A 226,850-nucleotide genomic window follows, 5' to 3' on the forward strand; every position below is an offset into this window, starting at 1 on the left:
AAGCGACCTCTTGCGTATCCAGGCCTGCACCTCGCAGGATGCCGGAGCGTGGAGAGAAGTTGAAGAACATCGGCAGCGTCGCGGCGCCGATCGCGCCGGCGTCGGCGCCGAACGAGCCACGCACGAGTTCCGGCGCGCTGCGGGCTTCCGGCGTGATGTCGGCGAGCGCCACGCCCAGACGTTGCATGAGCGTGTCGAGCAGGCCGGCATCAACGTCCGAATCGAGGACGACGACCGGCAAATCGAGTACGGATAGCGCCCCGCGCAGCGCGAACGCGAGCGCATCGACGCAATCGTCGATCCATTCGTCGACGGCCGGCACGTTGCGTGCGATGCAGTCGTTGAGATCCGCGCGGTTCTCGACCTGCTCGCCGCAATGGCGGAGGTGGCGAATCAGCGCGCTCAACGACGCACGCGTCAGGAGGATGTCCCAGGCGCCGTGCGGCGCGGGCGCGGAAGGCAGGCGGCTCGGTTGCACGGGCATGACGGCGAAATCGCCGGCGTTGCCGGTGCGGCCGTGCAGGCAGTCGCCGTCGATCGCGATCCCGCCGCCGATGACCGGTCCGAGGAACAGATAGACGAAATTGTCGCGTTGACGGCCGCAGCCGTAAAAGAGCTCGGCGATGGCGGCCGCATTGCCGTCGTTTTCGCTGAACACCGGCAGCGGAATGACACGGGCGAGTTCCCGGGCCAGGTCGATCTCGGCCCACGCGCGGAAGGCTTCGGCCGGCAGGCCGAGTTCGCGCAGCCAGCTCCCCAGGTTGAACGGATGGGCCACGCCGACGCCCGCCAGCCGATCGCGGTCCTGGGCGGGCAGAAGCCGTTGCATCTCTTCGATGTCGCTGCGAACCAGTTCGAGCACGGTCGCGGGCGGAGGGAGCAGGGTGTCGTGGGAGCGGCAGCCGATGATCTCGCCCGCGAAATTGACCAGCGCCGTTTCGATGCGCATGCGGTCGATGCGGACGCCGATGCCGAATGCCCCATTGGGATCGAGACGAATCAGCGACGCCGGCTGGCCGCGCTGGCCTTCGGTGCGGCCGGCGAATTCGATCAGTTTCGCGTCGGCGAGCGACGCGATGATGCCGCCGACAGCCGCACTCGTCATGTTCGCGTGGCGGGCGAGGTCGGCCTTCGACGCGCTGCCGGTACGGCGCAGCGTCTTCAGCAAAAGGCGCTCGTTGTAACGGCGCACGTTGACCGAGTTGCTGCCCTGGCCGATGTGCGGGCTTCGCATGGCGTCTTCCTCCATGTTGCGCCAGCTTTCGGCGCATTAAGTAAATCAAGTTGATTTATTTAAGCATGCGCTCGGCGTCCAGTCAGTTAGGTAAACCCCGGAAAGGCGTGCTTGCGGACGACGGCGGTTGCCAGTCTCAATCGGTCAGATGTTTGCCGGCGCAAATTCTGCTTTATGGGGCCGGATTGGAGTGCTTTGCGGGTATTGGCTCACGGTGCAGGTGCGATGCAAAGCCCCACGCCGGCCAGTGCGATCTCCGGTCTGTCGGCGTCGACTGATTTCGTCGACGCCGATCGGTTCCGGCGCCCGGGATCGGGCCGGCACCCAGGTGAAGGGTCCGCGCGGTGTGGGCGACAGGCGTGCCGAAGTCGCGATTCATCCCGTGCCCGCAACGATTGCCGACCCACACGCCGTTCCTTACATGGCCGGATCCCACTGCGGTGCGAACGCCGGACTCACGAGCCGCTGATTCTTAGGCAGGCCGGCGATCAGCGCACGGTCCGCGTCGTCCAGGTTCACGTCGAGCGATGCCAGATTGGCGAGCTGATTGCGTTGCCCGGCCGCCTTCGGCACGGCGGCCACGTTCGGCTGGTCGAGCAGCCATTTCAGCGCCACCTGGCTCGGCAGCACGCGATGCTTGTCGGCGATCCGTTGCAGTTCCGGGATCTCCGACACGCGGTTGCGCGCGAGCGGGCTGTACGCGATCAGCGCCATGTCATGTTCGCGCGCGAATTGCAGCAGCCGCGCCTGCCCGAGCAGCACGTGGTACTCGACCTGTATCGCGGCCAGTGGCGCCTGCATCCGTTCGACGACGTCGCGCAACAGCGCAAGCGGAAAGTTCGCGACGCCGATCGCGCGGGCGCGTCCCTGCTCCTTGAACGAAACGAGCGTGTCGATCGTCTCGGCAAGATTCCAGTCGGGCGCCGGCCAGTGGATCAGGAACAGGTCCACGTAGTCGGAGCGCAGCGCGCGCAACGTGTTGTCGAGCGATTGCCGCATGCGTTCGGGGTTCAACTGGTCCCACCATACCTTGCTGGTCACGTGAATCTGCTCGCGCGGGACGTTCGAAGCGGCGATGGCGTTGCCGACCGCCGCTTCGTTCTCGTACGCGGCTGCGGTATCGATATGGCGATAACCCGACTCCAGTGCGAGCGCGACCGCGCGCGTGCATTCGTCGCCGAGCATGGGCCAGGTGCCGAGCCCCAGTGTCGGCATGTTCAATCGATGGCGGTTGACGATGCGTTGCATGAACGACTCCTTCTCGATGGGGTGAGCCGGCGCGGCCTGCGCGTGCCGTGCCGGCGCGTTCGTCAGCGTTGCGCGCTGTCGCAGGTCGGGCGGTGCACCGCGTCCGCGGATGAGGTGCCCGTCGATGCCGCTTCGTGTCGCGCGACGAACTTCGCGATGCGCCAGCCGAATACGATGGCCGGGCCGAGCGTGGTACCTGGGCCGGGGTACGTGCCGCGGAAGATCGACGCGAGATCGTTGCCGCACGCGAACAGGCCGGGGATCACGCGCCCGTCGACATCGATCACCTCGCCGTTCGCCGTGCCGCTCAACCCCGCGCTGCACGCGAGATCGGCCGGCCATACGGTCAGCGCATAGTAGGGGCCGGCGCCGATGGGGCGGATGCACGGATTCGGCTGTTGCGCCGGATCGCCGTTGAAGCGGCTCATCGGGCTGCTGCCGCGCTGGAAGGCCGGATCCCTCCCTTCGGCGGCGTCGCGATTGTAGGCCGCGACGGTGCGCGCCAGACCGTTCGCATCGACCTGCAACTTCGCCGCCAGCTCGGCCAGCGTTGCACCTTTCACCAGATAGCCGGCGCGTTCGAATTCGGCGATGCGGGCCGCGCTGCGCGCCGGCATCAGCAGGCCGAGGCCATAGGTGCGAATGAACGCAGCATCGACGATCAGATGGGCCGGCACGCTCGGCCCGTTGCCGCTGTCGCGCAGCATGCCCATCACGAAGTCGTGGTACGAGTTCGATTCGTTGACGAAGCGCTCGCCGCGGCGGTTGACCGCGATGAGGCCGGGCTTCGCGCGATCGAGAATGATGTGCGGCCAGACGCTGTCGCCGTCGCCGCCCGGGGGGGCGCCCGGTGCGCGGCGGATCGAACACGGCATCCACAGCCCCGGGCTGTCGCCGCCGTTTTCGACCCGCGCATTGACGCGCTGTGCGCGGTCGACGCCGTCGCCGGTATGCGTATTCGGTGACAGCGACAGCGGCTGGGCCGCGGCAGGGAAGAATTGCCGGCGCAGCGACGGATGGCGCGCGATGCCGCCGGTCGCGAGCACCACACCGCGCCGCGCGCCGATTCGCCTGCGACCGCCATCCGGTGTCGTGACGATGGCGCCGGTGACGCGGCCGTTCTCGCGTACCAGTTCGAGCAGCGGCGTGTCGAAGCGAATCTCGACCTGGCGTTTGAGCAGGCTGTAATAAAGCCGGGCGGCGAGCGCGTTGCCCATCACCAGTTGCGTGCCGCGCGGAAAACGCAGGCGATCCATCGCATAGCGCCCGACGACCGCGATCGTGCGCTTGAAGTTCGCGACCGACGCGAACGGCGCGAGCAGCGCATTGAGATCGGCGCGCGCGACCATCATGCCGCCGAGGCCCATGAATTCCTTGCGCGGCGGGCGCACGCGCGCGAACGCGCGGCCGAGCACGCGCGCATCGAACGGCGCGGGCACGAGCGCCCGGCCGCCGTAGGCCGCGCCCGGGCCGTTGACGTAATCGGGATGTGCGGCGGCGGCGACGAACTTCACGTCGCTGATGCGCGCGAGTTCGTCGATCGCGTCGGGGCCGCTTTGCAGAAATGCTTCGCGCGCGTCGTCGCCGCCGCGCGCGCCGACCACCGACTGCAGGAAGCGGCGCGCATCGTCGACGCTGTCGGGCACGCCCGCGGCGACGCTCAAGCGTGTGCCCGGCACCCACGTCGTGCCGCCCGACGTGGACGTGATGCCGCCCACCGCGGCGGTTTTTTCGCATATCAGGACGGCGAGCCCCTCGTGATGCGCGACGAGCGCGGCGGTCATGCCCGCCGCACCCGCGCCGAACACCAGCAGGTCCACTTCTTCGTCCCAACCCTGTTGCACTGCAGCCATGTCCATGTCTCCTTCGTTTCGTTCCGCCGCGGGTCCGGATTCGGCGCGCGGCGGAAGAGGCTTCGATCGTTGTGGAATGTTATTCCAATAAACAATAAAGTGGAATAGCGTTCCGAAAGATGCTCGAGAGAGACGAAGCGCGACTTCGTTCAGAACCCGTGCACGATGCCCATACCGGCTGCGAATTGGCTGCGCGTCGATGCCGGCGCGGCGGCGAGCCAGGCGGCGCTGCGCGCCAGGCGCCTGGGCGAGGTACGACCGGGATGCATGGGTTGTCTCCGGATGGTCGTGATGAGGCAGGCAGGAACGACGGCGCGGCACGCCGCGTCACCGTCGTTCGGCGGAAACGATTCGGCAGGCCGCGCTACGTATGACGATCGCGACCTGCCCACACGCACTCAGGCGGCGGTATCGGTATCGACCAGGAATGCGACCATTCGATCGCAGACCCGCGCGAACATTTGCGTGCCCGTGACGGTTCGGCAACCGCGGGCACGCGCCGCCTCGATGAACGGCGTGAGCGGCGGCTTCGTGACGACGTCGCCGACGAACGCGGTGGCCGGCACGCGCGAGACGTCGACGGGCAGCGGATCGTCCGGCCGCATGCCCATCGGCGACGCATTGACGATCACGTCGAACGACTCGGCTGCGACCTCCGCGGCGGCGACGCGCACCGTGCCGCGTTGCAGCGTGGCCAGCCGCTCGACCAGCGACGCGGTGCGCGCGGCATCGTGGTCGCGCACGTCGAGCGACGCGACACCCGCCATCACCAGCGCATGGCCGATTGCCGAGCCTGCGCCGCCCGCGCCGACCAGCAGCGCGCGCTTGCCGCGCAGGTCGCAGCCTTCGTCGCCGAGCGCGGCGACGAAACCGGTGCCGTCGAACATACCGCCGTGCCAGCCACCTTCGGCGGTGCGTCGCAGCGTATTCGCCGCGCCGAGGAAGGCCGCTTCATCGGACAAGCGCGAGCAGAACCCGGCGGCGCTGAATTTGTGCGGCACGGTGATGATCACACCGTCGACGTTGCGCATCGGTGTGATGCCCGCGAAGAACGCCGCGAGATCGTCCGGTGCGACATGAGCGGGAACGACCAGCGCGTCGAGTCCGGCCTCGCGCAGCGCGGCCGTCACGCCTTTCGGCGAACGGACCTGCGCGATCGGATCGCCGACGATGAAATGGATGCGGGTCGCACCGCTCAGGCCTTCGTCGAGCGAAACCGCGGCAGTCGGGGTCAAGGGGGCTGTCATGCTGTTTTCATCTCCTGGGTGGAACCGGCCTCGTCGTGTACGATGCCGAGCAATTTCGCCTGGGTGGCGGTGTCCTGTTCGAGCGCGACCGCGCTGCTTTCGTGCGCGACGCGACCGTTGACGAGCACGTACGCGCGATCCGCGATCGGCAGCACCATGTCGGCCTGGTGCTCGACGATCACGACGCTCGCGCGCTCGCGCAGCTTGACCACCGCGTCGAGCACTTCCTGTACGACGGCGGGCGCGAGCCCCTCGAACGGTTCGTCGAGCAGGATCGCCTTCGCCGGCGCCATCAGCGCGCGCGCGATCGCCACCATCTGCCGTTCGCCGCCGGACAGATGTTCGGCGCGCGCATCCTTGCGCGTCGCGAGTCGCGGGAACAGCGCGAACATCTCGTCGACGCTCGCGCCGCCCTTGCGTGCGGCGAGCCGCAGGTTCTCGGCGACCGTGAGGTTGGGGAACAGGCGGCGGCCCTCGGGCACCATCGCGAGGCCGAGACGATTGATCTCGTGCGCGGGGCGCCCGGTGATGTCGTGGCCGTCGAACACGATGCGCCCGGCCGTCACGTCGGCGACGCCGGTCGCGGCGCGCAACGTCGTCGTCTTGCCGACGCCGTTGCGTCCGAGGATCGCGATCACTTCGCCTTCGTGGAGCGTGAGGTCGATGCCGTCGAGGATCGTGTTGCCGGCATAACCGGCCTTCACGCCTTCGAGGCGCAGCAGCGGGCGTCGCGCCGGTGCGGCATCTTCGTGCTGTGCGCCGCGTCGTGCGGCCAGCCTCGCATCGACCGGCCGCTCGCCCTTCGCGTGGCCGAGATAGGCTTCGACCACCTCGGGATGGCGCGCGACTTCGGCCGGCGAGCCATCGGCGATCAGCCGGCCGCGATGGAGCACGCTGACGCGATCGGAAATCGTCAGCACGCGATCGATGTCGTGCTCGATCAGCAGCACCGCGTGATGGTTCGCCAGCTCGCGGATGATCGCCGCCACGCGCACGCGATCGGCTTCGGCAAGCCCCGCGAGCGGCTCGTCGAGCAGCAGCAGGCGTGCGCGAGTCGCGAGCGACAGCGCGATTTCGAGCAGGCGCTGCTCGCCGTGCGACAGGCTTTCGCAACCATGCGCCGCGCGCTCGGCCAGCCCGACCGCCGCGAGCAGCGACCAGGTCATCTCATTCTGTTCGCCGAGCGTGTGCGCGTCGCGCCACAGGCCGAGGCGATCGTGCTGCGCGGCCTGCACCGCGACGCGCACGTTCTCGAACACGGTGAGGTTGCGAAATACGCTGAGGATCTGGAACGAGCGGCTCATGCCGAGCCGCACGCGGCGGAACATGGCGAGCTTCGTCACGTCCTTGCCGTCGAACGTGATCGTGCCGGCCGTCGGCGACAGCACGCCCGTCAGCATGTTGAAGAACGTGGTCTTGCCCGCGCCGTTCGGGCCGATGAAGCTGTGCAGCCGGCACGGATGGACGTCGAGGTCGATCCGTTCGGCGGTCACGAGCGAGCCGAAGCGCTTCGTCAATCCGCGCACGCTCAGCACGGGCGTGGCGGGATCGGTCTCGATGCCGCCAGCGCGATACGGCGCGATCGTGGCGGGGCGCGCGGGAATCGTGTCGCGCACGAGGGTCCAGCGCGGACGTCGCAGCAGCCGCTGCGCGATGCCGTGTATGCCCTCGGGCGAGAAGAACGCGAACGCGATGACGATCGGTGCGAAGATCAGCCACCAGTGCTCGGTCAGGCTGCTGAGCTTGTCTTCGAGCAGGATGAACGCGATCGCGCCCCACAGCGGCCCGAGAAACTGGTGGACGCCGCCGAGCACGGTCATCAGCAGGCTGTCGCCCGCGTGCTCCCAGCTCAGGTTGTTCGCGTACGCGCCCTGCAGCATCAGGCACAGCAGGCCGCCCGCGTAGCCGATCACGGCAGCCGAGATCACGAACGCGCGCAGCTTGAGCCGATACGTGTCGTAGCCGAGGCTCGCCGCGCGCTGCTCGTTGTCGCGCAGTGCCTGCAGCGCCCGTCCGAACGGCGCGTGCACGAGGCGCCATAGCAGACAGGCGATCGCGACCACCGTCGCGCATGCGAACACGTGGAAGCAGACGGTCGTCGGGAAGGTCGGGCGCGGCACGTTCTGCAGGCCGTTTTCACCGCCGGTCACATCGGTCCACTTGAACGCGATCTCGAACGCGATCTGCGAACAGGCGAGGGTGAGCAGCGAGAAGTAGAGCCCGCGCCGGCGCAACACGACCGCGCCGATCAGCGCGGCCAGCACGGTCGTCACGATCACGGTGGCCGCCAGCGCGAGCAGCTCGTTGCCCAGCACGCGCAGCAGCGACACGGCGACCAGGTACGTGGCCGTGCCGAAGAACACCGATGCGCCGAACGGGACGAGCCCCGTATACGCGACCAGCAGGTTCACGCCCATCCCGTAGAGCGTGTAGATCGCGATCTGGGTTGCGCGCTCGAGCGGCGTGCCGGTCGCGGTGAGGGCAAGCGACACGAGGACGAGCGCGGTGGTCAGCACTGCAACCGGATGGCGGGTCAGATAGTCGAATTTCATTCGAAGCGCTCCCAGCGTTCACCAAACAGCCCGCGAGGGCGCACGAGAAGGACGAGTGCCATCAGCACGTACATCGCGATCGACGAGCCCGCCGGAAAGAACTGGACGGCCAGCGCGGTTGCGATGCCGACCAGCAGGCCCGCGACCACCGCGCCGGCGAACGAGCCGAGCCCGCCGATCGTGACGATCACGAACGCGGGCATCACGGCGGTCGTCGCCATCCCCGGCGTGACCGTGACGAGCGGCGCCGCGAGCACGCCGGCGGCACCCGCGAGCAGCGCGCCGAGCGCGAACGCGCCGGTCAGCACGCGCGGCAGGTTGATGCCGAGCAGGCCGACCATTTCAGGATCGCGGCTGCCGGCGCGCAGGATCCGCCCGTATGGCGTGTAGTTCATGAACCACCACAGCACGACGAGGATCGCGATCGTCGCGGCGAGCACGAACAGTCGATACTTCGTGATCAGCAGCGGCCCGTATACGAGAAACCCGTTGAGCATCCCGGGCGGACTGAACGGCAGCCCGCCCGCGCCCCACACGAGGCGAACCAGTGCGGTGAGCAGCAGCGACAGCGCGAACGTGACGATCAGGCCGAGGAGCGGCTCCTTGCCGTACAGGCGCCGGATGAACACCACCTCGATCAGCACGCCCACCGCCGCGACGAGCACCGGTGCGAGCACGACGGCGGCCCATCCGAACTGCGTCGACAGTGCGATCGCGAAATACGCGCCGAGCGCGAAGAGCGCACCATGCGCGAAATTCACGATGCCCAGCAGCCCGCAGATGATCGACAGTCCGATCGCGAGCAATACGTAGAGGAATCCCAGCACCAGTCCGTTGGCGACCTGGGACAACAACATTTCAGCCATGCCCTTACTCCAGAGTGCGGCTCGCCGCCGCCGCGCCGCGGCCCGTCGTGATGGGCGAGCGGCGGGCCGCGACGCGCGCGGGATACGCTTGGGGCGGCGTCGGGCCGTGCGCCGCCGCAGCGGCGGCGCGCGGGCTCAGCGCGCGGCCATCTTGCAGCCGATCTCCTCGCGTGTGCCGAAGAGGCGGTCGAGGTCGCCGGGGTTCTGCGGCACGACGGAGATCGGGTCGAGCCAGTCCCATTTGTCGCTGATCCGGTCCTTCACCTTGAACACGCTCCAGCGCCGCAACAGCTGGTGGTCCCACGGGCGGAAGTAGGCGGCGCCGCTGCCGTCGGCGAGCTGAATGGTCTCCAGGCTCTGCACGATGTCCGCGCCCGACGTGCTGTTCGCGTGGTTGATCGCCTGCAGCAGTGCGCGCGCCGTGAACCAGCCGATCCAGGCCTTGTCGGCCGGCGGCTTGCCGTACTTCGCCGTGTACTTCCTGATGAACGCGACTTCTTCCGGCGCATGGCCCGGCGAGCTGAAATGCCACGGCTTGCCGTAGTAGCCGGTGGCGGCGTCGGCGTTGATCGACCAGAGATCCGAGTCGCCGATGATCGGACACGCCACCGGGATGCGGCCTTTCATGCCCATTTCCGCGTATTGCTTCAGGAACGTCGACAGGTCGCCGCCCGGCAGCCCGAGCAGCACGACGTCGGGTTTCGACTGGCGGATCTTCAGGATGAACGAGCTGAAGTCGGTGGTGTTGAGCGGCGTGACGTCGGCGCCGGTGATGACGCCGCCGGCCTGCTTCAGCAAGTCGGACATCGCGCGCTGAATGTCTTGCCCGTACGCATAGTTCGCGACGAGGAAGTGCCATTTCTTGCCGATCGCGAGCATCGACGGCGCGAGTGCGCGGCATGCGACGGGTGTCGGGCTCAGCACGCGGAACGTGTACGGGTTGCAACTGCTGCCGGTCAGCTCGCGCGCCGCGGCGTTCGGCGCGATGTAAGGCGTCTTGGTGCGCCACGCGACCGACGACATCGCGAGCGATGTGCCGCTGTTCGTGCCGCCGATCACCGCGATCGCGTGGTCCTGCTCGACGAGCTTCTGCATGTTCTGCTGCGCCGACTGCGGATTCGGTTCGTCGTACCAGACGAGATCGACGCGCCGGCCGCGCGCCTGGTTTCCCGCCTCGTCGAGCGCGAGCTTGACGCCGTTCGCGATCACTTCGCCCTGTTCGGTCCACACGCCCTGCTTGGCCATCAGCAGGCCCAGCTTCAGCGGTTGCTCGCCCTGCGCGCGCACGATCGCCGGCGCGGCGAGCGCCGCGGCCCCGCCCGCGAGCGCCTTGCCCGCGGTGACGAGCCACGCGCGGCGCGACGCCGCCGGGTTGGCGGTCGCGTCCGCCGCGGGGCTGGAAAGGGTGTCGTTCTGCTCGTGCTGGTCAGTCATGTGTCTGGCCTCCTGTTTCCTGGTCAAGGTTCGATTCCGTGCGGTCCGTGGGTGGGGCCGCGCGACACGTGTCGAAATTTTTCGTGAATTATGGTTTGAAGTGGAATAGCATTCAACAATCAAATATGGTTTCAATAAATCGGGGTATTTACCCGGTCGGTCCGGAAGACGAACGACGCGACTCGACGCGTACGCCCCGCACAACGGAGATGAAGCGATGGCAAGAAGACGGCTGGCAGTGATCGGTGCAGGCGCAATCGGGCGAATGCACGTGGAGCGCGCACGCACGCATGCGCAGGTGGAAGTCGTGGCGATCGCCGATCCGTCGCCGGCGGCCGAGCAGTTCGCGCGCGATGAAGGGCTGCGCTGGTTCGCCGATTACGCGACGATGCTCGACGCGATGCGCCCGGACGGCGCGATCGTCGCGACGCCGAATGCGACGCATGTCGAGGTTGGCCTTGCCTGCATCGCGCGCGGCGTGCCGGCGCTGATCGAGAAGCCGGTGTCGGACAGCGTCGCGGCGGCGGCGGGCCTCGGTCGCGCCGCACGCGAAGCCGGCGTGCCGCTGCTGGTCGGCCATCATCGCCGCCACAATCCGATCTTGCGGCGCGCGCGCGAGATCGTGCGGTCGGGTCGGCTCGGCCAACCCGTCGCGGCCAATGCGCTCGCGACGTTCTACAAGCCCGACGCGTATTTCGACGTCGAATGGCGCCGTCGCGCGGGCGGCGGCCCGGTGTTGATCAACCTGATTCACGACATCGACATCATGCGGTTCCTGCTCGGCGAGATCGTCGAGGTGCAGGCCCAGGCGTCCAATCGCGTGCGCGGCTTCGACGTGGAAGACACGGCCGCCGTGCTGCTGCGCTTCGACAGCGGCGCGCTCGGCACACTGGCCGTATCCGACTGCGCGACCTCGCCGTGGAACTGGGATCTCGCGGCGGGCGAGGCCGCGCACTATCCGCGCCAGCAGGTGAACACGCATTTCCTGATCGGCACCGATGCGTCGCTCACGCTGCCGCAGCTCGATCTGTGGGAATACCGCAGCGGGAAGGGCTGGCACGATCCGTTGACCGTCGAGCGCTGCACGCCGCATGGCACCGATCCGTATCACGAGCAGTTGCGCCACTTCGCGGCGGTGATCGCGGGCGACGAGACGCCGCTGTGTCCGGCCGACGACGCCGCGCGCACGCTCGCGGCGACGCTCGCCGTGCATCGCGCGGCTGCGACGCGCACGGGCGTGGCGCCCGCGGACGTCGTCGCGTAGCCGCGGGGAGCGGGTGCCGGCCTAGCGCTGGCGCCGGTAGAACGCCACCGTCTGCCGCAGGCCGTCGTCGAGCGCGGTCCGCGGCAGGCCGGGCAGCAGGCGGTCGAGCGCGGGGTCGTCGGGGAACGCTGTCGCGATCGGCAGCGGCGGGCCGCCGGCATCGATGTGCGCGCCCGGCGCGAGGGCCGCGATCCGTTCGATCAGCGTGTTCACCGGGGTGATCTCGCCCGCCAGCGTGAAGGCGTGTGCGCCCTCGATGTCGGCCAGCAGCGCGGCCTCGTAAGCGGCGGCGACGTCGTCGGCGAACACGAGGCCCGTCGCGCCGGTAAACGGAATCGTGTAGCGCTCGCCGCTCGCGGCCGCCCGACAGGCCAGGCTCGGCCCCGCGCTCGATCCGGTCTCGCGTCCGGCGCCGTAGACCACGAGCGGACGGAAGCCCACGCTCGCGATCCCGTGGTCGTGCCAGTACGCGCGCGCCGATCCTTCGCACGCCAGCTTGAACGCGCCGTAGTGGGTTTGCGGCAACGGCACGGCGCCGTCGTCGGGGCCGAACACGCCGGCGCTGCTCGCGTAGAGCACGCGTCGCAGCCCGGCCGAGCGGGCGGCCTCGAATACGTTCAGCGTGCCGATCAGGTTGACCTGCGCGCCGCGCACGGGGTCGGCCGCGCAGTCGGGCGTGAGGATGCCCGCGAGATGGATCGCCGCGTCGCAGCCGTCGAAGGCGTGCGCCGTGGCGGCCGCGTCGGCGATGTCGCCGGTGCGCCAGCGCACGGCCGCAGCCCGTTCGGGCGCGAGCGCCTCGACGAGGCGCGGGTTCGTGCGCACGTCGAAGCTCACGCATTCCATGCCGCGCGCCAGCAGCCTCCTGATGATCCACGCGCCGAGAAAACCGCTGCCGCCCGTTACCAGTACTCGCATTGCGTTGCCTCCCTGTCGTCACAAAGTCTTTGCTAAATCGGATTTACTGGAATAGTATTCCACGTCGCAATGATATTCCATAGACGTCGCGATCGTGTCGCATCCGGCGTTGGAGACACTGAACGGGCAGGACTGAACATGAAGCGTGAACCGATACTCGATTGCGACGTGCTGGTACTGGGCTCCGGCGCGGGCGGCCTCGCGGCGGCGGTCACGGCGGCGGCGCAGGGCCTGGGCGTGATCGTCGCCGAGAAGGAGGCCGTGTTTGGCGGCACCACCGCGTGGTCAGGCGGATGGATGTGGATTCCGCGCAATCCGCTCGCGACGCGTGCCGGCATTTGCGAGGACGTCGATGCGCCGCGCACGTACCTGAAGAACGAGCTGGGCGCGCAGTTCGATGCGGCGAAGGCCGATGCGCTGCTCGAACGCGGCCCGGAGATGATCGAATTCTTCGAGCGGAACACGGCGCTGCGCTTCGTCGACGGCAACCGCATTCCCGATTTCCACACCACGCCGGGCGCCGGCACGGGCGGGCGCTCGGTTTGCGCGATGCCGTACGACGGCCGCGAACTGGGCCCGCTGATCGACAAGCTGCGCACACCGCTGTCGGTGACGACGCTCAATGGGATGGCACTCGCGTCCGGTCAGGATCTCGCGCATTTCTATCGCGCCACGCGCTCGCTGAGTTCCGCGCTGCATGTCGGCCGCCGGCTGGCCGCGTTCGCGTGGCACAAGCTGCGTTACGGGCGCTCGATGCATCTCGTCAACGGCAATGCGCTCGTCGCGCGCCTGTTGAAGTCGGCCGCCGATCGCGGCGTCGACCTGCGCACCCATGCGAAGGCGATCGGCCTGCTGCGCGACGACGAGCGCGTGACCGGCGCCCGCGTGGCGATCGACGGCATCGTGCACGAGGTGCGCGCGGCGCGCGGCGTCGTGCTGGCTTGCGGCGGTTTTCCTCACGATCAGGCGCGTCGTGCGCAGACGTTCGCGTATACGCCGTCGGGCCGCGAACACTGGTCGGCGGCGCCGCGCTGCAATACCGGCGACGGGATCCGGCTCGGCGAATCGATCGGCGCGCATTTCGAGCGGTCGCTCGATGCGCCGGCCGCGTGGGCGCCCGTCTCGCTGGTGCCGCGACCGGGCGGCGACGCCGTCGCGTTTCCGCATCTGATCGAACGCGCGAAGCCGGGCTTGATCGCGGTGACACGCGCGGGCAAGCGCTTCGTGAACGAGGCATCGTCGTATCACGACTTCATTGCCGCGCTGCTCGACACGACGCCGGCCGGCGAGGAAGTGTGCGCGTGGCTCGTCTGCGACCATCGCTTTCAGCGGCGCTACGGGCTCGGTTTCTCGAAGCCGTTTCCGTTTCCGACCGGCCCGTACCGGCGCTCGGGCTATCTGAAGCGCGGCGCGACGCTCGACGCGCTTGCGCGCGAATGCGGAATCGACGCCGCCTCGCTGATGGACACGGTATCCGCCTACAACCAGTACGCGAAGCAGGGTTGCGATCCGGCGTTTCACAAGGGCTCGACGCCGTACAACCGCGTGCAGGGCGATGCCGACCGGCAGCCGAACCCGTGTCTCGCGCCGATCGACGCGGGGCCGTTCTATGCGGTGAAGCTGTTGCCGGGCAGCCTCGGCACGTTCGCGGGCCTGGCCACCGACCGCGACGCGCGCGTGCTCGACCACGCCGGCCGCGCGATCGCCGGCCTCTACGCGGTCGGCAACGATTCCGCCAGCATGATGGGCGGCTGCTATCCCAGCGGCGGCATCACACTCGGCCCGGCGATGACGTTCGGTTATCTCGCCGGCCTTTCTCTCGCCGACGCCGCGCCCGAACCCGCGCGTGCCGGCATCGATTCATCCTCGAGGACAACGCAATGAGACTGTATGACGTAGTGACGCTCACGGTGAAGATCGGCGCGAACGCGCAGGTCTTCGAAGGGATTCAGGCCAGCGGCGATCCGCACGGCGGCAAGCTGCTCGGCGCGTGGTACTCGGACATCGGCACGCTCGGTCAGGTGCTGGTGCTGCGCGGTTATGAATCGGAGGCCGCGCTCGTCGCCGAGCGCAAGCGGATGCTGCTCGAAGGCAACCCGTTCGGCTGCGGCGAATCGATCATCGACGTGAAGACGGCCAGCTATGCGCTGTTCCCGTTCCTGCCGCCGATCGAACCGGCCGTGCACGGCGGCATCTACGAGATGCGCGTATACGGCACGAAGCTCGGCAGCCTGCAGCACACGATCGACGTGTGGGAGCAGGCGGTGCCGGAGCGCACCCGCCGCTCGCCGCTGGTCGGCGCGATGTATGCGCTCGACGGCGACACGCCGCGGTTCCTGAACATCTGGCCGTATGCGAGCGTGGACGAGCGTTCGCGCATTCGCGCCGAAGCGGTCAGGGACGGCATCTGGCCGCCGAAGGGCGGCCCGGCCCACCTCACGACCATGGAATCGACGATCTGCGTGCCCGCGCCGTTTTCGCCGTTGCGCTGAACGTGCCGCGTATTGCGCCATGACGCTCAAGGAGACGATATGACCCAGCCTCAATCCCGCGCGCTGTCGCTGTCGGCGCTGACCGTGCTCGAACTGAGCCCGCCGCAGATGGTGCGATGCGCCGTCGACGCCGGCTACGACTACGTTGGCCTGCGACTGCTGCCGGCCACCGACACCGAGGTTCGCCACGAGATCGTCGGCGATACGCCGCTCAAGCGCGAAACGCTGGCGATCCTGCGCGATACGGGCATGCGTGTGCTCGACGTCGAGATCGCGCGCCTGAAGCCCGATACCGACGTGACGCACTACCTGCCGATGCTCGAAACGGCGGCGGAGCTCGGCGCGCGCTACGTCCTCGTGGCCGGCAACGATCCCGACGAGGCGCGCACCGTCGACCGGCTCGGCCGGCTGTGTGACCTGGCCGCGCCGCTCGGCCTGTCGCCGTCGCTGGAACCGATGCCGTGGACCGACGTGAAGGACATCGGCGCCGGCGCGCGCATCGTCGACGCGTGCGGCCGGCGCAACACCGGACTGATCGTCGATCCGATTCATTTCGATCGTGCCGGCTCGTCGCTCGACGCGTTGCGCGCGTTGCCGCACGCGTACTTCGGCTACGTCCAGTTCTGCGATGCGCCGGCCGAACGACCGGCCGACGTCGACACGCTGCTGTTCCAGGCACGCTGCGCGCGGATGGTGCCGGGCGAGGGCGGTCTCGACCTTGCGGGCATCCTGCGCGCGCTGCCCGCTCACCTGCCGGTGAGCGTCGAGGTGCCGAACGAAGCGTGGGCGAAGACGACGCCTGCCGTCGAGCGGGCGCGCCGCCTGCGTGAAGCCACCCTTGTCGTGATCGATGCGGCGGCCGTGCCGGCCTGATCGCGCGGCGGCTGCCTTCTCGACGCAACGGGCCCGATCGGCGCCAGGCATCGCGCCGGCGCGCGGATCGGGCATTCGATACGACAACAAGAACAACTTCCCCGGAGACATCAGCATGACTTCCTCGCAGACGGCCCGACGGCCGAAGCATTTCATTCAGGATGGCGAATCGAACGACGCGCGCTCGCTCGACGTTCAGCAATTTCTCGATACGCGGCCGGTGGGCCGGTTCCAGTGGCTCGTGCTTTTGTTGTGCATGCTGATCGTGATGCTCGACGGGCTCGACACGGTGATGATCGGCTTCATCGCGCCGTCGATTTCCAGCGCGTGGTCGATTCCGCGTGACGCGCTGGGCCCGGTGATGAGCGGCGGCCTGCTCGGTCTCGCGTTCGGCGCGCTCACGGCCGGCCCGATGTCCGACCGCTTCGGCCGCAAGACGGTGATGGTCAGCGCGGTGATGTTCTTCGGCCTGTGGAGCATTGCATCGGCGTTTGCGACCGGCGTGGCGTCGCTGACGGTGTTGCGCTTCCTGACCGGCATCGGCCTGGGCGCGTCGATGCCGAACGCGGCCACGCTGATGGCTGAATATGCGCCGCCGCGGCGGCGCGCGCTGATGGTGACGGCCGTGTTCTGCGGCTTCACCTTCGGCGCGGCGGGCGGCGGCTTCGTGAGCGCGTGGATGATCGAAACGTGGGGCTGGCATTCGGTCCTGCTGCTCGGCGGCGTGCTGCCGATCGCGTACGTGCCCATCCTCGTCAAATGGCTGCCGGAATCGGCACGGTATCTCGCGCTGTCGGAGCGGCGCCGCGCACGGCTCATCGGCGTGCTGAATCGCATACAGCCGGCGGTCGCCGACGCACGGACGCGGTTCGTGTCCGCCGAACCGGCGCGCGACGTGCGCAGTCCCGTTCGCGCGATTCTGTCGCGCGAACATGCGTTCGGCACGGTGATGCTGTGGATCTGCTACTTCGCGGGATTGCTGACCGTCTATCTGCTCGGCAACTGGCTGCCGACGCTGATTCGCGGTCTGGGGTTTTCGCTGGCCGAGGCGGCGATCGTCGGCGCGCTGTTCCAGGCGGGCGGAACGGTCGGCTCGCTGCTGATCGGCTGGCAGATGGACCGGTTCAATCCGCACGCCGCGCTCGGCGCGACCGTGCTCGCCGGCGGCGCGCTGGCCTGGTACATGGGTGTGTCGGCCCATCCGTTCGGCGTGATCTGTGTGCTCGCATTCGGCATCGGGTACTGCATGAACGGTTCGAATACGGGCTTCTGCGCGCTGGCGGCCGGCTCCTATCCGACCGAAATGCGGGCCACCGGGACGAGCTGGATGCTCGGGGTCGGCCGTTTCGGCGGCATCGCGGGCGCGATGCTGGGCGCGGCCATGCTCCATGCGAACTGGAGTTTCGGCCAGGTCTTCGCGGCGCTTGCGGTGCCGGCGGCCGTGGGCGGTGCAGCGGTGCTGCTCAAGGGCGCGCGCCATCGCGGGAGGTTCGTGGCCGTGAGCGGGGCTGCCGGCCACTGACGGCGAGCGCGGCGCCGCGGCGGGGGTGCGGTGTCGCGCAAATTCTCTTGAATTCCAGTATGGAATTGTGTTCTTATTTGACATTCACCATACGGACGAGAAGGCGCCATGGCAGGAAATCTCGAGCGTGCGCTCGCAGTGCTGGAATTGCTGGCAAAGAACGGCGGCCGCATGCCGCTGGCCACCATTGCCGATACGCTGAACATTCCCCGCAGCGGCACGCATCGCCTGCTGTCGATGCTGATCGACGAGGGGTTCGTCCGTCAGGACGAGGAGCACGGCGAATACATGCTGGCGCTGAAGCTGGTGTCGCTCGCGCTGATCTATCTGTCGACGAGCGGGGTGTTCGACATTTCCCAGCCGGTGCTCGATCGCCTGGCCGAGTCGTCGGGCGAACTGGCACGGCTGGGCGTGGTTGAAGGCGATCACATCACGTTCGTCGGCAAGGCGCAGGGTGCGAAGTCCGGGCTGCGTTACGACCCGGACATGGGCAGCCAGCCGCCGCTGCATTGCACCGCGAGCGGCCAGGCGTGGCTCGCGACGCTGCCCGACGAGCGCGCGATCGAACTGGTGTCGAGGCAGGGCGGGCTCAGCGCGAAGGTGCAGAATGTACCGCGCGCACCGAAGACGATCCAGCAGTTCCTGAAGGATCTGAACGGCGCGCGCGCGCGTGGCTACGGGATGGCGATCGAGACGTACGAGGTCGGCATGACGTCGATCGCGGCAGCCGTGCGCAATCCGGTCACGAACGAAGTGGTCGGTATCGTGAGCCTCGCCGGGCCGACGAGCCGTCTGCCGGAATCGCGCCTGAAGGAGCTCGCGCCGCTATTGCTCGCGGCTGCGTCGGACATGAGCGCGGCCACGCTGGGTTCGCCGTGGTTCAAGCTGACGGGCGCGGCGGCTGCCCCGGCGGAAGTGGCGCCGGTTGCGGCAGCAAAGGCGACGACGCGCGGGCGTGCTTCAAAGCGTTAGTGTGCCGCGCCGGGATGTTGGCGCGACGCGTGTCGTTTGGGCGGGAAGGCTTGTGTATTCGACGGGGCGGTATGGGGATTGAATTCGGGGCGGTCGATCTTCACGCCGTTGCCTCGTTCGATGACGTTGTCGTTTTTGTTGGTTCATCGCGGATTTCCATGAATGGCGATTTCCGACCCAGTTCGGCCCCTCAACATTCCGCGAAGCGGTTCCTTCAACGTTGGGCCGATTCGGCCATCTGGTGACTTATGGCTGGCTGGGCCAGGCATCAATTTTTTCTACAGTCAGTGAAACGCGTCGGACGGAACCACGCCGGCGGCGGCCAAAAACATAAGGGCCGGTAATCCAGCCCTTATGGCAGACTCGTATCCTTGCCTTCTACCGGCACCGTTTCTCAACAGTCGAAAATCACAACTTCATCGACACGTGGATCGGCGGGTCAGGTGTATCCACTCCCATCCCCTGGATAACACGGTAGAGTTCAACAAGTGCTTTTTCCTTTTCTACATCGTGTCCACCAACGACACGGGTCATCTGGGAAGGAGAAAGTTCGTCTTCCTGATGAAGGTCGGCAATAGTCAGCGTGTTCATTTTGAATCTCCATTCAAAAGAAGTTTGGCAACGAGGCTTGAGCAGTTGTAATTTACTGCTCGCTTCCTAATGTGCACAATCTGTGCCAACTCGCCTCCGGTACGCACCGCGGCTGTTCAAGATAGAAATTTGAGACCTCCCGCTTCTATGCCGGCGATTCGAGGTATGCGACATGTTGGCTATATTCCGACACGTGACGATCTTCTGTTGGTTGTTCAGGAACACAGAGCCGTCGGCCGAGGGATCAGACCAGTTGCACACGGAGCACTACACGGGGAGGAAGCGGCACAGTCGATGCGAAATCGATGCGTATTGCCTGCGTTAAGACCGTGCCGCGGGTGGTATCGAGCAGTCATGTTGGTCATTGAATCGGGGAGTGCGTGGTATCGGTGCCGACGGATTGTCGACGACCCGCACACGGTCCTCGACCGCTTCTGGCCGATCGCCGACATTTTGCCCCGCGTTCCCCAGGATTCCGCGAAGAACCTTTTTATTTGGGCTCGGGAAATTGACCGCGCCCGTCGTCCGCATTGAACGGTTGCCCGGCCGTTCTCACGAGCAGAAAGTGAAGTAGGTCGTGGAAGTAACGCCACTGACTTCCGACGGCGCGACGACGATGCGCCGATGCGCGGCAGCCTGCCGCCGCGCCCCCGGCGCAGGCGCCGGCCTCACGCCTCCCGGTACGTTCCCTTAGCCTTGGCCGTATGCGTCGCCAGCACGTCCATCAGCGCCGGGCTCAGGCAATCGTAGGGCTCCAGCCCCTTGCTGCGCAGCGTGTCGCGCACGTCCGCCATCAACGACGGCGGCGTGCCGCTTTCGATGATCGACGACACGAACGCGGCGAAACCCGGGCCGTCCCAGCCGGCATCCTGCGACAGTTCGGTGTGGATGAAATCCAGGCCGTAAAACGCATGGTCGCGATTCTCGATGCGCCCGAACAGATGCGTGCCGCACGCGGAGCAGGCATGGCGCTGGATCAGCGCCTTGTCGTCGACGACGCGCAGTTTCTCGCCATGCGCGGTGACGGTGACCTTGTCGCGCGGCACGACGCCCACGACGGCAAACAGCGCCCCGGCCGGCTTCCAGCATTTCGTGCAGCCGCACGCGTGATTGAATGCGACCTGCGTATCGACCCGGACCTCGACCGGGTCCTGCGCGCACAGGCAGCGCAGCGTACCGCCCGCGAACGGATCGGCGCCCTTCTGGATACCGCGATCGACAGTGGGATGAATGGCGACGGACATGGTCATGCTCCTTTTCGGTGCTTCGGTAGTGAACGACGGTTCGGATCGACTTCCCTTCGCGCATCGGCCCGGCGACCAGATGGAACTGGCGTGCCGAGCCCCGATCATGTGGCATTTCATTCGTCGAAGGAAACTGGGGGGGAGTATATGGCGATACTGGTGGGGAGTATACCCGGCGATTTCCCGATGACGGTGTTCATCGGGCCGCGCTACGTCAGATAAATGCCGGCCGGACGCCGCATGCCGGCGTCGAATATTGCCGTGCAAGGCTTCCCGTCCGTCGCGCTCATGTCCATGTGTCGTCCATGTGTCGCCCGTATCGGGCATCCGGCTGCACGCAGCCGGTCCCGGCTTTTCAGCGAAGAGCCCGTCAAAGGCAGGGCACGCGGTTTGCCGGCCCGCTTGCCGGTCGTCCGCAGGCTGAGAAGGCGACGGCCGGCCAGCCCAGGCAAGCCGTCGCGTTGCGGAACGCGTGCGTTCGCGGCACCGAGCTGCTGTTCCCGGCCAACCTGGCGCCGCGACGACGATCCCGCTACTTCACCGGCGTGAGGACCGGCGCGTCCTTGTTCTTGATCAGGAACACGACGAATTTCGCCGGCTTCGTGCTGCTGGCGTTTCGTCCGACCGTGTGCACGTCGTCGGGGCCTTCGTGGAACGTGTCGCCTGCATGGAGCGTGACCGTCTTGCCGCCGTTCAGGCCCATCACGATGCTGCCGTCGAGCACATAGACGAACGCGTGCGCGTCGTGGCGATGAACGGGGTCGACGCTGCCGGGCGGATAATCGACGACGATCATCTCCACTTCCTTGCCCGGATACTCGGGCAGCGGCTCCGTGGTCAGTTGCGTCACCTTGGCTTGCGGTGCGGCGGCAGCCGGCGGAACGGGCATCAGCAGCGACAGCGCAAGCGGTGCAAGCGCGAGCACGATGCGTTTCATGTCGTTACTCCAGGTTGGCCTTGTCGAGACCGAACATCTTGTCGAACGAACCGGGCACCATCCGGAACGCGACGTTCAGCCGGTTCCAGCAGTTGATCGCACCGACGAGGACGGTGAGATCCGACAGCGCCTTCTCGTCATAGTGGGCGCGCACACGTTCGTAGAGATCGTCCGGCACGCCGTGCGGCGAAAGCTGCGTCAGCGCTTCGGTCCATTCGAGCGCGGCGCGTTCGCGCGGCGAGAACAGCGGCGACTCGCGCCAGATCGCGACGTGATGCACGCGCAGTTCGCGCTCGCCGTGGATCCTGGCCATCTTGATGTGCATGTCGACGCAGAACGCGCAGCCGTTGAGCTGCGACGCGCGAATCTCGACGAGCTCGCGAACCGGCACTTCGATCGTCGTCTTCTGAAGCAGCCCGTCGAGTTCGACGAGCTTCTTCGTCAGCTCCGGCGATTGCTGAAAGTAGTTGATACGTTGCGTCATGATACGTTCTCCTGATCGGTGAAGGCTGGGCAATCGGCCCTGCGCATGACCATTCATTGCACGACCGGCCTGGCAACCATCGTAATCGCGGATTTCGCGGGCCAGTAGTGCCGGTAAGGTGCGCACTCTATTGCCGCTTCGGAACCAATCGCGCGCCGGGGTGTGGCGGCGCGCCGCCGACGTTCGTCAATCCGACACCGCGACAACCCCGCAAATGCCCTGCCGTGCCATCTTCGTATAGGGACACAGGCGCTCCGTATCGCGGACCAGACGTTCCGCAACCTGCCGGTCCACACCCGGCATGCGGAGGGTGACGTTGGCGGCGAGCGCATAGCCGCCGTCGACCGGATCGCGGCCGAACGATACTTCGACTGCGACGGTCGCTTCGCGGATATCGATCCGCTCGCGTTGCGCGAGCAGGCTCAGCGCGCCGTGAAAGCACGCGGCGTAGCCAGCTGCGAGCAGTTGCTCGGGATTGGTGCCGCCGCCCGGCCCGCCGAGTTCGCGCGGCAGGCGCAGATCGAGGGCGAGACAGCCGTCGTCGGATCGTGCGACGCCCGATGCGCGGCCGTGTGCCGTCTTGCCGCCGGACACGGTGACCGTGGTCGTGTAGAGCGCGACGAATTCGCGCCCGCGGTATTTGTCGAGCAGTGTCGGTGACGGAGGTTGCAACCTCTCGTTCTCCATATGCCTCCCGGGTGCCTGTATTGACCGACGCGAGCGTTCCGGGCCGTACGGTCCGGAGCGGCGCGTCGTTTCTCTAAGCGAATCGGCGCATGAGTGCAGCGCTTGCCTGCAGGTCGTTCCCCATGACCGCCAGCCGAAGGATGGATGGCCCTTGCGCACTTGCATGCTAGGCAAAGACGCGTCGCCCGGCGAGATCATCCAGGGATGCATGGTGTTGCCCGCTTTGCACCAATGCGGCGGGAACGCCGCGTATCGGTCGCGTCGGCCGTTCCACCGGCTGCGGCGATGCCGCCGATGGGTGCCGACGGGGTGCCGATTGAGTGTCGTGTCGATTGGTGCCGATGAGGAACGGGAAAGTGTCCGGATACGTGTCTACCTGCGCAGGCGTGCGGCTCCTAGTATGACGGCAAGAATGCGGCCGATCTTCGGCTTGAGCATGCAAGCGGCCCATCGGTGACGCGACATGCGGCACACCTACGCAATTGGAGGCTCGCGATGAACACTCTGGAATTCGACGCGTCGACGGTTTCGCACGGGCCGGCTCGTGCGGTTTCCGGCATCGAGGCAGGCGCACATCTCGTCAGCGAGCGCGACGGCTATGCGCATCACGGCATCTACGCAGGAGACGGACTGGTGATTCACTACGCCGGCTTCCATCGTTCCGCGCAACGGTGTCCAGTGGAATGCATCCCGTTGCGTCGCTTCGCGGCGAGCAAGGCCATCCGTATTCAGGCGGAACCGGATGCCGTCTATACGGGGATGGCCGTCGTCGAGCGCGCCAGGTCGCGCGTGGGCGAGGACCGCTACCGGCTGCTGACGAACAACTGCGAGCACTTCTGCAGCTGGTGCGTGCGCGGTGTCGGCCACAGCGAGCAGGTATGTCGCGGCTTGCGGCATCCGTGGCTCGGCATCCGGACGGTGTACGCGCTGATGAAGGGACGAGTAATGGACACTGTTTCGATCGCGGGCCGGCATGCGGCGCGCGCACTCAAGGCCGGCATGCCGGTGATCGTCGCGGGCACGTTGTCGGCATGCGTGAACTACGCGGGTATTCACGGCGATGCGGCGATGACCGATCCGCAGCAGTACGCGACGCAACAGAGCCTGCCGCTCGAGCAAGGACACTGGCCGACCGCGGATTGGGCCGACCAGTTCGGCGACGACCAGCTGAAGTCGTTGATCGACGAGGCACTCAAGACCAGCCCGACACTCGATCAGGCGCGTGCGCGCGTGGCGGCCGCGCAGGCCTACAGCGAATCCGCGCGAGCGGGAACGATGCCGCGCGTCGACGCCAGCTACGCGCTCACGCGTCAGCAGTTTTCCGGAACGGCGCTCGTGCCGCCGCCGTATGGCGGGTCATGGCAGACGGAGAACCGCGGCATCCTCGGCGCATCGTACGAGCTCGACCTGTGGGGCAAGAAGCGCGAGGCGCTGCGTGCGTCGGTGTCCGGCCTGCAGGCGAGCCGTGCCGACGCGGAAGCGGTCAGGCTGACGCTCACGACATCGATTGCGCGCACCTATAACGAGCTTGCCCGACTGTCCGTGCTGCATGACATCGCGCAACGGGAGATCGAGCGGCGCGAGCGGATCGATCGCATCGCCGCGGGCCGAATCGCGACGGGGCTCGACACGCAGGTCGAGCGCGAGACCGCCCGCGCGAATCTCGCGACGAGCCGTGCGTTGCTGACGTCGCTCGACGGGCGGATGCTCACGACGCGCTACCAGATCGCCGCATTGCTCGGCGCCGGCCCCGACCGCGGGCTGCGGATCGCGCGCCCGACGCTCGGCACCGGCAACGAGGTGCGCCTGCCCGACCATCTGCCCGCGGATCTCGTGAGCCGGCGCCCCGACATCGTTGCCGCACGGTGGCATGTCGACGCGCTCGCGCACGGCGTGAAGGAAGCGAAGGCCGAGTTCTATCCCGACATCAACCTGAGCGCCGCGATCGGGCTCGATGCGTTCGGTTTCGGGCGCTTCCTGACGGTGGCGAGCCGCACCGCGTCGGTCGGGCCTGCCATCCACCTGCCGATCTTCGACGCCGGTGCGCTCCGCGCGCAACTGAAGGGGCGCTACGCGGACTTCGATCTCGCCGTCGCGAGCTATAACCAGGCGCTCGTCACCGCGCTGAGCGAAGTCGCGACGCAACTCGCCGGTGTGCGTTCGACGGACGCACAGCTCGTCGATGCGCAGGCCGCGCAGCAGGCCGCGCTGAAGGCCGCCGCACTGGCGCTCGCGCAGTACAAGGCCGGCCTCACGAATCAACTGACGGTGTTGAACGCCGACGTCAACGCGCTTTCCGCCGAGCAGAGCGTCGCGAATCTGCGCATGGACCGCCGCGATCGCCAGATCGCGCTGGCGTCCGCGCTGGGCGGCGGCTTCGTCGACACGTCATTCACAGGCACGGGCGCAGCGGCACGTGCCGATGCGCGCGGATCGGCCGCGCCCGCTGTCGCCGCGCGCTGAGCGGCGATCCATCGAATCTGCCTGGAGAATGGAAATGAGCGAAATCAATCCGCCGGTGAGCAAGCCGGCCGACACCCCACGCATGAATCGTGACGCGTCGCCGTCCGGCGGCGACGATGTCGCAAGCGAAGACACGACGCGCCGCCGCCGGCTGCTGCTGGCGCTGCTCGGCGTGTCGGTCGTCGCGGCATCGGTCGCGTATGGCGCGTACTACCTGACGGTCGCGCGCTATCACGAATCGACCGACGACGCGTACGTCAGCGGCAATCTCGTGCAGCTGACGCCGCAGGTGGCCGGTACCGTCGTCGCTGTAAACGCCGACGATACGCAGATCGTGAAGGCGGGCGATCCCGTCGTCACGCTCGACGCCGCCGATGCGAAAGTCGCGCTCGGCAACGCCGAAGCGGCGCTGGGGCAGACCGTGCGGCAAGTGAGCAGTCTCTACGTGAACGACGAGCTGTATGCCGCGAACGTCGCGCAGAAGCAGTCCGATCTCGTCCGTGCCCAGGACGACCTGCGCCGCCGCGTGGCCGTCGCCGATACGGGCGCCGTGTCGGCCGAAGACATCGCGCACGCGCGCGACACGGTAGCGGCCGCGCGGGCCGCGCTCGACGCCGCCCGTCAGCAGGCGGCCGCCAACCGCGCATTGACCGCCCGCACGACGATCGATCGGCACCCGAACGTCCAGGCGGCCGCGTCGAAGGTGCGTGACGCGTATCTGGCATATGCGCGCAACGTGCTGCCCGCGCCCGTCACCGGCTATGTCGCGAAGCGTTCGGTTCAGGTCGGGCAGCGCGTGTCGCCCGGTACGCCGTTGATGGCGATCGTGCCGCTCGACGGCGTGTGGGTCGACGCGAACTACAAGGAAAGCCAGTTGCGCAACATGCGCATCGGTCAACCGGTCACGCTGACGGCCGACGTGTACGGCGCGAAGGTCAGGTATCACGGCCGCGTCGTCGGCTTCTCGGCGGGCACGGGCAGCGCCTTCGCCAGCCTGCCCGCGCAGAACGCGACGGGCAACTGGATCAAGATCGTTCAGCGCCTGCCCGCGCGCATCCAGCTCGATCCGGCGGAACTCGATGCGCATCCGCTGCGGATCGGACTGTCGATGGATGTCGACGTGGATACGCACGACGACACCGGGCCGCAGCTCGGCGCGGCGATGAACACGTCGTATCGCACCGACGTGTTTGCCGGATACGGCGCGCAGGCGGATGCCGAAATCGAGAAGATCATCGCGCAAAACGTCGTGGGCGAGCGTGCGGGATCGGCGGCGCATGCCGGCTCGCCGACGGCTTCCGCCACGCGCGATGCAAGCGACGCGCGCGACGCACGCGACGCACGCGACACCACGCGGCGCGCAAGCTGAATCGTCGACCCGGTGCGCGCCGTTGTCGCGTCCCGGTCGATTCAATCGTCCGACTGGCCGGATCGACACGCCGGCGCGGTCGCAACTTCAGACTGGAAGCGAGATGAATGCCTCAACGCAATCCGCACCGCCGCCGCTGACGGGCGGCAAGCTCGTCCTTGCGACCCTCGCGGTCGCGCTCGCGACGTTCATGAACGTGCTCGATTCATCGATCGCCAACGTCGCGATTCCGACCATCTCGGGCAACCTCGGCGTATCCGTCGACGAAGGCACGTGGGTGATCACGCTGTTCTCGGCGGCCAATGCCGTCGCGATCCCGCTGACGGGCTGGCTCACGCAGCGCGTCGGGCAGATCAGGCTGTTCGTGGCCGCGATCGTGCTGTTCGTGATCTCGTCGTGGCTGTGCGGCGTCGCGCCGAACCTGCTCGTGCTGCTCGCCGCACGTGTGTTGCAGGGCGCCGTCGCGGGGCCGCTGATTCCGCTGTCGCAAGCGATCCTGCTGGGTTCGTATCCGAAGGAGAAAAGCTCGACCGCGCTCGCGCTCTGGTCGATGACCGCGACGGTCGGCCCGATCGCCGGTCCCGCGCTGGGCGGCTGGATCACCGACAGCTACAGCTGGTCGTGGATCTTCTACATCAACATTCCGGTCGGCCTGTTCGCGGCGGGCGTGACGTGGATGATCTATCGCGACCGCGACACGCAGGCGCGCAAGCTCCCGATCGACAAGGTCGGCTTGCTGTCGCTGATCGTCTGGGTCGCGACGCTGCAGATCATGCTCGACAAGGGCAAGGATCTCGACTGGTTCAGCTCGCCCGTGATCTGTGCGCTTGCCGTGATCGCCGCAGTCAGCTTCGTGTTCTTCCTGATCTGGGAGTTCACGGAGCGCAACCCGATCGTCGACATACGCCTGTTCGCGGTACGCAATTTCCGTGGCGGCACGATCGCGATCTCGGTCGCGTACGCGGTGTTCTTCTCGAACCTCGTGATCCTGCCGCAATGGATCCAGGGCTATCTCGGCTATCGATCGGTGGACGCCGGGCTCGTGACGGCGCCGCTCGGGATCTTCGCCGTGCTGCTGGCGCCGTTGATGGCGAAGATCATGCCGAAGTCCGATGCGCGGGTGCTCGCGACGCTGGCCTTCGTCGGCTTTGCGGGCGTGTTCTTCATGCGCTCGCATTACACGACGGGCGTCGACCCATATACGCTGGTGCTGCCGACCCTGTTGCAGGGCATTCCGATGGCGCTCTTCTTTACGCCGCTGACCGCGATCATTCTGTCGGGCCTCACGCCCGACCGGATTCCGGCGGCCGCCGGACTGTCCAACTTCGTGCGGGTGTTCGCGGGCGGCGTCGGCACGTCGCTGATCGCGACCGGCTGGAACGACCGGACGATCCTGCATCATGCGCGGCTCGCCGAGCAATCGAGCGTGAACAACCCGGTCTACACGAGCGCCGTCGCGCAACTCCAGGCGACGCTCGGCGGCGGCGTGGATCAGGCCACGGCATTCTTCGAACGCACGCTGAACGCGCAGGCCGCGATGCTCGCGCTGAACGATATCTTCTGGGTGTCGTCGATCATCTTCATCGTCATCATTCCGCTGGTCTGGCTCACCAAGCCGGGCAAGGGCGGCGGCAGCGGGATGGCGGCCGGCGGGCACTGAGCGCGGCCGCCGGAATCGCGCGGCGACGGTCGTTCGCATGCCGCCGCGCCGGGATATGCCCGACGCGTGACGATCGATTTCGGCAGGGTGTCCGTCATTCTGTAAATGATGGATACCCTGCCGTCGCCTTTGGCGGGCTGGCGCGACGGCATCGTGGGACGAGCGGTGTTGCCCGCGCCCCGGCGACGGGCAGACGTGAGCCGTTGACGCGCTACAGCGCAATGACCGTGCGGCTCGACGGATCGCTGGCGCGTTCGCCGAGCAACGCTTTCAGGTCGCGCTCGATCGTGCTGCACAGCGTGGAAATGGGTACGTCGTTCGCGCCGCCCTCGAACGGGTTCTCGGTGCTTTCGCCCACCTGCTCGAGCGAGGTGTACATCCACGAAACGGCGACGCTGCACGGCACGACGAGCCAGACCATGTTGCCGTGCATGAAGCCGCTCACGCTGTCGTTCAGCCGGTTGAATTCGTTCAGAAGACCGAACGGAAGCGACAGGCAAAAGAACCGGACGAACAGCGAGCTGACGGTTGCGTACTGGCGCGGATACGGAAAGTTCTTGAACCGTTCCGAGCGGGCCTGGAGATCGATGAAGTCGCTGATCGTCCTTTGAAGCTCCATATAAAAATTCGAATTCAGATGGCCGGCCATGTGAAGCGTCCTGAGCGACGTGCCCTGCAGGCTCAGCACGAACGTGGCGACGGAAGCCGAGGCCAGCGCCTGTTCCGTTTCGGCCGGGGGCAGGTATTCCGGCAGCAATTCCCGAATGTCCTTTTCCCACTCCGGCACACGATAGAACCGGCGGTACTCTGCGTTGTAGCGTTTGCTCGTGCTTTCCCAGATCAGCGGGCGGCGCAGCTCGTATCGCAGCGCGGTCAGCCAGGCAAGGTGCCGATAGACCAGCTTGCGGGCGATCTCGTCGTCGCTGACGAAGTCGCGCGCGAGCTGGCCCCAGCGGCGGCTTTTGCTCAGGATCTCGGTCCAGGTTTCCAGCGCGTCCATGGCACGGTTGTAGGTCTGAACGTTCTTGAAGCCGACGATGAACGACGTCGCGGTGCCGAGCAGCGCCACGATCGTCAGCGGTATCGACAGCCACGTTACGGAGAAGCACTGATACAGAACAACGGGCACGGAACCGAAGATGAGCAGCTCGTAGATTTTCCAGCGTGTCCAGATCAGGAATTCCGAGAGTTTGTACGATTTCCCGAGATGCATGGTTGGCCTCGTCGTCGTATCAGTCGACGACGGTCACAATGTTGACGGTGCCGTGCCGGGCCATCTTTGCATACGGGCACAAGCGTTCCGCGGTACGCACCAGTTCTTCCGCGACGTTTCGATCGACGCCGGGCATCCGTACCCGGACGTCGACGATCAACGCGTAGCCGCCGTCCATCGGATCGCGGCCGAACGCAACCTGCACCTCCACGGCGGTATCGGGCGTCTCCAGTCCGGCGCGCGTCTCGAGCAGGTTGAGCGCGCCGTGGAAGCACGCAGCGAAGCCCGCCGCGAACAGCTGCTCCGGATTGGTCCCGGTGCCGGGCCCGCCGAACTCGGTGGGCAGGCGCAGATCGACGGCGAGATTGCCGTCGTCCGAGCGGGCCACGCCGGAGGCCCGGCCGTGTCCCGTCTCGCCGCCGGACACGGTGACGGTCGTGGTGTAAAGCGGTTGGAAATCCCGGCCGCGATACCGGTCGAGGAGCGAAAGCGGTGGGGCCTGCAGCTTGTTGTCATCCATGATGCGTGCTCGAATTCGGCCACGCGTTCCGAGCGTCGGTCATTCGATCGTCGAAACGTGCCGCGAAGAGGGCAGGACTGCCCGGGCAAATAGCGTCTTCAACGAATGACGGGCCCGGACGATGGCATGAGGAATGCGGTCATCGTCCGGTGCAGCCCGGTTCCGGGCCCGTCTGCGCGAGAAAGACGTTTCCATGCTAGAGGCGCGCACAGTAGGGCGGTATGGCCGTTCCGTGCGATTGTCTGTTTCCCGTTGGGCACCAATCGGACATCGATCGGGCGCCAATCCAGCATCGGCCGCGCATGTCGACGCGGCGCACGCAGTGCGTCAGCCGCCGAGGCACGCAAGGAGCGTCTGTGCGTGACGGTGCGCTTCGTCCGCGTCGGCGACGTTCGCGAACCCGATGATGAGGCCGCGCGGCGTTTGCTGCGTATGGCTGTTCGTGTACCAGATCGACAGCGGCAGGACCGCGAGCCCCGCGTCGCGCGCGCGTGCGGCGACGGCGACGTCGTCGACCGGCCCGTCGGGGCCGTCGGTGAACCGCACCGCGAACTGGATGCCGCCCACCGGCAGTTCGACGATCAGCCGCTTGCCGAACACCTGTCGCAACGCGTGCACGATCAGCATGCGGCGCTCGCCATACAGCGCGCGCATGCGCTTCAGGTGCCGGGCGAAGTGCCCCTGTTCGATGAAATCCGCGAGCGCCGCCTGCAGAAGCGTCGGCGAGCCGGCGTTCATGCTGCATGCGACGCGTTCGACGCGCTCCACAGCGCGTTCCGGCACGACCGCATACGCGAGCCGCAAGCCGGGATACATCGCCTTGCTGAAGGTACTGCAATAAATCACGTGATCGCGCCGGTCGAGACTCTTCAACGCCTGCAGCGGGCGGCCGACATAGCGAAACTCGCTGTCGTAGTCGTCCTCGACGATCCAGCCCGACGTCTTTTCGGCCCAGTCCAGCAGCGCGATGCGCCGCGACAGCGACAGCGTGTGGCCGAGCGGGCTCTGATGCGACGGCGTCACGAGCGCGAAGCGCGCGTGCGCATCGAGCTGCAGGCCGCGCTCGACGTCGATTCCCTGGGCATCGACCGGTACCGGGACGAGCTGCACGCCGGTCTCGGACAGGAAACTGCGCGCGAGGAGATAGCCGGGATCCTCGAACCACACGCGGTCGTTCGGACGCGCGAGACTGCGCAGCACGAGTTCCAGCGTCGCGCGGTAGCCGCTCGTGATGAACACCTGTTCGGGCACGCAGGTGATGCCGCGCGACAGCCCCAGGTAGGTGGCGATGTGCTCGCGCAGCGGCCGGTAGCCGGCCGGATTCGGGTAGCCGAGCAGCGCGCGGTCGGCGCTGCGCGCGCGCAGCGACACGAGCCGGTGCCATACCTTGCGCGGAAACGCGTCGAGTGCAGGCAGCCCCGGTTGCAACGGGTGCGGTTCGCCGCTCATCGCGACGGCGATCGGTTGCGCGCGCGGCGGCGGCGCGCTGTCGCGCGACATGCCCGGCGGCTGAAGCGAACCCGCGTGTTCGGCGCGCCGTGCCGGATCGTCGGCACGCGGCGGCGTCGCGCGCGTCACCGATTTCGGCAGCGACGGCGAGACGAACGTGCCGGCCGCGCCGCGCATCTGCAGATAACCCTCGTCGACGAGAATCGTGTACGCCTGTTCGACGGTGCCGCGCGCGGTGTTCAGCTGCGTCGCGAGGCCGCGCAGCGCGGGCACGCGATCGCCGGGACGCAGGTGGCCCGCGGCGATCGCGGTTCTGAACCGCTCGCAGATCTGCAGATAGATCGGCAACTGATGCTGCCGGTCGATTTCGATGGTCAGGGGGGAGGGTTGCTCAGACATGACGGTCTCGCGGATGACGGGGACAGGCACGGCATGGACCAGTCCGATCGACGATTCTTGGCACTGCTGGATAGGACATGATTCTTCCACAATTGCGCCAAGCGATGGACGGTCATCGCCGCGTTCACCCGATCCGGCAGCCGTCACGTCCCCGTCACATTCCACTGCAGTTCATTCGTCAGGAGATTTTGCGATGAAGATCGTCGTCATCGGCGGTTCGGGCCTGATCGGCTCGCGAGTCGTCACGCTGCTCGAGGAAGCCGGCCATCAGGCGCTCGCCGCATCGCCGCGCACCGGCGTCAATACCATCACGGGCGAAGGCCTGACCGACGCATTGACGGACGCGGACGTCGTCGTGGACGTCGCGAATGCGCCGTCATGGGAGCCGCAGGCGGTGCTCGATTTCTTCCGCACGTCGGCCCGCAATCTCGGCAAGGCCGAAGTGGCCGCGGGCGTGCGCCATCACGTCGCGCTGTCGATCGTCGGCTGCGATCGCATGCCGGAGAACGGCTATTTCCTGGCCAAGGTCGCGCAGGAGCAGGCGATCGAGGCGGCGGGCGTGCCGTACACGATCGTGCGCGCGACGCAGTTCATGGAATTCATCGGCGGCATCGCGGATGCCGGCACGGAAGACGGCACCGTGCGCATCGGCGACGGACTGTTCCAGCCGATCGCCGCGGAGGACGTGTCGGCCCTCGTCGCGCAGGCCGCGCTCGCCGGGCCGCAGAACGGCACGATCGAAATCGCGGGCCCGGATCGCGCGCCGTTCGCGGAGATCGTCGCGCGCTATCTGAAGTCGGTCGGCGATACGCGCGCGGTGGTGACCGATCGCGACGCCCGCTACTACGGCGGCCGCGTCGAGGCAACGTCGCTGGTGCCGCTCGGCGCGGCGCGGCTCGGGCGCATCGGCCTCGACGCGTGGCTGGCGGGACGCTGAATCACGTTCGCACGCAGGCGGTCGGCCGGCGCATGCCGGCGACGCGTCAATCCGTATGAGCAGCATGCTTGGGGGCAGCGGAAATGAATCATTCGGAAACATCGGAGCACGACGTTCGTCGCGACCTGGCCGGTCGGGCCGATGCGCTGTCGGCGAGCTTCGGTGCGAGCTATGCGGGCATCCTCGCGTTCGTTGCGGTGGCGAGCGAGGGGAGCTTCACGAAGGCCGCCGAACTGCTCGGCGTCGGGCGGCCGGCCGTGAGCCGCAACGTGCAGAAGCTGGAGGCGCAACTGAGTACGCGGCTGTTCCAGCGGACCACGCGCACGACCGAGCTGACGTGCGAGGGCCGGCGATTCTTCGAGAACTGCCATCAGGGCGTGGCGCAGATCGTCGAAGCGATGAACGACATGCTGGAGTTGCGGCAGGGGCCGCCGCGCGGCCTCATCCGCATCAGCTCGGCCGTGGAATTCGGCAGGAAGATCGTGGCGCCGCTGCTGGAGAAGTTCGCGGACGCCTATCCGGACATCATCATCGATCTGCTGCTCGACGACCGGCCCGTCGACCTGGTGTCCGAGCGGATCGACGTGTCGTTCCGCAACGGGCGCATCGAGGACTCCAGCATCATCGCCCGGCAACTGATTCCGATGCAGATGGCGCTCTGCGCGGCGCCGTCGTATGTGGCGGCGCACGGGCTCCCGCAACGCATCGAGGATCTCGACCGCCACGCGTGCATCAATTTCCGGTTCGCGAGCGGGCGCCTGTTCGAATGGGAATTCAACGTGGACGGCCGCGTGCAGAAGTACCTGCCGACGGCGCGCCGCACGTTCAACGACGCGGCCTTGGTGCTGCGTGCGGTGCTGAACGGATCGGGCATCGCGCAGATGGCCGGCTACCAGATCCGCGACCATCTCGCGTCGAACGAACTCGTCGTCGCGCTGGCGCAGCATGTGCCGCAGGATCGCGGCCACTACATCTGCTATCTGAGCCGGCAACACCTGCCGACGCGCATCCGGATCTTCGTCGACTTCATGACCGAGCAGATCCGCGCGCTCGACCTGAACTGCATGACGCGGTTCAATCCGGAGATTCCGGTGGATGCGGCGCAGGGGCTGGCTGCCTGACGATTCGAGATGGCTGGATGCGCGCCTCGGCGAGTCGACGCATCGCCGAATCGCGCCTGCCCGTCGATGCGCCGCGCCGGCCTAGAACGAATACGCCAATGACGCGAACAGGCTGCGCGGCGCGCCGGGCGTGACCCACAGGCTGTTGTACGAGCTGACGTAGTACGTGCGGTTGAACAGGTTGTTCAGCACGACCGACGCGCGCAGATGCTTGTTGACCTGCACGTAGCCGTTGAGCTGCACGGTCGCGTAGGCGGGCAGGTCGAAGCCGTCCTGCGTGTTCGCGGTGTTGCCCGCGCGGCGCCCGACGTAGATCACGCCCGCGCCCGCGCCGGCCTTGTCGACGAGCGGCAGCGCGGTTTCGTACATCAGCAGCGCGCTGCCGCTCAGGCGCGGAATGTCGACGAGGCGCGCGCCCGGCGTCAGGACGGTGTCGCGCGTGACCTGCGCGTCGACGTATGCGAGGTTGACGATGCCGCGCAAGCCGCGGCCCAGTTCGCCGTTCCATTCGAATTCGACGCCGCGGCTGCGTACTTCGCCGGCCGCACGCGAGAACCCGGCATTCGCCGGATCGGCGGTCAGCACGTTGCGCTTGTTCACGTAGAACGCGGCGACGGTCGCGAGCCAGCGCGTGCCGGCCCACTTCACGCCGGCTTCATAGCCGTGCCCCTTCTCGGGATCGAACGCGCGGCCGTTCGCGTCGGCGCCGTTGTTCGGCCGGAACGAGTACGCGGTGTTCGCATACAGCGACAGCGCGGGGCTGGCCTCGTACACGATGCCGAGCCGCGGGCTCAGCGCCGTTTGCAGCTGGCTCGTCGTCACGCCCTTCAGGCGATTCTCGACCGACTGGTGAAAGCGGTCCCAGCGCAGCCCGGCGAGCACTTTCCAGTGCGGCCCGAACGCGAGCGTGTCCTGCGCGTACAGGCCCTGGCCGTCGTCGCGCTCGAGCAGGTTCGTCGCGGTGCGCGGCACGGGCGCCGGCTGGCCGTACACCGGATCGAAGATGTCGATCGCATACGGCGCCGCGGCCGTCGGCGTCGAGCGCGCGACGAACTGGTCGTAGTTGAAGCGATACGCATCGACGCCCATCACGAACGCATGGTCGATGGCGCCCGTGCGGGCCTTGCCGGCCACTTCGACGCGCCCCTGCACGTCGTTCGAGTGAAACGCGACCTGCCGGTAGCGGCGCCACAGCGTGCGGCCGTCCGGCTGCAGCGCGAACGCTTCGGACGAGCGGCCGGACAGGTCGGTGTCGCGCTGCGCGAAGCCGGCGTTGACCGACCAGTCGGCATTGAAGCGATGTTCGAGCGTGAACTGGTGCCCCGAGTTGCGCACGTCGTAGTCGCCGTCGCGCGGCTCGCCCATGAACCTCGACGCCGGCACCGCGCCGAGCTGCCCGCCGACCGCGACCACGCCGCGATCGAGCGGCGCGCGCTGGCGCGCGGTCTCGAATTCGTAGTGGAGCGTCGTGTCGGCGCCGATATCCCAGGTGAACGACGGCGCGAACAGGTAGCGCTTGCTCGACACCGTGTCGCGGAAGCTGCCGTTGTCCTCGTTCATCGCGATGAAGCGGTACGCGAGCGACTGCGTGACGGGGCCGGTCGAATCGAGCGTCTCGCGCAGCGCGCCGTAGCTGCCGGCCGACACGCCGATCGTGTTCGAGCGCTTGAACTGCGGCTGCTTCGTCGTGTAGCTGATGAGCCCGCCGGGGTCGCCGCGGCCGTACAGCGCGGACGCGGGGCCCTTGAGGACTTCCATGCGCTCGAGCGTCGCGGTGTCGCGCGGCACGCTGATGCCGCGATTCCACGAGAAGCCGTTGACGAGGTAGTCGGTGCCGGACGTGTTGCCGTCGCCGGCAAAGCCGCGCACCGCATAGTTGTCCCACAGCCCGCCGAAGTTGTTCTGCCGCGCGACGCCGGCGACCCAGTCGTACAGGTCTTCACCGCGGGTGGCGGCCACGGTCTGGATCAGTTTCGTATCGACGCTGCTGACCGCGAACGGAATCTCCATCACGTCCGCCTCGGTGCGCGTCGCGCTCGTCGAGTCGGGTGCGCGAAACGGTGCCTTCGTGCGCTGCGCCGAGATTTCGACGGCCGGAAGCACCAACTCCTGCGCATTGGCGACGTTCAGCCCGACCGTGCCGACGGCGATGGCCATCGGTGCGGCCGCCCAGTTCTTTCTGCTCATACCCGTCCCTGAGAAATTGGTTCGCGTTCGGGCACCACGAGCCGCGTTGCGCCGGCATCCGTGTTCCAAACGGTACATTTGCGCGCCGGAATTTAATGCAAATGAGAGTTATTTTCAATCGTAAGTTTGCGGTTGTTGTGTCCGGGTTGAATCGCGCGGCGACGCCCATCGACATGATTGGCGGATCGGCGCGCGGCGCAGCACCGTGCCGGCCTCGCGGCTGACGGTCGGCCTGCAATGCGGCGGGTCCGACGGTGACTCGGGGATGACCGCGCATCCCGCGCTCGGCGCGGCCGTCGATCTGCTGATTCGCAACGGCGGCACGGCGATCCTGTCCGAGACGCTGGAAATCTACGGCGCGGAGCATCTGCTGGTCGCGCGCGCGGCCTCGCGCGACGTGGCCGGTCGTCTGGTCGACAGGCTGCAGGAGGGGAGCGCTACGTCGCCGACAACGGCGGAGAAATGAACGACAACCCGTCGCCCGGCAATATCGCGGGCGGCATCAGCACGATTCTCGACAAGTCGCTCGGCGCGGCCTGACGTGCCGACCGGCTCGCCGGCGTGCCCGGGAATGGCGTTCGAATATCTGATGCCCCGGCGCCGGCGAGGCCGTATCCGTCACTGCGACGGCCGGCGCGGGGCCGTGCAGCGACCGGCACACCGCACACCGCACACCGCACACCGCACACCGCACACCGCACACCGCACACCGCACACCGCACACCGCACGTGCGGGTCATCGTTCACCGGGGCGGCCGGCGACAGGCGGCGCTGGAACGGCGCATGCCGCCCCGGCGCGGCCATGCGCGGTCGTCATGCACCGAGCAGGCCGCGTGCGGCGAGGTTCGCATACAGGGCGCGCACGCCGAAGGTCCACGGCGCGATCTCCGTGCACAGCCGCACGGTGTTGACGAGTGCGCCGAGGGCCGGCGTGGAGATGGCGACGCGGTCGCCGAGGTGGTGCGTGAATCCGCCGCCGGGCGCGTCGCGATCCTGGATCGGCGAGAACATCGTGCCCAGGAACAGCATGAAGCCGTCGGGGTACTGATGATGCGTGCCGCACGTCTGCGCGACGAGGTCGGCCGGGTCGCGGCTGATCTCGCGCATGTGGCTGACGCCATCGAGGACGAAGCCGTCGTCCGCGCCTTCGACGCGCAGCGACACGCTGGCCTGCCGCACGCTGTCGAGCGTGAAGCCGTCGTCGAACAGCCGCACGAACGGGCCGATCGCGCACGACCCGTTGTTGTCCTTGCATTTGCCGAGGAGCAGCGCCGAGCGGCCTTCGATGTCGCGCAGGTTCACGTCGTTGCCGAGCGTGGCGCCCACCGGCCTGCCGTCGCTGCTGACCGCCAGCACGATTTCCGGTTCCGGGTTGTTCCACACCGACGCCGGCAGCAGGCCGACGTCCGCGCCGAAGCCCACCGCGGACATGGGCTGCGATTTCGAGAACACCTCGGCGTCGGGGCCGATGCCGACTTCCATGTATTGCGACCACGCGCCGCGGCGCTCGAGTTCCGCCTTCAGACGCATGGCGGCCGCCGAACCGGGCACGATCCTCGACAGGTCGGTGCCGATCGTCGCGGCGATGGTTTCGCGCACGTCCTTCGCCCGGGCCGGATCGCCGCCGGCCTGTTCCTCGATCACGCGCTCGATCAGGCTGACCGCAAAGGTGACGCCGCAAGCCTTGATGGCCTGCACGTCGCACGGCGCGAGCAGGCGCATCGCGCCGGACGTGCCGTCGAGTGCCGCCTGCAGCAACGGCTCGACGCGGCCGAGCGATTCGCCGGGGGCGGTGCGCGCGATGTCGATGGCGTCGGGGCGGTCGAACAGGTCCGCGGTGGTCGGCACGGTGCGGGTGAGGTCGAACACCTCGCCGCCGCGCACGGCGACGACGCTCGGGCCCGCGTGGGCACCGTCGTGCCGCCAGACGCGGCCGATCAGCAGGGCCTGGGCAAGGTCGTGCGGCAGGCAGTCGGAAACGGAAGGAGTACGCATGATCAGCTCGGCAAGAGTCGTGGACGGTGGGTTCAGTGCGAATGGCGCGGGTTGCCGCGCTGCTCGATGACTTTCAGGTAGAGCGTGGCCGGTTCGAGGCAGCCGCCGGTGGACAACTGGCCCACGAACCGGCGATAGAGTTCCTGCCACGGCGTCTGCGCCTGCGGCACGGTGAAGCTCGCCGTCTCGCGGCGGCGCGCGAGTTCGTCTTCATCGACGAGCACGTCGACGCTGCGGCGATTCAGGTCCACGCGCACGCGGTCGTTCGTGCGCAGCAGGGCCAGGCCGCCGCCGACCGCCGCCTCCGGCGACATGTTCAGGATCGACGGGCTGGCCGACGTGCCGCTCTGGCGTCCGTCGCCCATGCAGGGCAGCGACGTCACGCCACGCTTTACCAGGTCGGCGGGCGGCGCCATGTTGACGACTTCCGAACTGCCCGGGTAGCCGACCGTGCCGCAGCCGCGAATCACCAGGATGCAGCGTTCGTCGATGGCGAGCGCGGGATCGTTGATGCGGGCGTGGTAGTCCTCGGGGCCGTCGAAGACGATCGCGCGTGCCTCGAAGGTATTCTCCGCGCCCGGCTCGGCAAGGTAGGTCTGGCGGAAGGCGTCGCCCACCACCGACATCTTCATGATCGCGCTGTCGAAGAAGTTGCCCGACAGCACCATGAAGCCGGCGCCATGCTTGAGCGGCGCGTCGGGGGTACGGATCACGTCGCGGTCGGCGTCCTGCGCGGTGTCGGCAATGTCGCCGATCGTGCGGCCGGACACGGTCATGCAGTCCCGCCGCAGCAGGGCGGCCGCATCGAGCTGGCGCAGCACCGCGGGCACGCCGCCGGCGCGATGGAAGCTTTCCCCGAGATATTCGCCGGCCGGCATGCAATTGACGAGCAGCGGCACGGATTCGCCGCAGCGCTGCCAGTCGTCCAGGCTCAGTTCCACGCCCATATGGCGCGCAATGGCGATGAGATGCGGCGGGCAGTTGGTCGATGCACCGAGCGCGGAGGCGACGACGATGGCATTCTCGAACGCCGCGCGCGTCATGATCGACGACGGGCGCAGGTCTTCGCGAACGAGTTCGACCGCGCGCCTGCCCGTGGCGTAAGCCATCTGGCCGCGCTCGCGGTACGCGGCGGGAATGCTCGCGCAGCCCGGCAGCGACATGCCCAGCGCCTCGGCCAGGCTGTTCATCGACAGCGCCGTGCCCATGGTGTTGCAGTGGCCGATCGACGGCGACGATGCCGTCGTCAGCTGCATGAAGCCTTCGTAGTCGATCTCGCCGGCGGCGAGCAGGTTGCGGGCGTGCCAGATGACCGTGCCCGAGCCGACGCGCTTGCCCTCGTGCCAGCCGTCGAGCATCGGTCCGCCGGACAGCACGATGGCGGGCATGTCCACGGTGGCCGCGGCCATCAGGCAGGCGGGCGTGGTCTTGTCGCAGCCGGTCGTCAGGACCACGCCGTCCAGCGGAAAGCCGTGCAGCACTTCCACCAGCCCCAGGTAGGCGAGGTTGCGGTCGAGTGCGGCGGTGGGCCGGCGACTCTGCTCGGCCAGCGGATGCACGGGGAATTCCATCGGAATGCCGCCCGCGTCGCGGATGCCCGCCCGGGTGCGCTCGGCCAGTTCGAGATGGTGGCGGTTGCACGGCGCCAGGTCGCTGCCCGTCTGCGCGATGCCGATGATGGGGCGACCCGACTGCAGCTCCTCGCGCGTCAGTCCGTAGTTCATGAAGCGCTCGACGTAGAGCGCGGTCATGTCTGCATGCGCGGGGTCGTCGAACCATTCCTGGCTGCGCAGACGGCGAGGGGGGTGTGACATGGCGGGGTGTCTCCGAATGGGGCCGCATTGCGTTTTGCGTGCCGGATAGTTACCGGTAACATTGCAGGGGATGTTAGCACGGCGGTTTTGCGTTACGGAAGGGGGATGTGTATCGGAGCAGGCGTGGAACGACACGATGCGCTTCCATGAAGTCGCAACATGCCGCGTCGCGATTCGTCCGGCCTCGCGCGCGCCGGCAGGCCTGGCCGGCGGCGCCGTCAGGCGCTTTCGCGCGCGACGATCGCGTAGTCGATGCGGATGCGCCGCGGTTCGCCCGGTGCGCCGCCATCGCGGGCCCGCAGCGCCGCCAGCAAGGCCTCGCCCGTGTGCAGGCCGATGCCGTACGCATCGACCGATACCGTGGTGATGGTGGGGTGGCAGCAGGTCGCCACCTCGAAGTTTCCGAAGCCGGCGACGGCGATGTCCGCGGGCACCGACAGCCCGCGCCGGTGACATTCCATGATCGCGCCGAACGCCGACATGTCGCTCACGCACAGCACGGCATCGGTGTCCGGCCACTGCTCCAGCAGTGCGGCCATCGCGGGGCCGCCGTGGCTCATGGTGATCGGCGATTCACCGAGCCGCACGACGCGCGGCTCGCCCAGTTTCAGCGCGTTGATCTCCGCCTGATATCCCTTGAGGCGGTCCAGGCCGCGGCGGTCGAGTTCACTCGCGCCGCCGAGAAAGCCGATGCGCCGGTAACCGCGCCCGGCCAGGTGCCGCACCATCGCACGCGCGGCGCGCACGTTCGAGAAACCCACGGCGGTGTCGATCGGACGCGTGGGCAGGTCCCACATCTCGACCACGGGAATGGCGGAGCGTTCGAGCACCTTGCGCGTCGCATCGGTGTGCTGCGCGCCCGTCAGCGCGATGCAGCGCGGCTGGTGACGCAGCATGGAGCGCACCAGCCGTTCTTCACGTTCGAGGTCGTAGTCGGTATCGCCGAGCAGCAGTTGCAGGCCATGCGGTTCGAGCGCATCGGTCAGGCCGCGCACGGTGTCCGAGAAGTTGGAGCTCGACAGCGACGGCACCAGCACCGCGACGAATTCCGAGCGCCCCGACGACAGCGCGCCTGCGGCCGCGTCGGCCACGTAGCCGAGCTGCTCGATGGCCCGGCAGACCCGTTCGCGCGTGTCGGCGGCCACGCTATGGCCGGCGAGTACGCGCGATACGGTCATCTTCGATACGCCGGCCAGGCGTGCGACATCGGACATGCGGGGCGGTCCGGCGGGCCGGACGGCGGTGGGGCTGGGCATCGGAATCGAGATCGGGAGAAGCCTGTGAAGGCTACATCATACCGGTGCCGGATGCCGTGCAGGCCGGCCGCCGCGCGCCCGTCGGCACGACGCCCGTATTAGGGAAAGCACTTGCGGGCCAGGCCTTGAAGCGCCATGTCCCGGCATGCTACGTTCGTGTTTGTTACCGGTATCAGAGCGCCGGTGGCGTCCGTCGTCCCGTCGGCGGATTTTTTTGCCTGAGAATGTTATCGGTAACATAAGCCGTGCCAGCGGACCTGCCGATACGAACAAGACCGACACAATCAGGAGACGAACGGATGCCATCCATCACGCAGACCGCTGCCGCGCCGGCCGCGGCCGACTTGTCCGAAGACGCCGTCTATCGCAGGGTGATGCGGCGCATCCTGCCGTTGCTGCTGCTGTGCTACGTGGTGGCGTACCTGGACCGCGTCAACGTGGGCTTCGCCAAGCTGCAGATGCTCGATGACCTGAGCCTGAGCGACAGCGTCTACGCGCTCGGCGCCAGCGTTTTCTTCTGGGGTTATTTCCTGTTCGAGATGCCCAGCAACCTGCTGCTGCACCGCTACGGCGCGCGCTTCTGGATTGCACGGATCATGATCACGTGGGGCATCGTGTCGTCGTCGATGGCCTTCATCGTGCCCCTCGCGCAGTTCTTCCACGTGCAGACATCCACGATGTTCTACTCGTTGCGCTTTCTGCTCGGCCTGTGTGAAGCCGGCTTCTTCCCCGGCGTCATCCTGTACATGAACTACTGGTTTCCGGCGCGCCGCCAGAGCGTGGCCATGTCGGGCTTCCTGGTGGCGATCCCGCTGAGCCTGACGCTGGGCAGCGTGCTGTCCGGCTGGCTGATGGAGCAGACGCACGGCTTGTCCGGCATGAGCGGCTGGCAATGGATGCTGCTGCTCGAAGGCCTGCCGTCGATCGTGGTGGCGTTCATCGTGCTGGCCTGCCTCGGCGATGGCCCGCAGTCGGCGAACTGGCTGTCCGCCGAGGAAAAGGCGATGCTGTCGCGCAACCTCGAACGCGAGGCCGCGCACAAGTCGCACAGCGTCGGCGCCGCGCTGCGCAGCCCGCGCGTCTGGCTGCTCACCTTCGTCCTGCTGACGTTCAATACCGGCTTCTACGGGCTGGCCTTCTGGCTGCCGTCGATCATCCGGGCCTCGGGCGTGCGGAGCCCGCTGCATATCGGCCTGCTGACGGCGATTCCGTATCTGACGGCCATCTTTGCGATGGTGTGGAATGCATCGCACTCGCGCAAGACCGGCGAACGCCGCCTGCACGCGGCCATTCCCGCGCTGATCGGCGGCGTCGGCCTGATCCTGAGCGCGGCGTGCGCGCACAACGTGGCGCTGTCGATCCTGTTCCTGACCATCGCCACCTGCGGCATCCTGGCGCTGATGCCGATCTACTGGACCTTTCCCGGCCAGATCCTGTCCGGCACCGCGGCCGCCGCCGGGATCGCGCTGATCAATTCGGTGGGCAACCTGTCCGGCTTCACGGGCTCGATGATTACCGGCATCGCGAAGGAAATGACCGGCAACATCAACAACGGTACTTATGCGCTGGGCGCCTGCCTGCTGGTCAGCTGCGTGCTGATCCTGTCGATTCCGCGCAGCATCCTGGTTCCGCCGGCGGAACGTTAGGCATCCTTCGCTTGCCGGCACGCCCGGTCGCGCGCGCCAGCCTGAATCCCGGCAGCGCGTGGCAGCCGGGCCGGCAATCCACACCTGCCGACGCGACGCGCATCCGGATCTTCGTCGACTGCATGACCGGGCAGATCCGCGTACGCGAGCGGCGCTCGCATGACGCGGTTCAGTCTGGAAGTTCCGGCGATGGCGATGGCGATGGCGATGGCGGAGACGGCGGCTCGGCCGTCGTGTTGACGCAGCGGCACGCGCGTTCGTCCGCAATCCAGTCGCCGAACAGCTGGATCTTCTGCTGCTGTTCGGACCCGCCCGGATACGCGAAGTAATAGCCCATCCCCGTCGGCAACGATACGTCGAACGGCATCACGAGCCGGTGCGCGGCCACGCTCTCGTCCACCAGCGTCCGGTCGCCGATCGCGATGCCGTAACCGTCGATCGCCGCGTGTGTGGCGAGATCCAGCGTCTCGAAGCTCAACCCGCGCGTCGAGTCGACGTGCGGCGCGCCCGCATGGTCGAGCCACCGCTTCCAGTCGCGGTGATCGCGCGTCGGATGCAGCAGCGTATGACGGAGCAGGTCGTCGAGACTCGCGAGCGGTTGCCGGTCCAGCAGGCTCGGCGCACAGACGGGCGTAAGCCGTTCTTCGAACAGCGGGATCGCATGCATGTCGGGGCCGGCGCCGGGCGCGTAGATCACCGCGGCATCGAACGGTTCCATCCGGAAATCGACGTGATGCTCCCAGGTGGTCGTGATCTGCACCTGGAGTTCGGGATGCTCGGCCTGGAACCGCATGATGCGCGGCAGCATCCACTGCATCATGCAGGTCGGCACCTTCAGCGCGAGCTCGGTGCGCCTGCGTGACAGGCGCATCGATACCTCCTCGATGCGCGCAAAGCTTTCGCGCACCGTCGGCAACAGGAGCTCGCCCTCGGCCGTCAGCGTCAGCCCTTTGGGCGTGCGCTTGAACAGCGGAAACTGATAGAAGCTTTCGAGCGCGAGGATTTGCCGGCTCACGGCGCCCTGGGTCAGGCACAGGTGCCCGGCGGCGCGCGTGAAGCTGCCGTGACGCGCGACGACGTCGAAGACCTGCAGCGCATTGAGGGAAGGCAGTCGTTTCATCGGGAGCATCGGCGTGGAACGGGCGGCGGCGCGGGATCGCTCAGTGCAGGATTTTCGCGAGGAAGTCCTTCGCGCGATCCGACTTCGGATTCGAGAAGAAATCGTCCTTGCGGTCGTCCTCGACGATCGCGCCCTTGTCCATGAAGATCACGCGATGGGCGACCTTCTTCGCGAAGCCCATCTCGTGCGTGACGACCATCATCGTCATCCCTTCCTGCGCGAGTTCGACCATCACGTCGAGCACTTCGTTGATCATCTCGGGATCGAGCGCGGACGTCGGCTCGTCGAACAGCATCGCGATCGGGTCCATCGACAGTGCGCGCGCGATCGCGACCCGCTGCTGCTGGCCACCCGACAGCTGGCCCGGAAACTTGTGCGCATGCGCCTTCAGGCCGACGCGATCGAGCAGCTTCATGCCCTTCTCGTTCGCCTCGTCCTTGCCGCGGCCGAGCACCTTGACCTGCGCGAGCGTCAGGTTCTCGGTGATCGACAGGTGCGGGAACAGCTCGAAATGCTGGAACACCATCCCGACCTTCGAGCGCAGCGTCGACAGGTTCGTCTTCCTGTCGCCGACCGACTGGCTGTTCACGAGGATCTCGCCCTGCTGGAATGGCTCGAGGCCGTTCACGGTCTTGATCAGCGTCGACTTGCCCGAGCCGGACGGGCCGCAGACGACGACCACCTCGCCTTTCTTGACCTCGGTCGTGCAATCGGCGAGGACCTGAAACTGGCCGTACCACTTGGAAACGTTGCTGATGGAAATCATGAAAGTCCCTGCATCGTAATGAGGCGCGCGCGGCGCCGGTTCAGCGCGCCTTCGCGACGCGATAGCGGCGCTCGAGCGTGCGGGCATACCACGTCAGCGGGAAGCACATCGCGAAGTACAGCAGCGCGACCATCGCATAGATCGGAAACGGCTTGAATACCGCGTTGGTGATGATGTTGCCGGTCTTGGTCAGTTCGGTCAGCCCGATGATCGACGTGAGCGCGGTGCTCTTCACCGCCTGCACGAGGAAACCGACGGTCGGCGCGAGCGCGATCTTCCACGCCTGCGGCCACACCACGTAGCGCAGCCGCTGGGTCCACGTCATGCCGAGGCTGGCCGCCGCGTGCCACTGGCCGTGCGGGACCGCGTCGACGCAGCCGCGCCAGATGTCGGCCAGACAGGCGCTGGCGTTCAGCGTCAGCACGACCGACGCCGCGACCCACGGCGTCACGTCGATGCCGACCAGCGGCAATCCGAAGAAGCCGAGGAACAGTTGCATCAGCAACGGTGTGCCCTGGAACACTTCGATGTACAGGATCACGAAGCGGCGCAGCGCCGGCACGGGCGAGATGCGCATCGCAAGCAGCGCGAACCCGGCGAGGCCGCCGCCGCCGAACGTGATCAGCGACAGCAGCACGGTCCAGCGTGCGGCGAGCAGCAGGTTCCATGCAATATCCTGGAAAGTGAATTCGATCATCGCGCACGTTCCGTCGGCAGGTGGGTTTCAGGGGAGCGGGCGCGCCACGCGAAGCGGGCAATCCGCGTGCGCAGCGGAGCGGCAGCCGCGCCGTGGCGCGTGCGGCCGGCGAACAGACGCCGGCCGACGCGATTGAGCAGCATGCGCAGCGCGATCGACAGCAGCAGGTAGATCGCGGTCACGACGATGTAGATCTCGAACGCGCGGAAATTGCGCGACTGGATGAAGTTGGCCGCGTAGGTCAGGTCGGGCACCGAGATCTGCGACACGACTGCCGAGCCAAGCATCACGATCAGGACCTGCCCGAGCAGCGCGGGGTACACGTTCGCGAGCGCCTGCGGCAGCACGACGTGGCCGAACACCTGCCGGCCGTGCAGCCCGAGCGCCCGCGCGGCCTGCACTTGCCCGTGCGGCACCGATTCGATCCCGGCGCGCAGGATCTCGACCGCATAGGCGCCCAGGTTGACCGTCATCGCGAGCACGGCCGCCTGCGCTTCGTCGAGGTGTACGCCGAGCGCGGGCAGCCCGAAGAAGATGAAGAACAACTGGACCAGGAACGGCGTATTGCGGATCAGCTCGACGTAGGCAACGACGAGCGCGCGCGCCCAGCGCGGGCCGGCGAGCGCGATCCACGCGCCGCCGGTGCCGAGCAGGCCGCCGAGCACGGTCGCGGCCGCGGTCAGGCCGAGCGTCACGCCGACGCCGCGCGCGAGCATGCCGGCGTAGAGACCGAAATCGCTGAAGTCGAACACGTAGGTCATCGCGATGCCTTGGGTCGAGCGTGCGGGGCGAAGGTGCTGCGCATCACAGATCGGCCGGCAGGGCCGCGTGCAGCCACTTCTGCGACAGGGTGTTCAGCGCGCCGTTCTGCTTCGCGCCGGCGATCGCGTCGTTGACCTTCTGCATCAGGCGCGGCTCGTTCTTGTTCAGGCCGACGTGGTCGGGCGAGCTGAACAGCGAGAACTTCTGTTCCGGATCGATCGACGGATGACGCGCGATGATCGTTGCGCCGACGTCGTTGCCGACCACCAGCAGTTGCGCCTGTCCCGACAGGAACGCCGCGATCGCGCCGTTCGGGTCGTCGAAGCGCTTGATCGTCGTGCTCGGCGGCGCGACCTTGCTGACGCTCAGGTCCTCGAGCGTGCCGCGCGCGACCGCGACCGATTTGCCGGCGAGATCGGCGTTGCCCTTCACGGCGAGCGACTTCGGGCCGAACACCGCGAGGTAGTACGGTGCATACGCGTTCGAGAAGTCGATCACCTTCGCGCGCTCCGGCGTCTGTCCGACCGACAGCAGCATGTCGGTCTTGCGGTCGGCGAGATACGCCATCCGGTTGTCGCCGGTGACCTGCACGAGTTCGACCTTCGCGTTGAGCGCCTTGCCGATCAGGTTCGCCATGTCGATGTCGTAGCCCTGCGGCTTCATGTCGGGGCCGATCGAACCGAACGGCGGGTAGTCCTCGAACACGCCGATGCGCACGACGCCCGATTTGGCGATCGTGTCGAGCGCGTCGGCGTGCGCGAGCGGGGTGACGGCGGCCACGCCGGCGGCGCAGGCGCAGAGGAGGGCGGTGCGGGCGAGCAGGCGTCGCACGAGGCGGTTGGCTTGGGTCGATGCGTTCATGGTGAGATCCTTGTTGCTGCGTTGGGGAACGAAAGGAAAGTCAGGCGCCGCGTGCGGCGATCAGCTTGCATGCGTGTGCCGGCAGTTCGGCGGCAACCGGCATGCCGACGTGCAGGTCGGGCGTCTCGCGCGGCGTCGTCGCGGCCGTCAGCGTGAAGCCGCGGCAATCGATGGTTGCCTCGATCGATGCGCCGACGTCGCGCACGAACGTGATCGTGCCGGCGAGCGTGTTTGGCGCGAACGGCGCGGTCGAGCCCGGGCGCACGCATACGTCCTCGGGACGAATCAGCAGGCGCACAGCGTCGGGTGCGCGTGGCGTGTCCGGCACGCGCCCGATCGAGAGGCGCTGTCCGCCCGGCAGGACGATCGCGTCGTCGCCGTCGCGCGCGACCGGCAGGATGTTGCCGAGGCCGATGAAGTCGGCGACGAATTCGTTGACCGGATCGCGATAGATGTCGAGCGGCCGGCCGACCTGCTGGATCCGGCCTTTCTCCATCACGACGATCTCGTCGGCCATCGTCATCGCTTCGCGCTGGTCGTGCGTGACCATGATCGTCGTGATGCCGAGCCGTTGCTGGAGCAGCCGGATCTCGACCTGCATCGCCTCGCGCAGCTTCGCGTCGAGCGCCGACAGCGGCTCGTCGAGCAGCAGCAGGCGCGGCGACGACGCGATCGCGCGCGCGATCGCGACGCGCTGGCGCTGCCCGCCCGACAGCTGCGTGACGAGCCGGTCGGCCATGTGCGGCAGCTGGATCAGCTCCAGCAGCTCGGCGACGCGCTGCGCCTGCGCGGCCCGCGCCGTCTTGCGCAGCCGCAGCGGGTACGCGATGTTCTGCGCGACCGTCATGTGCGGAAACAGCGCGAGCGACTGGAACACCATCCCGAAGTCGCGCCGGTTGGCCGGCACGTGCGTGAGGTCGCGGCCGGCGAACGTCACCGTGCCGGAGGTCGGCGTGTCGAGGCCGGCGATGATCCGCATCAGCGTGGTCTTGCCGCAGCCGGACGGGCCGAGGAAGCAGACGAGCTTGCCGTCCGGCACCGACAGGTCGACGTGATCGACCGCATACGCCTGATTAAAGCGCTTGGTCACGTTCTGGAGGATGAGCTGGGTCATGACGGTTCCTTGCATGGGCGAGGGCGGGGCCGTGCGCGCATCAGAGCGCGACGCCCTTGTCGCCGACGAGTTTTTCGAGCATCCAGATCAGCGCGAAGTCGATCGCGACCGTGAATACCGCGAAGCAGAACACGGTCGGATCGAGCGACGACACGGTGCGGCTGTAGAGCCAGACCGGCAGGGTCATCGTGTCGATGCTGTACAGGAAGAACGTCACCGTGAACTCGTTGAACGACACGATGAACGCGAACAGCATCCCGGCGAGAATCCCGGGCCGCATCAGCGGCAGCACGACGTCGACGAGCGCGCGCCGCGGGCTCGCGCCCATCACGCACGCGGCTTCCTCGAAGTCGGGGCCGATCGACGCAACCGAGGCCGCGCAGTTCTTCACGGTGAACGGCAGCGTCAGGATCACGTGCGCAACCACGAGCCGCACGATGCCGAGCTCGACCGGCAGCGCATTGAACACGATCAGCAGCGCGAGGCCGAGCATCACGAGCGGATAGACGATCGGCAACGCGACGAGCTGCTCGACGAGCGCCTTGCCGCGGAAGCGGCAGCGCGACAGCGCGTAGGCCGCGGGCACCGACACGGCGGTCGCGATCAGCATCGTCGCGACCGCGACGACGAGGCTGGTCGTCAACGCGGCGCCCATCGACTGCGCGCTGCCCGCATCGGACGACACGAAGGTCTGCCAGGCGGCGCGATACCAGTGCAGGCTGAACTCGCGCGGCGGGAATTCGAGCGTTCCCGATGCGCCGAACGACATCGTGATCATCGTCAGGATCGGCAGTGCGGCGAGCAACAGCACGAGCGTCGCGAGCGCACCCGTCGCGCGGCCGAGGCGGCCGGGCAGGGGCGCGCGCAAGAGCAGGGTATTCATCGGTTCACCTCGCCGGCACGTTGCAGGGTGCGCACGAGGCGCTGGGACACCGCCATCACGACGAGCGTCGCGGCCATCAGCACGACGCCCGATGCCGACGCGGCGGGCCAGTTGAGCAGCGGTGCGACCTGGTCGTGCACGAGCACCGCGAGCATCGGCACGCGTCGGCCGCCGAGCAGCAGCGGCACCGCGAATGCGCTGGCGTTGTACGCGAACACGAGCAGCGCGCCGGCGACGAGGCCGGGCATCGCGAGCGGCAGCGTCACGTGCCGCAGCGTCTGCCAGCGGCTCGCGCCGAGCGTCGCGGCGGCTTCGTCGTATGCGCGGGACACCGCGCGCAGCGCGCTCGACAGCGGCAGCACGGCGAGCGGGAACGCGGTCTGGATCAGCCCGAGCAGCACGCCGTGCTCGCGGTACAGCAGTTGCAGCGGCCGATCGACGACGCCCGAGGCCAGCAGCGCGCGATTGAGCAATCCCGCCGGGCCGAGCATCACGAGCCAGCCATAACCTTGCAGCAGCAGGTTCACGAGCAGCGGCAGCAAGACGCCGGCGAGCATCAGCCGGCGCGCGAGCCGCGATTCGGTGCGCGCCATCGCGAGCGCGACCGGGATCGCGAGCAGCACCGCGCACACCATGCTCTGGAATGCGAGGCGCAGCGTGAGCCACAGCGATTTCGTGAAGTACGGGTCCGCGAGATCGACGTAGTTCTGCAGCGTGAAGGTCCGCCATTCGTCGCCGGATACGCCGACGCTCATACGCAACACGGTGAGCGTCGCGGCGACGAGCACCGCGAGGAACGCGAGGATCGGCGCGAGCAGCAGCCAGGGCGGCACGCCGGCCAGCGCGGGCCCGGCGTCCGAGCCGGCGCCGGCCGGTGTGCCGGCGGCCGGCGCCGCGTCGCGGGGGGAGGACAGGGAGGCCATGTCGTTACGCCGCGAAGAGGCCCGTGTAGCGCTTGATCCACGCCGGCTGGACGACGGCGAGCGCCTTGTCGTCGTGCAGCACGGCCTTCTCCGCGATCTGCTGCGGCGACGGCACGAACGCGCGGCTTTCCGCGGGAATCACGGCCTTGCCGTTCACGGGCCCGTTCAGCACGTCGGCCGCCATGCGGCCCTGTACGCCCGCGTCGAGCGAATGGTTGATGAATGCGTGGATCAGGTCGAGGTCGCCCGGATGCGCCTTCGGGATCACCGTGAACATCAGTTGCGTCGCGAAGCCTTCCTTCATTCCGTACGTCACGCCCATCTTGTAGTCGGGCTTGCGGATCTGGTCCGGGAAGAACGCCGGCGAATAGATGCCGCCGATGTCGAGCGAGCCGGTGCGGAACAGGTCGGCGACCTGGTTCGGGTTCTCCCCGAGGGTCATCACGCGATCCTTGAGCTGCGCGAGCTTTCGGAACCCGGGATCGATGTTCTGCTGCGAGCCGCCGGCCAGCTTCGCGGCGATGATCGCGAGGTCGACCGCTTCGGCCCATTCCGGCGGCGGCAGGAACAGCCGCCCCGCATATTTCGGATCCCACAGTGCCTCGTAGCTCGACGGTGCGCTCTTCACGGTCGCCGTGTTGTAGATCAGCCCGTCCGACCACAGCAGGTAGCCGATGCCGAAGCCGTTCGCGCCCGTGCGGTATTGCGGCGCGACGTCCTTCAGGTTCGGCAGCCGGTTCAGGTCGGGCTTCGCGAGCAGGCCGGCGTCGGCGAGGCCGGCCGCGCCGACGCCCGCGAGCGTGATGACGTCGTAGGTCGGCCGCTCGCCCGCGGCTTTGACCTTCGCGACCATCCCCGACGTGCCGTCCGCGCGATCGGCGATCACGCGTGCGCCCGTCTGCTTGCTGAAGGTTTCCGCGATGTTGCGCAGCGCGGCCGCGCCGGTATCGTCAGACCAGGTGAGCAGGCGCAGCGTCTTGCCCGCGAAGCTGCCCGACTGAGCCTTCGCAGTCCTGATGAACGGCATCGGAATGGCGGATGCGGCGAGTGCCGTGCCGAGGGTTTTGATCACCTGCCTTCTGCCCGCCTTGAAGTGTTGCATGGCCGTCTCCTGATGAACGATGCCGTGGGGTTCGATGCCGGTCGCCGAAGGGCGGCGCGGGGTGTGGATGAACTGTAGGGAGGTCAAATTTCCGCAACAAACGAAATATCCGCATGCGCGCCATGACTTAAACGCATGGGCCGCCGGCCTCAGCGGGCCGCCGTCATGACCTGCTTGATCTCCTGGAAGGCGGCCAGCCCGAACGGGCCGAGCTCGCGCCCGACGCTGCTGCGCTTGTAGCCGCCCCATGAGGTTTGCGGATAAATCAGTTGCGGTGTGTTGATCCACACGACGCCCGCCTCGAGCGCATTGGCGACCCGCCTGCCGCGCGCGGCGTCGCGCGTGACGACGGTTGCGACCAGCCCGTATTCGGTATCGTTGGCGGCCGCGATCGCGTCGTCCTCGGCGTCGAACGCGCGCACGCACAGCACCGGCCCGAAAATTTCGTCGCGCCATAGTGCGCAGCCGGCCGGCACGTCGGCGAACAGCGCGGGCCGGATGAAGTAGCCGGGGCCGGCGAGCGCGTCGCCGCCCGTCACGAGGCGCGCGCCGTCGGCGCGGCCCTGCGCGATGTGGTGCTTCACGCGTTCGTATTGCGCGCGGTTCGTCAGCGGGCCCATCTGCACGCCGGGTGCGAACGGCGGGCCGACGACGGTCGTCTCGATCCGTCGCGCGAGGCGCGCGATCAGGTCGTCGGCGAGCGGGGCGGCCACGAGCACGCGCGAGGTCGCCGAACACATCTGCCCGGCGTTGAACAGGCCGCCGCCCGCGATCAGGTCGACCGCGTGATCGAGGTCGGCGTCGTCGAACACGACGATCGACGATTTGCCGCCGAGTTCGAGACCGACGCCCTTGATCGTGTCCGCGGCCGTCTTCATGACCTGCGCGCCGACTGCCGTGCTGCCGGTAAACGACACCTTCGCGACGAGCGGATGCGCGCACAGCCGGGCACCGACCTCGTGGCCGGTGCCCGTCACGACGTTCAGCACGCCGGGCGGCAGGCCCGCTTCGGCGACGATCGCGGCGAGTTCGAGCTCGGGCAGCGGCGTGATCTCGGACGGCTTCAGCACGACGGTGCAGCCGGCGGCGAGCGCGGGCGCGAGCTTCCATGCGGTCGTGACCATCGGGAAATTCCACGGCACGATCAGCGCGGCGACGCCGGCCGGTTCGCGCCGGATCCACGCGCGATGGTCGCCGCCGGGCAGCGCGATCTCGGTTTCGCCGTCGGTGTCGAGGGCATCCGCGAGGCCCGCGTAGTAGTCGAAGGTGGCGATCACGTCGGCGACGTCGATCTCGGCTTCGGCGAACGGCTTGCCGTTGTTGAGCGACTGCAGTGTCGCGAGCCGCGTGCGCCGTGCGTCGACGCCGCGCGCGATGGCACGCAGCAGCGCCGCGCGCGTGGCGCCCGTCGTGCGTTTCCAGTCGCGAAACGCGCGCGAGGCGGCTTGCACGGCATGCTCGACGTCGGCGTCGCCGCCTGCGCTGACGTCGGCGATGACCATTTCCGTCGACGGGTCGACGACGGCCAGCGTCGCGCCGCTGACGCTCGTGCGCCACGTGCCGTCGATGAAGTGGCGCGTATGCAGCGGCGGATCGAACGCGAGATCCGGTGTCGTGCTCATCGCTGCACCTGACCGAACCAGGTTGCCTCGTCGATTTCGATCACGGTCGGCATCGTGCGTGCCGTCGCATCGCGCAGCGCGTCGGCCAGCGCGTCGGGCGTCGCGGCCGCCTGCGCCGCGCAGCCGAAGCCGCGTGCGAGCGCCTGGAAATCGGGCGTATACGGATCGACGCCGACCGGCGTGATGTCGCGCTCGACCATGTATTTGCGGATCTCGCCGTAGCCGCGGTTGTTCCATACGATCACGATCACCGGCACGCGAGCCTCGACCGCGCTCGCGAGCTCCGGCAGCGTGAACTGCAGGCCGCCGTCGCCGATCAGGCACACGACGGGCCGCGCAGGCGCGGCGAGCTTTGCGCCGATCGCGGCGGGCAGCCCGTAGCCGAGCGTGCCGTAGCCGGTCGACGAATTGAACCAGCTGCGCGGTGCCGGCGCATCGTGCGTGAAATTGCCGACATAGACGGGGCTCGTCGAATCGCCGGCGATGATCGCGCCGGGCAGTGCGGTGACGATGGTGTCGATCAGCCGTGCCTGGGCACGCGCGGCGCCGTCGTGGCCGGCCGCGATCGCGGCGCGCACGGCGGCCACCCGCGGCGCACCCCAGCCGGGCTCGGGTGCCGGTGCCGGCCTTTCGTGCAGGTGGGTCGACAGCGCGCCAAGCGCCAGCCGCGCATCGCCGGCGATGGCGATTTCCGCGCGCGCATTGCGCATCAGCTGTTGCGCGTCGATGTCGATGCGGATCAGCCGGCCGTCGATCGCGAAGCCGCCGTCGAACGTGACGTCGTAATCGGTTTCGCCGAGTTCGGTGCCGACCGCGAGCACCACGTCGGCCTCGCGGATCGCCGCGCGCGTGGCCGGCAGCGACTGGGTGGAGCCGATCAGCAACGGGTGGCCGGCCGGCAGCAGGCCCTTCGCGTTGATCGTCAGCGCGACGGGCGCGTGCAGGCGTTCGGCGAGTTCGCGCAGTTCCGTCGCGGCGTGAATCGCGCCGCCGCCGGCCAGGATCAGTGGCCGCCGGGCCTGAGCGAGCAGGTCGGCGGCTGCCGCGAGCGCGTTCGCATCCGGCGCGGGGCGCGCGGGCAGCGCGAGCGGCGCGGCGGGCAGCGCGGGCGCCGGCATCACGATCACGTCGAGCGGGATCTCGATATGCACGGGGCGCGGGCGCGCGCTTTCGAACACCGCGAAGGCGCGCGCGAGGACCTGCGGCAGATCGGCCGCGTCGAGCAGCGTGTGCGAGAACGCGGTGAGCCCCGCGAACACGTCGCGCTGCGACGGCAGCTCGTGCAGGCGGCCGTCGCCGCTGCCGAGCTCGCGCCGCGCGTTGACGCTCGAGATCACCAGCATCGGAATCGAATCCGCGTAGGCCTGTGCCATCGCGGTCGCGATATTGGTCATCCCCGGCCCGGTGATGATGAAGCAGACCCCCGGCCGGCCGGTGACGCGGGCATAGCCGTCGGCCATGAATCCGGCCCCCTGTTCGTGGCGCGGCGTCACGTGACGGATCGACGATGCGGCAAGGCCGCGATAGAGCTCGACGGTATGCACGCCGGGAATGCCGAACACGCATTCGACACCCTGGCGTTCGAGGAGATCGACGAGCGCTTCGCCGCAGGTGCGGGGGCGCGCATGGAACGGGGCGGCCGTGGCCGCGCAGGCCTCGGCAATGCAGGAGACAGGGGCGGGATGGTTCATGGATCGTGACGTGCCGATTGGGAGGGGGAGTGGCCCGTACCGCAAGCAAGGGGCATGAAGCGGATTGTCGGGGTCGATCGGCGGTGCCAACAATCGATAAGTTTTCATGCGGCGCATGAGCGCCGCGCATGGCGGCGTCGATGCTCGCCGACGGCCCGCGGCTTGCCGCGGCGAGCGGTCGTTATGCGCGGGAACCGTTCGGCCCGCGCACGATTCCCCGCGTACTGCTGCTTCGATCTCCATCGGTCATGCGCGTGACCGGATGTCCGTGGTTAGCGGGCCGGACCCGTCACCGGCATGCCCGGCCCGTCCTGCAGGCGAGCCCGCGACGGTCAGTGCGGCTCGGTGAAGCGCGGATCGATATACGCGTCGACGTCCTGCGACTGTTTGTACACGGCGTTACGCACGTTGAACGCATTCGCGTTGCGCGTCGAGCCATAGATCGAGTCGAGCCCGTCGCCCTTGCGGAACGCACGCTTCGCGGCAGCCTCGTCGAGCAGGTGCGTGCCCTTCAGCAGCGGCAGGTATTGTGCCGGCGCGAGCCCGACACGCGCGGACATGATCCTGACCGCGTCGGCCTGCGTCTTCGGGTCGTTGATGTACGCGACGCAGCGGTACCAGACCTTGACCACCTTTGCCCAGTCGGCCCGGCGCGCGGCGAGGCTCGCCGGCGCGACCGTGATCGCATCGTAGATCAGCCCCGGCGCATCCGCCGACGTGAAGATCGCCCGGGCGCCCGGCGCGCGCTTCAGCGCCTCGCCCGCGTTCGGCTGCCAGGCGGCCACCGCGGCGATGTCGGACGACGAACCGAGCACCTGCGGCAGTTCGTTGGTTTTCGCATTCACGAGCGTGACGTCGCCGTCCTTGAGCCCGTGCTTCTGCAGCGCGGTTTCGAGCAGCAGGTGATCGACCAGGCCGAGCTCGACGCCGACCTTCTTGCCCTTCAGGCCTTCGACGGTGCGCAGCGGCGGCTTCGCGACGATCATGTCGTTGCCGGCCGAATAGTCGGTCAGCAGGATCATGACGTTCTTCGCGCCGGCCGCGCCGGTGACGAGCGCATCGCCGTTGGTCGCCGCGACCGCGTCGAGCTTGCCCGCGGAAAACGCGTCGAGCGACGCCGAATAATCGAACCACTCGAAGTCGACGTCGACGCCGGCTTCCTTGAACCAGCCCTTGTCGAGCGCGACCTGGAACGCGACCCAGCCGGGCCAGTCGCTGTAGCCGATCTTCAGCGGCGCTGCCGCGTGCACGGCGGGCGCCGTCAACAGCGCGGCGGCCGTGACGGCGGCCCCCAATGCATGACGGACAAAACGGAGGGACGGCAGGCGGCGGAACGCCGGGGCGGGACGGGTCATCGTTGTTCTCCAGGAGACCGGGATCGGGATCGTCGATTCGGACCGTGCCTGTGCGCGGTCCGGCCGCGTGGCCGGTTCCTGCGGATGCGGAACGAACGAAGCGGCCACGGAGAGGCGCGACGGCCGTTGCCATCGCCAATCTCCCGGGCTTTTGTCCCGCCGTGTAGCGCGGGTGCGTCCGGTCTCGCGATCGGACGCACCCGCGCCGGGCTGCTCTCGGACCAGACGTTCGATGAACCGGAACCCTAGCACCCCTAAGATGCGACGCTGCCGCACCTCTCGGCGTCATGCCGAGCGAGAAGCGTGCCAATGGCACGCGGCCATGCGATTCAACGGCGCCGCGTGGTGCGCTGAAGTTCGATGAAGCGGGCGGAGAACAGCGCGCTCAATGCGCGCCGGAGCAGGTTGAGCTTGTTCATGAAGCGTGAGCTATCGAGTGACGATGCATCCGTTCAGCAATGCCCATGCCATCGTCGAACGCGCGGCGCAGGCGCGCGCGATCCGCACTGCTCCGGTGCGCGATCGCGTGCACATGGTGCGTCGCACGCCCGTTGCGAGGGCAAGCCGCCGCCGCCACCGATTCGTGCATGCCGCGCGTCGTCGCGCCGTCGTGCCGCGTCGTGCGGTCGTTGCGCGGTCGTCCTGTGGTCGTTGCGCGGCGGCTGGCACGCAACTCGCTTGATAGACGCTCGAGAGGTGCGAAGCAATTTGCATCATCTTCAGGATCGCTAGGGTTCCGGTCGTGCGGCGTTCGCGCCGCGCGATGACTGGTCCGAGAGCAATCCGGTCTTGCCTTCGCCTCGATTCGAGGAAACGGCGAGGCTCCACGGAGGGATAAAAGCCCGGGAGGTCGCGATGTCGTTCGGTCGCCCTCTCACGCCTTTTATCCAACCCTCCACGGAGCCGCCATGTCGCCGAGCCCCCAAGCCCTCCTTGCCCCGCCGCCGCACGTCGTGTGGGAAACGCTGATTCCCGCAGGCACCCACTGGTCCGGCATCCTGCGCCGCGGCCTCGCGCTGCGCGTCGTCGATGTCGAAGGCGGCGCGAATCTGTCCGCCGTGTTTCATCGCCAGGAAGACCCGCTCGAACGCTACAACATGGCCGATACGCTGAAGGCGCAGCACACCGCGCATCTCACGCGCGGCCACGCGCTGTACACGGACATGGGGCGCGTGATCGCGTCGATCACGGCCGACACGCTCGGCTGGCACGACCCGCTCGGCGGCGTCGGCGATGCGCGCTTGTTCGCGCACAAGTACGGCGCGACCTCGTACCAGGCCGATCGCAACGCGATGATCCGCAACGGCCGCGACAGCCTCGTGCTCGAGCTCGCGAAATACGGACTGTCGGCGCGCGATCTCGCCGCGAACGTCAACTTCTTCAGCCGGCTCGACACGCGCGACGACGGCACGCTCGATTTCGCCGCCGGACACTCGCCGGCCGGCAGCGCGCTCGACCTGCGCTTCGAGATGAACACGCTCGCGGCGTTCTCGACCGCGCCGCATCCGCTCGATCCGAGTACGGACTATGCGCCGAAGCCCGTGAAGCTGATCGCGTACCGCGCGTATCCGGCGGACGGCGCCGCGCCCGAGGACGACCCGTGCCGGCGCGCGTGCGCCGAGAACATGCGCGGCTTCACCAACACCGACCGCCTGTTCGCGTAAGGAGCCGGACCATGCCGATCATCGAAAGCCGTCTCGACCCGCGCGACGCGATCCACGACACCAAGCTGAACGCGGGCGAACCGTGGCTGCACGACCTGAAACGCGGCCAGATCTTCCGCATCCTCGACCTGGAAGGCAACCAGGCGGTCGACACGTTGTTCTACCGCACCGACGACACCGAGGAGCGCTACAGCGCGCAGGACACGATTCGTGCGCAGCGCAACCTGTACCTGAGCGCGGGCAGCGTGCTGCTGTCCAGCCGGGGCAACCCGATGGTGAAGATCGTCGCCGACACGTGCGGGCGCCACGACACGCTCGGCGGCGCGTGCGCGGCCGAGAGCAACACCGTGCGCTATGCGCTCGACAAGCGCTACATGCACAACTGCCGCGACAGCTTCCTCAACGCGATCGCGCACTGCACGTGCGGCGCGGGTGCGCGGCTCGGCAAGCGCGACCTCGTCGGCAACGTCAACTTCTTCATGAACGTGCCCGTCACGCCGCTCGGCGGGCTCACGTTCGAGGACGGCATTTCCGCGCCCGGCAAGTACGTCGAGATGCGCGCGGAGATGGACGTCACGGTGCTGATCTCGAACTGCCCGCAGCTCAACAACCCGTGCAACGGCTACAACCCGACGCCCGTGCGCCTCACGATCTGGGAGGCTGCATGAACGACGCCCACGCTCGCCATCGTTCGCGGGAGGCCGCATGAGATTCGCCAAAGTCCTCGTCGCGAACCGCGGCGAAATCGCGTGCCGCGTGATCCGCACGCTGAAGCGGCTCGGCATCGCGTCGGTCGCGATCTATTCGGACGCCGATCGCGACGCGCGTCACGTGGCGCTCGCCGACGAAGCCGTGCGGGTCGGACCGGCGCCTGCGGCCGACAGCTACCTGAACGTCGCGGCGATCCTCGCCGCCGCGCGCGAGACCGGCGCGCAGGCCGTACATCCCGGCTACGGCTTCCTGTCCGAGCATGCGGGCTTTGCCGACGCATGTGAAGCAGCGGGCCTGCGCTTCATCGGGCCGCGCGGCGATCACATGCGTGCGTTCGGCCTCAAGCACACCGCGCGCGCGCTCGCCGCCGCTCAGGGCGTCGCGCTGCTGCCGGGCACGGGCCTGCTCGACGACGTGGCGACGGCGCTCGCCGAAGCCGGCGCGATCGGCTATCCGGTGATGCTGAAAAGCACCGCGGGCGGCGGCGGGATCGGCATGTCGCTCTGCCGCGATGCCGCGCAGCTCGAGGCAGCGTTCGATTCCGTCGTGCGGCTCGGCAACGCGAACTTCGCGCATGCGGGCGTCTATCTCGAGAAGTTCGTCGAACACGCGCGGCACATCGAAGTGCAGATCTTCGGCGACGGCCGGGGCGGCGCGATCGCGCTCGGCGAACGCGATTGCTCGGTGCAGCGCCGCAACCAGAAGGTGATCGAGGAAACGCCCGCGCCGGACCTGACCGATGCCGAGCGCGACGCGCTGCACGCGAGCGCGGTGCGGCTCGCCCGCGCGGTCGGCTACGCGTCGGCTGGCACCGTCGAATTCGTGTTCGACGCGAACGCGCGGCAGTGCTATTTCCTCGAGGTGAATACGCGCCTGCAGGTCGAGCATTGCGTGACCGAAGCGGTGACGGGCGTCGATCTCGTGGAATGGATGATCCTGCAGGCCGAAGGCGACCTGCCGCCGCTCGACACGCTCGCCGTTGCGCCGCGCGGCGCGAGCATCCAGGTGCGGCTGTATGCGGAGGATCCGCACAAGCAGTTCCTGCCGAGCGCCGGCCTGCTCACGCACGTCGCGTTTCCGGACGACGTGCGCGTCGACGGCTGGATCGAAGCGGGCACCGAGATCAGCGCGCATTACGATCCGCTGCTGGCGAAGCTGATCGTGCGCGGCGATACGCGGCGCGACGCGCTGGCCGCATTGCAAGCCGCGCTGGCGCGTACCGAACTGTACGGGATCGAGACCAATCTCGACTACCTGCGCGCGATTGCCGGCTCGGACACGTTCGCGCGCGGCGCGCCGACGACGGCATTCCTGTCGCGCTTCGCGTTCGCGCCGCACACGATCGACGTGCTCGACGGCGGCGTGCAGACCACCGTGCAGCAGGCTCCCGGGCGCGTCGGCTACTGGAGCGTCGGCGTGCCGCCGTCCGGGCCGATGGACGATCGCGCGTTCGACCTCGCGAACGCGCTGCTCGGCAACGCGCGCGACGCGGCCGGGCTGGAATTCACGATGGTCGGCGCAACGCTGCGCTTCAACACGGCGACGCTGTTCGTGCTCGGCGGCGCGCCGCTCGCGGCCACGCTCGACGGCGAGCCCGCGCCGTTCTGGCAGGTGCTGCGCGCGCGGCCCGGCGCGGTGCTCAAGCTCGGCGGCGTGACCGGCGCGGGCGTGCGCGCCTGCCTGGCCGTGAAGGGCGGGCTGCAGGTGCCCGACTATCTCGGCAGCAAGGCGACCTTCACGCTCGGCCAGTTCGGCGGCCACGCGGGGCGCGCGCTGCGCAAGGGCGACGTGCTGCATCTGCACGCGGACGCGGGGCGCGGCGACGCGGGCGCGACGCTGGCCGCGGCCGAGGTTCCCGCGCTGACCCACGCATGGACGCTCGGCGTGCTCGACGGTCCGCACGGCGCGCCGGATTTCTTCACGCCCGACGACATCGCGATGCTCTACGGCACGCAGTGGACGGTCCATTACAACTCCAGCCGCACCGGCGTGCGGCTGATCGGCCCGAAGCCGCAATGGGCGCGTGTGGACGGCGGCGAGGCGGGCCTGCATCCGTCGAACATCCACGACAACGCGTATGCGATCGGTGCGGTCGATTTCACCGGCGACATGCCGGTGATCCTCGGCCCCGACGGTCCGAGCCTGGGCGGCTTCGTGTGCCCGGTGACGGTCGTGCGCGACGAGTTGTGGAAGCTCGGGCAGTTGCGCCCGGGCGATACCGTGCAGTTCGTGCGCGCCCGCGTGTCGCCCGCGCCTGCCGCCGCCGCGGTCGTGCCTGCGGCTTGCGCCGGCGCGCCGGACGATTGCGTGCTGCATCGCGATCCGGCGGCCGGCGGCGGCATCGGCGTGGTGTACCGGCGCTCCGGCGATCGCAACGTGCTGGTCGAATACGGGCCGCTCGTGCTCGACCTGAACCTGCGCTTTCGCGTGCATGCGCTGATGTGCTGGCTCGACGCGCACCGGCTGCCCGGCATGCTCGACCTGACGCCGGGGATTCGTTCGCTGCAGGTGCAGTTCGACGCGCGGACGCTGCCGCTTGCCACGCTGCTCGCGCATCTGCAGGCCGCGGAGCGCGAACTGCCCGACGTGGCCGACATGCGCGTGCCGAACCGCATCGTGCATCTGCCGCTGTCGTGGGACGACCCGTCGACGCGCGTCGCGATCGAGCGCTACATGCAGTCGGTGCGGCCCGATGCGCCGTGGTGCCCGAGCAATATCGAGTTCATCCGGCGCATCAACGGGCTGGCGAGCATCGACGACGTCAAGCGCATCGTGTTCGACGCGCGCTATCTGGTGATGGGGCTCGGCGACGTCTATCTCGGTGCGCCGGTCGCGACGCCGATCGATCCGCGGCACCGGCTGGTGACCACGAAGTACAACCCCGCGCGCACCTGGACGCCGGAGAACGCGGTCGGCATCGGCGGCGCGTATCTGTGCGTGTACGGGATGGAAGGGCCCGGCGGCTACCAGTTCGTCGGCCGTACCGTGCAGATGTGGAACCGCCACCGCACCACGCGCGAATTCGAGGCCGGCAAGCCCTGGCTGCTGCGCTTCTTCGACGAGATCCGCTTTTACGAAGTCAGCGAGGCGGAGCTGAGCGCGCTGCGCGCGGATTTCATCGCGGGCCGTGCGGCGCTCGAGATCGAGGAATCCGTGTTCGATCTGGGCGCATACAACCGCTTCCTGCGCGACGAGGCCGATTCGATCGCGACGTTCAAGGCCGCGCAGCAAACCGCGTTCGAAGCCGAGCGCGAGCGATGGCGGGCGGCCGGGCAGGCGGAATACGTCGGCGAAGCGGAGCCGGGCGACGGGCAGGCGGCGCGCGCGGCGGGCGCGCTCGACGACACGCAGCGGGCGATTGCCGCGGACGTGTCGGGCAGCGTGTGGAAGGTGCTGGTCGAAGCCGGCGAGCGCGTGACCGAAGGACAGGTCGTCGCGATCGTCGAGTCGATGAAGATGGAGGTGGCGGTGACGGCAACGGAAGACGGCACGATCGAGACGATCGATTGCGCGCCGGGCGCGGCGGTGGTGGCCGGCCAGCGGTTGATGGTGATGCGCGCGGGTGCTGCCGAGGAGGTCGCATGAACACGACGGAACGCGCCCTCCTGCCCGGGCTGCGCTCGATTGCCGCGCTGCGCGCGCGCTATGAAGCGGGCGACCTGACGCCGCACGCGCTCGTCGACGCGATCGCCGCACATGTCGACGCGGGCGACCCGCATCACGCGTGGATCCGGCCGCTGTCGCGCGCCGAGATGACGCGGTATGCCGACGCGCTCGCCGGGCGCGACATCGCGACGCTGCCGCTGTACGGCGTGCCGTTCGCGATCAAGGACAACATCGACCTCGCTGGGATCCCGACGACGGCGGCCTGTCCGGCTTATGCGTACACGCCCGCGCGCAGCGCGCCCGTCGTCGAGCGGCTGATCGCGGCCGGCGCGATTCCCGTCGGCAAGACCAATCTCGACCAGTTCGCGACCGGGCTCTCGGGGCAGCGCTCGCCTTACGGCGCGTGCCGCAATGCGCTCGATCCGCGCTACGCGTCGGGCGGGTCGAGTTCCGGGTCGGCGGTGGCGGTCGCACTCGGCGTCGCGACCTTCTCGCTCGGCACCGACACGGCCGGCTCCGGGCGCGTGCCGGCCGCGTTCCACGGCCTCGTCGGGCTCAAGCCGACCCGCGGCGTGGTGAGTACGCTCGGTGTCGTGCCGGCCTGCCGCTCGCTCGATTGCGTGTCGGTGTTCGCGCACTCGCCGGCCGATGCGCGGGCCGTGTTCGACGTCGCGCATGGCGTGACCGAAGGCGATCCGTACGGGCGCGCGTGGCAGCCGCTGCCGGGCGCTAGCGGACTGCGCGCGCATCCGGGGCGGCCGCTCGCGCAGCTGCGCTTCGGCGTGCCGCGTGCCGATCAGCTCGAGTTCTTCGGCGACGAATCGTATCGCGCGGCGTGGGGTACTGCGCTCGAACGCCTGCGCGCGACCGGCGCGCGGGTCGTCGAGATCGACTTCGGCCCGTTCCTGGCCGCCGCGCGGCTGCTGTACGAAGGCCCGTGGGTGGCCGAGCGGCTCGCCGCGATCGGCGCATTCGCCGCGCGGCAGCCCGATGCGCTCCATCCGGTGATCCGCGAAATCATCGGCGGTGCGTCGCGCTTCAGCGCGGCCGACGCGTTCGCGGCATTCGACCGGCTCGCGACGCTGCGCGTCGAGGCCGATCGCGCATGGGGCGGGCTCGATGCGATCGTGATGCCGACCTCGGCGACGACCGCGACCGTCGATGCGCTCGAAGCCGACCCGATCGGCGTCAATTCGCGCTTCGGCTACTACACGAATTTCGTCAACCTGCTCGACCTGTCGGCGATCGCGGTGCCGGCCGGCACGTGCGAAAGCGGACGGCATGCGGGCTTGCCGTTCGGGATCACGTTCGTCGGCCGCGCGCACGACGATGCGCGGCTGCTGGATCTCGCGCAGGCGTGGGTCGGCGGCGCCGTCGCGGGCGGCGATGCGGTTGTCGGCTATGCCGGGGCGCCGGTGCCGGTGGCACCGGCGCCCGGTGTGTCGTCCGGTGTGTCGTCCGGTGTGTCGTCCGGTGTGTCGTCCGGTGTGTCGTCCGGTGTGTCGTCCGGTGTGTCGTCCGGCGCGTCGTTCGGCGCGTCGTTCGGCGCGTCGTCCGGTGTGCCGTCAGGTGTGTCGCCCGGTGTGTCGTCCGGCGCGTCGTTCGGCGCGTCGTCAGGTGTGTCGTCCAGCGCGACGTCCAACGCGTCGTCCGATGTCGTGCGCGTGGCCGTCGTCGGCGCGCATCTGCGTGGCGAGCCGCTGAACGGGCAGCTCACGCAGCGGGGCGCGCGTTTCGTCGCCGCGACGACGACGGCCGCCGCCTATCGCCTCTACGCGCTGTCCGCGGCGGCCAGCGGCGGCGTCGCCAAGCCGGGCCTCGTGCACGTGCCGGACGGCGGCGCGCCGATCGCGGTCGAGGTCTGGGAGATGCCGGTCGACGCCTACGGCAGCTTCGTCGCCGGGATTGCGGCGCCGCTCGGCATCGGCACGCTGACGCTCGCGGACGGCTCGCGGGTGCAGGGTTTCCTGTGCGAAAGCGCGGCGCTCGACGATGCGCAGGACATCACGCGCTTCGGCGGCTGGCGGGCCTACCGCGCCCACGCCGCCGGCGGCGCATTGCAATGAACGCCCGGTCGCGCGTGGCCCCCGGGGCGTCGCGCGACCGGCACCCGCAACGATACGGAGATTCCCATGTCAATGACCCGCAACACGATCGGCTGGCTGGCCGTGCGCCGCGAACTGACGACGCGCGGCAAATGGACGCTCGGCCTCGCGTCCTTCCTGCTGCCGTTCGCCGTCTGGTGCCTGATCAGCTATGTGCCGTTCGTCTGGCATCCGCAGATGCGCATCACGAATCCCGGGAGCGTCGACTATTTCCAGGCCGGCATGCAGATCGAGCGCGACGTGTTCGACGACGAGCGCGCGCATGCGCGTGCGACGCACGCGGCCGTGCCCGAAGGCGTGCGCGCGAACCCGGTCTACCTGCCCGCGCCACACCAGGTGCTGCGCGCGTTCTACACGGCGTTCACGACGCCGCCCGCATCGCGCGACGGCGTGTGGCTGCACGAGAGCCTGTGGCACAGCATCCGGATCATCTTCTGGGGCTTCGTGATCTCGTCCGCGATCGGCGTGCCGCTCGGCATCGTCTGCGGCACCTTCAGTGTGCTCGCGCGGCTGCAGGAGCCGTTCCTGGAGTTCTTCCGCTACCTGCCGGCGCCGGCGTTCGGCGCGCTGATGGTCGCGATTCTCGGCATCTACGACGCGCCGAAGATCGCGATCATCGTGATCGGCACGCTGTTCCAGCAGGTGCTGATCATCGCGAACACGACGCGCAAGCTCGAATACGGGTTGTTCGAGGCCGCGATGACGCTCGGCACGAAGAAGCTGAAGCTGCTCACGCACGTCGTGATTCCGGGCGTGCTGCCGGACCTGTATCGCGACCAGCGGATCCTGCTCGGCTGGGCGTGGACCTACCTGATCGTCGCCGAGCTCGTCGGCACGAGTTCGGGCATCACGTGGTACATCAGCCAGCAGGCCCGCTACCAGCATTTCGACAACGTATACGCGGCGATCCTGATGATCGGGATCATCGGCCTCGGCACCGACATCGTGCTCGGGCTGCTCGGCCGCAAGCTGTTTCCGTGGGATCGCACGCTGAAAGCGTGACACCCGTTGACGCGCATCCATCGACCGATTTTCGCAGAGGGCATCATGCAGAATCCGCAAGCCGTTCCCGATTACCTGATTCAATCCGACGCGGTGCGCGAACGCTTCGCGCGGCTGAAAACCCGCGACGTGATTCTCGACGTACGCCATGTCGGCAAGCGTTTCGCGACGCCGCAGGGCGAGTGCGTCGCGCTCGACGACATCAGCTTCCGCACGCACCGGCGCGAGTTCGTGTGCGTGATCGGCCCGTCCGGCTGCGGCAAGTCGACGTTGATCCGCATCCTCGCGGGGCTCGAGGCGCAGACGAGCGGCGAGGTGCTGCTGGACGGCAAGCCCGTGCAGGGGCCGGGCGCCGACCGCGGGATGGTGTTCCAGGGCTATACGCTGTTTCCGTGGCTCACCGTGAAGAAAAACGTGATGTTCGGCCTGCGCATGAACGGCAGCAGCAGCGGCGAGGCCGAGCGCGAGGCGCTGCAGTGGCTCGATCTCGTCGGGCTGACGCGTTTCGCCGACGTGTATCCGCACCAGTTGTCGGGCGGGATGAAGCAGCGCGTGGCGATTGCCCGCGCGCTCGCGAACCGCCCGCGGATCCTGCTGATGGACGAGCCGTTCGGCGCGCTCGACGCGCAGACGCGTGCGCGGATGCAGACCCACCTGCTTGACATCTGGCGCAATATCGACGTGACGATCCTGTTCATCACGCACGACCTCGACGAGGCGATCTTCCTGGCGGACCGGATTCTCGTGCTGAAGGCGAACCCGGGCGGCGTGCAGGAACTGATCGAGGTGCCGGTGCCGCGGCCGCGGGATTATGCGCAGGTCAATACGCCCGAGTTCATTGCAACGAAGGCGCGGCTCGAAGCGCTGATCCATCCGAAGGAAGCGTTGGCCGCGGACGACGAAGGCGTCAAGCCGCACATGATCCGGATGACGGACGTCGCGGACAATGTCGAGTAGCGGGGGGAGCCGGGCGCGCGTATGTGCCCGTGATCTCGTACCGGGCGTGATCAGTACGACTGCATGACGGGTGCCCGGCCACGCTCGAGTGCGAACATTTGTCGTCAGTCGTTTTGCTGCGGATTTTTTCTTAATCTCTCGTGGCGGAATACGAGGTGAAATAATGCCGTTGCACGTTCGGTTCGGTAATGGCGAAGTTGGATGCGATTCGCGCGAGTCTTTTTGTTTCTATTTTGCGTGAAATGCGTGATTTAATTCACACATATGCGCATCAAGGTCGTGGGTTCGCTCGGGAAAATGGTGGCGTTAATTAAAAATATTATTGAAACGCTGAAATACTACTTTTTGGGTCGGCGCCCGCCTGACGCGTGCGTGCAGCATTCGACCCACGTTCCGGCACATCCACCAAAGGCTTCGCCCCGGATGCGCCGATTTTGCTTTATTAAAAATCATGTGAAATATCGGTTCAATCTGGAATATTGTTTTCGCAAATTGAAACCATTATAAAAAATAATCGAGAACTGTCAGCATTTACAGGTTCATTGGATTAACCGCTCGATGTAAATTCGAATCGCGGGACAAATTGATGTTTTCAAGGTTTCGTGCGAATCGATCACCCGATCGGTGATCGAAGGTCGCATGGAACGGTCCGCGCACCGGCAACCCCATTTACCTGAACGGGAGCTTCTATGTCACGCGTTACCGATGTGCTCGTCTCGATCGATACCGAAACCATTCTCCAGAAATATCCGAATCCCAGCCGGGATCCGAAAAACCCGACGCTGATCGACTGGAAGCACGTGTACATGGTCACGAACCAGGACAACGTCGTGTCCGGGCAGGCGGGCGGCGAACTCGACCTGAGAGCCCAGGTGGGCGACCTGATCCGATGGCGTGAAACGAGCCTGTCGCTGGGCTTCGAGAAGCAGGTCGTGTTCTACGGCTTCATCGCCAACCAGGGCCGCGACCTGATTTCGACGCCGACCCCGCGCAAGGCCACCGCATCGATCCCGATTCCGAACCCGAGCTCGCCGTCGACGCCGACCTGCCAGAAGGTGGACAACTACTACTGGTCGTCGGAAACGCTGTCGGAAGGCCGCGTCACCTACCACTTCTACTTCCAGATCATCGACCGCAACTGCCAGTCGCTGGGTTGCTATCAGTGGGACCCGTTCATCTCGATCCACAACTGATCTCGGCAGGCGGGCGGCCGCGCGACGGCTGCCCGCGTCATTGTCCCGTTCCGGAGGAAGTGCCATGCCTGGTCTTCGTTGCGATGTGCTTGCGATCGTCGATGCCGTCACGCTGCTGTCGGCCTATCCCGATGCGAGCCGGAACGCCGATGCGCCGACCGTGATCGACGGCCGGCACATCTACGTGGTGAGTCCCGGCGACACCGCGCCGCTCGGCCGCAACGACAGCCGGCTCTTTGCCGGCCTGTCGCCGGGCGACCAGCTCCGCCTGCGCGAAACGGCGCTGGCGCTGCGTGCCGAAGTGAGCGTCCTGTTCATCCGGTTCGCTTTGCGGGACGCCGGCATCGTCGCGCCGATCGAAGCGCAGGTGCGCGACGCCGCGACGCCGGTGCCGTCCGACGACGACCCGCTCCATCCGCAGTGCCGGCCGATGCCGGACCATTACTGGCGCGGCGACGTGCTGGCCGCGGGCGCCACCACGTGTACGGCCGATTTCGCCGTGCTCGACCGTGGCGGTGCGGTGTCCGGCTACTTCCGCTGGGAGGCGTCGATCGAGATCGCCGGCGGCCGCGCGGATTCGTAGAAGCCCGATTTCAAGCCGTCGCCGGACCGCGACGGCAACGTCAACCTGGCGTCCGATACCGGCTTCGGGCGATCTGTTGCGCGAATGCCGATTTCAGGCAGGATGCCGAACCGTTTGGCTCGCGGGCCGCTCGCGTTTCATGGGCAGCCGGCCTGTCCGGATCAGTTTCGCTCCCGTTCGAGCCAGCGTCGTTGCGATGCGTAAAGATGCGTGCGCATGGCCGCCCGGGCCATCGGCACCTCGCCGTTTTCCAGCGCGTGAAGGATGGACTCGTGTTCGTCGAACGCCCTGGCCAGTGATCGACTGCGGCGGGGTGATCGACGGCACGTCCAGCGTCGATCGGCTTGGCACCGCCTTCTTCCGGCACATGCTCGACCGTGCGTGCGGCAATCGCTCGAACAGCGCGTTGCACGGCTACGGCCAGAACGAATTCGTGCGGTGGCAGGCCGGCGTGATCGCCTGAGCGCGCTGCGCCCGCCGCGGCCGGGTTCCCCGCATTGCTGCCCGCTGATCCAATCCGGAATTTGTCTAGTCATCCTTGCGATTGGATCGTACGAGATGCACCAAACGCGTGCCTGAATTCCCCACGACGAGGCACGCCAGAGCCCTTAAATTAGGGGATTTCCCGCGTTTACCCGGTTTTTTTTGATCGCTGCTTGTCGCGCTGTTTTTCTTCTTGCATGCTTGTATAGACAAATTCCTGAGGCGGCTTGCTGCAGCACCGAAGGGATGACGAACCTCAACGCAAGGAGAAATCTCGTGAACGGCAAGCGGATCAAGTGGGCAATCAGGACGATCGGTGTCATCGCGGCTGCGGCGGCAACGCTCGGCGCACCGGCGCAGGCGAAGGAGTGGAAGACGGTGACGGTCGCGCTCGAAGGCGGCTACGCACCGTGGAACCTCACGCTGCCGGGCGGCAAGCTGGGCGGTTTCGAACCGGAGCTGCTCGCCAATGTGTGCGAGCGGATCAAGGTGCAGTGCAACATGGTCGCGCAGGACTGGGACGGGATGATTCCCGGCCTGCAGGCCGGCAAGTTCGACATCCTGATGGATGCGATTTCCATCACGCCGGAGCGCGAAAAGATCCTGCTGTTCTCGCGTCCGTATGCGGCGACGCCCGCGACGTTCGCCGTCACCGATACCAAGATCCTGCCGAAGGCCGCGCCCGGCGCGCCGATGGTCAAGCTGACGGGTGACGCGAACGCGGACAAGCCCACCGTCGACGCGCTGCGCAAGCAGCTGAAGGGCAAGACGATCGGCATCCAGTCGGGCACCGTCTATACGAAATTCATCAACGACAGCTTCAAGGACATCGCGTCGATTCGCGTGTACAAGACCTCGCCCGAACGCGACCTCGACCTCGTCGCCGGGCGCATCGACGCCTCGTTCGACGACGTCACGTACTACGCGGCGAACAACACGAAGAAGGACACCGCGTCGATCGTGCTCGCGGGGCCGAAGCTCGGCGGGCCGATCTGGGGGCCGGGTGAAGGGCTCGCGTTCCGCAAGCAGGATGCCGACCTGAAGACGAAGTTCGATACGGCGATCGGCGCGGCACTCGCGGACGGCACGGTGAAGAAGCTGGCCGACAAGTGGTTCAAGACCGACGTCACACCGTAAGCGCGCCGCCGCCGCGTGAGCGACTCGAACGACTCGAACGACGCGCGGCGGCAGGCATCCTGCCGATTCACTCAACGCTTGCCGGGAGGCACGCATGGCGATTCTTGAAATGCTCGGCTTCGGAACCGAAGGCTGGGGCGGTGTGCTGCTGCTCGCCGCACTGATGACGGTCGCGCTGACGCTCGCCGCGCTCGCGGTCGGCGCGGTGATCGGCGCGGCGATCGCGGCGGCGAAGCTGTCGCGCTACCGCAGCGCCCGCCTGCTCGGCGACCTGTACACGACGGTCTTTCGCGGCGTGCCCGAACTGCTCGTCATCTATCTGTTCTACTTCGGCGGCTCGACGCTCGTCACGGCCGTCGGCCAGTGGTTCGGCGCGGAAGGCTTCATCGGCGTGCCGCCGTTCGTGATCGGTGCGCTCGCGGTCGGCATGATCTCGGGCGCCTACCAGGCGGAGGTGTATCGCGCGGCGGTGCTCGCGGTGTCGAAGGGCGAGCTCGAAGCGGCGCGCGCGATCGGCATGCCGCGCAGCATGGTGCTGCGGCGCATCCTGGTTCCGCAGGTGCTGCGCTTCGCGCTGCCCGGTATCGGCAACGTGTGGCAGCTGAGCCTCAAGGACTCGGCACTGATCTCGGTCACCGGGCTCGCCGAGCTGTTGCGCACGAGCCAGATCGCCGCCAATTCGACCCACCAGTACTTCGTGTTCTTCGTCGCGGGCGGTGCGTTGTATCTGCTGATGACGGGCGTGTCGAACCGCGTGTTCAACCGGGCGGAAGCGATCGTCGGCCGGTCGTTCCGCCGCAATTTCGCGCGCAACTGACGGAGAACGTGCATGTCCCTCGATTTCGCTTTTTTCTTCGATACGCTGCGCCAGCTGCTCGCGGCCGTACCGACCACGCTCGGCCTGTTCTTCGCATCGCTCGTGCTCGGCGGCTTGCTGTCGCTCGTGATCGTCACGATGCGCGTGTCGCCGCGCTGGCTGCCGAACCGCTTCGCGCGTGCCTACATCCTCGTGTTTCGCGGCTCGCCGCTGCTGATCCAGATGTTCCTCGTGTATTACGGGCTCGGTCAGTTCGGCGTGATCCGCGAAAGCTTCATGTGGCCGCTGCTGCGCGAGCCTTACGTCTGCGCGGTGCTGTCGCTCGCGCTGTGCACGGCGGGCTACACGGCCGAGATCCTGCGCGGCGGGCTGATGGCCGTGCCGGTCGGGCAGATCGAGGCGGGCTATTCGATCGGCCTGTCGGGCTTCGCGCTGCTGCGGCGCGTGATCGGCCCGATCGCGTTGCGCCAGTGCCTGCCCGCGTATTCGACCGAAGCGGTGCTGCTCGTCAAGTCGACCGCGCTGGCCAGCCTCGTCACGGTATGGGAAGTGACGGGCGTCGCGCAGCAGATCATCCAGCAGACCTATCGGACGACCGAGGTGTTCGTCTGCGCTGCCGTGATCTATCTGGGCCTGAACTTCATCGTCGTGCGCCTGCTCGGCGCGCTCGAATGGCGGCTTTCCGGGCACCTGCGTGCGCCGAAGCCCACCGGTGCGCCCGCCGCGGCGACGCGCAATCCTCAACGCGTCGCGCCCTGAGCGTCCCCGTCCTTTCCAGGAGAATCCGATGAACACCGCTGCTCCCGTTGCGCTGTCGGTCAAGAACATCCACAAGTCGTTCGGCGACCATCATGTGCTGAAGGGCATTTCGCTCGACGCGCATGAGGGCGACGTCATCTCGATCCTCGGCGCGAGCGGCTCGGGCAAGAGCACGTTCCTGCGCTGCCTGAACCTGCTCGAGACACCCGACGACGGCTCCGTCGCGCTCGCTGGCGAAACGCTCGCGATGAAGCGTGCACGCGACGGCAAGCTGCATCCGAGCGACCGGCGCCAGGTCGACCGGATCCGCTCCCAGCTCGGCATGGTCTTTCAGAACTTCAACCTGTGGTCCCACATGACGGTGCTCGACAACCTCGTCGAAGGGCCGCTGCGCGTGCAAAAGCGCAGTCGCGCCGAAGCGGTCGAGGAGGCCGAGGCGCTGCTGGCGCGCGTCGGCCTCGCCGACAAGCGCGGCTACTATCCGGCGCACCTGTCGGGCGGCCAGCAGCAGCGCGTCGCGATCGCCCGCGCGCTCGCGATGCATCCGAAAGTGATGCTGTTCGACGAACCGACGTCGGCGCTCGATCCGGAGCTGGTCGGCGAAGTGCTGCGTGTGATGCGCTCGCTGGCGGAAGAGGGGCGCACGATGCTGGTCGTCACGCATGAAATGGGCTTCGCGCGGCACGTGTCGAATCGTGTGCTGTTCCTGCATCAGGGCGAAGTCGACTCGGACGGCACGCCCGACGACCTGTTCGGCGGCCAGTGCTCCGAGCGCTTCCGGCAATTCGTGTCGAGCCACCACGACCGCACCACCAACTGAGGCTGCCATGACCGTATTCCGTGCGGCCCGGCCGCTCGACTGGCGACAGGTTGCGGCGGTGGCGGCCGGCGAGCCGCTGGCGCTGGCCGACGAGGCACGCGCGCGTGTCGTTGCCGCGCGCGAACTCGTCGACGAGATCGTCGCGCGCGGGATTCGCGCTTACGGCGTCAATACCGGCGTGGGCGCGCTGTGCGACGTGATCGTGTCGCCGGCACAGCAGAGCACGCTGTCGCGCAACATCCTGATGAGTCACGCGGTGGGCGTCGGCATGCCGCTCGGCGCAGCCGAAACGCGCGCGATCATCGCGGCCGCGATCAACAATTTCGCGCATGGGCATTCGGGCGTCCATGCCGATGTCGTCGAACAGCTCGTCGCGCTGCTCGAGCACGATTGCCTGCCGGAGGTGCCGGCGCACGGCTCGGTCGGCTATCTGACCCACATGGCGCACGTTGCGCTCGTCTGCATCGGGCACGGCCATGCGCGCCATCGCGGCGAACGCATCGACGGCGCCGACGCGCTGCGCCGCATCGGCCGCGAACCGCTCGTGCTCGGCGCGAAGGAGGGGCTGAGCCTGGTCAACGGCACGCCGTGCGTCACGGGGCTCGCCGCGCTCGCGCTGGCCCGCGCGGAACGGCTGCTCGACTGGGCCGACTGGATCGCGGCGGCGAGCTTCGAGAATCTCGGCGGGCAGCTCGCCGCGTTCGACCCGGCCTCGCTCGCGTTGCGGATCTCGCCCGGCATCGGGCACGTCGGCGCGCGCTTGCGGACGATGCTGGCCGACAGCCCGATGCTCGCCGCGGCGAGCGGGCGGCATACGCAGGATCCGCTGAGCCTGCGCACGATTCCGCACGTGCACGGCGCGGCGCGCGACGTGTTCGCGGTCACGGCGGACGTCGTCGATCGCGAGCTCGCGTCCGTCACCGACAATCCGATCGTCGCCGGTACGCGCGACGCGCCGGCCGTTCATTCGCAGGCGCATGCGGTCGGCGCGGGCATCGCGCTGGCGATGGACAGCCTCGCGGCCGCGATGGCGCAAGTGGCGGCAATCGCCGAGCGGCGGCTGGACCGTCTCGTCAATCCGCTCGTGAGCGGCCTGCCGGCGTTTCTCGCGGCGCCGGGCGGCACGTGTTCGGGCTTCATGATCGCGCAGTACACGGCGGTCGCGCTGGTCGCGCAGAATCAGCGACTCGCGGCGCCGGCGAGCCTCGACGGCGGCATTACGTCGGGGCTGCAGGAAGATCACCTGTGTCATGCGACGCCGGCCGCGCTGAAGGCGCTCGACATCATCGAGAACGCGACGCGCGTGCTCGCGATCGAGCTGCTCGCCGCCGCGCAGGCATACGACTTGCAAGCGAACGAAACCGCGCGGGCCGCGTCAACCGACGCGCTGTGGCGGCACGTGCGCGAACGCGTACCGGCGTATCGCGACGACCGGCCGCTTGCGGACGACATCGCGATCGCGGCCGGCATCGTCGCGGGGGCGCCGCCGCCCTTGCAGTGACGACCGGCCACGACGGGCGGATCATCCATTATTCATACGGTCGAGGGTGCATGAACGAAACGGAGCGACAACTTTCCGCACGGCCGGCGAGGGCATCGGGCGAGGCCGTGCCGGCGCGCGCACTGCCGGCCTATCAACAGATCAAGCGCTACGTCGTCGAGCGGATCGCGAAGGGCGACTGGAAACCCGGTGGCGCGATCCCGACCGAGGCCGAGCTGGTCAAGGAATTCGGCGTGGCCCGGATGACGGTGTCGCGCGCGCTGCGCGAACTGACGACCGAACGCGTGCTGACCCGCATCCAGGGTGCCGGCACGTTCGTCGAGCGCCGGCATTACGAATCGACGGTCCTGGAGATCCGCAACATCGCGGACGAGATTGCGGAACGGGGTCATCGGCACAGCGCGCGCGTCGTGCTGATCGAGCGCAGCGTCGACCCGGATGCGATCGATGCGCTCGGGCTTCGTTCGGGGCCGGTGTTTCATTCGCGCATCGTGCATTTCGAGGAAGACGAACCGATCCAGTTCGAGGATCGCTACGTCAATCCGGCGTTGTTTCCCGATTACCTGGAGCAGGATTTCACGATCGAGACGCCGAACCACTACATGGTGCGGCTCGCGCCGATCCAGCGCGCCGAGTTCCGGATCTATGCGGAGAAACCCAATGCGCAGGTGCGCCGGCATCTCGTGATGGAAATCGGCGAGCCGTGCCTGGTGTTGAGGCGCCGCACCTGGGTCGGCGAGCACGTCGCGACGTCGGTCAGGCTGTGGCATCCGGCGTCGCGGTTTCACCTGGCGGGGAAGATGTAGGGACGCGGCGAGCGGCCCGGCTCGAGCCGAGGCAATCGGCATGAATGTCCTGCGCGTCGGCGAATGATTCGGCCGCTGACTCCGCCCGGCGCGTGACGGTCGCGACGACCGCCCGTCGAACCGTTCGTTCCTTCGCCCGTCGGCATGCGTACGCGCATTCACCGACCTGAATACCGGCAGAGAGTGGCGCATAATGTTTCGAGGTCGACCCTTGGCTGGAAGAGGGTTTTATGCGCTGCACAATTTGCGGATCGGAGAATCCTCCCGGTGCGGGGTTCTGCCAGGAATGTGGGGCCGTGCTGTCCCGCACCTGCCCGCAGTGCGGGCATGACGCAGCGCCGGCAGCCCGCTTCTGCAGCCATTGCGGAGCGCCGCTGGCGACACCTGCCGCCGCGGCGCCATTGTCCCGACCGCAGGCTGACGCGCCGTCGCCCACCCCGATTCATTACACGCCCGATCATCTGGCCGAGCGCATCCGTGCCGAACACGCGGCGATGGAAGCGCGCGGCGAGCCCGCCGGCGAGCGCAAGACCGTTACCGCGCTGTTTGCCGACATGGCCGGGTCGACCGCGCTGATCCACGATCTCGATCCCGAAGTGGCGCATCGCCTGATCGTGCCCGTGGTCGAGCTGATGATGGAAGCGGTCCACTACTACGAAGGGTACGTCGCCAAATCGCTCGGCGACGGCATCCTCGCGCTGTTCGGCGCGCCGATCGCCCACGAAGACCACGCGCAGCGCGCGCTCTTCGCCGCATTGCGCATGCAGCAGGCGATGCGCCAGCATGGCGACCGCATTCGGCTGCAGGAAGGCATTCCTCTGCAGATTCGGGTCGGCGTGCATACCGGCGAGGTCGTCGTCCGTTCGATCCGCACCGACGACTTGCACACCGAATACGACCCGCTCGGGCATACGATCCACATCGCGTCGCGGATCGAGGGCATCGCCGCGCCCACGTCGATTCTCGTCAGCGAATCCACCCACAAGCTGGCCGAAGGCTATTTCGAGTTCAAGGCGCTGGGGGCCACGCAACTCAAGGGCATTCCCGCGCCGCTGCGCGTCTACGAAGTGCTGGGGCTGGGTGCGTTGCGCACGCGCCTGCAGCTGGCGGCGCACCGTGGTCTCGCGCGGTTCGTCGGGCGCGAAACGGAAATGGAACACCTGAACCGGGCCCTGGAGACCATGCGGGCCGGGCACGGGCGCGTGGTCGGCGTGGTGGGCGAGGCCGGCGTCGGCAAGTCTCGTCTGTTCCACGAGTTCAAGGAGCGTTCACGGCGCGGCGCGCTGGTGCTGGAGACGTTCTCGGTATCGCACGGCAAGGCGTTTTCCAATTTGCCGTTGATCGAACTCCTGAAGAACTATTTCCAGATCACGCCGCAGGACGACGAGCGGCGCTGCCGGGAAAAGGTGATCGGCAAGGCGCTCGCGCTGGAGCGCAGTTTCGAGGACCTCGTGCCGTACGTCCTCTATCTGCTCGGCATCGGCGAGGGCGGCTCGGTGCTGGTCGAGATGGATCCGCAGATCCGGCGCGAGCGCACCTTCGACGCGATCAGGCAGCTGCTCGTGCGCGAGAGCCAGAATCAGCCGGTCCATTTGCTGTTCGAGGATCTGCAATGGCTGGACCGTGAAACGGAAGCATTCCTAAGCTACCTGATCGACCACGTGCCGGACGCACGCATCCTGCTGTTGGTGAACTACCGGCCCGAGTATCGGCCGGCGTGGGCCGGCGCGGTTCATTGCAGCAGGATCCGCCTCGAGCCGCTTGGTCCGTCCGATGCGCAGGGGCTGCTCACGGCGCTGCTCGGCGAGGATCGCACGCTCGTGCCGCTGAAGCAGCTCATTCTGGAGAAGACGGAGGGCAACCCGTTCTTCATGGAGGAAGTGGTCCAGACGCTCGTCGAAGAGAAGTCGCTGCTCGGCGAGGCCGGGCGTTATCGCATCGTGGAGACGCCGGCGACGCTGCATATCCCGACCACCGTGCAGGGCGTGCTGGCGGCCCGGATCGATCGGCTTCCCGTCGAGGAAAAGGAACTGCTGCAGGCGCTTGCCGTGATCGGCCACGAGTTTCCGTTCAGCCTGATCCGGCGCATCTGCGGCGAGGTGGCGGCGCGGGACGACGAACTGCGTCGCCTGCTCGCCCATCTGGAAGCCGCGGAGTTCATCTACGAGCGGCCCGCCTTTCCCGAGGTCAATTATTCGTTCAAGCACGCGCTGACCCAGGAAGTGGCCGGGCGCTCGTTGCTCACGGAGCGGCGCACCACGCTGCACGAGCGTACCGCGCAGGCGATCGAGGTGCTGTTCCCGACGCGCATCGCCGATTACTGCAGCGAACTCGCGCATCACTACGGTCAGAGCGGCAACATTCCGAAGGCGGTCGAATACCTGCATCGTGCGGCCCAGCAGGCGCTGCGCCATGCGGCTCATCACGATGCGATGAATCACCTCGGCGCGGCGCTTGCGTTGCTGAAGGGCTTGCCGGACACACCGATGCGCGCGCATTGGGAACTGACGCTGCTGCTGTCCCTCGGGCCGGTCCTGATGGATGTGCGCGGGTATGGCGCGACGGAGGTGGGTGCCACCTATACGCGCGCGCTCGAGTTGTGCGAGCGCACGGGCGAGGTATCGCAACGCTTCGCGACGCAACTGGGATTGCGGATGTACCACGTGGTGCGCGGCGAGTATGCGCTCGCGACCGACCTGGGCCGGCAGATGCTCGGTACGGCCCGCGATGCGAACGACCCCGGCTTTCTCATCGAGGCCCATAGTGCGCTGGGTTCGTGCTTCTTCCTGCAGGGCGATTTCACGGCCGCCCGCACCCACCTGGAACAGGCGATCGCGATCTACGATCCGGAGCAGCATCAGGCCCACGTGTTCGCGCACGGGGTCGATCCGGGCATCCGGGCGCTCAGTTTCCTGGTGTTGACCTTGTGGATCCAGGGGTATCCCGACCAGGCGCTCAGGCGCAGCGTCGAAGCACTGGCGCTCGCACGGCAGCTTTCCTATGGGCCGTCCCTGGCGTTCAGCCTGACCTACACGGCACACCTGCATCAACTGCGGCGGGAGCCGGCGCTTGCCGCCGAGCGCGCGGAAGCGGTCATTGCCGTCTCGACCGAGCACGGCTTGCCGTACTGGCTCGCATGGGGGACGCTCCTGCGGGGCTGGGCGCTGAGCGCGCAAGGCAACATCCGGGACGGCATCGCGCAGATGCGGCTGGGCCTCGACGCGCAGCGGGCCGCCGGCGGTGAAGACCAGCGGCCCTATTCCCTCGCGCTGCTCGCCGACAGTTACTGGCGCGCGGGCGACAAGCGGGCAGCGCTGGACATGCTGGAAGAAGCGACAACGCTCGTCGAGCAAACCCGCGAGCACTGCTACGAGGCCGAGCTGTACCGGCTCAGGGGAATCTATCTGGCCGGCGGGACGAGCGAGGCGGGGGCCGTCGCGGCGTGTGACGAGGGGGCTGTCGCGGTGTGCGAGGAAGGGGCCGTCGCAGCGTGCGACGAAGGGGCCGTCGCGGCGAGCGACGACAAGGCCGCCGCCTGTTTTCACCGGGCCATCGAGCGCGCGCGCCGGCAGGGTGCCCGAGCGCTGGAATTGCGGGCGGCGTCGGACCTTGCGCGGCTGTTGCAGCGGCAGGGGAAAACCGTGGAGGCCAGGCAAGCGCTGTCCGAGGTGGTCGCCTGCTTCACGGAAGGCTTCGATACAAGCGACCTGCGAGAGGCGAAAGCGCTGCTGGATGCATTGGACGCGCGCGCAGGATGAATGGAACAACGGCGCACGGCGACGGATCGCGTGACGACGTGCGCTCGATGACCTGCCGCTGCTCCGCCAGCGCGGAGCGCTGAGGAGACGGGCATGGCAACCACGCACGCAAGACGCGGCACCGATGGCCCGCGCAAACCGATCGCGCTCGCGTTGCAGGGCGGCGGAATGCACGGCGCCTTCACCTGGGGCGTGCTCGACCGCATGCTCGAAGACGGCCGGCTCGACATCGAAGGCGTCAGTGCAACCAGCGCCGGCGCGATGAACGCCGCGGTACTCGCATACGGGCTGCACAAGGGCGGCGAAGACGGCGCGCGTCAGGCACTGCACGACTTCTGGCACGCGGTCGCGCAATCGGCGGAGCGCTACAACCCGCTGCGTTGGATGCCCTGGCTGAAGGGCACGCACAGCTTCGGGCTCGATCATTCGCCGCTGTATGCGTTCGCCGACATGATGCTGCGGGTCTTTTCACCCTATCAGTTCAATCCGAACAACCTGAATCCGCTGCGCGAGGTGCTCGAAAGCCAGGTCGATTTCGACGCGCTGCGCAAGCACTGTCCGATCCGGCTGTACGTATGCGCGACCAACGTCGAGACGGGGAAGATACGCCTGTTCACCGGAGCGGACGTCAGTGCCGACGCGGTGCTGGCATCGGCATGCGTGCCGACCCTGTTCCAGGCGGTCTCGATCGACGGCGAGTACTACTGGGATGGCGGGTACATGGGGAATCCGGCCATCTATCCGCTCATCTACAATTGCGCGACGCGCGATGTCGTGATCGTGCACATCAATCCGCTCGTGCGCCGCGGCGTGCCGATCACGGCCGCGGAAATCCTCAACCGGATCAGCGAGATCAGTTTCAATTCGTCGCTGATGCGCGAGATGCGGGCGATCGCGTTCGTCACCGACCTGATCCAGCAAGGCACGATACAACGCGGCGAGATGAAGGAAATGCTGATTCATTCCATTCGCGCCGACGATGCGCTGTGCGCGCTGAGCGTATCGAGCAAATACAACGCGGATTGGGCATTTCTGAGCGAACTGCATGACCACGGGCGACGCGAAGCGGATGTGTGGCTCGCGCATCACTACGGAAACATCGGGCAGCGGTCGAGCATCGACATCCGCAGGGAATTTCTCTGAGCGCATCGCAGTCATGTCGGCATGGGGCGATCCCGCGCGGACGCCCCGGTCCAAGGAGCGAACGTGAACCGGATGCAGGCGCGGTTCGTCGCGTTGTGGTCGTGCAGCGGCGGGACCCATGCCGAGGAGGTCTATCGCAGGCTGGCGCAATGCTATGCGGAGCCGGTGCGCCATTACCATACGCTCGTGCATGTTCGGCGATGCTTGCGTCATCTCGACCTGGCGCGGGACGCGATTCCCGGGCCGGACGCCGTCGAACTCGCGCTCTGGTTCCATGACGTGATTTTCGTGCCGGGCGCGAAGGACAACGAGCAGCGTAGCGCGGACTGGTTCCGGCACCAGGCGGGGGGGCGAATCCGCGCGTGCGACCCCGTCTGCGCGATGATCCTCGCGACGACCCACTCGGGCATTGCCGCGAAACCGGATACCCGCTTCGCGTGCGACATCGACCTGGCCGCGCTCGGCGCTTCCCGCAGCCGGTTTCGCGAAGACGGCCGGCGTTTGCGGGCGGAGCGTCCCGATCTTGACGACCGGGCCTACGATTTTCATGAGCGGACCATTCTGCGCAGGCTGCTCGTGCGTCCGCGCATCTATCTGACGGAATTCTTCTACGCGCGCTGCGAGAGGCAGGCACGCAGGAACTTGCGCTGGCGGCTGGGGTTGCCGGTTCCTGAACCGGAATGACGCCCCGCCGCGCCGACGCAATGATCGATCGAAGCGGTGCCCGAGCGCCAGGGCAACGTAACCCGACAGACCCGCCACGCGTGCGTCGCGCGCCAAAGGAACGGTGCGCGCCCGCCGGTCGAGACCACGTTGCAGCGAACGGCGGCCCTCGGGCACTCTAGAATTGACACGTAACGTATTGCAATGGCCTGGCCCGGACGACTGTCCAGATGTCGTTTCGATATCGCTTTGCCAGGCGATCTTGCTCATTCCAACGGATACCAACATGCGCATCCCGCCGCTCAAGGCAATCATCGCGTTCGAAAGCGTCGCCCGGACCAAAAGCGTCAATCGTGCCGCGGAAGAACTGGGCCTGACCGCGTCCGCCGTGAGTCACCAGCTCAGCAACCTCGAATCGCAGATCGGCCAGCCGTTGTTCCAGCGATCGGGGCGCGGACTCATCCTCACGCCGACCGGCGAACGCTATCTGGCGGACGTCACCGGCTCGCTGGCCGACCTGAGCCGCGCCACCGAGCGCGCGTCGAGCCGCGCCGAGGTCGATATCCTGCGCGTGCATTCGAGCCCGAGCTTCGGGCTGATGTGGCTGTTGCCGCGGCTGTCGTCGTTTCAGGAAGCGAACGGCGATATCCAGCTGAACCTGGCGTGCTCTTACGAAAACGTGTCGTTCTCGAACGGCTTCTACGATATCGACGTCCGCCACGGCTACGGCAACTGGGACAACCTCGAGGTGAAGACGATGCGCGGCGAGTTCATCGCGCCGCTCGCGTCGCCGCAATACCTCGAACGGCATCCGGTAAACGCGCCGGAAGACCTCCTCGCGCATCGGCTGATCTATTCCGAAACGCCGCTGGTGCAGTGGAAGCAGTGGTTCGGCCGGGCAGGCGTATCGCTCGCGGCCCGCAAGACCTTCGACTTTTCATTCGACCGGTCGTACATGTCGCTCGAAACCGCCGCGCTCGGCCTCGGCATCGCGCTCGAAAGCCTGATGCTCGCGTCGGTGAAGATTCGCGAAGGCGCGCTGGTGCCCGTGTTCGACGAGACGCATGCGGTGGAAGTCGGTGCGCATCATCTCGTTTACCCGCGGCAGAACGCGGAACTGCCTCGCGTGAAACGCTTCCTTGCGTGGATCGAGCGGGAGGTCGCGGCGCAGCGCCGGGCGAACTGAGCGTCGCGCGTCCGGGCCGCGTGCAATATTGCGTTGCAGCAGCACGCCGTGACGGCCCGCGCGCCGTCATCTGAAATTTTCTCAACCATGCCTGAGCGTTTCCGCGTTGATGCGGGTGTCCGGCGAGCCGACACTCTGCCCACACATCAACACAGGAGACGAACGATGTTGCTCGACAACAGGACCATCATCGTGACCGGCGCGGCATCGCCGCGCGGTATCGGCAAGGCCACGGCCCGCACGCTGGCCGCCCAGGGCGCGCGCGTGGCGATTCTCGACCTGCGTCGCGAGGACGCCGAAGCGGCCGCCGCCGAGCTCGGGCCCGACCACCTCGGCCTGGCCTGCGACGTGACCGATCGCGACGCGTGCGTGGCCGCGGCTCGCGCGACGCTGGCGCGTTATGGCCGTATCGACGGCCTCGTGAACAACGCCGGCATCACGCAGCCGGTGCGCACGCTGGACATTTCGGGGCGCGACTTCGATGCGATCGTCGACGTGAACCTGCGCGGCACGCTGTACATGTCGCAGGCAGTGCTGCCCGCGATGAGGGAGCAGCGTGGCGGCAGCATCGTGTGCATGTCGTCGGTGTCCGCGCAACGCGGCGGCGGCATCTTCGGCGGCCCGCACTACAGCGCCGCGAAGGCCGGCGTGCTCGGCCTCGCGAAGGCGATGGCGCGCGAATTCGGGGCCGACCGTATCCGCATCAACTCAATCACGCCGGGCCTGATCCAGACCGACATCACCGGCGACAAGCTGACGCCCGACATGCGCGAGGAGATCGTCAAGGGCATTCCGCTCGGCCGCCTCGGCGAGGCCGCCGATGTCGCCAATGCGTGCCTGTTCCTGCTGAGCGACCTGTCGAGCTACCTGACGGGCATCACGCTCGACGTCAACGGCGGGATGCTGATTCACTGAGAACGGTGCCGCGACACGCGCGGCGCCGACCATCATGCACCCGGGACAACCCGGGGCCATGGCAGGAGACAAAGATGAGAGCAAAGTACCCCGCCTCGCCGGTTCAGGGCGAGATGCTGCAACGGGACGATGCGCAGACGTTCGAAGCGGCGACCTATGCGAAGGTCGCGCGACGGCTGATCCCGTTCCTGATGTTGTGCTATCTCGGTGCGTATCTCGACCGGGTCAACGTCGGCTTCGCGAAACTGCAGATGCTCAACGACCTGCGTTTCAGCGAGACCGTGTACGGGATGGGCGCAGGCATTTTCTTTCTCGGCTACTTTCTGTTCGAAGTACCGAGCAACCTGATCCTGCATCGCGTCGGCGCGCGCCGCTGGCTCGCGCGCATCATGCTGACGTGGGCCGTGATTTCCGCGAGCTTCGTGTTCGTGAAGTCACCCGCCGCGTTCTACGTGCTGCGGTTTCTGCTCGGCGTCGCCGAAGCGGGCTTCGCGCCGGGCGTGATCCTGTACCTCACCTACTGGTTCCCGTCGGCACGTCGTGCCAAGGCACTGTCGCTGTTCTTCATGGCGATTCCGCTCGCGGGGATCATTGGCGGCCCGCTGTCGGGCGCGATCATGCATTCGCTGCACGGCGCGATGTCGATGGCGGGCTGGAAGTGGTTGTTCCTGCTCGAAGCGTTGCCTTCGTTCGTGCTGGGCTTTGCGATCCTGCTGTATCTCGATGACGGCATTGCCGGCGCGAAATGGCTGACCGATGCCGAAAAAGCCTTGCTGGCGCGCAACGTGTCGGCCGACGCCGAGCACACTACCGCCCATCTGTCGATTCGTGCGTTCGTCGCCGACCGCCGCTTATGGCTGATGGCCGCGATCTACTTCTGCGTCGTGCTCGGGCAGTACGGGCTCACGTTCTGGCTGCCCACGATCATTCGCAAGGCCGGCGTCGCCGATCCGCTGTGGGTCGGCCTGTTCACCGCGATTCCGTATGCGTGCGCGATCGTCGCGCTGCCGCTGATCGGCATGAGCGCGGATCGCCGCCGCGAGCGCCGCTTCCATCTCGCGGTGCCGATGCTGATCGCGGCGGCGGGCTTCGCGACGTTGCCGATGCTCGGCAGCGTCGGCGCGTCGATCGTGTGCCTGAGCATTGCGTCCGCCGGCATCCTCGCGTCGTCGTCGCAGTTCTGGTCGCTGCCCACGGCGCTGCTCGGCGGGATGTCGGCGGCGGCGGGCATCGCCGCGGTCAACTGCTTTGCCAATCTCGCGGGCTTCTTCTCGCCGGCGATCGTCGGTTGGCTGAACGACCTGACCGGCAAGTCGACCGCCGGACTCCTCTTCATCTCCGTCGCGATTACGTTCGGCGCGCTGCTGGTGTTCCTCGTGCCGCGCTCCGTCAATCGCTGATCACCGCCGATTCGACCTGCATGCCTTCCGATCCAATACTGGAGCCAACGATGGATACCGAAACCATTCATGAAGCGGTCACGCTCGCCGAGCGCGCGTACCGCATCCGCAGAAACGCCGTGCTGATGGGCGAAGTCCAGGGGCAGGGTTATGTCGGCCAGGCGCTCGACATTGCCGATGTGCTCGCCGTCGCGTATTTCGGCGCGATGCGCTATCGCCCCGACGATCCCGAGTGGGAAGGGCGCGACCGCTTCCTGCTGTCGAACGGCCACTATGCGATCGCGCTGTACGCGGCGCTGTTCGAAGCCGGCATCCTGCCAGCCGACGAGCTCGAAACCTACGGCAGCGACGACAGCCGTTTGCCGATGTCGGGGATGGCGAGCTACACGCCCGGCATGGAGATGTCCGGCGGTTCGCTCGGCCAGGGCCTGACGATCGCGGTCGGCCGTTGTCTCGGGCTCAAGCGCAACGGCTCGGACGCATTCGTCTATACGCTGTTCTCGGACGGCGAGCTCGACGAAGGCGCGATCTGGGAAGGGCTGATGTCGGCCGCGCACTGGAAGCTCGACAACCTGATCGCGATCGTCGACGTGAACAACCAGCAGGCCGATGGCCCGTCGACGCAAGTCATGGCGTTCGAGCCTCTGGTCGACAAGCTCGAAGCATTCGGCTGGTACACGCAGCGAGTCGACGGCAACGATATCGACGCGGTAAAGCGCGCGTTCGACAACGCGCGCCGACATGACAAGCCGCAGCCGCGGATCATCGTCTGCGACACGAAGATGGGGTGCGGCGTGCCGTTCCTCGAAGCACGCGAGAAGAGCCATTTCATTCGCGTCGATGCGCACGAGTGGAAGCTCGCGCTCGACGCACTCGAAGCAGGGAGACACGCATGAGCACCGTCGACAACAAGCCGCGCCTGAAGACTTCCGCGATGATCGCGTCCATCGCGGCCGAGGGGCAGGCGACCCGCGCCGCGCCGTTCGGCCATGCGCTCGCGAAGCTCGCGCGCACGAACGGCAACGTGATCGGCATGACGGCCGATCTCGGCAAGTACACCGACCTGCACATCTTCGCGAAGGAATTTCCCGAGCGTTACTACCAGATGGGCATGGCCGAGCAACTGCTGATGGGCGCGGCCGCCGGCTTCGCGCACGAAGGGGCGCAGCCGTTCGTCACGACCTATGCGGTATTCGCGACGCGGCGCGCGTACGACTTCATCCATCAGGCGATCGCCGAGGACAATCTCGATGTGAAGCTGGTGTGTGCATTGCCGGGCCTCACGACCGGTTACGGGCCGAGCCACCAGGCAGCCGAGGATCTGGCGCTGATGCGCGCGATGCCGAACATGACCGTGATCGATCCGTGCGACGCGCTGGACATCGAGCAGATGGTGCCGGCGATTGCCGCGCACAAGGGGCCGGTGTACGCGCGCCTGCTGCGTGGCAACGTGCCGGCCGTGCTCGACGAATACGATTATCGTTTCGAACTCGGCAAGGCGAAGCTGCTGCGCGACGGCAACGACGTGCTGCTGATCTCGTCCGGGATCATGACGATGCGTTCGCTCGAGGTCGCGAAGGCGCTCGAAGCCGACCGCATCGATGCAGCCGTGCTGCACGTCCCGACGATCAAGCCGCTCGATACGGCGACCATCGTTCGAGAGGCGTCGCGCAAGGGGCGCATGGTGATCGTCGCCGAGAACCATACGGTGATCGGCGGACTCGGCGAAGCGGTGGCGACTGCGTTGCTTGCGGCCGGCGTCGCGGCACCGTTCCGGCAGATCGCGCTGCCCGATGCGTACCTCGCCGCCGGCGCGTTGCCGACGCTGCACGACCGTTACGGGATCTCCGCCGGCGCGATGCGGGCGAATATCAGGTCCTGGGTCGAATGAAGGCTTGAAATATGGATGGGCCGCGAAAGCGGTATGCACGGTGGTGACGTTACTGTGGTCACTTCCAAACTACTGCTCAGCGGCACATTGTCGCGCCAGTTTACGAAGGCGACGACAAGGAACGCTTGGGTCTGCATCTTATCCGCGAAGACCATCTATTGATCGTGATGCCTCTATTCCCCGTGCGGGAGCACGGGAACGGGCGCTCGCAAACTGCGCTAGTTGGGCAAGCTACACGTTCTGGACCCTATCTGGATGTCCCATGCAATTCAATCAAATGCCTTTTCATACGCTAATTTGCCGTATCAGGCAGGTTCGGATAGTGGTCAAACGTTTCCTTGATGATCTGTCGTAACCAGATATTTGCTGCATCGTGGTGGAACCGCGGATGCCAATGCTGTCGCAATGCAAACGGCGGCAAAGGGACTGGGGGCGGAACAATGCGCACCGTGCCGAGTTTGGCGAAAACATTGCCCAACTCCAGCGGGACATTGGCGATTAGCTCGGGATGGGCATCAATGAGGTGAGGCACCGCGAGGAAATGCGGAGTCGTGAGATAGACGTGGCGTTTGATGCCGTAGTCATCGAAGGCGCGATCATAGGCCTCGCTTGCTCGCCCGGTAAGCGAGACGACGATCTGCGGCATGTTTTCGAATTGTGCCTTCGTGATTGCTTTGCCAATGGCCCTGTTGTGGACGCTGACCATGGTGACAAACGTGTGCAGAAACAACTGTTGCTGAAACAGGTTTTCTGGTGCGACGTGGATGGAGCCGAGTGCCAGATCGGCTTCTCCCGATGCCAAAGTCGCTTCGATTTCCTCTAGCGGGATTTGCAATGATCGTATCGAGCAATGAGGCGCAGCTTTGCGCAGACGCCTGATGAGTGGTGGAAGGAAAACCAACTCACCCATATCGGTCATACATAAGACAAAAGCACGCCGGGAAGTCGACGGATCGAACCGTGCCTGCGAGACAACATTTTGGCGCAGGGCAGTCATGATCTCGCCGATCGACGCGCCGATTAATTCCGCTTTTGCGGTGGGGGTCATCCCACCTGAGGTCTTGACGAACAGCGGATCTTCAAAAAACGTCCTCAATCTATTTAGTGCATGGCTCATCGCGCCTTGGGAGAGCCCAACCTCCACGGCCGCGCGCGTAACGCTGCGCTCGCGCTGAAGTGCGTCGAAGACTACGAGGAGATTGAGATCGAGATCGCGAATATGCACCGGATGCATCTCCCGTATGCGTGGCATTGTATTGACGCATGATCGTCGTCAACCTACCTTGTGGTCAAGCGCGAATATCGGTGCAAGGTCAAACATCCCCGTGTCTAGCGGGATCAGAGAAGACCGGCGTCAAGGCTTATTTCTGACCGCCGGCCGATGTGGCGCTTACGCGCCACATCTCACTAATAGGAGACGTCACATGTTTATCAAGAACACTTGGTACGTCGCGGCGTGGTCGCACGAAATCGAGGGATCGGACATTCTCGCGCGAACCATCATTAGTCAGCCGGTCATGCTCTACCGGAAGGAGGATGGTGAGATCGTCGCCCTACAGGATCGGTGTTGTCATCGAGGTGCGCCGCTTTCTTTGGGGCGTAGAGAAGGCGATTGCGTGCGATGCATGTATCACGGGTTGAAGTTTGACAGCCAAGGCGCGTGTATCGAGGCTCCCGCGCAGGAGCGCATTCCACCGCAAGCAAAGGTCAAAAGTTTTCCTGTCGTAGAACGTCATCGCTGGATCTGGATTTGGATGGGCGACCCAGCCCTCGCAGATCCTTCGACAATTCCCGATACTCATTGGTTGGACGATCCCGACTGGCGTGGATTGCCAGGATATATCCACTACCACGTCAACTACCTTCTCATCGCCGACAACCTGCTCGATTTTTCTCACTTACCGTATGTGCATCCGACGACACTTGGCGGCGGGGAAGACTATGCGAAGGTTCAACCGAAAGTGGAGAGAGTCAAGGATGGCGTACTGATTACGCGTTGGACGATCAATACAGAGCCGCCACCGTTCGCGAAGGCAGTGCAGGACTGGTCCGGGAATGTGGATCGGTGGAATATCTATGAATTCACGATACCTGCAATTCTGCGCATGGATTCGGGGATGGCCCCTACTGGTACCGGCGCGCAAGAAGGAGTACGAATTGGCGCCATCGAGTTCAGAGGCTGTCAAGCGTTGACGCCGGAAACGGAAAATTCGACGCACTACTTCTTCTCGCATCCGCACAACTTTGCGCTCGACCAAGCGGAGATCACGCGATCAATCCACCAAGCGGTTGTGGACGCATTCGACGAAGACCGCGACATCATTACTGCGCAGCAACAGAATCTGGTCCTCGACCCGTCCTTCAAAATGATGGCGTTCGGCATCGATGGCGCGCTCTCCCAGTTCCGATGGGCTGTTACGCAGCGTCTCGAACAGGAGCAAAAAGCTGGCGACGTCGCTGGAGTGCAACCATGATCGAGGTGGTCGTTACCCGGGTCACGCGACTCGCCGAGGGAATTGTCGGTGTTGAACTGCGAAAAGGAAATCGAGAGGCGCTGCCCAACTTCGAACCTGGGGCGCATATTGATGTGCATCTTCCGGGGGGGATCGTACGTCAGTACTCCCTCTGCAATACACCAACAGACCTGACGCGATATTGCCTCGGTGTGAGCAGAAGCGCGACGTCTCGGGGGGGCTCTGCGTACATCCACGATTCGCTTCAGGTCGGAGACACACTCGTGATTGGTGAACCTCGTTCACTGTTCGCCATGTCAAGGGATGCGACGCGCCACAATTTTATCGCTGGCGGGATTGGTATAACGCCGATTTTGAGCATGATTCGGGCGTGCATCGAAAACGGCTTCCCGTGGCGGCTCACCTACTGTGTGCGATCTCGGAATCACGCGGCGTATCTTGCGGAGATCCTGTCACTGAACGGCGACGTTCATCTTCATGTCGATGATGAGGTGGCCGAGCATGTAAACGTTGGCGCAGTACTCAGCCGGATCCGACCTGCGGAGCACATCTATTGCTGTGGCCCAGAAGGCCTGATGGCCGCGGTCGAGGCTCAAGGGAAGTCGCTCGAGCTGGAGCCGTCGCGGGTACATTTCGAGCGCTTCGGGGCTGCAATGGGCCCACAGGCTTTGATGGAAGGGAGCGGTTTTACGGTTGTCCTCGCTCGCACAGGCAGGCGATATCTTGTCGAGTCGGGTGAGTCCATTCTTGAATGCCTGGAGCGAAATGGCGTTGCGCCGCCGTTTGCCTGCCGGGAAGGGCTCTGCCGTAGCTGTGAAGTGCCCCTGATATCGGGTGAGGTGGAACATCGAGACTACGTGCTCAGCACGGAGGAGCAGCGCGCGGGCCAGTCGCTGATGATCTGTGTTTCCAGAGCGCGTACACCCGAAATCGCTATCGATCTTTGAAATGCCCGTATGAACTGCGGTGGACTTCTTTGTCTGGCCAGGCAGTAAGCCTCGCGTTGATATTGTCGGAATCCAGCTAGCCTCGACGGGTGCCGGCGGGAAGTTGATAGCGATGCGCGACTCGATGCCGATGTTCGTTGTAAGACTGCCGCCGGCGTTTGATGAGTACCATTGTCTCCACGCGGCCGAAGAACCATTCGCAGTTCAGCAATTCGTCGAGAGCTTGCCGTAGAACCTTCGTCGAACCCGTTTTGCCACGGACCACCCGGCGCGATAAAGGCCGGGCGGATTGTGGCATCTTTCAGGCAGCGCATTGAGTTGGCAGTGGAGTTTTACATTGTTCCGTTGCCCAAGGGCATCGGTCCGATCATCTTCTACTACCGTTTCGCAAGTTGATAGCTATGCTGCTTGAGCAGGGGCAAGCAGATATCATCGACAACGGCCGGCACATCGACGGATTCAGCGCCGCCGAAAAGTACCGCTTGGCGCAGCATCGTGAACGGGAGGATAGCCACATGGCTGGGGATGGGGTGCTCTCCCAATTCGCCACGCTCCTTTGCGCGCTTTATTATGGATCCGCTTATGTTGCTTTCCGCGCCGGCTAGAACTTCGCGGAACTGATTTAGCAAACCATCATCCAGTTCACCGACCAGGGCTCGATAGTTCTGCGTGCCCACTGCGACCGCAGCACTGCGTGCTCCCTCAATCCAGGCGATCAAGTCACCCCTCAGACTTCCTGTGTTGGGAGGTGGTGCGGCTCGCGGCAGTCGGGTCAACGCCGTTAGCACCATGCTTGCGCGTGTTGCGTAGCGGCGGTAGAGCACTGGCTTGCTGGTGCCCGCGCGCCTGGCTACCCCATCATAAGTCACACCGGCATATCCCTTTTCCCGAAGTTCAGCCAAGGTAGCGGCTGCGATGGCCGAGTCCACCTCGATGTTGGTACGTCGTGGGCGCCGAGCGGCGATCGTGCGCATATCAATAAGTACGTTGCGTTTCTAAAAGGGGGATAGTAACATCAACCCCAATAGATCCTAACCGTATCTAAAGGTGCACTCATGGCAGACTCGGGTTTGCGTATCGACGCAGACGCATTCGTTCGTTTGGACTCCTATATCCAGAAGGACATCCAAGACGGGCGCAATTTTGGCGCTTCCCTATTAGTCGCTCGCAGTGGCGAGGTTGTACACCGCCGGACCTTCGGCACCGTCGCACCGGGGCGAGCCGCTGCCGACGACGACCGGTACCTATTGATGTCAATGAGCAAGGCCTTTACGGCGACGATGGTCCTCAAAGCCGTTGACGAAGGACGTTTCCAGCTGGACACTCGCGTTGCAGACTTGGTGCCCGGGTTTGGCGTTGCGGGCAAGCAAAACGCCACCGTCCGTCAACTCCTGATTCATACGTCTGGCTTGCCATTCGGGCTTGTTCCGCCTCCCTTGGGTTTGGAGAAAGCTGGCGACCTTGCGGCGAAATCAACGGCAATTTGTGCCATACCCGCCGCGTACGAACCGGGCACACGTTGCCTATATACTTCCGGGCTCGGGTTTGACCTCTCCGGCCAGATTCTCGTCAATACCGATCCGCACGGGCGGGGATTTCGCCAAATCATGGCTGAGGATCTCTTCGCACCATTGGGCATGTCCGATACCAGCTTTGGGCTACCTGTCAATGACAGTCGTCGTGTGCCGGTCAGCTTCACCGAGAAGAACTTCGGTCCAACATCAGCTGCGCTGGCGCATCTGTTCAACAGCATCATGGGCGAGACTGCTGAGATTCCGTCTGGAAATGCTTACTCGACGATCGACGACTTGCTCAAATTCACTAATGTCATCCGCGGGCGCGGCACTGCGAGGGACCAACGTGTCTTGTCTCCCTCACTGTTCGAATATGCCCGCCGAAACCACACCGGTAAGCTCGTAAACGACGCATTGACGGCTGAGGTGCTCGCCAGGGGCCTTGGTCAATATCCTGCCAACTTCACCATGCTGGGGAGCTATGTTCGTGGCGAGGAACACATGCTTACACCGGTCGGTCAGACCGCCTCGCCGTCGAGCCTGGCCGCAGTAGGAGGGGCGTCCACTGGATTCATGGTCGATTTCGAACGGGACGTCACGGTGATTTTTTTGTCCGCCGGCTTCATCGAAGGGCTTCGCCATTTTGAACGGCTGCAGCATATTAACGACCTCGCGCTAGCAGCCTTCGACTTTCGAGAGAGTTGATGGGGGCAAATCCCGCGAGGATCGTTGTTGTTGATGGTTGGGCTTGTCCGACAGGCCGCTCCTGCCTTGCCATGATGATGTGCTAGCCGGATCGCAGCGATCGGCCGAGTGCGGCTTAATGCATATCGGTCCATCGCCTGCGCTCCGGTGGCACGGCTGCGTGTATGTTGGCTTTCGATGTATGCGCCGGTTAGCGTCGGCCCGCGTTGTGATATCGCCAGGAGCGAGTCAACTATTGAATGTCTGGAGCGGCACCGCATCGCCGCGCCAGGTGCACATCGCGAAGAACGACGCCGCAGCCTAAAACTTGTAGTATGCGTTCAACCAGAGCGCGCTACCGTAGGCCGCATTGCGCGCATAGATATGTTGTTGCCAGTGCAACATCATTCCCCACTTTTGTGTGCCATATCCGACCTGAGGACCTATCGTGATTTCGCGGGTTCGGTGGCCGTCGCCGAATGCTGCGTCACCGTTGATCTTGTCGTCGTTAAGCTGAGTATTCGCATATCCGCCGATGCCGACCAGCCATTGTTGATTGATGTGGTAGTTGACGCCGTAATCGGCGGTCAGCTGGAGGCCGGACTGATAGTGCGTGGCCGAATTGACACTGCTGTATGCCAGATTTATTTTCGAGCTGATCTCGATTGGCTGCACAGGAAACCACGTGAACGAGTAGGCCAGGTAACCACTCGTGACATTGGTGCCAGGGTTGAACAGTCGGTCTGCACGATACGATCCGGTTGGCAGAACGACGTCAAGCTCCAGGGTCTGCAAATAGCTGGGTGATTGCCAGCCCAGCATAACGCCAAAGAGCGGGTCGCCGAACCCGCGGCCACCGCCCGCGATTCCGAACGACGGAAAATGCAGCGTGCCGTCGACGTAGGGAAGCGCTGCCTGTATTGCGAGATTGCCGCCAAAAACCGTTGGTTGCTCGAACACATGAACGACACGAAGGGCATGCGCCTGCAGGCCGCCGTTGGCGCCCGACGGATTCTTGTCACCGTTGCTGTCCCGTAACGACGTAATATTTTGGAACCGGTTGTAGCTGTACAGATATGTCCCAGGTCCGCCGAGCAACCCGCTCATCACGGTCATGATCCCCTCGGGATAGCTGCTGGTACCGTTCTCCAGCGCAAATGCCTGAGTCTGAGGTAGGCACGCGAGGACGAACGTAGCAGCGTAGATGCGTCGCTTGTACATGAGCTTGTCTCCAATCTAGTGGTATTAATATCGTTATGCTAACTAACTTGATTAAGCCGATTTCTCCTCGGTCTGATTATCCGGCCCCGCTTCTACTTTGCTGGCCCGAGAACATGAAAGGATTCGCGATCTCAACCGTTCCCGGCGTGCTCCGGGAGTAATGCCCATACGGAGTCATCGCGCGTGATCTTCACAGGGATGGCCGTCAATTGCCTGCCGATGCATGGCCCGGTGATGCAACGGCCCGTGGCGATGTCGAATCGCGCGCCATGTCCGTGGCAGACGATCGCGCTTCCGGTCGCGTCGAGATACGCGTCCTTGCGCCACGGCAACGTTGCGCCGGGCCAATGAGGGCAGCTGTTGCGATAACCGTGCACAGCGTCGTGCATGTGGACCAAGAACACATCGTCGGCCCCGCTGCCCCGCAGGTCGAAGCCGCGCGCGCCGACGACGGGAATGTCGCCGACCGCGCAGAGCCGTACCCAGCCGCCCGCGTTCATCGTTGCGGGCGCGTCAATGCGGTGCGTCGCCGGCGGCAGGCGGCGGGCCGCCCGGTGCCCACTTCTCGCGCCACTGGAACAGGAACTCCTGTGCGTTGTCGACCATCGCCGGTGCGACGCGCGGCACCCACGTGTCGTCGTGTTGGTCCATGTCTGCGTCGTATTCGACATGGCATCCGAGCGGGCTGTTGAAATACCAGAACCAGTTGGATCCGAACCGGTGGCGGCCCGGGCCCCAGAACGTCTCGTAACCCTTGGACGCGAATGCATAACCGGCGCGCAGCACCTCAGACGGTCCGCCGAGATGGAACGTGAAATGGTCGCATCCTTGCATGGCCGGCGGCGTCTGAATGAGGAACAGCGTATGGTGATCGAGCGTGCCCGCAGGCCGCAGGAACGGACCCATTCCGACGAAGCGATCGCTGACCCGGAAGCCCAGCCGCTCGACGTAGAACGCCTCGGCTTTTTCCGCATCGGGAACGAAGTACACGACATGAGACAACGTTCGCGGCAACGGCAGCTGCTCGTCGTTGCGGGTCGGCGAGCCTGGCACGTTGACCGGGCGGCGCGTGTCGCCTGGCGCATTGACGGTTTCGGCCGGCAATGTCGGTACCGTACGCACCGACACCTGGAAACCGAGCGTGAAGCCGGCATCGTCGACGGCCTCGATCGAGCCGTTCGCAAGGTGCTTCACTTCGCGGTCGGTGGCGAGTTCCCGTGCGATCTCGTCGAGCGCAGCCTGGTCGGCCACGCCGTAGATAGTCTTCCGCAACTGGTTGGCCGTTGCGAATGGCCACGGCGGCAGCAAGGGGTCGTTCTTCGGCCGGACGACTACGCCGGTGCCGTCCAGAGCATCGAATGCCCCGTTGCCCTTCGGGATCAAACCGTAGTCGGTCAGAAACGTCGTACAGCTTTCGACATCGTCGACACCGAAGACGAGGGTGTCGGGTCCGAGGATTCTCATTCCATTGTCCTATTGATAAAGGTCGTTCGCAGAAGGCGATATATACGATACGGTGTGGATCATAATAGTCCCCTTCGTTGCGGGTGATCAAGCGCAAATCAGCGCCAAGATGCCTTTGGTACATGAGGAAAAACCCGCACTAACGAGACGAATCGTATCGTATATATAATCGACCCAACATCAACACGGATGGCGTGCCCGGACCTTTGCTTCCAGGTGGCGCATCCCTACCTGGAGTCGAAGCATGAAATTGGGTCGAATTGCGGTGAATGGACCGGACGGCGACGTTGCACGCCTGGTGCTGGTGGTGCCGGAGGAAGGGCGCGTCATCGATCTGAAACGGGCATCGATCGCTGCGCTGGAAAAGCAGGGTGCCACGCGTGAAGCCGCGCATCGACTGTCCGACGCATTGTTTCCGGGCAGCATGTCGGCGGCGATCGGCCTCGGGCAGCGTTTTCTCGATGCCGCGCAGCGCGCCGATCGCGAACGTCCCGACGCGGCATCATTGTCGATCGACGAAGTGAAGTGGCTGCCAGCCAGCGATCCGTCCGTGGTGCGCGACGGATTGACGTTCGTCGGCCACATCAAGGGATTTCACGAAAAGATCGGTCACGCGCCGCATGAGAGTCTGTTGAAAGTACCCGGCTATTTCAAGGGCACGCCGCACACGGTGATCGGTCACGACGCGGAGGTGCCTTGGCCGGGCTATATCGAGCGGATGGACTATGAACTCGAGCTCGGCTACGTGATCGGCCGGCGTGGCGGCAACCTGCGGCCGGAACACGCACGTCCGTACCTGTTCGGGATCACGGTATTCAACGACTTCAGCGCGCGCGACCGGCAGGCGATCGAAATGCCGATCCAGATGGGTCCGACCAAGTGCAAGGATTTCGCGTACGGTATCGGCCCATGGATCACGACGATCGACGAATTCGCCGATCTCGACGCGATTCCGATGGAAGTGCGCGTGAATGGCGAGACGTGGGGGAAGGGGACGAGCGCGAACAAGCTGTGGAGCGTCGACGAGTTGATCGCGTGGGCGAGCCTCGGCGAGGTGCTGGAGCCGGGCGACGTGATCGGCTCGGGCACGATGGGCGGCGGCTCCGCGCTCGAACTCGACCGCCGGCTCGAGCCGGGCGACGTGGTCGAGCTCGACGTGGGCGGCATCGGCGTGCTGCGTAATCGGATGGGGCAGCCGCAGTCAGGACTGTGGTGGCCGCAGGAGCGCGCGCCTTTCATGTGATCGATACGAAAACAACCATCAATCAGGAGACAAGCCATGGCTTCGCAATACAAGGTGCTCGTTGTCGGGGGCGGAATCGGCGGGATGACGCTCGCGCATGGGCTCGCGCGGGCCGGCATGGACGTGAGGGTCATCGAAAGCAGCCATCGCACGGATCAGCAGGGCACCGGCATTTCTCTGCTCGGCAATGCGTTGCGCGCGCTCGATCGCGTCGGGCTCGCGGATGCCTGCATGGCGGCTGGTTCCGGATGGGACACGGTCAGCGTGCGCGGCGATGCGGGTGATGTGGTGAACGAGCGCCGTCCGCCACGTACGTTCCGGCCGGATGCGCCGGGCGCGATCGGCATCATGCGGCCGAAACTCGCGGAGGTGCTCGAATCGCACGCGCTGGCCGGCGGCGCACGGATCGATTACCGGACGACGGTCGACGATTTCGAGCAGCATGCGGAGGGTGTGTCGTACCGTCTGTCGAATGGCGAGACCGGACATTGCGATCTGCTCGTCGCGGCCGACGGCACGTATTCGAAGACGCGTGCCAAGGCATTCGGCGCACAGCATCAGCCGAGTTATGCGGGGCAGGGCGCGTGGCGGCTGACAGTCGAGCGTCCGGCGGGCTTTGACGGGCTCGTGCTGTACAAGCACCGCGACGGCCGGATGGTGGGCGGCCTGCCGCTGTCGGATACGCTGTGCTACTACTTTTTCCTCGAAAACGCCCGCGAGCGCTCGCACATGCCGGACGAGCGGCTGAGCGAGATGTTCCGCGAGCGGCTTGAAGGCTTTACCGCTCCCGACCTGCTCGCCGCGGCGTCGCGCTGCGACGGCACGCGCTACATCAGCTACCGACCGTTCGATATCCTGATGATGCCGCAGCCGTGGTATCGCGGGCGCGTGGCATTGCTCGGCGATGCCGCACACTCCGTTACCCCGCAGCTCACTTCCGGCGGTGGAATGGCGATCGAGGACGCAGTGGTACTTGCGGAGGAACTGTTGACGAAAGCCGATGTGGACGCCGCGCTGTCCGCGTATTCCGCGCGCCGAGGCGAGCGCGTCAAACGCGTGTTCGACATCTCTCTGGCGATTTGCCAGGCCGAGCAGGATCCGAACGCCGATCCGCGGCGCGCCGTCGAGTTGCTGCTCGAAGGGTACGGCGTGCTGGCCGAGCCGTTCTGAGAAGCGAGCGGTCGGCCGCGGGCGCGCAGGCAAGCGCGACTGACCGTGCGGATCTCGCCGGAGCCGGGCGCACGTTCGCGCTCGTGTTCCGGCTTTTTCGTTTATCGGTTCGTTCGCCAGTCCGTTGATGTATTGCTGATCGCGATGCACTGCGGCGCACGCGACGGTGCGCGCCGGAGGGGGTGCCGGCGCACACCCGATGCACGACTCGATCAGAGGCCGCCGAGCGCGACGTACTTGATCTCGAGATACTCGTCGATCCCGTACTTCGAGCCTTCTCTACCGAGACCGGACAGCTTGACGCCGCCGAACGGCGCGACTTCGGTCGAGATGAGCCCCTCGTTGACGCCGACCATCCCGAAATCGAGGCCCTCCACCACGCGGAAGATCCGTCCGACGTCACGCGTATAGACGTAGGACGCGAGGCCGAACGGCGTATCGTTCGCGAGCGCGATCGCTTCGTCCTCGGTGTCGAACCGGAACAGCGGTGCGACTGGGCCGAACGTTTCCTCGCTGAAGATCAGCGCGTCGCGTGGCACGTCGGTCAACACGGTCGGCTCGAAGAATAAGCCGCCCATCGGATGGCGTCGCCCGCCGGTCGCGACTTGCGCACCCTTGGCCCGTGCGTCCGCAATATGCTGCTCGAGTTTCAGTACGGCCTCCTCGTTGATCAGCGGCCCGAGCGCGACGCCGGCGTCCATCCCGTTGCCCACCTTGAGGCGCGCCGATTCGTCGGCCAGTCGCCGCGCGAACGCATCGTAGATGCCGGACTGCACGAGCAGGCGGTTGGCCGCGACACATGCCTGGCCGGTATTCCGGTATTTCGCGAGGAGCGCGCCTTTGACGGCGGCGTCGATATCGGCGTCGTCGAACACGATGAACGGCGCGTTTCCGCCCAGCTCCATGCTCGTCTTCTTCACCGTCGGTGCGCATTGAGCGAGCAATTGCGAACCGACCTCGGTGGACCCCGTGAACGAGAGCTTGCGCACGGCCGGATGGCGCGTCAGTTCCGCGCCGATCGCGCGCGCGGACCCGGTGACGATGTTGCATACGCCGGCAGGCAACCCGGCGCGTTCGGCCAGCACGCCGAGCGCGAGCGACGACAGCGGCGTCTGGCTAGCGGGCTTGATCACGCCGGTGCAGCCCGCGGCCCACCCGGGCCCCGCCTTGCGCGTGAGCATTGCCGACGGGAAATTCCACGGCGTGATAGCGGCGAACACGCCGATCGGCGCTTTCTGCGCAAGCAGCCGGCGGCCGTCGACGTTGTGCGGAATGATGTCGCCGTAGGTGCGTTTCGCCTCTTCGGCGAACCATTCGATGAAGCCGGCCGCATAGTGGATTTCGCCACGCGCTTCGGCGAGCGGCTTGCCCTGTTCGGCGGTCATGATGACGGCCAGATCGTCGATATGCGCGAGCATCAGGTCGTATAGCGCCCGAAGGATGCGCGAGCGCTCTTTCGGCAGCACGCGGCGCCAGTCGCGCATCGCCCGTTCCGCGGCTTCGATCGCACGCGTCGTTTCCGCCGCGCCGGCCAGCGGCACGCGCCCGACCAGTTCGCCCGTAGCCGGGTTGCGCACGTCGAGCGTGGCAAGACTATCGGCTTGCACCCAGCGGCCGTCGATCAGCATGGCTTGCCGGAGCAGGTCAGGATCCTTGAGAGTGAGTTTGATGGGTTCGGTCATGATCGTTGTCTATTCGGGATGGCGGCCGATGAAGAACGCCTCGTCGGGATCGCGGGTCGGATTGAGGCCGGCGGCTTCGAGCCCCTTGCGAAGGACCACCATGTCGCGCTGGAACACGCGCTGTGTCGGGTGCGGCAGCGGGCCGCCGTTATAGCCCTGGAGCCAGCCCTGATACTTCCACATCATCCGGTTGAGCAGACCGTTGGCGGCCATCGGCAGGCTCGCGAACGCCTTGCGTGCCGGGTCCATCCGGTACCACAGCTGCGTCGCCTCGTCGTATTGACCGGCTCGGATCAGCTTGTGGATGCGCGGCAGCAGCGGCCCGTAGTACGCGGAATAGTTGGTGCCGCAGAACGGGATGTCCATCACCTGCGCGAGCGGCACGTACTCGTATTCGAGCGGTGACGAGATCACGACCTCGCGGTGGAATTCGCGATGCACTTCGATGGCCGACATGATGTACGGCAACCCGCCTTCCGCCTTGATCGCGACGACGTTCGGGATTTCGTCGACCATCCGGCGCAGCACGGGTAGCGGAATGTCGGCGGGGTGAAGGCGGCCGAAGCCCCATGCAGGCAACGGAAACACGATCACGCCGAGATCCGTCGCCGCGCAGATCGCCTGCGTGTAGTCGAACACTTCGTCGTACGACTTCGGATAGAAATACGGCGGATAGCCGAGCAGTACGACGTCCGCGCCTGCGTCTTCGGCGAGCTTCACCGCATCGATGTTGTCTTCCAGCGTGTTGAACACAGCGTGGTGGACGACCAGCAGCCGGCCGGCCGCCTGGTCGGCCATGATCTGGCAGAACTCGCCGTACTGCGCCTGCGTGATCGCGACTTCCGAGCACGACAGCGAACCGACGAAGCCGTGTTCGATCGCGAGCTCGACGTCGTGTCGAACCGCTTTCTCGTTGATGCGCCTGAAGTCCGACGTCATCGTCGGAATCGTCACGTTCGCGACTCCCAGAAGGTGTTCGCGCGCCCAGTCGCGGGCTTCATGCTTGTGGTAGCGGGCCATGTCGTTCTCCGGTTACATGGGTTTGGGTTCGAATGCGATCGGCAGCGGCACGGCCAGGCCGGCCTCACGCGCCAGGTCGAGCACGAGCCCGGCGACCACGATGTCCTGCAGGCCGCTGCCGACCGACTTGAACAACCGGTTTCGGGAGGCCTCGAGCCGCTCGGCGCACGCGCCGCTCATGACGTCGGCCAGGCTCACGGCGACGCGCTCGACGGCGATGCCGGCCGCGCGCGCGGCGATCATGTCGCCGGTGTCGTGCAGCACTTCGTCGGGCACGTCGCACACGATCAGGTCGCTGCGCTGGACGACCGATACGTCGATCTCGCGCTGCTGGGGGATCGTCGAGCCGATCGAGACGACCGTCGCGCCCGGCGTCAGCCAGTCGCCGAACAGGATCGGGCGCTCACCGTGCGAGCGGGCTGCGGCGAGCACGATATCCGCGCCGTCGACGGCGGCTTCCGGCGATGCGGCCGCGCGTGCGGGACTGCCGAGATCGCGGTGCAGATCGGCCGCGAACGCGTCGCGACGTGCATGAGTGGGGCTGAACACCGTGATGTCGGTCAACGGCCGTACGCTCGCGAATGCGCGTGCGTGCATCGATGCCTCGAGCCCGCTGCCCAGCACGGCCAGGCGCGCTGGGCCCGGGCGTGCGAGTCGATCCAGCGCCGCCGCCGAGGTGGCCGCAGTGCGAAACCCAGTCACGAGATTGCCGTCCACGAAGCCGGCGATGCGGCTCGTGTCGTGGTCGAAGAGCACGATCACGTAGTCGATGCCGGGCGCCTGCGCATGCCCGGCCATTCCCATCAGCTTCGCGCCGAAGTATTGGCTGCCGGGCGGCATCGCCGGTAACGCGCGCAGCCACGCGCCGTTGCCGCTGGCAATGGTGCGCGGCGGCACGGCCGACGCGGCGACCGGCTGACCGTATGTCGCTTGTAACGCGGCGACCGCATCTTTCCAGCGAAACACTGCACGTGCGGCATCGCTAGATATGAACACCGGAGGGGAAATCGGAAGTGTCATCAGTAGCTCCTGCTAAGGGGGAAGCGCTGCACGGTCATGGAACGGCCTGCCGGCGGCCGGACGGTCCGGCACCTCCAAGTTGATACGGCGGCTGTGTCGAGTGCAGCGCAGGGTGAATATTAAGTTGATATTGATGCGCATCAATATGTAAATTGATTTGTATCGGGTAAACGATAGCGACGGCGATTTAAGGGCCGAGACGCAAATTTCTTCGCCCGGCGGGAAGGAGTGGGGCCAAGTTTCCGGCGACTGCCATAGAACTGCTTTTGGCGAATCAATCCGTCATGACGGCCGGCAATGAGTGAATTGATTCGATATCAATCGGATTGATTCGATTCATCAAGTGCCGCTAAGATTGCGCATCAATGCGAACGGGAAGGTGGAATGCGGGTGGGAGTGATCGAAGACGACGTGGCCCGGCTGCGCGAATACGTGCATCGCGCATTTCAGCGCGGGGAAGAGCGTCTGCCGCCGGAGCCGAAGCTTTGCGACGTGCTCGGCGTGTCGCGCGGGCGCCTGCGTACGATGCTCAAGCATCTCGAGAACGAGGGGCTCATCTGGCGCCATGTCGGCAAAGGAACATTCGTCGGGCCGCGGCCGATGGCGGTCGACGACAAGCATGCGGCCACGTCGATCAGCGTTGACGACATCATCGCCGCGCGGCTGCTGCTCGAGCCGCAACTGGCGGGGCAGGCCGCGATTCACGCGACGGCGGCCGACATCGCGGCGCTCGATCGCTGCCTTGCCGACATGGCGGCGACCGATTCGTTTTCCCACTGGAAACGCCTCGACGAAACGCTTCACCGAACCATCGCCGAGGCCACCCACAATGCGCTGCTCGTGATGATGTACGACGTGTTGCGCTCGTGGGTGAAGGCGAGTCTCGACGCACGGATCGAGGAGGTGTACGGACATGCGCCGACGCCGAAGCAGACGACGGACAAGGCGCACATCGCGATCGTCGAGAGTATCCGCTCGCACAATCCAGGCAAGGCGGAAGACGCAATGCGCGAGCATCTGCGCGCGGTGAGGACACATTTGTTCGGCCTGCGCTGACCTGCGGGCCGGCGACGACGCGCGCCACGCCCGCCGTTTGCGGTGGGGTTCCTCAGCCGAGGCCGCTATCGCTGCAGATCGCTAACCTATCGCGCCGATAATTAAGATACGATGTGTCTTATAATTCGCGCTGCCATGTGCATACCGCGCCCCTGTCCGGCATTCTTTGTCGTCATGCCGCAGTGCGGGCATGCTATCTGTCATTCGCCGTCAATCAGTTTCCTTCATGAAGACACAAGCCCAGTCTCCCGTCACCGTACCTGCTCCACGAGGCGTAGGCCGCCCGCGCAGCGAGGAAACGCGCACGCAGATTCTCGCGGCCACGGTGCGTTTGCTCGAAACGCGCACCGTGCAGGCCATCTCGATCGAAGCCATTGCGAAGGAAGCGGGAGTCGGCAAGGCGACTATCTATCGCTGGTGGGATTCGAAAGCGCTGGTCGTGATTGATGCGTTCATCGAGCACCACGTGGTGAAAACGCCGATGCCGCGTGATCTGCCGCCCGGCAAGGCGATTGCGATGCATCTTCTGTCGCTGATACACGAGTATGCGGGATGGTCGGGGCGGATCGTCGCGCAGATCATCGCCGAAGGCCAGGCCGATCCCGCCGTGCTGCGCGAGTTCCGCGAGCGCTTTCACTATGGGCGGCGCGCGCTCGTGCGGGAAATGCTGGAGGAATGGCGCAACGACGCGCGCATTCCGACGCCACCGAACATCGAGACGCTCGGCGAACTTCTGTATGCGCCGGTGTATATGCGGTTGTTGGTCGGCACCGGTACGCTGGACGACCATTTCGCGCGGGAACATCTCGGCTACGTGTTCGGTCTGCTCGGCGTCGAACCACCGGACGTCGCCGAACTGAGCGCCCAACTCAAGCGCGGTGCCGTATCGAAAAAAGCCGCCGCGCGTTGAGGCGGGCAACACTCAATTGCAGTTCGTCCCGATCGCGCGGGCCCGGCCGCCAAATGCGGGCCGGGACGGCATCATCCGAGCGATACGCGTCCTTCCTGCGCTGCATGCACGGATTCAGTCGGCCCGCGCCGCGCGAGCGTGAGGATCAGGACGGTCGTGGTCGCGATGGCAGATACAAGCGCCAGCCAGGCGACCGCCGCAAAGAGCCCGCCTGTCAGCTTCGACACGACCTCCACGACGAGCGGGCTCAGAAAGTTGCCGAAGAAGAACGCCCCCATGTAACCGCCCGTCGCGCGGCCGCTCTGCTCGAACGGTACACGTGCCAGCGTCCAGGTTCCGAGCAGCGGCAGCGCCATGCCGCCACCCGCGGCCGCGAGAAATGCACCCGCGATCGTGGCGCTCACGCCGCTGAACGAAGCGATCACGACGAAGCCCACCGTGAACAGGCCGAATGCGGCGACCAGGAGCCGGTTGATCGCGACACGTGCGAACCGGTGAAAGACGAACGAGCCGACCGGAATGCCTGCGTTGGCGATCGCGCCGCCCAGGCCGAGAATCGCTGGTTCGGTCACGCCGCGCGCATTGAGCAGAAAGCTGATCTGTACCGGCACGACGAAAAACAGGACCGACGCGAACAGGATCAGCGCGCAGAGCGGGCCGATCTCGCGCCACGGGAACGGCAACGCGTGTGCGGGACGTTGCGTTGTCGTTGCTTGCTCCGGTTCCCAGATCAGCCATGCGATCAGCGGGAGAAACGCGAACGCGCAACCGTAGACGAGGAACGGCGTCCGCCATCCGGTTGCGAGGCTGCCGAGCGCCCCGCCGACCGAGAACATCACGGCCGCGACAACTGACGCCGATGCGTGCTGCATGGTCAGCCATTTTTGTCGCCGCACGCCGCTGAAGTAGTTGGCGACGAGTGCGGTAGCGATGGTAACGATCGCCGCTTCCGCGAGCCCGATCACGGCGCGCGATGCGACGATCGCATGCAGGTCCTTCAGCCAGAACGGCAGCACGCCGGCGATGCCGTAGATCGCGACGGCCGCGAGGTACAGCGGTTTTCGGCCGAACAGATCGACCAGCGAGCCGACGAGCGGGCTGAACAGCGCAATCATCAGCGCGGGAATCACGAGCGCGATCACAGTGAGCAGCTCCGCCTGCGGTACCTGCGCATAGTCGTGGCGCATCAGCGGAAGAACCGGTGCGATCAGCACGGCGCCGGTCGATGCGAGCCAGCAGCTCGCCATCAGCAACCATCCGTGTACGTTGCCGGCGACGCGCGGCGCGTGTCCTTCGGGAAGTGCGTTTGCCATGATGTCTCCAATATTGTGGTGTGCGATGCGCCGTGAACGATCGACGCGCATCGGCACGGGCGGCGCGCTACGGCGTCGTGCCCGTGCGATGCGCGCGCAGCTAGAACCCGACCTGATCGGCGCCCTTCAGGTCCAGCATTGCTCTCGCTTCGTCGGGCGTGGCGATTTCGATGCCGAGTTCGTCGAGAATTCGGCGAATTTTCCGGACCTGATCTGCATTGCTGCGGGCGAGTTGTCCTCGCCCGATGTACAGGCTGTCTTCGAGTCCGACCCGCACGTTGCCACCCATCAGGCTCGACATCGTCGCGAGCGGCATCTGGTGCTTCCCGGCAGCCAACACCGACCAGTGGTAGTCGTTGCCGAACAGCCGGTCCGCTGTGCGCTTCTGGTGCAGCAGATCCTCCACGTGCGCGCCCATCGCGCCACGCAGACCGAACACCGACTGGATGAAGAGCGGCGGTTTGACCAGGCCTCTTTCCAGGAAGTGGTGCAGCGTATACAGGTGCCCCACGTCGTAGCATTCGAACTCGAAGCGCGTGCCGCCGGCGCGGCCGACGTGCTCGAGAATCCATTCGATGTCCTCGAAGGTGTTCCGGAACACGAGGCCGCGCGTGGCCTGGAGAAACGGTACTTCCCAGTCGTGGCGCCACGCGCGGTCGCGTTCGGCCATCTCGGACAGCACCAGATTGATCGACCCCATGTTGAGCGAGCACATTTCCGGCTTGAGCGCTTCTCCCGCAGCCGCGCGTTCGGCGATCACCATGTTCGGGCCGCCGCCGCCCGTCGAGATGTTGATCACCGCGTCCGTCGACGACTTGATTGCGGACACGAAGCGCCGGAACAGCGCGGGATCGCCGGACGGACGCCCCGTTTCGGGGTCGCGGGCGTGCAGGTGAATGATCGCTGCGCCCGCTTCGGCGGCGGCGATCGATTCGGCCGCGATCTGCTCGGGCGTCACCGGAAGGAATTCGGACATGGACGGCGTATGCGCGCCGCCGGTCACTGCACAGGTAATGATCGCCTTGCTCACAGCGGCTCTCCTTCGACGAGATCGAGCAGCACGAACGCCATGCGGCACGGCTTGCCCGAGCGGTTCGCCCAGCTGTGGTTCGTCGCTCGCTGTACGAGCACGTCGCCCGCGCGCATCAGCGTCTCGCCTTCGTCGAGCAGCGCCCAGATCTCGCCGTCGAGGACGATCGCGTAGTCGAGCGATTCGGTCTTGTGGAACCAGAAATGCCGCGCACCGCGCGTGTCGCGCACACCGCTCGCGTCGAGAAACTGGGCGAGCTGCGTTTCGTCGTACGTTTCGTCCGGCGGAAAATCGACGATACGCAGCAGCGAGCCGCCTTTCGAATGGAAACCGAATGCGTGTCCGGCCGGCGCTGGCTCGTCGCCCGCCGCCCGCGCGTCGCCGGTCGCCCAGACGACATGCGCGAGCGGCAACCCCTTGCGCGTGGTCCGGTTCGGCGTAGGTCCGTCGGACACGATGCAGGACTTGCCGTCGGCGCGCGTACCCGTGACGATGCGCCGGACCGGCCGATAGTCGTCGACGTCCGCCTGTCGCGCGTGGTCAGCCATCAATGTTGCCTCCATGTTTCTCTCCATTAACGAGTCGAATCGTATCGTATCGTTAATGAGCGTCGACGGTGTGTCAATAGGGGAAAGGCGCGTAAATTCTGGCTTGAGATCTTCTTGACAAAACGAAACGATACGTTTTGTAATAGACGCCATCGATAGACAACTAGAGTGAAATTCATGGAGACAACACCCGTGCGCGTGATGTGGTTCGTGCCACCGTTGCTCGCCCTCGTAGCGGGCAGCGAGCCGGGCGCGATCCGCGTCGACGCGCGTCGCAACCGCTCATCCGACGAGCAATTCGATGCGCTCGTGTCCGGTGACGTCGACGCGGTCGTCACGTCGATGGACAACGTGATCGGCTGGAACCGCCGCGCCGGGCCGCGCGATTTTCGCGTGGTGGCCCAGATCGAGAGGACGACGCCGTTGAGCGTCGTCGGGCAGCCATCGCGAGCCACGCTGGGCGATCTGCGCGACACCGACATCCTCGTCGACGCTGTCGACAACGGATTCGTCGTGGCGCTGCGCATGCTGCTGCGCGACGCAGGATTGGCGGACGATGCGTACCGGCTCGTCCCGTGCGGCGGTGTGAAGGAGCGGTTCGACGCGTTGGTGGCCGGACAGGGTGCGGCGACGTTGCTGGGGCCGCCGTTCGATGCGCTGGCAGTTCGGTCTGGCCTGACTCCCCTCGCCAGCGTTCAGGAGGCCTATCCCGAATTTCCCGGGCAGGGCGTCGTGATGCGCGCCGGTTGCACGGCTCGTGCCCGCGTTGTCGCCTGGCTTGCCAATCTCGAGCGAGCACGTCTGATCGTTGCCGGAGATGCCGAACGCGCCACGCGCGCGGTGCTTGCGGGCGGCCTGCCGCTGGCAGCCGCTGACGCGATGCTGGCCACCGCGCCCGAGTCGTTGCGTCCAGATCGCGCGGGTGTTGCATTGCTGGTCGAGCATCGACGCGCACTGGGGCTCGCGGGCGGTGAGGACGACCATGCGGCGGTCGTCGATGATTCGTTAATCGAGGGTTGGGTGGGAGAAGATCAGTGAAGCGATATGCATTGGGTACGTTTTCCGCGGGCGATGGCGCCCGCTTCGCCGGGCTCGTCGTCGACGATCGCGTCGCGCCGCTGGCGCAGGCCGCCGCGTCGGTCGGCGATCGTTCGTTTAATGATTCGACGACCGTGCTGTCGCTGCTCGATGCGTGGGATGACAACCAGCCGAAGCTCGCGCGCATCGTCGACGCGATGTCGGTAGACGGCGTGCGCTGGTATGCGTTGCGCGAGCTACATACGCATCCAGCGATCGACCTGCCGCGCCAAATCTTCTGCACCGGTGCCAATTACCGCAAGCATGTGGTCGACCTCACCGTCGATGCAAAGGTCGGGCCAGAAGGGCTGAACGATGCGGAGTTGCGCCGCTGGGCCGAGAACATGATGGACGAACGGGTGGCGAACGGCGAGCCGTACGTCTTTACGAAGCCAGTGTCCGCGGTGTCCGGCGCGTTCGATCCGCTGGTGCTGCCGCCGACCACGACGAAGCCGGACTGGGAGCTCGAGCTGGCCGTGGTGATCGGGCGCGGCGGGTACATGATCGACCGCGAGCATGCGCTTGACCACGTGGCGGGCTACACGATCGTCAACGATATCTCCGCGCGCGATCTGATTCCGCGCACCGACTACAAGATGCTCGGCACCGACTGGCTCCGTTCGAAAGGGCAGCCCGGTTTCCTGCCGCTGGGTCCGTATCTCGTGCCGAAGCAGTTCGTGTCCGATCCCCACCGGTTGTCGATGCGGCTGACCGTATCGGGCCAGACGATGCAGGACGAGACCACTGCGGACATGCTGTTCGGCATCGAACGGCAGATCGAGTACATCTCCCGCTATGCGCGGCTGTTGCCCGGCGACATCATCTGCACCGGCTCGCCGGCGGGCAACGGCACGCACTATGGTCGCTTTCTGCGGGACGGCGATGTGATGGAGGGCGAGATCGAGGGGCTGGGGCGTCAACGCCAGGTTTGCATTGCACATCATCATGAGTGATCCGCTGCCGAACACGGAGTTCCGCGACCACGCTGGGATTCCCGACAACCCTGATCGCGCATTGCTTCATGCGCTTCTGTCGACGCAGGCCCGGAACATCAAGCTCGACATGAATCCGGCGCTGACGTCGCTCGGTGCCACATTACTGGCGGGGAGCGCGGGGGTACTGTCCATTGGTTTCACGGCGCCTGAGCACTCGGTGCAGGGCAACGGCGTCGTGGCGGGGGGCACCCTCGCGTCGATGCTCGATTTCGCGATGGCGCTTGCACTGCTGTCGGAATTGCCGCACGGGCGCACGTGCGCGACGATCAGCCTGACGGTCAACATGCTCGAACCCGGACACGTCGGTGAGTTCGTGGCCAACGCGCGCGTCAAGCGGCGTGGCGGGCGCGTGGCGTTCGCGGGAGGCGAGCTGTACGACGCGACGAGGACACGCTGCATTGCTACGGCGACGGCTCCGTTCGCGGTGTTCGATGTGCGTCGCTGATCGCGCGACGGGTGCGGCGTGGCCGTACCCGTAGTGGTAGCTTAGTCGCTGGGCTGTGCGGATCGGGCAACGACCGGGGTATGGAACGATGCAGGCAACAGGATCTTGCTTTCCCGGTGCTGGATCATCGGCAAGATCTTGGTGATCTGCTCTATAAATCCCGGACACGAATGAGTGTTAGTGTTTCGGCGGCAATTTCCCCAGTAGGAACGGCAGGTTGACGATGAAGCGCACGCAATATTCGGTGGAGCAGATCTTGGCCGCGCTCAAGCAGGCTGAGCTGGGCGTGTCAGTGGCGGATCTGGTTCGGCAACTGGGAATATCCGAGCAGACGTATTACCGATGGAAGAAGCAGTACGCGGGGCTGGAGTCAAACCAGGTCCGCGAACTGAAGCAGTTCCAGGACGAGAACGAACGACTCAAGATGCTGGTTGCGGAACTCAGTCTGGACAAGGCCATCCTGCAGGATATCGCCACAAAAAAGTGGCCGCGCCCGCGCTGAAGAGACAGGCCGTGAGCTACATCATGGGTCACTACGGTCTACCGACGCAGCGGGTGTGCCGGTTGGTCAGGCAGGCTCGCAGCACCCACTACTATCGCAGCGTCAAGGATCCGCAAACGGCGCTGCGTCAACGCATGCGTGAGATTGCGCAGACCCGTGTTCGATACGGTTATCGACGCGTGCACGCCTGACAGCGCTTGGTGCAATAGGTCGTCATCCAATTGTGTCCAGAAACCCGGAGGTTGTTGTTCGCCGTACCTACATGAACACCTTGCTGACGGGTTGAAAGCACGTTGATTGCGACGGAGTGCGAAAGCTCCTCACTCGAACGTGACGAACTGAGCAGACGACCACGCCTTGCTGTCGTTGCGCTGCCGCCCGAAGAAATAGACGGGGCGGAATCCGAACGAGGCATTTTCCGCCGCGACTTCGATGCTGCCCGCGAGATCGACGGGAAGCGGCTTGTCGGTCAGCCGTTCGACCGCGACGAATAGCTCCGTGCCGCCGAGTTCGTGTGTCGCCGCACCCTGCGCGAGCAGGTCCGCGCCGCTGATTTCGAAGCGGAACGTCGGTGCGTGCACGAATGGATTGCGCTGCAGCGGATCGCCGACCTTCGCGAAGCTGTCGATCGTGCCTTCGACCACGATCGTCGCGTCGGCGAGATTGCCGATGTCGAGCTCGATACTGTCCGCATCACCATAGGTGTCGCTGCGGAACTCGACGTCGGTCGCGCCGGTACGCCATGCCGACTCCTCGACATGCTCGAAGCCGTTCGATCCGAAGCGGTGGATCGTGCCGTTGACGACGCGGATCCGGCCGCGCCACGCGGCCCAGCGATAGCGGTCCCGGATGCGGGCGCCGCCCCAGCGCACGCGGATCAGGCGATCCGCGTAGCCGAGTTCCGCATGCAGGTTGCGTTCCCACACCAGTCCTTCGTGATCGTACGCGGCCACGTATTCCCAGCCGGACTGGCCGAGCAGCCGGTAGTCGAACCGCGCCGGCCCGCGATGCGCGAACGCATCGCCTTGCCAGTGATCGCCGCAACGCACGAGCAGCGCACTGTGCTCGCCGGTGGTCGCCCAGGTGCGACGCGCGCGCAGCGCCTCGCCGACGTGCTTGCGATCGAGCACGTCGGCGAGCACACCCGTCAGCCCGCCGTGCACACCGAACACCTGCACGCCGGGCGCGCCGCCACCCGGTCGGCCGCGATGTTCATCGCCGCTGGCCGCGACGCCGAGCCGGTAGCCGCGTGCGATCACGTCCTGGTACAGCCAGCCGAAGTGCCCCCACGACGACGCGATCTCGACGAGCCGTTCGAGTTCGGGATGGTGCCAGTCGGGGATGTAGCGGCGGCCGCCCACGTGCGGCATCACCAGATGCTGCGCGGCATCGTCCGCATACGCATCCCACAGTTCCTCGACGGGCCAGCGGCCGAGCTCGACCGCATGGCCTTTCATGTCCTCGTTCCAGACCAGCGTACGGTTGTGTTCGCCGCGCGCGTTGTACGGAAAATCCGGTCGCGCGTCGCCGAGGAACACCACGTTATGGTCGCCGCCCGCGGTCGAGCTGCCGCACCATTCCTGCACCGGATACACGACGAAGCGGCCCGGCTCGTTGAAGCGCTCGACCGCGTCGACGCCGAGCTGCCAGTTCTCGTCGGTGATCTGGAAATCGTTCGCGGTATAGCCGAGCACGTCGATGCCGCCGATGTCGCGTGCGTAGCGTGCGTTGTACTCGGGGCTGTTGGTGCCGACCGTGTCGTGCGCATGCACATGGAGATCCGCATACAGCGCGCGCGGTACCGGCAACGATGCGTCGACCGTCAGCCACGCTTCGGCTGCGCGCACGTCCGGCCGCGCGGGCACGTCGGCCTCGATGCGCAGCGTGCCGGCGTCGACCGGCAGGTCGTCGACCGGGCAGCTCGCGAATCCCGCCTCGGGCAGCGCGTGTTCGCGCCGGTAGACGGCTTCGCCTTGCGCGTCATATGCAACGACGCGCGCGGTGCCGCCGACGTCGCGGCACGCATTGCCCCAGCGGTCCTGCAGCGACAGCCGGAATGGCGCACGGGTGCCCGGCCGCACGAAGCGCGGGCCGTTCAGCAGCACGTCGGACGGCGCGCCCGCGCGGATGTCGATCGAGACGTCGCCGGGCACCGCGACGAAACGCGACGTGCCCAACGGATCGACGTAGAGCCGGAACCGGAAGTTGTCCTCGGCGAAGGTCTGCACGCGCGTGCCGGGGCCGCGACGGCGATCGCCGAGACGGATCACGATCCGGTCGCCGGCGTTCACGTAGCCGTCGACGACGTCGACGATCACCGCCTTCTGGAACGGCCGCTCGTGCCCCTTCTGGTCGAAGCGCACGTTCAGCGCCTGCACGGTGGCCGGGCTCTGGCCCGGCACGAGCGGTGCCGCATGGTATTCGGCGCTGATGTAGTTCGCGGCGCCCGGGTCGCTCGTCTGGAACAGCGCCCAGTCGGAATAGAACTTGAAGGTGGCCTTCAGCCAGCCGCCGTCGGCGATGCCGGACGAGCCGACCTCGTAGTCGAGCACGATCTCGCTCCACTCGCCGGCTTCGAGGCGCGTGACGTTGCAATGCACGCGTCCGGCGAACGGCAGGCGCTTGTGGCGTTCGTACAGGCCTGCGGGTGCAACGTGCGGGCCCAGGCGGTCGCGCAGCGCGGCAGCGCGGGCAGCGACGGAATCGGGGAAGTTCTTGGATTCATTCATGAGGAATGCAAAATTATGTCGTTGGAAAGCGGCGTGCTTCAATGCGCGAACGGCCAGGGCGCGCTCGCGTCCCAGACGGGGATGCCCATGTACGCATACCACGGCGCGATCACGCAGAGGCCATAGACGATCGCGATCAGCACCGATACCGCGCCGACCTTCGCGTAGTCGGCCGTCGAGAACGCGCCGCTGCTGTACGCGATGACGCCGGCGGTGATCTGCGTGGGCAGCAGATAAGCGAAGCTGTCGGTGTCGCTGACGAGCATCGTGAACGCGACCGGATGCAGCCCGAGGCGCGGCGCCAGCGCGAGCGCGATCGGCGCGATCATCGTGACGGCCGCGACGTTCGACAGCATGCCGATGCGGATCACGTGCGTGCCGAGCATCACGATGGCGATCGCGAGCCACCAGCCGTGACCGCGCGCGGCGACGTAGATGTGATCGGCGGCCCAGTTCGCGAGCCCGGACGCACTGATCGCCGACGACAGCGACAGCGCACCGGCCAGCAGGAACAGCGTGCCCCAGATCGTCCGCTGCTCGACCTCGGCCCAGCCGAAGCGCAGCACGCCGGGTGCGAACAACAGCGCCAGCGCGATCAGCGCGACGATTTCCGACGGCAGGTGATGGAGCGGCTCGGTCGCCCATAACACGGCGACGGCCGCGAACAGCGCGAGCACGGCCCAGTCGTTGCGTGCGGCGGGCGGTTGCGTACGGCGCATCGCCGCGATCGCGCCGGGGCCGCCGGGAAGCGCGACGGCGCGCGAGCGGAAATGGAACTGCACCCAGGCCTGCGTGATCGCGAACATCCCGAGATACGGCCACTGCAGTTTCAGCCACGTCAGATAGGAGATCCGGATGCCGAGCTGCTTCTCGAGCAGGCCGGATACGACCATGTTCGGCAGATGCGCGGTGAGGATGCACATGCCGCTGATCATCGCGCCGTACACGAGCGTCTGGATCACGATCGCCTTGCGCGCGGCGCGTTCGCGCGGCGATTCGCCGAACAGCCGGACGATGCCGTTCGTGACCGGCAGCAGCGTGGCCGCGCGTGCGTTCGCGGCCGGCACGACGAGCGCCATCACGCAGTTCACCGCGAACATCGCCCAGATCACGCCGTTGGCCGTGCGCACCTTCAGGCGATCGAGCAGCAGCAGGGCGATGCGCCGGTCGAGCCCGCTCGCCTGCATGATCGCGGAGAACAGGAACGCGGCGAGGCACAGGAACACGACGGGCGCGGCGAAGCCGCTGGCCGCCTTCGGAAACGACGGGCTCGCATGCGACAGCACGAGCAGCATCGGCAGCAGGATGCCGCTCACGCCGACGGGAATCGCCTCGGTGATCCAGACGATCGCGACCCACGCGACGACCGCGAGCGTCGCCCGGCCCTCGGCGGAAAGATGCGCGGGCGCGGGCAACCACCAGGCGATCGCGAAGAACGCCAGCCACGCGGCGGCAAAGCCGATCGCGGCACGCCGCTGCGCGCCGCGCGATCGTCCCGCCGCGTGCGGATCGATGCGCGGCGCCGTGGCCGCTTCGGCCCGTGTCGGCCGGCTGCCCTGCACGCCATCGAGCGGCGGCGTGCCGATTGCGTTTTCAGTCACTGGTATGCTCCCCGGGGCATCGGGACCCCGAATCGCGGCCCCGACAGTCTGTCGAGATGTGATAATACGTATTAATACAAGTTGAGCATTCCAATTGCTTTTCATATCGATATCGGGAAACGCGCATAGCGCGAACCCAGCACGACGAGGAAGGATCGATGACGCTGGTGCGTGACGACACGACATCGCTTTACGAGCAGCTTGCGACGACGCTGCGCGACGAGATCGAGCGCGGTGTGTACGAGCCGACCGGCAAGCTGCCGTCCGAGGCGCAGTTGAGCGAGCGTTTTCAGGTGAGCCGCGTGACCGTCAGGCTCGCGCTCGATCGGCTGAGCGACGCGCGCATCGTCGAGCGCAAGCAGGGCAAAGGGACGTTCGCCGCGAAGCAGCGGCTGCGGCATCGACTCGATGTGCTGCGCGGGCTGCACGATTCGATCGCCGCGCAGGGCGCGCGGGCGCGGATGGAATTGCTGCGCATGGAAACGTGCGACGTGCCGCCGGGCTTGCGGCACGCATTTGCCGCCGACGTCACGCGCTGCATCTATCTCGAACGCCTGCACTGGGTCGACGACGAACCCGTCGCGCTCGCGCAGACCTGCCTGCTGCCCGACGCCGGAGCCGTCACGTTCGAGCAGGCCGAGCGCATGTCGACCTACGAGGTGCTGGAGAGCCTGCTCGGCTGGCGCATCACGGATGCCGACATGTCGGTGACGGCCATGGCCGCGCCGGACGATGTCGCGGCCCGGCTCAAGGCCGACAAACACGCGCCGCTGCTCGTGCTGCGGCGCACGTCGCGGCTGGCGGACGGCCGCACGTGTGAATCCACGGTGTTTCATATTCGGCCCGAGCGCTTCGATCTGGTGGTCCGAAGCGGTGTCGAGGCACGCTTTGTCGGTTGAAGCGTGCCGTCGGTCACGGCTTGCGACGCTGCTCCGGCGCGCAGTCGATCGAACCGGACAAGGCGCCCATGCGGCTTTCATAAATTACCTTTCGATCTAGATTTCAAATTTTTTATTCTTTCTGGGAATTTCACGCTTCTGTCATATTTCTGTGCACCGAATTCATCGGACCAGAAAAATGTCGAAGACCAGCATCATCGCGACGCTCGGAACGGTGTCGAATCCCGCTGAAAGGCTTCTTGCATCGCATCGTTCGGGCATGACCGTCGCGCGCCACCTGCTGTTCGGCGCGATCCGGCTCGGGACGCTGGCGCTGCCGCGTCCAGCGGCGCCCGGCGTCCGGGGCGCCGTGATGGCGCCGGTCGCGGTGGCGATCGACTGCGCGGTCGGCAACGTGCCGTTCACGCGAGCCCGTGCGCCGCTGGATGAACGCGCAATGACCGCGTTCGTCGGCGTCCATGGTGCGCGCGTGCATGCGAAGACGCCGGTCTTCGCGTGACGGGAGCGCAGCCGATGCAGAATGTACTGGGCGCGCTGGTGCCGATCTTCGTGCTGATCCTGGCGGGATTCGTGCTGCGGCAGCGTCGCCTGCTGCCGGACGAATTCTGGCTGCCGTGCGAAACGCTGAACTACTACTACATGTTTCCCGCGCTGATGTTCAGCCAGGTCGCGAAAGCCAATCTGACGCAGTTTCCGGTGCGGCCGATCGCGGTCGCGATCCTCGGCGCGGTGGGCGCGAGCGCGGCGCTGCTGTATGCGTGGCGAGCGTGGAGCCGGCAGCCGGGGGCCGTGTTCTCGTCGGTGATCCAGGGGGCGTTACGGCCGAATACGTATGTGGGTGTTGCCGCGGCCGCGGCGTTGTACGGAAGCGTCGGACTGACGCTCACGTCGATCAGCATCGCGGTCGCGATACCGCTGCTGAACGTCGCGTCGATCATTATCCTGATGCACCACGGTCGTGGCGGTGCGCCGTCGGCATGGCAGATCGGCGGCGCGCTGCTGAGGAATCCGGTCATCATGTCGGTCGTCCTCGGCGCCGCGTTCAATCTCGGCGGGCTCGGTTTGCCGGCGGTGATATCGAGCGTGCTGTCGATTCTCGGCGCCGCGTCGCTGCCGCTCGGGTTGCTCGCGGTGGGGGCGGGCCTCGACGTGAAGGCCGCGAAGGCGGCGCGTGGCCCCGTGTTCCAGTCGTCGGTGATCAAGTTGCTGCTCGTGCCGGTGCTGACTTTCTGGATCGGTTTCAGCCTGGGCATCCGGGGCCCGGCACTCACGACGATCGTGCTGTTCAATTCACTGCCGTGCACACCGTCCGCCTACATCATGGCGAAGCTGCTCGGCGGCGATCACCGGTTGTCGGCCGGCATCATTACGGTACAGACGGCGCTTGCGACCGTCACGATGCCGTTGGTGCTGCTCGTGTTCCACGGTTGAACTGAATTTGCGCGAAGCGGTGTGGTGAAATGCAAAAGGCCCCTCGCTTACAACTCAACAGGCTTGTATCTGGCACCGAAATGCATGTCCGCAGAGTTTCTCGTTCCTGGGAGTCAAAAAAACCAAGAATTGGTTGGCCGGGGCGGCTGACAAGGGGGCGCGCAGCACCCTATCGGCCGACAGCATAATCAGCACACTTTTCAAATCGTCGGAGGCGAGGAGCGCTAAGCCGGCGTCGAGGGCCGACTTGGGCGCGCGGGATAGGGTTGGGGACGATTCTGAAGGAGGCTCGATCGGTACGACAGCCAGAAAAATCCAATTCCGACAAATCCTTGTCGGTCCATATAAATAATTAAGGTTTATCTTGCGAAATTGAGGTTAGATAGCTGATGCCGATCGATGCGGGGCCACGGGCGAGTTGTTGGCCCACTTCGTCAAGGCATTGAAGCAAGAGATCGCGTGACGCCGAGGGCGGCTGGCCCGACAACCAGAGCATACCGACCGGTCGAACGAGGCGTGACAATTGCAATGGCAGGATTGCGATCTCATTGTTCTGCTCAAGGCGCCGCGCAAGCGTCATTGGCAGGGTTGCGATCGTCTCAGTCTCCCGCACGAATTCCAGCACGACATTCAACGACAGCGTCTCCACATGATCTACGGGCGGTTCCAACCCGTGAGCACTGAAAGCGACAATCAGAGGTTGTCGTAGAAGGGAGTCACGCGGTGGCAGGATCCATGGAAAGCCGCTCACGTCCTTCCACTGAACACGGTCCCGTACTGCAAGCGGGTGGCCTCGACGTACCACCACGGCCGTGGCGTCGTTGAACAGTTGCTTCTCTTCGAGATCCGGGCCGGATCGACGAGCCGGCAGGGTACCGACAATCACATCGAGATTTCCAACGCGCATCTCAGTCAGTAGCACGTCCATGGTGGATTCTCGCACGAAGACCGTCGCGTCGGGCGCATGCTGCTTCATTCTGATCAGAGCCTGCGGCAAGAGCCACGCCGCAGATGCTGGCAGCGTGCCAATGCGCAGCCGGCGTGCAGTGCCGGTCGCTGCCGCATGTAGCTCGTCGCCAGCTTCCGCGAGATCCTGGAGCAGCCGACGTGCATGCCGGATGAGCACGCTCCCATACTCGGTCGGCTTCAGGCCACGCCCGGTGCGTTCGAACAACGTTACACCAAACCCGCTTTGCAAGTCGGTCAGTGACTTTGACAACGCAGGCTGCGTGACGTTGAGCAAGACGGCCACCTTGCTGAGGTTCCGGTAGTCATCCAGTGCGACGAGAAGCTGCAAATGCCGGAACTTCAAGTTAACCCTGATATACCAGTCGAGGCGTGCCATGGATAGGTGCGATATGAGAATTTGGTTATATCAGGATCGCACAAAGTCACTGGTCTACCAAGTGTTGCCGGCGCAATATTCCGACATCGCTCATCGCACTATTCCAATCATGACAGCCAGAGACATCCTGTACGTTCGCTACGCGCTTCCCGATCTGGTGGCGGCCGAGCGATTCATGACTGATTTCGGATTGAGTACAGTCCAGCGCACGGATGAGGTCTTGCGCATGCGCGCCGCAGCGGCTGCTCCGTTTGTCTACGAAGCGGTGAGGGGCGCCGAGGGCCGATTCCTGGGGGTCGGATTTTGCGTGCCAGAACAGAAGGATCTCGTGCGACTCGCGAGCTTTGCCGATGCCGGTCCGATCGAAGCGCTACCGTCGCCGTTTCGTGGCGAGTACGTGCGGCTGACGATGCCGGATGGCTTCCAGATGGATGCGGTGTGGAGCGAGGAGGTCTACGTGGCAGCTCCGGTTCGCGCACCGAATCGATTCAATGCCGGGCATGCCAAGGAGCGTACCAATGCCAGCATTCGACAGCGACGTGAGCCCGCGCCGGCGCTTAGGCTGGGCCACGTGACTCTGCATGTGACCGACCATGCCGCATCGGTCGCATGGTTGCGCGAGCGCTTCGGACTGGTGCCGTCCGACTACTTCGGGCCAGAGCCGGGTCGCATTGAGGATGTTGTCGGCACGTTCCTGCGTGTCGATCGCGGCGCCGACTTTGTTGATCATCATTGTTTGCTGGTTCTTCAATCGCGAAATGCGGGGATACACCACAGTTCGTTTGAATTGCAGGATCTCGATCACGTAATGTCGGCACACGATTATCTGTCGTTACGCGGCTATCGCCTCGACTGCGGAGTAGGTCGACACATGCTCGGCAGTCAAATTTACGACTATTGGCGAGACGTACATGGCTTCCGTGTAGAGCACTACACGGATGGCGACGTCGTCAACCGGGACCACGTGCCGTCGGTTTTCTGCGGTGGAGCGGACGAAACGACGCAGTGGGGCATGGCTCCAGGAGCGGAATTTTTCGAATAATCGTCAGGATCGGAAGCATGGAAATTCAGAGAATAGTTAGTAGTGCAGTTAGTGAGGCGCCGTCAGGTTTGTGGTCGAACTGCTTGAAAGTCGGCGACTTGGTTTTCCTTTCCGGATTGACCGCGCGTGGGGAAGGCAATCGTGTGATTGGCGACGACGAGTACGTACAGGCGCGCGCGATATTCGAGCGCATCGAACATCTGCTCGCCGCTGCTGGCGGCAATCCGGCCGACATCGTCAAGCTGAACCTGTACTTGACTCGCATCGAGCAACGCGAACAAGTGTGGACGGCACGTCGTGAATTTTTTGAGCGCACCGCGCCGGAACGTTGCTTTCCCACGGCCACACTGGTTGAAGTAAGTGCGCTGCAGCCTGACGTGTTGGTCGAGATCGAGGCCGTGGCATGCTTGAATGCCGGCGGTCGACCGAAGGAGCAAGTGTAATGGACTACTTGAATTCCCCGAGAGTGACCAGCGTACCCGTAGTTGGATCAGACCTTCGCTTTGCCGTCAATCGTGTGTACTGCATCGGCAGAAATTACGCGGATCACGCGATCGAAATGGGCGTGGATCCGCGTACCGATCCTCCGTTCTTCTTCTGCAAGCCTGCTGACACAGTGATCGCAGCCGAGCGTGATGACGAAGTGCTGGAGATTCCATATCCGCCAGCCACCCGCAATCTTCATCACGAGGTGGAACTTGTGGTTGCCATCGGCCAGGGTGGACGGGATATTCCGCGCGATCGGGCGGTGGAGCATGTGTTTGGATACGCGGTCGGTATAGACATGACTCGTCGCGATCTGCAACAGGCCATGCGCCAGGCTGGCAAACCGTGGGAGATCGGCAAGACGTTTGAGCGTTGCGCGCCGATCAGTGCATTGCGTTCCATTGAACATACCGGTGCGATCGAACACGGTGAGATCGAGTTGTGGGTTGATGGTGCATCGCGACAGCACAGCGACGTGTCCAAATTGATCTGGCAAGTATCCGATATCGTTGCGGACCTATCGGCCCTGTTCACGCTTTATCCCGGTGATCTGATATTTACTGGTACCCCGGAAGGAGTCGGGGCTGTCGAGCCTGGGCACCTTATGGTTGCTAGTGTGGCGCGTGTCGGCATGCTCAGGGTTCGTGTTGCGGCGGGGCTGTGAGAAGCCGAGCCAGTCAGGGAAAACGATTATGAAGCAACCCAATACTGTGCCGCTGTCGGCCGCAACTCGCGAACTCCTCGAGAAGAGCGCACCGTCGACGATCGCCAACGTGCTTTTGATGCGCCATGGCTTGCGCAACACGGTTCTGCTCGGGCTGTCGCCGGTACGACCGGGAATGCCGCGCATGGTCGGTCCGGCCTACACGTTGCGGTTCATTCCGGCACGCGAGGATATCGACACGATGGAGAACTATCAACGGGACGACAATATGCATCGGCGAGCCATTGAGGAATGTCCAAGCGGTGCCGTGCTGGTCATCGATGCAGGGGGTAGCACTCGCGCCGCATCCGCCGGAGACATCATGGTCGCCCGGCTCGCGCAGCGGGGCGTTCGCGGCATTGTTACCGATGGAGGCTTCCGCGACACGCCGTCGATTGCACGGATCGAATTGCCCGCGTTTCAGCTCGGGAATGCACCGCCAGCCACGCCTTTGGCACTGCATCCTCAGGCACTTGACGAACCAATTGGTTGTGCCGGGGTAGCGATTTATCCGGGCGACATCCTGGTGGGCGACGACGAAGGTGTCGTTGCGATTCCTTCGGCATTGGCAGACGAAGTCGCAGAGGCTGCACACGCGCAGTCGCAGTACGAACAGTTCGTCGAAACTCAGATCCCGCGCGGCCGTTCAATCTTCGGTCTGTTTCCGAGCACTGCGGAAAGCCGCGTGGAATACGAGCGCTGGGTCGCTGCCGGTCGCCCGGATTACGCTGCATGAGGAGACCAAACATCATGGAAAAAAAAGAATTGCCTGCGACGCTCGAAGTTCTGTTGCGGACCACTGAGCTGGATCCAGCGGGTTGGCTAGACTTCCCTGAGTACGGCTTTCGACAGTACTTCCTGTGGAAAAACCCGGACACGGGTGCCAGCATCGCCTTACTTGAATATGAGAAGGGCGGCCGCATTCCAGTCAAGCATTCTCACGCATCGAATCAGTTCATGTATTGCCTGGAGGGTGAATACGAGTACACGGACTCGCAGCTCCGTTTGACGCCCGGCGCGTTCTACATGAACCCGAAGGATCATCCGCACGGGCCAACCATCGCGCACGAGCGTAGCGTGCTGATCGAGATCTACGATGGCCCCCACTACTACGAGAAGCCCGTCTTTCATACCGACGAAACCATCGGCGAATTTCTCAGTAAGGATCATTGATCATGTTTGATATTGCTTCCGTCCTCCGTGACCTGGGTATTGGCCATAACCATAGCGGCACGTGTGCAGGCTCGGCCGCGGCCTGGAGCGAAGGCGGTGACGCGCATGCGTTCGCCGCCGTAAATCCCGCAACGGGCGAGACCACCGCCTATGTTACGGCCGCGACCGCTGACGACTACGAGCGAGTGGTTTCCGCCGCGCAAGCACAACAGCACCGGTGGCGCATGGTGCCGGCTCCGGTGCGCGGTGAATTGGTGCTGGGAATCGGCGAGCTTGTCAAGGAGCACCACGATCTGCTAGGCCGGCTGGTTGCGATCGATACCGGTAAATCCGTTATGGAAGGCAAGGCAGAGATCAAGGAAGTGATCGATATGGCGACAATGGCCGCTGGCCAGTCGCGCATGCTGTACGGCTATACGCAGCAGTCTCAACGAGGTCGCCATCGCATGTACGACCAATGGCTGCCACTCGGCGTTACGGGGATCATTTCAGCCTACAACTTTCCCGCCGCGGTATGGGCGCAAAATGGTTTCCTCGCGGCAATCGGCGGCAATACCGTGATCTGGAAGCCGAGCCCGAAGGTACCACTGACGGCTATCGCGTTGCAGCATCTGGCAAATCGTGCGATGGCGGCTCAGGGGCACGAGGGCGTATTCTCGCTATTCATCCCGGACGACAACGAGGTCGCAGAGCGGTTACTGACCGATCCACGAATTGCGCTGTTGTCGTTCACCGGTTCCAGCGCGGTCGGCCGCAAGGTTGCTCAGATCGTCGGGCAACAGCTCGGCCGGCGCTACATGCTCGAATGTTCGGGCAACAACGCATGTATCGTCGATGAGACGGCGGATCTCAGACTGGCCGCTCGCTCGATCACCTTTGGTGTGGTTGGCACGACAGGACAGCGCTGCACGAGCACCCGGCGCGTCATCGTTCATCGCAGCGTCGCAACGCGGTTCACCGAGCTTTTGGCGAAAGCGTTCGGGCAGATCAAGGTGGGCGATCCCCGCGAACCCGAAGCAGTCGTCGGTCCGCTGATTGATAAGGCGGCGGTCGGCCACTTTGAGGCCGCGGTGTCGCAGGCCGTGTCGCTCGGAGGGAAAGTCGTCTACGGCGGAAAGCGTATCGATCGGCCCGGCTACTACGTCGAGCCAACGATCATCACGGGCGCACAGCCCGCGTGGCCGTGCGTTCAGCACGAGACATTCGCGCCGATCGTCTATCTGACGGAGTACGACGACCTGGAAGAGGCAATCGAGATTCACAATGGCGTCGCCCAGGGGCTGGCCTCGGGAATTCATAGCCAGGATATTTCGAACATCGAGCTATTCCTGTCGGCCGCCGGAAGCGATTGCGGCATCGCGAAGGTAAATATGGGTACTACCGGCGCGGATGTCGGGGCGGCCTTCGGTGGCGAGAAGGAGACTGGCGGCGGTCGAACCGCGGGCTCTGATGCATGGAAGGGTTATATGCGCCGGCAAAGCGTATGCATTAACTGGAGCCGGGAATCGCCCTGGGACCAGCGGATTCGTCTCGACTGACGCTGCAACGCTCGGCGCCCTACACTGCGGGCCGCGCGTCCTCACCTTACTGATTCGATTGGAACGGTGCGATGCGCACCGGGGAGAAGTTTTGCCATGTCGCTTTCTATCGTCAAGCAATTCTATGAATGCGCGGCCGCTGGCCGCTTCGCCGATGCCCTCAGTTTGTTTGCGCCGGACGGGGAGATCGTGTTCCCGGGGCCCAGTTCGATTCCGATGGCTGGGCGGTTTCAGGGCAGCGTCCAGATTTTGAGTTTTTTCGATACTGTCGCTGCGAGCCTGGATGTACTCCAGTTTGCGCCCGAGCGCTTCATCGATGGTGGTGAAAGCATTGCCGTGGCGGGGCGCGAGCGATCACGTGTGCGTGCGACGGGTCTTACCTTCGATGTACCGTGGGTACAGTTGTGGACTGTACGTGAAAACCGAATCGTGAATCTCGCCGACTACTTCGAGACCGATTCGATGGCGCGCGCATTCGAGGGCCGCGTGCATACGAAATAAGTGAAATGGCCCCGCCAAGCATATCGTGCTTGTCGGTGGTCGATCGACAACTACAGAGACAACCAGGCAATTTAATCATGTCCAAGACTGGCAACGACTATATCGAGAGTCTGCGCGACGGGCGCAGCGTCTATATCAATGGTGAACGTGTTGACGACCATGTCGATCATCCGGCATTCCGGAATGCGGTCCGCACGGTGGCTTCGCTCTACGATTTCCAGGCCGCGAACCAGGAACTGATGACGTTCACGTCACCGGGTAACGGCCGTCAGGTCAATCGCGCGTGGCAGTTGCCGAAGACTGCCGAGGATCTCGCGGCCCGTGCTGCTGCGCATGTCGCGTGGGCGCGCCAGACAGGGGGGTGGCTTGGGCGGTCCCCCGATCATGTACCGTCCGCGCTGGTCGGCATGCTGGTCGCCAGCGAGGTGTTCGAACAGTACGATCCTGCACGAGCCGCAGCACTTCGCTCCTATTACGAATGGGCGCGAGACAATGACATTGCGCTGACCTACACGATTGTCAATCCGCAGGGCGATCGTTCCAAGGATGTGGGGGACCAGGGCGTCAAATATCACTCGCTCGGCGTCGTTGACGAGGATGCCGAAGGCATTACCGTGCGCGGAGCAAAAATGCTCGGTACTGCAGCGGTCCTGGCGCAGGAATGCCTGGTGGGTGTTCAGAATCCGCTAAAGCCGGACGATGAGATCTATGCGCTGTCGTTTGCGATCCCTCTTGCTGCGAAGGGCGTGAAGATTCTGTCGCGCCGCTCCTATGAGCAAGCGGCTAGTTCGACGTTTGACTATCCGCTGGCCACGCAATTCGACGAAAACGATGCGCTGATCTACTTCGACGACGTCAAGGTGCCATGGGACCGGGTATTCGTCTATCGGCGCCCTGACATGTGCGGGGCAATGTTTCACAAAACCGCCGCAGAAGCGATGATGAACCTGCAGAGTCAGGCACGTTTCACAGTCAAACTGCAGTTTCTGCTCGGCATTGCACGTCGACTTACCGAAACCACCGGAACGATCAACTTTCCTCCGATCCAGGATGTGCTCGGGAAGCTGGCCGCGCAGGCAATGGCCGTCGAAGGCAACTTCCAATCGTTGTATGCCGATCCGGTTACGCGTAACGGCTTCTTCGTCCCGAAGGCGGCTCGAGTGTATTCGGCCACGTCGATGGGGCAGGAACTGTATCCGCATTTCGTCAACGAGATTCGTGGTTTGGCTGGTGGCGGCGTGATCATGTTGCCCTCGTCGGCCGAAGACTTTGCGAATCCCGAGATGGCTGCGTTGATCGAACAGACTCAGCGTTCGGCAGCGATCGATCCCCAGGGGCGCGTGAAACTGATGAAGCTTGCCTGGGATGCGCTTGGCTCGGAATTCGGTTCGCGACATACCCAGTACGAGATGTTCTATTCAGGTCCTCCATTCGTGCAACACATGCGTTGCTTCGGTCATTTCGATTGGGGCTCGTCGACCGACATGGTTGACGGCGTGATGGCCGGTTACGGCTTGCCGAACGGTGTTTGAGCGAAATGATGGCCGTGGCATCCTGTACTGGGATGCAAGGCACGTTGTCTAAGGGTCTGTCATGAATTCAGAAAAAATCAGCGCTTCCGTCAGCGAAAGGGTTTCCGCGTGGCTCGTGAAGAATGGCATTGATGCGGAGTCGGACGCAGCGAGTCAAGCTGACGCCACGGCGAGGAGCGATGCGTTCCGATCCGCCATGCGACGGTTGGGGGGGGCGGTCAATATTGTCACAACGCAAGATGGGAGCGCCCGCTTCGGCTTGACTGCGACAGCGGTCTGCTCCCTGACCGCGAACCCGCCACGCCTTCTTGCATGCGTGAATCTCTCGGGACGAAGCTATCAAGCAATCGCCAAGGCGCGCTGCATGGCAGTGAACGTGCTCGGAATCCAGCACCGCGAACTTGCGTACGCGTTTGCCGGCAAGCAGGGAGAGGATCCGTTCGCGGCGATCGACAACTGGACGCAAGCGGCCACCGGTGCGCCGATCCTCACCGACGCTCTTGCGTCGTTCGATTGTGACGTCGAGCAGATGATGATCACGACGACACATGCAATCGTGATCGGCGATATTCGCCACATTAGCTACGGAGTCGGTGGGAAGCCGCTGCTCTATCTGGATGGAGAATTCATGACATCCGGAGCGTTGCTCCCCGATTAATGTGAATTCAAGAAAGAAGAAGGTTAGAGCAGTATAGATATGTAGGAGACCGATATATGAGGCAGCCTTTTAGCGGATTTTTGGCAACCACAATGACTGTAGTTGTCGCATGGGCGATCATAAGATTGTTTGACTTCACGACCTTCACAACCTGGACGGCGTGGATTTTTATGTGCGCGATACCTGGGCAGATCCTTATCAGTGTCAGTTGGAAAGGGAACCCGTCCTTTGTGGCTCATCTCGCCCAGCCTGCGAAAGGAGGCGTACTTTTACTGTCCACACTCGCGATTGCCGCAGTAGTAGCCGTAGTCTGCTATGTCACGATCGGCGGGGGGATTGCGCCGCCAGTGCCAATGCTCGTCGTGTACACCATATTCACGGTGATCGTGATGTTCTGGCTTGCGATCATGTTCGGCGGCTGGCCGTTCGTAAGCCTGACTGAAACGCCGTTCGTATCCGGGCTGTCGATGCTGGTGGCTTGTTACGGTTTGAGTTTCGTGGTATTTCGCACGTTCTGTAATTTCGCATTCTTGCGTGGAGCGCCGATTTACGTGCCGGCGCTTGATCCTGGTGGATTGTTCGATGCGAACCTGGCTCTTGCCTTCATTGTGACGGCCGTCGCGGTGTTGTTTCTGCTGTTGCATTTCGATCTTTGGCCACTCGCCACGATTCCCTCGCTGATGCGTCAGCCGATACTGGGAATTGTCTGGACAGGCCTCGCTCTCGCGATCGGCGGCTTGGCCATGCACATCGGGATCGCGATCCTGCATATGAGCGCGTTGTCATTCATGGTGAAAGTGCCGATTCCATTCATTTTCGGCACGATCGTAGTGCTCAATATGCTACAGGGTACGCTGTTTCAGCGTCTGCCCCAGCCTGTGAAGGGGCTCGGAAACGCCGCGGTGGCGATGGTCGGCGGCTTGCTGCTCGCATTCCTCTACGGACGGGTTGCTCCGATCCTGACAGGTACGCTCTCGTCCGGCGAGCCTGGATTTGACTACGAGCGCTGGGTTGCGTCGGCGTTGCTTGGCGTGACCTTCCCGTTACTGATTGCGTTTTCGGAATATTTCAAACTCTGGCCATTGATGAGGCGACGGAGTTCGTGATCGGGCCAATCCTGCAGTGCCCGATTTACTTGGCGGTGTGTTGTGACTCGACGAGTCGGAGTGAAGACATCGCAGCGAATGTGTTTGTGTGGTGGCAATGACGACAGCCACCAGTCTTGATAACGGAATACCAGAATCATGAGATACCCCCTCGCTTGTTGTGCCGTCTACTTCATGCTGGCTGCAAAGTTCGCCCTAGCGCAAACCCCTGAAGATGCACTTGTCAGATTGGGATATCCGCAGATCAACGAAGCTGCCCCGAAGACGTTCGGAAACTACGTGAACGGCAATGTGGTGGGAAAATTGTTGTTCGTTTCTTCGGCCGCTCCTCAAGACGTCAATGGTGAGTTTGGGCCGAAAAATGCGTGGCTGAAGGGACGTTTCGGCGATGACCTCGACGCGGATGAAAAGGGTAAGAAGTATGCGGAATTGGCATGCTTGCGATCGCTCCGATTTGCCAAATCCGTGATCGGAGATCTGTCGAAAATCAAGCAGGTCGTGCGCGTAACAGTGGTTAGTCTGACCACGCCGGATTTCAAGGGGCTGACCAAGGTCGCCGACGGTTGCTCGGATCTCGTGACCAAAGTGTTTGGCCCTGAGCGCGGAGCGCATGCGCGCGTCAACATTGGTGCTTCGTCCATGCCGTACGGCGTTGCCATGGAGATCACCATTGAGTACGAGCTGGAGTGAGCGTGCAGGGCTGCGACGCCGAGAGGAGTTTCTCGATGGCGATGTGTCAGGCGAGATCGATGCGTTGATCAGATCGGCAGAGATGATTGAAGACGAGTAATCGGTTTTAATATATAGGAGACCGAAATTATGAAGTGGACAAAAACGACCGTGGGGGTGTCTACGTTTGCGCTTGCATCCTTGGCGACGCCTGTTCATGCGCAGAGTAGCGTAACGCTTTATGGTGTGATTTCGACCGGCGTTCAGTATGTTAGTAACGTCGGTGGCGCTTCGCGCGTGGCACTGGTAAGCGGCGGTATGATGCCGCCAAGGTTCGGACTGCGGGGCGACGAGGATCTGGGCGGCGGCACGCACGCGGTATTTACCCTGGAGAACGGGTTTGCGATCAATACCGGTGCTCAGGTAGGTGGGATGTTCGGACGGCAGGCATTCGTCGGCGTGCGTAACGACCGCTACGGCACCGTCACTATGGGGCGACAGTACGAGGAGATGACAGCTTCGCTCTGGTGGGCGGAGTCGGCCAATGTGTTCACCGGTATCGGCACGCATATTGGCGACAATGACAATATGTTCTTCACGAACCGCTTCAACAACTCTATTCGCTACCAGTCGCCAAGCTTTAGTGGTGTGACGGTTGCGGGCAGCTACGCGTTCTCGAATACGACAGTCGCAAACGACAACAACGGATACAGCGTCGGAGTGAATTACGCGCGTGATCGGTTGCGACTCGGTGGAGCCTTCACTCAATTCAATCGTCGCACCAATAGTGCAACTCCCAACCTTGTTAGTGGCGCGGTCGATAGTACGGGGTGGGGCTTCACTTCACCCTTCGTTTTGAGTCAACATGGGGCGGGAACGGACCAGCAGCGCATCTTCGGATTGGGCGCGACCTACGATTTCGATTCGGTCAATGTGATTGGCAACTACAGCAATGTCTTGTTCAACTACAGCGACGGGACCGGTTTGCGATTGCAGAATGCCGAGATTGCAGCTTATACGCGCCTGAATCCGATGTTGCTTGTCGGTACTGCCTATATCTATACCTGGGGACGCTACTCTGGCGGCAACAAGCCCCGCTGGCACCAAATCGACTTCAGCGTCCAATATGCGCTGTCAAAGCGTACCGACTTGTTCGCGACTGCCATTTATCAGCACGCGGCAGGTGACGCGACCTTCGCCCAAATCTATAGCATTCCGGCCTCCTCAGGCAAGAATCAGTTGGCGATGCAGGTCGGCATGCGCCACCGATTCTGATCCAGGGCGCATGACCCTGCGCGGGATCGGTGTCTTCTCTCTACCGTCTCGCGCGATAAACCGGCCGGCATGGTGCCGGGCGGCTGGCTCACGGAGCCTCGTTGGTTTCGTGTGCCGCCTTTCCGTTCCTCTTTTCGGGCCAGGTTATACGGCAGCCTGTTGTGTTGTTAATGGCTGGCGCACGGACCTCAGTGTGCTAACGCGCGAACGGCGGCTGCAATATGAAAGGCATGTTCGCCGCAGCCGCGTCAGCCACTCGTTTCAGTGCAGGACTTGATCAGCAGATCAAACAGACCGTGCAACTTGCGGCGGTCCTGCGCGGAAAGTACGGCAAGAATCTCCCGATTACAGTCAGTGGCAATGACGATCGCACGGTCGTAAAGTGGGCGACCAGCATCGGTCAATGTCAATTCGACGCTACGTGCGTCCTGCGCACTCGCGCTCCTGACGATCAGCCCCCGACGCTCCAGCGCGTCGCATGCGCGGCTCACCCGGCTTCGATCGAGATGGGTAGCAATGGCCAGATCGGATACCGACACGGGGCCCAGTTCACCCACGTTCAACAAAATTCTCGCTTCCGGCAAGCTCAACGAGAGTGCCTGCTCGAAGGCCGCACTTGTGATCCTGTCGGTCAGTTTTTTTATTGCGTGCAGCTTGTAAGTAAATAATCCGTGAACCGAGTCTGTCATGCTCGATGCGATAGGTGGTGATGTAGCCGGTAAGCATAGCATCCCGCAGTCGGTCGTCATATCTCACCGATGAATTCGGGAATATACGTGCTTGCGCACGCAAATATAGACGGCTACGATCGGTCCTCATTCGCTGTCGAGGCGTGTGCAGTGGATATCCGCGTGAGGCGGAAACCGACGCGCGAGCCTGGAAAGGTTCACAGGGGCCGGCTTCGCGCGTAGGCCGCCACATCGGACAGGCGACGCGATAGCAAGCGTTATGCGTACTGCAGCGAACCGCACGATGGAAGGTCAGGACATCATTCGCCGGACATTCGGGTTCAATCGGACGGGCGCGGTGCGGATTTCGATCAGGTTGAAGACGGAGGATTCCCATATCCGGTTCCTCTTGATTGATCAATAAGGTCTTCTAAGTAGAATCGCTAGCTAATAGCGATTAGAGAGGACGGGCGTCACCGAGTAAACGGTGGATAGCCTGCGGCGTGCAGTAGTTGGAGGTTCTGTCGTTTAATCAGGAAGAGGAGATCGTCGTGAAGAGAAAAAACTCGGCTGTAAGGTGTCTCGGCATCATTCCGGTAATCGCGTTCGTTGCCTGCGAATCGGTCAACGCCGGCGAGGTCGTGAAGATCGGCCACGTTGCGCCGCTGACGGGCGGTATAGCGCATTTGGGTAAGGACAACGAGAACGGCGCGCGACTGGCCATCGAGGAAATCAACGCGAAGGGACTGACGATCGGCGGCAAGGTCGTTACGCTGAGTCTCGACGCCCAAGATGATGCCGCAGACCCGAGAACGGCGACTCAGGTCGCCCAGAAGTTGGTCGACGACGACGTCGTGGCTGTCATTGGGCATCTGAACTCGGGAACCACGATACCGGCTTCCCGCATCTACAACGATGCCGCCGTCGTGCAGATATCTCCGTCGGCGACAAATCCCGTCTATACGAAGCAGGGCTTCAAGACAGCCTATCGCCTTGTCGCGACGGATGCTCAGCAAGGGCCAGCTCTGGCCGACTATGCACTCAAGAGCATGGGGATCAAATCTGTCGCGATCGTCGATGACTCTACTGCGTATGGGCAGGGGCTTGCGAGCGAATTCGAGAAGCGTGCGAAGGCGCTCGGGATTCGCGTCGTCTCGCACGATGCAACGAATGATCATGCAGTCGATTTCCGGGCGATCTTGACGAAGATCAAGGGCGAGAATCCCGATGCCATCATGTACGGCGGCATGGATGCCACGGGCGGTCCATTTTCACGGCAGGCCAAGCAGCTCGGAATCCGCGCGCGACTGCTTGCAGGCGACGGTGTTTGTTCGCCGAAGCTGGCCGATCTCGCTGGCGATGCAACGGATAACGTCGTGTGCTCGGAGGCTGGTGCTGCGCTCGAGAAAATGCCGGAAGGGGCGGCTTTCGCCATTAAGTTCCAGAAACGCTTCGGCAGTCCCATTCAGCTATATGCACCGCTGACCTATGACGCGGTATACATCGTCGTTGATGCGATGAAGCGCGCGAATTCGACAAACCGCGCCGCGATCCTGTCCGTGATGCCGCGCACCGATTACCGTGGCGTGACCGGAGAAACGTCGTTTGATCGGAATGGCGATCTCAAGCATGGTGTCATTTCAATCTACCGATATGTTGGCGGAAAAAAGACACTGCTGGATGCGGTCACGATGTAATCCATTCGGTTCCGGCAGCGTAGGGAAATGGAGTTGATTTAGTTTGCGTAGATCGAACTTGTGATCAACTGGATATTTCCACATAACTATGGATAACTAAATATGAAGAACTCGTCGAATATCAAGGTTTCCACCAGGTTTGCCTTGGCGTGTGCCCTCACATTCATGTCGGTGACGCACGAGGTGCGGGCGCAGAGCGCGGTCACGCTATACGGTGTCGTCGATACAAGCATCCGCTACCTGACAAATGCGAACGCGAAGAACGACAGTCAGGTGGCAATGGGCGTGGGGCCGATCACGGGAAGCCGCTGGGGGCTCAAGGGGAGCGAGGATCTGGGCTCTGGATTGCATGCCGTTTTCCGGCTGGAGAACGGCTATAACGTCTGGAATGGACAATTGGCGAGCAGCAATACGCTGTTCAATCGCTGGGCAACCGTCGGGCTCGCAAGCGACCGCTTTGGCACGGTTACACTGGGGCGCCAGAACACTCCATTGTTCGATCAACTTGGCGACGTGTTTGATCCCCTGACCGTCGCGAACTTTGATCAAGATGGCTGGATGCCGGGGGCACTTGGTTACGGTCTGCGTTCGAGTAATTCGGTCAAGTACGATGGCCGCATTGGAGGGGTCAATATTAAAGCGATGTATGCCTTCGGCGGAATTCCAGGGAGCGTGGCAGCGGGCAGCATGTTCGGCGCAACCGCGTCGTACGCGTTGGGCGGCCTGCTGCTTGGTGTGGGCTATCAGCAGAACAGTGATGCAAGCAACAACAAATACCGCGTGGTGCATCTGGCTGCATTGTATGCCTTCGACGCGTACAAGGTTTCCGGCGGGTGGTTGCATGGCCAGGACAACACCGGCATTGTCGATATTTACATGGGCGCGGCGGGATCGCCGGCCGCTGCCTGGTCGCCGAAAACCAACGGCAATCGTATCGATGACGGTTTTTACCTTGGCGGGAGCTGGCAGGCTACGGCCCCATTGCTGCTGACCGTGGCTGGGTATTACGACAAGTCGCGCAATGCGTTGAACGCCGATGGTACGAGCCGGGGGCGTGGCACACGCTATTCCGGCACCTTGTTGGCAGAGTATTCATTGTCGAAGCGGACCGAGGTATACGGGACGATCGACTACATCCACGGGTCGGGGGCGGGGAACGCGGACTTTCCAGGACGCAACAACCAGACCGGCGTGGCTGTAGGCCTCCGCAACGTCTTCTGACCGAGCGCGCCGCCCCGTGATTGGAGGGGCGGCTCGCCGGGAAGGTTCTGTAGTTATGCGCCCGTTTCCGGCTGGCGGAATTGCCTCGACCAGTCGGCCAACTTCGTGCAGAGGAATTCCGCGAAACCATCTACGGCAGGCGATGCGGCGCGTTGAGACGAGCGATACAGACATACCTTCCGGAGTACTTCCGGATCGATCACGCGTTTCATGACGAGATTGAACGCGGGAGCCAGGGCGCCAACATAGGCGGGCGCGAGCGTCGCGGCCAGCCCTTCGCCGGCGATACCGAGCGCCGTGGAAATGTTGTCGACGACGTCGATTGGCGTGACGCGCTCCCCCTCCGGGGTACTCAGCCGCATCTGACTGACGCTGTGCTCGTGGTCGCGTCCGGCGGCCACCAATGCGGTTCCCATCAAGTCCCGCCAGCGCAAGACTTTCCGCTTCGCCAGCGGGTGCGATTTCGCACACCAAAATACCCACAGACTATCGAACAGTACTTGCCGTTCAACGGTATCGCCGACGATGCGATCAGGACCAATTGCGAGGTCCACGTCTCCGACCGAGACCGCATCCACCAGGGCATCCACCGGCAAATCCCGTATGCGGACGACGACTTTCGGTCGTGTTGCCTGGTATTCGCGAATCGCGGCGGGCAACGCCGTGCTTGCCAGAACGAGGGGCGCCCCGATGCGCACCACACCGGCGGCGCGGTTTCGCACGTCGTCAGCGGCACTTTCAGCGGCTCGCACGTGGCGCATGATGGTCTCGGCCGAGGTGAGAAAGTCGCGGCCGGCCGTCGATAGGCTCACGCGCCGGGTGGTGCGGTCGAACAACCGGAACGAGAGTGTGGTCTCGAGCTCGGCGATCAACTGGCTGACGGCCTGTGGGGTCATGCCGAGCCGCTGTGCGGCGCCGGCAAAGCTATGCAGGTCGGCCACGCAGACGAACGTCTCGATTTGGCGCAATGAGAATCGGGTAAGCGACATGATTCGATTATCAAGCGTTACTTGATAAAAGTCGAGGATTGATTGCTTCTCTTGAGGTGGCTGAAGGACGAGACTTGCAACTCAGGATAACGACGATGCCGGTGACGCTTGGAGCCGGTCGGGAGACGGACTTGCTAGATTCATCCACCCATATTGCGTTGGCCCGTGAGCTCGACGATGCGCAGCGGACCCGAAGCCAGTTACGCCACTTTACCTGGCGCTACCCTGACATGTCGATCGAAGACAGTTATGCGATCCAGCGCGCATGGATCGCATTGCAGAAGGAACAGGGGCGCACGGTCATCGGGCACAAGATCGGACTGACTTCGCGCGCCATGCAGTTGGCCTCGCAGATCAACGAGCCTGACTACGGGACGTTGTTGGACAGCATGCTGCTGTGCGACGGCAGCGAAATCCGTGCGGATCGGTTCATCGTGCCGAGGTTCGAGGTCGAACTGGCGTTTATTTTGGCGCGGCCGTTGCGCGGCCCGAATGTTACGTTGATTGACGTGCTGAATGCAACGGACTATGTCGCTCCAGCGCTCGAACTGATCGACGCGCGCATCGAACAGTTGGATCGCGAAACGCGCGCGCCCCGTCAGGTTCGCGACACGATCGCTGACAATGCCGCGAACGCCGGCATCATCATGGGTGGTCGTCCGCGCAAGCCGGACGAGGTGGACTGGCGTTGGGCCGGCGCCCTTCTGTTCAAGAACGGCGTGATCGAGGAAAGCGGGCTGGGCGCTGCAGTGTTGGGCCATCCTGGAAATGGGGTGGCATGGCTGGCGAACAGGCTCGCGCCGTATGGCGAGGGGCTCGCTGCCGGAGAAATCGTCCTCGGTGGCTCCTTTACTCGTCCGGTCGCCTGTCAGGCTGGCGATACCTTCCACGCCGACTACGGTCCACTCGGCTCGATTTCGGTCAAATTCGTATGAGAGGCGCAATCAACTCCTTCAAGGCAGCCCTTTCGACGTCCGCGATTCAATACGGTCTATGGCTGGGGTTGGCCGATGCGTATACGGCGGAGCTCTGCGCGACCGCCGGATTCGACTGGCTACTCATCGACGGGGAACACGGGCCCAATGATCTCCGGAGCACGTTGGCTAGCTTGCAGGCCATTGCATCGTACCGATCGCATCCCGTTGTCCGTATTCCGCATGGGGATACCGCGCTGATCAAGCAAGTGCTGGAAATCGGCGCAACAACCCTGCTCGTCCCAATGGTCGACAATGCGGCGCAAGCACGCGATCTCGTGCGCGCCATGCGATATCCGCCTGCCGGAATTCGCGGTGTAGGGAGCGGCCTTGCACGATCATCGCGTTGGGGTGCCGATGCAGATTATCTAAGGACTGCAAACGAACGGATGTGTTTGCTGGTTCAGGTGGAGTCGGCCGAGGGGCTGGCAAACGTCGACGAGATTGCCGCCGTTGATGGGGTTGACGGGGTGTTTATCGGGCCGGCCGACCTCGCCGCGTCGCTCGGCCGGCTTGGTCAGGCGGACCATCCGGAGGTACAGGCGGCCATCGCGACTGCATTCGAGCGCATTGGTGCCGCCGGGAAGGCGGCCGGCATTCTGGCCGTCGACGAGGACAGGGCGCGCCAGTACCTGTCGCAAGGCGCGCGGTTCATCGCCGTCGGCGTCGATGCGACGCTGCTGGCCAAGGCCGCGCGCTCGCTGGCAACGCGCTTCAAGCCGGAATTGATCGGCCGCTCTCAAGGCGGCGGATATTGATGTCCGACTGGCCCCGGACGTTGTTTTTGAAAATCGAAGGAAGAAGATGAAAACCTCCCATATCGAAGTCGCGGGTGTTCAGGTATCGACCGATCACTATATCGACGGACGCCGTGTTGCTTCGCCGGAGCAGTTCGAATTGGCCAGCCCCATCGATCAGCGAGTGCTCGGTTCGATCAGCGAGGGTTTGGACGAACACGTCGAGGCTGCGATTCGTAGCGCGGAAGCGGCTTTTCCCGCCTGGTCCGAACTGAGCGCGGCTGAGCGCAAAGTCTACCTCGACCGCTTCGCAGAGGAGATCGGCAAGCGTTCGGACGATTTCTGCAGAGTCGAAAGCACCGATGCCGGCGTGCTGCTGTCGCGGATGCGCCATGGCGTGGTACCGCGCGCGATGCTCAATATCCGCTGGTTCGCCGAACATGCGCTGGACCTGCAGAACCGCCCCATCGAAACAGAGCAGGCGCACCATCGTGTACGTCATGATCCGGCAGGCGTCGTGGTCATCATTACGCCATGGAACTCGCCGTTGTTGTTATCCACGTGGAAGCTGGGTCCGGCGCTCGCCGCAGGCAATACATGCATCGTGAAGCCGCCGGAATGGGCGCCGCTGACTTGCTCGCTGCTGGCCAATGCGGCCGATGCAGCAGGTCTTCCTGCCGGCGTGCTCAATATCGTGCAGGGTACTGGCGCAAAGACCGGTGCGAAGCTGGTTAGCGATCCGCGTATTGCTCGCGTTTCGTTCACGGGTAGTGTGCCGACGGCGAAATGGATTGCACAGGCAGCCGGCGCCAACCTCGTGCCATGCAGCCTTGAACTGGGCGGCAAGAGCCCGTTCATTGTGCTCGAGGATGCGGATCTCGATGCCGCGGCGGCAACCGGTGCGTTGATGTACCGCAACGCGGGACAGGTGTGCCTTGCAGGCACTCGCTTTCTGGTACACGAACGCGTCGCCGAGGCATTTACCGCAAGGATGCGCGAGCACGTCGAGCGCCTTGTCATCGGCGATCCTCGGAACGAGACCACGGAGGTCGGCCCCATCATTCATCCCCGTCAGATTGATCGGGTAGAGGCGTTCGTGCAGCGCGCAATTGCCGCGGGCGCCAAGTTGCTTTGGGGCGGGGCGAGGCATTCGTTTGGGGCACAGTATTTTCAGCCCACTATGCTGACGAACGTGAAGCAGAGCGACGAAATTGTCCAGACCGAGGTATTCGGTCCTGTGCTGACGCTTCAGACCTTCACGGACGACGAAAACGCGATCGGCCTTGCAAACGGCACCGATTACGGCCTCGGAGGTGTTTGCTACGGCGAAACCACCCACGCAACGGCCGTCGCGGAAAGAATCCGCACCGGCTTTATCTGGGTCAATAGCTTTGGCGTTCGCGATCTGGGTGCGCCATTCGGCGGTATCAAGCGCAGCGGTATCGGGCGCGAAGGCGGTGACTGGAGTTTCGAGTTTTTTTGCGACGTCAAAGACGTCATCGTTCCGAAGAAGCCGTTCCACGCTAGCTTCAGTCATCGTTGAGGAGAGAACAATCATGGGCCAAATTGTCGGTGCAGCGATCGTGTCGCACCACCCCGGCTTGATGCAGTGTGAAGAGTTCCGGCGCGCAATGGGAGCAGGAGAGGATTCCGACCTGATCGCGGGTTACGCGCGGTTGCGCGACAGGATCGAGGTTGCCAAACCTGACGTCGTCATCGTATTCGATAGCCACTGGTTCACCACGGGCTATCACCTCGTCGACGGCGCACAGCGCTACACCGGCACGTACGTGTCGGACGAAATGCCGTGGTACCTCCACGGCGTGCCGTTCGACTATCGCGGCCATCCGGAACTCGCGCTGGCCATCGAGGCTGTTTCACGCGAACGCGGCGGGTATAACCGCATGGCGAGCCACCCGCTGCTGGAGCGTCAGTATGCGACCTTGAACCTCGTCAAGCATTTGCGCTTCGAGTTGAATGACACGCCTGTCGTGTCAGTAAGTTCATGTCAGAACTGTACGTGGCAGCAATTCCTGACGTCCGGCGAGGCGATCGGCGAGGCAGTTCGTCGCAGCAATCTCAATGCCGTGTTACTCGCATCGGGAGCATTGAGCCACAAGTTCAACGGTATCGACTGGAAGCCGAACCATCCCCGCATCTTTCACGAGACCAATGTTTCGTCACCCGAAGCGATCGCCAGCGACAAAGGTGCGATCGAACTGATGGCTCAAGGTCGGCACGACATCATCCTCGATCGCTGGGAGGGCGAGTATCGCCGGCAGCCCTGGGAGGCGTTCGGTGCGCACTATCTGCAGATGGTGGGCGCGATGGGCGGCCGGGAATGCCGATCGAAGGGCGAGTCGTTGTCTGCTTACGAGAACGCGCGCGGTACCGGAAATATCCACGTCTGGTTTCAACCTTGATTGGCGTATACGGAGTACTTCATGCATTTTGAATTCCCTTTCGAGACGTTGCCGGCCGTCATGGTCGGGCCGCGCGTCGAGCGCCGCCGCGTACTCGTCGGTGGTAGCGCATTCTGGGGGACGATCGTCGAGGAAGGAGAGCATCGCGGTCGCCTGAGACTCGACGACGGTCGTTTGCTGGAAGCCGACGATCAGACCTATCTTCCGCCCGTCGAGCCGAGCAAGATCATCGCCGTCCACATCAGTTACACGTCGCGCAGCTACGAGACGCGCAACAAGCCGCGGCCAACCGAAACACCAACCTATTTCACGAAGCCGGCTACGTCGCTGAATGGACACCGTGGCCAGATTCTCAAGCCAGCGGACTGCAAGTACCTGAACTACGAGGGAGAGTATGCAGTCGTGCTGGGCAGAACCTGCCGGAACGTGACACCCGACGAGGCGTGGGATTACATCGAGGGCTTCTGCCCCGCGCTCGACATGGGGCTGCAGGACTTCCGCGACACTGACCAGGGCAGCATGCTGCGCGTGAAAGGAGCCGACACCCTGTTGCCGATCGGCCCCGGTATCGTACGCGGAGTCAACCTCTTCGAGCAGACATTGCGGACCTACGTCAACGGGAGAGTCGTCCAGGAGGCACATATCGGCGACGAGACGATCTGGGGGCCTCATTACGTGATCGCCGATATTGCCCGCCATATTACGTTGCTCGCCGGTGACGTGATTTTGATGGGAACACCCTGCCATTCGCGCAGCGTCGATCCGGGGCAGACAGTGGAGTGCGAGATTACCGGAATCGGTCGAGTGTCCGGGACTGTCGTGCGTATCGATGCGCCGCGTGCAGCAGGGCTTGGTGTCGGCCACGCGCCGACTGATTCGACCGAGGTACGCCGGGTCGCGCTCGGGTTCGACGAGCGGGTGCCCGAGCATTTGAAGCAGAATCTGAAAGACAGTAAGGACTTCACATCATGAAGCGAGTTTGTATCGTGGGGGCCGGTGCAATCGGTGGCTTTGTCGGTACCAAGCTCGCCGCGTCCGGCCAGGCCGAGGTTTCTGCCCTGGCGCGCGGCCAGACACTGCATGCCCTGCGCGAGCGAGGATGGAGGCTTCAGACGGACGTCGAACTCGTACAGGCGCCGGCGATTGCGAGTGACCGCGCCGAGGAGCTGGGTGTTCAGGACATCGTCGTCATCGCCGTGAAAGGACCTGCATTGCCGACGGTCGCTACCCAGATCGGTCCGTTGATCGGGCCCGACACACTGATCGTTCCGATGATGAACGGGGTGCCATGGTGGTTCTCCGACGGAGTTCAGGCATTGAATGGAAATCGCCTCGAGAGCGTGGATCCAGGGGGTGTCGTTGCCGCATCAATTCCGCAACGGCAGATCGTTGGTGCGGTGGTGCACGCCAGCACATCCACGACGGAGCCGGGTCTTGTACTTCATAAGATGGGCCGAGGTCTGATTCTCGGCGAGCCGCAAGGCGGCTTGAGCCAGAGGGTTCAGGATATCGTCTTGCTGCTGGAACATGCTGGATTCGACGTGAAGCACTCCGACAGCATTCGTCAAGACATCTGGTACAAGCTCTGGGGCAATCTCACCCTGAACCCCGTCTCCGCAGTGACCGGAGCCACGAGCGACAGAGTGCTGGGCGATCCTCTTCTGCGCCAGTTCTGCACGCGTGCGATGGAAGAAGCGGCACTGATCGGCGCGTCCATCGGGTGTGTCATTGAACAGGGGCCTGAGGACAGGCATGCAATCACGGCGAAGCTGGGGGCCTTCAAGACGTCGATGCTGCAAGACGTCGAGGGTCAGCGCGCAATCGAGCTCGACAGCATCGTGACGGCGGTCCACGAACTCGGTAGATGCCTCGGAATCGAGACGCCTAATATCGACGCGCTCCTCGGCATGACGCGCGTCTTTGCCCGCACTCGCGGCCTCTATCCGGAACAGGTTTGACGATGTCATACGATCGGTCGATTTATCGCAATTTCATCGCGGACGAGTGGGTGGCCGGCGATACTTTCGCGGAGAACATCAATCCATCCGACACGCGTGACACGATCGGCATCTACACGCGTGCCACCGCAGGACAGGTCGAGTTCGCAATCGAGGCGGCCGTGATGGCCCAACCGAAGTGGGCTGCGACCACACCCCAACGCCGCTTCGATGCGCTTGACGGTATTGGTAGTGAAATCCTCGCGCGTCAAGCCGAACTCGGCGATCTACTGGCGCGCGAGGAAGGCAAGACCCTGCGCGAGGCCATTGGCGAAGTCGTCCGTGCCGGGCAGATCTTCAAGTTCTTCGCAGGCGAGGCTCTGAGGTCGAACGGCGATCTTCTCGCGTCCACGCGACCCAATATCGACGTCGAAGTAACTCGGGATCCCGTTGGTGTCGTAGCCCTGATTACACCGTGGAACTTCCCGATCGCCATTCCTGCGTGGAAAATCGCCCCGGCGCTGGCCTACGGTAACGCGGTGATCTTCAAGCCGGCCGATGTGGCGCCAGGAAGTGCCTGGGCACTCGCGGAAATCATTAGCCGGGCCGGCTTGCCGGCTGGAACATTCAACCTCGTCATGGCGCGCGGACGCGATATCGGTGATGCACTGATTGCCGATCCGCGGATTTCGGCGGTGTCGTTTACGGGGTCTGAATCGACGGGGCGCCGCGTCGCGGCGGCCTGCGTGACGCGACCAGAAACCATGGCGAAGTTTCAGCTCGAAATGGGCGGAAAAAACCCGTTGGTCGTGCTTGATGATGCCGATCTCGATCTTGCGGTGGACTGCGCACTCAACGGCGCGTTCTATTCCACGGGCCAGCGTTGCACTGCATCGTCGCGGCTGGTCGTTACGGCCGGCATTCATGACCGCTTTGTCGACGCGCTGGTTCGCCGGCTCGGCACGCTCGCGATCGGTGACGCGCGTAATCCATCGACGCAGATGGGCCCTGTCGTCGATGCGAGCCAATTGCGTCAGGATCTGGACTATATCGCGATCGGTCGCGACGAAGGAGCCAGACTCGTTTTTGGTGGCGAAGCCATAGAGGAACTGGACGGGCGACCGGGCTTCTACTTGCAGCCGACGCTTTTTACCGATACGCGCAACGACATGCGCATCAATCGCGAGGAAATATTTGGCCCCGTCGCCAATGTGATCCGCGTTGCCGATCTCGACGAAGCGATCAACGTCGCAAACGATACGCGCTTCGGTCTTTCAGCCGGCATCGTGACGACTTCGTTGAAGCACGCCCGTCATTTCCGAAAGTCTGCGCAGGCGGGCATGGTCATGGTCAACGCGCCAACGGCTGGTGTTGACCCTCATGTGCCGTTCGGTGGTCGAAAGGCGTCAAGCTACGGACCACGGGAACAGGGACGCTATGCCATCGAATTTTTTACGACCGTGAAGACGGCTTACGTACAGGCCTGACTCTGTCGGCGCAAGGTGGGCGTGATGAGGTTGCAGTGACGCACGTCCATTGGCGGATATCCATAAATCAAATAGGAGACGCTCATGAGCGACACCCCCCAACATAACGAACTGAGGCGTGCCCTGAAGGATCGGCATATTCAGCTGATCGCACTAGGCGGCGCTATCGGCACCGGCCTGTTTCTCGGCATTTCGGAAACGATCAAGGTAGCCGGGCCTTCCGCGATCCTTGGTTATGCGATTGCGGGCCTGTTCGCATTCTTCATCATGCGACAGCTATCCGAAATGGTCGTTGATGAGCCGGTTTCAGGCTCATTCAGCCATTTTGCCGAGAAATACTGTGGACATTTTTTCGGTTTTCTGTCCGGCTGGAACTACTGGGTAATGTGCGTGCTCGTGGGTATGGCGGAGCTTTCCGCCGTAGGAGTCTATATCCAGTATTGGCTGCCTGGGCTCTCGCCGTGGATCTCGGCACTTGGGTTTTTTATTATCGTCAACTTGATTAATTTGGTCAGCGTCAAATCATTCGGGGAAACCGAGTTCTGGTTTTCGCTCGTGAAAATCGTGGCAGTCGTCGCGATGATCGTGTTCGGCTGCTATCTGCTATTCACTGGCACGGCCGGACCCCAGGCCGGCGTAAGCAACCTGTGGCGGCACGGCGGATTTTTCCCGAACGGTTTTGGCGGACTTGCAATGGCCTTGGCTGGAATCATGTTTTCGTTCGGTGGTCTGGAGCTGGTCGGGATCGCTGCCGCCGAGGCAAGTGCACCGGAACGGACCATTCCAAAGGCCACCAACCAGGTGATCTACCGAATCCTGATCTTCTATATCGGCGCACTTGTGGTATTGCTCTCGCTTTATCCGTGGGAACAGGCCGCTGCGAACGGAAGCCCTTTCGTATTGATTTTTCATGAACTGAATCGGAATGGCGTCGCGAATGTTCTCAATCTGGTTGTCTTGTCGGCCGCGCTGTCCGTCTACAACAGTGTCGGCGTTTACGGCAGTAGCCGAATTCTGTTCGGCTTGGCGAAGCAGGGAAATGCACCGTCCGCCGCGTTGAAAGTGTCCAAGCGTGGTGTCCCGGTTGCCGCCCTTGCCGTTTCGGCGATCGCGACCGCAATCTGCATTCTGGTGAACTACGTCATGCCAGGCCGAGCCTTCGGTTTCTTGATGGGTCTGGTCGTTTCCGCCCTGGTGATCAACTGGCTGCTGATCACGTTGATTCATCTTGCGTTTCGACGCGAGAAGGCGCGCAGGGGGGAGTCGACTGCATTTCCCAGTATCGGCTATCCGCTGACCAATATCATCACAATTTTATTCTTGTTCGGCATTCTGGTCGTAATGTACGTCAATCAGGATCTGCGGTTGTCGGTGCTGTTGATCCCGGTGTGGATCTCGGCGCTCGCACTGAGCTATCGATTTGGAGTCCAGAAAAAATCGTTTGAAGTTTCGCCAAAATTTGGAGAATGAAGATGTTCGAGCATGTCCGTGCCTATGCAGGCGATCCGATCCTGAGTCTAAATGAGAATTTCCAGAAGGATCCGCGCGTCGAGAAAGTCAATCTCAGTATCGGTATCTATTTTGATGGTGACGGAAAGTTGCCTGTCATGGAAGCGGTCAGGAAGGTCGACGCCCGGTTGGCGGTCGAGGGTGGGCCGAAATCCTATCTGCCCATGGCGGGCATAGCGGATTTCCGCGCGGAGGTGCAGCGTCTGGTGTTCGGAGAAAATTCGTCTGCGGTTGATGAAGGCCGCGTAGCGACGCTGCAAAGCCTCGGTGGCTCGGGTGCGTTGAAGGTCGGCGCCGATTTTCTCAAGCGCTACTATCCGAACTCACAAGTGTGGATCAGCGACCCGTCCTGGGAAAATCATCGCGTCGTATTCGAGGGTGCCGGCTTCCAGGTCAATACGTATCCGTACTACGACAGCGAAACTGGTGGGCTGCGGTTCGACGCCATGCTGGCGGCGTTGGAGTCTGTACCGGAATACGGCATCGTCCTGCTTCACGCGTGCTGCCACAATCCGACCGGCGTCGACTTGAGCGCCGAGCAATGGCGTACGCTGATCCCGGTGCTACGCGAGCGCAAGGTAATTCCTTTCATCGATATGGCCTACCAGGGTTTTGGCGACGGACTCGACGACGACGCGTTCTCGGTGCGTGCATTCGCGGATGCGAAGCTCACATTCGTGGTGGCGAATTCGTTCTCGAAAAACTTCTCTCTCTACGGGGAGCGTGTTGGGGGCCTCAGTGTCGTTTGCCAGACGAGCGACGAGGCTGAGCGTGTGCTGGGGCAGCTTACGTGTACGATTCGCGCGAACTACAGCAATCCACCGACTCACGGTGCACGGATCGTGGCCCGTGTGCTCGGCGATACGGACCTCAGGGCGGAATGGGAGTCGGAACTGGCTGTGATGCGGGAACGGATTCACGCCATGCGACGCGCGATATTCGATGGTCTGGCAGGATTCGTCGAAGGTGCCGCGCGCAAGCGGTATATCGAGCAACGCGGCATGTTTACCTACACGGGCCTGTCGGCCGAACAGGTTGATCTGTTGCGCGAGAGGCACGGCGTATATTTGCTGCGATCGGGACGCATGTGCGTGGCGGGATTGAACGAACGCAATGTTGATACGGTTATCTCGGCGATCGCGTCGGTGCTGAAGTCGTCGGTTTGAAGGCGTCTGACGATGAGCTCACTGGAATATCGGATCGCTCCGGAAGTATTCGCGACACACCCGGATTATTGTCGGGGCCTGGTCGTGATGGCGTTCGCGGACAATACCTCCCCAAGTCCGGATCTGGAGGCGCTTTTGCGCGAAGCAGAAGCCGGTGTCCGAGCGTCAGTTCATGGGAGTGTCGGAGACCATCCGCGGATCGTCGCATGGCGGGAAGCATTCCGTGCGTTCGGCGCGAAGCCGTCGGAACACCGCAGCTCGATCGAAGCCATGGCGCGACGTGTCGTCAAGCCCGATAGCTTGCCTTCGATTAATCCCCTCGTCGATATTGGCAACATTGTTTCACTGAAGTATTTTTTGCCTGCAGGTGTGCATCCGCTGAGCGGCTCACATGAGAGTCTTGAGTTGCGGAGAGCGAAGGCAGGGGATGTCTTTATTGCCGCGGGCGCCGACCAACCAGAAACACCGGGTGCCGATGAAATTGTATTTGCTTCAGGCGAGACGGTCTTGACTCGACGATGGACGTGGAGACAGGCGACCGGATCGCAGACGCTGCCGGCCGCCACCCGTGTATTTTTCAACGTGGACGGTTTGCCTCCGGTAACTCGTGCGGATGTCTCTGCGGCAATGGATGAGATCGTGCAACTTGCCCGACGCTACTGCCGGGCGTCGATCACGTGTACGACGATCCTCGATAGAGATCAGCCGTCGGTCTCGATTCGAGACAGCTGACTGCCCGCATCGACACGCGACACGGAACTTCGGTGCCGTGTCGCGTGAATTTCGCGGACCGCGCTTCAGGAATGCTTGCTCTCGATAACTGAATCCGCATCAATCGCTCGAGACCGTGCAGCCATGGAGCGTTGTCAGCGCTTCAACGTGGCAATGGCCAGCGCCAGTCTGTGGTGCAATGGCGTCTACCGATGCGTTTGCAGCGGTAGACGCCATGCCGTGCTGTCAAGTTCGGATTTGCTTCGATGGGGCTGATTTCAACGACCATGCGCCGTCGCCGATGAGAAATTGCACCACGAGCGCGACGATCCATAGTGCAAGATATTCCCATCCTCCCCCCTTGTTGGTGAATAGCCAGCCGTTCTTTCCGTGTACGGTCACGACAGCTCCAAGCAAGTCAAGGGCGAGAGGCAACGCGAAAAGCCAGCCATAGAATCCGGCGATAAGGGCAAGGCCGCCTACGACTTCGAGTAATGTGATGAGGTATGCGGTAAATCCTGGCAAACCTATTGATTGGAAGAATTCGGCAGTCCCGGGAAGCGTAAACACAAAGATTTTTAGTGATGCGTGCGCTAAAAACAAGGCTCCAAGAGTGACCCGTAGAAGAAAGGCTGCGACAGGCGTCGTTCGGTGATGATTCATATTATTAAAAAACGAAAGATTCGGTTGAGAGGTTCAGGCATCATGGTTGTAGGGCCTTGCCAGAGTGTCGGGTGACGTAAGATGAATCACCAGCAATTATTTTTTTATTGTTGTAAAGTTTTTATTGATAATCTGAGAATGCGGTGAAAATTGGATTGTGTAACTACTATAGGCCGGTAGCATCATTTACCATCAGTTTTCACACGACGACGTGGTAACCATGGAACTCGAGACCTTCTTTCCTCACCGACTTGCCATCGTGGCGGACGCCGTCAGCCGGTCCATCGCCGAAGTCTACGGAGAACGCTTCGATCTCAGCCGTGACGAATGGCGCGTCCTGACAGCGCTGCCCCGGCGCGGCATACATCGAACGGGCGAGGTGATCGCACGTTCGCACCTCGACAAAGGCTCCGTCAGCAGGGCATTGACATGCCTCGAGGCCAAGGGGTGCATTTCACGAAGTTCTGATCCGGAAGATGGTCGTGGCTATCTGATTCAAATGCTGCCCACCGGGCGCACGCTGCTGAAAAAAATGGTTCCGGCGGTGCAGGCGCGCGCGAAATGTCTTCTGGACGAGCTTAACGAAGCAGAGCGAAAGATACTGGATGCGGCGCTGGATAAAGTGTTGCATCAGGCACTTAACCAGTTGAGACGGGAATAACGTTTCGCGCCGAATGATGTTCTGCTACCTTTGCCGCTCCGTCGGCTGAGTCACGAACCACCCAGATTTGCATTCGAATTCCGGGGCGCGCGACTATTGTGTGCCAGCTTGCTGTGGCGCGGGTGCGCAGACCGGTCGGATCGTCTCGCCCGCGAGAACGAGCTTCACGAACGGGATAGAATCGGCGAGCGACGCGTTGGCGGTGCCGTTGTGCTCGCGGCCCGCAGACGGGTGCACATCGGCCGTTGTGCCCGCCCGCGCACGCGTCCCTGGCAAGCGCGAGTTCGAGCGGCGTCGGTCCGTCGTCCGCGCGCGTACCGATGAAGACAGGCGTCGCGATCTTCAGCGCCGGGTACTTCAGATAGTCGTCCCACCACGTGTTCAGGCGCGCATCGCCGCCCCGGCTTCACGGTGTGCGCGTGAAAGAGGTGCGCGAGCGCCGCATCGTCCTCGAGCGACGCGAGGCAACTGATTCGTGCCTGTTCGAGAATCGGCAGCATGGTCTCGGCCAGTACTTCCTCGGCGCGCAGCGACGGGGCGATCTGTTGCGCGGACAGCACCGCGTCGAACTGGTACGCGAGCGTCGGATCGACGCGTTCGGCATTGCGCCGGTAGACCGTCTCGAACTTCGGCAGTGACGCGAGCGTGGCGTGCGATGCGTTGTAGATCGTGCCGGTCGCGACGGTTGCGCGGATCAGGAGTTCGAGCGCATAGACCGGCGCGTAGCCGGCTGCCGCGCTCACGGCCGAGCCGCCTGGCGACCGGCCGGCCAGCACGACTTCGTTCGCGAAGCCCGGCACGCCGCCTAGCTCCGCTCGTACGCTGTCGAGCAGCGTGTAGCTGTTCGAGCGGTTGTTGAGCTGCGGATTCGGGGCGGGCGTGCCGAGACCCTGATAGTCGGTTGCGATCACCGCGAATCCTTGCTCGAGCCATGCGTTCAGGTAGCGCACGTCACGATACGAGCGGCCGAACCACGACAGCGCGCAGATGTCGGCCATCGACCTTTCGTTTACGGATCGTCCTGCCTTCACTTCATCGTACGCAGTCCAGATCGTTTCCCGACGGGCCAGACTCACTGGCAGCGGCACCGGGAGAGGCAGGGCCCAAGTCAAGCCATGTGATTCGTCGAGCGTTCGAAATACCCGTTGAGAAAATCAACGAAGACTCTGACCTTGGCAGACAGGTTTAGGCGCTCCGGATAGATCGCATAGATGTCGGCAGCTGGCAACGACCAATCCCCCAGTATCCGTACCAGCTCGCCCGAGTCTATATGGGGCTGCACGTCCCATTCCGAGCGCACGAGTATTCCGTGTCCATCGATCGCCCAACGCAAGGTTGCCTCACCGTCGTTACTGCTCATGGATCCATGTACCTTGACCAGTTCATGGCGTTTGCCTTTCGTGAAATGCCACGTACCGTACGCGGTGTCGTTCTCGCGCAGCACGATGCAATTGTGCGTGCGGAGATCGCCCGGCACTCCGGGAAACTCGCGGGTTTTCAGGTATTCAGGGGATGCGCATACGAAGCGCCGGTTCGTCGCGAGTTTCCTTCCCACCACCCTCTGATCCGGCAATTCGCCGAACCGTATGCCGACGTCATAGGCCAGTTCGGCGAGATTCATCGGACGATCCGTAAGCTCGAGCTGAACGTCGACGTCGGGATAAAGATGCCGGAACTCGGACAGCGCGGGGGCGATGTGACGCCGTCCAAAGCCGAACGTTGCGTTGACCTTCAATAGACCGCGGGGCAGGTCTCGGCTGCTTGATACGAGGCGCTCGAGTTCCTGTACCTGCTCCAGCAGCTTCGCACCGGTCGTGAGGTAGATCTCACCCTCGTGCGTCATCGCGAGGCGGCGAGTCGTCCGGTTGAGAAGCTTGACGCCGAGGCGCCGTTCCAATTGATTCAGGCGGGCACTTACCGCCGGAGGCGTGACGCCCAGATCGCGCGCGAGCGCCGAAAGGCTGCCTTGAGTGACCAGCCGTGCGAAGAAGTCGAGGTCGGCAATGGGATCCATCTTTAAGTTTGGTTTAAAAATGGGTTAAGAGAGGGGTGATTTTAATGCTCGTCCACCCAAATTACACTTCGGGAAACGCCGCAGACCGGCGTGTACGGGAAACCAGGAGGAAGAATGGGGCAGACGCTGTATCAGAAAATCGTCGCGGATCACACGGTTTTCAGAGTCGATGAGCAGCACGTCGCGCTATATGCCGATTTGCACATCATGAACGAATACACGAGCCCGCAGGCATTCGCGGGCTTGGCGGAAAAAAACCTGCCGGTGCGGTGCCCGGAGAAGCAAATGGGCGTTGTGGATCATGTCATCCCGACGCACGCTGTTCCCGCAGACAAGCGCACGATCGTCATCGATGCAGCAGCCAGCCAGGCCGCGAACTTCACGCGCAATTGCCGGAAGCACGGGATTCATCTGTTTGACGTGACGGACCGCGAGCAAGGCATCGAGCATGTCGTTGCACCCGAGATCGGTCTGATTCGACCTGGCATGGTGGTGTTGTGCGGGGATAGCCACACGACGACGTACGGAGCCCTTGGGGCGCTCGGCTTTGGAATCGGCACGTCGGAAGTCGAGCACGTGCTTGCCACGCAGACACTCATCTACCGCGTCGCGCGAGACATGCGTATCCAGGTGGACGGCATCCTGCCCGCCGGCACGACTTCGAAGGATCTCGTCCTTTACATCATCGCTCGGATCGGAGCGCAAGGCGCTCGCGGCTTCGTGGTCGAGTACCGTGGATCCGCGATTGACGCGCTCAGCGCCGAAGCACGTATGACGCTCTGCAACATGACGGTGGAGGCAGGCGCGCGCGGCGCACTGATTGCCCCTGACGACACGACCGTCGAGTACGTATCGGCACGCATCAAGGACTTGTCGGTCGACGAGATCGGTGATGCCGTGCAACGTTGGAAACAGCTGAAGTCGGATGCTGACGCCATATTCGATGCCGAGCATCGTTTCGACGCGGGTGATGTCGCCCCGTTTGTGACATGGGGGACGAGCCCCGATCAGGCGATTGCCGTTACCGACCGCATTCCATCGCTTTCCAGTGAACCGCTTGAACGCAGCAACGCGTCCAAGGCCCTCGACTACATGGGGCTGGATGCCGGCGCACCGATTGTCGGACTTGCAGTGGACCACGTGTTCATCGGCTCATGCACCAACGCTCGAATCGAGGATCTGCGCGCCGTCGCGGATATCGTGCGCGGTCGGAAGGTTGCATCGTCTGTACGCGCGATGGTCGTGCCCGGTTCCGGGCTGGTTCGCGAGCAAGCCGAGCGCGAGGGCATCGCGCAAACGCTGATCGATGCGGGATTTGAATGGCGCCAGCCGGGCTGTTCAATGTGTCTGGCGATGAACGACGACATTCTGCAACCGGGTCAGCGCTGCGCTTCGACGACCAATCGCAACTTCGAGGGACGTCAGGGGCGCGGGGCACGAACGCATCTGATGAGCCCTGCCATGGCGGCGGCGGCAGCGTTGGCCGGCCATATCGTCGATGTACGCAAGGAATTGAACCATGTCTAAGCATCAGTCAATTGCAGGTATTGCAGCGCCGCTGCCTTTGAATAACCTCGATACCGATCAGATCATGCCGAAGCAGTTCTTGCTTGGTATCGACAAGTCCGGTCTCGCACGCGGAGTTTTCTATGATCTTCGCCATGAACCGGATGGCTCGCAGCGCGAGGACTTCATACTGAATCGTCCAGACTATCAGGGTGCTCGCATCCTTGTCACAGGCGCGAACTTCGGTTGCGGATCGAGCCGCGAACATGCGGTGTGGGGCCTTCAGCAAGCTGGTATCGAGGCGATCATTGCGCCGAGTTACGGTGAGATTTTCTATTTCAATGCGCTCAACAACCGATTGCTTCTGATCACGCTCGATCCCGGTTCCGTTTCTGCCATCGTCGAACAGATCGGTGATCCTGCGACAAGCGTATTGACCGTCGATGTCGTCCGGCAACACATTGAAACCGCGAATGGAGACGTGCACCGATTCGAAATGCCGGCGAGGCAAAAGCGCATGTTTGTCGAGGGGCTCGACATGATCGGGATGACGCTCGGCGAATCAGCGGTCATAGCCGAATTCGAACGTCGACACCACGCGAACCACCGCTGGATGCAGATCGACCTGCCGCAGCAGCAACGCCGCTGAGCGACGCCGCGGAGACGTTCGAGTGTTCGCCAGGAGGACAGCCGGATCCGGCTCGTCCGGCTGAACGGCAGGCAGCTGCCGAAACATAAATACCGGAGACAAAAGATGGAAACGTCGTCGTCACATACGCGTGTCACTGCATCTGCGCGCGTGTTCTCGCTTGCAAGGATAGAGATTGGCGGCATGCCGCTGCCGATGTTCGTTGCTGTAGCCGCGATCACTATTTTGGCCGTACTGACGAGAAGGCTGCCAAACGACATGATCGGGGGCTTCGCGGTACTGATGTTGTCCGGACTATTGCTAGGAGAACTCGGGCGACGGATTCCGCTGTTCAGGCATATCGGCGGCCCTGCCATTCTGTGCTTGTTTGTTCCGTCCGCGCTGCTGGGTTACCGCCTGATGGACGACGTGACGCTTAAGGCAATCACGACGACGATGAAGACGGCAAACCTTCAATATCTCTACATCGCATGTCTGGTTGCGGGAAGCATTCTGGGGATGAACCGCAAGATTTTGATCCAGGGTTTCCTCAAGATGTTCGTCCCGCTGCTGATCGGCTCCATCGTGGCCATCGCAGTTGGCTTGATGGCCGGGCTGGCGTTTGGTTACGACGCGAAGCACACGTTCTTTTATATCGTCATGCCGATCCTCGGCGGAGGAATCGGCGAGGGAATTCTTCCGCTTTCGATCGCGTATTCGGAAATCACTGGGAACGCACAGGGTCATCTCGTCGCGATGATGGTGCCTGCGGCGCTGATCGGCAATGTCGTCGCGATTCTTGCCAGCGGTCTGCTCAAGCGCCTTGGCGAAAGGCATCCCCAGTTCAGCGGCGATGGGCGGTTGGTCAGAACCGGCGAAGATCAGGATTTGCTCAAGGCGCAAAAGGCGGAGGCTCCGCTGGATTTGCGGCTGATGGGATTCGGTTTGCTTCTGTCATGCACATTGTTCATTCTTGGCGGTCTGCTGGCGCCGTTGACGGGTATACCCGGTCCAGTTCTGATGATCGTCGCTGCGGCTGTATTGAAGGTATGTCGTACGATTCCCGAGGCGATGGAAGTAGGTGCATATCAGATGTATAAATTCATGTCGACGAATCTGACGTTTGCCGTTCTTGTCGGACTGGGTACGTTGTTCGTGTCGTGGGACAAGCTCGTCAACGCTTTCTCGCTGGGATATTTCGTGATCTGTGCGTCGATCGTCGCCTCGATGGTGGTGTCAGGCTTCTTCGTCGGGGCGCGGCTGAAGATGTATCCGGTCGAGTCCGCCATTGTGACGGCTTGCCATAGCGGATTGGGCGGAACCGGTGACGTGGCAATTCTGTCTTCGTCGAACCGGATGGGTTTGATGCCGTTCGCGCAAATCTCCACTCGGATTGGAGGTGCCGCGATGGTCGTGTTCGCTGCGGTCATGATGCGGTGGCTGCATTGACGGAGTCGTCGAGCCGGCATGGATCATGTCGTTCGTGCTTCGTGTACGAGCAGCACCGTGCCGCTGATTTCGAAGCGGAACGTCGGCGCGTGCACGAACGAATTTCGCTGCAGCGGATCGTCGACCTTCGCGAAGCTGTCGATCGCGCCGTCGATCACGATTGCCGCATCGACGAGATTGCCGATGTCGAGCTCGATACTGTCCGCCTCGCCGTAGGCGTCGCTGCGGAACTCGACGTCGGTCGCGCCGGTACACGATGCCGACTCTTCGACATGCTCGAAGCCGTTCAATCCGAAACGGCGGATCGTGCCGTTGACGACGCGGATCCGGCCGCGCCACGCGGCCCAGCGATATCGGTCCCGGATGCGGGTGCCCCTCCAGCGCACGCGGATCAGGCAGACGACGCCGTGCAACGAGATCGAACAAGGCGTGCACGAGCCGACCGGCAAGCTGCCTTTCGAGGCGCAATTGAGCGAACGTTTCCAGGTGAGCCGTGTAACCGTCAGGCTCGCGCTCGACCGCCTGACCGACGCGCGCATGGTCGAGCGCAAGCAGGGTAAAGGGACGTTTGCGGCAAAGCAGCTGCTGCGGCATCGGCTCGACGTGCTGGGCGGACTTCACGGCTCGATCGCCGAGCACCGCGCACGAGCACGGATGGAATTGCTGCGCATGGAAGCGTACGACGTGCCGCCGGGCTTGCGGCAGGCATTCACCGCCGACGTCACGCGCTGCATCTATCTCGAACGCCTGCACTGGATCGACGACGAACCGGTCGCGTTCGCGCCGATGCGCCTGCTGCCCGGCGCCGCAACCGTCGCCTTCGAGCAGGCCGAGCGCATGTCGACCTACGAAGTGCTGGAAGGCTTGCTGGGCTGGCGGATCACGGAGGCCGACATGTCGGTGACGGCCATGGGTTCGCCCGAAGACGTTGCGGAGCATCTTCGGATTGGTGCGCAAATGCCGTTGCTGGTGTTGCGGCGTGCGTCTCGCTTGACGGACGGCCGCATCTGCGAATCCACCGTGTTCGATATCCGGCCTGAGCGACTCGGCCTCATCGTGCGAAGCGGCGTGGAGGCGAGGTTCGTCGGCTGATGGAGCGAAGGCCGGGTGGTCGGTGACGTGCGGTGTGCTGCTCACGGGATTCGTTATCTGCGCGCGGCAGCGAAGCATCACAGCAATCGGTATTTTGCGTGCGCCCGAGGTTGACTAAGATCAAACACTCAGGCGGACGCCAGTATCGTCAACCGGTCCGCCCGTGCCCGGATCATGAACAACCCTACAGATTCTCCACCGCTCATCTCGCTGCCGGAAAGCGAGCATCGCCCTCTCTCGGTGCGCGCGAAGGCGCTCGTATTCGCCGATCCCGCCTCGCGCGCGGTCCTGCGCTTCGTCGAGCAGATCGGACCCAGCGCCGCGCCGGCGCTGATCCTCGGCGAGACGGGCACCGGCAAGGAGCTGGTCGCGCGCCATATCCACCATGTCAGCGGCCGCACCGGCGCGTTCATCGCGGTCAACTGCGGCGCGATCAGCCAGCAGCTCGCGGAGAGCGAACTGTTCGGCCACGAGGCCGGCGCGTTCACGGGGGCGCAGGGGCGCCGCGTCGGCTATTTCGAGGAAGCGAACGGCGGCACGATCTTTCTCGACGAAATCGGCGATCTCGCGCCGCCGCTGCAGGCGAAGCTGCTGCGCGTGCTGCAGGAGGGCGAGGTGACGCGCGTGGGCGCGACCCGTGCGCGGCCGGTCGACGTCCGCGTCGTCGCGGCGACCAACGTCGACCTCGAGCAGGCCGTGCTGGCCGGCAATTTCCGGATGGACCTGTTCTACCGGATCAATCTCGCCCGGGTGCGGCTGCCGCCGTTGCGCGAGCGGCCGCAGGACATCCTGCCGCTCGCCGAGCATTTCCGCGGGCGCTATTGCGCGCAGCTGAAGCGGCCGCAGCCGATGCTGTCCGAGGCCACGGTCCAGGCGCTGCACGCGTATCCGTGGCCCGGCAATATCCGCGAGCTGGAAAACGTCATGCATCTGGCGTTGCTCGTGTCGAACGGCAACCTGATCCGCCCGGAGCACCTGAAGTTCTCCGAGGCACTCGCAGGCTATGCGCAAGCCGACGCCGGCGCGGCGACGTTGCCGCAGGACGACATCCGCGCGGGCGTGCGCCGCCTGTTCCGCGCGCCCGGCGAAAGCCTGCTGCGCGACATCGAGGAACTGGTCGTCTGCGAGGCGTTCGAGCATTGCCGGTTCAGCCAGGTGCGCACGGCCGCGCTGCTCGGTGTCACGCGCAACACGATGCGCACGCTGCTCGCGCGCCACGGGCTGCTCAGCGAGCCGCGCCCGGAATCCGCATTCGACGACTGACTCGTCGCGGGGATCGGCGCTGTCGCCGTCTCGCCGTCCGGCGCGTCAAGACAGGCTGGCGCGTGCCAGCCGCGTGCGCACGCGCGGCAATACGTGCTCGCCCACGCGCGCCGCTTCCTCCAGGTTCGGATAGGACGACAGCAGGAAGGTATCGATGCCGAGTTGCCGGTATTCGTGGACGCGCGCGGCAACCTGATCGTAGCTGCCGACGATCGCGGTGCCCGCGCCGCCGCGAATCAGGCCGACACCGGCCCACAGGTTCGGATATACCTCCAGTTCGCGCAGCGAGCGCAGCGCGCCGCGGCTCAGCGCGGTCTGGCGCTGCTGACCGACCGATTCGTAGGCGGCAAGCTTGCGCTGTGCGTCGACATAGGTCTGGTCGGAAATCTCGTTCAGCAACGCGTCGGCGCGCGCCCATGCGGCGCGTTCGGTCGGGCGGGCGATCACGTGCACGCGCAGCCCGAAGCGCAGCCGACGGCCGTGCATCGCGGCCAGTGCACGCAGCCGCGCGATGCGCTCCCGCACGGCGTCGGGCGGCTCGCCCCACAGCAGGTACGTATCGGCCTGGCTCGCGGCCACCTGTTCGGCAAGCGTCGACGCCCCGCCGAGATAGAGCGCCGGCGGGGTCGCGAGCGGCACGCCGGCATGCGCGGGGTTCAGCATGTAGTAACGCCCGGCGACGGAGTGGCCGGCGCCCTGCCACAGACGCCGCAGGATCCGCAGGCATTCGGACGTGCGCTGGTAGCGCGCGTCGTGATCGAGAAAGTCGCCGAGCGCACGCTGGTCGTAAGCGCTCGAGCCGTTGACCGCGAACAGGCGCAGGCGAGCGCCGCTCATGCGCTGCAGGGTGGCCGCCTTGCGCGCGATCTGTTCGGGCTGCTCGAGGCCCGGGCGGAATGTCACGATCGACGCGATGCGGTGCGTTGCACGCGCGAGCTGCGCACTGACGAGCCACGGATCCTCGAAGCCCGCGGCCATCGGCAGCAGCAGGCTGTCGAAGCCGGCGGCCTCGGCCGCGCAGGCGACGCCGCGCAGGTATTCGGGCGTGGCCGGCCGATAGTCCTGCATGAAGGTCGGCGGGCGCGGCAGGCCGCTGTTGGCGAGATGCGGACCGTCGCCGTTGGTCGGCAGGAACCACGCGAAATCGACGCTCATGCGTCGCCTCGCCGGCGGCTTGCCCGACGCGCGACGCGCGCGCGTCGCACGTCGTCGAACCCGACCGTGCGCCGGAGCAGCGCATCGGCCGGCGGTGGCGCGAGGCCGCGCGCGCGATACGCGCGTTCGACGGCCGCCGCCACCGGCGGCGCGCTGGCCGGTACGAGCAGCCCGTCGCACCACGACGCGGCGAACGCGATTTCGCGCCGCTCGGCGACCGACCAGTAGACGGGAGGCCGCTGCGCCGCGAGATCAGGCAAACGGGCATGCTCGACGCGATAGTAGACCCCGCGATACTGCAGCGGAGAATCGGTTGCCCACAGTGCGCGCAGGAGCGACAGGAATTCGGCGCTGCGCGCGAGCCGCTGGTCGCGGTTCAGATGCATGGCGCGGTCGGTCGCGTCGACGTCCTGCGCGTCGGCTTCGCATGCGAGCAGCGCGCGGCCGCGGCTCAGCGACTGCAGGCTCTGCGCGAGATGGGCGGCGGCGACGGGCAGCATCGCGCCGGCCTGCAGCGTCACCATCACGCGCAGCGCCGGTAGCGCGTCGACGAGCGCCGCGGCCGCCATCCACGGGTCGGGACCGGTAGCCTGCGCGGGCAGCAGCACGGCGTTGCAGCCGGCCGCCACGCCGACCTCGGCAATCGCGATCCAGTCGGCGGCCGGGTCGGGGCGTGTGTCGTCGCAGCCGATGTTGAGCCGCAGCAGCAGACGCGGCGCGCTCATGCGGGTGCGTGCGCCGGCCGCCAGCCGAGCGCCGGCGCAATCGTTTCCGCGAGCGCGCGCAGCCGCGCCAGCGCGTCGTCGAGCGACGAGCTTTCCGATTGCACGACCGGCAGGAAATAGTCGGCGAACGGGAACAGCGCCGGGTCGCCGCGCAGGCTTTCGATCACGTCGTCCGGATGCCCGTAGTGGACGTTCAGCAGCCGCACGATCTGCTCGGGATCGGTCACGTCGGGATGGCCGCTCGCGGCGAGCCACGGGATATGGCGCACGACGTCGGGCGCCAGCGCGGCGAGCGCGGTGCGCCGGTCGCGTGCGGGAAACACCGCGCGCACCACGCCGATGCGCGGTGCCGGTGCGCCGGCGTGCGCGTATTCGCGCCAGGCGTCGAGATACGCGTGCGCGAGCGGCAACTGCACGGTGCGCGGATCGTGCACGGCGGTGCCGAGCAGCAGGCCGTTGCCGTGCCGTGCGGCGAACCGCGCGCCGTCGGGCGACGCGTGCGAATGCCACAGGCGCGCGCGCACGCCGGGCGCCGCGGGCTGCAGCACGAGCGGCGGCGCGTCGGCGGCGGCTGCGTGCGCGAGCGGGCGGCCCGCGAGCGCATCCTGCAAACGTTCGAGCGCGGTCGCGAAGCGCGCCTGCCGCGTGTCGACGTCGAGCCCGAACGCGGCGAACGCGTCGAGATTCGCGCCGCCGCTGCCGAGGCCGAGTTGCAGCCGGCCGCCCGCCAGCGCGTCGAGCACCGCCGCATCTTCGGCGAGCCGCAGCGGATCCTCGAGCGACAGCGTGACGATTCCCGTGCCGAGTTCGATGCGGCGCGTGCGTTGCGCGACGGCGGCCAGCAGCACGAGCGGCGACGGCAGCCGGCCGTATTCCGCGCGGAAATGATGCTGCGCGACGAATCCGCCGTCGAAGCCGAGCTGTTCCGCCGCGACGAACAGCGTTTCGAGCTCCGCGTAGACGCGGCGCGCGTCGCCGGTGCCGTGGACGTGCGTGAGGAAACCGAGCTTGAACGGCCGGCGCTCGGCCGGTGCGGGTGAGGACGATCGAGTCATGTCGGGATCGGATCGGAAGTGAGCGAAGCGGCTTCGGGGCCTGCCGAGGCCGGCCTCCAGCCGAGCGCCGGCGCGATCGCGCCGGCGACGGTCTCGAGCCGGTGCAGCGCGTCGCGCTGCGAGGTGCCGGCCGTCTGCACCTGCACGACCAGCTCGGTTGCGCCGGCCAGCGCGGGATCGATCTGAAGCGCGGCCGCGATGTCGGCGGGCGCACCGCGTAGTACACCGAAGCGATCGAGCAGCGCGGGGAGGTCGGCGTGCCCGGGCGCCGGTGCGCCGCCGGCCGCGGCCAGCCGCGCGGCGTACCGCAGGATGTCGGGGCCGATCGCCGCCTCGACGCCGGCCGCATCCGCGCCCGGCACGACCGCCCGCACGAGTGCGACACGGGGCGCGCCCGGATGAGCCCACGCGCGGCGATAGCGCGCCACGAGCGCCGCTTCGCCGTCCTGTTCCGGACGCGTGCGCGCGACGATCAGCCCGTGACCGTTGCGCGCGACCGCTTCGGCATCGCCGGTCGCTTGCCAGAGACGCGCGGCCAACGTGGGCGCGGGCGGTTGCAGCGTCGCCCCGGCCGGGGTGACCGGCGCGCCGTCCAGCGCCCGGCGCAACGCCGCGAGCGCGTCGGCCTGCAGCGCCGCGCGCGCACCGAAATCGCGGCCGAACGCGGCGAACACGTCCGCCTCGAAGCCGGCGCCGACACCGAGCTGAAGGCGGCCGTCGGCCAACGCGTCGAGCACGGCCGCATCTTCCGCGACGCGCAGCGCCGCTTCGAGCGGCAGCACGATCACGCCGGTGCCGAGCGCGATGCGCCGCGTGCGGCGCGCGGCGGCGGCCAGCAGCACGAGCGGCGACGGCAGCCGGCCCGTTTCGCTGCCGAAATGGTGCTGGGCCACCCACGCGCTGTCGAAGCCGAGCGCTTCCGCCGCTTCGATCAGCGCGAGCGTGTCGTGCAGCACGCGCGGCGACGAATCGGGCGCGTAGACGCGCGTCAGCACGCCGAGTCGGAACGGGCGCGTCATGCGGCACCGCCGCGGACCGGTGCGACCGTATCGCCGCGCAGCGACGACGGGCGCCGAAAGAAGGGCGGGCGCGGCAGGCCGAGCTGATCGCGCAGCGTCGGGCCTTCGTACTCGGCGCGGAACAGCCGGCGGCGCTGCAGTTCGGGCACGACGAGATCGACGAAATCGTCGAGGCCGCCGGGCACCCACGCGAACGCGATGTTGAACCCGTCGGCGCCGTACGACAGGAACCATTCCTCGAAGCGATCGGCGATGGTCTTCGGCGTGCCGGTGACGACACCGGCGCTGGCAAAGCGCTCGTAGAGCTGGCGGATCGTCAGGTTCTCGCGGCGCGCGAGATCGACGATCGACTGCTGCCGGCTCTTGCTGCGATTGCTCGGCGGCAGCTCGGGCAACGGTCCGTCGAGCGGATAACCGGACAGGTCGAAATCGCCCGCGTTGTCGGCGAGCAGCCGCAGTCCGAGCACCGGATCGATCAGGTCCTGCAACGCGCGCAGCTTGTCGCGTGCTTCGGCCTCGGTCGCGCCGACGATCGGCATCACGCCGGGCAGGATCTTCAGGTGCTCCGGCCGGCGGCCGTGACGCGCGAGGCGGCCCTTGACGTCCGCATAGAATGCCTGTGCGTCGTCGAGCCGGTGCTGTGCGGTGAAGATCACTTCCGCGCAGCGTGCCGCGAGTTCGCGGCCCGCCTCCGACGAGCCGGCCTGCACGAGCACCGGATGGCCCTGCGGCGCGCGCGCGACGTTCAGCGGGCCGCGCACGCTGAAGTGCGGCCCGTGATGATCCAGCACATGCAGCTTGCGGTGATCGAAATGCAGGCCGGCGGCCTTGTCCTCGATGAACGCGTCGTCTTCCCAGCTGTCCCAGAGCCCCGCCACGACGCGCTGGAATTCGTCGGCGCGCGCGTAGCGATCGGCGTGCGCGAGGTGCGGCGTCGCGCCGAAATTCGCCGCTTCGTCGGGCACGACCGACGTGACGAGATTCCACCCCGCGCGCCCGCCGCTCAGGTGGTCGAGCGACGCGAACTTGCGGGCGATGTGGTACGGCGCGTTGTAGGTCGTCGTCGCGGTCGCGATCAGGCCGATATGTTGCGTGACGGCCGCCAGCGCCGCGAGCAGCGTGAGCGGCTCGAAGGTGTCGGCGCGCGCGCTGCGGCGCAGGGAATCGATGTGGCTGCCCTGCGTCGCGACCACGTCAGCGACGAACAGCGCATCGAGCTTGCCGCGCTCGGCCGTCTGCGCCATGCGGCGGAAATGCGCGAAGTCGCGATTGCCGTTCGGCTGCGCGAGCGGATGACGCCAGCCGACCACATGGCTGCCGCCGCCGTTCAGCATCGCGTTGAGTTTCAGGGTGTCGGTGCGGCGCGTCATCCGGATGGATTCCTCAATACGTGTAGGTCACGCGTACGCCGACGGTGCGCGGCTGCCCCGCGGCGGCGACGTTCGTGCCGGGCAGGAAGAAGTTCTTCGTCAGGTCGTACTGGCGGTTGAACAGGTTGCGCGCCCACAGCGCGACGTCCCAGTGCCGGTCGGGCGACGTGACGGTCAGGCTCGCGTTGACGAGCCAGTAACTGTCGACCGTGTAGTTCGGGCCGAGCAGCAGCAATTGCGAATAGGCGTCGCGGTAGCTGTAATTCGTCTCCGCGCGCAGCCGGTAGCCGCCCGCGAGCCAGCTGTACGCGACCTGTCCGCCGTAGCTCAGGCGCGGGAAGCTGAGCGCGCTGCCGTTGTAGTCGGTGAACACGTTGTGGCCGCTCGCCGCCGACGCCTGCGTGTTGTACGTGACGAACGGCGACGTGTACTTGCCGCTCTTGTAGCCGACGTACTGCGAGATTTCCAGCCCGCGCACCGGCTGCCATTTCAGGTCGGTCTCGAAGCCGTCGATGCGCGATTTCGGCGCGTTGACGAACGTGCCGATCAGCGATTGCGAGTTCGGGTCGAAGGTGGCTGACAGCACCTGCTGGTCGCGATAGTCGTAATGGAACGCCGACGCGTTCCAGCGCAGCGAGCGCGTGAGGTCGCTCTTGAAGCCCACCTCGTACGCGGTCAGCGATTCGGGCTTGAACGGCGCGAGCGCGTTCGAATTGCCGGTGTTGTGCGCGGTGAAGCCGCCCGACTTGTAGCCGCGGCTGACGGTCGCGTAAAGCATCGTCGCCGGGGCGAGGTCGAATTCGAGGCCGACCTTGCCCGACGTGCCGTTCGACGTCAGCGACTGGTTCGCGTCGCCGCCCCGGAAGCCCGCGAACGGCACGAACGACGGCGTCAGCATGCCCGACGCGAAGCCGCGCAGTTCGCGCTTCTCGTGTTCCTGCCGCAAGCCGACGATGCCGCGCAGGCGTTTCGTGATGTCGTAGGTCGCCTGGCCGTAGACGCCGAGCGTGTCGACCGACTGCCGGTAGCGCGTGAGCGCGATGAAGCCGAGCCGGTCGCTGAAGTCGGAATAGAACTTCTCGTCGAGATCGTCGTGCGAGTAGAACAGGCCGGAGACCCAGCGCAGCCGCGTGTCGCCGCGCGACGACGCGCGCAGTTCCTGCGTGACTTCGTTGACGGTGTCGTCGAAGTACTCGTCGGAGTCGTGATAGCGGGTGGCGTCCCAGTCCGAATATTCGCGGCGGTGCAGGTAGTTGTACGCGGTGATGCTCTTCAGTTCGACCGGCCCGAGATTCCACGTCGCGGTCAGGTCGACGCCGCCGTTCACGTTGTCGCGCCCCGGCTTCGCGTCGGTCGACAGGCCCGTCGCGCGCGAAAACGCGGGGCTCACGCTCCAGCCGGTTTTCGTGTGATCGGCGTCGGCCGGGATCACCTCGCCGGTCTTGGACGACGTGTACGGCGTGAACAGGTAGAGCCCCGTGTTGTCGGACTTGTCGAATCCGCCGTGCGCGCCGAAGTGCAGCTTGAAATCGCGCGCGACGTCCCAGTCGAGTTGCGCGCGCGCGGCGGCGCTGTCGTGGTTGCCGAGCGTCTGGTTGGTCGCGCGGTTGTTCTGCCATGCGCCGAAGTCCTGCGTCGTGAACGCGAAGCGGCCGCGCACGCGATCGCTCAGCGGTCCGGACACGTAGCCTTCGGTCGTCAGCAGGTTGTGCGTGCCGTATTCGACGCTTGCGCCCGCCTGGAAGTCGCGGGTCGGCTGGTTCGTGATGAAGTTGACCGTGCCGCCCGTCGTATTGCGGCCGTACAGCGTGCCCTGCGGGCCGCGCAGCACCTCGACGCGCGCGATGTCGAACAGTTGCCCCTGGGTCTGGATCGGCAGCGCGTACGCGACGTCGTCGACGTTGATGCCGACCGTCGACGCGTTGTTCGACGTGTAGTCGTTGAAGCCGACGCCGCGAATCCGGAACTGCGGCTGGCCGCCGCCGAACGCGGGCTCGACTTCGACGCTCGCGGTCGCATGCTGCAGGTCGTTGACGGTCTCGACGTTCAGCGTCTTGAGGTCGTTGCCCGATATGACCGACATCGACGTGCCGACGCGCTGCGCCGATTGCCGCCGCCGCTGGGCCGTGACGATCACGTCCTTCAGCTGGGCCTCCGCGACCGGCGCGCCGCCGTTCGCGTGCGTCGCGCCGGACGCCGCCGATGCAGCCGGTGCAAGCGGGGCAGCCGCGGCCGCCGAAGCGGCGATCGGCGCCGCGGTGACCGCCGGCTGCTGCTGCGCATGCAGCGCCGGCGCGGCGGCCAGCAGCGCCGACGCGCCGAGGGAGGCGCTCAACATCGTGTATTTCATCCGTCTATCCCCAAATCGAAGCGTTGTTATGCGTGTGGTCCGGCGCGGTGCCGCGCATCGAGTCGATGGCGCCGCGGCTCGGCAGTGCGTGAGCGGGGCTTTGCAACAGGCGTGCCAATGGGCGCTCGGGCACGCCCCGCAACGGATGGGTGCCGAAAGCGGCGGCCGGACGACGCAGCGCGCGCGCATGCGTTCCAGTCGTTTTGCTGGAATTCCAGCAGCGCCGTCGCGCATCGCGCGGCGTGCTGCATTTGCGGCATCTCGCTGGAAATCCAGCGCGCCGCGCGCGGCGCGATGGCCGCACAGGCCGACGGGACCGCATTGGCATGGTGCTTGCTGTCGACGGAGGCCATGCACCCGTCCACGAGGATCTTCATGAACGCATTCACGTCTGCCGACACGCCGGCCAGCGCGCCGGCCCCGCTGTCCTCCCGTCCACCCGCGAGCCGCATCGTCGACGACGCGCACGCGCTCGAAACCGCGCGCCGGCTCGCCGACGAACTGTCGCGCGACGCGGCGCTGCGCGACCGCGAGCGGCGCCTGCCGTTCGCGGAGCTCGACCTGTTCTCGGGCAGCGGGCTGTGGGGCATCACGGTGCCGCGCGCGTTCGGCGGCGCGGACGTGTCGCTCGCGACGCTCGGCGAGGTCGTGCGAACCATCGCGCAGGCGGACCCGTCGATCGGCCAGCTGCCGAAGAATCACTTCCACGCGCTCGATGTGATCCGGCTGACGGGCGACGATGCGCAGCGCCGCAAGTTCTTCGGCCTCGTGCTCGACGGTGCGCGGATCGGCCATGCGGCGTCCGAGCGCGGGACGAAGAACGCGCTCGAGATCGGCACGCGGCTCTCGCGGCGCGGCGGGCGGCTCGTGCTCGACGGTCAGAAGTTCTATTCGACGGGCGCGCTGTTCGCCGACTGGATCGCGGTGCTCGCGCTCGACGACGACGGCCGCTACGTGCAGGCGCTGGTCGAGCGCGACCGGCCGGGGCTCGAGATCGTCGACGACTGGAGCGGCTTCGGGCAGCGCACGACGGCGAGCGGCACGCTGACGCTGGCGGGCGTGGAGGTCGACGAGCAGGACGTGGTGTCGATCCAGGCCGCGTTCGAGCGGCCGACGCTCGCGGGCCCCGTGTCGCAGTACCTGCACGCGAACATCGACGTCGGCATTGCGCGCGCGGCGCTGGACGACACGCTCGAGTTCGTGCGCACGCGCAGCCGGCCGTGGGCCGACAGCGGGATCGCGCGCGCGTCGGACGATCCCTACGTGATCCGCGACGTCGCCGACGTGCAGATCCGCCTGCTCGCGACCGAAGCGCTGCTCGACCGTGCGGCCGCGGCGCTCGACGCGTTGCCGGCCGAACTCGACGACGCGCAGGTCGCGCACGCATCGGTGCAGGTTGCGGCCGCGAAGGTGCTGAGCACCGAGCTCGCGATCCTCGCGACCAACAAGCTGTTCGAACTGTCGGGCACGCGCTCGGTGCTGAGCGAATACAACCTCGACCGTCATTGGCGCAATGCGCGCACCCATACGCTGCACGATCCGGTGCGCTGGAAATACCACGCGATCGGCAACTACGTGCTCAACCACGTCAACCCGCCGCGCCACGGTTACCTGTGATGACCGACACGCTCTCGACTCCATCGCCGTGGGTGCCGAAGGACCCGGCGCGGCGCCGCTATGCGCTCGCCGCCGCGTGGGCCGCGGCCGGGCTCGGCGGTGCGGCGCGCGTGTTCGCGGCCGACGCCGCGGCGGCGCCGGTGCGCGGCGGCACGCTGTCGCTGTTCGCGCAGCCGGAGCCGCCGTCGCTCGTCAACGCGCTGACGCCGCACGTCGCGTCGCAATACGTCGGCGGCAAGATCTTCCAGGGGTTGCTCGGCTTCGACCCGCAACTGCGCGCGGTGCCGGTGCTCGCGCGCAGCTGGCGCGCGTCGGCCGACGCGCTGACCTGGACGTTCGACCTGCAGCCGGGCGTGCGCTGGCACGACGGGCAGTCGTTCGGCGCGCAGGACGTGGTGGTCACGCTGAAGGACATCGCGCCGCAGGCGCTGCCGCGCACGAAGGTGACGTTCGACAAGTACGTCGCGTCGATCGACGCGAGCGGCCCGCTGCAGGTGACGATCCGCCTGAAGAAGCCGTACGCGGGGCTGATCAACCTGCTCGGCAGCGGGCTGCTGCCGATCCTGCCGGCCCATCTGTACCAGGGCAAGGACCCGCGCAGCAATCCCGCGAACCAGCATCCGGTCGGCACCGGCCCGTTCGTGTTCCGCGAATGGAAGCGCGGCGCGTACATCCGCGTCGCGCGCAATCCGGATTACTGGAAGAAGGGGCTGCCGTATCTCGACGGGATCGTATTCAACGTCGTGCCCGACGCGGCCGCGCGCTCGATCGCGTTCGAGCGCGGGCAGATCCACGCGCTGCGCGCGGGCGACGTCGACTACGCGGACATCGCGCGGCTCGCGAAGCTGCCGGGCGTCGCGATCACGACGCAGGGCTGGGAGCTGTTCACCGGGATGGCCTTTCTCGAGCTGAACCAGCGCAAGCCGCCGTTCGACAACGTGCTCGTGCGGCAGGCCGTGCTGCACGCGCTCGATCGCCAGTTCATCGTCGACCGTATCTTCTTCGGCTACGGGAAGGTCGCGAGCGGGCCGTTCGTGTCGTCGTCGCCGTTCTACGATCCGAACGTGCCGCGCTTCGCGTACGACCCGGAGCGGGCGCGCGCGCTGATCCGGCAGTCGGGGGTCGACGTCGGCAAGTTTCCGCTCGTGCTGGTCAACGGCGAGAAGGGCGGCGCGTGGGAGCGCGTGGCCGAATACACGCAGCAGGCGCTCGGCCAGGCCGGCTTCCGGCTGCGCGTGCAGACGACCGATGCGGCCGGCTGGTATGCGCGCGTCGCGAACTGGGATTTCGACCTGAGCTACAACTTCCTGTTCCAGAACGCGGATCCGGATTTCGGCGTCGCGCCGCTGTACCGGATCGACGGCATCTCGAAGGGCTCGCCGTTCGGCAACGTCGCGGGCTACCGCAATCCGCAGGCCGATGCGCTGTGGGACGCGGCCGCGCTGGACACCGATCCGGCCGTGCGCCGCGCGCGCTACGCGCAGCTCCAGACCACGCTCGCGAACGACGCGGCGATCGCGAACATCTTCGAGATGGTCAACCCGACGCTGTACCGGCGCAACGTCCACAACCTGCTGCGCACGGCCACCAGCGTGAACGACAGCCTCGAGGACACGTGGATCGGATGACGCGATGAACACGGCGCTGCGTTTGACGTCGACGGTGCTGCGGGGCCTGGCGGTCGTGCTGGGCGTGCTCGTCGTGAACTTCTTCCTGGTGCGGCTCGCGCCGGGCGACCCCGCGCTGATGCTCGCCGGCGACGCGGGCTCGGGCGATGCCGCGTACGTCGAGCGGCTGCGCGCGCAGCTCGGCTTGAGCCGGCCGCTCGTCGAGCAGTTCGCGCTGTATCTGCGCGATCTCGCGCACGTCGATTTCGGCTTCTCGTACCGCAACCAGCTGCCGGTGCTGCAACTCGTCGCCGAGCGCCTGCCCGCGACGCTGCTGCTGATGGCGGCCGCGTTCGCCGTGTCGGTCGTCGCGGGCGTGACGGCGGGGGCGGTGGCCGCGTACGGCGAGTCGCGCGGCGGTCCGTGGGCGCGCCGCATCGCGCGCGCGATCGGCGCGCTCGCGGTGATCGTCTATGCGACGCCGCTGTTCTGGCTGTCGCTGATGAGCGTGATCGCGTTCTCGGTGGTGCTCGGCTGGCTGCCGTCGTTCGGAATGGAAAGCGTCGGTGCCGGCTACACGGGATGGCGCCACGCGCTCGACGTGGCCGCGCACCTGGTGCTGCCGGCCACGACGCTCGGGCTCGTGTACGGCGCGATCTACGTGCAGCTCACGCGCGCCGCGATGCTGGAGGTGATCGAACGCGAGTTCGTGCGGACCGCGCGCGCGAAGGGCGCGTCCGAGCCGCGCGTGATGATCCGCCACGTGCTGCGCAACGCGCTGTTGCCGGTCGTCACGCTCGGCGGACTGCAGCTCGGGCAGCTCGCGGGGGGCGCGCTCGTGACCGAAATCGTGTTCGCGTGGCCCGGCCTCGGCGGGCTGATGTACGACGCGCTGCTGCAGCGCGACTATCCGGTGCTGCTCGGGCTGCTCGCCGTGGTCGCGGCGCTCGTGGTGCTGTTCAATGCGCTGACCGACCTGTTGTACGGGATCGTCGATCCGCGCATCGGCCGGCGGGACGCGCGATGACGGGCCGCTTCGTGCATCGTTTCGTGCGCGCGCGCGGCGCGGCGGCCGGCACGCTGTTTCTGGCCGTCGTCGCGCTCGTCGCGCTGAGCGCGCCGCTGTGGCTGCCGTCGCCGTGGCGCATGGCCGGCGAGCCGTTGCTGCGGCCGCTGCAGGCCGGCCATCCGCTCGGCACCGACATGCTCGGGCGCGACGTGCTGGTCGCGCTGCTGTGGAGTGCGCGCGTGTCGCTGTTCGTCGGGCTCGCGGCGACCGTCGCGACCTTTGTGCTCGGCGCATCGATCGGCGCGCTCGCGGGCTGGTGCGGCGGCTGGGTCGACCGGGCGCTGATGGCGCTCACGACGCTGTTCCAGACCGTGCCGCAATTCGCGGCCGCGGTCACGATCGCGGCGGTGCTCGGCGCGTCGCTCGAATCGACGATCGTCGCGATCGCCGCCGTGTCGTGGCCGGCGATCGCGCGGCTCGTGCGTGGCGAATTCATCGGGCTCGTGCAACGGGAGTTCGTGCTCGCGGCGCGGCTGGCCGGCGAGTCGCCGGCCGCGCTCGTGCGGCGCCAGATCCTGCCGCACGTCTGGCCGCCGCTCGCGGTGCTGGCCGCGCTGATGGTCGCGACCGCGATCCTCACCGAGTCGGCGCTGTCGTTTCTCGGGCTCGGCGATCCGTCGCAGATGAGCTGGGGCTTCATGATCGGCGCGGCGCGCAACGTGGTGCGCGACGCGTGGTGGCTGAGCATCTGGCCGGGGCTCGCGATCGTCGCGACCGCGCTCGCGATCAACCGGGTCGGCGAAGGGTTGCGCCACGCGTCGGCGCTTGCGGAGCCGGGGCGATGAGCGGCGCGCCGCTGTTGTCGGTCGAGCGGCTCACGCTCGCGTTGCCGGCCCGCGCGGAGCGCCGCGACGCGGTGCGCGACGTGTCGCTGACGGTCGCGCCCGGCGAGGTGCTGTGCGTGGTCGGCGCGTCCGGGTCGGGCAAGTCGCTGCTCGCGGCCGCGATCGCCGGCCTGCTGCCGCGCGGCGTGCGGCACGCGGCCGGGCGGATCGCGCTGCGCGGGCGGGACCTCGCGCACTGCAGCGACGCCGAATGGCGCGCGGTGCGCGGCCGCGACGTGTCGATGATCTTCCAGGAACCGCTCGCCGCGCTGAATCCGCTGATGACGGTCGGCGCGCAGGTCGACGAGGTGCTGCGCGTCCATCGCGTGCTGAGCGGCCGTGGCGACGGTGCGGCGCGCGCGGCACGCGTGACGGCGCTGTTGCGCGACGTCGGCCTGCCGGAGCCCGAGCGGCTGCGGCATGCGTATCCCGACGCGCTGTCCGGCGGCCAGCGTCAGCGCGTGCTGATCGCGATGGCGCTCGCGCTCGAGCCGGCCCTGCTGATCGCGGACGAACCGACCACCGCGCTCGACGTCACCACGCAGGCGCGCATTCTGGCGCTGATCGAGCAGGCAGCCCGTACGAAACGGGCCGGCGTGCTGCTGATCACGCACGACTTCGGCGTGGTCGCGCGCGTCGCCGATCGCGTCGTGGTGTTGCGCGATGGCGAGCAGGTCGAGAGCGGTCGCGCGGCCGACGTGCTGCGCGCGCCGCGCCATCCGTATACGCGCGCGCTGCTCGATGCCGTGCCGCACGGTCGCGTCGCAGCGCGTGCCGTCGCCCGCGGCGGCGTGCCGCTGCTGGACGTGCAGGGCCTGCGCAAGCACTATGCGTCGCGCCGCGCGTTGCCGTTCCTGCCGGCGCGCGGCCGGCGCCGCGTCGACGCGCTGGTCGACGTCGGCTTCGCGCTGCATGCCGGCGAGACGCTCGGCATCGTCGGCGAATCGGGTTCCGGGAAGTCGACGCTCGCGCGCGCGCTGGTGCGGCTCGCGCGGGTGGATGCGGGGCGCATCGTGCTGCGCGGCGAGCACGATCTCGCGCGCCTGGCCGACCACGCGTTGCGGCCGCTGCGTCGCGACGTCCAGATGGTGTTTCAGGATCCGTACGCATCGCTGAACACGCGTCAGACGATCGCGCAGATCGTCGCGACCGGCCTGCTCGCGCACGGTGTCGGCCGCGCTGCGGCGTATCGGCGGGCGGCCGAGCTGCTCGCGCAGGTCGGCTTGCCGCCGGATGCACTCGACCGGTATCCGCACGAATTCTCCGGCGGGCAGCGCCAGCGCATCAGCCTGGCACGTGCGCTGGCGCTCGATCCGTCGATCCTCGTGGCCGACGAAATGGTGTCGGGGCTCGACGTGTCGGTGCAGGCGCAGGTGCTCGAACTGCTCGCGTCGGTGCAGAAGCGCCACGCGATGGCGATCGTGTTCGTCACGCACGACTTGCGCGTCGCCGCGCAGATCTGCGACCGCATCGCGGTGATGCAGGCCGGGCGCATCGTCGAACTGGGCGATACCGCGCAGGTTTTCGGCGCGGCGCGCCATCCGTACACGCGTGCGTTACTCGATGCGATGCCGGTGCTGCCGGCGCGCGTGAGCGCGACCGGCACGCAGGACGGCAGCGCGCACGCCCATCGAACCAACGAGGAGCACTCATGACGTCCGATTCGAACTTCGCGGTCGCGGCTTCCGCGGTCGTGGCCGGTGTGCCGGTCGAGGTGCGCGCGGGGCGCACGCTGAGCGTCGCGCATCGCGCCGCGCCGCGCGGCTCGCCGCATGCGGGGACGGTGCTGTTCTTCGCGCACGGCGGCGGCGGCAACAAAAACCAGTGGCGAGCGCAGTGGCGCACGTTCGCCGATGCGGGCTACGAACTCGTCGCATGGGATTTCCTCGGTCACGGCGACAGTCCGCGGCCGCCCGCGCGAAGCGGCGCCCATCACGGCGACGAAACGCTGCGCGACTATCTCGCGCTGTTCGACCGCTACAAGGGTGCGCACAACGTGCTGGTCGCCCATTCGCTGGGCACGGGAAGCACGCTCGCCTTGCTCGAGCGGCTGGCGGTGCTCGGGCGGCTGCACGAAGCGAGCGGTGCGCTGCTGCTCGGCACGCAGCTCGCGCGCCCCGTGACGCGGCCGCCGGCGTTGCCGGGCTGGCTGCTCGAATGGATCAAGCCGGTGTTCGCGCGGCGCTTCCGGCGGCTCGCATGGCATCCGCAGGCCGACCCGGCGCTCGTCGCTTACGAGTCGCGCGTCGCGCGCCGCAACCGGATGACGACGTTCCAGGTCGTGCTGCGCGACGCGCCGTGGCCCGATGCGGCGCGGCTGGCCGCGCTCGACTTGCCGGTCGCCGTGCTCGCCGGCGACAGCGACGGCCTGACACCGCCCGCCGGCGGACGCGCGCTGGCCGACGCGTTGCCGAATGCGTCGTTCGGCGTGCTGCCCGACTGCGGCCATCAACTGATGCTCGAGCGGCCGGATGCGGTCGGCGCCGCATTGCGTGCGCTGCTCGAGCGCACCGTGCAAGCGGCGCCCGTCCGATGAGCGGCCGCCGAAGAACCATGAAACAGCAGCCGGCCCGGAATCCGGGCAACGGCTCGTGAGGAGGCAGTCGATGTCTGAAACCGGATGTTCGCTGGATCGGGATGATCATTTTGTCTACGTGTCCGCCACGGACCCGCTCACCCGGCCGCTCTTCGACGAGCTGGCGCACGAGTACAGCAGCCGCTACGCGGCCTATATTCCCGAAGAGGAACTCGGCAAGGAGCTGGTGCGCTATCCAGGCGAAGCGTTTGCGCCGCCGCAGGGCGCATTCCTGCTGCTGCTGAGAGACGGGCGGGCCATCGCCGGCGGCGCCTTCATGCGCCATCACACCCCCGCGACGGCGGAGTTCAAGCGCATCTGGGTCAGCCGCGCGCATCGCCGCCAGGGGCTCGCGCGGCGCGTGCTGGCCGAGCTCGAGGCGCAAGCTGCCCGGCAAGGCTACACGCGCGTGCATCTGGGCACCGGGCCGCGGCAACCCGAAGCGGTGGGCCTTTACCGGTCCTCGGGCTATACGCTGCTGTCGTCGCACGATTTCGGCGAGGACGCGCCGCCCGGCGTATTGTTCGAGAAGTATTTGCTGCCGGCCCGGCATCCGGCCAGCCACGACTGAATCGATGATTCACGACGAGCCGCACGCGTCCGTGCACGCCGATCCGGCGAAACCCGTCACCCTGGGCCGGCCCTCCGGCGTGACCGGGTGGGCGGTGCGACGGCGCGCTGCCGGAAGCGGTTCGACCGACGCGGGCGCCCGCGCGAGCATCGTGCTGGGCATCTGCGTCGCGATGGGCTTCACCACGCTTCTCGATCAGGCGATTTTCACGCTGGCGGTGCCGACACTCAGGCGTGAACTGCATGCGTCGACAGCCGAAATTCAGCTGATCACGTCGGTCTATTCCATTGCGTTCGGCATCGCGCTCGTCCCGGCAGGCCGGCTCGGCGACGTGATCGGGCGCCGCCTGCTGTTTCTGGTCGGGCTCGCGATGTTTTCGGGTTTCAGCGTGCTGGGCGGACTGGCGGATGACGCGCGCACGGTGATCGTCGCGCGCGTGCTGCAAGGGCTCGGTGCGGGGATGATCAATACGCAGATCTTCGGCTTGATCCAGGATCTGTTCAAAGGCGCGGCGCAGGCCAGGGCACTCGGGCGATACGCGTCGGCGGGCGGTTTGTCGGGGCTCGCCGGACCGATTCTCGGCGGGCTGATTCTTGCGTCGGTTCCGCCGGATCTCGGCTGGCGGCTGCTGTTTCTCGTCAACGCGCCGTTCGGAATGGCCGTGTTCTATCTGGCGCTTCGGCATCTGCCGCGCCACCGGTTGTCGGATGCCCGGTTTTCGATCGATCCGGTCGGCCTGGTTCTGCTGTCCGCGGTCACGCTCGCGCTGATGCTCGCCACGCTGGTCGGCGGCACCGGCATACCGCCGCGACGCGTTTGTCTCGTGGTCGCGATGGCCGAGTTGCCGCTGTTTCTGGCGTGGGAGGCGGTGTATCAGCGGCGCGGCGGCACGCCGATTCTGTCGCGCGGTCTGCTCGGGTCGGGCGGGTACGTCCTCGGCACGCTCGTGGCGATGTGCCAGTTCGCGGCGGGCGTGACCCTCGGGATGGTCAGTGCATTGTTCTTTCTCGACGGCTTGCATCTCGATCCGCTGCTGTTTGCCGCGCTGTCGATTCCTGCCGCGCTGGCCTCGATCGCATCGACCATGTGGAGCTGGCGATTCGTCGCGCGCTTCGGCCGTGCCGGGACGGTGTGCGCAATCGCGTGTTATGCGCTCGCCGTCGCCGCGCAAGGTTTGGCGACCGAGTACTTCACGGTTCGCTGGATCGTGTTCGCGTATCCCGCGATCGTCCTGCTGCAGGGGTTCGCCAGCGGCCTGATCCATGCGCCGAACCAGGCCATGACGCTCGCGGAGATCGGCCAGGATCAAGGGCGTGGGCTGGCTGCCGGGTTTCTGCAGTTGTCGCAGCGGCTCGCCTGCTCGATCGGCATGTCGTGGGGAACCGGCGTATTCCTGGTGCAGGCGTCGTCTTCGGCCGGTCTGGCCGCATACCGGGATGCATTCGTCGAAGTGTCGGTGCCGATATTGCTGCTGGTGGCCGGCGCATTCGCGGCAGCGTGTGCGGACTGGATGATCAGGCACGCGCGTGATGCAGCCGGGTGAGTTGCGTGGCGAATCGCATTTGCCATGCAGTCTCGAATTTACGATACGGAATCCTGATTATGTGTATCTGTGTGAATAACGTTTTCGAAAATGCTTGGTTTGAGCGCGCATGGTTCGCGCGCACTATTGCAGGATGCGATGCGCGGCAACAAGCGTGTCGAACGAATCCGCCGATCCCGGCAAATCAGAGGCAGATGACTCGAAGCATCTGGCGTATCAGTGACTGACGAAGTAATCGACACATCCCCGCTCGACCTGCTCGCGTTGCCCATGTTCGACGAGTTGTCGGTCGAATATTCCACGCGCTACCAGGACTTTCGCGCGGTGCCCGCGGAAGTCGTGCGTGACGAACTCCTGACCTACCCGGCGGCGCTGTTCGCGCCACCCGATGGCGCTTTCATCCTGATTCGACGAGGTGACGAAGTCGTGGGCGGCGGTGCATTTCAGCGCTACGACGACACGACGGCCGAACTCAAGCGCATCTGGGCGCATTCCGGCGCTCGTCGCCAGGGCGTCGCACGCCGCGTGGTGGCCGAGCTCGAAGCCCGTGCGTTGAAGCAGGGATACCGGCGGGTTTATCTCACGACCGGATTTCGTCAACCGGAGGCCTCGGCGCTCTATCTCGGCACCGGCTATGAACCGCTATACGACCCGGCGATCGCACCGGAAGTGCATTGGCGACTGCCTTTTGCAAAAGACCTGCTCGAGCCCGGTCGTATCGAACATTTGCAGGATCTGAAGCCGGACAGGCCGTTGGGTCGGCCGTTCGGTGCATGACGCATGAACACTTCCACGGGATACCGAAAAATGAATCGTCGTCGCGGAATCGGCCTGGCTTTGTCCGGTGCGTTTGCGGTGGTGGTAATGGGGGTTGCCGGCATCGCGCAGTCGGCGACGTCGTTCAACCTGAGCCCCGATCAGCATGATCGCCCGCGCGTCGCGCCGGATGCGGAGGCGATCAAGTTGATCCCGGAGAACTTCCGTTTTGCCGAGAAGGGCGTCTTGACCGTCGGGATCGCGGTGGCATTTCCACCGATCAGTGCGTACGCAACGGACGCGAAAACGATCGTCGGCGCCGATCCCGATCTCGCCCAACTGGTTGCGGACGAACTCGGACTGAAGCTCAAGCTCGTGCCGCTCGCCTGGGCGGACTGGCCGCTTGCCGTCGCGTCCGGCAAGGTGGACGCGGTGCTGTCGAACGTGACCGTGACCGAAGCGCGCAAACAGAAATTCGACTTCTCGACCTATCGCCGCGACGTGCTCGGTTTCTACGTCGAGCAGAACAGCCCCATCAAGCAGATTCGCGAGCCCAGGGATATCGCCGGATTGCGCGTCATCGGCGACTCCGGAACCAACCAGGAAAAGATCCTGCTGGCCTGGGACAAGGAAAACGTCGCACACGGGCTGAAGCCGATTCACGTGCTGTATTACGAGGATCCGTCGGTGCGGACGCTGGCGCTGGTATCGGGGCGCGCCGACGCGATTTTCAGCGTCAATGCCGCGCTGGTCTATCAAGCGAGCCAGGGTGTGAAGATCAGGCAGGTCGGCACGGTCAGCGGCGGGTGGCCCCGCACGGCCGAAGTTGCCGTCACCACCCGCAAGGGCGGCGGACTTGCCGTGCCCATTACCTACGCCATCAACGACCTGATCCGGAACGGCAAGTACCGCGAGGTGCTGGGCCGCTGGAATCTCGACAGCGAGGCGATCACGAAGGCCTCGACGAATCCTCCGGGGCTTCCCGATCTCTGATCGGGTCATGAGCGGCCGAAGCACGGCCGTCATGCGGAAAGAGTTTTGAGTAATCGTATGGACTACTACTAAAAGGCCGCGTGTAGCGTGCCTTCAATCGGCAAAGAACGGAGAAATCATGCGGCACACACAGGGCGAGGGGGTCTCGCCGAAGACGCGCAGGACGGTGATATCGGTGGCGGTTGCGGCAGGCGTTTTTCATGGCGCGGCCTGGGCGCAGGAAGCGGGAGCGGGGGACGGAGCGGCGGCGGTCGCGGCGCCGGCCAGTCGTGCGGTCGCGCCGGCATCGTCGGCGTCGGCCGCGTCGGACGGCAAGGTACAGGTTCAGGACCGGGTCGTGATCACGGGTTCGCGCACGGAGACGCGTGCGAGCAAGAGCCTGACGCCGATCGACGTGATCGGTGGCGATCAATTGCGCGCGACGGGGCAAACCAACCTGCGCGACGCATTGGTGAAACTCTCGCCATCGATCACCCGGACCTCGTACTCCGGCGACACGGGCGTGTTGACCGATACGCTGTCGCTTCATGGCCTCACGCCCGACCACGTGCTCGTGCTGGTGAATGGCAAGCGCCGCCATACGACGGCCAACATCACGCTCGACCCGGGCCTGAACCAGGGCTCGACCGGCGTGGACATCGATACCATTCCGGTCGGCCTGATCGACCACATCGAAGTGCTGCGCGACGGTGCGTCCGCGCAGTACGGCTCGGATGCGATCGCGGGCGTGATCAACATCATCCTGAAGCGCAATGCGCGCGGCGGCGAGCTTGCCACGACGAACGGGCAGACCTACTCCGGCGACGGTTTCAAGACGAGCGAGTCGGCCACGATCGGCCTGAATCTCGCCGACAAGGGCTTCGTCGACCTGAGCGCCGGGTTCGACCGGCAGAACCATACGATCCGCACCGGGCCGGACGATTATTTCGGGCGCTTTCCGCAAGGACAGGGCTACTACAATCCGATCCTGGGCGACCCGGCCAGTTCGCGCGAGACGGTCGGCTTCAATGCCGGCTACTACCTCGGCGACGAGGTCGAACTCTACGGGTTCGGCACTTACGCGCACCGGAACGGCGATGCGTACCAGAACTTTCGTCCGCCTTTCGTGCTGCCGCAGGTCTACCCGAACGGCTTCGTGCCGGTCGAAACGATCAACGAGAACGACTACTCGGTGACGGCGGGGATCAAGGGAAAGAACCTGTTCGGCTGGGCGTGGGATTTCAGCACGACCTACGGCGGGGACTACAGCGTGTTCGGAATGCGCAATTCCGCCAACACCGGGTTGTACGCGGCATCGGGCTATACGCCGACCACCTTCCACCTGTCGACCGTCAGCAATACGCAGCTGACCAACAACCTCGATTTGTCGCGGGCATTCAATGTCCCGCTGCTGCCGGCGCCGCTGAATGTCGCCGTGGGCGTCGAGCAGCGCCGCGAAACCTATACGATCCGCAATGGCGAGCAGGCGTCGTGGATCGACGGCGGCTCGGCTGCGTTGCCGGGCCTGGCGCCCGTCAGCGCGAGCGACATCTCGCGCAACGTGATCGGCACGTACATCGATTTGTCGACTTACCTGACGCCGAAATGGCAGGTGAATCTGGCGGGCCGCTACGAGCACTACAACGACGTCGGCGACACCACCAACGGCAAGATTGCCACCCGCTACCAGTTTTCGCCGGCCATTGCGGTTCGGGGCAGCGTCAGCTCCGGCTTTCGTGCGCCGTCGCTGGCGCAGGAGTCCTATACCAGCGTGACCACGTCGCCTGCTTCCGTGGGCGGCATCCTGGCGACGACCTCGCCCGGCGCGCGCCTGATCGGTGCGCAGGCGCTGAAGCCTGAAGCGTCGACCAGCTACAACTTCGGGCTGGTGCTCAATCCCGTGCGCAACCTGCAACTGACGATCGATGCGTACCAGATCAACATCCGCAACCGGATCGTGCTCGGCGGAACCGCGTCGGGCGCGGCGGCCATCGCCGCGCTCGAAGGGGCGGGGCTGACGGTTCCGGGATCGGTGCCGGTGTCGGCGGTCAGCGCGAGTTATTTCACCAACGGTGCCAATACGCGCACGCGAGGGATCGATCTGGCGGGCACCTATCACACCGGCTTCGGCCGGTACGGGCAGGTGGACTGGGACTTCGGGGTGAACCTGAATACGACCTCGGTCACGCACGTGGCGAACGGGTCGAACGGCAAGCCGTCGCTGAACGCGCAGCAGATCGCATCGCTGTCCACGACGACGCCGAAGAACAAGATCATCGTCGGCGGCACCTGGCGCCTCGACAAGTGGGCCGTGACGCTCCACGAGACGCGTTACGGGAAGACATCGGGAGAAGCGACCTACATCGTCGGACCGAACGCGTTCTCGACCTCCCAGTTCGTTCACTTCGAGGAGGCCGCACGGTATGTCACCGATGTCGAGGTGCGCTATGACGTGACCAAGAAATTCCAGATCGCGGCCGGCGCACAGAACCTGTTCGACGTCCGCCCGAGCAAGCTGCCGTACGAGGCGCAACTGGAAGGGATCCAGTACAGCGGCGGCAGCACGATCGGCGTCAACGGCGGTTTCTATTATCTGCGGGCACGCTATCTGTTCTGATCGATCGGCCATATTCATAGAAGAAATGACCGTAACGGGCAGATGATCCGTTATCCATAATGAATGATCTGTCCGGCATGTTCCGCTGTATCGGCACCCGTCCGAGGCCGTTCCATTTCGGCGGGACGACCGACTTACCAGGTTGAGCTTCATGTCTTATTCCCTTTCGATTCTCGACAAAAGCCCGATCGCTGAAGGGGCGAGCGCGCATGACGCGTTGAACTTCACGATCGCGCTTGCGAAGCGTGCCGAAGCGCTCGGCTACAAGCGCTACTGGATTGCGGAGCACCATGGCGCACCAGGTCTTGCGAGCTCGGCACCGGAGATCATCGTGTCGCATTTGCTTGCGCATACGTCGCGGATTCGCGTCGGCTCGGGCGGCGTGATGCTTCAGCATTACAGCCCCTACAAAGTCGCCGAATCGTTCCGTGCGCTGGCTTCGCTCGCGCCGGGACGTGTCGACCTGGGCGTCGGCAAGGCGCCCGGCGGGCTGCCGCTCACGACGCGGGCATTGCAATGGTTTCACGACAAGGCGAAGAAGCCCGACTTTGCCGGGCAACTCGCCGAACTCGATGCGTTTCTCGGCGACGGCGTCGCGCCGGACCACCCGTTGGCCGGGGCGGTAGCGTTGCCGGTGCCGCCGGAATCGCCGCAGCGCATCCTGCTGGGCGGTAGTCCGGAAAGTGCCGAACTGGCTGCCCGGCATGACTGGCAGTTCTGCTACGCAGGCCACTTCAACGGCGACATCGGCAATATCGAAAGGTCGCTCGACGTCTATCGCGGCGCGACGGGCCGCGTGCCGCTGCTCGCCCTGTTCGCGGTCGCCGCGCAATCGTCGGAGGACGCCAAACGCCAGGTCGGCGCGTTGCGGATCTTCAAGCTGCGCTTCGGCAATGGGCAGAGCGTCAACCTGCCAAGCCTGGAGGCGGCGGCCGATTTTGCGCGCCAGACCGGTGTCACCGACTATCGGATCGACGAGTTGCGTCCGCAGGTCGCGGCGGGCACACCGGACGAGGTGCGTCGGGAACTGGATGCGCTGCATGAGCGCTTCGGCATCGACGAGTTCGTCATCGACAACCCGGTGGCGGACTATGCCAAGCGCCTCGCCTCGATCGAGGCGCTGGCAGGTCTCGAGCAGCCGGTCGGCGCTTGACGGCGCCTGGCTGCCTTTTCATTCTTCAGACCGCGGATTCGAACATGACCCAACGCAACCTCACTTTCGGCCTGATGCTGCATGGCGCAGGCGGCCATATGAATTCGTGGAAGCATCCGGCCGGCCCTGCCGATGCGAGCGTGAACATCGACTTCGTCACCGGCATCGCGCAGAAGGCCGAAGCCAACGGCGTGGCATTCGTGTTCGTCGCGGATGGCCTTTACATCAACGAGAAGTCGATCCCGCATTTCCTGAACCGCTTCGAGCCGATCTCGATCCTGTCCGCGCTTGCGACGGCCACGTCGAAGATCGGGCTGGCGGGCACGCTGTCCACGTCGTACAGCCATCCGTTCACGGTGGCCCGCCAGTTCGCGTCGCTCGACCTGATCAGCGGCGGGCGCGCCGGGTGGAACGTCGTGACCTCGCCGCTCGAAGGCTCGGCGAAGAACTACGGCGGCGCACATCCGGATCACGCGCTGCGTTACGAGATCGCCGACGAATACCTGCAGGCGGTGCAGGGCCTGTGGGACAGCTGGGACGACGACGCGTTCGTGCGCGACCGCGCGAGCGGCCGCTTCTTCGATCGCGACAAGCTGCACCCGCTGAACCACAAGGGCCGTTTTTTCGAGGTGGCCGGGCCGCTCAACATCCAGCGTTCGCCGCAGGGGCAGCCGGTGATTTTCCAGGCGGGAGCGTCGGATGACGGTATCGCGCTGGCCGGCAAGTATGCCGATGCCGTGTTCACGCACGCGCCGTCGCTGGACGAGACGCGCGCATTTGCCGAGCGCGTGCGCGAGAGCGCGGAGGCGCACGGCCGCGCGCGCACCGACGTGAAGATCTTCCCCGGTATCGGACCGATAGTCGGTGCGACGCGCGAAGAAGCCGAGGAGAAGTACCGCGCGATTCGCGATCTGCTCACGATCGACGAGGCGCTCGCTTATCTCGGCCGCTTTTTCGAGCATCACGACTTTTCGCAGTATCCGCTCGATGCGCCGTTTCCGGAGCTGGGCGAGCTCGGCAGGAACAGTTTCCGTTCCACGACCGATCGCATCAAGGAAGAGGCCAGGCGAAACGGGTCGACGCTCAGGGAGGTGGCGCTCGACGTGGCAACGCCGAAGCCCGGGTTCATCGGCACCGGCGAGGCGGTCGCGGACGAACTGATCCGCTGGTTCGATGCGGGCGCGGCCGACGGCTTCATTCTCGGCTTCCAGGTGCAGACCGAAGGGCTCGAGGATTTCGTCCGTTACGTGATTCCCGCACTCGAGGCACGGGGCCGCTACCACCGTGCGCTACCGGGCGCCACGCTGCGGGACCATCTCGGCCTGCCGCGCCGCGCGAGCCGTTACGCAACCGCAGAGACTGCGTGACGGATCGACATGACATGCGCAAAGGCAGCGTGATGAACGATATTTCCAGGATTGCCGGTCATGCACCCTTCGTGGCCGAAGGCACGTCATCGGCGCCACCCGACTACGCGCAATACCGGGTCGTTCCTGCCCGCAATCCGGCAAGGACGCTCGGGACCGCCGCGGCGGTCGTGCTGATCGCTGCCGTTCTCTATTCGGTGCTCGACAACCCGCACTGGGGCTGGAAAGTCTTTGCGCAGTGGTTTTTCTCCGAAGCCGTGCTCGCGGGGCTCGGGCAGACGCTGTTGCTGACGGCGCTCGGTGCGGTGCTCGGCTTCGCGCTGGCCGTTCCGCTCGCGCTGGCGCGACTTTCACGCTCGCCGCTGTTGTCCTCGTGCGCGTGGGCATACGTCTGGCTGTTCCGTTCGATTCCGACCATTGTCCTGCTGCTGTTGCTGAACAATCTCGGCTATCTGTACGACACGGTCAGGCTCGAGATTCCGTTCACGAACATCGTATTCCTGCACGGCCCGACCACGGATCTGATCACACCGTTCATGGCAGCGATCCTCGGGCTGACGCTGACCCAGGCCGCGTTTGCGGCGGAAGCGATCCGCGGCGGCATCCTGTCGGTCGACCACGGGCAGCGCGAGGCCGCGGCGGCGCTCGGCCTGCCGCGCGCGCGGCAGACCTGGCGCATCGTGCTGCCTCAGGCGATGCGGGCGATCCTGCCTGCCGCGTTCAACGACGTGATCGGACTGGCGAAGGGGACCGCGGTCGTCTATATCCTCGCGATGCCGGATCTGTTCTACACGGTCCAGATCATCTACCACCGCAACCTGGAAGTGATTCCGATGCTGATGGTCGCGACCGTCTGGTATTTGGTGATCCTGACCGTATTGTCCGCGATCCAGGTTCATATCGAACGCCACTATGCGCGCGGTGCGACGCGCGACCCGGTGGCCGTGTCGCCGGTTTCCGCATTCCTGCTCAAGGGTTTCCGTTCGGTCGAGACGCTGCTTTCCCCGGCTGCGGTGGCGGGCAGTCAGCCGGACGCCGCCGCGGCGGCGGGCGTCGAGGCGACCGGTTGGGCGAAACAGCGCGTCGGCGCAGCCGTCGGCATTCATCGCATATCGAAGCGCTTCGGGGCGCAGAAGGTACTCGACGACGTTTCGCTGGCCATCCCGTCCGGGAGCGTGACGGTCATTCTGGGGCAGTCGGGCTCCGGCAAGTCGACGCTGCTGCGCACCGTCAACCACCTCGAGCGTGTCGACGAGGGCTTCATCGACATCGACGGTGAACTGGTCGGCTATCGCCGCGACGGGCGCACGCTCCACGAACTCAAGGAACAGGACATCCTGCGCCGCCGCGCCGAGGTCGGCATGGTGTTCCAGAGTTTCAACCTGTTCCCGCATTTGACCGTGCTCCAGAACGTCGTCGAGGCGCCGGTCGCGGCCGGCCTGCCGCGCGAACGGGCGGAAGCGGAAGCACGCGCGCTGCTCGCCCGCGTGGGTCTCGCCGACAAGGCCGATGCATGGCCGCGTCAGCTGTCCGGCGGGCAGCAGCAACGCGTGGCGATCGCCCGCGCGCTCGCGCTGAAGCCCAAGGTGTTGCTGTTCGACGAGCCGACTTCCGCGCTCGACCCGGAACTCGTCAACGAAGTGCTCGACGTGATTCGTCAGCTTGCCCGTTCCGGAACGACGCTGATCATCGTCACGCACGAGATCGGTTTCGCGCGCGAAGTGGCCGACACGATCGTTTTCATGGACGGCGGACGCATCGTGGAGTCGGGGCCGCCGTCGGCGGTGCTGGCGGCGCCATCGCATCCGCGTACGCGCGAGTTCCTGTCCAGGGTGCTGTCGTAGCCATGTGCGGGTCTCCCGGCTTGCGGCCGGCACGACATGGCATCGACACCGTGGCAAATGACGAAGGATGAAAAAGTGAGCAACGGACGAATCGATCACATTGCATTCCTCACACCGGGGAATTATCCCGACGAGGACGCAGCCGCCGGATTCGAGCGGACGCTCGAACTGTTTCGCGTCGGCGAGGCGCTCGGTTACGACAGCGCCTGGGTGCGGCAGCGTCACCTCGAGCGCGCCGTGTCCTCGGCCGCCACGTTTCTCGCGGCGGCCAGCCAGCGGACGAGCCGGATCGGGCTCGGCGCGGCGGTGATCCAGATGGGCTACGAGAATCCGTTCCGACTCGCCGAGGATCTGGCGACCGTGGACGTGCTGTCGAACGGCCGGCTCAATGTCGGACTCAGCGCAGGCGCACCGAATCACGGCGCGCTGCTGGGCGAGCGGCTGTTCGACACCGATCCCGACCTGGTCGACTTCTCGCACGCACGGGTGGCTCGCCTGCGTCGCAATCTCGCCGGCGACTGGCTCGGTGACGACGACACGTTCGTGGAATCGGCCGCCGGCCGGGTACGGCCGCGGGTGAGCCCGTATGCGCCCGGTCTGACGGACCGGCTCTGGTATGGGGGTGGTTCCAGGCGCTCGATCGAGTGGGCCGCCAGAAACGGCTTCAACTTGCTGATCGGCAATCTGACCACGGGCGAGGGGACCGACAGTTATGTCGACGCCCAGCTCCGGCAGCTCGAGCTGTACCGCCGTCACTGGAGCGAAGCCGCCGCACCCCGTATCGCGCTGGGCCGGGTGATCGTCCCGACCGACAGTGCAGATGCGCGGGAGCGTGAACGCTATCGGGCGTTTGCCGACGCGCGCCATGCCCGCACGCTGGCGCCGCAGGGCGAACGGCGCACGCTCTTCGCACCGGATCTCGTCGGCACCTCGGACGAGATCGTGGAGCGGCTGCTTGCCGACCCCGTGGTTGGACAAGTGCGGGAACTGCGCCTGGAATTGCCTTACGACCTGCCGTTCGAGCGTTACCGGCAGATTCTCGACGATTTCGTCACGCGTATCGCCCCGGCACTCGGCTGGCGTCCGGCCGACCGGCGAGAACCGGTCGCGGCCTGACGGGAGCGACACGACATGCGTCGGGCGGCGTGCGTGACCGGAATCGGCGACGGGGCGGATACGGCCACGCGGGCCGGGACCGTCTCGCCGCCACGCACGCGGGCGGTGACGCGCCGGCGAATCGCTTGCACCGTCGTCCGCGCACCGGCTCGCGGATGTCACGCGGCGCCGAACGCCCGACCTTATTGCCATTGGACTGAACATGACCAGCGCCTCTCAAACCCGACTCGCGGCAATCGGCCGTCCGCGCCAGTTCGGCAACAAGCGGACCCATCCGGTCCGTCGCTTCGGCGGTATCGCGATCGCCATCGGCCTGCATCTCGTCCTGATCTGGGCGCTGGTGAACGGCCTGGCGACCCGGGTCGTCGAGATCGTCCAGCAACCGATCGAGACCCGCATCATCGTGCCGGTGAAACCGCCGCCGCCCCCGCCGCCGAAGCCGGTCGAGAAGGTCGTGTCGAAGCCGCGGGTGGCGCCGCCGCCTCCGCCGTTCGTGCCGCCGCCCGAGGTGCACGTGCAGGCGCCGCCGCAGCCGACCATCACGCACCAGGCCGCGCCGGCCCCGAGCGCACCCGTGCACGAGGCGCCGCCCGCACCGGTGCCTGCGCCGGCGCCGGTCGCCAGGCCGGTGAACCAGGAGGTCGGTGTCGTCTGCCCGAACTCGGACGAAGTCCGCTCGTCGATCGTCTATCCGCCCGAGGCGCAGGACAACAACATCACGGGCGATGTGACGGTCGAGTTTACGGTGGACCCGGACGGCCGCGTCACGAACCTGAGGCTCGCGCAGCCGGCCGACCCGGTGCTCAACCGAGCGGCGCTCAGTGCGGTCAAGCGCTTTCGCTGCATTGCGCAGGGGCAGCCCGTGCGGGTGCGGGTACCGTTTTCCTTCAATCTGAATTGATGCCGGCCACACGCCGTTCGACCTGGCCGGCTTCACGAATCGACACACGACGTATACGGATGGAGTCCTTATGAAAAAGCGCTTTCGCGCCGCGCTTGCGGCAAGTCTGATGATCACCGCCGGCATCGGCGGCACCCTGGTCGCACCGCGCACCGTGCTCGCACAGGAAGCAGCGGCATCGGCGCCCGGCCGGGCGGCATCGGGCGCGGCACCGACCGCGGCGGCACCGGCTGCCGCCAGTGCGGCCGATCTTTCGGTGCCGCCGCCCGCGCCCGCGACGTCGGCAACCGTCGAGAACCCGTATGGCCTCGGTGCCCTGTGGGCAAACGGCGACTTCGTGGCCCGCTTCGTCCTTGGGCTGCTCGTGGTCATGTCGCTCGGCAGCTGGTACATCATGATCACCAAGTTCCTCGAGCAGGTGCGGGCAAACAGCCGCGCGAAATCGGCCGACGAGCAGGTCTGGAATGCGCCGACGCTGGCCGAGGGCGCAGCCCAGCTCGATGATGCGTCGCCGTTCCGTTTCATCGCCGAGAACGCGATCGAGGCCGGGGAGCATCACGACACGGCGCTGCTCGATTCGGTCGATCGCAATACCTGGATCGACCTGAACATCGAGCGTTCGATCACCAACGTGTCGAACCGGCTGCAGGACGGCCTCGCGTTTCTGGGCACCGTGGGATCCACGGCGCCGTTCGTCGGCCTGTTCGGCACGGTGTGGGGCATCTATCACGCGCTGACGGCCATCGGCATCGCCGGCCAGGCATCGATCGACAAGGTCGCCGGCCCGGTGGGCGAGGCGCTGATCATGACCGCGATCGGCCTCGCCGTGGCGGTACCGGCCGTGCTCGGCTACAACTTCCTCGTGCGCCGGAACAAGTCCGTGATGGAGCGCGTGCGCGACTTCGGCGCACAGCTGCATACGGTATTGCTCGCGGGCGGCCGGCGCGCGGCCGGCAGCAGCGCGACGCCCGCGGCACCGACGCCGCAGGCGCTGGCGGTTCAGTCGTGAGGGGAGGCTGTCATGGCGATCAGTGTCGGCGGTGACGACAACGGCGAGGTCATCTCGGCGATCAACACGACGCCGCTCGTGGACGTGATGCTGGTGCTGCTGATCATCTTCCTGATCACGATCCCGGTGGTGACCCATACGATCCAGGTGCAATTGCCGAAGGAGCGGGTCCTGCCGCTGCAGACGCAGCCGAAAAGCATCGAGCTCGCGGTGAACCGGCAGGGCGACATCTTCTGGGGCACCGAGCATGTCGACCTGCAGACGCTGGTGGCGCGGCTGAAGGACGTATCCGCGCAGACGCCGCAGCCGGACGTGCACGTGCGCGGCGATCAGGCCACGCCGTATCAGTACATCGGCAAGGTCGTGACGGCGTGCGAGCGGGCCGGGATCGGCAAGCTTTCCTTCATTACTCAGCCCCCCGCACGGGGCGGCTAGGGAGTTCGAACGATGGGTATGAACGCAGGTTCCGGCGCGGGCAGGGACGAGCCGGACGTGATGGTGGACATCAACACCACGCCGCTGATCGACGTGATGCTGGTGCTGCTGATCATGTTGATCATCACGATCCCGATCCAGATGCATTCGGTGAAGATGAACTTGCCGGTCGGGAATCCGCCTGTCCCGCCGCATCCGCCTCAGGTGGTGCAGATCGACATCGGCGCGGACGGCTCGGTCAACTGGAACGGCGCGGCCGTGCGGGGCGGGGCGGCGCTGGACGCGAAGTTTCGCGAGGTGGCGGCCGAGGCGGAGCAGGACGAGATCCGGTTGCGCCCGGACAAGGCGGCGCCTTACCGGGCGGTGGCCGAAGTGCTGGCGTCGGCCCAGCGCGAAGGGGCGACGAAGATCGGGTTGATCGGCAACGAACAGTTCATGCAATGAGTCGCGCGGAAGGTTCGTCGAGTGCACGGGTGTCGGAGCGGGGCGGCCGAGTGCCGATCTTCAGGCAAGCGACGTTTCCCGCACCGCCGTACCGATGAAGACGAAGCGGATGAAGCGGAACAGGAAGCGTAGTTTCTTACAACGTCAGTACAACCAATGAAAGCGATATCATGAGCGAAGCGCAGGCAGAGCGGGCGAACGGGCGTTCCAGGCGGATTCATCTTGGCGCGACGATCCACGGACCCGGTGGACATTACGCGGGATGGCGGCACCCCGACGCGGTGATCGACGCAAGCATCAACCCGGACTTCGCGAAGAACGTGGCCCGCCAGGCCGAGGCGGGCAAGTTCGATTTCGTATTCGTGGCGGACGGCCTGCATATCAACGCGAAGTCGATTCCGCACTTCCTGAACCGGTTCGAGCCGCTCACGCTGTTGTCGGCACTGTCGGCCGTCACGGAGCGGGTGGGGCTGGTGGGAACCTTGTCGACGTCCTACAGTGAACCGTTCACGGTTGCCCGGCAGTTCGCGAGCCTGGATCACCTGAGCCGGGGGCGAGCGGGCTGGAACGTCGTGACGTCGCCGCTCGAAGGTTCCGCCCGGAATTTTTCGCGCACCGCGCATCCGGAGCATGACGAACGTTACCGGATCGCCGACGAATATCTCGAGGTCACGAAGGGGCTCTGGGATTCATGGGAGGAAGACGCGTTCGTGCGCGACCGCGCGAGCGGCGTGTTCTTCGATCCGGCCAAGCTCCATACGCTCGATCACAAGGGCACGTATTTCTCCGTCGAGGGGCCGCTGAACGTGGGGCGTACGCCGCAGGCGCGTCCCGTCCTGTTCCAGGCCGGTGCGTCGGATGCGGGCAAGCAGCTCGCGGCGAAGCATGCGGATGCGGTTTTCACGCATCACGACACGCTGGCTCAGGCGCGCGATTTCTATGCCGATCTGAAGCACCAGGTGAGCGAGGAGGGCAGGCATCCCGACGACCTGAAGATCTTCCAGGGCATCGGCGTGATCGTGGGCGCTTCTGCCGAGGACGCGGAACGGCAATACCAGGAGAGCCTGACACTGATCACGATCGAAAGCGCGCTCGACCATCTCGGCCGGTTTTTCGAGCATCACGATTTCGGCCAGTATCCGCTCGACGCGCCGTTTCCGGAAATCGGCGACCTTGGCAGCAACAGTTTCCGCAGCGGGACGGACGAGATCAAGCGCAATGCACGCGAGCGCGGCCTGACGCTGCGCGAGGTCGCGCTCGAGGCCGCTGCGCCGCGCCCGCGTTTCATCGGGACGCCGGAGCGCATCGCGGATGGTTTGCAGGAATGGTTCGAGGCCGGCGCGGCTGATGGTTTCATCGTCGGTGGCGGGACGCCTTCGGCTTTCACCGATTTCGTCGAACAGGTGGTGCCGATCCTTCGGCAACGCGGCCTGTTTCGTGCCGAGTATCGAGGAACGACCTTGCGCGACCATCTGGACGTCACTTACCCGCGTAATCGCTACGCGGCGGCATGAAACGCCCCGGGACCTGCTTGGGCGGCCGGGTCGTGCGACACGGCCGTCACGCAAGGCCCGGCCACGCGCACGACGACGCGCTGCCGCTCATGCCGCGCGGGCGTGCCGGTTCGGCGGATACGGCAGCCCGAGATGCTCGCGCAGCGTCGCGCCTGCGTAATCGCGCCGGTACACGCCGCGCTCCTGCAGGATCGGCACGACCCGGGCAGCGAATTCGGCGAACGCGGCCGGCGTGCCGCCGCGTACGATGAAGCCGTCCGTCGCACGCGCGTCGACCCACGCCTGCAACCCGTCGGCAACCTGCTCGGGCGTGCCCGCGAAGCTCGGGCGCGGCGTGGCGGCCTCGAGCGCGACCTCGCGCAGCGTCAGGCCGCGTTCGGCGGCGTCGCGCTTGATCGAGTCGGTCGTGCTGCGGAACTGGTTGCTGCCGAGGTCGCCGAGGTCAGGAAACGGTGCATCGAGTGCGTACTGCGAGAAATCGTGGTGATCGAAGTAGCGGCCGAGATAGTCGAGCGCGTTGTCGATCGTCACGAGCCGCGCGGTGTCCTGGTATTGCGCTTCCGCGTCGGCCGCCGACGCCGCGACGATCACGCTGATGCCCTGGAACACCTTCAGGCTGTCGGGCGCGCGGCCGCGCGCGGCGAGCCGTCGCTGAACGTCCGCGTAGAACGCCTGCGCGAGCGGGATCGTCTCCTGGCGCGTGTAGATGGCGTCCGCGTGTTCCGCCGCGACACCCTTGCCGTCGTCCGATGCGCCGGCCTGGAACAGGATCGGGCGCCCTTGCCGCGAGCGGCCGATGTTCAGCGGGCCGGCCACCGAGAAGAATTCGCCGACATGATTCAGCGTGTGCAGCTTGGCCGGATCGAAGAACACGCCGCTTGCCTTGTCGCGCACGAATGCATCGTCTTCCCACGAATCCCAAAGCCCTTTCGTCACCGTCAGGAATTCCGACGCGATCCGGTAGCGCAGCGCGTGCTCCGGGTGTGCGCCACGCGAGAAATTCTTCGCCGAACCTTCGAGCGGCGACGTGACGACGTTCCAGCCAGCGCGGCCGTCGCTCAGATGATCGAGGCTCGAGAACTGCCGCGCGACGGTGAACGGATCGCTGTACGACGTCGACAGCGTGCCGACCAGCCCGATCCGCTCGGTGACGAGCGCGAGCGCCGACAGCAGCGTGAGCGGCTCGAAGCGGTTCAGGAAGTGCGGAATCGACTTCGCGTTGATGTGCAGCCCGTCGGCGACGAACAGCAGGTCGAATTTCGCGGCTTCCGCCTGTCGCGCGAGCGTGCGGACGAAGTCGACGTTGATGCTCGCGTCGGCGACCGCATCCGGATGGCGCCACGCGGACATGTTGCCGGATGCGCCCTGGATGATGGCGCCGAGATGGATCTGGCGGGTAGTAGTGTGGATCGGTTGACTCATGGTGGCGGTTCGGTGAGGACGGGCAAGGTTCATGCGAGCGCGGCGAGCGGCGGCGCGGCATGCGCGCCGGCCAGCGGCGGCAATGTCGGCAGCGCATCGAGCAGCGATGCGGTGTACGGGTGCGACGGCGCGCCGAACACGCGCTCGACCGGGCCGCTTTCGACCACCCGGCCGCCGCGCATCACGAGGATCCGGTCGGCGACGTGATGCACGACGCCGAGATCGTGCGAGATGAACAGCATCGCGGTGCCGTGCTCGGCCTGCAGATCGGCGAGCAGGTCGAGCACTTGCGCCTGGATCGACACGTCGAGCGCGCTGACGGGTTCGTCCGCGACGAGCAGCGCCGGGTTCGACGCGAACGCGCGCGCGATCGCGACGCGCTGCCGCTGCCCGCCGGACAATTCCCGCGGGTAGCGGTCGATGCAGCCGGCGCCGAGTTGCACCTCGTCGAGCAGTTGCAGCACGCGGCGGCGGCGCGCATCGCCGCGGATACCGGCTGCGTCGAGGCTTTCGCCGACGATCTGCCCGACCGAGTAGCGCGGGTCGAACGAGCTGTACGGGTCTTGCGCGATCAGCTGCAGCCGGGCGCGCCGCGCGCGCCGTGCGGCTTCCGGCACACCGCTCCACGGCTGGCCGTCGAGCGCGACGGAGCCGCTGTCCGGCTCGACGAGCCCGAGCACGATGCGCGCGACCGTGGACTTGCCGGAACCCGATTCGCCGACGATGCCGAGCGTCTCGCCGCGTGCGAGCGTGAACGACACGCCGTCGACTGCGGCCGGCGCGGTGCGATCGCCGTAGCGTTTCGTCAGCGCGTCGACGGCCAGTACCGGTGCATGCGCATCGATACGCTTCGGCGGCAGCGGAACGCGCGCGGCAGTCGCGAGCCGGAACCCGCGCGATGCCGCGGTGGGAATCGCCGCGAGCAACGCGCGCGTGTACGGATGCGCCGGCGCGGTCAGCACGTCGCGCGCCGGCCCCTGTTCGACGACCTGGCCGGCGCGCATCACGAGCACGCGATCGGCGAGCTCGGCGACGACCGCGAGATCGTGGCTGATCAACAGCACCGCGTCGCCGGCATCGCGACGCGCGCGCAGCAGCGACAGGATCTGGCGCTGCACGGTCATGTCGAGCGCGGTGGTCGGCTCGTCGGCGATCAGCAGCGATGCGCCGCCCGCGATCGCGGTGCCGATCAGCACGCGCTGCCGCAAGCCGCCGGACAACTGGTGCGGATACTGCGGCAGCCGCCGCTCGGGGTCGTCGATGCCGACCGCGCGCAGCAGGTCGGCGCTGCGCGCCGCGACGTCGCGCCCGCGCGTGTCGCGCAGCGCCTCGGCCACGAGGTCGCGCACGCGCCACAGCGGATCGAGCGACACCAGCGCGTCCTGCAGCACGTAGCCGATCCGGCGCCCGCGTATCGCGCGCCAGTCGCGCTCGCGATGGCCGCGCACATCGGCGCCGGCGATCTCGAAGCGTTCGGCGTCGAGCACCGCGTTTGGTCCGTTCAGCCCGACGAGGCTGCGTGCGGTAACCGACTTGCCGGAACCCGATTCGCCGACGAGCGCGACGCATTCGCCGGCATGCACGGCGAGCGCGAGCGGCCCGACGACGGGCTGCGTGCCGTGCGCGCCGCGAAAGCCGATCGTCAGGCCTTCGATGCGGACCAATGGTGCGGCGCGCGTCGGCGTTGCCGGCGCAGTGGATGCAATCGTGCTCATGCTGCCTCCCGGCGCTCGAAGCGGGCCTGCCAGTAGCCGCCGAGCGCATTCACGGCGATCACGGCCGCGGTGATCGCGAGGCCGGGCCACACCGCGATCCACCACGCGTTGTACAGATAGTTGCGGCCCTCGGCGAGCATCAATCCCCATTCCGCCGCGGGCGGCTGCGGCCCCATGCCGAGGAAGCTCAGTCCCGACGTGCCGATGATCGCGGTGCCCAGTCCGATCGTCGCGAGTACCGGAACCTGCGCGATCGCGTGCGGCAACACGTGCCGCCACACCAGCACCGCCGGTGCGAGGCCGAGCGTGCGCGCGTGCTCGACATAGCCGGATGCCGCGACGACGAAGGTCTGCGCACGCACCACGCGTGCGAAGCGCGGCACCGACGCGACGCCGAGCGCGAACACGAGATTGACCGCGCCGGGGCCGGTGAACGAGATCAGCATCAGCGCGAGCAGCAGGTCGGGGAAGGCGGACACGACGTCGAGCACGCGCGTGATCAGCTCGTCGAGCCAGCCGCGCGCGAGGCCGGCGAACAACCCGAGCACGGTGCCGAACAGGGTCGCGACGCCGATCGCGGCCGCGCTGATCGACAGCGAGTAGCGGGCGCCGTACACGACGCGCGAGAAGATGTCGCGGCCGAGCTGGTCGGTGCCGAGCCAGTGCCCGGCGCTGCTGCCGAGCTGCGCGGACAGCGGATCGGCCGCCAGCGGGTCGTAGTGTGCGAGCCATCCGGGTGCGACGACGGCAACCACGTTCAGCAGCAGATAGATGGCGGCGAGCGCGAGGCCCGGGTGGCGGCGCAGCCAGCCGGCGGCGCCGGATGTCGCCGGGGCGCGCAACGTGAGATCGACGGGCGTGGACATCGAAGCCTCCGGTTCAGCGGGCTGCGCGGCGATCGCGCAGCCGGGGATCGATCAGCAGGTACAGCAGGTCGACGGCGGTGCTGAGCGCGACATAGATCGCCGCGGACAGGATCGCGATCGCGAGGATCACCGGCATGTCCTTCGACAGCACGGCGTCGACCGTCACCTTGCCGAGGCCGGGCCGGCCGAACACCTGTTCGGTGATCACCGCGCCGCTCAGCAAGCCGCCGACGAGCCAGCCGGCGAGCGTGACGGCCGGCAGCGCCGCGTGGCGCAGCGCATGGCGCACGCGCAGCGCGAGCCCGCCGATGCCCCACGAACGCACCGTGAGCGCGTACGGTTCGTCGAGCGCGCGCTCGATGCCTTGCCGCAGCACGCGGCCGATCACCGCGCCCTGGGCGAGCCCGAGCGACAGCGCGGGCAGCACGAGCGACGCGAAGCCGCGATCGCCGGCCACCGGGAACAGCTTCAACGTGAAGCTGAACACGAACAGCAGCATGATGCCGAGCCAGAACGAAGGCGTCGACGCGAGCAGCAGCTCGACGCCGGACGCGGCACGCCCGGCCCAGCGGCGGCCGGCGGTCAGCACCGCGAGGCCGACCGAGAACGCGATCGTCACGACGAGCGCCGCGCCCGTCAGCTTCAGCGTCGGCCACAGCTGGCCGAGCACGAGCGGCGCGACATCGGTGTTCAGGATGTACGAGCGGCCGAACTCGCCGTGCAGCACGCGCCACAGGTAGTGCGCGTATTGCAGCGGGAGCGGTTCGTCGAGTCCCCATTCCTGGCGGATCGCCGCTTCGATCTCCGGCGTGCTCAGTTGCTCGCCGATCAGGATGCCGACGATGTCGCCCGGTGCGAGATGCACGGCCGCGAACGACAGCGTGACCGCGGCCCACAGCACGAGCGCGCCGGTCGCGAGTCGCGTCGCGACCGGCGAACGCGGCCAGCGGCGCCAGGCGGCCGGCGGTCGTGCGGCCGGCCGCGCGTCCGGGACGGGGACGGGAGCGGAAGGCGAAGGGTTCATGTGAAATCTCCTGTCGGTTCGGCGCGGTGTGCGGGGTAATGCGCTCGACGCGCGCCCGCTTACTTCTTCACCCACACGTCGTACGGGTTCTCGGGCATCTGCGCGAACGAGCGGAAGCGCAGCCCCTGGACCGCCTTCGCGGCGGCGATCTGGTCTTCGGGCTCGTACAGCGGCACCGCGTACGCCTGCTCGTTGAGCGCGAAGTGCTGCAGCTCGCCGTACAGCTTCTTGCGTTCCGCGACGTTCTGCGTGCGCGCGGCCGCCTGCAGCCAGCGGGTCAGCTCGGGCGCTGCGGCACGGCTGTAGTTCAGCGCGCCGCCGCGATCGACGGGCAGGTAGTGGCCTTCGATGTCGATGCCGTCCGGCGGCGTGTTCGAGTTCGCGATCGAGCCGAACTTGCCGCTCTTGCGCGCTTCGACGTAGGTACCGTCGTCGACGTACTGGATCTTCAGGTCGACGCCCAGTCGTTGCCGGGCTTGCGCCTGCAGCGCCTGCAGCAGCACGTCGCGCTGGTCGCGCACCGTCGCCTGCGCCTGGATCACCGCGATCGTCAGCCGTTCGCCGTTCTTCGTGCGGTAGCCGCCGCTGTCGCGTGTGCTCCAGCCGGCTTCATCCAGTAGCTGGTTCGCGAGCGTAGGGTTGTTGCCGTAAGTCTTTTCGATCGATGCGACATAGAACGGATCGATCGGCGACGTGATGCCCCATGCGCGCGTGCGTTCGCCACGATAGATCGACTGCACGATGCCGCTGGTGTCGAGCCCTTCCAGCAGCGCACGGCGCACCTTCACGTCCTGCGTGGGACCGTACGCGACATTCAGGAACAGCGAATAGGGCGTGCCGGTGTTCAGCGCGCGGCGGTAGGTGAAATCGGCGTTCTTGCGGATCAGCGCCGCGTCGTTGCCCGACACGCCTTCGATCACGTCGACCTGGCCCGACAGCAGCGCGCCGGTGCGTACCGACGATTCGGGCAGGAACCGGTAGACGACCCGGTCGAGATACGCGGGGCCCTGGTGGCCCGCCGTCGGCGGCGCCCAGCGATAGTCGGGGTTCTTCGCGAACTCGATTTCCTGCCCTTTCACGTAGCGGCGCAGGATGAACGGGCCGGTGCCCGCGATATCGGTGCCGCCCGACTTCAGGCTTGGCCGCTCGAACGCGTTCGGCGACAGCAGCGGCAGCCGGCCGGCGAACGTCAGGAACGGCGCATACGGCGCGTCGAGCGTGATCGCGACCGTGCGCTCGTCGGGCGTCTTCACGTCCGCGACGTGCGAGATCAGCCGCGCGAGCTGGCTGCCGGCCGAGTACGACAGTTCGCGCGCATTCAGGAAGTTGCGGGCGACGGCCTTCGCGTCGAACGGCGCGCCGTCGGTGAACTTCACGCCGTCGCGCAGCGTGAACGTGTAGGTCTTGCCGTCGGCGGAAACCTTGTAGCCGGTCGCGAGCCACGGCACGTAGCTGCCGTCCGGCTTCTGCACGAGCAGGCTTTCGTACGCGTTGCGCAGCAGCAGCTCGACCTTGTCCTGGCCGTTCAGTTGCGGGTTCAGCGTGCGCGGCTCCGTCTCGACGCCCCAGGTCAGCGTGCCGCCGGAGACGGGCGTGCCCTGTGCGAAGGCCGCGTTCGGCAACGCGAGCGCGAGCAGCAGCGCGGCCGAGGCGGTGCGGCGCGAAGCGCGGAGAGTGGAATCCGGAGATGCGAATGTCATGCGTGGAAGCCTTTCACGAAGGAGGTAGCAGGGGGTGGTGTGCGAAGCCCGGCAGACGGGGCGTCACGCGTTCGCGTGGAGCGGCGCGCCGTGCGCGTTGGTATCGTCCGCCGCCAGGTCCGGACAGAGATCCGGGATCAGGATTTTGCGCAGCCAGACGAGCGGCGTGCCGAGCGCGTTCGTCGAGCGATCGAACGGCACGTAGCCATTGCGTTCGTAGTACGGCTGCAGCCACGGATGGTTGGTCGCGGTCGCGAGACAGGTCGCGGGTGCCTTGACCTGCGCCGCGAGGAACTGCGTCTCGACGTGCGCGAGCAGCGCGTGTCCGAACCCCCGCCGCTTGAGCGCGGGTGCGACCGCGAACCAGTGCAGGAACGGATACGGCGTGCGATGGCGTTCGCCGGATACCCACGGAAACCGCACGGTCAACGTGGCCGCGAGGGCCGGACGGCCTTCCGGTGTCACGTGCTCGAGCACGAACGTGGTTTCGCGCGCGACGGTCTGCGCAACGCGTTCGATCGGCGAGCGCGTGATCGTGAAATGCACGCCCTGCGGCACGAGCGGCGCATACGCATCCTGCAGCAGCACATAAAGGGCCGGCACGTCGGCGGCGCCGGCGACGCGGATCGTATCGGTCATCGCGCGGTGCCCTCGAAGTCTGGTTGCCGTGCCGTCGTGCGCTCGCGCGAACCGCGCGCATCGGGCTGGTGCCGCGCCGACGCCGCGCCGCGCTCGTCGGCCGCCGCGCCGGCCAGCAGCCGCAGCGACGCAATTCGCGGTGCGGCATCGGCGAGCGGCGTGTCGACGATGAATTCGGCAACGCCGTGGCGGCGATGCAATGCATCCAGTTCGTGCAGCACGTCGTCGCGCGTGCCGTGCACGATCCGCGTTTCGCGCGGGTCGATCCGGTGCGGGCCGCCGCCGGCCTGGCGGATATAGGTGTGCGCCTGCTCGAGGCTGCCGACATTGACGGCGGGCGTGTCGCCCACCTGCACGCGAAAGCCCTGATGTCCGCTCGCCAGCTGCGTGGCCGCGTCGCGGGTTGCCGCGACGATCGCGGAGACCGCGAGCAGCGGCGTGTGGCCGCCGGACGCGCTTCGATACGCGTCGAACGCGCGTTCGAGATCCGTTGCGGACGCATTCAGATGCGACGCATAGACGAACGTCCAGCCGAGCCGTGCGGCGAGTTCCGCACTTTGCGCGCTCGCACCGAGCAGGAACGGTCGTGCGGGTACGGGCGGCAGCGGCGTCGCGTGCGGTGTCGTGCTGTCCGCGTCCGATGCGTCCGATGCGTCGTGCTGTGTACCGTCGTGTCGAAGATGACGATTCAGCGCGTCGGCCAGATCGGCGAACGACGCGCGCCGTGCCGGATCGTAGCCGGCCTGCAGCGCGCGCGTCGACAGCGGCAGGCCGCCCGGCGCCTTGCCGATACCGAGATCGACGCGGCCCGGCGCGAGCGACGCGAGCAGGTTGAAGTTTTCGGCGATCTTGTACGGACTGTAGTGCTGCAGCATCACACCGCCCGAGCCGACGCGGATGCGCCGCGTATGCGCGAGCACGTGCGCGATCAGGATCTCCGGCGACGGGCACGCGAGCGCGGCGGTGTCGTGATGCTCGGCGAGCCAGTAGCGGTGACAGCCGGCGGTGTCGGCGAAGCGCGCGAGCGATACACTGCGCGCCAGCGCGTCGGCGGCCGTTTCTCCCGGCGCAACCGGGCTCTTGTCGAGCACGCTCACGCGGAACGGCAACGCGGACAGAGCGGACGGAGCGGACAAATCGGAGTTGGAGCGGATGGCGTCGAACGTCATGATGAAGCGACCGGCGCGAGTCGAAGCGGCCGGATCAACGGGTTTGGCATGCCGAATTATTTTGCGCCGCCGTTCGCACGGTCAAACAATCAAGAAGAATATCGAAAGCCGAAAATATTCGTTCCGGCCGACCGGGGCGCTTGCGTTATGGTCGGTGGCTGCGCGCCCCGCGGCGCGTTCCCGGCGCATGCAGGACGGTCCGGCGTGAGCGTGCTCGCCGTCGCGATGCCGGCATGCGGCCGCCGATCAAACGGAATCACGAGGAGTGCAGATGAACGATCCACGCGAACGAAACGCGGCGCGCAGCACACGCCATCGCGCGACGAGCGGAGCCGCGTCATGAGCGGCGCACGCAGACGACTGAAGACGCTCGTCGGCGCGGCGAGCGTGCTGTACGCGCCCGGCGACCCGGATGTCGCGCACGGTGTGCGACGCGCGGCGTCGCTCGCACGCAAGGCGGAAGCCGAGAAGATCACCGGCCTCTTTACCGCCGACCTGCTGCAGGCCGATGCGGCCGGCCTCGCCGGCACCACGGGCAGCCAGGAGCCGATCGTCGCGCTGGCCGCGCTGAGCCAGGCGACCTCGGCGATCGGGCTGGTCGCGACGGTATCGACCACGTATCACCATCCGTACAACCTCGCGCGGCTGATCGGCACGCTCGATCACGTGAGCGGCGGGCGGGCCGCGTGGAACGCGGTCACGTCGTCGGTCGGCGAGGAGAATTTCGGCGATGCGGCGCTGCCCGACCCCGAACGGCGTTACGCACGGGCGGCCGAATTCGTCGAAGTCGTCAACGCGCTGTTCGATGCGAACGATCCGGGCGCGACGCGGCGCGCTCAGGGCGGCGGTATTTCGGTCGACCCGCACAAGCTCGGCGCGATCGACTACCACGGCGAGCACTTCCAGGTGCTGGGGCCGCTGAACGTGCCGCCGTCGCCGCAGCGCAGGCCGGTGCTGTTTCAGGCCGGGCAGTCGGCCGCCGGCGTAGCGCTTGGCGCGCGATACGCGGAGGTCGTCTACACGTCTCAGCCGACGCACGACGATGCGCGCGCGTTCGTCGCCGCGCTGCATCGGCAGGCCGCCGCGTTCGGCCGTGGCGACCGGCTGCCGCTCGTGATGAACTCGTTTCATTCGGTGATCGGCGAATCCGATGCCGACGTCGCGCGACGGTTGCGCGACAAGCATGAACGCATCGATTACGAACAAGGCAGGCTGAAGCTCGCCGACATGCTCGGCGGCGGCGTCGACCTGCGCGACCTGCCGCTCGACCAGCCGTTGCCGGGATCGCTGCTGCCGGCCATCGACAGCGTGCATCGCCGGCGAGGGCGGGTTGCGATCTTCGTCGGCTATGCGCGCCAGCGGCTGACGCTGCGCGAGCTGATCGTCCGCGCCCAGGAGACCGGCCACTGGTTCGTCGCGGGCACGCCGGAGCAGCTCGCCGACGCGATCGAGGCGCGCTATCGCGCGGGACTCGTCGACGTGCTGTCGCTGCACGGGCTCGGCCAGGCGGACCAGGAAGACCTGCTGCTCAACGGCTTGCTGCCTGAATTGCGGCGTCGCGACCTGCTCGATACCGACTACGTGGGCGGCGATTTCCGCGCGAACCTGGAGCTGCCGGCTTTGCAGCGCGAAACGGCGCTGGCGTGAGCGGGCGAACGGCCGAACGGTGCACCGTGCTTCGCGTTCGGCGGTGCGCCGTTGCGCCATATCGCGCGATCAGATATCCATCGAAAAAATAACCATTTGGTACACGCTTGCGCGCGCATTACAGTCTGGCCTCCTGCCGGCTGCGACGCCGGTCGTTTCGACGTTATTTCAGAAATGCGCCACATGAATCGTTTGATGCGTTCCAGGGTCCGCCGTGCCGCGGCCGCGCTGTTCGTGCTCGGCCTCGTGCCGGCTTCCCATGCGGCCCAGCCGACGTTGCGCGTCGGCATCGACGCCGAGTCGTATCCGCCGTTCTTCTCGAAGGACGCGGCCGGCAAGTGGAAGGGCTGGGAAATCGACGTGCTCGATGCCGCGTGCGGCAAACTGAACGTGCGCTGCGAGCTCACCGACATTGCGTGGGACGGCCTGATTCCGGCGTTGCAGAACCGCAAGATCGACGTGATCTGGTCGTCGATGACGATTACCGGCGAACGGCGGAAGGCGATCGATTTCAGCCGTGCCTATTACGAGTCGCCGACGGTGTTCGTCGGCGCGAAAAGCGACCGGCGCCGCGTCGATTGCGCGGTGCCCGCGAGCTTCAAGGGCCGCGTGATCGGCGTCGAGGCCGGCACGAACTTCTCGGCGTTCCTTGATGCCCGCTTCAAGCCGGACGCGCAGATCAAGGCCTTCGACAAGTTCGACAACGCGCTCGCGGATCTGGTGTCCGGCCGGGTCGACTACGTGCAGGAAGGCAAGGGGCTGTTTACGGCATTCCTCGCGTCGCGCGACGGCAAGGACTTCGAGGTCAAGGCGACCTGCGCGGACAATCCGGTGCTGGGCCTCGGTATCGGCGCGGGCGTGCGCCAGGGCGATGCGCTGCGCGGCAAGCTGTCGACCGCGATCGCGCAACTGCAGCAGGACGGCACGTGGGATGCGATCACCGCCCGCTATCCGAACCTGAAGGGCACGATCGAGAAGGGCCGCTGACCCGATGGCCGCGGACGATTCGCTGCTCGCGTTGCTCGCATTCGGCGACGGCGGCTATGGCCGCGTGTTCGCGGGCGCGTTCGCGCTGACGTTCGGCGTCGCGGCAGCGTCGTTCGGCACCGGCGTGCTGCTCGGCATCGCCGGCGCGCTCGGCAAGCTGTCGCGCCACGCGCCGCTCGCGTGGCTGGCGCGGCTCTACACGACGCTGGTGCGCGCGCTGCCCGAGCTGTTGTGCCTGCTGCTCGCGTTCTATGCGCTCGCGCCTGCCGTCGAGGCCGCGCTGCACCGCGGCGGCCTGGTGCCCGACGGCTTCGCGTTCCCGCCGTTCCTCGTCGCGGCGCTGTCGCTCGGCTTCATCCAGGGTGCGTATCTGACCGACATCTTCCGCGCGGCGCTCGTCAACGTGCCGACCGGGCAGATCGAAGCCGCGCACGCGTACGGGATGACGCCATGGCAGACGTTCGCGCGCATCCGGCTTCCGGCCGCCGCGCGGCTCGCGTTGCCGGGCGCGGGCAACGTGTGGCTGAACGCGACCAAGGATGCGTCGTTCATCAGCGTGCTCGGCTCGTTCACGGATCTGCTGAAGGCGAGCCAGCTCGCGGCCGGCGCGACGCGCCACTACGTATTCTTCTATCTCGTCACGGCCGCGCTGTTCCTGTTGCTGAGCATCGCGTCGACGGGCCTCTTCGCGGCGCTCGAGCGCCACGCGAACCGTGGCATGAGGCGCGCAACCGCATGATCTTCTCGCTGCCGTTCCTGCTCGACACGGTGATGCCGAAGCTGCTCGCCGCGGTGCCGACGACGCTCGCGCTGACGCTTTGGTCGGGCGCGGCCAGCGTGCTGCTGGGCGTGCCGCTCGCGCTCGCCGCCGGTGCGCGCCATGCGCCGCTACGCTGGTCGGCGCGCGGCTGGCTCATGCTGATTCGCGGCACGCCGCTGCTCGTTCAGCTCTATTTGCTGTACTACGGATTCGGGCAGATCGTCCCGCGCGAATGGATGCGCGACAGCTGGGCGTCGCCGCTGCTGCGAGATGCGTTCTGGTACGCGATCGTCGCGTTGAGCGTGAACGAGAGCGCGTATGTCGCGACGATCCTGCGCGGCGCAATCGCCGGCGTGCCGGCCGGCGAGATCGAAGCCGGGCACGCGTACGGCATGACGCGCGTGCAGGTGCTGCGCCGCATCGTCGGCCCGCGCGCGTGGCGGCTCGCGCTGCCGGCGCTCACCGGCGAGGCGATCCTGCTGCTGAAATCGACCGTCCTCGCGTCGACCGTGACGGTGTTCGACGTGATGGGAACGGCCAACACGCTGCGCTTCGAGACGTTGCGCGTGTACGAGCCGCTGGTCGGCGCGGCGGTCGTCTATGTCGTGCTGGTCGCGCTGCTCACCATTCCGGCCGCTCGTCTCGAGAGGCATGTCAATCGCCATCTGACGCGCACCCCCGACGCTCGCGTCCCCGTACGCCGCCGCCGCGCGTCGCCGGACGCGTGGGCGGCTCCCAACTGATTCCTGGTAACGAACCTGACGATGTCCGATCCTCGCCCCTTGCTGTTTTCCCTGTATGAACAAGCCAGCGTCGGCTGCGGCGGCGCGCCGAGCCTGTGGACCCATCCGGCCGACGAACGGCTGCGCGCGAATACGCTCGCGTTCTGGTCGGACCTCGCGCGCACGGCCGAGCAGGCCGACCTCGACATGCTGTTCTTCGCGGACGTGCTCGGCCTGTACGACGTCTATGGCGGGTCGGCCGACGCAGCGGTCCAGTGGGCGGTCGAGGCGCCCGCGAACGATCCGATGATGCTGATTCCGGCGCTCGTCGCGCAGACCGAGCGGCTCGCGTTCGGCGTGACCGCGAGCACGACCTACGAGCATCCGTTCGCGCTCGCGCGCCGCTTCAGCACGCTCGATCACCTGAGCAACGGCCGGATCGGCTGGAACATCGTGACGTCCTACCTGACGAGCGCGGCGCGCAACTTCGGGCTCGACCGGATGATCGGCCACGACGAACGCTACGCGCGCGCGGAGGAGTTCCTCGACGTCGTGTACAAGCTGTGGGAAGGGAGCTGGGCGGACGATGCGGTGGTCGCCGACAAGCACGCGCCGCGCTATGCGCGCGGCGACCGCGTGCGGCCGATCGCGCACGAAGGCACGCACTACCGCGTGCAGGGGCCGCACGTCTGCGCGCCGTCGCCGCAGCGCTCGCCCGTGCTGATCCAGGCCGGCTGGTCCGGGCGCGGGCGCGAGTTCGCGGCGAAGCACGCGGAGGTGGTGTTCGTCGCGAAGTCGAATCCGCACGAGATTCGTGCGGGCCTCGACGAGATTCGCCGGCTCGCGACGGAGCGCGGCCGCGCGGCGGACGACGTGAAGTCGCTGACCGTGCTGCGGATCGTGACCGCGCGCTCGTCGAGCGACGCGAAGGAGAAATACCACACGCTGCAGCAGCACTACCACCAGCACGCGCAACTCGTCAGCTATGCGGGCGACACCGGCATCGACATCGATCGCTATGCGGACGACGAACCGCTGACGACGCAGACGGAAGGGCTCACGTCCTACGTGGTGCGGCCCGACGGCAGCGGCAAGCCGCTCACAGCCGGCGACGTGCGGCGCAAGTTCGCGAGCGTCACGCGCGGCACCGACCTGATCCTCGTCGGCTCGCCCGACGAGGTCGCCGATCAGCTCGCCGAGCATGCGCGCCAGTCGACGACGAGCGGCTACATGCTCAATCCGCTGATCAGCCCGGGCACGCTCGACGATTTCGCCGAGCTGATCGTGCCGGAACTGAAAAAGCGCGGCCTGTACCGCACGACGGCGCCGGCCGGCACCTTCCGCTCGCGGCTGAGCGGCCGCGACCGCCTGCCGGACACCGCGCACGGCGCGTCGTTCCGGCAATCCGCATCCGACGGACGGTGACGAGCCGGTCGATACGGAACGACTATCAGGGGAGGGGCGTGACGTGAACCACGACGTGCTGTTCCGGCTGCAACCGCGCCGTGCCCGACAGGGGCTTCCGGCATGAATTCGACGGCGAACGAGAATGCGGGTGCGACGCGCGAAGGCCGAACAAGCCGATCGGCGTCGCCGCCTGTCCTGAGCGCCGCCGGCATCGCGAAGCGTTTCGACGCGACCGTCGCGCTGTCGGCGTTGAACCTGACGATCGACGCGGGCGAAGTCGTCGCGTTGATGGGCGCGAACGGCGCGGGCAAGTCGACCTTCGTCAAGATCCTGAGCGGCGTGCTGCGGCCGGACGGCGGCACGCTGACACTGCGCGGCCTACCGTATCGACCGGCGTCGCCGCACGCAGCCAAGCAGCTCGGTGTCGCGACCGTGCACCAGTCGGTCGCCGATGCGGTCGTGCCGACGCTGTCGATCGCCGACAACCTGCTGCTCGACCGGCTGTGCGATCGGGCGTCGCCGTGGCGCGCGACGCCGGCCGCGCGGCGTGCCGCGGCGCGACCGCTCGCCGCGCGGGTCGGGCTCGACGTCGACCTGGCGGCGCCGCTGGCGTCGCTGTCGCTGGCGGACCAGCAACGCGTGACGTTGGCGCGCGCGCTCGGCGCTCAGCCGTCGCTGCTGATACTCGACGAGCCGACCGCCAGCCTGTCCGCACCGGAGGCCGAGCGGCTCTTCGCGCTGCTGGACGCGCTGCGCCGCGATGGCGTGGCAATCCTGCTGGTGTCGCATCGGCTCGGCGATTTGCGCCGCATGGCCGATCGCGTGGCGATCGTCCGCGACGGCCGGATCGTCGCGGATCTGCCGGCGCCCGTCGATCTGGATGCGGCGGTGCAGACGATGATCGGGCGGCCGTTGCCGAGCACGCGTGAGCCGGTGCCGGCCCGCGCCGCGCCGCGCGAATCGGACGCGGCGTTCAGCATGCGGCGCATCCGGCTGACGCCGGCCAGTACGCCGTTCGACCTCGACGTGCGGCGCGGCGAGATCGTCGCGATCGCGGGCCCTGTGGGCGGCGGCAAGTCGCGCCTCGCCAATACGATCTTCGGCGCCGCGCGCGCGGTGGCCGGCGACATGACGCTCGACGGGCGGCCGTGGCGCCCGCGTTCGCCGGCGGATGCGATTCGCGCCGGCGTCTTCCTGGCCGGCGAGGACCGCTGGCGCACGTCGCTGTTTCCCGACAGCGTGCCGTTCGCATCGATCGCGGGCACGATCGGCTTTCCGTTTCTGGCGCGCTGGTTCGCGCGCGGCCCGGTGGGCAGGGCGCGCGAACGCACGGCCGCCGCGGCGGCGATCGCGCGGTTCGGTATCCGCTGCACCGGCCCGGACGATCGCGTGGCCCGCCTGTCCGGCGGCAACCAGCAGAAAGTCGTGCTCGCACGCTGGCATGCCGAACCCGCGCGGCTGTTGCTGCTCGACGAACCGTTTCAGGGCATCGATGCCGGCGCGCGGGCCGATATCGTCGATACGCTGCGGCGTCATGCGCAGGCGCGCGCGACGATCGTGTTCGTCAGCGATCTCGAAGAAGCTGCCGAGATCGCGGATCGTATCGTGCGGTTCGATCGCGCGACGCTCGATGACCCGCCTCCGACGTCCTCCACCTTGCGTGCCTGCTCATGAAAACCGTGACTTCTTCCGCCGAGCACCATGCCGCGCCCGTCGAACGGCCGCGCGCCGCAGCGGCCCGCGTCCGCGACGCGCTCGAGCGCACGGGCATCCTGCTCGTGCTGGTCCTGCTGGTGATCGGGTTTGCGCTCAGGGAGCCCGCGTTCCTGAACGTCGACAATCTGTTCAGCATCCTGCAGTCGGTGTCGATCGTCGCGTTGCTCGGCATCGGCGTGACGGTCACGCTCGCGGCCGGCGGTTTCGACCTGTCGGTCGGCAGCGTGGCCGCGACCGCGCAGATGGCCGCCAGCTATGTGCTGGTCGTGTGGCACGGCGGCACGCTCGCGGCGGTGATCGCCTGCGTGACGCTCGGCGTGGCCGCCGGGTGGTTCAACGGCGTGCTGATTACGCGCCTGCGCGTGCCCGACCAGCTCGCGACGCTCGGCACCTTGTTCCTGATGGCCGGCCTGCAATTGATTCCGACCGGCGGCCGTTCGCTCGCGACCGGCTCGGTGCTGCCCGACGGCACGGACGCGACCGGCGTGTTTCCCGACGCCTTTCTCGCGCTCGGCCGGCTGCGCGTGTTCGACGTGGTGCCGCTGCCGGTGCTGCTGCTCGCAGCGGTCACGGCAGTGGCCTGTGTCGCGATGGAGGCCACCCGCTGGGGCCGCGTGATCTACGCGATCGGCGGCAACGAAACGGCCGCGCGGCTCGCCGGTGCGCCCGCCGCGCGCTACCGGGTCGCCGCGTATGTCGTATCGGGGGCGATCGCGTCGCTGGGCGGCGTATTGATCGCCGCGCGGGTCGGTCGCGGCGACGTGAGCGCCGGCCACTCGCTGCTGCTCGACGCGGTGGCCGCCGCGCTGATCGGTCATGCGGTGTGGGGCGCGAAGCGGCCCAACGTGTTCGGTACGGTCGTCGGCGCGGTATTCGTCGGCGTGCTGCTCAACGGGCTGACGATGCTGAACGCGCCGTACTACATGCAGGATTTCATCAAGGGCGCGCTGCTCGTGCTCGCGCTGGCGTTCACGTTCGGCATCGGGCGCCGCACGGATGCGCGAGCGTGATGCGCATGCCGCGATGCGCCGCGGCGGCTCGCATGGATCGGCCGGCTCACGGAACCGGAACGGTTTGCCATCCTAAGTCATATCCATTTCCGAATCGCTCGGTTTGAGTTCGCGTGCGGCGCTGATAGATTGGGCCGATATCGTCCTATCTGGAGACAGGCCCGCCATGCGCTCGTTGCTTCGCCGGAAATCGCGCGTCGATCTGAAGATCGGTGCATGCATGCTGTGGTTCGCGACCGCGCTGGGCGTGCCCGCCGCGCAGGCCGGTCCGCTCAAGGGCGCGCCCGCGCCGTTCGACAAGGGCGGCGTGAAGATCGCGCTGGTCAACTATCTGTCGACCGGCGACTTCTTCCAGGCCTACGAGGCCGGTGCGCAGAAGCAGGCGCGTGCGCTCGGCGTCGATCTGCGCATCTACGAGGGCCGGCAGGATGCGGCCGAGCAGCGCGAGCAGATCCAGCAGGCGATCAGCGTCGGCGTGTCCGCGATCATCGTCAATCACGGCCTGCCGGAATCGCTGAAGGACGTCGTGCAGCGTGCGCTGGACAAAGGCATCAAGGTCGTCGCGTTCGACGTCGACCTCGGCAACCCGAAGGTGCCGCAGATCGAGCAGAACGATCGCGACCTCGCGAACCTGCTGCTCGCGCAGGCCGTCAAGGACAACGGCGACGCGTTCTCGGCCGGGTACGTCTACGTCGCCGGTTTTGCGCCGCTCGACCGGCGCGATGCCGCGTGGCGCGACTTCAAGCGCGCGCACCCGAAGGTGCGGGAGAAGGCGCGCTGGGGCACCGTCGACAATCCGATCGCGCAGTCGGTCGCGAATCAGGCGGCCGCGGCGTATCGCGCGAATCCGGATATCCGTGTCGTCTTTGCGCCTTACGACGAGTTCGCGCGCGGCGCGAAGCTCGCCGCGGACGAAGCGAAGCTGGCGTCGAAGATCCGCATCTACAGTGCCGACATCTCGACGGCCGATATCGAGGCGATCCGCGCGCCGAACAGCGCGTGGGTCGCGACGGCCGCGACCAATCCCGCGGTCGTCGGCGCCGTGTCGGTGCGCGCGGCGGCACTGCTGGTGGCCGGCCAGGACCCGGGCGCGCGCATCGCGGTCAAGCCGACGCTGATCACGCGCGACGATCTCGTGAAAAACGACATTCGCACCGTGGCCGAACTCGGCGCGAAGTTTCCTGCGTTCCGCGCAAGCGACGCGGCGACCGCCGCATGGATTCCGGCGGCCGACTGACCGCTTCGGCACGCGGCGAATCGATCCGTCGCCCGCGTACAGCTTACCCCTGACTCGACCATGACGACCCTCAACGACTATCTCGCACAAAAACGCGATGCGTGGCACGCGAAGCAGCAGGCAGCCCGCAACGATCCCGATTTCAAGGCGACGCCGCTGAAGGCGACCGTACGCGCGCTCGGTCGCAGCGGCGTGCGCGAGATCCGGATTCGCGACTTCCAGGTGATCAGCGACAGTCCGCCCGACTTCGCGGGCTACAACCTCGGGCCCGCGTCGCCGGAGCTGCAGCTTGGCGTGCTCGGCAGTTGCCTCACGCATATCACGTTGATCCAGGCGGCCGAGCGCGGCCTGAAGATCGGCTCGATCGCGGTCGAGGTCACGGGCGACCAGCATCCGCTCGCACAGCAGCCGGGGTTCGAGCATGTCCCGGTATTCCCGCACAACATCCGCTATACGCTCGACATCGTGTCGCCCGAGCCACCCGAGGCCATCCGCGCGTTGCATCAGGCGGTCGAAGCGGTCTGCCCGATCTTCAACCTGCTGAGGCTGCCGCAGGAGATCGACGGCGAATTGCGGCATTCGCAGGGTTGACGCGCGGGAGCAGCGATGCGTTCATGCAGCTTCGCTGCATTCGCCTGCGGTCGAGAAGCTGCTGCGTGCATTGCTGCTGTAAGTGTTTTATTCGGTGCACAGCGAGCGCATGCTGATGGAGCAGAGGCGCTACGACCTGCTGTTCCGTTGGTTCGTCGGGTTGGCGATCGAAGACGCCGTCTGGGATCACTCGGTGTTCTCGAAGAACCGGGATCGCTTGCTCGAGCACGAAGTGGTCGAAGCGTTTTTTACCGAAGTCATGAGCTTGGCGGACAAGCAAGGGCTGCTGTCCAGAGATCACTTCTCGGTAGATGGCACGCTGATCCAGGCGTGGGCCAGCCACAAGAGCTTCTGGCCCAAGGACGGCTCGGACGATCCGCCGGCCGGCGGCGGCCGCAATGTCGACACCGACTGGAAGGGCAAGCGGCCTGAGCCGGCTAAGCTTGGCCGTCGCGCGGCAACGCGCCTGCTGGCCCGCTAGCCGGCAGGGCAGCCGTGACGATTTATCTGCAACTCAGCAGCCAATCGCATACGAAACCCTTTTAAATAGTGCTCCAGCCGTCAAAACGAGGCGCTTTTCAACAGCCTGGTAGGGCCACGCCTGGATAGGAGGGGGCGGGGTTGACTGCCGCGCCAGGGATTGAAGCCCGTCAGGGGCGAGATGCGGGACGCGGCTCGACGCGCAAACGCGAAAGCCCGGTCACGGCGCGTGAGCGGCGGGAGGCGCTCGGACGACTCGGCCGGCGCAGGGTTTAACTGCCTACGGCGCAGATCGCAGGAGCGAAAGGCGGGAAACCCGCATTCATGACAGGTCCATCCGTCTGTATGGACGGAGCACCGATGGCGGATTCTGTCGAGAGACGGTCCATCGGCGGGTCGCGGGCAACGGTTGTCAACAGTTCACACCTGTGCGCACCGCCGTGCCAGTTCAATGCGAGATACATAAGCTGGCGGCGGTCAGACGGGGAACCTGTTGGGGCGTGATCCCGGCCGAGGATTTAGGGTCATCGTGCGATGCGCCTGGAAGTCATTCTTGCTTTTTGATTTTCCTTACCATAAAGTAAGGAATCAGGAGGTGTCACTATGACAGCAGCAACTATTACTTCAAAGGGTCAGGTCACGATCCCGGTGGACGTGCGCAATCAGCTTGGCTTGGAGGCCGGCGACCGGATCGAATTCAGCTTCAACGAGGCGACAGGCCGGTACGAGGTCTATCCAGCGACGCGCTCGCTCGTGGCGCTCAAGGGCATTGTGAAGAAGCCTGCGAAACCGGTGTCGATTGACGACATGAATCAGGCCATCGCCGAGCAGGGGGCGTCAGCGCGATGATCGGACTGGATACAAACGTGCTAGTCCGCTACTTCGCGCAAGACGATGAAGTTCAGTCGAAGAAGGCGACGGCACTGATGGAGTCCCTGTCGCCCGAGCGGCCGGGATATGTTTCGCAAGTCGCATTAATCGAGGTCGTCTGGGTACTTGGGCGCTGCTACGGTGTCGAACGAGAGCAGATGAAGGACATCGTCGAATCGATGATCGGGACCAAAGAACTGGTCGTCGAAAGTGCTGACACGGTACGTAAGGCACTTCGCGTTTTCGCATCTTCAAAGGCGGATTTCGCGGACTGCCTGATCGAGCGTTCTGGGCATGTAGCCGAGTGCGAGTACACGGCTACTTTCGACGTGTCTGCCTCGAAGGTCGCGGGGATGCAGTTGATCAAGTAATCGTACCGATCACTAATACACGACGAGTAGTTCGGATGCTGCCGAGAACGCTGCCGACTTCCCGCGCTCGCCGGATCTGGGGCTTCGTCGCGGCCGCTTTTTAGTGTTTTTTTAGTGTTCGGACTGGGGTAAGGGAAGTTCGATTTTTGGGGGCGGAGCGCAAAGCCTTGCTGGCATTGCCGCGGAACACAGCCACGATCCAAACTTAAACGATTTGTGACCCCTTTCCGCCGCAAAATTTTGCACAATGGCGGCAGCGCGGCATTGCGCCGCGATTCGCCCCGGGCAGGCCGGCTTGCCGGACCTGGCCGGCCAGAACCGCCGTTCGAGACCGAAGACCGCCACCGCCGTGCCGCCGCCGACCGCCATGGACCACCCCAAACGCATCCTGATCGTCGAAGACGACGCCGACATCGCCGACGTGCTGAGCCTGCACCTGCGCGACGAGCGCTACGAAGTCGTGCACAGCGCGGACGGCACGGAAGGGCTGCGCCTGCTCGAACAGGGCAACTGGGACGCGCTGATCCTCGACCTGATGCTGCCGGGCGTCGACGGCCTGGAAATCTGCCGGCGCGCGCGCGCGATGGCGCGCTACACGCCGATCATCATCACCAGCGCACGTTCGAGCGAGGTGCACCGGATCCTCGGCCTCGAACTCGGCGCCGATGATTACCTGGCGAAGCCGTTCTCGGTGCTCGAACTCGTCGCGCGGGTCAAGGCGCTGCTGCGGCGCGTCGACGCGCTCGCGCGCGATTCGCGGATCGACGCCGGCACGCTCGACGTCGCCGGGCTGTCGATCGACCCGATCGCGCGGGAAGCCGCCGTCGACGGCACGCGCATCGACCTCACGCCGCGCGAGTTCGACCTGCTGTATTTCTTCGCGCGGCATCCGGGCAAGGTGTTCTCGCGGATGGACCTGCTCAATGCCGTGTGGGGCTATCAGCACGAAGGCTACGAACACACGGTGAACACCCACATCAACCGGCTGCGCGCGAAGATCGAGGCCGATCCGGCCGAGCCCGTGCGGATCCTCACCGTGTGGGGACGCGGCTACAAGCTCGCCGCGCCGGACCAGCGGGACACGTGATGAAGCTGACCCTCACCCAGCGGCTGTCGCTCGTGTTCTCGATCCTGCTGCTCGCGTGCTCGGGTGCGTCGGCGTGGCTGCAGATCCGCGCGAACGACATGCGCGAGAAGGAAGTCGTGCAGGGCCTGTCGCGCGATCTCGCCGCGCACATCGCCGGCAGCACGCCGCTGATGGACGCGAACGGGCTCCGCCCGGACGCCGTGCGCACGCTGTTCGGCCAGTTGATGGGCGTGAACCCGAGCGTCGAGGTGTACCTGCTCGACAACGCGGGGCGCATCAAGGGCGACGACGCGCCGCCCGGCCACGTGAAGCGCGAGCGCGTCGATCTCGCGCCGGTGCAGCGCTTCATCGCGGGCGAGCCGCTGCCAATCCTCGGCGACGATCCCCGCAGCCCCGACGCGCGCAAGGTGTTCAGCGCCGCGCCGCTGCAGCGCGCGGGACAGCCGGCGTCCGGCTATATCTACGTGGTGCTGCTCGGCGAAGCGCACGACCAGCTGGCCGCGCGCGTCGACGCCGGCAACGTGCTGCGCACGACGCTGTGGTCGATGGCGGTCGTCGCGCTGCTCGGCCTGCTCGCGGGCCTGATCGCGTTCAGCTTCATCACGCGCCCGCTGCGCCGGCTGACCGACGCGATGCGCCGCTTCGACGCGAACGCCGCGCCCGATGCGCAGCCGCCGGTGCCGCGCTCGCCGCCGGGGCGACGCGGCGACGACATCGCGGTGCTCGAATCCGCGTTCGCGCAGATGGCCGACCGGATCGGCGACCAGTGGCGCGCGCTGACGCGCCAGGACCAGCAGCGGCGCGAACTGATCACGAACATCTCGCACGACCTGCGCACGCCGCTGACGTCGCTGCACGGCTATCTGGAGACGCTGTCGCTGAAGTCCGATACGCTCGCGGAGCCCGAGCGCCGCCGCTACCTGTCGATCGCGCTCGCGCAGAGCACGAAGGTCGGCCGGCTCGCGCAGGCGCTGTTCGAGCTCGCGCGGCTCGAGTCCGGCGGCGTGCAGGCCGAGCGCGAGCCGTTCTCACTCGTCGATCTCGTGCAGGACGTATTCCAGAAGTTCGAACTCGCCGCGCAGTCGCGCGGCATCGTGCTGCATGCGCGAATCCCGCCGCGCGTGCCGGTCGTGTCGGCCGATCTCGGGATGATCGAGCGCGTGCTGACCAACCTGCTCGACAACGCATTGCGGCACACGCCGCAGCACGGCGAGGTCGAGGTCGCGCTGACGCCGCTGGACGATCGCGTGGTGGTGACCGTGTCGGATACCGGCGAAGGGATTCCGCCGGCGCGGCGAGAAGGGCTGTTCCGGCGGCCGCAGCGGCCGATCAGCGGCGGCGCGGCGACGAGCGGCGGGCTCGGGCTGCTGATCGTGCACCGGATGCTGGCGCTCAACGGCAGCGGCATCCGGCTCGTCGATCGGGACGGGCGCGGTGCGGTGTTCGAGTTTGCGCTGGCGGTGGCGAATCCGCCGGCGGGCGAGGCGCGGTGAAGCCGACTGAAGCTGACCCGCGCCGTTGGCGCGATTTCCGCCCGAATGCATGCGCGGAAATCGCGGCGGGGCGCCCCCGGCGCGTCGGTCGTCCGTGGCTCCAGATGATGGGGCGATCAATGCGTTTCAGTCGGACGATGTCGCGATTTCAGCATCAGGATGTCACGCTGAAAGCGCTCGGTGCCGAGCGCGGCCGTGCGAGTCGCCAACGTCAAGGCATCCTGAGCAATCGCTCGAATTCCGCCGGTATGGCCTCAAACTTGTTCACGCCGTCTGGCGGCCACGAATCGGGGCTGCAATCACCTAGATCCACTTGGGATGGCGTCGCGGCGGGCCGGTAGCCGCGGAGGGTCAGCGGCAAGTCGGTGCCGTCGCAGCGCAGGCGTGCAAGCAAGACGCCGGTACGCTTGTTCACCACCGCAGCCTCCCAGCATTCATCGGCACAGCCGCGCGACTGGTAGACGAGCTTCTCGCCAGGATGGGGCCATTTCAGCTCGAACGGCCCGGAAGTCTGCGCATGCGCGGATGCGCAGACGAGCAGCCACGCAACAGACTTGACGCCACCGAGAAGTGCCAGGCAACGGCTATGAAACGGTTTCATGATTCTCCCTGTTCAACGCGCAAGATCGGCGCGGCGGCTGGCGAAAGCGCGCCTTCTTTCCGCTGAAAAAAGAACACGGTCGGTTTGCGCTGCCGCGGTGACGACTTCGCTGACTCGGTCCACGCCACCCGCGGTGCTCGCCGTCACCCGCCACGCTTGCGCCGCACCTCGCTCGGCGTCGTGCCGGTCCAGCGCTTGAACGCGTGGCGGAACCCTACCGCGTCGCTGAAGCCGAGCGTCAGCGCGATGTCCTCGGTGCTGAGCGTGGTGGTGCTCAGGTAATCGATCGCGAGCGCCTTGCGCACACTCGTCAGCAGCCCGCTGTACGACGAGCCTTCGGCGTCGAGCTTGCGGCGCAGCGTGCGCGACGTCATGCACAGCGTATCGGCGATCGCGTCGATGTCCGGAAACTGCCCGGGCGTGCGCGTGAGTTCCTGGTAGACGCGCCGCGTGACGCCGGCCTGGCTGCGCAACTCGTCGAGCAGGCGCGCGCAGTGCGACGACACCTGCGCGGCGGTGATCGGGTTCGCGAGCTGCGGCGCGCGCGCGAGCCACGCGGCCGGGTAGCTCAACACATGGTGCGGCTGGCCGAACGCGATCGGGCATTCGAGCGCATCGGCGAGCTGCGCCGCGTGCGCCGGCTCCGGCTGCGCGAACTGCGCGCGGGCCGGCACGCACCACGCGCCCATCACGTCCTTGATGATCGTCACGTGAAGTGCGAACTGCATGTCGATCAGGAAGCGGTACAGCGGCAGGTCCGGCCCGGGCAGCGCGGCTTCGTGCGGATCCGGGAACAGCCACGACGCGGTGTCGCCCTGTTCGACCCAGCGGATCGCGAGCATCCCGTTGGCCAGCTGGTGATACTTGACGGCGGAATCGAACGCATGCGCGAGCGATTCCGAGCACAGCATCGCGTAGCCGTACATCCCGTAGCTCGACGCATGCAGCCGGCGGCCGACGCGCACGCCGAGATCGGTGCCGTCGTAGCGGCCGATCGCGTTGCGCGCGGCGGTCAGGAACTGCAGCGACGACGTGAGCGTGAACGGATCGGCGACGGTGTCCGGCGCCAGGCCGGTGCCGTCGAGCACCGCGGCCGGGTCGAGGCCGAGTTCCTGCACGACGCCGACGAGCACGGCCAGCTTGGCCGGCGAGAAGCGTTTCTCGCGCGACGCGGGGGCGAGCGGCGCGTCCGGCAGCGGGGCGGCGCCGGCGGCCGTCGGGGTCAAGAGCGCACTGCGCGGCATGGCTGATTCTGCGTCCGATTCGATACCGTTCCGGGTTCGCGATTCTGCGCCGGAACGCGCGGGCGCGCCATAGGGTTCACCCTGATGCGCACGGGCTTGCACGGTCCGGCAAGGGTGAACCGTCGCGCGAGCGCGCGCCGCGGCTGACCGCTCGCCGCGCGTCCGCGTGTCCGTTTCGATCATCTTTTCGACCGCCCGGATCATTTTCAAAGCACGGTTGGCCGGCGATAGTTGCCGGTCAGGCGACGGCCCATGCGCATCCGGTGTGCGGGCCGCCGTGCGAACGGCGCTGCCCGGTGCCGTCCCCCGAGGAGCAGGACAATGACGAAGAGACACTGGATCGGCTCGTACGGCTCGATCCCCGCCGAGATCGATCCCGATCGCTTTCCTTCCGTAACCGCGCTGCTGGACGACGCGATGCGCCGCTTCGCCGATCGTCCCGCGTTCCGCGCGCTCGGCCGCACGCTGACCTACGCCGACGTCGACCGCCTGTCGGCCGCGCTCGCCGCGTACCTGCAGCAGGTCGTGGGCGTGCGCAAGGGCGACCGCGTGGCCGTGATGCTGCCGAACGTGCTTGCATTTCCGGTGACGACCGTCGCGCTCGCGCGGCTCGGCGCGATCCAGGTCAACGTGAACCCGTTCTATACCGCGCACGAACTCGAGCACCAGCTCAATGACGCGGGCGTCGAAGTGGCCGTGGTGTGCGGCGGCTCGATGGGGACGTTCGCCGACGTGGTCGGCAAGACGCGCATCCGGACCGTGCTGGCCGTGGGCCGCGGCGATCTCGGTGTCGTCGATGCGCCGGCCGGCGCGTGCGACGCGTTGCCGCCGGGCTCGATCCCGCTCGCGGATGCACTCGCCGCCGGCGCATCGCTCGCCTTCGAGCCGGTCGCGCTCGGCGGCGCCGATCTGCTGCTGCTGCAATACACGGGCGGCACGACCGGGCTGTCGAAGGGCGCCGCGCTGTCGCACCGCAACCTGGTCGCGAACATCGAGCAGTTCGCGGCGATCGTGTCGGGCGCACGGGCGCCGGGCGAGGAGGTCGTCGTCACGGCGATCCCGCTGTATCACATCTTCGCGCTGACGGTGAACTTCCTGTCCTACTTCGCGATCGGCGCGGAGAACTGGCTCGTCGCGAATCCGCGCGACATGGACGGCTTCATCGACGTGCTGAAGGCTGCGCGGCCGTCGGTGTTCGTCGGCGTCAACACGCTGTATGCGGGGCTCGCCGGCCATCCGCGGCTGAAGGAGGTCGACTGGTCGCGGCTGAAGCTGTCGGCCGGCGGCGGCGCGGCGGTGATCGACGTGATCTCCGCGCGCTGGAAGGCGGTGACGGGCAACTTCATCCGCGAAGGCTACGGGCTGTCGGAAACGTCGCCGGTGGTCACCTTCAACCCGCAGTCGATCGACGCGTTCACCGGCACGACGGGCCTGCCGCTGCCGTCGACCGACGTGAAGCTGCTCGACGACCAGGATCGCGAGGTCGCGATCGGCGAAGCGGGCGAGATCTGCGTGCTGGGGCCCCAGGTGATGGGCGGCTACTGGCAGAAGCCGGACGCGAATGCGGCGGCGTTCACCGCGGACGGCTACTTCCGCACCGGCGACATCGGCGTGTTCGACGCGGCCGGCTTCCTGAAGATCGTCGACCGCAAGAAGGACATGATCATCGTGTCGGGCTTCAACGTGTACCCGAACGAGGTGGAAGCGGTTGCCACCGCGCTGCCGGGCGTGGCCGAATGCGCGTGCATCGGCGTGCCGGACGCGCGCACCGGCGAGGCCGTGAAGCTGTTCGTGGTGCTCGCGCCGGACGCGGCCGTGACCGAAGCGGAGCTCGTCGCGCATTGCCGCGCGAACCTCGCGGCGTACAAGGTGCCGAAGCTGATCCGCGTGGTCGAGCGGCTGCCGAAGTCGACGGTCGGCAAGATCCTGCGCCGGGAACTCAGCCGCGCCGACTGATGGCGCCGACGCGTCGCGCGCCGGTCGGCGCGCGGGCCGGCACGTCGCAAGCCACGAAGGCCCTGCGAGCCCCGCAAGCCCCGAAGGCCCCGAAGGCCCCGAAGGCCCCGAAGGCCCCGAAAGCGCCGAAAGCGCCGAAAGCGCCGAAAGCCCCGAAAGCCCCGAAAGCCCCGAAAGCCCCGAAAGCCCCGAAAGCCCCGAAAGCCCCAAAAGCCCCAAAAGCCCCAAAAGCCCCAAAAGCCCCAAAAGCCCCAAAAGCCCCAAAAGCCCGGCCTGGACCGCTCAAGTACAATGCGAGCGGTTCGACCGACGGGGACGCGATGACCGGTTCAGACTCACCTTCCGCCCGGCCCGGGCAGGCGCTGCCGTCGCCGAGCGCGACGGTGCCGATTTCGCTCGTCAACGGCTTTCTGGCGAGCGCGGGCGCGCAGCGCGACGTGGTCGAGCGTTACCTGCGCGGGGCCGGCATCCCGCTCGAACTGCTCGGCGAGCCGCACGCGCGCGTGACGGAAGAGCAGTTCTCGACGCTGTACCGCACGCTCGCGATCGACCTCGACGACGAGATGCCCGGCATCTTCTCGCGCCCGCTGCGCGGCGGCACGCTGAAGTACCTGTGCCTGAGCCTGCTCGATGCGCGCAACCTCGAAACGGCGCTGCACCGTTTCGGCCAGTTCTTCCATATCCTGCTCGACGACTTCTTCGTCGAATCGAAGCGCGACGGCCTCGTCGCGCAGGTGCTGCTGCGGCCGAACCCGGCCGTCGGCCCGATCGGCGCGCTTGGCCAGGAGCTGATGCTCAAGCTCGTGCACGGCGTGTGTTCCTGGCTGATCGGGCAGAAGATCCCGCTGCTGCAGATCGAGTTCGCGTGCCCGCGGCCGCGCCATGCGGTCGAGCACCTGTACTTCTTCACCGGCTCCGTGCAGTTCGACTGCGAACGCACGCTGATGCGCTTCAGCGCCGACTACCTCGACGCGCCGATCCGGCAGAGCAAGCGCAACCTGCGCAAGTTCCTCGCGCGCGCGCCCGGCGACTGGATCTTCGAATCGTTCAGCGAACAGCTCGTGTGCCATCGCGTGCGGCAATACCTGTCGGCGGCGCTGCCCGACCTGCCGGTGATCGAGCAGGCAGCCGAGCATCTGCATTGCTCGGTGCGCACGCTGAGCCGCCACCTGGCCTCGGAAGGCACGACGTTCCAGGCGCTCAAGGACGAACTGCGGCGCGACATCGCGATCCAGCGGCTCACCGACACGCTCGACACGATCGCGGCGATCGGCGCCGATATCGGCTTCGACGATCCGAGCGCGTTCCATCGCGCGTTCCGCCACTGGACGGGGAGTACGCCGGGGACTTACCGGCGGCGCGCGTAGCGCGGGTTGTTCAAACCCGATTTCGATCCCGCTCCCATAACCGGTATCCTTCGTGCTCTCCCATGGACGGCTCCCCGTCGTCACGCGTCAGCGTGCGTGCGGCATGCTGTTGCGCTTTTCGTATCGGGAATAGCGCATCGCGAAGATCGTCCACCTCGCGTCGTTCGCGGTCACGAGCGGTCGGCGTCACGTCGCGCGCGACGCATTCGACGGACAGCGCGAGCGCGTCGGCCTCGCGCTTCACACGCAAGCACGGCGGCCCGGTCAGCTGCTCGAACTCGCCGATACGCCGGATTGCCTGCCGACCGAAGTCGGGTGAATGATTGTCGGCAGCCAGGCAAACGCGATCGTGACCAGCGTCGCGCCGACGACGAGCATCGGCACCACCATCGGCCACGCGCCCAGTTGATAGCGCGGATCGGTGAAGACCGCTGCCGTCTGTCCCACGCTGAAGGCGAAGAACATCATGATGAAGCCGGACCACGATACCGCGCGGCCCGCCAGATGAGGCAGGCTGCTGACCGCCCCTGCCTGCCCGCAGGGCTGATGGATTCCGTGGCCGAGGCAATACACGCCATGCCCGAGGAGCAGCGGCCAGATGTTTCCGGGAAGCAGCGCACAGCCCAATGCCTGAATCACCGCGCCGGTGAGGCTCAACGTTGCGCCTTGTCGCACCGTTCGCAGCATGCTCTGACGTCGCAGCAACAGGCGGCAGCCGTACGTACTCAGGACATAGACGAACGTACCGCTCGCCGGTATCCAGCCATATCGCTGGGGCGACAGGCCGAGATACCGGATGTAGATTGCGGGAGAGAGCAAGAGAAAGCAGAACATGCCGGTGTACGTCGAGGCGGCCAGCAGCGCCCATACCCTGAACGTGGCATTGCCGAATATCTCGCGCACGTCGCGGATCGAGCCGCGGATCGAGCCCCGGCTCGAAGCGATTCTGGTGAAGCTTTCCTCGAAGCCGTACCAGCACATCACGAGCAGCCCGAACGCATACAGGCTCATCCCCGCGAGCACCCATCGCCATCCGGCCTGCTGCGTGACATACGCACCGAGAATCGGCGCGAGGAACGCCATCATCCCCATTCCCATGAAACCACGCGCCATCACGTACGGGCCGTCGGCTGCCGAATACCGGTCGCGCACCGTCGCGCGCGCGCATACCAGGATCGCGGCCATGGCAAAGCCCTGCATCGCGCGAGCGGCGACCAGCATCGCCGCGCTCGACGCGAGCGCAGCCGCGAGCGCTGCCAGCGCATAGAGCGCAAGGCCGCTCAGCAACACGGGGCGGCGGCCGTACCGATCGGCAAGACTGCCCATCGGCAATTGCCCGATACCGAATATCAATGCGAAAACAGTCAGGCTGACGCTGGCGGACCCCAGCGTTGCGGCGATTTCAGGTAGCGCCGGCAGGTAACTGTCGGTCGCCACCGGCTGGGCCGCCAGCAGAAGCGGCAACATGAGCGCGAAGTTCAGGCGGGCAGGGCGCGTGGTGTCCGGCATGACGGTTTTCGGCACGGTATCAGGCATCGGGTGAAGACAGCGGCAACGCAAGTGCGCTCTGCCGGTGAGGGTGCAGCAGCAAGCTGGAACTGCCCGGCGGACGGGGCGCCGGACACGACGCCCCGTCGAGCGCCGGCTAGTTGCCCAGGGATCCCGGCACGTGTTCGTGCACGACGCGATGGCGCGCCATCGCATCGACGCGCAGCCGGTCGTATTCTGCCTTGTCGACCGGTCGAGCGTTCGCTTGCCCCAGGTCGTTCATATGGACACGATGGGTCTCGCGTGCGCTCAAGGCTGCGAGCGACGCAATCACGGTGATGCCGAACGCGATCCCACCGACGATCAGCCAGACGTGGTGTGCGCCGGGCGGCGCGACGGCCGTGAACAGCGCGGGCAGCATCGCCGTGGCCGCGGTGCCGAGGTTCTGCGCGATCGCCATCGCCGAGACGCGCGTGCGGGTCGGGAAGAGTTCCGGGTAAAAGCAGGGAAATACCGCGTTGTAGCCCTGGTACACCACCCCCCACATGAGCATCGACATCACGAAGGCGAGCGGCACGTTGCGGATGCTGATCGCATACAGGTAGGCGAACGCGAGCAGGCCGGCCGCCAGCGCGCCGACGATGATCGGCGGCCGGCGTCCGACCTTGTCGGACAGGTTGCCGACGAACGGAATCACGATCATCGCAACGATATTGCCCACCACCGTGATCCAGAGATAGATGTCTTTCTGGAAGCCGATTCCATACGCCGGCTGGACCGCATAGGCTGCGCCGAAGATCGTGGCGACGACCGGAATCACGTTCATCATCGACATGCAGGCCACGCGCACCATGTCGGGAAAGTGATGCCGGAAAGCGTCGGCGACGGGCGAGCCGGCTTGCGACCGGTTGCGTACCGCTTCATCGAAGGCCGGCGACTCGTCGACCTGGCGGCGAATGATCAAACCCGCAACGATGACCAGCGCACTCAGCAGGAACGGAATGCGCCAGCCCCAGCTGTCGAATTGCGCGGACGGCATGTAGTAGGCGAGCGGCAGGAACACGGCGGCGGCCAGCACCTGCCCGGCCTGCACGCCCTGCAGCGTGAAGCTGACGAAGTATCCGCGCCGACCGAACGGCGCGTGCTCCAGGATCATCGAGCTCGCGCCGGTGATCTCGCCGGCCACGGCGAAACCTTGCAGCAGGCGAAGCGTCACCAGCAAGGCCGGCGCGATCAGCCCGGCTTGCTGATAGGTCGGCAGCAGGCCGACGCCGACGGTCGAGATGCCCATCAGGAACATGCAGAACAGCAGGACGGTTTTCCGTCCGCGCGTGTCGCCGAGATGGCCCAGCACGAACGCGCCGATCGGGCGCGACACGTAGCCGACACCGTAAGTGGCCAGCGACGCGATGATGGCGGTCGTGGGGCTGCCGTGCGGAAAGAAGATCTGCGGGAAGATCAGCGCCGATGCCGTGGCGTAGATGAAGAAATCGTAGTATTCGAGCACCGAGCCGATCCAGCCGCTGATGGCGGCTTTTCTCGATTGGTGCCTGCCGCGAGGCTCGTCTCGCAAGGTCGTGGTCATCGTCGTCTCCAGATATTGATATGTGTGCCGGGCAACGCGGGTGATGCGGGGAGTCGTCACTGCCCGATGTGGCGACTCCGTTGTGTGACCTGACCGGGGCCCGTCGATCCGACGCACGGCGAACCACCGCGGTGCGCCACGCCGTGCACCCGGGAACGGTTGCGCATGGGCGTCGGTCCCGCATCGGCAGCCGATGCGGGAATCGGCCTATGCGTCGCCGAGCGCCGAAACCGCGGCCCTCAGCGCCAGCAGATAGCTTTGGACTCCGAAACCGCAAATCTGCCCGCTGACGATCTCGGCCAGCACGGAGTGATGCCGGAACGGCTCGCGTGCATGAATGTTGGACATGTGCAGTTCGACGATCGGGCACGTGAGGATGGCAAGGGCATCGCGAATGCCGTAGCTGTAATGCGTCCATGCCCCGGCGTTGATCAGCACCGCGTCCTGGCGTTCCTCGAAAGCGCGATGAATGCGCTCGCACATCGCGCCTTCGCTGTTCGTCTGGAACGAGTCCACCTGTACACCCAGTTCCTCCGCCAGCCCTTGCAGCCGCGCATCGATCTGCGCGAGCGTGATCGTCCCGTACTGTGCAGGGTCGCGCTTGCCGAACACGTTGTGATTGATGCCATGCAGCATCAGGATCTTCTTCATGCGAATCTCCATCGCGTGTTCAATCAAAGGGCACGGCCAGCCGATCGATCACCGAACTGGTCTCGGGGCGTACGCCGCGCCACCATGCAAACGCTTCGGCCGCCTGCTCGACCAGCATGCCGACGCCGTCCGCAATGCCGTGTACGCCGGCGTTTTTCGCGAGCCGGAGAAACGGCGTCAGACGCTTGCCGTAGGCAAGTTCGTAGGCCGTGCCGGCCGGACTGAACACGCTCGGCGGGACCGGCGGCAGGTCGCCGGTCAGGCTCGCCGACGTCGCATTGACGACCAGGTCGAAACGCCCCATCCGTGCGAGGTCCGCGTAGCTGCCGGCAACGAGCGGACCGCGTCCGGCAACCTGCGCGACCAATGCGCGCGCCTTGTCGACGTCGCGATTCGCGATGACCAGTTCAGCCGGTCCGGCGTCGAGGAACGGCAACAGCGCGCCGCGTGCCGCGCCGCCCGCACCGAGCACCAGGACACGCTTGCCGGCCATCGGCAGCTTGAGGTTCGCCTCGATATCACGAACCAGGCCGATGCCGTCGAAGTTGTCGGCCAGGATGCGGCCGCCGTCGAACTTGAGCGCGTTGGCCGCGCCCGCGAGCTGCGCCCGCTCGCTGCGTTCGTCCGACATCGCGAACGCGTCGAGCTTGAACGGCGCGGTGACGTTGATGCCCTTGCCGCCGCCCTCGAAAAACGCACGAACCGTGGCAGCGAAAGCGCCTGCCGGCTCGACGGGCCCCTCGATGGCCGTATAGCTGAGGTCCTGCCGCGTTTCCTGCGCGAAGAGGCCGTGAATCAGTGGGGACTTCGTGTGCCCGATCGGATTGCCGATCACCGCGTATTGGTCGGTCATCATTGGCTCGCTTTTGAATAGAGGACGCCGTCGGCCTGCATCGCGTCGATTTCGGCCGGATCGAACCCGAGGGCGCGCGCGACTTCCGCGTTGTGCTGCCCGAGATCGGGCGCGACGTCGCGTATCGTCGTATCGCAATCGGAAAACCGGAACGGCAGGTTGGGCAGGCGCAGCGTCCCGTAGCGCGGATGCTGTTGCTCGACGACCATGCCTCTCGCCTGGATCTGCGGATCGTTCAATACCTCGTCGATGCGCTGCACCTTCGCGCACGGAACGTCGATGCCGTCGAGCAGTTCCAGTACCGACGCGACGGAACGCGCGGCCACCCACGGCTCGACCACCGACAGAATCTCCGCGCGGTGCGCGTTGCGCCCGGTGCTGTCGTGAAACCGCGTGTCGGCGCCGAACTCCGCCGGGCCGCCGTGCGTCGCGATCAGCTCGGCGAAGCGTTTCCACGCGTCGTCGACCTGCGCGGCGATCACGAGATCGCCATCCGCGGCACGGAATACGCCGTAGAGCGTCGAGGTCGGCATGTCGTGCCCGGTCTGCTCGGGCAGCACGCCCTGCAGCGTGTAGCACTGCACCGCATATTCGTGCATCGATACCAGCGTGTCGTACAGCGCCATGTCGATGTGCTGCCCGCGGCCGCTCTTCACGCGCCCCAGCAGCGCGGCGTTGATGGCCGCGACCGCATGAATGCCGGTATACATGTCGCCGAGCGAGATGCGCAGCAGCGGCGGCCGCTCGCCCGGCGTGCCGACCATCTGCATGATTCCGCTCTTGGCTTCCGCGATCAGCCCGAAGCCTGCGCGATGCGCATCGGGACCGGTGTGCCCGTACGCCGAAATCGAACAGTAGACGAGGCCCGGATTACGCGCCGACAGTTCGGCATAGCCGAGCCCGAGCTTGTCCAGAGCGCCCGGCCGATAGTTCTCGATGAACACGTCGGCCGAGTCGCACAGCCGCTGCATGAATGCCTTGCCGCGCGCGTCCTTCATGTTGACGCTCACGCCGCGCTTGCCCATGTTGAGCTGCAGGAAGTAGCCGCTTTGCTGGTCGTCGAGCACGGTCGCGTGCTGGCGTCCGGCGTCGCCCGAACCGGGGCGCTCGACCTTGATGACTTCGGCGCCGAGCGCCGCGAGACAGCGCCCGACATACGGCCCGGCAAGGAAGTGGCTGTAGTCGACGACGCGAATGCCTTCGAGTGGGCGAGCCTGCATCACAGTGCCTCCGGGCGGCGCGGCACCATCAGGCGATGCTCGCCGCGTTGAACGACCTGACCGTCCTGATTGATCAGCTCCGACGGCAGCACGACGATGCCCCAGTCCGGGCGACTCTTGCTGGCCCGCATCGAGCCGACGCGGAACGTCACGTGCAGTACGTCGCCGACCTTGATCGGCAGCAGGAAATCCCAGCTCCAGCCGAGCGACATGCCCGGCAGAAAGCGATAGTCGCTCTGCGTCTTCAGGCCGTCGGCGATGGACAGGCCGAACAGCCCGTGCGCGACGAGGCAGCCGAAATGGCTCGCGTTCGCGTATTCCTCGTCCACGTGGACGGGCGTATGGTCGCCGGTGAGGTCGGCGTACGCGAGAATGCGTTCCTTGGTCACGACGTAGCTCGGGCTCGTGCACGTGTCACCCTCGCGGGCGTCGTCCCAGTATTTTTCGACGATCGTCATGGTCATGCCTCCGCGCGCGGGTTGATCGCCAGTGCCTGCGCGACGCAGGAAGCCGGCCTGGCCTGGATCAGCTCGACGGCGAGCCCGTCGGGCAGGCGAAGCCAGTTGCGCCCTTGCGGCATCTCCGTCACGCCGAAGCGTTGCGCCGCGGCCAGCGCGGCCTCCAGGTCTTCGCACATCACGCCGAGATGCGCGAGCCGGCCTTCCGGGCCATCGTGTTCCGGCGCGTGGATGAACTGCAGGCCGCCGAGCGTCCAGTACTGCCGCGGTGCGTCGAGCGTGCCGTCCACTTCGCGCAGGGTCATGCCGAGCACGTCCTCGAAGAAGCGGATGTGCCAGCGGATGTCCTTGACCCAGATCGCAACGTGTTCGAGATAGGCTTTCGTGGCATTCATGCGGCGGCCTCCTGCCGTTGGCGGTCGGCCATCGCGCGTTCCAGCCCCTTGATGCAGGCGACGAGCGTGGCATTGACCGGGGTCGGCACGCCGTAGCGCTGCCCCCAGCGCACGACCGAACCGTTGATGAAGTCGATTTCGGTGATCGAGCCCTTCTCCAGGCTTTGCAGCATCGACGTCTTGAAGGACGCGGGCAGCCCCTCGGCGGCGAGCGTCCAGGCCTGCTCGGGATCGGTCATCGACAGCTTGACGCCGGCCGCCTGCGCCGCCGCGATCGCCTCGGCCACGGCCGCGAGCGACGTCGCCTTCAGCAGCGGCTCATCGTAGAGCTGCCCGTAGGTGAGGCCGGTCAGGCCGGTCAGCGCACCCGTCGCGACATTCACCAGCAGCTTGTCCCACATCGTGCCGACGATGTTGTCGCTGATCGTCGTGGCGAGGCCGGCGGCATCGAACGCGGCGGCGATCGCCTGCACGCGCGGTGTGATGCGGCCGTCGAGTTCGCCGATATAGGTGTATTTGCCGATCACGCCGGATTCGATATGGCCCGCGCCGCGCAGCACGCCACCGACGTAGGTCTTGCCCGCGAGGACGCGCTCGCGGCCGACGACGTCGATCAGGATGTCCTCGTGTCCGAGGCCGTTCTGCAGCGACAGCACGGCGGTATCCGGCCCCACCAGCGATTGGGCGCCGCGGATGGCCGCGTCGGTGTGGAACGACTTGACCAGCACCACCACCAGGTCGGCCACGCCGACATCGGCAGCCTGGGTCGTCGCGTGGACGCGTACATGGCGGGTGCCGGCCGCGTCGTCGACGCGCAGGCCGTCACGGCGCATCGCGTCGACGTGTGCCGGCGAGCGGTCGATCAGCCAGGTCTCGTGGCCGCCTTGGGTAAGGGTGGCGCCGATCGCGCAGCCCAGTGCGCCGGCGCCCAGAATTGCTATTTTCAATGGCTTCTCCTTTGTCGACCAGAGTTGGCGCTTTGGCGCCTTACTCTGGTCCCATGCAAAGCTGACGTATGGCATCACGATAGGAGTCGCCGCTCATGCCGACAATGCAATGGATACAATGACGTCATTGCCATGGACAATAACGCCACGATGCCTGCCGACCTGCCCGACCTGAAGCTGCTTCAGCTTTTCGATCTCCTGTACGACGTGCGCAGCGTCACGCGCGTCGCCGAGCAACTGGGCCAGAGCCAGCCGACGGTCAGCATCTGGCTCGGGCACTTGAGGGAACACCTGCACGATCCGCTCTTCATCCGGACACCCGGCGGCATGGCGCCGACCCCGCAAGCCGACGCGCTGATCGGGCCGTGCCGGGAAATTCTCGAATCCCTGCGGCGCTTCACCGCATGGGAGATCGCGTTCGATCCGGCGACGGCCCAGCGACGCTTTCGCATCTGCATGACCGACGCGAGCCACATCACGCTGCTGCCAAGGCTGCTGGCCCATGTCCGGGCGCAGGCGCCCGGCGTCCGGCTGGAAGCCGCACGGATCGACGGCAATACGGAACGCGCGCTCGAATCCGGCGAAGCCGATCTCGCGATCGGCTATGTGCCGTGGCTGGGTGGCGGCATTTATCAGCAGAAGCTGTACGACCAGGACTGGGTATGTCTGGCCAACCGGCATCATCCGAGGATTCGCGGTCGCCTCGGGGCAAAGCAGTATCGTTCCGAAGGACATGTCGCCATTACCGCGGGAACCGGGGCGCAACTCCTCGAACAGGCGCTGCGGCAGGCGCGCATCGAGCGCGACGTCGTGCTGGAGTTGCCGGGTTTCCTGGGTTTGGGGGCGATCGTCCAGACGACCGACCTGATCACGACGCTACCGCGTCATATCGGCCAGACACTGGCTCAGGCGAGCGATCTGGCGGTTCATGCGTGTCCGATCCCGGTCGACGGGTTTGCGGTACGGCAGCATTGGCATGCGCGATATCACCATGAGGCCGGCAACCGGTGGCTGCGCGGCGTCGTGATTCAACTGTTCGGTGCATCGCATTGACTTGCGGGTTCGGCGTTCGCGATGGACGCCGGACTGGCCGGCGCCTGGCTGGATGCGAAACGTCCGGAAAGCAGTGTTTTTCGACGTTTTGCGTCGAGGTTCGATGCGGTTGAGATTTTTTCAGTCGCATCGAGACGATATGATTTCTCCAGCCCCAACACCGTCGGCCGATCCATGAAGCGCGCCAGCATCGCTGCGACGCGGCCCCGCAAGCACGAGAGAGTTGTATGCCGGACACGCCAATCGTCATCGTCGAACACGCCCGCAGGCGAACCGCTCGAGTCCGGGCCGGCGACGTCCCCGCCGCCTTGCAGGATGGTCCCAAGTGGGTGTGCAGGATTGTGCCGGACAGGATCGTCCCGGATCACGCACAGAGGTCCTGCGAAGGGCAACGATCCGCCGCAGGCGCGGCTGAAAGGCTCGGTCGACTGAAGCCTGCGAACGTCGTGTTGACGGACCCTGTCCCGAGCGCCGGCGGCTGGCTGGCGCGTTCTTCGACCGACGGAGCCGGCCGGTGTCGCGCCTATGCGCATCTCGGTGCGAACCGGATCCTCGAGATGGTCGGCATGCCGGGCGTCGGCCCGTGGCTCGACGAGCACGACGCCTGGTGGCCCGGCGCGTACGAGTTGCCGCTGCTCGAGCAGTTGTCCGCGAACGAGTCGCCTCTGCGCGACCTGCTTGGTGCGACAGCACCCGCCCATCTGCTGATGAGCCTGACCGAAGTCGACGGCACCGCACTCGTGACCGAATCGGACGATGGCATCGAGCGTCCGTTCCGAATTCCTGCGGGTGTGGATACGATCCATTTCGCGCCCGTACGTATCAGCGGGCCGGCGGCGCAGTGGCGCGAAACGCTCGTCACCGCGTTCGACCGTGTCCGGCATCTGGTCGGGCTCAGATCGGCCCGCCCTTTCTATCTTTGACGCAAGCACCCGTTCTCCGGCAGACCACGCGATGACCGACGCACTCGACTCCTTCGACCGCAAGATCCTGAATATCGTCCAGCGCGATTGCACCGCGACTGCGGATGCCATCGCCGAACGGATCGGCCTGTCCACGTCGGCCGTGCAAAAGCGGCTGAAGCGCATGCGCACCGAAAAGATCATTTCGGCGGAAATCGCGGTGGTCGATCGTGCGGCGGTCGGCAGGCCGATGACGTTCATCGCGGCAATCGAGATCGAACGCGAAAACTACGAGACGGTCGCGAGGTTCCGCGAGTGGTCGAAGGCGCATGACGAAATCCAGCAGATCTACTACGTGACCGGCTCCGCCGACCTGATCGCGATCATCACCGCGCGCGACGTCGAGGCGTACGACCGGCTGTCCGCGCGGATCATGCAGAGCAATCCGATGATCCGCCGGATCAACACGAATGTCGTGCTGAGCGCGGTCAAGGTCGGGCTGTTCGTGCCGGTCGACAAGGACGGCGACGACGAACCGCCGGCCGCCTGACGTACTGGTTTCGCGCGGGACGGGCGATCCGTCCGTCCCGCATGACGAACCGCAATGGGCGATGGCTTGAATCGGGCGAAACGCATAATTTGAAAATCGATTCGCATAACTAACCTGTGTCGTGTAGTCAATGAACAGGAGATGATCGAGATGGAACTCAAACTGGCACTGGTCGGTTTCGGCGGAGTCAATCAGGGACTGGTCGAACTGCTCAAAAAGAAGCGCGCGATGCTGGGCGCGGCGGGACTCGACGTATCGGTGACGATGGTCGCCGACCTGCGGCTCGGGATCGCGACGAATCCTCGCGGTATCGCGCTGGACGTCCTCGACGAAACCGCCCGACGGGGCGTCGATGCCGAAGCGCTGCGTCGCGATCCCGGCACGCTGGTGTCGCCGGACGTCGGCCTCGGTGCGGTGCTGAAGGCCATCGCGTCGGAACACGTGGATGTCGTCATCGAGGCGACCTTCACCGATCCGAACACCGGTGAGCCCGCGCTGTCGCATTGCCGTACCGCGCTCGAATGCGGCAAGCACGTGATCACGACCAACAAGGGGCCGATCGCGCTCGCGCAGCCGGCACTGGCGCGGATCGCCGCGCAATCGGGTGCGTGTGTGATGTACGAGGGCACGGTGATGAGCGGCACGCCGGTGCTGCGGCAGCTCGCGACCTCGCTGCGCGGCTGCGACATCCGCGGCTTCGCCGGCATCCTGAACGGCACGTCGAATTACGTGCTCGGCGAGGTCGAGGCCGGCGCGAGCTTCGATGCGGCGATCCGGGATGCGCAGCAGCGCGGCTATGCGGAGGCGAACCCGGCGGCCGACGTCAACGGCTCGGACGTACAGCTGAAGGTCGTCATTCTGGCGAACGCACTGTGGAATGCCGGCCTCGAGCGCGCCGACGTGACGTGCCGCGGCATCGTGGAATTGACCGAGCACGACGTGCGCGCAGCGGCGGCGGAGCGCATGTCCTGGCGGTTGATCGGATCCGCCATCCGCCATCCGGACGGCACCGTTACCGCGAGCGTCGAACCGCGCAAGCTGCCGGCCGGCCATCCGCTGCTGGCCGCGAGCGGCGTGACGAACGCGATCACGTTCGACACCGACGTGCTCGGTGGCGTGACGATCAGCGGGCCGGGTGCCGGGCGCGAGGAAACGGCGTTCGCGATCCTCTCCGACCTGATCGAACTGGCGGACCGGATTGGCGCGGCCTCGCACGAGGTGGCCGCATGAGCGCGCGCGATGCGGTGATGAGCGACTGCACGGGAGCCGGCGTAGCCGATGTGCGGTCGCCGTATGACGGCTCGATCGTCGGCCAGGTTCGTCTGTCGCGAGCCGATGCGGCGCCGGTCCTCGTCGAGCGCGCGCTCGACGGCGCGCGCGCGGCCGCAACCATGCCGCGCAGCCGGCGGGCCGACCTCCTGTTTCGCGCAGCCTCGAGCGTGGAGGCACAAGCGGAGACATTCGCACGCACGATCGCGCTCGAAGCGGGCAAGCCGCTGCGGCAGGCCCGCAAGGAAGTCGCGCGCTGCGTGAACACGCTGCGCCTGTCGGGCGAGGAAGCGAAACGACTCAACGGCGAGACGATCCCGTTCGACGGGTATCCCGGCTCGGAGGATCGCAGCGGCTACTACACGCTGGAGCCGCTGGGCGTGATTCTCGCGATCACGCCCTTCAACGACCCGCTGAACCTCGTCGCACACAAGCTCGGGCCGGCGCTCGCGACCGGCAATGCGGTCATCCTGAAGCCCTCGTTGCTCGCGCCGCTGTCCGCACAGGCGCTCGTCGAGGTCCTGTGGGAAGCCGGTGCGCCGCGCGCCGCGCTGCAGATCGTGCACGGCGGCGCGGATCTCGCGTCCGCGCTGGTGCGCGACCGGCGCATCCGGATGGTGACCTTTACCGGTGGCCCGCAGACCGGCGAGGCCATCACGCGCGATGCGGGACTCAAGAAGATCGCGATGGACCTGGGCGGCAATGCGCCGGTGATCGTCATGGCCGACTGCGACCTGAAGGATGCCGCCGAATCGTGCGTGTCGGGCGCGTTCTGGGCGGCGGGACAGAACTGCATCGGCACGCAGCGGATCTTCGTCGCCGAGGCCGCGTACGAGCCGTTCGTGCGGTATTTCGTTGAACTGACCGGCAGGATGGTCGTCGGCGATCCGCTGGACGATGCGACCGACATGGGGCCGATGATCGGCGAGGAGCAGGCGATCCGCATCGAACGCTGGGTCGACGAGGCAGTGTCGCGCGGTGCGACGGTGCTGACCGGCCATCGGCGACGCGGAGCGCTGTATGAACCGACAGTGCTCGCGGATGTGCCGCACGACGCGCGTGTCTGGACCGACGAGGTATTCGCGCCGGTCGTGACGATCGAGAAATTCACCGACCTGCAGCAGGCGCTCGACGCGGCCAACGCGTCGGAGAGCTGCCTGCATGCAGGCGTGTTCACCAACCGCCTGGAGGTGGCGCTCGGCGCGGCCGAGCGCCTGCAGGCGGGCGGCGTGATGATCAACGATTCGTCCGATTACCGCTTCGACGGCATGCCGTTCGGCGGATTCAAGCATGGGTCGCTGGGCCGCGAAGGCGTTCGATTCGCGATGACGGACATGACGCAGCCGAAGGTGGTCTGCTTCAGGCGCAACCGGCGGCTGTCTAGCTGATGCGCAAGCGCGGGCCCCTCGCGGGCCGGCGCGGCGCGAACCGGAGCGGTGTGAGCAACGTATCGAAGAAGGAGTCGAGGATGCCAGCAGCAATTCCTGCATGCAAACCGGCGGCGGACGCGCTGGTGGTCGAGGATATTCACAAGTCGTTCGGCGGTGTCGAGGTGCTGAAGGGCATCTCGTTGACCGCGAAGAATCACGAGGTCGTGTCGATCCTCGGCAGCAGCGGGTCGGGGAAAAGTACGTTCCTCAGGTGCATCAACTTGCTGGAAATGCCCGACCGCGGCCGGATCTGCGTGAATGGCGAAACGCTCGCGCTGAAACAGGCAGGCCGCGACGGCGCGCTCGTCGCGGCCGACGCGCGGCAGGTGATGCGCGTGCGCCGCAGGCTCGCGATGGTGTTCCAGCAGTTCAATCTGTGGGCACACATGACCGTGCTGCAGAACGTGATGTTCGTGCCGGTGCGCGTGCTCGGCGTGCCGAAGCGCGATGCCCGCGACAAGGCGATCGCGATGCTCGAACGGGTCGGGCTCGCCGGCAAGTGCGAACACTATCCGAACCAGCTGTCGGGCGGCCAGCAGCAGCGCGTCGCGATCGCACGCGCGCTCGCGACCGACCCCGACGTGATGCTGTTCGACGAGCCGACGTCGGCGCTCGATCCGGAACTCGTCGGCGAAGTGTTGAAAGTGATGCGCTCGCTGGCCGACGAGGGACGCACGATGCTCGTCGTCACGCACGAGATGGGGTTCGCGCGCGAAGTCGCGAACCGTGTCGTGTTCGTCCATCAGGGACGAATCGAGGAAGACGGCAGTCCTGACGAAGTGTTCGCGAGCCAGAAATCGCCGCGTTTCCAGAAGTTTCTGTCCAGCATCATTTGATGCGGATTCAATGCCAACCGGAGAGGAAACCATGAAAAAGCTGCTTCAATCGTTGTGCGTGGGCGCGGCATTGCTCGGATCGGTCGCGCAGGCCGAGCAGGTCGTGCGGGTCGGCACGCTCGCCGATTACGCGCCGTTCGAATACAAGGATGCCTCCGGCAAGCTGCAGGGCATGGAGATCGACATCGGCAAGAAGATGTGCGACACGATGAAGGTCAAGTGCCAGTGGGTGACGATGGATTTCGACGCGCTGATTCCGGCACTCAAGGCGAAGCAGATCGATGCGGTGCTCGCGCAAATGTCGAAGACGCCGGAGCGCGAGCAGTCGGTGGACTTCACGCGCATCGTCACGACGGCGCCCGTGCAGCTCGTCGCGAAGCAGGGCTCGGGCATCACGGACAACGCCACCACGCTGCGCGGCAAGACGATCGGCGTTCAGACGGCCTCGACGCACGAATCCTATTTGCGCCGCCGCCTGCCGGCGAGCAAGTCGGGGATCGACGTGAAGGTCTATCAGACGCTCGACGAGGCCTGGCTCGATCTCGAGGCCGGGCGTGTCGATGCGGTGTTTGCCGACAACACGGTCGCGTACGACTGGCTGACGAAGGCCGGCAGGAAGGAAGGCTTCGACTTCGTCGGCAAGCCGATCGCCGATGCGGAGATCTTCGGCGACGGTACGGCGATCGCGGTGCGCAAGGGCGACGCGCCGTTGAAGGCGCTGTTCGACAAGGGCATCGCGCAGGTGCAGGCGGACGGCACGTTCGCCGCAGCCAACAAGCGCTATTTCCCGTTCAGCATCGCGCCGCAATAACCGCGCATCGGGACCGCGCGGGCGCCGGACGGCGGCCTGCGCGATTCCGGTCTTACACGGAGCGATATTACGATGGATATCCTGGTGAACTACGGCGCGCAGATCGCGGCTGGCGCGCTCGTCACGCTGGAGCTGGCAGTCGCCGCGCTGTGCGCCGGCATGCTGCTCGGCATCGCCGGTGCGTCGGCAAAACTGTCGAGCCTGGGGTGGCTCAGGCATGCGACCTACGCGCTGACCAATTTCCTGCGCGGCATTCCCGAGTTCCTGATCCTGTTGATCTGCTACTTCGGGCTGTCGCATTTTCTCAACGCGCAATTCGATGGCGCCGTTGTCATCAGCCCGTTCTCCGCCGGCGTGATCGCGCTCGCCGTGGTATTCGGCGCGTACTCGTCGGAGATGTTCCGCGGCGCGTTCAGCGCGGTGCCGGCCGGCCAGATCGAGGCCGCGCGCGCGTACGGGATGACACGCCTGCAGACGCTGTGGTACGTGCGCCTGCCGCAGGCGTGGCGCATCTGCCTGCCGAGCCTGAACAACATGTGGCAGAACCTGCTGAAGGACACGTCGCTGGTGTCGATCGTCGGGCTCGAGGACATGTTGCGCAAGGCCAACATCGCCGCGCAGTTCACCAAGCAGCCGTTCGTCTTCTACGTGGCGGTCGGAATCGTCTATTTCGGCTTTCTCGCCGCATCAAACCCCGTGTTCGCGTGGCTCGAGCGCAGCGCGGGCCGCGGTTACGCAACACGCACCTGAGGAGGGCCATCTGATGAACGACTTTGTTTCCCTCATCGCGCAGTCCGGCCCGGACATCGCGCGCGGCATAGGGATCACGCTCGCGCTGCTGGTGCTGTCATGCACACTGGCGTTCGCGCTCGCGGTGCCGCTGGCGGTCGCGCGCACGTCGGCGTGCCGCTGGCTGTCGACACCGAGCCGCCTGTTCATGTCGGTGTTTCGCGGCACGCCGCTGCTGGTGCAGATTTTCGTGCTGTATTACGGGCTCGCGCAGTTCTCGATCGTGCGTGCGTCGCCTCTGTGGCTGCTGGTCGGCGGATCGTTCTCGTGTGCGTTGTGCGCGCTGACGCTCAATCTCGCGGCCTACATGGCGGAAGACATCCGCGGCGGGATCGCCGGCGTCCCCGCCGGCGAGAAGGAGGCCGCGCTCGCGTTCGGGATGAGCCGCTTCATGCTCACCTGGTTCGTGATCGTGCCGCGCGCGATCGGCATCGTCGCACCGACGCTCGGCAACGAGATCGTGCTGCAGCTCAAGTCGACCGCGCTTGCCAGCACGATCACCGTGCTCGACCTCACCGGTGTCGCGCGACGCATCTCCATCGAAACCTATACGACCGACGCGCTGATGCTGGCCGGCATCGTGTACGTCGGTATCACGGCGGTGCTTTCGACCGTGCTCAAACGCGTCGAAGGTCTGCTGAATCGCCATCTGGGCAGCGTGCGTGCCTGACGGGCGCCGCATGAACGCGACATAACGAACGCGACACAACGAACGATCCGAGGACGACATGGGATACAAGCTTGAAACGCTGGCGCTCGCCGCGGACCGCGACGTGACCGACGAGAAGTCGGTCGCGCCGGCGATCCACTATTCGGCGGTGTTCAAGGCAGCCGGCAGCGAGGAATTCGCGGCGATGTCGAGCGTGCCGCAGCATCCGCGCAACTACACGCGCTACGGCAATCCGGTTCACGAGCGCGTGAAGGCGGTCATGGCGGAGCTCGAGGGCACCGAGACCGCGCTCGTCACGGCATCCGGCATGGGTGCGATCGCGACCGCGATCCTCAGTGTCGTGAAGGCCGGCGATCACGTCGTCGGCCAGACGCGTCATTACATGAGCACCACGAAGCTGCTCGACGACATGCTGCGCCGGTTCGGCGTCGAGGTGACGTTCGTCGACCAGACCGACGTGGCCGCGTTCGATCGCGCGATCCGGCCGAACACACGGCTGATCGTGCTCGAGTCGCCGGTCAATCCGCTGCTGCTCGTGACCGACATCGCCGCGGTGACCGAAATCGCCAGAGCCCGCGGCATCCTCACGCTCGCGGACAACACGTTCGCGTCGCCGATCAACCAGCAGCCGCACCGGCTCGGTGTCGACATCGTCGTGCACAGCGCGACCAAGTATCTGGGCGGCCATCACGACCTGACGGGCGGCGTGATCTGCACGAGCCGCGTGCTCGCCGAGCAGATCTGGCATACGCACATCACGCTCGGGGCGGTGCTGTCGCCGATGGACGCATGGCTGCTGCTGCGCGGGCTGCGCACGCTGCCGATGCGCGTCGAGCGGATCAATGCGAACGCTCAGGCGCTCGCCGAATTCCTCGAAGCGCACGCGAAGATCGAGCGTGTGTTCTATCCGGGCCTGCGCAGCCATCCGCAGCATGGGCTCGCATGCCGGCAGATGCGCGGTTTCGGCGGCGTGGTCGCGTTCGGTGTGCGGGGAAGCTACGGCGAAGCGCAGC

202 protein-coding genes, 4 pseudogenes and 2 riboswitches (1 of these 208 running past the window's edge) are annotated in these 226,850 nt (G+C 65.9%); of the genes and pseudogenes, 127 read left to right on the forward strand and 79 right to left on the reverse strand.

Features of this window, described 5'->3' with window-relative positions:
• The 7 genes from U4Y91_RS02810 to U4Y91_RS02840 all read right to left on the reverse strand — a co-directional run.
• Positions 1–1,234: ROK family protein (locus tag U4Y91_RS02810; protein ID WP_321803175.1), on the reverse strand; the 1,234-nt coding region annotated here is incomplete at its 3' end.
• Between the two features lie 417 nt (positions 1,235–1,651).
• Positions 1,652–2,482: an aldo/keto reductase gene (locus U4Y91_RS02815; RefSeq protein WP_321803176.1), complete on the reverse strand. Its 831-nt coding sequence runs from the start codon at positions 2,480–2,482 to the stop codon at positions 1,652–1,654.
• A 62-nt stretch (positions 2,483–2,544) separates the two neighbouring features.
• Positions 2,545–4,335 (reverse strand): FAD-binding protein, encoded by a 1,791-nt coding sequence (locus U4Y91_RS02820; RefSeq protein WP_321803178.1) that lies wholly within the window; start codon positions 4,333–4,335, stop codon positions 2,545–2,547.
• 398 nt (positions 4,336–4,733) lie between these two features.
• Positions 4,734–5,582 (reverse strand): shikimate dehydrogenase family protein, encoded by an 849-nt coding sequence (locus U4Y91_RS02825; RefSeq protein ID WP_321803179.1) that lies wholly within the window; start codon positions 5,580–5,582, stop codon positions 4,734–4,736.
• Positions 5,579–8,134 carry a branched-chain amino acid ABC transporter ATP-binding protein/permease gene (locus U4Y91_RS02830; RefSeq protein ID WP_321803181.1) on the reverse strand — a complete coding sequence of 852 codons (2,556 nt, stop codon included), beginning with the start codon at positions 8,132–8,134 and terminating at the stop codon, positions 5,579–5,581. Before U4Y91_RS02830 ends, U4Y91_RS02825 begins: the two co-directional genes overlap by 4 nt.
• Positions 8,131–9,000, reverse strand: coding sequence for a branched-chain amino acid ABC transporter permease (locus U4Y91_RS02835; protein WP_321803182.1), 870 nt, complete (start codon positions 8,998–9,000; stop codon positions 8,131–8,133). The genes U4Y91_RS02830 and U4Y91_RS02835 overlap by 4 nt, the downstream gene beginning before the upstream one ends.
• A gap of 135 nt (positions 9,001–9,135) precedes the next feature.
• Positions 9,136–10,434 (reverse strand): ABC transporter substrate-binding protein, encoded by a 1,299-nt coding sequence (locus U4Y91_RS02840; protein ID WP_321803184.1) that lies wholly within the window; start codon positions 10,432–10,434, stop codon positions 9,136–9,138.
• Positions 10,435–10,651: 217 nt separating this feature from the next.
• On the opposite strand from U4Y91_RS02840, the gene U4Y91_RS02845 reads away from it, so the two are divergent.
• Positions 10,652–11,698 carry a Gfo/Idh/MocA family oxidoreductase gene (locus tag U4Y91_RS02845; protein WP_321803185.1) on the forward strand — a complete coding sequence of 349 codons (1,047 nt, stop codon included), beginning with the start codon at positions 10,652–10,654 and terminating at the stop codon, positions 11,696–11,698.
• A 21-nt stretch (positions 11,699–11,719) separates the two neighbouring features.
• On the opposite strand, the gene U4Y91_RS02850 is transcribed toward U4Y91_RS02845, so the two are convergent.
• Positions 11,720–12,616, reverse strand: a complete 897-nt coding sequence (locus tag U4Y91_RS02850; RefSeq protein WP_321803186.1) for an NAD(P)-dependent oxidoreductase — start codon at positions 12,614–12,616, stop codon at positions 11,720–11,722.
• A 138-nt stretch (positions 12,617–12,754) separates the two neighbouring features.
• On the opposite strand from U4Y91_RS02850, the gene U4Y91_RS02855 reads away from it, so the two are divergent.
• The 5 genes from U4Y91_RS02855 to U4Y91_RS02875 all read left to right on the forward strand — a co-directional run bounded on the left by U4Y91_RS02855 (position 12,755) and on the right by U4Y91_RS02875 (position 18,475).
• Positions 12,755–14,500 (forward strand): FAD-dependent oxidoreductase, encoded by a 1,746-nt coding sequence (locus U4Y91_RS02855; RefSeq protein ID WP_321803188.1) that lies wholly within the window; start codon positions 12,755–12,757, stop codon positions 14,498–14,500.
• Positions 14,497–15,108, forward strand: a complete 612-nt coding sequence (locus U4Y91_RS02860; protein WP_321803189.1) for an NIPSNAP family protein — start codon at positions 14,497–14,499, stop codon at positions 15,106–15,108. Before U4Y91_RS02855 ends, U4Y91_RS02860 begins: the two co-directional genes overlap by 4 nt.
• A gap of 39 nt (positions 15,109–15,147) precedes the next feature.
• The gene (locus U4Y91_RS02865) at positions 15,148–15,981 is read left to right on the forward strand and encodes a sugar phosphate isomerase/epimerase (RefSeq protein ID WP_321803191.1); all 834 of its coding nucleotides are present in this window, start codon (positions 15,148–15,150) and stop codon (positions 15,979–15,981) included.
• A gap of 115 nt (positions 15,982–16,096) precedes the next feature.
• Positions 16,097–17,503 carry an MFS transporter gene (locus U4Y91_RS02870; protein WP_321803193.1) on the forward strand — a complete coding sequence of 469 codons (1,407 nt, stop codon included), beginning with the start codon at positions 16,097–16,099 and terminating at the stop codon, positions 17,501–17,503.
• 108 nt (positions 17,504–17,611) lie between these two features.
• Positions 17,612–18,475 carry an IclR family transcriptional regulator gene (locus U4Y91_RS02875; RefSeq protein ID WP_321803195.1) on the forward strand — a complete coding sequence of 288 codons (864 nt, stop codon included), beginning with the start codon at positions 17,612–17,614 and terminating at the stop codon, positions 18,473–18,475.
• Positions 18,476–18,883: 408 nt separating this feature from the next.
• Here U4Y91_RS02875 and U4Y91_RS02880 read toward each other — a convergent pair whose 3' ends face one another.
• The 5 genes from U4Y91_RS02880 to U4Y91_RS02900 form a co-directional block, all read right to left on the reverse strand.
• The gene (locus tag U4Y91_RS02880; RefSeq protein WP_321803197.1) at positions 18,884–19,066 is read right to left on the reverse strand and encodes a hypothetical protein; all 183 of its coding nucleotides are present in this window, start codon (positions 19,064–19,066) and stop codon (positions 18,884–18,886) included.
• A gap of 668 nt (positions 19,067–19,734) precedes the next feature.
• Positions 19,735–20,310: an S-(hydroxymethyl)glutathione synthase gene (gene gfa / locus U4Y91_RS02885; RefSeq protein ID WP_321803199.1), complete on the reverse strand. Its 576-nt coding sequence runs from the start codon at positions 20,308–20,310 to the stop codon at positions 19,735–19,737.
• Positions 20,311–20,842: 532 nt separating this feature from the next.
• Positions 20,843–21,247, reverse strand: coding sequence for a cupin domain-containing protein (locus tag U4Y91_RS02890; RefSeq protein ID WP_321803201.1), 405 nt, complete (start codon positions 21,245–21,247; stop codon positions 20,843–20,845).
• Between the two features lie 4 nt (positions 21,248–21,251).
• On the reverse strand, positions 21,252–21,731 hold the full coding sequence (locus U4Y91_RS02895) for a carboxymuconolactone decarboxylase family protein (protein ID WP_321803202.1): 480 nt from the start codon (positions 21,729–21,731) through the stop codon (positions 21,252–21,254).
• A gap of 186 nt (positions 21,732–21,917) precedes the next feature.
• On the reverse strand, positions 21,918–22,418 hold the full coding sequence (locus U4Y91_RS02900; RefSeq protein ID WP_321803203.1) for an Ohr family peroxiredoxin: 501 nt from the start codon (positions 22,416–22,418) through the stop codon (positions 21,918–21,920).
• Between the two features lie 495 nt (positions 22,419–22,913).
• Between U4Y91_RS02900 and U4Y91_RS02905 the strand changes: the two genes are divergently transcribed.
• From U4Y91_RS02905 to U4Y91_RS02915, 3 genes are all read left to right on the forward strand, one after another.
• Positions 22,914–24,881 carry an efflux transporter outer membrane subunit gene (locus U4Y91_RS02905; protein WP_321803204.1) on the forward strand — a complete coding sequence of 656 codons (1,968 nt, stop codon included), beginning with the start codon at positions 22,914–22,916 and terminating at the stop codon, positions 24,879–24,881.
• Between the two features lie 82 nt (positions 24,882–24,963).
• Positions 24,964–26,250, forward strand: a complete 1,287-nt coding sequence (locus U4Y91_RS02910; RefSeq protein ID WP_321803760.1) for an HlyD family efflux transporter periplasmic adaptor subunit — start codon at positions 24,964–24,966, stop codon at positions 26,248–26,250.
• Positions 26,251–26,353: 103 nt separating this feature from the next.
• The gene (locus tag U4Y91_RS02915) at positions 26,354–27,910 is read left to right on the forward strand and encodes a DHA2 family efflux MFS transporter permease subunit (RefSeq protein ID WP_321803205.1); all 1,557 of its coding nucleotides are present in this window, start codon (positions 26,354–26,356) and stop codon (positions 27,908–27,910) included.
• 211 nt (positions 27,911–28,121) lie between these two features.
• Here U4Y91_RS02915 and U4Y91_RS02920 read toward each other — a convergent pair whose 3' ends face one another.
• The 3 genes from U4Y91_RS02920 to U4Y91_RS02930 form a co-directional block, all read right to left on the reverse strand.
• The gene (locus tag U4Y91_RS02920; RefSeq protein ID WP_321803206.1) at positions 28,122–29,123 is read right to left on the reverse strand and encodes a bestrophin family protein; all 1,002 of its coding nucleotides are present in this window, start codon (positions 29,121–29,123) and stop codon (positions 28,122–28,124) included.
• 19 nt (positions 29,124–29,142) lie between these two features.
• Complete coding sequence (locus U4Y91_RS02925; RefSeq protein ID WP_321803208.1) at positions 29,143–29,643, reverse strand: Ohr family peroxiredoxin; 501 nt, start codon at positions 29,641–29,643, stop codon at positions 29,143–29,145.
• Between the two features lie 327 nt (positions 29,644–29,970).
• A complete protein-coding gene (locus U4Y91_RS02930) occupies positions 29,971–31,491 on the reverse strand; it encodes a PLP-dependent aminotransferase family protein (RefSeq protein WP_321803209.1) in 1,521 nt (506 codons plus the stop codon).
• A 193-nt stretch (positions 31,492–31,684) separates the two neighbouring features.
• Between U4Y91_RS02930 and U4Y91_RS02935 the strand changes: the two genes are divergently transcribed.
• Positions 31,685–32,428 carry an SDR family oxidoreductase gene (locus U4Y91_RS02935; protein WP_044848713.1) on the forward strand — a complete coding sequence of 248 codons (744 nt, stop codon included), beginning with the start codon at positions 31,685–31,687 and terminating at the stop codon, positions 32,426–32,428.
• 83 nt (positions 32,429–32,511) lie between these two features.
• Positions 32,512–33,549, forward strand: a complete 1,038-nt coding sequence (locus U4Y91_RS02940) for a LysR family transcriptional regulator (RefSeq protein ID WP_321803210.1) — start codon at positions 32,512–32,514, stop codon at positions 33,547–33,549.
• An 81-nt stretch (positions 33,550–33,630) separates the two neighbouring features.
• Here U4Y91_RS02940 and U4Y91_RS02945 read toward each other — a convergent pair whose 3' ends face one another.
• Positions 33,631–35,736, reverse strand: a complete 2,106-nt coding sequence (locus U4Y91_RS02945) for a TonB-dependent receptor (RefSeq protein WP_321803212.1) — start codon at positions 35,734–35,736, stop codon at positions 33,631–33,633.
• A gap of 196 nt (positions 35,737–35,932) precedes the next feature.
• Here U4Y91_RS02945 and U4Y91_RS02950 point away from each other — a divergent pair.
• A pseudogene (locus tag U4Y91_RS02950) lies at positions 35,933–36,270 on the forward strand (altronate dehydratase); the annotation flags it as partial.
• Positions 36,271–36,549: 279 nt separating this feature from the next.
• On the opposite strand, the gene U4Y91_RS02955 reads toward U4Y91_RS02950, so the two are convergent.
• The 3 genes from U4Y91_RS02955 to U4Y91_RS02965 form a co-directional block, all read right to left on the reverse strand.
• Positions 36,550–37,731, reverse strand: a complete 1,182-nt coding sequence (locus U4Y91_RS02955) for a fumarylacetoacetate hydrolase family protein (protein WP_321803213.1) — start codon at positions 37,729–37,731, stop codon at positions 36,550–36,552.
• Positions 37,732–37,763: 32 nt separating this feature from the next.
• Positions 37,764–39,545 carry an IlvD/Edd family dehydratase gene (locus U4Y91_RS02960; protein WP_321803761.1) on the reverse strand — a complete coding sequence of 594 codons (1,782 nt, stop codon included), beginning with the start codon at positions 39,543–39,545 and terminating at the stop codon, positions 37,764–37,766.
• A gap of 218 nt (positions 39,546–39,763) precedes the next feature.
• On the reverse strand, positions 39,764–40,801 hold the full coding sequence (locus U4Y91_RS02965; protein ID WP_321803215.1) for a LacI family DNA-binding transcriptional regulator: 1,038 nt from the start codon (positions 40,799–40,801) through the stop codon (positions 39,764–39,766).
• A gap of 299 nt (positions 40,802–41,100) precedes the next feature.
• Here U4Y91_RS02965 and U4Y91_RS02970 point away from each other — a divergent pair, with 299 nt between their 5' ends.
• Complete coding sequence (locus U4Y91_RS02970; RefSeq protein ID WP_321803217.1) at positions 41,101–42,447, forward strand: MFS transporter; 1,347 nt, start codon at positions 41,101–41,103, stop codon at positions 42,445–42,447.
• 169 nt (positions 42,448–42,616) lie between these two features.
• Here U4Y91_RS02970 and U4Y91_RS02975 read toward each other — a convergent pair whose 3' ends face one another.
• The 12 genes from U4Y91_RS02975 to U4Y91_RS03030 all read right to left on the reverse strand — a co-directional run bounded on the left by U4Y91_RS02975 (position 42,617) and on the right by U4Y91_RS03030 (position 55,343).
• A complete protein-coding gene (locus U4Y91_RS02975; protein ID WP_321803218.1) occupies positions 42,617–43,567 on the reverse strand; it encodes a LysR substrate-binding domain-containing protein in 951 nt (316 codons plus the stop codon).
• A gap of 40 nt (positions 43,568–43,607) precedes the next feature.
• Complete coding sequence (locus U4Y91_RS02980; RefSeq protein ID WP_321803219.1) at positions 43,608–44,333, reverse strand: amino acid ABC transporter ATP-binding protein; 726 nt, start codon at positions 44,331–44,333, stop codon at positions 43,608–43,610.
• A gap of 40 nt (positions 44,334–44,373) precedes the next feature.
• Entirely contained in the window at positions 44,374–45,030 is a 657-nt protein-coding gene (locus U4Y91_RS02985) for an amino acid ABC transporter permease (protein WP_321803220.1), read from the reverse strand.
• Positions 45,027–45,791 (reverse strand): amino acid ABC transporter permease, encoded by a 765-nt coding sequence (locus tag U4Y91_RS02990; protein ID WP_321803221.1) that lies wholly within the window; start codon positions 45,789–45,791, stop codon positions 45,027–45,029. Before U4Y91_RS02990 ends, U4Y91_RS02985 begins: the two co-directional genes overlap by 4 nt.
• A gap of 43 nt (positions 45,792–45,834) precedes the next feature.
• The gene (locus U4Y91_RS02995) at positions 45,835–46,653 is read right to left on the reverse strand and encodes a transporter substrate-binding domain-containing protein (RefSeq protein ID WP_321803222.1); all 819 of its coding nucleotides are present in this window, start codon (positions 46,651–46,653) and stop codon (positions 45,835–45,837) included.
• 40 nt (positions 46,654–46,693) lie between these two features.
• The gene (locus U4Y91_RS03000; RefSeq protein ID WP_321803223.1) at positions 46,694–47,767 is read right to left on the reverse strand and encodes an ABC transporter ATP-binding protein; all 1,074 of its coding nucleotides are present in this window, start codon (positions 47,765–47,767) and stop codon (positions 46,694–46,696) included.
• 40 nt (positions 47,768–47,807) lie between these two features.
• Complete coding sequence (locus U4Y91_RS03005) at positions 47,808–48,650, reverse strand: ABC transporter permease (protein ID WP_321803224.1); 843 nt, start codon at positions 48,648–48,650, stop codon at positions 47,808–47,810.
• Positions 48,647–49,573, reverse strand: a complete 927-nt coding sequence (locus U4Y91_RS03010; RefSeq protein WP_321803225.1) for an ABC transporter permease — start codon at positions 49,571–49,573, stop codon at positions 48,647–48,649. The genes U4Y91_RS03005 and U4Y91_RS03010 overlap by 4 nt, the downstream gene beginning before the upstream one ends.
• Positions 49,574–49,577: 4 nt before the next feature.
• Positions 49,578–50,675 (reverse strand): ABC transporter substrate-binding protein, encoded by a 1,098-nt coding sequence (locus U4Y91_RS03015; protein WP_124523434.1) that lies wholly within the window; start codon positions 50,673–50,675, stop codon positions 49,578–49,580.
• A gap of 149 nt (positions 50,676–50,824) precedes the next feature.
• The gene (locus U4Y91_RS03020; RefSeq protein ID WP_321803226.1) at positions 50,825–52,297 is read right to left on the reverse strand and encodes an aldehyde dehydrogenase family protein; all 1,473 of its coding nucleotides are present in this window, start codon (positions 52,295–52,297) and stop codon (positions 50,825–50,827) included.
• The gene (locus U4Y91_RS03025; RefSeq protein ID WP_321803763.1) at positions 52,294–53,988 is read right to left on the reverse strand and encodes a 5-guanidino-2-oxopentanoate decarboxylase; all 1,695 of its coding nucleotides are present in this window, start codon (positions 53,986–53,988) and stop codon (positions 52,294–52,296) included. The genes U4Y91_RS03020 and U4Y91_RS03025 overlap by 4 nt, the downstream gene beginning before the upstream one ends.
• A gap of 332 nt (positions 53,989–54,320) precedes the next feature.
• Positions 54,321–55,343 carry an ABC transporter substrate-binding protein gene (locus tag U4Y91_RS03030; protein ID WP_321803228.1) on the reverse strand — a complete coding sequence of 341 codons (1,023 nt, stop codon included), beginning with the start codon at positions 55,341–55,343 and terminating at the stop codon, positions 54,321–54,323.
• 138 nt (positions 55,344–55,481) lie between these two features.
• Positions 55,482–55,603, reverse strand: a riboswitch (guanidine-I (ykkC/yxkD leader).
• 182 nt (positions 55,604–55,785) lie between these two features.
• Here U4Y91_RS03030 and U4Y91_RS03035 point away from each other — a divergent pair.
• The 9 genes from U4Y91_RS03035 to U4Y91_RS03075 all read left to right on the forward strand — a co-directional run bounded on the left by U4Y91_RS03035 (position 55,786) and on the right by U4Y91_RS03075 (position 67,164).
• Positions 55,786–56,025: a hypothetical protein gene (locus U4Y91_RS03035; protein ID WP_321803229.1), complete on the forward strand. Its 240-nt coding sequence runs from the start codon at positions 55,786–55,788 to the stop codon at positions 56,023–56,025.
• Between the two features lie 35 nt (positions 56,026–56,060).
• A riboswitch (guanidine-I (ykkC/yxkD leader) is annotated at positions 56,061–56,194 on the forward strand.
• Between the two features lie 57 nt (positions 56,195–56,251).
• Positions 56,252–57,007: an urea amidolyase associated protein UAAP1 gene (locus U4Y91_RS03040; RefSeq protein WP_321803230.1), complete on the forward strand. Its 756-nt coding sequence runs from the start codon at positions 56,252–56,254 to the stop codon at positions 57,005–57,007.
• An 11-nt stretch (positions 57,008–57,018) separates the two neighbouring features.
• Positions 57,019–57,675 carry an urea amidolyase associated protein UAAP2 gene (locus U4Y91_RS03045; protein ID WP_321803231.1) on the forward strand — a complete coding sequence of 219 codons (657 nt, stop codon included), beginning with the start codon at positions 57,019–57,021 and terminating at the stop codon, positions 57,673–57,675.
• 37 nt (positions 57,676–57,712) lie between these two features.
• Entirely contained in the window at positions 57,713–61,303 is a 3,591-nt protein-coding gene (gene uca, locus U4Y91_RS03050; protein WP_321803232.1) for an urea carboxylase, read from the forward strand.
• Positions 61,300–63,390 carry an allophanate hydrolase gene (atzF, locus tag U4Y91_RS03055; protein WP_321803234.1) on the forward strand — a complete coding sequence of 697 codons (2,091 nt, stop codon included), beginning with the start codon at positions 61,300–61,302 and terminating at the stop codon, positions 63,388–63,390. The genes uca and atzF overlap by 4 nt, the downstream gene beginning before the upstream one ends.
• A 66-nt stretch (positions 63,391–63,456) precedes the next feature.
• The gene (locus tag U4Y91_RS03060) at positions 63,457–64,431 is read left to right on the forward strand and encodes an ABC transporter permease (RefSeq protein ID WP_321803236.1); all 975 of its coding nucleotides are present in this window, start codon (positions 63,457–63,459) and stop codon (positions 64,429–64,431) included.
• 45 nt (positions 64,432–64,476) lie between these two features.
• Positions 64,477–65,388 carry an ABC transporter ATP-binding protein gene (locus tag U4Y91_RS03065; protein WP_321803237.1) on the forward strand — a complete coding sequence of 304 codons (912 nt, stop codon included), beginning with the start codon at positions 64,477–64,479 and terminating at the stop codon, positions 65,386–65,388.
• A gap of 689 nt (positions 65,389–66,077) precedes the next feature.
• Positions 66,078–66,581, forward strand: a complete 504-nt coding sequence (locus U4Y91_RS03070) for an inclusion body family protein (RefSeq protein WP_257774819.1) — start codon at positions 66,078–66,080, stop codon at positions 66,579–66,581.
• Positions 66,582–66,645: 64 nt separating this feature from the next.
• The gene (locus tag U4Y91_RS03075) at positions 66,646–67,164 is read left to right on the forward strand and encodes an AidA/PixA family protein (RefSeq protein ID WP_321803239.1); all 519 of its coding nucleotides are present in this window, start codon (positions 66,646–66,648) and stop codon (positions 67,162–67,164) included.
• Positions 67,165–67,325: 161 nt separating this feature from the next.
• On the opposite strand, the gene U4Y91_RS03080 is transcribed toward U4Y91_RS03075, so the two are convergent.
• The gene (locus tag U4Y91_RS03080; RefSeq protein ID WP_321803765.1) at positions 67,326–67,460 is read right to left on the reverse strand and encodes an FCD domain-containing protein; all 135 of its coding nucleotides are present in this window, start codon (positions 67,458–67,460) and stop codon (positions 67,326–67,328) included.
• 2 nt (positions 67,461–67,462) lie between these two features.
• Between U4Y91_RS03080 and U4Y91_RS03085 the strand changes: the two are divergent.
• The 15 genes and pseudogenes from U4Y91_RS03085 to U4Y91_RS03155 form a co-directional block, all read left to right on the forward strand.
• Positions 67,463–67,627, forward strand: a pseudogene (locus U4Y91_RS03085) (altronate dehydratase); the annotation flags it as partial.
• A 296-nt stretch (positions 67,628–67,923) separates the two neighbouring features.
• Positions 67,924–68,784 carry a transporter substrate-binding domain-containing protein gene (locus U4Y91_RS03090; protein WP_257774882.1) on the forward strand — a complete coding sequence of 287 codons (861 nt, stop codon included), beginning with the start codon at positions 67,924–67,926 and terminating at the stop codon, positions 68,782–68,784.
• Between the two features lie 94 nt (positions 68,785–68,878).
• Entirely contained in the window at positions 68,879–69,601 is a 723-nt protein-coding gene (locus U4Y91_RS03095; RefSeq protein WP_044845491.1) for an ABC transporter permease, read from the forward strand.
• A 12-nt stretch (positions 69,602–69,613) separates the two neighbouring features.
• Positions 69,614–70,360, forward strand: a complete 747-nt coding sequence (locus U4Y91_RS03100) for an ABC transporter permease subunit (protein WP_321803241.1) — start codon at positions 69,614–69,616, stop codon at positions 70,358–70,360.
• Between the two features lie 28 nt (positions 70,361–70,388).
• Entirely contained in the window at positions 70,389–71,180 is a 792-nt protein-coding gene (locus U4Y91_RS03105) for an ABC transporter ATP-binding protein (RefSeq protein WP_044845493.1), read from the forward strand.
• A 7-nt stretch (positions 71,181–71,187) separates the two neighbouring features.
• Positions 71,188–72,681 (forward strand): histidine ammonia-lyase, encoded by a 1,494-nt coding sequence (locus tag U4Y91_RS03110; RefSeq protein ID WP_321803242.1) that lies wholly within the window; start codon positions 71,188–71,190, stop codon positions 72,679–72,681.
• Positions 72,682–72,731: 50 nt separating this feature from the next.
• Positions 72,732–73,487 carry a histidine utilization repressor gene (gene hutC, locus U4Y91_RS03115; RefSeq protein ID WP_321803243.1) on the forward strand — a complete coding sequence of 252 codons (756 nt, stop codon included), beginning with the start codon at positions 72,732–72,734 and terminating at the stop codon, positions 73,485–73,487.
• Between the two features lie 230 nt (positions 73,488–73,717).
• Positions 73,718–77,245 carry an adenylate/guanylate cyclase domain-containing protein gene (locus U4Y91_RS03120; protein ID WP_321803244.1) on the forward strand — a complete coding sequence of 1,176 codons (3,528 nt, stop codon included), beginning with the start codon at positions 73,718–73,720 and terminating at the stop codon, positions 77,243–77,245.
• A gap of 93 nt (positions 77,246–77,338) precedes the next feature.
• Positions 77,339–78,388, forward strand: coding sequence for a patatin-like phospholipase family protein (locus tag U4Y91_RS03125; RefSeq protein WP_321803246.1), 1,050 nt, complete (start codon positions 77,339–77,341; stop codon positions 78,386–78,388).
• 63 nt (positions 78,389–78,451) lie between these two features.
• Positions 78,452–79,072, forward strand: coding sequence for a hypothetical protein (locus U4Y91_RS03130; protein ID WP_321803248.1), 621 nt, complete (start codon positions 78,452–78,454; stop codon positions 79,070–79,072).
• Between the two features lie 265 nt (positions 79,073–79,337).
• A complete protein-coding gene (locus U4Y91_RS03135; RefSeq protein ID WP_321803249.1) occupies positions 79,338–80,237 on the forward strand; it encodes a LysR substrate-binding domain-containing protein in 900 nt (299 codons plus the stop codon).
• A gap of 165 nt (positions 80,238–80,402) precedes the next feature.
• Positions 80,403–81,152 carry a glucose 1-dehydrogenase gene (locus tag U4Y91_RS03140; protein WP_321803250.1) on the forward strand — a complete coding sequence of 250 codons (750 nt, stop codon included), beginning with the start codon at positions 80,403–80,405 and terminating at the stop codon, positions 81,150–81,152.
• A 74-nt stretch (positions 81,153–81,226) separates the two neighbouring features.
• Complete coding sequence (locus U4Y91_RS03145) at positions 81,227–82,552, forward strand: MFS transporter (protein WP_321803252.1); 1,326 nt, start codon at positions 81,227–81,229, stop codon at positions 82,550–82,552.
• Between the two features lie 50 nt (positions 82,553–82,602).
• On the forward strand, positions 82,603–83,448 hold the full coding sequence (locus U4Y91_RS03150; protein ID WP_321803253.1) for a transketolase: 846 nt from the start codon (positions 82,603–82,605) through the stop codon (positions 83,446–83,448).
• The gene (locus U4Y91_RS03155; RefSeq protein WP_321803255.1) at positions 83,445–84,443 is read left to right on the forward strand and encodes a transketolase family protein; all 999 of its coding nucleotides are present in this window, start codon (positions 83,445–83,447) and stop codon (positions 84,441–84,443) included. The genes U4Y91_RS03150 and U4Y91_RS03155 overlap by 4 nt, the downstream gene beginning before the upstream one ends.
• 292 nt (positions 84,444–84,735) lie before the next feature.
• Here U4Y91_RS03155 and U4Y91_RS03160 read toward each other — a convergent pair whose 3' ends face one another.
• Positions 84,736–85,677 carry a LysR family transcriptional regulator gene (locus U4Y91_RS03160; RefSeq protein ID WP_321803256.1) on the reverse strand — a complete coding sequence of 314 codons (942 nt, stop codon included), beginning with the start codon at positions 85,675–85,677 and terminating at the stop codon, positions 84,736–84,738.
• A gap of 190 nt (positions 85,678–85,867) precedes the next feature.
• Between U4Y91_RS03160 and U4Y91_RS03165 the strand changes: the two genes are divergently transcribed.
• Complete coding sequence (locus U4Y91_RS03165) at positions 85,868–86,917, forward strand: aromatic ring-hydroxylating dioxygenase subunit alpha (protein ID WP_044845504.1); 1,050 nt, start codon at positions 85,868–85,870, stop codon at positions 86,915–86,917.
• Positions 86,914–87,864: a PDR/VanB family oxidoreductase gene (locus U4Y91_RS03170; RefSeq protein ID WP_321803257.1), complete on the forward strand. Its 951-nt coding sequence runs from the start codon at positions 86,914–86,916 to the stop codon at positions 87,862–87,864. Before U4Y91_RS03165 ends, U4Y91_RS03170 begins: the two co-directional genes overlap by 4 nt.
• 377 nt (positions 87,865–88,241) lie before the next feature.
• On the opposite strand, the gene U4Y91_RS03180 is transcribed toward U4Y91_RS03170, so the two are convergent.
• On the reverse strand, positions 88,242–88,838 hold the full coding sequence (locus U4Y91_RS03180; RefSeq protein WP_082088546.1) for a TetR/AcrR family transcriptional regulator: 597 nt from the start codon (positions 88,836–88,838) through the stop codon (positions 88,242–88,244).
• An 81-nt stretch (positions 88,839–88,919) separates the two neighbouring features.
• Between U4Y91_RS03180 and U4Y91_RS03185 the strand changes: the two genes are divergently transcribed.
• The gene (locus U4Y91_RS03185; protein WP_321803258.1) at positions 88,920–90,083 is read left to right on the forward strand and encodes a serine hydrolase domain-containing protein; all 1,164 of its coding nucleotides are present in this window, start codon (positions 88,920–88,922) and stop codon (positions 90,081–90,083) included.
• 300 nt (positions 90,084–90,383) lie between these two features.
• Here U4Y91_RS03185 and U4Y91_RS03190 read toward each other — a convergent pair whose 3' ends face one another.
• From U4Y91_RS03190 to U4Y91_RS03200, 3 genes are all read right to left on the reverse strand, one after another.
• A complete protein-coding gene (locus tag U4Y91_RS03190) occupies positions 90,384–91,283 on the reverse strand; it encodes a transporter (protein WP_044845509.1) in 900 nt (299 codons plus the stop codon).
• A 131-nt stretch (positions 91,284–91,414) separates the two neighbouring features.
• On the reverse strand, positions 91,415–91,783 hold the full coding sequence (locus U4Y91_RS03195; RefSeq protein ID WP_124579900.1) for a Rieske (2Fe-2S) protein: 369 nt from the start codon (positions 91,781–91,783) through the stop codon (positions 91,415–91,417).
• A 13-nt stretch (positions 91,784–91,796) separates the two neighbouring features.
• Positions 91,797–92,747 carry a VOC family protein gene (locus tag U4Y91_RS03200; RefSeq protein WP_044845511.1) on the reverse strand — a complete coding sequence of 317 codons (951 nt, stop codon included), beginning with the start codon at positions 92,745–92,747 and terminating at the stop codon, positions 91,797–91,799.
• A 244-nt stretch (positions 92,748–92,991) separates the two neighbouring features.
• Here U4Y91_RS03200 and U4Y91_RS03205 point away from each other — a divergent pair, with 244 nt between their 5' ends.
• Together U4Y91_RS03205 and U4Y91_RS03210 are read left to right on the forward strand one after the other, a co-directional pair.
• The gene (locus U4Y91_RS03205; RefSeq protein ID WP_044845512.1) at positions 92,992–93,990 is read left to right on the forward strand and encodes a fumarylacetoacetate hydrolase family protein; all 999 of its coding nucleotides are present in this window, start codon (positions 92,992–92,994) and stop codon (positions 93,988–93,990) included.
• A gap of 36 nt (positions 93,991–94,026) precedes the next feature.
• On the forward strand, positions 94,027–95,160 hold the full coding sequence (locus U4Y91_RS03210) for an FAD-dependent monooxygenase (protein ID WP_044845513.1): 1,134 nt from the start codon (positions 94,027–94,029) through the stop codon (positions 95,158–95,160).
• Positions 95,161–95,372: 212 nt separating this feature from the next.
• Here U4Y91_RS03210 and U4Y91_RS03215 read toward each other — a convergent pair whose 3' ends face one another.
• Genes U4Y91_RS03215 through U4Y91_RS03225 form a run of 3 tightly spaced genes read right to left on the reverse strand, consistent with a single transcriptional unit; the run spans position 95,373 to position 98,882 of the window.
• Positions 95,373–96,842, reverse strand: a complete 1,470-nt coding sequence (locus U4Y91_RS03215) for an NAD-dependent succinate-semialdehyde dehydrogenase (RefSeq protein ID WP_044845514.1) — start codon at positions 96,840–96,842, stop codon at positions 95,373–95,375.
• 9 nt (positions 96,843–96,851) lie between these two features.
• Positions 96,852–97,862 carry a dihydrodipicolinate synthase family protein gene (locus tag U4Y91_RS03220; RefSeq protein ID WP_044845515.1) on the reverse strand — a complete coding sequence of 337 codons (1,011 nt, stop codon included), beginning with the start codon at positions 97,860–97,862 and terminating at the stop codon, positions 96,852–96,854.
• 12 nt (positions 97,863–97,874) lie between these two features.
• Positions 97,875–98,882 carry an ornithine cyclodeaminase family protein gene (locus U4Y91_RS03225; protein ID WP_044845516.1) on the reverse strand — a complete coding sequence of 336 codons (1,008 nt, stop codon included), beginning with the start codon at positions 98,880–98,882 and terminating at the stop codon, positions 97,875–97,877.
• 384 nt (positions 98,883–99,266) lie between these two features.
• On the opposite strand from U4Y91_RS03225, the gene U4Y91_RS03230 reads away from it, so the two are divergent.
• Both U4Y91_RS03230 and U4Y91_RS03235 read left to right on the forward strand, forming a co-directional pair.
• The gene (locus U4Y91_RS03230; RefSeq protein WP_321803264.1) at positions 99,267–99,938 is read left to right on the forward strand and encodes a FadR/GntR family transcriptional regulator; all 672 of its coding nucleotides are present in this window, start codon (positions 99,267–99,269) and stop codon (positions 99,936–99,938) included.
• Positions 99,939–100,164: 226 nt separating this feature from the next.
• Positions 100,165–100,848 carry a TetR/AcrR family transcriptional regulator gene (locus U4Y91_RS03235; protein WP_044845518.1) on the forward strand — a complete coding sequence of 228 codons (684 nt, stop codon included), beginning with the start codon at positions 100,165–100,167 and terminating at the stop codon, positions 100,846–100,848.
• 71 nt (positions 100,849–100,919) lie between these two features.
• On the opposite strand, the gene U4Y91_RS03240 is transcribed toward U4Y91_RS03235, so the two are convergent.
• The 3 genes from U4Y91_RS03240 to U4Y91_RS03250 all read right to left on the reverse strand — a co-directional run bounded on the left by U4Y91_RS03240 (position 100,920) and on the right by U4Y91_RS03250 (position 103,754).
• The gene (locus tag U4Y91_RS03240; protein WP_044845519.1) at positions 100,920–102,161 is read right to left on the reverse strand and encodes an MFS transporter; all 1,242 of its coding nucleotides are present in this window, start codon (positions 102,159–102,161) and stop codon (positions 100,920–100,922) included.
• 100 nt (positions 102,162–102,261) lie between these two features.
• Positions 102,262–103,191 carry a 3-keto-5-aminohexanoate cleavage protein gene (locus U4Y91_RS03245; protein WP_044845520.1) on the reverse strand — a complete coding sequence of 310 codons (930 nt, stop codon included), beginning with the start codon at positions 103,189–103,191 and terminating at the stop codon, positions 102,262–102,264.
• Complete coding sequence (locus U4Y91_RS03250; protein WP_321803267.1) at positions 103,188–103,754, reverse strand: cupin domain-containing protein; 567 nt, start codon at positions 103,752–103,754, stop codon at positions 103,188–103,190. Before U4Y91_RS03250 ends, U4Y91_RS03245 begins: the two co-directional genes overlap by 4 nt.
• A 162-nt stretch (positions 103,755–103,916) precedes the next feature.
• On the opposite strand from U4Y91_RS03250, the gene U4Y91_RS03255 reads away from it, so the two are divergent.
• The 4 genes and pseudogenes from U4Y91_RS03255 to U4Y91_RS03270 all read left to right on the forward strand — a co-directional run.
• Positions 103,917–104,777 carry an ABC transporter substrate-binding protein gene (locus U4Y91_RS03255; RefSeq protein WP_044845522.1) on the forward strand — a complete coding sequence of 287 codons (861 nt, stop codon included), beginning with the start codon at positions 103,917–103,919 and terminating at the stop codon, positions 104,775–104,777.
• 134 nt (positions 104,778–104,911) lie between these two features.
• A complete protein-coding gene (locus U4Y91_RS03260) occupies positions 104,912–105,769 on the forward strand; it encodes a fumarylacetoacetate hydrolase family protein (protein ID WP_235879208.1) in 858 nt (285 codons plus the stop codon).
• On the forward strand, positions 105,762–106,256 hold the full coding sequence (locus tag U4Y91_RS03265) for a PaaI family thioesterase (protein ID WP_052664668.1): 495 nt from the start codon (positions 105,762–105,764) through the stop codon (positions 106,254–106,256). The genes U4Y91_RS03260 and U4Y91_RS03265 overlap by 8 nt, the downstream gene beginning before the upstream one ends.
• Positions 106,257–106,479: 223 nt before the next feature.
• A pseudogene (locus U4Y91_RS03270) lies at positions 106,480–106,943 on the forward strand (transposase); the annotation flags it as partial.
• A gap of 135 nt (positions 106,944–107,078) precedes the next feature.
• On the opposite strand, the gene U4Y91_RS03275 reads toward U4Y91_RS03270, so the two are convergent.
• Positions 107,079–109,487, reverse strand: a complete 2,409-nt coding sequence (locus tag U4Y91_RS03275; RefSeq protein WP_321803270.1) for a hypothetical protein — start codon at positions 109,485–109,487, stop codon at positions 107,079–107,081.
• Positions 109,488–109,525: 38 nt separating this feature from the next.
• Complete coding sequence (locus U4Y91_RS03280; protein WP_321803272.1) at positions 109,526–111,088, reverse strand: DASS family sodium-coupled anion symporter; 1,563 nt, start codon at positions 111,086–111,088, stop codon at positions 109,526–109,528.
• A 158-nt stretch (positions 111,089–111,246) separates the two neighbouring features.
• On the opposite strand from U4Y91_RS03280, the gene U4Y91_RS03285 reads away from it, so the two are divergent.
• The 3 genes from U4Y91_RS03285 to U4Y91_RS03295 all read left to right on the forward strand — a co-directional run bounded on the left by U4Y91_RS03285 (position 111,247) and on the right by U4Y91_RS03295 (position 113,418).
• Complete coding sequence (locus U4Y91_RS03285) at positions 111,247–111,987, forward strand: GntR family transcriptional regulator (RefSeq protein ID WP_044845526.1); 741 nt, start codon at positions 111,247–111,249, stop codon at positions 111,985–111,987.
• Positions 111,988–112,165: 178 nt separating this feature from the next.
• Positions 112,166–112,486 carry a hypothetical protein gene (locus U4Y91_RS03290; RefSeq protein ID WP_321803274.1) on the forward strand — a complete coding sequence of 107 codons (321 nt, stop codon included), beginning with the start codon at positions 112,166–112,168 and terminating at the stop codon, positions 112,484–112,486.
• 14 nt (positions 112,487–112,500) lie between these two features.
• Positions 112,501–113,418 carry an AEC family transporter gene (locus U4Y91_RS03295; RefSeq protein WP_044845527.1) on the forward strand — a complete coding sequence of 306 codons (918 nt, stop codon included), beginning with the start codon at positions 112,501–112,503 and terminating at the stop codon, positions 113,416–113,418.
• Between the two features lie 352 nt (positions 113,419–113,770).
• Here the strand turns inward: U4Y91_RS03295 and U4Y91_RS03300 are convergent, their stop codons facing one another.
• A complete protein-coding gene (locus tag U4Y91_RS03300; RefSeq protein WP_044845528.1) occupies positions 113,771–114,763 on the reverse strand; it encodes a LysR substrate-binding domain-containing protein in 993 nt (330 codons plus the stop codon).
• Positions 114,764–114,776: 13 nt separating this feature from the next.
• Between U4Y91_RS03300 and U4Y91_RS03305 the strand changes: the two genes are divergently transcribed.
• From U4Y91_RS03305 to U4Y91_RS03360, 12 genes are all read left to right on the forward strand, one after another.
• Positions 114,777–115,805 (forward strand): VOC family protein, encoded by a 1,029-nt coding sequence (locus U4Y91_RS03305; RefSeq protein ID WP_207671162.1) that lies wholly within the window; start codon positions 114,777–114,779, stop codon positions 115,803–115,805.
• Positions 115,806–115,822: 17 nt separating this feature from the next.
• Entirely contained in the window at positions 115,823–116,248 is a 426-nt protein-coding gene (locus U4Y91_RS03310) for a RidA family protein (RefSeq protein WP_044845529.1), read from the forward strand.
• Positions 116,248–116,955 (forward strand): fumarylacetoacetate hydrolase family protein, encoded by a 708-nt coding sequence (locus U4Y91_RS03315; RefSeq protein ID WP_321803278.1) that lies wholly within the window; start codon positions 116,248–116,250, stop codon positions 116,953–116,955. Before U4Y91_RS03310 ends, U4Y91_RS03315 begins: the two co-directional genes overlap by 1 nt.
• 28 nt (positions 116,956–116,983) lie before the next feature.
• A complete protein-coding gene (locus U4Y91_RS03320; RefSeq protein WP_044845531.1) occupies positions 116,984–117,730 on the forward strand; it encodes a ribonuclease activity regulator RraA in 747 nt (248 codons plus the stop codon).
• Positions 117,731–117,744: 14 nt separating this feature from the next.
• The gene (locus tag U4Y91_RS03325; protein WP_044845532.1) at positions 117,745–118,167 is read left to right on the forward strand and encodes a cupin domain-containing protein; all 423 of its coding nucleotides are present in this window, start codon (positions 117,745–117,747) and stop codon (positions 118,165–118,167) included.
• Positions 118,168–118,169: 2 nt separating this feature from the next.
• Positions 118,170–119,705, forward strand: coding sequence for an aldehyde dehydrogenase family protein (locus U4Y91_RS03330; RefSeq protein WP_321803279.1), 1,536 nt, complete (start codon positions 118,170–118,172; stop codon positions 119,703–119,705).
• 96 nt (positions 119,706–119,801) lie between these two features.
• The gene (locus U4Y91_RS03335) at positions 119,802–120,206 is read left to right on the forward strand and encodes a nuclear transport factor 2 family protein (RefSeq protein WP_321803281.1); all 405 of its coding nucleotides are present in this window, start codon (positions 119,802–119,804) and stop codon (positions 120,204–120,206) included.
• A gap of 77 nt (positions 120,207–120,283) precedes the next feature.
• A complete protein-coding gene (locus U4Y91_RS03340; protein WP_321803282.1) occupies positions 120,284–121,738 on the forward strand; it encodes a 4-hydroxyphenylacetate 3-hydroxylase family protein in 1,455 nt (484 codons plus the stop codon).
• Between the two features lie 61 nt (positions 121,739–121,799).
• Positions 121,800–122,396 carry a flavin reductase family protein gene (locus U4Y91_RS03345; protein WP_321803284.1) on the forward strand — a complete coding sequence of 199 codons (597 nt, stop codon included), beginning with the start codon at positions 121,800–121,802 and terminating at the stop codon, positions 122,394–122,396.
• A 56-nt stretch (positions 122,397–122,452) separates the two neighbouring features.
• On the forward strand, positions 122,453–123,502 hold the full coding sequence (locus U4Y91_RS03350) for a hypothetical protein (RefSeq protein WP_135800984.1): 1,050 nt from the start codon (positions 122,453–122,455) through the stop codon (positions 123,500–123,502).
• Between the two features lie 138 nt (positions 123,503–123,640).
• Positions 123,641–124,192 (forward strand): RidA family protein, encoded by a 552-nt coding sequence (locus tag U4Y91_RS03355; protein WP_082088550.1) that lies wholly within the window; start codon positions 123,641–123,643, stop codon positions 124,190–124,192.
• Positions 124,193–124,321: 129 nt separating this feature from the next.
• Positions 124,322–125,446 (forward strand): porin, encoded by a 1,125-nt coding sequence (locus tag U4Y91_RS03360; RefSeq protein ID WP_082088551.1) that lies wholly within the window; start codon positions 124,322–124,324, stop codon positions 125,444–125,446.
• Between the two features lie 248 nt (positions 125,447–125,694).
• On the opposite strand, the gene U4Y91_RS03365 is transcribed toward U4Y91_RS03360, so the two are convergent.
• Entirely contained in the window at positions 125,695–126,135 is a 441-nt protein-coding gene (locus U4Y91_RS03365; RefSeq protein WP_044845536.1) for a MarR family winged helix-turn-helix transcriptional regulator, read from the reverse strand.
• Positions 126,136–126,701: 566 nt separating this feature from the next.
• On the opposite strand from U4Y91_RS03365, the gene U4Y91_RS03370 reads away from it, so the two are divergent.
• Both U4Y91_RS03370 and U4Y91_RS03375 read left to right on the forward strand, forming a co-directional pair.
• Positions 126,702–127,811 carry a branched-chain amino acid ABC transporter substrate-binding protein gene (locus U4Y91_RS03370; RefSeq protein WP_044845566.1) on the forward strand — a complete coding sequence of 370 codons (1,110 nt, stop codon included), beginning with the start codon at positions 126,702–126,704 and terminating at the stop codon, positions 127,809–127,811.
• Positions 127,812–127,931: 120 nt separating this feature from the next.
• Entirely contained in the window at positions 127,932–129,032 is a 1,101-nt protein-coding gene (locus tag U4Y91_RS03375) for a porin (RefSeq protein WP_415750444.1), read from the forward strand.
• Positions 129,033–129,085: 53 nt separating this feature from the next.
• On the opposite strand, the gene U4Y91_RS03380 is transcribed toward U4Y91_RS03375, so the two are convergent.
• A complete protein-coding gene (locus U4Y91_RS03380; RefSeq protein WP_044845538.1) occupies positions 129,086–130,021 on the reverse strand; it encodes a LysR family transcriptional regulator in 936 nt (311 codons plus the stop codon).
• Between the two features lie 131 nt (positions 130,022–130,152).
• Between U4Y91_RS03380 and hpaH the strand changes: the two genes are divergently transcribed.
• The 10 genes from hpaH to U4Y91_RS03430 all read left to right on the forward strand — a co-directional run bounded on the left by hpaH (position 130,153) and on the right by U4Y91_RS03430 (position 140,986).
• Positions 130,153–130,956: a 2-oxo-hept-4-ene-1,7-dioate hydratase gene (gene hpaH, locus U4Y91_RS03385; RefSeq protein WP_044845567.1), complete on the forward strand. Its 804-nt coding sequence runs from the start codon at positions 130,153–130,155 to the stop codon at positions 130,954–130,956.
• Entirely contained in the window at positions 130,953–131,753 is an 801-nt protein-coding gene (gene hpaI, locus U4Y91_RS03390) for a 4-hydroxy-2-oxoheptanedioate aldolase (RefSeq protein ID WP_321803288.1), read from the forward strand. Before hpaH ends, hpaI begins: the two co-directional genes overlap by 4 nt.
• 46 nt (positions 131,754–131,799) lie before the next feature.
• On the forward strand, positions 131,800–133,275 hold the full coding sequence (locus tag U4Y91_RS03395) for an aldehyde dehydrogenase family protein (RefSeq protein ID WP_044845540.1): 1,476 nt from the start codon (positions 131,800–131,802) through the stop codon (positions 133,273–133,275).
• 13 nt (positions 133,276–133,288) lie between these two features.
• Positions 133,289–134,155 carry an extradiol ring-cleavage dioxygenase gene (locus tag U4Y91_RS03400; protein WP_044845541.1) on the forward strand — a complete coding sequence of 289 codons (867 nt, stop codon included), beginning with the start codon at positions 133,289–133,291 and terminating at the stop codon, positions 134,153–134,155.
• A 21-nt stretch (positions 134,156–134,176) separates the two neighbouring features.
• A complete protein-coding gene (locus tag U4Y91_RS03405; protein WP_321803290.1) occupies positions 134,177–135,127 on the forward strand; it encodes a fumarylacetoacetate hydrolase family protein in 951 nt (316 codons plus the stop codon).
• A complete protein-coding gene (locus U4Y91_RS03410) occupies positions 135,124–136,113 on the forward strand; it encodes a 2-dehydropantoate 2-reductase (protein WP_044845542.1) in 990 nt (329 codons plus the stop codon). The genes U4Y91_RS03405 and U4Y91_RS03410 overlap by 4 nt, the downstream gene beginning before the upstream one ends.
• 20 nt (positions 136,114–136,133) lie before the next feature.
• On the forward strand, positions 136,134–137,579 hold the full coding sequence (locus U4Y91_RS03415) for an aldehyde dehydrogenase family protein (protein WP_044845569.1): 1,446 nt from the start codon (positions 136,134–136,136) through the stop codon (positions 137,577–137,579).
• Positions 137,580–137,663: 84 nt separating this feature from the next.
• Positions 137,664–139,049 (forward strand): amino acid permease, encoded by a 1,386-nt coding sequence (locus U4Y91_RS03420; RefSeq protein ID WP_044845543.1) that lies wholly within the window; start codon positions 137,664–137,666, stop codon positions 139,047–139,049.
• A gap of 2 nt (positions 139,050–139,051) precedes the next feature.
• Positions 139,052–140,254, forward strand: a complete 1,203-nt coding sequence (locus tag U4Y91_RS03425; protein WP_321803292.1) for an amino acid aminotransferase — start codon at positions 139,052–139,054, stop codon at positions 140,252–140,254.
• 12 nt (positions 140,255–140,266) lie between these two features.
• Positions 140,267–140,986, forward strand: a complete 720-nt coding sequence (locus U4Y91_RS03430; protein WP_082088553.1) for a B3/4 domain-containing protein — start codon at positions 140,267–140,269, stop codon at positions 140,984–140,986.
• Between the two features lie 225 nt (positions 140,987–141,211).
• On the opposite strand, the gene U4Y91_RS03435 is transcribed toward U4Y91_RS03430, so the two are convergent.
• Positions 141,212–141,628: a DoxX family protein gene (locus U4Y91_RS03435; RefSeq protein ID WP_082088554.1), complete on the reverse strand. Its 417-nt coding sequence runs from the start codon at positions 141,626–141,628 to the stop codon at positions 141,212–141,214.
• Positions 141,629–141,848: 220 nt separating this feature from the next.
• Here U4Y91_RS03435 and U4Y91_RS03440 point away from each other — a divergent pair, with 220 nt between their 5' ends.
• Entirely contained in the window at positions 141,849–142,289 is a 441-nt protein-coding gene (locus U4Y91_RS03440) for a MarR family winged helix-turn-helix transcriptional regulator (protein WP_082088555.1), read from the forward strand.
• Positions 142,290–142,453: 164 nt separating this feature from the next.
• Here U4Y91_RS03440 and U4Y91_RS03445 read toward each other — a convergent pair whose 3' ends face one another.
• Both U4Y91_RS03445 and U4Y91_RS03450 read right to left on the reverse strand, forming a co-directional pair.
• Entirely contained in the window at positions 142,454–143,287 is an 834-nt protein-coding gene (locus U4Y91_RS03445) for a lipase family protein (protein WP_321803294.1), read from the reverse strand.
• A gap of 110 nt (positions 143,288–143,397) precedes the next feature.
• On the reverse strand, positions 143,398–144,303 hold the full coding sequence (locus U4Y91_RS03450; protein WP_044845544.1) for a LysR family transcriptional regulator: 906 nt from the start codon (positions 144,301–144,303) through the stop codon (positions 143,398–143,400).
• A gap of 114 nt (positions 144,304–144,417) precedes the next feature.
• Between U4Y91_RS03450 and leuC the strand changes: the two genes are divergently transcribed.
• From leuC to U4Y91_RS03465, 3 genes are all read left to right on the forward strand, one after another.
• Positions 144,418–145,830, forward strand: coding sequence for a 3-isopropylmalate dehydratase large subunit (gene leuC / locus U4Y91_RS03455; protein ID WP_321803297.1), 1,413 nt, complete (start codon positions 144,418–144,420; stop codon positions 145,828–145,830).
• Positions 145,823–146,458 carry a 3-isopropylmalate dehydratase small subunit gene (gene leuD / locus U4Y91_RS03460; RefSeq protein ID WP_044845546.1) on the forward strand — a complete coding sequence of 212 codons (636 nt, stop codon included), beginning with the start codon at positions 145,823–145,825 and terminating at the stop codon, positions 146,456–146,458. Before leuC ends, leuD begins: the two co-directional genes overlap by 8 nt.
• Before the next feature lie 105 nt (positions 146,459–146,563).
• Positions 146,564–147,886, forward strand: coding sequence for a 2-hydroxycarboxylate transporter family protein (locus tag U4Y91_RS03465; protein ID WP_044845547.1), 1,323 nt, complete (start codon positions 146,564–146,566; stop codon positions 147,884–147,886).
• Between the two features lie 23 nt (positions 147,887–147,909).
• On the opposite strand, the gene U4Y91_RS03470 is transcribed toward U4Y91_RS03465, so the two are convergent.
• Positions 147,910–148,335 (reverse strand): hypothetical protein, encoded by a 426-nt coding sequence (locus U4Y91_RS03470; RefSeq protein ID WP_321803298.1) that lies wholly within the window; start codon positions 148,333–148,335, stop codon positions 147,910–147,912.
• On the opposite strand from U4Y91_RS03470, the gene U4Y91_RS03475 reads away from it, so the two are divergent.
• Complete coding sequence (locus U4Y91_RS03475) at positions 148,316–148,978, forward strand: GntR family transcriptional regulator (protein WP_321803299.1); 663 nt, start codon at positions 148,316–148,318, stop codon at positions 148,976–148,978. The two genes, U4Y91_RS03470 and U4Y91_RS03475, sit on opposite strands and share 20 nt — an antisense overlap.
• A 174-nt stretch (positions 148,979–149,152) precedes the next feature.
• Positions 149,153–150,241, forward strand: a complete 1,089-nt coding sequence (locus U4Y91_RS03480) for a sigma-54 dependent transcriptional regulator (protein WP_321803301.1) — start codon at positions 149,153–149,155, stop codon at positions 150,239–150,241.
• A gap of 45 nt (positions 150,242–150,286) precedes the next feature.
• Here U4Y91_RS03480 and U4Y91_RS03485 read toward each other — a convergent pair whose 3' ends face one another.
• From U4Y91_RS03485 to U4Y91_RS03515, 7 genes are read right to left on the reverse strand one after another with little or no spacing between them, the layout of a single operon-like run.
• Entirely contained in the window at positions 150,287–151,396 is a 1,110-nt protein-coding gene (locus U4Y91_RS03485; protein WP_321803303.1) for an LLM class flavin-dependent oxidoreductase, read from the reverse strand.
• Positions 151,393–152,121, reverse strand: coding sequence for an LLM class flavin-dependent oxidoreductase (locus U4Y91_RS03490; protein ID WP_321803305.1), 729 nt, complete (start codon positions 152,119–152,121; stop codon positions 151,393–151,395). Before U4Y91_RS03490 ends, U4Y91_RS03485 begins: the two co-directional genes overlap by 4 nt.
• Positions 152,118–153,176: an LLM class flavin-dependent oxidoreductase gene (locus U4Y91_RS03495; RefSeq protein WP_135800988.1), complete on the reverse strand. Its 1,059-nt coding sequence runs from the start codon at positions 153,174–153,176 to the stop codon at positions 152,118–152,120. Before U4Y91_RS03495 ends, U4Y91_RS03490 begins: the two co-directional genes overlap by 4 nt.
• Positions 153,173–154,195 carry an LLM class flavin-dependent oxidoreductase gene (locus U4Y91_RS03500; RefSeq protein WP_321803306.1) on the reverse strand — a complete coding sequence of 341 codons (1,023 nt, stop codon included), beginning with the start codon at positions 154,193–154,195 and terminating at the stop codon, positions 153,173–153,175. Before U4Y91_RS03500 ends, U4Y91_RS03495 begins: the two co-directional genes overlap by 4 nt.
• Positions 154,192–155,565 carry an LLM class flavin-dependent oxidoreductase gene (locus tag U4Y91_RS03505; RefSeq protein ID WP_321803308.1) on the reverse strand — a complete coding sequence of 458 codons (1,374 nt, stop codon included), beginning with the start codon at positions 155,563–155,565 and terminating at the stop codon, positions 154,192–154,194. The genes U4Y91_RS03500 and U4Y91_RS03505 overlap by 4 nt, the downstream gene beginning before the upstream one ends.
• Positions 155,566–155,578: 13 nt before the next feature.
• Positions 155,579–157,903, reverse strand: coding sequence for a TonB-dependent receptor (locus tag U4Y91_RS03510; protein WP_321803309.1), 2,325 nt, complete (start codon positions 157,901–157,903; stop codon positions 155,579–155,581).
• 38 nt (positions 157,904–157,941) lie between these two features.
• Positions 157,942–158,292, reverse strand: coding sequence for a hypothetical protein (locus U4Y91_RS03515; RefSeq protein ID WP_321803311.1), 351 nt, complete (start codon positions 158,290–158,292; stop codon positions 157,942–157,944).
• On the opposite strand from U4Y91_RS03515, the gene U4Y91_RS03520 reads away from it, so the two are divergent.
• The 20 genes from U4Y91_RS03520 (at position 158,291) to U4Y91_RS03615 (ending at position 181,849) form a co-directional block, all read left to right on the forward strand.
• Entirely contained in the window at positions 158,291–159,532 is a 1,242-nt protein-coding gene (locus tag U4Y91_RS03520; protein WP_321803312.1) for an SfnB family sulfur acquisition oxidoreductase, read from the forward strand. The genes U4Y91_RS03515 and U4Y91_RS03520 overlap by 2 nt on opposite strands.
• Positions 159,532–161,160, forward strand: a complete 1,629-nt coding sequence (locus tag U4Y91_RS03525; RefSeq protein ID WP_321803314.1) for an ABC transporter substrate-binding protein — start codon at positions 159,532–159,534, stop codon at positions 161,158–161,160. Before U4Y91_RS03520 ends, U4Y91_RS03525 begins: the two co-directional genes overlap by 1 nt.
• 4 nt (positions 161,161–161,164) lie before the next feature.
• Positions 161,165–162,166: an ABC transporter permease gene (locus U4Y91_RS03530; RefSeq protein ID WP_321803315.1), complete on the forward strand. Its 1,002-nt coding sequence runs from the start codon at positions 161,165–161,167 to the stop codon at positions 162,164–162,166.
• Positions 162,163–162,993, forward strand: a complete 831-nt coding sequence (locus U4Y91_RS03535; protein WP_321803317.1) for an ABC transporter permease — start codon at positions 162,163–162,165, stop codon at positions 162,991–162,993. The genes U4Y91_RS03530 and U4Y91_RS03535 overlap by 4 nt, the downstream gene beginning before the upstream one ends.
• A complete protein-coding gene (locus U4Y91_RS03540) occupies positions 162,990–164,687 on the forward strand; it encodes an ABC transporter ATP-binding protein (RefSeq protein ID WP_321803318.1) in 1,698 nt (565 codons plus the stop codon). The genes U4Y91_RS03535 and U4Y91_RS03540 overlap by 4 nt, the downstream gene beginning before the upstream one ends.
• Positions 164,684–165,568 carry an alpha/beta fold hydrolase gene (locus tag U4Y91_RS03545; protein ID WP_321803320.1) on the forward strand — a complete coding sequence of 295 codons (885 nt, stop codon included), beginning with the start codon at positions 164,684–164,686 and terminating at the stop codon, positions 165,566–165,568. Before U4Y91_RS03540 ends, U4Y91_RS03545 begins: the two co-directional genes overlap by 4 nt.
• A gap of 70 nt (positions 165,569–165,638) precedes the next feature.
• Positions 165,639–166,178: a GNAT family N-acetyltransferase gene (locus U4Y91_RS03550; RefSeq protein WP_321803322.1), complete on the forward strand. Its 540-nt coding sequence runs from the start codon at positions 165,639–165,641 to the stop codon at positions 166,176–166,178.
• A 4-nt stretch (positions 166,179–166,182) separates the two neighbouring features.
• The gene (locus U4Y91_RS03555) at positions 166,183–167,721 is read left to right on the forward strand and encodes an MFS transporter (protein ID WP_321803324.1); all 1,539 of its coding nucleotides are present in this window, start codon (positions 166,183–166,185) and stop codon (positions 167,719–167,721) included.
• Positions 167,722–167,940: 219 nt separating this feature from the next.
• Positions 167,941–168,498: a GNAT family N-acetyltransferase gene (locus U4Y91_RS03560; RefSeq protein ID WP_321803326.1), complete on the forward strand. Its 558-nt coding sequence runs from the start codon at positions 167,941–167,943 to the stop codon at positions 168,496–168,498.
• A 30-nt stretch (positions 168,499–168,528) separates the two neighbouring features.
• A complete protein-coding gene (locus U4Y91_RS03565; protein ID WP_415750445.1) occupies positions 168,529–169,470 on the forward strand; it encodes an ABC transporter substrate-binding protein in 942 nt (313 codons plus the stop codon).
• Between the two features lie 118 nt (positions 169,471–169,588).
• Entirely contained in the window at positions 169,589–172,066 is a 2,478-nt protein-coding gene (locus tag U4Y91_RS03570; RefSeq protein WP_321803328.1) for a TonB-dependent receptor, read from the forward strand.
• 151 nt (positions 172,067–172,217) lie between these two features.
• Positions 172,218–173,219: an LLM class flavin-dependent oxidoreductase gene (locus U4Y91_RS03575; RefSeq protein ID WP_321803329.1), complete on the forward strand. Its 1,002-nt coding sequence runs from the start codon at positions 172,218–172,220 to the stop codon at positions 173,217–173,219.
• Between the two features lie 44 nt (positions 173,220–173,263).
• Positions 173,264–174,586 carry an LLM class flavin-dependent oxidoreductase gene (locus tag U4Y91_RS03580; RefSeq protein WP_321803330.1) on the forward strand — a complete coding sequence of 441 codons (1,323 nt, stop codon included), beginning with the start codon at positions 173,264–173,266 and terminating at the stop codon, positions 174,584–174,586.
• Positions 174,587–174,618: 32 nt separating this feature from the next.
• Complete coding sequence (locus U4Y91_RS03585; RefSeq protein ID WP_321803767.1) at positions 174,619–176,430, forward strand: amino acid ABC transporter permease/ATP-binding protein; 1,812 nt, start codon at positions 174,619–174,621, stop codon at positions 176,428–176,430.
• 57 nt (positions 176,431–176,487) lie between these two features.
• Positions 176,488–177,546 (forward strand): LLM class flavin-dependent oxidoreductase, encoded by a 1,059-nt coding sequence (locus tag U4Y91_RS03590; protein WP_321803332.1) that lies wholly within the window; start codon positions 176,488–176,490, stop codon positions 177,544–177,546.
• A 202-nt stretch (positions 177,547–177,748) separates the two neighbouring features.
• Entirely contained in the window at positions 177,749–178,447 is a 699-nt protein-coding gene (locus tag U4Y91_RS03595; protein ID WP_124489477.1) for an energy transducer TonB, read from the forward strand.
• A gap of 70 nt (positions 178,448–178,517) precedes the next feature.
• Entirely contained in the window at positions 178,518–179,456 is a 939-nt protein-coding gene (locus tag U4Y91_RS03600) for a MotA/TolQ/ExbB proton channel family protein (protein ID WP_321803334.1), read from the forward strand.
• Between the two features lie 12 nt (positions 179,457–179,468).
• The gene (locus tag U4Y91_RS03605) at positions 179,469–179,891 is read left to right on the forward strand and encodes a biopolymer transporter ExbD (protein ID WP_321803336.1); all 423 of its coding nucleotides are present in this window, start codon (positions 179,469–179,471) and stop codon (positions 179,889–179,891) included.
• Between the two features lie 12 nt (positions 179,892–179,903).
• Positions 179,904–180,335 carry a biopolymer transporter ExbD gene (locus U4Y91_RS03610; protein ID WP_321803337.1) on the forward strand — a complete coding sequence of 144 codons (432 nt, stop codon included), beginning with the start codon at positions 179,904–179,906 and terminating at the stop codon, positions 180,333–180,335.
• Between the two features lie 170 nt (positions 180,336–180,505).
• Positions 180,506–181,849 carry an LLM class flavin-dependent oxidoreductase gene (locus U4Y91_RS03615; RefSeq protein ID WP_321803339.1) on the forward strand — a complete coding sequence of 448 codons (1,344 nt, stop codon included), beginning with the start codon at positions 180,506–180,508 and terminating at the stop codon, positions 181,847–181,849.
• An 87-nt stretch (positions 181,850–181,936) separates the two neighbouring features.
• Here U4Y91_RS03615 and U4Y91_RS03620 read toward each other — a convergent pair whose 3' ends face one another.
• The 7 genes from U4Y91_RS03620 to U4Y91_RS03650 all read right to left on the reverse strand — a co-directional run bounded on the left by U4Y91_RS03620 (position 181,937) and on the right by U4Y91_RS03650 (position 190,384).
• Positions 181,937–183,271 (reverse strand): LLM class flavin-dependent oxidoreductase, encoded by a 1,335-nt coding sequence (locus U4Y91_RS03620; protein WP_321803340.1) that lies wholly within the window; start codon positions 183,269–183,271, stop codon positions 181,937–181,939.
• A 29-nt stretch (positions 183,272–183,300) separates the two neighbouring features.
• The gene (locus tag U4Y91_RS03625) at positions 183,301–184,986 is read right to left on the reverse strand and encodes an ABC transporter ATP-binding protein (RefSeq protein WP_321803342.1); all 1,686 of its coding nucleotides are present in this window, start codon (positions 184,984–184,986) and stop codon (positions 183,301–183,303) included.
• Positions 184,983–185,852, reverse strand: coding sequence for an ABC transporter permease (locus U4Y91_RS03630; RefSeq protein WP_321803344.1), 870 nt, complete (start codon positions 185,850–185,852; stop codon positions 184,983–184,985). The genes U4Y91_RS03625 and U4Y91_RS03630 overlap by 4 nt, the downstream gene beginning before the upstream one ends.
• A 13-nt stretch (positions 185,853–185,865) precedes the next feature.
• A complete protein-coding gene (locus U4Y91_RS03635) occupies positions 185,866–186,876 on the reverse strand; it encodes an ABC transporter permease (protein WP_321803346.1) in 1,011 nt (336 codons plus the stop codon).
• 59 nt (positions 186,877–186,935) lie between these two features.
• Positions 186,936–188,576 carry an ABC transporter substrate-binding protein gene (locus U4Y91_RS03640; protein ID WP_321803348.1) on the reverse strand — a complete coding sequence of 547 codons (1,641 nt, stop codon included), beginning with the start codon at positions 188,574–188,576 and terminating at the stop codon, positions 186,936–186,938.
• A 63-nt stretch (positions 188,577–188,639) separates the two neighbouring features.
• A complete protein-coding gene (locus U4Y91_RS03645) occupies positions 188,640–189,215 on the reverse strand; it encodes a GNAT family N-acetyltransferase (RefSeq protein ID WP_321803350.1) in 576 nt (191 codons plus the stop codon).
• Positions 189,212–190,384: an MsnO8 family LLM class oxidoreductase gene (locus tag U4Y91_RS03650; RefSeq protein ID WP_321803352.1), complete on the reverse strand. Its 1,173-nt coding sequence runs from the start codon at positions 190,382–190,384 to the stop codon at positions 189,212–189,214. Before U4Y91_RS03650 ends, U4Y91_RS03645 begins: the two co-directional genes overlap by 4 nt.
• Positions 190,385–190,723: 339 nt before the next feature.
• Here U4Y91_RS03650 and U4Y91_RS03655 point away from each other — a divergent pair, with 339 nt between their 5' ends.
• The 14 genes and pseudogenes from U4Y91_RS03655 to U4Y91_RS03720 all read left to right on the forward strand — a co-directional run bounded on the left by U4Y91_RS03655 (position 190,724) and on the right by U4Y91_RS03720 (position 204,762).
• Positions 190,724–192,031 (forward strand): NtaA/DmoA family FMN-dependent monooxygenase, encoded by a 1,308-nt coding sequence (locus U4Y91_RS03655; protein ID WP_321803354.1) that lies wholly within the window; start codon positions 190,724–190,726, stop codon positions 192,029–192,031.
• 183 nt (positions 192,032–192,214) lie between these two features.
• The gene (locus U4Y91_RS03660) at positions 192,215–193,018 is read left to right on the forward strand and encodes a transporter substrate-binding domain-containing protein (RefSeq protein WP_321803355.1); all 804 of its coding nucleotides are present in this window, start codon (positions 192,215–192,217) and stop codon (positions 193,016–193,018) included.
• A gap of 4 nt (positions 193,019–193,022) precedes the next feature.
• Positions 193,023–193,757: an ABC transporter permease subunit gene (locus U4Y91_RS03665; RefSeq protein WP_321803356.1), complete on the forward strand. Its 735-nt coding sequence runs from the start codon at positions 193,023–193,025 to the stop codon at positions 193,755–193,757.
• A complete protein-coding gene (locus U4Y91_RS03670) occupies positions 193,754–194,521 on the forward strand; it encodes an ABC transporter permease subunit (RefSeq protein WP_321803358.1) in 768 nt (255 codons plus the stop codon). Before U4Y91_RS03665 ends, U4Y91_RS03670 begins: the two co-directional genes overlap by 4 nt.
• A gap of 21 nt (positions 194,522–194,542) precedes the next feature.
• Positions 194,543–195,925 carry an LLM class flavin-dependent oxidoreductase gene (locus U4Y91_RS03675; RefSeq protein ID WP_321803359.1) on the forward strand — a complete coding sequence of 461 codons (1,383 nt, stop codon included), beginning with the start codon at positions 194,543–194,545 and terminating at the stop codon, positions 195,923–195,925.
• A gap of 102 nt (positions 195,926–196,027) precedes the next feature.
• Complete coding sequence (locus U4Y91_RS03680) at positions 196,028–197,581, forward strand: sugar ABC transporter ATP-binding protein (protein WP_321803361.1); 1,554 nt, start codon at positions 196,028–196,030, stop codon at positions 197,579–197,581.
• Entirely contained in the window at positions 197,578–198,633 is a 1,056-nt protein-coding gene (locus U4Y91_RS03685; RefSeq protein WP_321803363.1) for an ABC transporter permease, read from the forward strand. The genes U4Y91_RS03680 and U4Y91_RS03685 overlap by 4 nt, the downstream gene beginning before the upstream one ends.
• Before the next feature lie 166 nt (positions 198,634–198,799).
• Positions 198,800–199,870: a substrate-binding domain-containing protein gene (locus tag U4Y91_RS03690; RefSeq protein WP_321803365.1), complete on the forward strand. Its 1,071-nt coding sequence runs from the start codon at positions 198,800–198,802 to the stop codon at positions 199,868–199,870.
• A 60-nt stretch (positions 199,871–199,930) separates the two neighbouring features.
• Positions 199,931–200,461: an OsmC family protein gene (locus tag U4Y91_RS03695; RefSeq protein WP_321803366.1), complete on the forward strand. Its 531-nt coding sequence runs from the start codon at positions 199,931–199,933 to the stop codon at positions 200,459–200,461.
• A gap of 40 nt (positions 200,462–200,501) precedes the next feature.
• A pseudogene (locus tag U4Y91_RS03700) lies at positions 200,502–200,888 on the forward strand (transposase); the annotation flags it as partial.
• A 656-nt stretch (positions 200,889–201,544) separates the two neighbouring features.
• On the forward strand, positions 201,545–201,790 hold the full coding sequence (locus U4Y91_RS03705; protein ID WP_044848609.1) for an AbrB/MazE/SpoVT family DNA-binding domain-containing protein: 246 nt from the start codon (positions 201,545–201,547) through the stop codon (positions 201,788–201,790).
• Positions 201,787–202,182 (forward strand): PIN domain-containing protein, encoded by a 396-nt coding sequence (locus U4Y91_RS03710; RefSeq protein ID WP_044847222.1) that lies wholly within the window; start codon positions 201,787–201,789, stop codon positions 202,180–202,182. The genes U4Y91_RS03705 and U4Y91_RS03710 overlap by 4 nt, the downstream gene beginning before the upstream one ends.
• Positions 202,183–202,549: 367 nt before the next feature.
• Entirely contained in the window at positions 202,550–203,269 is a 720-nt protein-coding gene (locus U4Y91_RS03715) for a response regulator transcription factor (RefSeq protein ID WP_044848486.1), read from the forward strand.
• Entirely contained in the window at positions 203,269–204,762 is a 1,494-nt protein-coding gene (locus U4Y91_RS03720) for a HAMP domain-containing sensor histidine kinase (protein WP_321803369.1), read from the forward strand. The genes U4Y91_RS03715 and U4Y91_RS03720 overlap by 1 nt, the downstream gene beginning before the upstream one ends.
• Before the next feature lie 211 nt (positions 204,763–204,973).
• Here the strand turns inward: U4Y91_RS03720 and U4Y91_RS03725 are convergent, their stop codons facing one another.
• Positions 204,974–205,363, reverse strand: coding sequence for a hypothetical protein (locus U4Y91_RS03725; protein WP_321803370.1), 390 nt, complete (start codon positions 205,361–205,363; stop codon positions 204,974–204,976).
• Positions 205,364–205,506: 143 nt separating this feature from the next.
• Positions 205,507–206,607 carry an AraC family transcriptional regulator gene (locus U4Y91_RS03730; protein ID WP_321803372.1) on the reverse strand — a complete coding sequence of 367 codons (1,101 nt, stop codon included), beginning with the start codon at positions 206,605–206,607 and terminating at the stop codon, positions 205,507–205,509.
• Between the two features lie 321 nt (positions 206,608–206,928).
• Between U4Y91_RS03730 and U4Y91_RS03735 the strand changes: the two genes are divergently transcribed.
• Together U4Y91_RS03735 and U4Y91_RS03740 are read left to right on the forward strand one after the other, a co-directional pair.
• Positions 206,929–208,563 (forward strand): AMP-binding protein, encoded by a 1,635-nt coding sequence (locus U4Y91_RS03735; RefSeq protein ID WP_321803374.1) that lies wholly within the window; start codon positions 206,929–206,931, stop codon positions 208,561–208,563.
• Positions 208,564–208,883: 320 nt separating this feature from the next.
• Positions 208,884–209,930, forward strand: coding sequence for an AraC family transcriptional regulator (locus U4Y91_RS03740; RefSeq protein ID WP_044848445.1), 1,047 nt, complete (start codon positions 208,884–208,886; stop codon positions 209,928–209,930).
• A gap of 10 nt (positions 209,931–209,940) precedes the next feature.
• On the opposite strand, the gene U4Y91_RS03745 is transcribed toward U4Y91_RS03740, so the two are convergent.
• The 9 genes from U4Y91_RS03745 to U4Y91_RS03785 all read right to left on the reverse strand — a co-directional run bounded on the left by U4Y91_RS03745 (position 209,941) and on the right by U4Y91_RS03785 (position 217,527).
• Entirely contained in the window at positions 209,941–210,174 is a 234-nt protein-coding gene (locus U4Y91_RS03745; protein ID WP_321803376.1) for a hypothetical protein, read from the reverse strand.
• A gap of 20 nt (positions 210,175–210,194) precedes the next feature.
• On the reverse strand, positions 210,195–211,439 hold the full coding sequence (locus tag U4Y91_RS03750; RefSeq protein WP_321803378.1) for an MFS transporter: 1,245 nt from the start codon (positions 211,437–211,439) through the stop codon (positions 210,195–210,197).
• Between the two features lie 136 nt (positions 211,440–211,575).
• Entirely contained in the window at positions 211,576–213,003 is a 1,428-nt protein-coding gene (locus tag U4Y91_RS03755) for an MFS transporter (protein ID WP_321803379.1), read from the reverse strand.
• Positions 213,004–213,210: 207 nt separating this feature from the next.
• A complete protein-coding gene (gene aroQ / locus U4Y91_RS03760) occupies positions 213,211–213,654 on the reverse strand; it encodes a type II 3-dehydroquinate dehydratase (RefSeq protein ID WP_321803381.1) in 444 nt (147 codons plus the stop codon).
• A 19-nt stretch (positions 213,655–213,673) separates the two neighbouring features.
• The gene (aroE, locus tag U4Y91_RS03765; protein ID WP_321803768.1) at positions 213,674–214,507 is read right to left on the reverse strand and encodes a shikimate dehydrogenase; all 834 of its coding nucleotides are present in this window, start codon (positions 214,505–214,507) and stop codon (positions 213,674–213,676) included.
• Positions 214,507–215,727, reverse strand: coding sequence for a CaiB/BaiF CoA transferase family protein (locus tag U4Y91_RS03770; RefSeq protein ID WP_044848447.1), 1,221 nt, complete (start codon positions 215,725–215,727; stop codon positions 214,507–214,509). Before U4Y91_RS03770 ends, aroE begins: the two co-directional genes overlap by 1 nt.
• Positions 215,727–216,185, reverse strand: a complete 459-nt coding sequence (locus U4Y91_RS03775; RefSeq protein ID WP_321803383.1) for a MaoC family dehydratase — start codon at positions 216,183–216,185, stop codon at positions 215,727–215,729. The genes U4Y91_RS03770 and U4Y91_RS03775 overlap by 1 nt, the downstream gene beginning before the upstream one ends.
• A 2-nt stretch (positions 216,186–216,187) precedes the next feature.
• On the reverse strand, positions 216,188–216,580 hold the full coding sequence (locus U4Y91_RS03780) for a VOC family protein (protein WP_044848449.1): 393 nt from the start codon (positions 216,578–216,580) through the stop codon (positions 216,188–216,190).
• Positions 216,577–217,527: a ketopantoate reductase family protein gene (locus U4Y91_RS03785; RefSeq protein ID WP_124523931.1), complete on the reverse strand. Its 951-nt coding sequence runs from the start codon at positions 217,525–217,527 to the stop codon at positions 216,577–216,579. Before U4Y91_RS03785 ends, U4Y91_RS03780 begins: the two co-directional genes overlap by 4 nt.
• Before the next feature lie 132 nt (positions 217,528–217,659).
• Here U4Y91_RS03785 and U4Y91_RS03790 point away from each other — a divergent pair, with 132 nt between their 5' ends.
• Entirely contained in the window at positions 217,660–218,580 is a 921-nt protein-coding gene (locus U4Y91_RS03790; protein WP_044848491.1) for a LysR family transcriptional regulator, read from the forward strand.
• Here the strand turns inward: U4Y91_RS03790 and U4Y91_RS03795 are convergent.
• Positions 218,556–218,771 carry a hypothetical protein gene (locus tag U4Y91_RS03795; RefSeq protein WP_321803387.1) on the reverse strand — a complete coding sequence of 72 codons (216 nt, stop codon included), beginning with the start codon at positions 218,769–218,771 and terminating at the stop codon, positions 218,556–218,558. The two genes, U4Y91_RS03790 and U4Y91_RS03795, sit on opposite strands and share 25 nt — an antisense overlap.
• Positions 218,772–218,807: 36 nt before the next feature.
• Here U4Y91_RS03795 and U4Y91_RS03800 point away from each other — a divergent pair, with 36 nt between their 5' ends.
• The 9 genes from U4Y91_RS03800 to U4Y91_RS03840 all read left to right on the forward strand — a co-directional run.
• On the forward strand, positions 218,808–219,503 hold the full coding sequence (locus U4Y91_RS03800; protein WP_321803389.1) for a hypothetical protein: 696 nt from the start codon (positions 218,808–218,810) through the stop codon (positions 219,501–219,503).
• Positions 219,504–219,534: 31 nt separating this feature from the next.
• A complete protein-coding gene (locus U4Y91_RS03805) occupies positions 219,535–220,032 on the forward strand; it encodes an Lrp/AsnC family transcriptional regulator (protein WP_321803391.1) in 498 nt (165 codons plus the stop codon).
• Positions 220,033–220,182: 150 nt separating this feature from the next.
• On the forward strand, positions 220,183–221,262 hold the full coding sequence (locus U4Y91_RS03810; RefSeq protein ID WP_321803393.1) for a homoserine dehydrogenase: 1,080 nt from the start codon (positions 220,183–220,185) through the stop codon (positions 221,260–221,262).
• On the forward strand, positions 221,259–222,689 hold the full coding sequence (locus U4Y91_RS03815; RefSeq protein ID WP_321803395.1) for an aldehyde dehydrogenase family protein: 1,431 nt from the start codon (positions 221,259–221,261) through the stop codon (positions 222,687–222,689). The genes U4Y91_RS03810 and U4Y91_RS03815 overlap by 4 nt, the downstream gene beginning before the upstream one ends.
• An 80-nt stretch (positions 222,690–222,769) precedes the next feature.
• Positions 222,770–223,567: an ABC transporter ATP-binding protein gene (locus U4Y91_RS03820; RefSeq protein WP_044848454.1), complete on the forward strand. Its 798-nt coding sequence runs from the start codon at positions 222,770–222,772 to the stop codon at positions 223,565–223,567.
• A 31-nt stretch (positions 223,568–223,598) separates the two neighbouring features.
• On the forward strand, positions 223,599–224,378 hold the full coding sequence (locus U4Y91_RS03825) for a transporter substrate-binding domain-containing protein (protein WP_321803398.1): 780 nt from the start codon (positions 223,599–223,601) through the stop codon (positions 224,376–224,378).
• A gap of 72 nt (positions 224,379–224,450) precedes the next feature.
• Positions 224,451–225,128 (forward strand): ABC transporter permease subunit, encoded by a 678-nt coding sequence (locus U4Y91_RS03830; RefSeq protein WP_321803400.1) that lies wholly within the window; start codon positions 224,451–224,453, stop codon positions 225,126–225,128.
• Positions 225,129–225,141: 13 nt separating this feature from the next.
• The gene (locus U4Y91_RS03835; protein WP_321803402.1) at positions 225,142–225,837 is read left to right on the forward strand and encodes an ABC transporter permease subunit; all 696 of its coding nucleotides are present in this window, start codon (positions 225,142–225,144) and stop codon (positions 225,835–225,837) included.
• Between the two features lie 58 nt (positions 225,838–225,895).
• Positions 225,896–226,850: the 5' portion of an aminotransferase class I/II-fold pyridoxal phosphate-dependent enzyme gene (locus U4Y91_RS03840; RefSeq protein WP_321803404.1), read on the forward strand. Its footprint extends 215 nt past the window's final position; the window shows 955 of its 1,170 coding nt (coding positions 1–955); its start codon is at positions 225,896–225,898; the stop codon falls past the right edge of the window.

The sequence above is a fragment of the Burkholderia sp. BCC1993 genome (assembly GCF_905339865.1).
Taxonomy (GTDB): Bacteria; Pseudomonadota; Gammaproteobacteria; order Burkholderiales; family Burkholderiaceae; genus Burkholderia.

What these genes read in the sequence shown, in the direction of transcription:
- U4Y91_RS02815 (WP_321803176.1), bottom strand. Translation starts at nt 2,482, where the DNA reads ATGCAACGCATCGTCAACCGCCATCGATTGAACATGCCGACACTGGGG.
- U4Y91_RS02820 (WP_321803178.1), bottom strand. Translation starts at nt 4,335, where the DNA reads ATGGCTGCAGTGCAACAGGGTTGGGACGAAGAAGTGGACCTGCTGGTG.
- U4Y91_RS02825 (WP_321803179.1), bottom strand. Translation starts at nt 5,582, where the DNA reads ATGACAGCCCCCTTGACCCCGACTGCCGCGGTTTCGCTCGACGAAGGC.
- U4Y91_RS02830 (WP_321803181.1), bottom strand. Translation starts at nt 8,134, where the DNA reads ATGAAATTCGACTATCTGACCCGCCATCCGGTTGCAGTGCTGACCACC.
- U4Y91_RS02835 (WP_321803182.1), bottom strand. Translation starts at nt 9,000, where the DNA reads ATGGCTGAAATGTTGTTGTCCCAGGTCGCCAACGGACTGGTGCTGGGA.
- U4Y91_RS02840 (WP_321803184.1), bottom strand. Translation starts at nt 10,434, where the DNA reads ATGACTGACCAGCACGAGCAGAACGACACCCTTTCCAGCCCCGCGGCG.
- U4Y91_RS02845 (WP_321803185.1), top strand. Translation starts at nt 10,652, where the DNA reads ATGGCAAGAAGACGGCTGGCAGTGATCGGTGCAGGCGCAATCGGGCGA.
- U4Y91_RS02850 (WP_321803186.1), bottom strand. Translation starts at nt 12,616, where the DNA reads ATGCGAGTACTGGTAACGGGCGGCAGCGGTTTTCTCGGCGCGTGGATC.
- U4Y91_RS02855 (WP_321803188.1), top strand. Translation starts at nt 12,755, where the DNA reads ATGAAGCGTGAACCGATACTCGATTGCGACGTGCTGGTACTGGGCTCC.
- U4Y91_RS02860 (WP_321803189.1), top strand. Translation starts at nt 14,497, where the DNA reads ATGAGACTGTATGACGTAGTGACGCTCACGGTGAAGATCGGCGCGAAC.
- U4Y91_RS02865 (WP_321803191.1), top strand. Translation starts at nt 15,148, where the DNA reads ATGACCCAGCCTCAATCCCGCGCGCTGTCGCTGTCGGCGCTGACCGTG.
- U4Y91_RS02870 (WP_321803193.1), top strand. Translation starts at nt 16,097, where the DNA reads ATGACTTCCTCGCAGACGGCCCGACGGCCGAAGCATTTCATTCAGGAT.
- U4Y91_RS02875 (WP_321803195.1), top strand. Translation starts at nt 17,612, where the DNA reads ATGGCAGGAAATCTCGAGCGTGCGCTCGCAGTGCTGGAATTGCTGGCA.
- U4Y91_RS02880 (WP_321803197.1), bottom strand. Translation starts at nt 19,066, where the DNA reads ATGAACACGCTGACTATTGCCGACCTTCATCAGGAAGACGAACTTTCT.
- gfa (WP_321803199.1), bottom strand. Translation starts at nt 20,310, where the DNA reads ATGTCCGTCGCCATTCATCCCACTGTCGATCGCGGTATCCAGAAGGGC.
- U4Y91_RS02890 (WP_321803201.1), bottom strand. Translation starts at nt 21,247, where the DNA reads ATGAAACGCATCGTGCTCGCGCTTGCACCGCTTGCGCTGTCGCTGCTG.
- U4Y91_RS02895 (WP_321803202.1), bottom strand. Translation starts at nt 21,731, where the DNA reads ATGACGCAACGTATCAACTACTTTCAGCAATCGCCGGAGCTGACGAAG.
- U4Y91_RS02900 (WP_321803203.1), bottom strand. Translation starts at nt 22,418, where the DNA reads ATGGAGAACGAGAGGTTGCAACCTCCGTCACCGACACTGCTCGACAAA.
- U4Y91_RS02905 (WP_321803204.1), top strand. Translation starts at nt 22,914, where the DNA reads ATGAACACTCTGGAATTCGACGCGTCGACGGTTTCGCACGGGCCGGCT.
- U4Y91_RS02910 (WP_321803760.1), top strand. Translation starts at nt 24,964, where the DNA reads ATGAATCGTGACGCGTCGCCGTCCGGCGGCGACGATGTCGCAAGCGAA.
- U4Y91_RS02915 (WP_321803205.1), top strand. Translation starts at nt 26,354, where the DNA reads ATGAATGCCTCAACGCAATCCGCACCGCCGCCGCTGACGGGCGGCAAG.
- U4Y91_RS02920 (WP_321803206.1), bottom strand. Translation starts at nt 29,123, where the DNA reads ATGCATCTCGGGAAATCGTACAAACTCTCGGAATTCCTGATCTGGACA.
- U4Y91_RS02925 (WP_321803208.1), bottom strand. Translation starts at nt 29,643, where the DNA reads ATGGATGACAACAAGCTGCAGGCCCCACCGCTTTCGCTCCTCGACCGG.
- U4Y91_RS02930 (WP_321803209.1), bottom strand. Translation starts at nt 31,491, where the DNA reads ATGTCTGAGCAACCCTCCCCCCTGACCATCGAAATCGACCGGCAGCAT.
- U4Y91_RS02935 (WP_044848713.1), top strand. Translation starts at nt 31,685, where the DNA reads ATGAAGATCGTCGTCATCGGCGGTTCGGGCCTGATCGGCTCGCGAGTC.
- U4Y91_RS02940 (WP_321803210.1), top strand. Translation starts at nt 32,512, where the DNA reads ATGAATCATTCGGAAACATCGGAGCACGACGTTCGTCGCGACCTGGCC.
- U4Y91_RS02945 (WP_321803212.1), bottom strand. Translation starts at nt 35,736, where the DNA reads ATGAGCAGAAAGAACTGGGCGGCCGCACCGATGGCCATCGCCGTCGGC.
- U4Y91_RS02955 (WP_321803213.1), bottom strand. Translation starts at nt 37,731, where the DNA reads ATGCGTACTCCTTCCGTTTCCGACTGCCTGCCGCACGACCTTGCCCAG.
- U4Y91_RS02960 (WP_321803761.1), bottom strand. Translation starts at nt 39,545, where the DNA reads ATGTCACACCCCCCTCGCCGTCTGCGCAGCCAGGAATGGTTCGACGAC.
- U4Y91_RS02965 (WP_321803215.1), bottom strand. Translation starts at nt 40,801, where the DNA reads ATGCCCAGCCCCACCGCCGTCCGGCCCGCCGGACCGCCCCGCATGTCC.
- U4Y91_RS02970 (WP_321803217.1), top strand. Translation starts at nt 41,101, where the DNA reads ATGCCATCCATCACGCAGACCGCTGCCGCGCCGGCCGCGGCCGACTTG.
- U4Y91_RS02975 (WP_321803218.1), bottom strand. Translation starts at nt 43,567, where the DNA reads ATGAAACGACTGCCTTCCCTCAATGCGCTGCAGGTCTTCGACGTCGTC.
- U4Y91_RS02980 (WP_321803219.1), bottom strand. Translation starts at nt 44,333, where the DNA reads ATGATTTCCATCAGCAACGTTTCCAAGTGGTACGGCCAGTTTCAGGTC.
- U4Y91_RS02985 (WP_321803220.1), bottom strand. Translation starts at nt 45,030, where the DNA reads ATGATCGAATTCACTTTCCAGGATATTGCATGGAACCTGCTGCTCGCC.
- U4Y91_RS02990 (WP_321803221.1), bottom strand. Translation starts at nt 45,791, where the DNA reads ATGACCTACGTGTTCGACTTCAGCGATTTCGGTCTCTACGCCGGCATG.
- U4Y91_RS02995 (WP_321803222.1), bottom strand. Translation starts at nt 46,653, where the DNA reads ATGAACGCATCGACCCAAGCCAACCGCCTCGTGCGACGCCTGCTCGCC.
- U4Y91_RS03000 (WP_321803223.1), bottom strand. Translation starts at nt 47,767, where the DNA reads ATGACCCAGCTCATCCTCCAGAACGTGACCAAGCGCTTTAATCAGGCG.
- U4Y91_RS03005 (WP_321803224.1), bottom strand. Translation starts at nt 48,650, where the DNA reads ATGAATACCCTGCTCTTGCGCGCGCCCCTGCCCGGCCGCCTCGGCCGC.
- U4Y91_RS03010 (WP_321803225.1), bottom strand. Translation starts at nt 49,573, where the DNA reads ATGGCCTCCCTGTCCTCCCCCCGCGACGCGGCGCCGGCCGCCGGCACA.
- U4Y91_RS03015 (WP_124523434.1), bottom strand. Translation starts at nt 50,675, where the DNA reads ATGCAACACTTCAAGGCGGGCAGAAGGCAGGTGATCAAAACCCTCGGC.
- U4Y91_RS03020 (WP_321803226.1), bottom strand. Translation starts at nt 52,297, where the DNA reads ATGAGCACGACACCGGATCTCGCGTTCGATCCGCCGCTGCATACGCGC.
- U4Y91_RS03025 (WP_321803763.1), bottom strand. Translation starts at nt 53,988, where the DNA reads ATGAACCATCCCGCCCCTGTCTCCTGCATTGCCGAGGCCTGCGCGGCC.
- U4Y91_RS03030 (WP_321803228.1), bottom strand. Translation starts at nt 55,343, where the DNA reads ATGACCCGTCCCGCCCCGGCGTTCCGCCGCCTGCCGTCCCTCCGTTTT.
- U4Y91_RS03035 (WP_321803229.1), top strand. Translation starts at nt 55,786, where the DNA reads ATGCATCCGTTCAGCAATGCCCATGCCATCGTCGAACGCGCGGCGCAG.
- U4Y91_RS03040 (WP_321803230.1), top strand. Translation starts at nt 56,252, where the DNA reads ATGTCGCCGAGCCCCCAAGCCCTCCTTGCCCCGCCGCCGCACGTCGTG.
- U4Y91_RS03045 (WP_321803231.1), top strand. Translation starts at nt 57,019, where the DNA reads ATGCCGATCATCGAAAGCCGTCTCGACCCGCGCGACGCGATCCACGAC.
- uca (WP_321803232.1), top strand. Translation starts at nt 57,713, where the DNA reads ATGAGATTCGCCAAAGTCCTCGTCGCGAACCGCGGCGAAATCGCGTGC.
- atzF (WP_321803234.1), top strand. Translation starts at nt 61,300, where the DNA reads ATGAACACGACGGAACGCGCCCTCCTGCCCGGGCTGCGCTCGATTGCC.
- U4Y91_RS03060 (WP_321803236.1), top strand. Translation starts at nt 63,457, where the DNA reads ATGTCAATGACCCGCAACACGATCGGCTGGCTGGCCGTGCGCCGCGAA.
- U4Y91_RS03065 (WP_321803237.1), top strand. Translation starts at nt 64,477, where the DNA reads ATGCAGAATCCGCAAGCCGTTCCCGATTACCTGATTCAATCCGACGCG.
- U4Y91_RS03070 (WP_257774819.1), top strand. Translation starts at nt 66,078, where the DNA reads ATGTCACGCGTTACCGATGTGCTCGTCTCGATCGATACCGAAACCATT.
- U4Y91_RS03075 (WP_321803239.1), top strand. Translation starts at nt 66,646, where the DNA reads ATGCCTGGTCTTCGTTGCGATGTGCTTGCGATCGTCGATGCCGTCACG.
- U4Y91_RS03095 (WP_044845491.1), top strand. Translation starts at nt 68,879, where the DNA reads ATGGCGATTCTTGAAATGCTCGGCTTCGGAACCGAAGGCTGGGGCGGT.
- U4Y91_RS03100 (WP_321803241.1), top strand. Translation starts at nt 69,614, where the DNA reads ATGTCCCTCGATTTCGCTTTTTTCTTCGATACGCTGCGCCAGCTGCTC.
- U4Y91_RS03105 (WP_044845493.1), top strand. Translation starts at nt 70,389, where the DNA reads ATGAACACCGCTGCTCCCGTTGCGCTGTCGGTCAAGAACATCCACAAG.
- U4Y91_RS03110 (WP_321803242.1), top strand. Translation starts at nt 71,188, where the DNA reads ATGACCGTATTCCGTGCGGCCCGGCCGCTCGACTGGCGACAGGTTGCG.
- hutC (WP_321803243.1), top strand. Translation starts at nt 72,732, where the DNA reads ATGAACGAAACGGAGCGACAACTTTCCGCACGGCCGGCGAGGGCATCG.
- U4Y91_RS03120 (WP_321803244.1), top strand. Translation starts at nt 73,718, where the DNA reads ATGCGCTGCACAATTTGCGGATCGGAGAATCCTCCCGGTGCGGGGTTC.
- U4Y91_RS03125 (WP_321803246.1), top strand. Translation starts at nt 77,339, where the DNA reads ATGGCAACCACGCACGCAAGACGCGGCACCGATGGCCCGCGCAAACCG.
- U4Y91_RS03135 (WP_321803249.1), top strand. Translation starts at nt 79,338, where the DNA reads ATGCGCATCCCGCCGCTCAAGGCAATCATCGCGTTCGAAAGCGTCGCC.
- U4Y91_RS03140 (WP_321803250.1), top strand. Translation starts at nt 80,403, where the DNA reads ATGTTGCTCGACAACAGGACCATCATCGTGACCGGCGCGGCATCGCCG.
- U4Y91_RS03145 (WP_321803252.1), top strand. Translation starts at nt 81,227, where the DNA reads ATGAGAGCAAAGTACCCCGCCTCGCCGGTTCAGGGCGAGATGCTGCAA.
- U4Y91_RS03150 (WP_321803253.1), top strand. Translation starts at nt 82,603, where the DNA reads ATGGATACCGAAACCATTCATGAAGCGGTCACGCTCGCCGAGCGCGCG.
- U4Y91_RS03155 (WP_321803255.1), top strand. Translation starts at nt 83,445, where the DNA reads ATGAGCACCGTCGACAACAAGCCGCGCCTGAAGACTTCCGCGATGATC.
- U4Y91_RS03160 (WP_321803256.1), bottom strand. Translation starts at nt 85,677, where the DNA reads ATGCATCCGGTGCATATTCGCGATCTCGATCTCAATCTCCTCGTAGTC.
- U4Y91_RS03165 (WP_044845504.1), top strand. Translation starts at nt 85,868, where the DNA reads ATGTTTATCAAGAACACTTGGTACGTCGCGGCGTGGTCGCACGAAATC.
- U4Y91_RS03170 (WP_321803257.1), top strand. Translation starts at nt 86,914, where the DNA reads ATGATCGAGGTGGTCGTTACCCGGGTCACGCGACTCGCCGAGGGAATT.
- U4Y91_RS03180 (WP_082088546.1), bottom strand. Translation starts at nt 88,838, where the DNA reads ATGCGCACGATCGCCGCTCGGCGCCCACGACGTACCAACATCGAGGTG.
- U4Y91_RS03185 (WP_321803258.1), top strand. Translation starts at nt 88,920, where the DNA reads ATGGCAGACTCGGGTTTGCGTATCGACGCAGACGCATTCGTTCGTTTG.
- U4Y91_RS03190 (WP_044845509.1), bottom strand. Translation starts at nt 91,283, where the DNA reads ATGTACAAGCGACGCATCTACGCTGCTACGTTCGTCCTCGCGTGCCTA.
- U4Y91_RS03195 (WP_124579900.1), bottom strand. Translation starts at nt 91,783, where the DNA reads ATGAACGCGGGCGGCTGGGTACGGCTCTGCGCGGTCGGCGACATTCCC.
- U4Y91_RS03200 (WP_044845511.1), bottom strand. Translation starts at nt 92,747, where the DNA reads ATGAGAATCCTCGGACCCGACACCCTCGTCTTCGGTGTCGACGATGTC.
- U4Y91_RS03205 (WP_044845512.1), top strand. Translation starts at nt 92,992, where the DNA reads ATGAAATTGGGTCGAATTGCGGTGAATGGACCGGACGGCGACGTTGCA.
- U4Y91_RS03210 (WP_044845513.1), top strand. Translation starts at nt 94,027, where the DNA reads ATGGCTTCGCAATACAAGGTGCTCGTTGTCGGGGGCGGAATCGGCGGG.
- U4Y91_RS03215 (WP_044845514.1), bottom strand. Translation starts at nt 96,842, where the DNA reads ATGACCGAACCCATCAAACTCACTCTCAAGGATCCTGACCTGCTCCGG.
- U4Y91_RS03220 (WP_044845515.1), bottom strand. Translation starts at nt 97,862, where the DNA reads ATGGCCCGCTACCACAAGCATGAAGCCCGCGACTGGGCGCGCGAACAC.
- U4Y91_RS03225 (WP_044845516.1), bottom strand. Translation starts at nt 98,882, where the DNA reads ATGACACTTCCGATTTCCCCTCCGGTGTTCATATCTAGCGATGCCGCA.
- U4Y91_RS03230 (WP_321803264.1), top strand. Translation starts at nt 99,267, where the DNA reads ATGCGGGTGGGAGTGATCGAAGACGACGTGGCCCGGCTGCGCGAATAC.
- U4Y91_RS03235 (WP_044845518.1), top strand. Translation starts at nt 100,165, where the DNA reads ATGAAGACACAAGCCCAGTCTCCCGTCACCGTACCTGCTCCACGAGGC.
- U4Y91_RS03240 (WP_044845519.1), bottom strand. Translation starts at nt 102,161, where the DNA reads ATGGCAAACGCACTTCCCGAAGGACACGCGCCGCGCGTCGCCGGCAAC.
- U4Y91_RS03250 (WP_321803267.1), bottom strand. Translation starts at nt 103,754, where the DNA reads ATGGAGGCAACATTGATGGCTGACCACGCGCGACAGGCGGACGTCGAC.
- U4Y91_RS03255 (WP_044845522.1), top strand. Translation starts at nt 103,917, where the DNA reads ATGGAGACAACACCCGTGCGCGTGATGTGGTTCGTGCCACCGTTGCTC.
- U4Y91_RS03265 (WP_052664668.1), top strand. Translation starts at nt 105,762, where the DNA reads ATGAGTGATCCGCTGCCGAACACGGAGTTCCGCGACCACGCTGGGATT.
- U4Y91_RS03275 (WP_321803270.1), bottom strand. Translation starts at nt 109,487, where the DNA reads ATGAATGAATCCAAGAACTTCCCCGATTCCGTCGCTGCCCGCGCTGCC.
- U4Y91_RS03285 (WP_044845526.1), top strand. Translation starts at nt 111,247, where the DNA reads ATGACGCTGGTGCGTGACGACACGACATCGCTTTACGAGCAGCTTGCG.
- U4Y91_RS03290 (WP_321803274.1), top strand. Translation starts at nt 112,166, where the DNA reads ATGTCGAAGACCAGCATCATCGCGACGCTCGGAACGGTGTCGAATCCC.
- U4Y91_RS03295 (WP_044845527.1), top strand. Translation starts at nt 112,501, where the DNA reads ATGCAGAATGTACTGGGCGCGCTGGTGCCGATCTTCGTGCTGATCCTG.
- U4Y91_RS03300 (WP_044845528.1), bottom strand. Translation starts at nt 114,763, where the DNA reads ATGGCACGCCTCGACTGGTATATCAGGGTTAACTTGAAGTTCCGGCAT.
- U4Y91_RS03305 (WP_207671162.1), top strand. Translation starts at nt 114,777, where the DNA reads ATGAGAATTTGGTTATATCAGGATCGCACAAAGTCACTGGTCTACCAA.
- U4Y91_RS03310 (WP_044845529.1), top strand. Translation starts at nt 115,823, where the DNA reads ATGGAAATTCAGAGAATAGTTAGTAGTGCAGTTAGTGAGGCGCCGTCA.
- U4Y91_RS03315 (WP_321803278.1), top strand. Translation starts at nt 116,248, where the DNA reads ATGGACTACTTGAATTCCCCGAGAGTGACCAGCGTACCCGTAGTTGGA.
- U4Y91_RS03320 (WP_044845531.1), top strand. Translation starts at nt 116,984, where the DNA reads ATGAAGCAACCCAATACTGTGCCGCTGTCGGCCGCAACTCGCGAACTC.
- U4Y91_RS03325 (WP_044845532.1), top strand. Translation starts at nt 117,745, where the DNA reads ATGGAAAAAAAAGAATTGCCTGCGACGCTCGAAGTTCTGTTGCGGACC.
- U4Y91_RS03330 (WP_321803279.1), top strand. Translation starts at nt 118,170, where the DNA reads ATGTTTGATATTGCTTCCGTCCTCCGTGACCTGGGTATTGGCCATAAC.
- U4Y91_RS03335 (WP_321803281.1), top strand. Translation starts at nt 119,802, where the DNA reads ATGTCGCTTTCTATCGTCAAGCAATTCTATGAATGCGCGGCCGCTGGC.
- U4Y91_RS03340 (WP_321803282.1), top strand. Translation starts at nt 120,284, where the DNA reads ATGTCCAAGACTGGCAACGACTATATCGAGAGTCTGCGCGACGGGCGC.
- U4Y91_RS03345 (WP_321803284.1), top strand. Translation starts at nt 121,800, where the DNA reads ATGAATTCAGAAAAAATCAGCGCTTCCGTCAGCGAAAGGGTTTCCGCG.
- U4Y91_RS03350 (WP_135800984.1), top strand. Translation starts at nt 122,453, where the DNA reads ATGAGGCAGCCTTTTAGCGGATTTTTGGCAACCACAATGACTGTAGTT.
- U4Y91_RS03355 (WP_082088550.1), top strand. Translation starts at nt 123,641, where the DNA reads ATGAGATACCCCCTCGCTTGTTGTGCCGTCTACTTCATGCTGGCTGCA.
- U4Y91_RS03360 (WP_082088551.1), top strand. Translation starts at nt 124,322, where the DNA reads ATGAAGTGGACAAAAACGACCGTGGGGGTGTCTACGTTTGCGCTTGCA.
- U4Y91_RS03365 (WP_044845536.1), bottom strand. Translation starts at nt 126,135, where the DNA reads ATGACAGACTCGGTTCACGGATTATTTACTTACAAGCTGCACGCAATA.
- U4Y91_RS03380 (WP_044845538.1), bottom strand. Translation starts at nt 130,021, where the DNA reads ATGTCGCTTACCCGATTCTCATTGCGCCAAATCGAGACGTTCGTCTGC.
- hpaI (WP_321803288.1), top strand. Translation starts at nt 130,953, where the DNA reads ATGAGAGGCGCAATCAACTCCTTCAAGGCAGCCCTTTCGACGTCCGCG.
- U4Y91_RS03395 (WP_044845540.1), top strand. Translation starts at nt 131,800, where the DNA reads ATGAAAACCTCCCATATCGAAGTCGCGGGTGTTCAGGTATCGACCGAT.
- U4Y91_RS03400 (WP_044845541.1), top strand. Translation starts at nt 133,289, where the DNA reads ATGGGCCAAATTGTCGGTGCAGCGATCGTGTCGCACCACCCCGGCTTG.
- U4Y91_RS03405 (WP_321803290.1), top strand. Translation starts at nt 134,177, where the DNA reads ATGCATTTTGAATTCCCTTTCGAGACGTTGCCGGCCGTCATGGTCGGG.
- U4Y91_RS03410 (WP_044845542.1), top strand. Translation starts at nt 135,124, where the DNA reads ATGAAGCGAGTTTGTATCGTGGGGGCCGGTGCAATCGGTGGCTTTGTC.
- U4Y91_RS03420 (WP_044845543.1), top strand. Translation starts at nt 137,664, where the DNA reads ATGAGCGACACCCCCCAACATAACGAACTGAGGCGTGCCCTGAAGGAT.
- U4Y91_RS03425 (WP_321803292.1), top strand. Translation starts at nt 139,052, where the DNA reads ATGTTCGAGCATGTCCGTGCCTATGCAGGCGATCCGATCCTGAGTCTA.
- U4Y91_RS03430 (WP_082088553.1), top strand. Translation starts at nt 140,267, where the DNA reads ATGAGCTCACTGGAATATCGGATCGCTCCGGAAGTATTCGCGACACAC.
- U4Y91_RS03435 (WP_082088554.1), bottom strand. Translation starts at nt 141,628, where the DNA reads ATGAATCATCACCGAACGACGCCTGTCGCAGCCTTTCTTCTACGGGTC.
- U4Y91_RS03440 (WP_082088555.1), top strand. Translation starts at nt 141,849, where the DNA reads ATGGAACTCGAGACCTTCTTTCCTCACCGACTTGCCATCGTGGCGGAC.
- U4Y91_RS03445 (WP_321803294.1), bottom strand. Translation starts at nt 143,287, where the DNA reads ATGGCCGACATCTGCGCGCTGTCGTGGTTCGGCCGCTCGTATCGTGAC.
- U4Y91_RS03450 (WP_044845544.1), bottom strand. Translation starts at nt 144,303, where the DNA reads ATGGATCCCATTGCCGACCTCGACTTCTTCGCACGGCTGGTCACTCAA.
- leuC (WP_321803297.1), top strand. Translation starts at nt 144,418, where the DNA reads ATGGGGCAGACGCTGTATCAGAAAATCGTCGCGGATCACACGGTTTTC.
- leuD (WP_044845546.1), top strand. Translation starts at nt 145,823, where the DNA reads ATGTCTAAGCATCAGTCAATTGCAGGTATTGCAGCGCCGCTGCCTTTG.
- U4Y91_RS03465 (WP_044845547.1), top strand. Translation starts at nt 146,564, where the DNA reads ATGGAAACGTCGTCGTCACATACGCGTGTCACTGCATCTGCGCGCGTG.
- U4Y91_RS03480 (WP_321803301.1), top strand. Translation starts at nt 149,153, where the DNA reads ATGAACAACCCTACAGATTCTCCACCGCTCATCTCGCTGCCGGAAAGC.
- U4Y91_RS03485 (WP_321803303.1), bottom strand. Translation starts at nt 151,396, where the DNA reads ATGAGCGTCGATTTCGCGTGGTTCCTGCCGACCAACGGCGACGGTCCG.
- U4Y91_RS03490 (WP_321803305.1), bottom strand. Translation starts at nt 152,121, where the DNA reads ATGAGCGCGCCGCGTCTGCTGCTGCGGCTCAACATCGGCTGCGACGAC.
- U4Y91_RS03495 (WP_135800988.1), bottom strand. Translation starts at nt 153,176, where the DNA reads ATGACTCGATCGTCCTCACCCGCACCGGCCGAGCGCCGGCCGTTCAAG.
- U4Y91_RS03500 (WP_321803306.1), bottom strand. Translation starts at nt 154,195, where the DNA reads ATGACGCGCCCGTTCCGACTCGGCGTGCTGACGCGCGTCTACGCGCCC.
- U4Y91_RS03505 (WP_321803308.1), bottom strand. Translation starts at nt 155,565, where the DNA reads ATGACGCGCCGCACCGACACCCTGAAACTCAACGCGATGCTGAACGGC.
- U4Y91_RS03510 (WP_321803309.1), bottom strand. Translation starts at nt 157,903, where the DNA reads ATGTTGAGCGCCTCCCTCGGCGCGTCGGCGCTGCTGGCCGCCGCGCCG.
- U4Y91_RS03520 (WP_321803312.1), top strand. Translation starts at nt 158,291, where the DNA reads ATGAACGCATTCACGTCTGCCGACACGCCGGCCAGCGCGCCGGCCCCG.
- U4Y91_RS03515 (WP_321803311.1), bottom strand. Translation starts at nt 158,292, where the DNA reads ATGAAGATCCTCGTGGACGGGTGCATGGCCTCCGTCGACAGCAAGCAC.
- U4Y91_RS03525 (WP_321803314.1), top strand. Translation starts at nt 159,532, where the DNA reads ATGACCGACACGCTCTCGACTCCATCGCCGTGGGTGCCGAAGGACCCG.
- U4Y91_RS03530 (WP_321803315.1), top strand. Translation starts at nt 161,165, where the DNA reads ATGAACACGGCGCTGCGTTTGACGTCGACGGTGCTGCGGGGCCTGGCG.
- U4Y91_RS03535 (WP_321803317.1), top strand. Translation starts at nt 162,163, where the DNA reads ATGACGGGCCGCTTCGTGCATCGTTTCGTGCGCGCGCGCGGCGCGGCG.
- U4Y91_RS03540 (WP_321803318.1), top strand. Translation starts at nt 162,990, where the DNA reads ATGAGCGGCGCGCCGCTGTTGTCGGTCGAGCGGCTCACGCTCGCGTTG.
- U4Y91_RS03545 (WP_321803320.1), top strand. Translation starts at nt 164,684, where the DNA reads ATGACGTCCGATTCGAACTTCGCGGTCGCGGCTTCCGCGGTCGTGGCC.
- U4Y91_RS03550 (WP_321803322.1), top strand. Translation starts at nt 165,639, where the DNA reads ATGTCTGAAACCGGATGTTCGCTGGATCGGGATGATCATTTTGTCTAC.
- U4Y91_RS03555 (WP_321803324.1), top strand. Translation starts at nt 166,183, where the DNA reads ATGATTCACGACGAGCCGCACGCGTCCGTGCACGCCGATCCGGCGAAA.
- U4Y91_RS03565 (WP_415750445.1), top strand. Translation starts at nt 168,529, where the DNA reads ATGAATCGTCGTCGCGGAATCGGCCTGGCTTTGTCCGGTGCGTTTGCG.
- U4Y91_RS03570 (WP_321803328.1), top strand. Translation starts at nt 169,589, where the DNA reads ATGCGGCACACACAGGGCGAGGGGGTCTCGCCGAAGACGCGCAGGACG.
- U4Y91_RS03575 (WP_321803329.1), top strand. Translation starts at nt 172,218, where the DNA reads ATGTCTTATTCCCTTTCGATTCTCGACAAAAGCCCGATCGCTGAAGGG.
- U4Y91_RS03580 (WP_321803330.1), top strand. Translation starts at nt 173,264, where the DNA reads ATGACCCAACGCAACCTCACTTTCGGCCTGATGCTGCATGGCGCAGGC.
- U4Y91_RS03585 (WP_321803767.1), top strand. Translation starts at nt 174,619, where the DNA reads ATGAACGATATTTCCAGGATTGCCGGTCATGCACCCTTCGTGGCCGAA.
- U4Y91_RS03590 (WP_321803332.1), top strand. Translation starts at nt 176,488, where the DNA reads ATGACGAAGGATGAAAAAGTGAGCAACGGACGAATCGATCACATTGCA.
- U4Y91_RS03595 (WP_124489477.1), top strand. Translation starts at nt 177,749, where the DNA reads ATGACCAGCGCCTCTCAAACCCGACTCGCGGCAATCGGCCGTCCGCGC.
- U4Y91_RS03600 (WP_321803334.1), top strand. Translation starts at nt 178,518, where the DNA reads ATGAAAAAGCGCTTTCGCGCCGCGCTTGCGGCAAGTCTGATGATCACC.
- U4Y91_RS03605 (WP_321803336.1), top strand. Translation starts at nt 179,469, where the DNA reads ATGGCGATCAGTGTCGGCGGTGACGACAACGGCGAGGTCATCTCGGCG.
- U4Y91_RS03610 (WP_321803337.1), top strand. Translation starts at nt 179,904, where the DNA reads ATGGGTATGAACGCAGGTTCCGGCGCGGGCAGGGACGAGCCGGACGTG.
- U4Y91_RS03615 (WP_321803339.1), top strand. Translation starts at nt 180,506, where the DNA reads ATGAGCGAAGCGCAGGCAGAGCGGGCGAACGGGCGTTCCAGGCGGATT.
- U4Y91_RS03620 (WP_321803340.1), bottom strand. Translation starts at nt 183,271, where the DNA reads ATGAGTCAACCGATCCACACTACTACCCGCCAGATCCATCTCGGCGCC.
- U4Y91_RS03625 (WP_321803342.1), bottom strand. Translation starts at nt 184,986, where the DNA reads ATGAGCACGATTGCATCCACTGCGCCGGCAACGCCGACGCGCGCCGCA.
- U4Y91_RS03630 (WP_321803344.1), bottom strand. Translation starts at nt 185,852, where the DNA reads ATGTCCACGCCCGTCGATCTCACGTTGCGCGCCCCGGCGACATCCGGC.
- U4Y91_RS03635 (WP_321803346.1), bottom strand. Translation starts at nt 186,876, where the DNA reads ATGAACCCTTCGCCTTCCGCTCCCGTCCCCGTCCCGGACGCGCGGCCG.
- U4Y91_RS03640 (WP_321803348.1), bottom strand. Translation starts at nt 188,576, where the DNA reads ATGACATTCGCATCTCCGGATTCCACTCTCCGCGCTTCGCGCCGCACC.
- U4Y91_RS03645 (WP_321803350.1), bottom strand. Translation starts at nt 189,215, where the DNA reads ATGACCGATACGATCCGCGTCGCCGGCGCCGCCGACGTGCCGGCCCTT.
- U4Y91_RS03650 (WP_321803352.1), bottom strand. Translation starts at nt 190,384, where the DNA reads ATGACGTTCGACGCCATCCGCTCCAACTCCGATTTGTCCGCTCCGTCC.
- U4Y91_RS03655 (WP_321803354.1), top strand. Translation starts at nt 190,724, where the DNA reads ATGAGCGGCGCACGCAGACGACTGAAGACGCTCGTCGGCGCGGCGAGC.
- U4Y91_RS03660 (WP_321803355.1), top strand. Translation starts at nt 192,215, where the DNA reads ATGAATCGTTTGATGCGTTCCAGGGTCCGCCGTGCCGCGGCCGCGCTG.
- U4Y91_RS03665 (WP_321803356.1), top strand. Translation starts at nt 193,023, where the DNA reads ATGGCCGCGGACGATTCGCTGCTCGCGTTGCTCGCATTCGGCGACGGC.
- U4Y91_RS03670 (WP_321803358.1), top strand. Translation starts at nt 193,754, where the DNA reads ATGATCTTCTCGCTGCCGTTCCTGCTCGACACGGTGATGCCGAAGCTG.
- U4Y91_RS03675 (WP_321803359.1), top strand. Translation starts at nt 194,543, where the DNA reads ATGTCCGATCCTCGCCCCTTGCTGTTTTCCCTGTATGAACAAGCCAGC.
- U4Y91_RS03680 (WP_321803361.1), top strand. Translation starts at nt 196,028, where the DNA reads ATGAATTCGACGGCGAACGAGAATGCGGGTGCGACGCGCGAAGGCCGA.
- U4Y91_RS03685 (WP_321803363.1), top strand. Translation starts at nt 197,578, where the DNA reads ATGAAAACCGTGACTTCTTCCGCCGAGCACCATGCCGCGCCCGTCGAA.
- U4Y91_RS03690 (WP_321803365.1), top strand. Translation starts at nt 198,800, where the DNA reads ATGCGCTCGTTGCTTCGCCGGAAATCGCGCGTCGATCTGAAGATCGGT.
- U4Y91_RS03695 (WP_321803366.1), top strand. Translation starts at nt 199,931, where the DNA reads ATGACGACCCTCAACGACTATCTCGCACAAAAACGCGATGCGTGGCAC.
- U4Y91_RS03705 (WP_044848609.1), top strand. Translation starts at nt 201,545, where the DNA reads ATGACAGCAGCAACTATTACTTCAAAGGGTCAGGTCACGATCCCGGTG.
- U4Y91_RS03710 (WP_044847222.1), top strand. Translation starts at nt 201,787, where the DNA reads ATGATCGGACTGGATACAAACGTGCTAGTCCGCTACTTCGCGCAAGAC.
- U4Y91_RS03715 (WP_044848486.1), top strand. Translation starts at nt 202,550, where the DNA reads ATGGACCACCCCAAACGCATCCTGATCGTCGAAGACGACGCCGACATC.
- U4Y91_RS03720 (WP_321803369.1), top strand. Translation starts at nt 203,269, where the DNA reads ATGAAGCTGACCCTCACCCAGCGGCTGTCGCTCGTGTTCTCGATCCTG.
- U4Y91_RS03725 (WP_321803370.1), bottom strand. Translation starts at nt 205,363, where the DNA reads ATGAAACCGTTTCATAGCCGTTGCCTGGCACTTCTCGGTGGCGTCAAG.
- U4Y91_RS03730 (WP_321803372.1), bottom strand. Translation starts at nt 206,607, where the DNA reads ATGCCGCGCAGTGCGCTCTTGACCCCGACGGCCGCCGGCGCCGCCCCG.
- U4Y91_RS03735 (WP_321803374.1), top strand. Translation starts at nt 206,929, where the DNA reads ATGACGAAGAGACACTGGATCGGCTCGTACGGCTCGATCCCCGCCGAG.
- U4Y91_RS03740 (WP_044848445.1), top strand. Translation starts at nt 208,884, where the DNA reads ATGACCGGTTCAGACTCACCTTCCGCCCGGCCCGGGCAGGCGCTGCCG.
- U4Y91_RS03750 (WP_321803378.1), bottom strand. Translation starts at nt 211,439, where the DNA reads ATGCCGGACACCACGCGCCCTGCCCGCCTGAACTTCGCGCTCATGTTG.
- U4Y91_RS03755 (WP_321803379.1), bottom strand. Translation starts at nt 213,003, where the DNA reads ATGACCACGACCTTGCGAGACGAGCCTCGCGGCAGGCACCAATCGAGA.
- aroQ (WP_321803381.1), bottom strand. Translation starts at nt 213,654, where the DNA reads ATGAAGAAGATCCTGATGCTGCATGGCATCAATCACAACGTGTTCGGC.
- aroE (WP_321803768.1), bottom strand. Translation starts at nt 214,507, where the DNA reads ATGACCGACCAATACGCGGTGATCGGCAATCCGATCGGGCACACGAAG.
- U4Y91_RS03770 (WP_044848447.1), bottom strand. Translation starts at nt 215,727, where the DNA reads ATGCAGGCTCGCCCACTCGAAGGCATTCGCGTCGTCGACTACAGCCAC.
- U4Y91_RS03775 (WP_321803383.1), bottom strand. Translation starts at nt 216,185, where the DNA reads ATGACGATCGTCGAAAAATACTGGGACGACGCCCGCGAGGGTGACACG.
- U4Y91_RS03780 (WP_044848449.1), bottom strand. Translation starts at nt 216,580, where the DNA reads ATGAATGCCACGAAAGCCTATCTCGAACACGTTGCGATCTGGGTCAAG.
- U4Y91_RS03790 (WP_044848491.1), top strand. Translation starts at nt 217,660, where the DNA reads ATGGACAATAACGCCACGATGCCTGCCGACCTGCCCGACCTGAAGCTG.
- U4Y91_RS03795 (WP_321803387.1), bottom strand. Translation starts at nt 218,771, where the DNA reads ATGCTGGCGCGCTTCATGGATCGGCCGACGGTGTTGGGGCTGGAGAAA.
- U4Y91_RS03800 (WP_321803389.1), top strand. Translation starts at nt 218,808, where the DNA reads ATGCCGGACACGCCAATCGTCATCGTCGAACACGCCCGCAGGCGAACC.
- U4Y91_RS03805 (WP_321803391.1), top strand. Translation starts at nt 219,535, where the DNA reads ATGACCGACGCACTCGACTCCTTCGACCGCAAGATCCTGAATATCGTC.
- U4Y91_RS03810 (WP_321803393.1), top strand. Translation starts at nt 220,183, where the DNA reads ATGGAACTCAAACTGGCACTGGTCGGTTTCGGCGGAGTCAATCAGGGA.
- U4Y91_RS03815 (WP_321803395.1), top strand. Translation starts at nt 221,259, where the DNA reads ATGAGCGCGCGCGATGCGGTGATGAGCGACTGCACGGGAGCCGGCGTA.
- U4Y91_RS03820 (WP_044848454.1), top strand. Translation starts at nt 222,770, where the DNA reads ATGCCAGCAGCAATTCCTGCATGCAAACCGGCGGCGGACGCGCTGGTG.
- U4Y91_RS03825 (WP_321803398.1), top strand. Translation starts at nt 223,599, where the DNA reads ATGAAAAAGCTGCTTCAATCGTTGTGCGTGGGCGCGGCATTGCTCGGA.
- U4Y91_RS03830 (WP_321803400.1), top strand. Translation starts at nt 224,451, where the DNA reads ATGGATATCCTGGTGAACTACGGCGCGCAGATCGCGGCTGGCGCGCTC.
- U4Y91_RS03835 (WP_321803402.1), top strand. Translation starts at nt 225,142, where the DNA reads ATGAACGACTTTGTTTCCCTCATCGCGCAGTCCGGCCCGGACATCGCG.